This window comes from Pseudomonas putida, assembly GCF_003228315.1.
In the GTDB taxonomy this organism is placed as follows: domain Bacteria; phylum Pseudomonadota; class Gammaproteobacteria; order Pseudomonadales; family Pseudomonadaceae; genus Aquipseudomonas; species Aquipseudomonas putida_S.
Window position 1 is genome coordinate 3,705,172 of the sequence record NZ_CP029693.1, and the last position, 230,686, is coordinate 3,935,857.

The 230,686-nt window shown below is 61.0% G+C and carries 202 protein-coding genes, 1 tRNA gene, 1 pseudogene and 1 riboswitch (2 of these 205 running past the window's edge); of the genes and pseudogenes, 111 read left to right on the forward strand and 93 right to left on the reverse strand.

The window, feature by feature from the left end:
• The 4 genes from DKY63_RS17325 to DKY63_RS17340 all read left to right on the forward strand — a co-directional run.
• Positions 1-115, forward strand: the 3' end of a protein-coding gene (locus DKY63_RS17325; RefSeq protein WP_110965186.1) for a bifunctional diguanylate cyclase/phosphodiesterase. It extends 3,632 nt beyond the left edge of the window; the window shows 115 of its 3,747 coding nt (coding positions 3,633-3,747); its start codon lies off the left edge, out of view; the stop codon is at positions 113-115.
• 14 nt (positions 116-129) lie between these two features.
• Positions 130-206, forward strand: a tRNA-Ile gene (locus DKY63_RS17330).
• 340 nt (positions 207-546) lie between these two features.
• Entirely contained in the window at positions 547-3,192 is a 2,646-nt protein-coding gene (locus DKY63_RS17335) for a hypothetical protein (RefSeq protein ID WP_110965187.1), read from the forward strand.
• Positions 3,189-5,729 (forward strand): hypothetical protein, encoded by a 2,541-nt coding sequence (locus tag DKY63_RS17340; RefSeq protein WP_110965188.1) that lies wholly within the window; start codon positions 3,189-3,191, stop codon positions 5,727-5,729. Before DKY63_RS17335 ends, DKY63_RS17340 begins: the two co-directional genes overlap by 4 nt.
• A 377-nt stretch (positions 5,730-6,106) precedes the next feature.
• Here DKY63_RS17340 and DKY63_RS17345 read toward each other — a convergent pair whose 3' ends face one another.
• On the reverse strand, positions 6,107-6,748 hold the full coding sequence (locus DKY63_RS17345; RefSeq protein ID WP_110965189.1) for a peptidase M41: 642 nt from the start codon (positions 6,746-6,748) through the stop codon (positions 6,107-6,109).
• Between the two features lie 105 nt (positions 6,749-6,853).
• Positions 6,854-9,208 (reverse strand): glucose/quinate/shikimate family membrane-bound PQQ-dependent dehydrogenase, encoded by a 2,355-nt coding sequence (locus DKY63_RS17350; protein ID WP_110965190.1) that lies wholly within the window; start codon positions 9,206-9,208, stop codon positions 6,854-6,856.
• A 176-nt stretch (positions 9,209-9,384) separates the two neighbouring features.
• Between DKY63_RS17350 and DKY63_RS17355 the strand changes: the two genes are divergently transcribed.
• The 10 genes from DKY63_RS17355 (at position 9,385) to DKY63_RS17400 (ending at position 20,397) form a co-directional block, all read left to right on the forward strand.
• The gene (locus tag DKY63_RS17355; protein ID WP_110965191.1) at positions 9,385-9,846 is read left to right on the forward strand and encodes an Lrp/AsnC family transcriptional regulator; all 462 of its coding nucleotides are present in this window, start codon (positions 9,385-9,387) and stop codon (positions 9,844-9,846) included.
• Positions 9,847-10,113: 267 nt separating this feature from the next.
• Entirely contained in the window at positions 10,114-11,796 is a 1,683-nt protein-coding gene (locus tag DKY63_RS17360) for a flavin monoamine oxidase family protein (protein WP_110965192.1), read from the forward strand.
• Positions 11,797-11,808: 12 nt separating this feature from the next.
• Positions 11,809-12,603: a carbon-nitrogen hydrolase family protein gene (locus tag DKY63_RS17365; RefSeq protein WP_110965193.1), complete on the forward strand. Its 795-nt coding sequence runs from the start codon at positions 11,809-11,811 to the stop codon at positions 12,601-12,603.
• A gap of 38 nt (positions 12,604-12,641) precedes the next feature.
• Complete coding sequence (pqqF, locus tag DKY63_RS17370; RefSeq protein WP_110965194.1) at positions 12,642-15,059, forward strand: pyrroloquinoline quinone biosynthesis protein PqqF; 2,418 nt, start codon at positions 12,642-12,644, stop codon at positions 15,057-15,059.
• Positions 15,060-15,212: 153 nt separating this feature from the next.
• Entirely contained in the window at positions 15,213-15,287 is a 75-nt protein-coding gene (gene pqqA, locus DKY63_RS17375) for a pyrroloquinoline quinone precursor peptide PqqA (protein ID WP_003444522.1), read from the forward strand.
• A gap of 100 nt (positions 15,288-15,387) precedes the next feature.
• Positions 15,388-16,299, forward strand: coding sequence for a pyrroloquinoline quinone biosynthesis protein PqqB (gene pqqB / locus DKY63_RS17380; protein ID WP_110965195.1), 912 nt, complete (start codon positions 15,388-15,390; stop codon positions 16,297-16,299).
• A 134-nt stretch (positions 16,300-16,433) separates the two neighbouring features.
• Complete coding sequence (gene pqqC, locus DKY63_RS17385) at positions 16,434-17,186, forward strand: pyrroloquinoline-quinone synthase PqqC (RefSeq protein ID WP_110965196.1); 753 nt, start codon at positions 16,434-16,436, stop codon at positions 17,184-17,186.
• On the forward strand, positions 17,183-17,458 hold the full coding sequence (gene pqqD, locus DKY63_RS17390) for a pyrroloquinoline quinone biosynthesis peptide chaperone PqqD (RefSeq protein ID WP_110965197.1): 276 nt from the start codon (positions 17,183-17,185) through the stop codon (positions 17,456-17,458). The genes pqqC and pqqD overlap by 4 nt, the downstream gene beginning before the upstream one ends.
• Positions 17,430-18,605, forward strand: coding sequence for a pyrroloquinoline quinone biosynthesis protein PqqE (pqqE, locus tag DKY63_RS17395; protein WP_110965198.1), 1,176 nt, complete (start codon positions 17,430-17,432; stop codon positions 18,603-18,605). Before pqqD ends, pqqE begins: the two co-directional genes overlap by 29 nt.
• On the forward strand, positions 18,571-20,397 hold the full coding sequence (locus DKY63_RS17400; protein WP_110965199.1) for a S9 family peptidase: 1,827 nt from the start codon (positions 18,571-18,573) through the stop codon (positions 20,395-20,397). The genes pqqE and DKY63_RS17400 overlap by 35 nt, the downstream gene beginning before the upstream one ends.
• Before the next feature lie 108 nt (positions 20,398-20,505).
• Here the strand turns inward: DKY63_RS17400 and DKY63_RS17405 are convergent, their stop codons facing one another.
• Both DKY63_RS17405 and DKY63_RS17410 read right to left on the reverse strand, forming a co-directional pair.
• The gene (locus DKY63_RS17405) at positions 20,506-20,664 is read right to left on the reverse strand and encodes a YqaE/Pmp3 family membrane protein (protein WP_003228885.1); all 159 of its coding nucleotides are present in this window, start codon (positions 20,662-20,664) and stop codon (positions 20,506-20,508) included.
• A gap of 207 nt (positions 20,665-20,871) precedes the next feature.
• Complete coding sequence (locus tag DKY63_RS17410; protein WP_110965200.1) at positions 20,872-22,155, reverse strand: aspartate aminotransferase family protein; 1,284 nt, start codon at positions 22,153-22,155, stop codon at positions 20,872-20,874.
• A gap of 169 nt (positions 22,156-22,324) precedes the next feature.
• On the opposite strand from DKY63_RS17410, the gene DKY63_RS17415 reads away from it, so the two are divergent.
• Positions 22,325-23,236, forward strand: a complete 912-nt coding sequence (locus DKY63_RS17415; RefSeq protein ID WP_110965201.1) for a LysR family transcriptional regulator — start codon at positions 22,325-22,327, stop codon at positions 23,234-23,236.
• A gap of 234 nt (positions 23,237-23,470) precedes the next feature.
• On the opposite strand, the gene DKY63_RS17420 is transcribed toward DKY63_RS17415, so the two are convergent.
• The 4 genes from DKY63_RS17420 to DKY63_RS17435 form a co-directional block, all read right to left on the reverse strand.
• Positions 23,471-25,249, reverse strand: a complete 1,779-nt coding sequence (locus tag DKY63_RS17420; protein WP_110965202.1) for an acyl-CoA dehydrogenase C-terminal domain-containing protein — start codon at positions 25,247-25,249, stop codon at positions 23,471-23,473.
• A gap of 248 nt (positions 25,250-25,497) precedes the next feature.
• Complete coding sequence (locus tag DKY63_RS17425; RefSeq protein WP_110965203.1) at positions 25,498-27,294, reverse strand: acyl-CoA dehydrogenase C-terminal domain-containing protein; 1,797 nt, start codon at positions 27,292-27,294, stop codon at positions 25,498-25,500.
• Between the two features lie 87 nt (positions 27,295-27,381).
• The gene (locus DKY63_RS17430) at positions 27,382-28,674 is read right to left on the reverse strand and encodes a GGDEF domain-containing protein (RefSeq protein WP_110965204.1); all 1,293 of its coding nucleotides are present in this window, start codon (positions 28,672-28,674) and stop codon (positions 27,382-27,384) included.
• Positions 28,675-28,821: 147 nt separating this feature from the next.
• Entirely contained in the window at positions 28,822-30,969 is a 2,148-nt protein-coding gene (locus tag DKY63_RS17435; protein ID WP_204354246.1) for a cytochrome-c peroxidase, read from the reverse strand.
• 1,106 nt (positions 30,970-32,075) lie between these two features.
• Between DKY63_RS17435 and DKY63_RS17440 the strand changes: the two genes are divergently transcribed.
• The gene (locus DKY63_RS17440) at positions 32,076-33,827 is read left to right on the forward strand and encodes a hypothetical protein (protein WP_239499313.1); all 1,752 of its coding nucleotides are present in this window, start codon (positions 32,076-32,078) and stop codon (positions 33,825-33,827) included.
• An 80-nt stretch (positions 33,828-33,907) separates the two neighbouring features.
• On the opposite strand, the gene DKY63_RS17445 is transcribed toward DKY63_RS17440, so the two are convergent.
• The 7 genes from DKY63_RS17445 to bioB form a co-directional block, all read right to left on the reverse strand.
• Complete coding sequence (locus DKY63_RS17445) at positions 33,908-35,713, reverse strand: phenylacyl-CoA dehydrogenase (protein ID WP_110965205.1); 1,806 nt, start codon at positions 35,711-35,713, stop codon at positions 33,908-33,910.
• 277 nt (positions 35,714-35,990) lie between these two features.
• Positions 35,991-36,287, reverse strand: a complete 297-nt coding sequence (locus tag DKY63_RS17450) for a pyrroloquinoline quinone biosynthesis protein PqqE (protein ID WP_110965206.1) — start codon at positions 36,285-36,287, stop codon at positions 35,991-35,993.
• Positions 36,288-36,393: 106 nt separating this feature from the next.
• Positions 36,394-37,074, reverse strand: a complete 681-nt coding sequence (bioD, locus tag DKY63_RS17455) for a dethiobiotin synthase (protein WP_110965207.1) — start codon at positions 37,072-37,074, stop codon at positions 36,394-36,396.
• The gene (gene bioC / locus DKY63_RS17460) at positions 37,071-37,889 is read right to left on the reverse strand and encodes a malonyl-ACP O-methyltransferase BioC (protein WP_110965208.1); all 819 of its coding nucleotides are present in this window, start codon (positions 37,887-37,889) and stop codon (positions 37,071-37,073) included. The genes bioD and bioC overlap by 4 nt, the downstream gene beginning before the upstream one ends.
• Positions 37,882-38,613 carry an alpha/beta fold hydrolase gene (locus DKY63_RS17465; RefSeq protein WP_110965209.1) on the reverse strand — a complete coding sequence of 244 codons (732 nt, stop codon included), beginning with the start codon at positions 38,611-38,613 and terminating at the stop codon, positions 37,882-37,884. The genes bioC and DKY63_RS17465 overlap by 8 nt, the downstream gene beginning before the upstream one ends.
• On the reverse strand, positions 38,606-39,784 hold the full coding sequence (bioF, locus tag DKY63_RS17470; protein WP_110965210.1) for an 8-amino-7-oxononanoate synthase: 1,179 nt from the start codon (positions 39,782-39,784) through the stop codon (positions 38,606-38,608). The genes DKY63_RS17465 and bioF overlap by 8 nt, the downstream gene beginning before the upstream one ends.
• A gap of 160 nt (positions 39,785-39,944) precedes the next feature.
• Positions 39,945-41,000: a biotin synthase BioB gene (bioB, locus tag DKY63_RS17475; protein ID WP_110965211.1), complete on the reverse strand. Its 1,056-nt coding sequence runs from the start codon at positions 40,998-41,000 to the stop codon at positions 39,945-39,947.
• 109 nt (positions 41,001-41,109) lie between these two features.
• Here bioB and DKY63_RS17480 point away from each other — a divergent pair, with 109 nt between their 5' ends.
• The 5 genes from DKY63_RS17480 to rarD all read left to right on the forward strand — a co-directional run bounded on the left by DKY63_RS17480 (position 41,110) and on the right by rarD (position 46,991).
• A complete protein-coding gene (locus DKY63_RS17480; protein WP_110965212.1) occupies positions 41,110-41,838 on the forward strand; it encodes a ComF family protein in 729 nt (242 codons plus the stop codon).
• 203 nt (positions 41,839-42,041) lie between these two features.
• Positions 42,042-42,806 (forward strand): TOBE domain-containing protein, encoded by a 765-nt coding sequence (locus tag DKY63_RS17485; protein ID WP_110965213.1) that lies wholly within the window; start codon positions 42,042-42,044, stop codon positions 42,804-42,806.
• An 85-nt stretch (positions 42,807-42,891) separates the two neighbouring features.
• A complete protein-coding gene (locus DKY63_RS17490; protein ID WP_110965214.1) occupies positions 42,892-44,787 on the forward strand; it encodes a PhoX family protein in 1,896 nt (631 codons plus the stop codon).
• 182 nt (positions 44,788-44,969) lie between these two features.
• Positions 44,970-45,944, forward strand: coding sequence for a serine/threonine protein kinase (locus DKY63_RS17495; protein ID WP_110965215.1), 975 nt, complete (start codon positions 44,970-44,972; stop codon positions 45,942-45,944).
• 159 nt (positions 45,945-46,103) lie between these two features.
• A complete protein-coding gene (gene rarD, locus DKY63_RS17500) occupies positions 46,104-46,991 on the forward strand; it encodes an EamA family transporter RarD (RefSeq protein WP_110965216.1) in 888 nt (295 codons plus the stop codon).
• Between the two features lie 216 nt (positions 46,992-47,207).
• Here rarD and DKY63_RS17505 read toward each other — a convergent pair whose 3' ends face one another.
• Positions 47,208-47,726: a glycine cleavage system protein R gene (locus DKY63_RS17505; RefSeq protein ID WP_110965217.1), complete on the reverse strand. Its 519-nt coding sequence runs from the start codon at positions 47,724-47,726 to the stop codon at positions 47,208-47,210.
• A gap of 545 nt (positions 47,727-48,271) precedes the next feature.
• On the opposite strand from DKY63_RS17505, the gene DKY63_RS17510 reads away from it, so the two are divergent.
• Positions 48,272-50,449, forward strand: coding sequence for a malate synthase G (locus DKY63_RS17510; RefSeq protein ID WP_110965218.1), 2,178 nt, complete (start codon positions 48,272-48,274; stop codon positions 50,447-50,449).
• Between the two features lie 147 nt (positions 50,450-50,596).
• Here the strand turns inward: DKY63_RS17510 and DKY63_RS17515 are convergent, their stop codons facing one another.
• Positions 50,597-51,043, reverse strand: a complete 447-nt coding sequence (locus DKY63_RS17515; RefSeq protein WP_110965219.1) for a response regulator — start codon at positions 51,041-51,043, stop codon at positions 50,597-50,599.
• 260 nt (positions 51,044-51,303) lie between these two features.
• On the opposite strand from DKY63_RS17515, the gene DKY63_RS17520 reads away from it, so the two are divergent.
• The 10 genes from DKY63_RS17520 to DKY63_RS17565 all read left to right on the forward strand — a co-directional run bounded on the left by DKY63_RS17520 (position 51,304) and on the right by DKY63_RS17565 (position 62,786).
• Positions 51,304-53,238 (forward strand): putative nucleotidyltransferase substrate binding domain-containing protein, encoded by a 1,935-nt coding sequence (locus DKY63_RS17520; RefSeq protein WP_343327502.1) that lies wholly within the window; start codon positions 51,304-51,306, stop codon positions 53,236-53,238.
• A gap of 10 nt (positions 53,239-53,248) precedes the next feature.
• Complete coding sequence (locus tag DKY63_RS17525; RefSeq protein ID WP_110965221.1) at positions 53,249-53,956, forward strand: 3'-5' exonuclease; 708 nt, start codon at positions 53,249-53,251, stop codon at positions 53,954-53,956.
• Between the two features lie 221 nt (positions 53,957-54,177).
• Positions 54,178-54,696 (forward strand): RNA polymerase sigma factor, encoded by a 519-nt coding sequence (locus DKY63_RS17530; RefSeq protein ID WP_110965222.1) that lies wholly within the window; start codon positions 54,178-54,180, stop codon positions 54,694-54,696.
• Positions 54,693-55,667: a FecR domain-containing protein gene (locus DKY63_RS17535; protein WP_110965223.1), complete on the forward strand. Its 975-nt coding sequence runs from the start codon at positions 54,693-54,695 to the stop codon at positions 55,665-55,667. The genes DKY63_RS17530 and DKY63_RS17535 overlap by 4 nt, the downstream gene beginning before the upstream one ends.
• Positions 55,668-55,901: 234 nt before the next feature.
• Complete coding sequence (locus tag DKY63_RS17540) at positions 55,902-58,325, forward strand: TonB-dependent siderophore receptor (protein WP_110965224.1); 2,424 nt, start codon at positions 55,902-55,904, stop codon at positions 58,323-58,325.
• A gap of 72 nt (positions 58,326-58,397) precedes the next feature.
• Positions 58,398-59,528 carry a PepSY-associated TM helix domain-containing protein gene (locus tag DKY63_RS17545; protein ID WP_110965225.1) on the forward strand — a complete coding sequence of 377 codons (1,131 nt, stop codon included), beginning with the start codon at positions 58,398-58,400 and terminating at the stop codon, positions 59,526-59,528.
• A complete protein-coding gene (locus DKY63_RS17550; RefSeq protein WP_110965226.1) occupies positions 59,525-59,704 on the forward strand; it encodes a hypothetical protein in 180 nt (59 codons plus the stop codon). Before DKY63_RS17545 ends, DKY63_RS17550 begins: the two co-directional genes overlap by 4 nt.
• 220 nt (positions 59,705-59,924) lie before the next feature.
• Positions 59,925-60,554: a glutathione S-transferase gene (locus DKY63_RS17555; protein ID WP_110965227.1), complete on the forward strand. Its 630-nt coding sequence runs from the start codon at positions 59,925-59,927 to the stop codon at positions 60,552-60,554.
• A 102-nt stretch (positions 60,555-60,656) separates the two neighbouring features.
• Positions 60,657-61,289: an RHS repeat-associated core domain-containing protein gene (locus DKY63_RS17560; RefSeq protein ID WP_110965228.1), complete on the forward strand. Its 633-nt coding sequence runs from the start codon at positions 60,657-60,659 to the stop codon at positions 61,287-61,289.
• Positions 61,290-61,886: 597 nt separating this feature from the next.
• On the forward strand, positions 61,887-62,786 hold the full coding sequence (locus tag DKY63_RS17565; protein ID WP_110965229.1) for an RHS repeat-associated core domain-containing protein: 900 nt from the start codon (positions 61,887-61,889) through the stop codon (positions 62,784-62,786).
• Between the two features lie 6 nt (positions 62,787-62,792).
• On the opposite strand, the gene DKY63_RS17570 is transcribed toward DKY63_RS17565, so the two are convergent.
• Positions 62,793-63,293, reverse strand: a complete 501-nt coding sequence (locus DKY63_RS17570) for an ATP-dependent zinc protease family protein (protein WP_110965230.1) — start codon at positions 63,291-63,293, stop codon at positions 62,793-62,795.
• A gap of 272 nt (positions 63,294-63,565) precedes the next feature.
• Here DKY63_RS17570 and DKY63_RS17575 point away from each other — a divergent pair, with 272 nt between their 5' ends.
• Positions 63,566-64,453 carry an acyltransferase gene (locus DKY63_RS17575; RefSeq protein WP_110965231.1) on the forward strand — a complete coding sequence of 296 codons (888 nt, stop codon included), beginning with the start codon at positions 63,566-63,568 and terminating at the stop codon, positions 64,451-64,453.
• Here the strand turns inward: DKY63_RS17575 and DKY63_RS17580 are convergent, their stop codons facing one another.
• Positions 64,454-65,020, reverse strand: a complete 567-nt coding sequence (locus tag DKY63_RS17580) for a DUF2780 domain-containing protein (RefSeq protein ID WP_110965232.1) — start codon at positions 65,018-65,020, stop codon at positions 64,454-64,456.
• A gap of 309 nt (positions 65,021-65,329) precedes the next feature.
• Between DKY63_RS17580 and DKY63_RS17585 the strand changes: the two genes are divergently transcribed.
• The 4 genes from DKY63_RS17585 to DKY63_RS32695 all read left to right on the forward strand — a co-directional run bounded on the left by DKY63_RS17585 (position 65,330) and on the right by DKY63_RS32695 (position 68,347).
• Entirely contained in the window at positions 65,330-65,920 is a 591-nt protein-coding gene (locus DKY63_RS17585) for a fasciclin domain-containing protein (RefSeq protein WP_110965233.1), read from the forward strand.
• Between the two features lie 56 nt (positions 65,921-65,976).
• The gene (locus DKY63_RS17590; RefSeq protein WP_110965234.1) at positions 65,977-66,600 is read left to right on the forward strand and encodes a sigma-70 family RNA polymerase sigma factor; all 624 of its coding nucleotides are present in this window, start codon (positions 65,977-65,979) and stop codon (positions 66,598-66,600) included.
• Positions 66,597-67,271, forward strand: coding sequence for an anti-sigma factor (locus DKY63_RS17595; protein ID WP_110965235.1), 675 nt, complete (start codon positions 66,597-66,599; stop codon positions 67,269-67,271). Before DKY63_RS17590 ends, DKY63_RS17595 begins: the two co-directional genes overlap by 4 nt.
• 77 nt (positions 67,272-67,348) lie before the next feature.
• A complete protein-coding gene (locus DKY63_RS32695) occupies positions 67,349-68,347 on the forward strand; it encodes an RHS repeat-associated core domain-containing protein (protein ID WP_239499314.1) in 999 nt (332 codons plus the stop codon).
• Positions 68,348-68,427: 80 nt separating this feature from the next.
• Here DKY63_RS32695 and fdhA read toward each other — a convergent pair whose 3' ends face one another.
• The 8 genes from fdhA to DKY63_RS17645 all read right to left on the reverse strand — a co-directional run bounded on the left by fdhA (position 68,428) and on the right by DKY63_RS17645 (position 78,523).
• The gene (fdhA, locus tag DKY63_RS17605) at positions 68,428-69,627 is read right to left on the reverse strand and encodes a formaldehyde dehydrogenase, glutathione-independent (RefSeq protein ID WP_110965236.1); all 1,200 of its coding nucleotides are present in this window, start codon (positions 69,625-69,627) and stop codon (positions 68,428-68,430) included.
• 208 nt (positions 69,628-69,835) lie between these two features.
• Positions 69,836-70,693 carry a formyltetrahydrofolate deformylase gene (gene purU / locus DKY63_RS17610; protein WP_053163062.1) on the reverse strand — a complete coding sequence of 286 codons (858 nt, stop codon included), beginning with the start codon at positions 70,691-70,693 and terminating at the stop codon, positions 69,836-69,838.
• 154 nt (positions 70,694-70,847) lie between these two features.
• A complete protein-coding gene (locus tag DKY63_RS17615; protein ID WP_110965237.1) occupies positions 70,848-71,480 on the reverse strand; it encodes a sarcosine oxidase subunit gamma in 633 nt (210 codons plus the stop codon).
• A 149-nt stretch (positions 71,481-71,629) separates the two neighbouring features.
• The gene (locus DKY63_RS17620) at positions 71,630-74,647 is read right to left on the reverse strand and encodes a sarcosine oxidase subunit alpha (protein ID WP_110965238.1); all 3,018 of its coding nucleotides are present in this window, start codon (positions 74,645-74,647) and stop codon (positions 71,630-71,632) included.
• Positions 74,644-74,973 (reverse strand): sarcosine oxidase subunit delta, encoded by a 330-nt coding sequence (locus tag DKY63_RS17625; protein ID WP_007980417.1) that lies wholly within the window; start codon positions 74,971-74,973, stop codon positions 74,644-74,646. The genes DKY63_RS17620 and DKY63_RS17625 overlap by 4 nt, the downstream gene beginning before the upstream one ends.
• A 14-nt stretch (positions 74,974-74,987) precedes the next feature.
• Positions 74,988-76,238, reverse strand: coding sequence for a sarcosine oxidase subunit beta (locus tag DKY63_RS17630; RefSeq protein WP_110965239.1), 1,251 nt, complete (start codon positions 76,236-76,238; stop codon positions 74,988-74,990).
• Positions 76,239-76,260: 22 nt separating this feature from the next.
• On the reverse strand, positions 76,261-77,514 hold the full coding sequence (gene glyA, locus DKY63_RS17635) for a serine hydroxymethyltransferase (protein WP_110965240.1): 1,254 nt from the start codon (positions 77,512-77,514) through the stop codon (positions 76,261-76,263).
• Between the two features lie 283 nt (positions 77,515-77,797).
• Positions 77,798-78,523: a TraX family protein gene (locus DKY63_RS17645; RefSeq protein ID WP_110965242.1), complete on the reverse strand. Its 726-nt coding sequence runs from the start codon at positions 78,521-78,523 to the stop codon at positions 77,798-77,800.
• Positions 78,524-78,655: 132 nt separating this feature from the next.
• On the opposite strand from DKY63_RS17645, the gene DKY63_RS17650 reads away from it, so the two are divergent.
• Both DKY63_RS17650 and DKY63_RS17655 read left to right on the forward strand, forming a co-directional pair.
• On the forward strand, positions 78,656-79,696 hold the full coding sequence (locus tag DKY63_RS17650; protein ID WP_110965243.1) for a low specificity L-threonine aldolase: 1,041 nt from the start codon (positions 78,656-78,658) through the stop codon (positions 79,694-79,696).
• A 161-nt stretch (positions 79,697-79,857) separates the two neighbouring features.
• The gene (locus DKY63_RS17655; RefSeq protein WP_110965244.1) at positions 79,858-80,682 is read left to right on the forward strand and encodes an SDR family oxidoreductase; all 825 of its coding nucleotides are present in this window, start codon (positions 79,858-79,860) and stop codon (positions 80,680-80,682) included.
• Positions 80,683-80,819: 137 nt separating this feature from the next.
• Here DKY63_RS17655 and gbcB read toward each other — a convergent pair whose 3' ends face one another.
• Positions 80,820-81,920, reverse strand: a complete 1,101-nt coding sequence (gene gbcB, locus DKY63_RS17660) for a glycine-betaine demethylase subunit GbcB (RefSeq protein WP_110965245.1) — start codon at positions 81,918-81,920, stop codon at positions 80,820-80,822.
• A gap of 283 nt (positions 81,921-82,203) precedes the next feature.
• On the opposite strand from gbcB, the gene gbcA reads away from it, so the two are divergent.
• Positions 82,204-83,499, forward strand: coding sequence for a glycine-betaine demethylase subunit GbcA (gbcA, locus tag DKY63_RS17670; RefSeq protein WP_110965247.1), 1,296 nt, complete (start codon positions 82,204-82,206; stop codon positions 83,497-83,499).
• 854 nt (positions 83,500-84,353) lie between these two features.
• Here the strand turns inward: gbcA and DKY63_RS17675 are convergent.
• The 9 genes from DKY63_RS17675 to DKY63_RS17715 all read right to left on the reverse strand — a co-directional run bounded on the left by DKY63_RS17675 (position 84,354) and on the right by DKY63_RS17715 (position 95,237).
• On the reverse strand, positions 84,354-85,166 hold the full coding sequence (locus DKY63_RS17675) for an RHS repeat-associated core domain-containing protein (protein ID WP_110965248.1): 813 nt from the start codon (positions 85,164-85,166) through the stop codon (positions 84,354-84,356).
• A gap of 172 nt (positions 85,167-85,338) precedes the next feature.
• Complete coding sequence (locus tag DKY63_RS17680) at positions 85,339-86,529, reverse strand: retropepsin-like aspartic protease (protein WP_239499315.1); 1,191 nt, start codon at positions 86,527-86,529, stop codon at positions 85,339-85,341.
• A gap of 214 nt (positions 86,530-86,743) precedes the next feature.
• Positions 86,744-87,310 (reverse strand): GNAT family N-acetyltransferase, encoded by a 567-nt coding sequence (locus DKY63_RS17685; RefSeq protein WP_110965250.1) that lies wholly within the window; start codon positions 87,308-87,310, stop codon positions 86,744-86,746.
• A gap of 144 nt (positions 87,311-87,454) precedes the next feature.
• Entirely contained in the window at positions 87,455-88,225 is a 771-nt protein-coding gene (locus tag DKY63_RS17690) for an electron transfer flavoprotein subunit beta (RefSeq protein WP_110965251.1), read from the reverse strand.
• Positions 88,226-88,240: 15 nt separating this feature from the next.
• On the reverse strand, positions 88,241-89,461 hold the full coding sequence (locus tag DKY63_RS17695) for an electron transfer flavoprotein subunit alpha/FixB family protein (protein ID WP_110965252.1): 1,221 nt from the start codon (positions 89,459-89,461) through the stop codon (positions 88,241-88,243).
• Positions 89,461-91,407, reverse strand: a complete 1,947-nt coding sequence (gene dgcB / locus DKY63_RS17700; protein ID WP_110965253.1) for a dimethylglycine demethylation protein DgcB — start codon at positions 91,405-91,407, stop codon at positions 89,461-89,463. The genes DKY63_RS17695 and dgcB overlap by 1 nt, the downstream gene beginning before the upstream one ends.
• Positions 91,408-91,574: 167 nt before the next feature.
• Complete coding sequence (gene dgcA, locus DKY63_RS17705; protein WP_110965254.1) at positions 91,575-93,635, reverse strand: dimethylglycine demethylation protein DgcA; 2,061 nt, start codon at positions 93,633-93,635, stop codon at positions 91,575-91,577.
• A 15-nt stretch (positions 93,636-93,650) separates the two neighbouring features.
• The gene (locus DKY63_RS17710) at positions 93,651-94,181 is read right to left on the reverse strand and encodes a DUF5943 domain-containing protein (protein ID WP_020796073.1); all 531 of its coding nucleotides are present in this window, start codon (positions 94,179-94,181) and stop codon (positions 93,651-93,653) included.
• A gap of 78 nt (positions 94,182-94,259) precedes the next feature.
• Positions 94,260-95,237 carry a dipeptidase gene (locus DKY63_RS17715; protein WP_110965255.1) on the reverse strand — a complete coding sequence of 326 codons (978 nt, stop codon included), beginning with the start codon at positions 95,235-95,237 and terminating at the stop codon, positions 94,260-94,262.
• Between the two features lie 222 nt (positions 95,238-95,459).
• Here DKY63_RS17715 and DKY63_RS17725 point away from each other — a divergent pair, with 222 nt between their 5' ends.
• From DKY63_RS17725 to DKY63_RS17735, 3 genes and pseudogenes are all read left to right on the forward strand, one after another.
• Entirely contained in the window at positions 95,460-95,861 is a 402-nt protein-coding gene (locus DKY63_RS17725) for a lysozyme inhibitor LprI family protein (protein WP_110965257.1), read from the forward strand.
• 21 nt (positions 95,862-95,882) lie between these two features.
• Positions 95,883-96,101, forward strand: a pseudogene (locus DKY63_RS17730) (helix-turn-helix domain-containing protein); the annotation flags it as partial.
• A gap of 17 nt (positions 96,102-96,118) precedes the next feature.
• Entirely contained in the window at positions 96,119-96,535 is a 417-nt protein-coding gene (locus DKY63_RS17735; protein ID WP_110965259.1) for a DUF3010 family protein, read from the forward strand.
• A gap of 131 nt (positions 96,536-96,666) precedes the next feature.
• Here DKY63_RS17735 and DKY63_RS17740 read toward each other — a convergent pair whose 3' ends face one another.
• On the reverse strand, positions 96,667-97,611 hold the full coding sequence (locus DKY63_RS17740; RefSeq protein ID WP_110965260.1) for a GlxA family transcriptional regulator: 945 nt from the start codon (positions 97,609-97,611) through the stop codon (positions 96,667-96,669).
• A gap of 199 nt (positions 97,612-97,810) precedes the next feature.
• Between DKY63_RS17740 and DKY63_RS17745 the strand changes: the two genes are divergently transcribed.
• The 6 genes from DKY63_RS17745 (at position 97,811) to DKY63_RS17770 (ending at position 103,279) form a co-directional block, all read left to right on the forward strand.
• Positions 97,811-98,755 carry a choline ABC transporter substrate-binding protein gene (locus tag DKY63_RS17745; RefSeq protein ID WP_110965261.1) on the forward strand — a complete coding sequence of 315 codons (945 nt, stop codon included), beginning with the start codon at positions 97,811-97,813 and terminating at the stop codon, positions 98,753-98,755.
• A 118-nt stretch (positions 98,756-98,873) separates the two neighbouring features.
• Positions 98,874-99,761: a 3-keto-5-aminohexanoate cleavage protein gene (locus DKY63_RS17750; protein WP_110965262.1), complete on the forward strand. Its 888-nt coding sequence runs from the start codon at positions 98,874-98,876 to the stop codon at positions 99,759-99,761.
• 141 nt (positions 99,762-99,902) lie between these two features.
• Positions 99,903-100,868: an L-carnitine dehydrogenase gene (locus tag DKY63_RS17755; protein WP_110965263.1), complete on the forward strand. Its 966-nt coding sequence runs from the start codon at positions 99,903-99,905 to the stop codon at positions 100,866-100,868.
• A gap of 97 nt (positions 100,869-100,965) precedes the next feature.
• Positions 100,966-101,442, forward strand: a complete 477-nt coding sequence (locus DKY63_RS17760) for a thioesterase family protein (RefSeq protein WP_110965264.1) — start codon at positions 100,966-100,968, stop codon at positions 101,440-101,442.
• 12 nt (positions 101,443-101,454) lie between these two features.
• Positions 101,455-102,618 carry a gamma-butyrobetaine dioxygenase gene (locus tag DKY63_RS17765; protein ID WP_110965265.1) on the forward strand — a complete coding sequence of 388 codons (1,164 nt, stop codon included), beginning with the start codon at positions 101,455-101,457 and terminating at the stop codon, positions 102,616-102,618.
• A 394-nt stretch (positions 102,619-103,012) separates the two neighbouring features.
• A complete protein-coding gene (locus DKY63_RS17770) occupies positions 103,013-103,279 on the forward strand; it encodes a hypothetical protein (protein WP_110965266.1) in 267 nt (88 codons plus the stop codon).
• An 84-nt stretch (positions 103,280-103,363) separates the two neighbouring features.
• Here DKY63_RS17770 and DKY63_RS17775 read toward each other — a convergent pair whose 3' ends face one another.
• On the reverse strand, positions 103,364-104,467 hold the full coding sequence (locus DKY63_RS17775) for a GlxA family transcriptional regulator (protein ID WP_110965267.1): 1,104 nt from the start codon (positions 104,465-104,467) through the stop codon (positions 103,364-103,366).
• A 513-nt stretch (positions 104,468-104,980) separates the two neighbouring features.
• A complete protein-coding gene (locus DKY63_RS17780; protein WP_110965268.1) occupies positions 104,981-106,357 on the reverse strand; it encodes an L-serine ammonia-lyase in 1,377 nt (458 codons plus the stop codon).
• Between the two features lie 440 nt (positions 106,358-106,797).
• Here DKY63_RS17780 and DKY63_RS17785 point away from each other — a divergent pair, with 440 nt between their 5' ends.
• From DKY63_RS17785 to choV, 3 genes are all read left to right on the forward strand, one after another.
• Entirely contained in the window at positions 106,798-107,745 is a 948-nt protein-coding gene (locus tag DKY63_RS17785) for a choline ABC transporter substrate-binding protein (RefSeq protein ID WP_110965269.1), read from the forward strand.
• A gap of 66 nt (positions 107,746-107,811) precedes the next feature.
• On the forward strand, positions 107,812-108,657 hold the full coding sequence (gene choW / locus DKY63_RS17790) for a choline ABC transporter permease subunit (protein ID WP_110965270.1): 846 nt from the start codon (positions 107,812-107,814) through the stop codon (positions 108,655-108,657).
• Complete coding sequence (gene choV, locus DKY63_RS17795; RefSeq protein ID WP_110965271.1) at positions 108,654-109,832, forward strand: choline ABC transporter ATP-binding protein; 1,179 nt, start codon at positions 108,654-108,656, stop codon at positions 109,830-109,832. Before choW ends, choV begins: the two co-directional genes overlap by 4 nt.
• A 292-nt stretch (positions 109,833-110,124) precedes the next feature.
• On the opposite strand, the gene DKY63_RS17800 is transcribed toward choV, so the two are convergent.
• Positions 110,125-111,741 carry a BCCT family transporter gene (locus DKY63_RS17800; RefSeq protein ID WP_239499411.1) on the reverse strand — a complete coding sequence of 539 codons (1,617 nt, stop codon included), beginning with the start codon at positions 111,739-111,741 and terminating at the stop codon, positions 110,125-110,127.
• A gap of 378 nt (positions 111,742-112,119) precedes the next feature.
• Here DKY63_RS17800 and betI point away from each other — a divergent pair, with 378 nt between their 5' ends.
• From betI to yccS, 9 genes are all read left to right on the forward strand, one after another.
• Positions 112,120-112,713, forward strand: coding sequence for a transcriptional regulator BetI (gene betI, locus DKY63_RS17805; RefSeq protein WP_110965272.1), 594 nt, complete (start codon positions 112,120-112,122; stop codon positions 112,711-112,713).
• A gap of 61 nt (positions 112,714-112,774) precedes the next feature.
• Positions 112,775-114,247, forward strand: coding sequence for a betaine-aldehyde dehydrogenase (gene betB, locus DKY63_RS17810; protein WP_110965273.1), 1,473 nt, complete (start codon positions 112,775-112,777; stop codon positions 114,245-114,247).
• A 153-nt stretch (positions 114,248-114,400) separates the two neighbouring features.
• Complete coding sequence (gene betA / locus DKY63_RS17815) at positions 114,401-116,101, forward strand: choline dehydrogenase (RefSeq protein WP_110965274.1); 1,701 nt, start codon at positions 114,401-114,403, stop codon at positions 116,099-116,101.
• 213 nt (positions 116,102-116,314) lie between these two features.
• Positions 116,315-117,757 carry a TldD/PmbA family protein gene (locus DKY63_RS17820; RefSeq protein ID WP_110965275.1) on the forward strand — a complete coding sequence of 481 codons (1,443 nt, stop codon included), beginning with the start codon at positions 116,315-116,317 and terminating at the stop codon, positions 117,755-117,757.
• Entirely contained in the window at positions 117,757-119,106 is a 1,350-nt protein-coding gene (locus DKY63_RS17825; RefSeq protein WP_110965276.1) for a TldD/PmbA family protein, read from the forward strand. The genes DKY63_RS17820 and DKY63_RS17825 overlap by 1 nt, the downstream gene beginning before the upstream one ends.
• A 137-nt stretch (positions 119,107-119,243) precedes the next feature.
• Positions 119,244-120,671, forward strand: coding sequence for a multidrug transporter subunit MdtD (gene mdtD / locus DKY63_RS17830; RefSeq protein WP_110965277.1), 1,428 nt, complete (start codon positions 119,244-119,246; stop codon positions 120,669-120,671).
• A gap of 248 nt (positions 120,672-120,919) precedes the next feature.
• On the forward strand, positions 120,920-122,257 hold the full coding sequence (gene dbpA / locus DKY63_RS17840) for an ATP-dependent RNA helicase DbpA (RefSeq protein WP_239499412.1): 1,338 nt from the start codon (positions 120,920-120,922) through the stop codon (positions 122,255-122,257).
• A gap of 151 nt (positions 122,258-122,408) precedes the next feature.
• A complete protein-coding gene (locus DKY63_RS17845; protein ID WP_110965280.1) occupies positions 122,409-123,587 on the forward strand; it encodes an NAD(P)/FAD-dependent oxidoreductase in 1,179 nt (392 codons plus the stop codon).
• A 222-nt stretch (positions 123,588-123,809) separates the two neighbouring features.
• Entirely contained in the window at positions 123,810-125,996 is a 2,187-nt protein-coding gene (gene yccS / locus DKY63_RS17850; RefSeq protein WP_110965281.1) for a YccS family putative transporter, read from the forward strand.
• A gap of 125 nt (positions 125,997-126,121) precedes the next feature.
• Here the strand turns inward: yccS and DKY63_RS17855 are convergent, their stop codons facing one another.
• A complete protein-coding gene (locus DKY63_RS17855; protein WP_110965282.1) occupies positions 126,122-126,859 on the reverse strand; it encodes a substrate-binding periplasmic protein in 738 nt (245 codons plus the stop codon).
• Positions 126,860-127,114: 255 nt separating this feature from the next.
• On the opposite strand from DKY63_RS17855, the gene DKY63_RS17860 reads away from it, so the two are divergent.
• Complete coding sequence (locus tag DKY63_RS17860) at positions 127,115-127,567, forward strand: GNAT family N-acetyltransferase (protein ID WP_110965283.1); 453 nt, start codon at positions 127,115-127,117, stop codon at positions 127,565-127,567.
• A 98-nt stretch (positions 127,568-127,665) separates the two neighbouring features.
• On the opposite strand, the gene DKY63_RS17865 is transcribed toward DKY63_RS17860, so the two are convergent.
• From DKY63_RS17865 to DKY63_RS17875, 3 genes are read right to left on the reverse strand one after another with little or no spacing between them, the layout of a single operon-like run.
• Positions 127,666-127,962, reverse strand: coding sequence for a winged helix-turn-helix domain-containing protein (locus tag DKY63_RS17865; RefSeq protein WP_110965284.1), 297 nt, complete (start codon positions 127,960-127,962; stop codon positions 127,666-127,668).
• A gap of 13 nt (positions 127,963-127,975) precedes the next feature.
• Entirely contained in the window at positions 127,976-128,467 is a 492-nt protein-coding gene (locus DKY63_RS17870; protein WP_110965285.1) for a M48 metallopeptidase family protein, read from the reverse strand.
• 43 nt (positions 128,468-128,510) lie between these two features.
• Positions 128,511-130,634, reverse strand: coding sequence for a putative bifunctional diguanylate cyclase/phosphodiesterase (locus DKY63_RS17875; RefSeq protein WP_110965286.1), 2,124 nt, complete (start codon positions 130,632-130,634; stop codon positions 128,511-128,513).
• 324 nt (positions 130,635-130,958) lie between these two features.
• Here DKY63_RS17875 and DKY63_RS17880 point away from each other — a divergent pair, with 324 nt between their 5' ends.
• Positions 130,959-131,627, forward strand: a complete 669-nt coding sequence (locus DKY63_RS17880) for a polysaccharide lyase family 7 protein (protein WP_110965287.1) — start codon at positions 130,959-130,961, stop codon at positions 131,625-131,627.
• A gap of 165 nt (positions 131,628-131,792) precedes the next feature.
• Here DKY63_RS17880 and fba read toward each other — a convergent pair whose 3' ends face one another.
• From fba to tkt, 6 genes are all read right to left on the reverse strand, one after another.
• The gene (fba, locus tag DKY63_RS17885; RefSeq protein ID WP_007975467.1) at positions 131,793-132,857 is read right to left on the reverse strand and encodes a class II fructose-bisphosphate aldolase; all 1,065 of its coding nucleotides are present in this window, start codon (positions 132,855-132,857) and stop codon (positions 131,793-131,795) included.
• Between the two features lie 113 nt (positions 132,858-132,970).
• Positions 132,971-133,303, reverse strand: a complete 333-nt coding sequence (locus DKY63_RS17890; RefSeq protein WP_110965288.1) for an MliC family protein — start codon at positions 133,301-133,303, stop codon at positions 132,971-132,973.
• Positions 133,304-133,359: 56 nt separating this feature from the next.
• Complete coding sequence (locus DKY63_RS17895) at positions 133,360-133,581, reverse strand: hypothetical protein (RefSeq protein WP_110965289.1); 222 nt, start codon at positions 133,579-133,581, stop codon at positions 133,360-133,362.
• 35 nt (positions 133,582-133,616) lie between these two features.
• Positions 133,617-134,780, reverse strand: a complete 1,164-nt coding sequence (locus tag DKY63_RS17900; RefSeq protein WP_110965290.1) for a phosphoglycerate kinase — start codon at positions 134,778-134,780, stop codon at positions 133,617-133,619.
• A 25-nt stretch (positions 134,781-134,805) separates the two neighbouring features.
• Positions 134,806-135,861, reverse strand: coding sequence for an erythrose-4-phosphate dehydrogenase (epd, locus tag DKY63_RS17905; RefSeq protein WP_110965291.1), 1,056 nt, complete (start codon positions 135,859-135,861; stop codon positions 134,806-134,808).
• Between the two features lie 190 nt (positions 135,862-136,051).
• Positions 136,052-138,049, reverse strand: a complete 1,998-nt coding sequence (tkt, locus tag DKY63_RS17910; RefSeq protein WP_110965292.1) for a transketolase — start codon at positions 138,047-138,049, stop codon at positions 136,052-136,054.
• A gap of 265 nt (positions 138,050-138,314) precedes the next feature.
• Here tkt and DKY63_RS17915 point away from each other — a divergent pair, with 265 nt between their 5' ends.
• The 4 genes from DKY63_RS17915 (at position 138,315) to DKY63_RS17930 (ending at position 142,942) form a co-directional block, all read left to right on the forward strand.
• Positions 138,315-139,310: an ArsR/SmtB family transcription factor gene (locus tag DKY63_RS17915; protein ID WP_110965293.1), complete on the forward strand. Its 996-nt coding sequence runs from the start codon at positions 138,315-138,317 to the stop codon at positions 139,308-139,310.
• Between the two features lie 18 nt (positions 139,311-139,328).
• Positions 139,329-140,519 (forward strand): methionine adenosyltransferase, encoded by a 1,191-nt coding sequence (metK, locus tag DKY63_RS17920; RefSeq protein ID WP_110965294.1) that lies wholly within the window; start codon positions 139,329-139,331, stop codon positions 140,517-140,519.
• A 249-nt stretch (positions 140,520-140,768) separates the two neighbouring features.
• On the forward strand, positions 140,769-142,445 hold the full coding sequence (ligB, locus tag DKY63_RS17925) for an NAD-dependent DNA ligase LigB (RefSeq protein WP_110965295.1): 1,677 nt from the start codon (positions 140,769-140,771) through the stop codon (positions 142,443-142,445).
• A gap of 101 nt (positions 142,446-142,546) precedes the next feature.
• Positions 142,547-142,942 (forward strand): DUF1090 domain-containing protein, encoded by a 396-nt coding sequence (locus DKY63_RS17930; RefSeq protein ID WP_110965296.1) that lies wholly within the window; start codon positions 142,547-142,549, stop codon positions 142,940-142,942.
• Between the two features lie 127 nt (positions 142,943-143,069).
• Here DKY63_RS17930 and DKY63_RS17935 read toward each other — a convergent pair whose 3' ends face one another.
• A complete protein-coding gene (locus DKY63_RS17935) occupies positions 143,070-143,519 on the reverse strand; it encodes a c-type cytochrome (protein ID WP_110965297.1) in 450 nt (149 codons plus the stop codon).
• Positions 143,520-143,647: 128 nt separating this feature from the next.
• Between DKY63_RS17935 and mltA the strand changes: the two genes are divergently transcribed.
• A complete protein-coding gene (gene mltA / locus DKY63_RS17940; RefSeq protein ID WP_110965298.1) occupies positions 143,648-144,832 on the forward strand; it encodes a murein transglycosylase A in 1,185 nt (394 codons plus the stop codon).
• Positions 144,833-144,955: 123 nt separating this feature from the next.
• Here mltA and DKY63_RS17945 read toward each other — a convergent pair whose 3' ends face one another.
• A complete protein-coding gene (locus DKY63_RS17945) occupies positions 144,956-145,339 on the reverse strand; it encodes an MAPEG family protein (RefSeq protein ID WP_110965299.1) in 384 nt (127 codons plus the stop codon).
• Positions 145,340-145,371: 32 nt separating this feature from the next.
• On the reverse strand, positions 145,372-146,205 hold the full coding sequence (locus DKY63_RS17950) for an EamA family transporter (RefSeq protein WP_110965300.1): 834 nt from the start codon (positions 146,203-146,205) through the stop codon (positions 145,372-145,374).
• 319 nt (positions 146,206-146,524) lie between these two features.
• Between DKY63_RS17950 and DKY63_RS17955 the strand changes: the two genes are divergently transcribed.
• On the forward strand, positions 146,525-147,694 hold the full coding sequence (locus DKY63_RS17955; RefSeq protein ID WP_110965301.1) for an MFS transporter: 1,170 nt from the start codon (positions 146,525-146,527) through the stop codon (positions 147,692-147,694).
• Here DKY63_RS17955 and DKY63_RS17960 read toward each other — a convergent pair whose 3' ends face one another.
• Positions 147,695-148,579: a formate/nitrite transporter family protein gene (locus DKY63_RS17960; RefSeq protein ID WP_110965302.1), complete on the reverse strand. Its 885-nt coding sequence runs from the start codon at positions 148,577-148,579 to the stop codon at positions 147,695-147,697. It abuts the gene before it with no gap.
• A gap of 171 nt (positions 148,580-148,750) precedes the next feature.
• Complete coding sequence (locus DKY63_RS17965) at positions 148,751-149,152, reverse strand: acyl-CoA thioesterase (protein ID WP_110965303.1); 402 nt, start codon at positions 149,150-149,152, stop codon at positions 148,751-148,753.
• A gap of 198 nt (positions 149,153-149,350) precedes the next feature.
• Positions 149,351-149,453: riboswitch (S-adenosyl-L-homocysteine riboswitch) on the forward strand.
• A 22-nt stretch (positions 149,454-149,475) separates the two neighbouring features.
• Here DKY63_RS17965 and ahcY point away from each other — a divergent pair.
• The 5 genes from ahcY to DKY63_RS17990 all read left to right on the forward strand — a co-directional run bounded on the left by ahcY (position 149,476) and on the right by DKY63_RS17990 (position 156,080).
• Positions 149,476-150,885 (forward strand): adenosylhomocysteinase, encoded by a 1,410-nt coding sequence (ahcY, locus tag DKY63_RS17970; protein ID WP_085716412.1) that lies wholly within the window; start codon positions 149,476-149,478, stop codon positions 150,883-150,885.
• Between the two features lie 186 nt (positions 150,886-151,071).
• Positions 151,072-151,917 (forward strand): methylenetetrahydrofolate reductase [NAD(P)H], encoded by an 846-nt coding sequence (metF, locus tag DKY63_RS17975; RefSeq protein WP_110965304.1) that lies wholly within the window; start codon positions 151,072-151,074, stop codon positions 151,915-151,917.
• A 75-nt stretch (positions 151,918-151,992) separates the two neighbouring features.
• The gene (locus DKY63_RS17980; protein ID WP_110965305.1) at positions 151,993-153,069 is read left to right on the forward strand and encodes a hypothetical protein; all 1,077 of its coding nucleotides are present in this window, start codon (positions 151,993-151,995) and stop codon (positions 153,067-153,069) included.
• 86 nt (positions 153,070-153,155) lie between these two features.
• Positions 153,156-153,980 carry a substrate-binding periplasmic protein gene (locus tag DKY63_RS17985; protein WP_110965306.1) on the forward strand — a complete coding sequence of 275 codons (825 nt, stop codon included), beginning with the start codon at positions 153,156-153,158 and terminating at the stop codon, positions 153,978-153,980.
• A gap of 222 nt (positions 153,981-154,202) precedes the next feature.
• The gene (locus DKY63_RS17990; protein ID WP_110965307.1) at positions 154,203-156,080 is read left to right on the forward strand and encodes a DEAD/DEAH box helicase; all 1,878 of its coding nucleotides are present in this window, start codon (positions 154,203-154,205) and stop codon (positions 156,078-156,080) included.
• Between the two features lie 189 nt (positions 156,081-156,269).
• Here DKY63_RS17990 and DKY63_RS17995 read toward each other — a convergent pair whose 3' ends face one another.
• From DKY63_RS17995 to DKY63_RS18005, 3 genes are all read right to left on the reverse strand, one after another.
• The gene (locus DKY63_RS17995) at positions 156,270-156,857 is read right to left on the reverse strand and encodes a YceI family protein (protein ID WP_110965308.1); all 588 of its coding nucleotides are present in this window, start codon (positions 156,855-156,857) and stop codon (positions 156,270-156,272) included.
• 32 nt (positions 156,858-156,889) lie between these two features.
• On the reverse strand, positions 156,890-157,441 hold the full coding sequence (locus tag DKY63_RS18000; RefSeq protein WP_110965309.1) for a cytochrome b: 552 nt from the start codon (positions 157,439-157,441) through the stop codon (positions 156,890-156,892).
• A 283-nt stretch (positions 157,442-157,724) separates the two neighbouring features.
• Positions 157,725-159,485 carry a flavin monoamine oxidase family protein gene (locus DKY63_RS18005; RefSeq protein WP_110965310.1) on the reverse strand — a complete coding sequence of 587 codons (1,761 nt, stop codon included), beginning with the start codon at positions 159,483-159,485 and terminating at the stop codon, positions 157,725-157,727.
• A 223-nt stretch (positions 159,486-159,708) separates the two neighbouring features.
• On the opposite strand from DKY63_RS18005, the gene DKY63_RS18010 reads away from it, so the two are divergent.
• Together DKY63_RS18010 and DKY63_RS18015 are read left to right on the forward strand one after the other, a co-directional pair.
• Complete coding sequence (locus tag DKY63_RS18010) at positions 159,709-161,115, forward strand: adenosylmethionine--8-amino-7-oxononanoate transaminase (RefSeq protein ID WP_110965311.1); 1,407 nt, start codon at positions 159,709-159,711, stop codon at positions 161,113-161,115.
• A gap of 137 nt (positions 161,116-161,252) precedes the next feature.
• Positions 161,253-161,972: a 16S rRNA (uracil(1498)-N(3))-methyltransferase gene (locus tag DKY63_RS18015; protein WP_110965312.1), complete on the forward strand. Its 720-nt coding sequence runs from the start codon at positions 161,253-161,255 to the stop codon at positions 161,970-161,972.
• Between the two features lie 42 nt (positions 161,973-162,014).
• Here the strand turns inward: DKY63_RS18015 and DKY63_RS18020 are convergent, their stop codons facing one another.
• Positions 162,015-163,286, reverse strand: a complete 1,272-nt coding sequence (locus DKY63_RS18020) for a D-amino acid dehydrogenase (RefSeq protein WP_110965313.1) — start codon at positions 163,284-163,286, stop codon at positions 162,015-162,017.
• Between the two features lie 109 nt (positions 163,287-163,395).
• Here DKY63_RS18020 and DKY63_RS18025 point away from each other — a divergent pair, with 109 nt between their 5' ends.
• Complete coding sequence (locus DKY63_RS18025; protein ID WP_110965314.1) at positions 163,396-164,313, forward strand: LysR family transcriptional regulator; 918 nt, start codon at positions 163,396-163,398, stop codon at positions 164,311-164,313.
• A gap of 129 nt (positions 164,314-164,442) precedes the next feature.
• On the opposite strand, the gene trhA is transcribed toward DKY63_RS18025, so the two are convergent.
• A complete protein-coding gene (gene trhA, locus DKY63_RS18030; protein ID WP_110965315.1) occupies positions 164,443-165,060 on the reverse strand; it encodes a PAQR family membrane homeostasis protein TrhA in 618 nt (205 codons plus the stop codon).
• Between the two features lie 221 nt (positions 165,061-165,281).
• On the opposite strand from trhA, the gene DKY63_RS18035 reads away from it, so the two are divergent.
• Positions 165,282-166,196 (forward strand): LysR family transcriptional regulator, encoded by a 915-nt coding sequence (locus tag DKY63_RS18035; protein ID WP_110965316.1) that lies wholly within the window; start codon positions 165,282-165,284, stop codon positions 166,194-166,196.
• 113 nt (positions 166,197-166,309) lie between these two features.
• Here DKY63_RS18035 and madM read toward each other — a convergent pair whose 3' ends face one another.
• The 15 genes from madM to pilG form a co-directional block, all read right to left on the reverse strand.
• On the reverse strand, positions 166,310-167,074 hold the full coding sequence (gene madM / locus DKY63_RS18040) for a malonate transporter subunit MadM (RefSeq protein WP_110965317.1): 765 nt from the start codon (positions 167,072-167,074) through the stop codon (positions 166,310-166,312).
• A 1-nt stretch (position 167,075) separates the two neighbouring features.
• Positions 167,076-167,492, reverse strand: a complete 417-nt coding sequence (madL, locus tag DKY63_RS18045; RefSeq protein ID WP_008063455.1) for a malonate transporter subunit MadL — start codon at positions 167,490-167,492, stop codon at positions 167,076-167,078.
• A 65-nt stretch (positions 167,493-167,557) separates the two neighbouring features.
• A complete protein-coding gene (gene mdcH / locus DKY63_RS18050) occupies positions 167,558-168,469 on the reverse strand; it encodes a malonate decarboxylase subunit epsilon (protein WP_110965318.1) in 912 nt (303 codons plus the stop codon).
• Complete coding sequence (locus DKY63_RS18055) at positions 168,466-169,071, reverse strand: malonate decarboxylase holo-ACP synthase (RefSeq protein WP_430523160.1); 606 nt, start codon at positions 169,069-169,071, stop codon at positions 168,466-168,468. The genes mdcH and DKY63_RS18055 overlap by 4 nt, the downstream gene beginning before the upstream one ends.
• Before the next feature lie 8 nt (positions 169,072-169,079).
• Positions 169,080-169,883: a biotin-independent malonate decarboxylase subunit gamma gene (gene mdcE, locus DKY63_RS18060; protein WP_110965320.1), complete on the reverse strand. Its 804-nt coding sequence runs from the start codon at positions 169,881-169,883 to the stop codon at positions 169,080-169,082.
• Complete coding sequence (locus DKY63_RS18065; protein WP_110965321.1) at positions 169,880-170,731, reverse strand: biotin-independent malonate decarboxylase subunit beta; 852 nt, start codon at positions 170,729-170,731, stop codon at positions 169,880-169,882. The genes mdcE and DKY63_RS18065 overlap by 4 nt, the downstream gene beginning before the upstream one ends.
• Complete coding sequence (locus DKY63_RS18070) at positions 170,724-171,023, reverse strand: malonate decarboxylase subunit delta (protein ID WP_110965322.1); 300 nt, start codon at positions 171,021-171,023, stop codon at positions 170,724-170,726. The genes DKY63_RS18065 and DKY63_RS18070 overlap by 8 nt, the downstream gene beginning before the upstream one ends.
• Positions 171,023-171,898 carry a triphosphoribosyl-dephospho-CoA synthase gene (locus tag DKY63_RS18075; RefSeq protein WP_110965323.1) on the reverse strand — a complete coding sequence of 292 codons (876 nt, stop codon included), beginning with the start codon at positions 171,896-171,898 and terminating at the stop codon, positions 171,023-171,025. Before DKY63_RS18075 ends, DKY63_RS18070 begins: the two co-directional genes overlap by 1 nt.
• Positions 171,898-173,568 carry a malonate decarboxylase subunit alpha gene (gene mdcA, locus DKY63_RS18080; protein ID WP_110965324.1) on the reverse strand — a complete coding sequence of 557 codons (1,671 nt, stop codon included), beginning with the start codon at positions 173,566-173,568 and terminating at the stop codon, positions 171,898-171,900. The genes DKY63_RS18075 and mdcA overlap by 1 nt, the downstream gene beginning before the upstream one ends.
• 235 nt (positions 173,569-173,803) lie before the next feature.
• Positions 173,804-174,274, reverse strand: a complete 471-nt coding sequence (locus DKY63_RS18085) for a chemotaxis protein CheW (protein ID WP_110965325.1) — start codon at positions 174,272-174,274, stop codon at positions 173,804-173,806.
• Positions 174,267-180,323 (reverse strand): Hpt domain-containing protein, encoded by a 6,057-nt coding sequence (locus tag DKY63_RS18090; protein ID WP_110965326.1) that lies wholly within the window; start codon positions 180,321-180,323, stop codon positions 174,267-174,269. Before DKY63_RS18090 ends, DKY63_RS18085 begins: the two co-directional genes overlap by 8 nt.
• Before the next feature lie 63 nt (positions 180,324-180,386).
• Positions 180,387-182,447, reverse strand: coding sequence for a methyl-accepting chemotaxis protein (locus DKY63_RS18095; protein ID WP_110965327.1), 2,061 nt, complete (start codon positions 182,445-182,447; stop codon positions 180,387-180,389).
• A 131-nt stretch (positions 182,448-182,578) separates the two neighbouring features.
• Positions 182,579-183,112, reverse strand: coding sequence for a chemotaxis protein CheW (locus tag DKY63_RS18100; RefSeq protein WP_110965328.1), 534 nt, complete (start codon positions 183,110-183,112; stop codon positions 182,579-182,581).
• 10 nt (positions 183,113-183,122) lie between these two features.
• On the reverse strand, positions 183,123-183,488 hold the full coding sequence (gene pilH / locus DKY63_RS18105) for a twitching motility response regulator PilH (RefSeq protein WP_096514418.1): 366 nt from the start codon (positions 183,486-183,488) through the stop codon (positions 183,123-183,125).
• A gap of 56 nt (positions 183,489-183,544) precedes the next feature.
• Entirely contained in the window at positions 183,545-183,949 is a 405-nt protein-coding gene (pilG, locus tag DKY63_RS18110) for a twitching motility response regulator PilG (RefSeq protein WP_008152601.1), read from the reverse strand.
• Between the two features lie 341 nt (positions 183,950-184,290).
• Here pilG and gshB point away from each other — a divergent pair, with 341 nt between their 5' ends.
• The 7 genes from gshB to DKY63_RS18145 all read left to right on the forward strand — a co-directional run bounded on the left by gshB (position 184,291) and on the right by DKY63_RS18145 (position 190,333).
• Positions 184,291-185,250: a glutathione synthase gene (gene gshB, locus DKY63_RS18115; RefSeq protein WP_110965329.1), complete on the forward strand. Its 960-nt coding sequence runs from the start codon at positions 184,291-184,293 to the stop codon at positions 185,248-185,250.
• A gap of 98 nt (positions 185,251-185,348) precedes the next feature.
• Positions 185,349-186,248 (forward strand): energy transducer TonB, encoded by a 900-nt coding sequence (locus DKY63_RS18120; RefSeq protein WP_110965330.1) that lies wholly within the window; start codon positions 185,349-185,351, stop codon positions 186,246-186,248.
• A gap of 179 nt (positions 186,249-186,427) precedes the next feature.
• Entirely contained in the window at positions 186,428-187,000 is a 573-nt protein-coding gene (locus DKY63_RS18125; protein WP_110965331.1) for a YqgE/AlgH family protein, read from the forward strand.
• Positions 187,000-187,437 carry a Holliday junction resolvase RuvX gene (gene ruvX, locus DKY63_RS18130; protein ID WP_110965332.1) on the forward strand — a complete coding sequence of 146 codons (438 nt, stop codon included), beginning with the start codon at positions 187,000-187,002 and terminating at the stop codon, positions 187,435-187,437. Before DKY63_RS18125 ends, ruvX begins: the two co-directional genes overlap by 1 nt.
• A 93-nt stretch (positions 187,438-187,530) precedes the next feature.
• Positions 187,531-188,034 (forward strand): bifunctional pyr operon transcriptional regulator/uracil phosphoribosyltransferase PyrR, encoded by a 504-nt coding sequence (pyrR, locus tag DKY63_RS18135; RefSeq protein WP_110965333.1) that lies wholly within the window; start codon positions 187,531-187,533, stop codon positions 188,032-188,034.
• Between the two features lie 26 nt (positions 188,035-188,060).
• Positions 188,061-189,065 carry an aspartate carbamoyltransferase catalytic subunit gene (locus tag DKY63_RS18140; protein WP_096514412.1) on the forward strand — a complete coding sequence of 335 codons (1,005 nt, stop codon included), beginning with the start codon at positions 188,061-188,063 and terminating at the stop codon, positions 189,063-189,065.
• Positions 189,062-190,333, forward strand: coding sequence for a dihydroorotase (locus DKY63_RS18145; protein ID WP_110965334.1), 1,272 nt, complete (start codon positions 189,062-189,064; stop codon positions 190,331-190,333). The genes DKY63_RS18140 and DKY63_RS18145 overlap by 4 nt, the downstream gene beginning before the upstream one ends.
• An 83-nt stretch (positions 190,334-190,416) precedes the next feature.
• On the opposite strand, the gene DKY63_RS18150 is transcribed toward DKY63_RS18145, so the two are convergent.
• Positions 190,417-190,848: an NINE protein gene (locus tag DKY63_RS18150; protein ID WP_110965335.1), complete on the reverse strand. Its 432-nt coding sequence runs from the start codon at positions 190,846-190,848 to the stop codon at positions 190,417-190,419.
• 249 nt (positions 190,849-191,097) lie between these two features.
• Between DKY63_RS18150 and DKY63_RS18155 the strand changes: the two genes are divergently transcribed.
• Positions 191,098-191,718: a C40 family peptidase gene (locus tag DKY63_RS18155; RefSeq protein ID WP_110965336.1), complete on the forward strand. Its 621-nt coding sequence runs from the start codon at positions 191,098-191,100 to the stop codon at positions 191,716-191,718.
• 120 nt (positions 191,719-191,838) lie between these two features.
• On the opposite strand, the gene DKY63_RS18160 is transcribed toward DKY63_RS18155, so the two are convergent.
• The gene (locus tag DKY63_RS18160; protein WP_110965337.1) at positions 191,839-192,873 is read right to left on the reverse strand and encodes a type IV pilus twitching motility protein PilT; all 1,035 of its coding nucleotides are present in this window, start codon (positions 192,871-192,873) and stop codon (positions 191,839-191,841) included.
• Positions 192,874-192,929: 56 nt separating this feature from the next.
• Here DKY63_RS18160 and DKY63_RS18165 point away from each other — a divergent pair, with 56 nt between their 5' ends.
• From DKY63_RS18165 to DKY63_RS18205, 9 genes are all read left to right on the forward strand, one after another.
• Complete coding sequence (locus DKY63_RS18165) at positions 192,930-193,619, forward strand: YggS family pyridoxal phosphate-dependent enzyme (RefSeq protein WP_110965338.1); 690 nt, start codon at positions 192,930-192,932, stop codon at positions 193,617-193,619.
• A gap of 24 nt (positions 193,620-193,643) precedes the next feature.
• Positions 193,644-194,462 (forward strand): pyrroline-5-carboxylate reductase, encoded by an 819-nt coding sequence (gene proC / locus DKY63_RS18170; RefSeq protein ID WP_110965339.1) that lies wholly within the window; start codon positions 193,644-193,646, stop codon positions 194,460-194,462.
• A 24-nt stretch (positions 194,463-194,486) separates the two neighbouring features.
• Entirely contained in the window at positions 194,487-195,074 is a 588-nt protein-coding gene (locus DKY63_RS18175; protein ID WP_110965340.1) for a YggT family protein, read from the forward strand.
• Positions 195,075-195,266: 192 nt separating this feature from the next.
• Positions 195,267-196,406 carry a homoserine O-succinyltransferase MetX gene (gene metX, locus DKY63_RS18180; RefSeq protein ID WP_110965341.1) on the forward strand — a complete coding sequence of 380 codons (1,140 nt, stop codon included), beginning with the start codon at positions 195,267-195,269 and terminating at the stop codon, positions 196,404-196,406.
• 7 nt (positions 196,407-196,413) lie between these two features.
• On the forward strand, positions 196,414-197,034 hold the full coding sequence (metW, locus tag DKY63_RS18185; protein ID WP_077046059.1) for a methionine biosynthesis protein MetW: 621 nt from the start codon (positions 196,414-196,416) through the stop codon (positions 197,032-197,034).
• Between the two features lie 25 nt (positions 197,035-197,059).
• Positions 197,060-197,494, forward strand: coding sequence for a DUF4426 domain-containing protein (locus DKY63_RS18190; protein WP_110965342.1), 435 nt, complete (start codon positions 197,060-197,062; stop codon positions 197,492-197,494).
• Positions 197,491-198,087, forward strand: coding sequence for an RdgB/HAM1 family non-canonical purine NTP pyrophosphatase (gene rdgB, locus DKY63_RS18195; RefSeq protein ID WP_110965343.1), 597 nt, complete (start codon positions 197,491-197,493; stop codon positions 198,085-198,087). The genes DKY63_RS18190 and rdgB overlap by 4 nt, the downstream gene beginning before the upstream one ends.
• Positions 198,084-199,289, forward strand: coding sequence for a radical SAM family heme chaperone HemW (gene hemW, locus DKY63_RS18200; RefSeq protein WP_110965344.1), 1,206 nt, complete (start codon positions 198,084-198,086; stop codon positions 199,287-199,289). The genes rdgB and hemW overlap by 4 nt, the downstream gene beginning before the upstream one ends.
• A 22-nt stretch (positions 199,290-199,311) precedes the next feature.
• Positions 199,312-199,635 (forward strand): DUF3392 domain-containing protein, encoded by a 324-nt coding sequence (locus DKY63_RS18205; protein WP_110965345.1) that lies wholly within the window; start codon positions 199,312-199,314, stop codon positions 199,633-199,635.
• Between the two features lie 130 nt (positions 199,636-199,765).
• Here DKY63_RS18205 and trmB read toward each other — a convergent pair whose 3' ends face one another.
• From trmB to DKY63_RS18225, 4 genes are all read right to left on the reverse strand, one after another.
• Positions 199,766-200,491, reverse strand: a complete 726-nt coding sequence (gene trmB / locus DKY63_RS18210; protein WP_110965346.1) for a tRNA (guanosine(46)-N7)-methyltransferase TrmB — start codon at positions 200,489-200,491, stop codon at positions 199,766-199,768.
• A gap of 9 nt (positions 200,492-200,500) precedes the next feature.
• Complete coding sequence (locus DKY63_RS18215) at positions 200,501-201,295, reverse strand: thiazole synthase (RefSeq protein ID WP_007953385.1); 795 nt, start codon at positions 201,293-201,295, stop codon at positions 200,501-200,503.
• Between the two features lie 60 nt (positions 201,296-201,355).
• A complete protein-coding gene (gene thiS / locus DKY63_RS18220; RefSeq protein ID WP_162634911.1) occupies positions 201,356-201,556 on the reverse strand; it encodes a sulfur carrier protein ThiS in 201 nt (66 codons plus the stop codon).
• Between the two features lie 71 nt (positions 201,557-201,627).
• On the reverse strand, positions 201,628-202,008 hold the full coding sequence (locus DKY63_RS18225; protein ID WP_110965348.1) for a DUF423 domain-containing protein: 381 nt from the start codon (positions 202,006-202,008) through the stop codon (positions 201,628-201,630).
• Positions 202,009-202,082: 74 nt separating this feature from the next.
• Between DKY63_RS18225 and mtgA the strand changes: the two genes are divergently transcribed.
• The gene (gene mtgA / locus DKY63_RS18230) at positions 202,083-202,805 is read left to right on the forward strand and encodes a monofunctional biosynthetic peptidoglycan transglycosylase (protein WP_110965349.1); all 723 of its coding nucleotides are present in this window, start codon (positions 202,083-202,085) and stop codon (positions 202,803-202,805) included.
• Between the two features lie 201 nt (positions 202,806-203,006).
• Here the strand turns inward: mtgA and rpoH are convergent, their stop codons facing one another.
• The 4 genes from rpoH to ftsY all read right to left on the reverse strand — a co-directional run bounded on the left by rpoH (position 203,007) and on the right by ftsY (position 207,130).
• Entirely contained in the window at positions 203,007-203,861 is an 855-nt protein-coding gene (rpoH, locus tag DKY63_RS18235) for an RNA polymerase sigma factor RpoH (RefSeq protein ID WP_110965350.1), read from the reverse strand.
• A 112-nt stretch (positions 203,862-203,973) separates the two neighbouring features.
• On the reverse strand, positions 203,974-204,996 hold the full coding sequence (gene ftsX, locus DKY63_RS18240) for a permease-like cell division protein FtsX (RefSeq protein WP_110965351.1): 1,023 nt from the start codon (positions 204,994-204,996) through the stop codon (positions 203,974-203,976).
• On the reverse strand, positions 204,993-205,664 hold the full coding sequence (ftsE, locus tag DKY63_RS18245) for a cell division ATP-binding protein FtsE (RefSeq protein WP_110965352.1): 672 nt from the start codon (positions 205,662-205,664) through the stop codon (positions 204,993-204,995). Before ftsE ends, ftsX begins: the two co-directional genes overlap by 4 nt.
• Positions 205,661-207,130 carry a signal recognition particle-docking protein FtsY gene (ftsY, locus tag DKY63_RS18250; protein WP_110965353.1) on the reverse strand — a complete coding sequence of 490 codons (1,470 nt, stop codon included), beginning with the start codon at positions 207,128-207,130 and terminating at the stop codon, positions 205,661-205,663. Before ftsY ends, ftsE begins: the two co-directional genes overlap by 4 nt.
• Positions 207,131-207,474: 344 nt before the next feature.
• On the opposite strand from ftsY, the gene DKY63_RS18255 reads away from it, so the two are divergent.
• The 5 genes from DKY63_RS18255 to DKY63_RS18275 are packed head-to-tail and all read left to right on the forward strand — an operon-like array spanning position 207,475 to position 212,832.
• Positions 207,475-208,830 (forward strand): M16 family metallopeptidase, encoded by a 1,356-nt coding sequence (locus DKY63_RS18255; RefSeq protein WP_110965354.1) that lies wholly within the window; start codon positions 207,475-207,477, stop codon positions 208,828-208,830.
• The gene (locus DKY63_RS18260) at positions 208,823-210,313 is read left to right on the forward strand and encodes a M16 family metallopeptidase (protein ID WP_110965355.1); all 1,491 of its coding nucleotides are present in this window, start codon (positions 208,823-208,825) and stop codon (positions 210,311-210,313) included. The genes DKY63_RS18255 and DKY63_RS18260 overlap by 8 nt, the downstream gene beginning before the upstream one ends.
• On the forward strand, positions 210,313-210,921 hold the full coding sequence (gene rsmD, locus DKY63_RS18265) for a 16S rRNA (guanine(966)-N(2))-methyltransferase RsmD (protein ID WP_110965356.1): 609 nt from the start codon (positions 210,313-210,315) through the stop codon (positions 210,919-210,921). Before DKY63_RS18260 ends, rsmD begins: the two co-directional genes overlap by 1 nt.
• Positions 210,922-210,981: 60 nt before the next feature.
• The gene (locus tag DKY63_RS18270; protein ID WP_430523161.1) at positions 210,982-211,983 is read left to right on the forward strand and encodes a hydrolase; all 1,002 of its coding nucleotides are present in this window, start codon (positions 210,982-210,984) and stop codon (positions 211,981-211,983) included.
• 3 nt (positions 211,984-211,986) lie between these two features.
• A complete protein-coding gene (locus tag DKY63_RS18275; protein ID WP_110965358.1) occupies positions 211,987-212,832 on the forward strand; it encodes an AraC family transcriptional regulator in 846 nt (281 codons plus the stop codon).
• Between the two features lie 102 nt (positions 212,833-212,934).
• Here DKY63_RS18275 and DKY63_RS18285 read toward each other — a convergent pair whose 3' ends face one another.
• Complete coding sequence (locus tag DKY63_RS18285) at positions 212,935-213,789, reverse strand: sulfurtransferase (RefSeq protein ID WP_110965359.1); 855 nt, start codon at positions 213,787-213,789, stop codon at positions 212,935-212,937.
• Between the two features lie 45 nt (positions 213,790-213,834).
• The gene (locus tag DKY63_RS18290; protein WP_110965360.1) at positions 213,835-214,509 is read right to left on the reverse strand and encodes a TetR/AcrR family transcriptional regulator; all 675 of its coding nucleotides are present in this window, start codon (positions 214,507-214,509) and stop codon (positions 213,835-213,837) included.
• Between the two features lie 146 nt (positions 214,510-214,655).
• On the opposite strand from DKY63_RS18290, the gene DKY63_RS18295 reads away from it, so the two are divergent.
• The 5 genes from DKY63_RS18295 (at position 214,656) to DKY63_RS18315 (ending at position 219,361) form a co-directional block, all read left to right on the forward strand.
• Positions 214,656-216,086, forward strand: coding sequence for a coniferyl aldehyde dehydrogenase (locus DKY63_RS18295; RefSeq protein WP_110965361.1), 1,431 nt, complete (start codon positions 214,656-214,658; stop codon positions 216,084-216,086).
• Between the two features lie 28 nt (positions 216,087-216,114).
• Entirely contained in the window at positions 216,115-216,660 is a 546-nt protein-coding gene (locus DKY63_RS18300) for a twin-arginine translocation pathway signal protein (RefSeq protein WP_110967942.1), read from the forward strand.
• 156 nt (positions 216,661-216,816) lie between these two features.
• The gene (locus DKY63_RS18305; RefSeq protein ID WP_110965362.1) at positions 216,817-218,412 is read left to right on the forward strand and encodes a GMC family oxidoreductase; all 1,596 of its coding nucleotides are present in this window, start codon (positions 216,817-216,819) and stop codon (positions 218,410-218,412) included.
• Positions 218,413-218,527: 115 nt separating this feature from the next.
• The gene (gene coaD, locus DKY63_RS18310; RefSeq protein ID WP_110965363.1) at positions 218,528-219,007 is read left to right on the forward strand and encodes a pantetheine-phosphate adenylyltransferase; all 480 of its coding nucleotides are present in this window, start codon (positions 218,528-218,530) and stop codon (positions 219,005-219,007) included.
• A 102-nt stretch (positions 219,008-219,109) separates the two neighbouring features.
• On the forward strand, positions 219,110-219,361 hold the full coding sequence (locus DKY63_RS18315; protein ID WP_110965364.1) for a YfhL family 4Fe-4S dicluster ferredoxin: 252 nt from the start codon (positions 219,110-219,112) through the stop codon (positions 219,359-219,361).
• Between the two features lie 159 nt (positions 219,362-219,520).
• Here the strand turns inward: DKY63_RS18315 and DKY63_RS18320 are convergent, their stop codons facing one another.
• The 3 genes from DKY63_RS18320 to DKY63_RS18330 are packed head-to-tail and all read right to left on the reverse strand — an operon-like array spanning position 219,521 to position 221,582.
• Entirely contained in the window at positions 219,521-219,841 is a 321-nt protein-coding gene (locus tag DKY63_RS18320) for a multidrug transporter (RefSeq protein WP_110965365.1), read from the reverse strand.
• A gap of 53 nt (positions 219,842-219,894) precedes the next feature.
• Entirely contained in the window at positions 219,895-220,707 is an 813-nt protein-coding gene (gene mutM / locus DKY63_RS18325; RefSeq protein WP_110965366.1) for a bifunctional DNA-formamidopyrimidine glycosylase/DNA-(apurinic or apyrimidinic site) lyase, read from the reverse strand.
• A 59-nt stretch (positions 220,708-220,766) separates the two neighbouring features.
• A complete protein-coding gene (locus tag DKY63_RS18330; RefSeq protein WP_204354359.1) occupies positions 220,767-221,582 on the reverse strand; it encodes an HDOD domain-containing protein in 816 nt (271 codons plus the stop codon).
• Positions 221,583-221,886: 304 nt separating this feature from the next.
• On the opposite strand from DKY63_RS18330, the gene DKY63_RS18335 reads away from it, so the two are divergent.
• The 4 genes from DKY63_RS18335 to ilvD all read left to right on the forward strand — a co-directional run bounded on the left by DKY63_RS18335 (position 221,887) and on the right by ilvD (position 227,398).
• Positions 221,887-223,083 (forward strand): class I SAM-dependent rRNA methyltransferase, encoded by a 1,197-nt coding sequence (locus DKY63_RS18335; RefSeq protein WP_110965368.1) that lies wholly within the window; start codon positions 221,887-221,889, stop codon positions 223,081-223,083.
• Positions 223,084-223,333: 250 nt separating this feature from the next.
• Positions 223,334-224,530 (forward strand): MFS transporter, encoded by a 1,197-nt coding sequence (locus DKY63_RS18340; protein WP_110965369.1) that lies wholly within the window; start codon positions 223,334-223,336, stop codon positions 224,528-224,530.
• A 219-nt stretch (positions 224,531-224,749) separates the two neighbouring features.
• Positions 224,750-225,208: an REP-associated tyrosine transposase gene (locus DKY63_RS18350; RefSeq protein WP_110965371.1), complete on the forward strand. Its 459-nt coding sequence runs from the start codon at positions 224,750-224,752 to the stop codon at positions 225,206-225,208.
• 348 nt (positions 225,209-225,556) lie between these two features.
• Positions 225,557-227,398: a dihydroxy-acid dehydratase gene (gene ilvD / locus DKY63_RS18360; RefSeq protein WP_110965373.1), complete on the forward strand. Its 1,842-nt coding sequence runs from the start codon at positions 225,557-225,559 to the stop codon at positions 227,396-227,398.
• A 186-nt stretch (positions 227,399-227,584) separates the two neighbouring features.
• Here the strand turns inward: ilvD and DKY63_RS18365 are convergent, their stop codons facing one another.
• Positions 227,585-228,640, reverse strand: a complete 1,056-nt coding sequence (locus DKY63_RS18365; RefSeq protein ID WP_110965374.1) for a haloacid dehalogenase-like hydrolase — start codon at positions 228,638-228,640, stop codon at positions 227,585-227,587.
• Between the two features lie 241 nt (positions 228,641-228,881).
• Here DKY63_RS18365 and DKY63_RS18370 point away from each other — a divergent pair, with 241 nt between their 5' ends.
• Positions 228,882-230,273 (forward strand): L-cystine transporter, encoded by a 1,392-nt coding sequence (locus DKY63_RS18370; protein ID WP_110965375.1) that lies wholly within the window; start codon positions 228,882-228,884, stop codon positions 230,271-230,273.
• 120 nt (positions 230,274-230,393) lie between these two features.
• Here DKY63_RS18370 and DKY63_RS18375 read toward each other — a convergent pair whose 3' ends face one another.
• A protein-coding gene (locus tag DKY63_RS18375; RefSeq protein ID WP_110965376.1) for a dihydrofolate reductase crosses the window boundary here: on the reverse strand, positions 230,394-230,686 show its 3' portion. It continues 220 nt past the right edge of the window; only the last 293 of its 513 coding nucleotides appear in the window; its start codon lies off the right edge, out of view; the stop codon is at positions 230,394-230,396.

The window sequence follows — 230,686 nt, forward strand, 5'->3', positions numbered from 1 at the left end:
GATCCAGGGCTACATCGTCAGCCTGCCTCTGCCTCCGGACGAGTTCGCCGCGACGTTTCTTCGTACAGCCGTATTGGATTTTTCGGATAGCACAGCCGCGAAACCGTCGTTATAATCCGCGACCTACTGGGGCCTATAGCTCAGTTGGTTAGAGCAGAGGACTCATAATCCTTTGGTCCACGGTTCAAGTCCGTGTGGGCCCACCAAACAAGAAAGCCGCGCAATGCGCGGCTTTTTCGTGTCTCCTTGACCACTGATAGTGGTTAACAATTAGTCGCTGATCCCTTGAGCCGCCACAGGCAATTGGCCATTATCTAAGCCTACGTCCGACATCCGGGATTCATGCACGCCTACCCGCTCAGTTAACGATCATTACTTAAGCGGCTTTGCTCAAGGAAGAATCCGTATAGAAATGCTCTTACGCGTAGCTCTTATTAGCAGTCACAGCATTGCGTATAAGCGCACACCAATTAGCGTGATGACTCAAGCCTACCACTGAACCTTACCTGCTCTTTTTCGAAGCCATATATTTTTATAAGGACGTACATGAGCGCATCAGCCGAAAATTCGACCACGACGATCATTGATCTCAATCACAGCGATACCAATGCAAAACTTGAAGTGAATCAGCTTGTTCAGCATCAGAGCTACAGCAAGCTAAAGCAGCTTATTAAGGCGGACCTAGAGAGTTCTAAAAAGATCCTGACGCCAAGACAGGCGTCCCGAGCAGAAGACGGCTACCCCTATGGCAGCGGGTTGGTTTACTTCATTGATGGTACACGCGGCGCGGGCAAATCCACCTTCTTGCAAAGCGCCTTTCATGCACTGGGCAATGAAAAGACCGAACTCAGCGTCGGCCCTCTGGCCTATGTCGATCCAAGTCGGATTGAGCGTAGTGAAATCATCCTGCTGAGCATCCTCAAAGCCCTTAAAAACCGCATTATGGGCGCTAAAGTCGGCTCTAGCTTGGATGGGGAAAACCTTATCAAGCGCTTCCGCGAGCAGTTTAAGAAACTAGCCGGTGGCTTGAGCCTGTTTAGCTCGAACCACAACCAGCTTCAGGATCTAGACCCAGAGCTCTTTTTTGAATGGGGCTTGGAGCGAGCTGGGCACAGCGCGGAGCTGCGCAAAAACTTCCACGCACTGCTCGATTTGGCCTGCCAGGTGCTAGGCGACGATGCGCTTATCATTGCCTTTGACGACGCCGATACCCATGCGAAACACGCTCGCAGCGTGCTCGAATGCATACGCAAATACCTTGATACTCCCCGCCTTGTGGTCCTGGTAACCGGCGACATTGAGCTGTACTCGCTGATGGTAAGAGATCACTTTTACGACAGCCTAGGCGACGCCGCACATGGCCAGGTGAAAGAGCGAGCGGACCAGCGCCATAAGATGGTCGATCACTTAGAAGACCAGTATCTGCTCAAGCTTTTCCCCATGCATCGTCGATTGCAATTGCGCCCGCTGTGGAATCTTCTTCAAAACGGAAAAGACCAGTTCCAATTGACCCATTCCAATTGGAGTAAGCAGTTAACCCCCAATGATTTAGTCAGCTCCTTGATTCGGCGCGGCCTGCGAATCAAGAATCCCCGTGATCTTGAGCTCTATAGAGAGTTCCTGCTGAAGCAACCCTTGCGCTCGGTACTGCAAGTATTGTCTCGGTGTGCCCCCGACTACGACCCAGACGGCTCTGACACATGGAAGCCTGCGCTCTCCGAAGCGCTGAGCGAGAGCTTACGGGCGTTGGCGTTGGGCAGCTTGTATAAGTTTGGTGTGGATGTAGACGCCATCGCAGCCCAAGAGTTACCAGCATTGACCAAGGCGGTGTTTGACCTAGCTATTCGTGACGGCGACTTCGATACCGCGGCCTACCTGCGCCCCCAACCGATTGATGCTGATCTAAAGAACAGCTTTGCAGCGCTATCGGCCGACGTAACCCGCCTTTGCGCAGAGAATCCGGCAACACTGATTGACTACATGCTGGCGGCCCCCGGCAGTGTGGCGTTGTTTGGACAAGTACTGAGGCGCAAAGCTAAAGACCTTCGAACCGGGGAAGATCGTCAGAATCTTCGGAAGCAGTTTGAGCAATATATGGGGATCGGTCGAAAAGAGGACGCCCTTAATTGGGCTCGTCATGCGGTGACCATTCTTACCGCGCCATATGGGGCAAACCCGACGACTCCCGTGGTTTACTCCGGCGTTATCGGTTTAAACAAGAGGAAACCAGGAGGTGGAAGCCCGGATTACATAACCGCTGATAGCATACTCAAAAGCTGCGATGAGCTGCCTGCGATTGCATTGGGTCTAGTGGAGGTCTCCGGCTCATCCTCTAGGACCTATGCCTCGATTTACAACATCCTTGGCCTGATAGCTCGGTTGCTTTCACTTGAACCGAAGGAAGGTAAGTATGATGTTATGAGTGTCTTACCTAAGCCCTACCCACCGCTCACCGTGTCTCTACCGCAATGGGAAGCCGACAACGCAGATGAGGAAAAGGAGGAAGAAGCATCGGATCCTGTCGAGGACGCAAACAAGCTTACTCGGCTTGTAGGCGTTGTCGAACAGTGGCTCAACTCTACCAACCTTCTCCGCAAGCGGCTCAATCCATCGGCTGTTTTGATTGGCAAGATCTGGACTCGTCTGTATTTCAGTCTGGAAAAAGTTTGTGACGACAATCGGCCCGACATCGCTAAGAAGTCGATCGGCGCAGGCAACCTTATGGAGTTGTTTGCCCTCTGCGTTATCAATGCCTTCTATGTCGAGGAGCGTGATTACCACTTAAGTAGTAGCGCCAGCATCGCTTCAAATGGTGCGGACACCGACCGCACCAACCCACTAAAGTCAGCCAAATTTTTTATTAAAAAGGTTAAGTGGACTCAGAACGCCTACCAAGAGCTACCCCTAACGTACCTAGTAGCAACCTGTCCGTTGATATTGGGGCTCTTGGAGCCAAGCGTTGAAGCGACAAAACTGGTTTCCGCACTCATATCCGCTCACCCCGAAGCAGAGGCTGCGAAAGGCACTTCACAAGCCGAGAACGAGAGCTACACCCAAGCGGCGGAGAAATTACTTTGCGATCAGAAAATTTGGGACAAGCTCAACCGTACGTACATTCTGGGGATGAAATGGGGAGGCTCCCCTTCTGCGGGCGTCTCCAGAAAGAATGCTGGTGGGACGGCTAAATCTTGAAGAACACCAAGCGCGAACAGCCTGCCTCCGTTATCGCCCAAATAGGTACAACGCTACTCTCCAGTTACAAAGTGCTGGCGTTGGTACGGCAGACGCCATTTCGTCAGCCTCTGAACTCAAGCAACCTGCATGAGGCGGTCTATCTTGGATATTTGCCATGGTCGGCGCGCCTTCCGGATCACGTTTTTGAACATAGCTGGCAGCTGCTCGCACAGCAGTCTGCGAATAGAAACAGAGCGGGCCTGCTGATAGGTGCATTGCAGGAGATGGCTGATGAGTTTTTAGAGCACCGGCACGGTAACTTGCATGTTAAGCAACAGAAATTTGGTGCTTGGCAACAAAGCGTCGTAAGTCGTGTATCGGGCCTCCCCTTGCTGGCGGCTGCACAGGTCTCAGTGCAGCCACCAGCAAGGCTCGCAACCGAGATGCACACACAGTGGCCTTGGGAACCTCCGCAAACTTGGGCCAGCAAAAATTTGCCTGTCGTCAGCCCATACGACCCCTTGGTAGAAGATTACCTAAGGCGTGAAGGCCTGCACGAAACTCACCTGCACCTCAACGGTAGCACCCATGCGGAGAATTGCTGGCTGCGCGCCCTTCGCACGCCCAAGCAAGAAACAAAGGACTTCAGCCTAAAGTGGCATACCCCAAACGCGGCCGACGCCGCAGCAGTGCGCGAGTTGGCGCGATCAATCAATCCGGACCTCTCACCTGCTGAATTGCATCGTCAACTAGTGGCGGCAGGCCGCTTGAGAAAGTGGCTGGTTGCAGCAGCGACTGACACACTCAACCCAGATTCCCAACTTCCCCACGATCTCTCCGAACTGATGGACGATGAGAGCTTGCAGAAGGAGATCCCGCCCCCAGCGTCGGCGCACTTACAGCTCTCGGTGCAAAGTTCCACGGCGGACGAGTTGTATTGGATGCAACAGCTTTTACTCAAACTCAAGAGCCGTCCCAGCGTAGCTCTAGAACGCATGTTCCATACCTATCTAATGCTCCAGAACCAGCATTACCGCCTTTTGGTGCAAAGCGAGGAGCAATTTGGCTTCGACCAGTTTCAGAAATTTACATACAACAAGTTGCGGGACCCCGCCGAGGAAGACTACCTGCCTCGCTTTTGGGCGATGCACGGTAAAGCGGAAAATGTAAGCCGCACTACCTATCTGGAAGGACGACTCTCCCCTAAAGATACACTGCGCAGAAATTACCAATTGCTCAAAGCTGTTCTGGGCGGCTACTGGTGTTACCTACACAATCAAGACCCGCAGAGTCGTAGCTCAGATCCAGTGCCTCGCAAGCTTGGTGAGTTGTTGGAAAAGCTTGAAGAACATTTTCGTAGAATGTCGCCCCTTGATCGCACGCATCACCGCCTTGCTCTGGTTGTACATTTCATCAAGAAATCTTGGGCGCCCAGCCGAAAGGCTGGCCCGTACCGCTTTTATAAGCAACGTCAGGAACTGGAGCTTACAACTAATGTGTTGCTCGAATGCCTCACTCGCTGGCCTCGCCTAAGAACCTGGGTGCGCGGTATAGACGCTGCCGCAAACGAACTGCACGCGCCTCCTGAGATATTTGCCAGTAGCTATCGCGTGTGCCAGCGGGCTGGTCTAACTCACCGCACCTATCATGCTGGTGAGGACTTTGCACACCTTCTGAGTGGGCTGCGCACCATATATGACGCACTGGAGCTTCTCGATCTGCGCGACGGCGACCGCATAGGTCACGGCACTGCCATGGGCATCTCGCCCAGGCTGTGGCTGGAGCGTATGCCTGGTCAGTTAGTGGTCAAGAAAGGAGAATGGATGCTGGACTTGCTGGCCGCTTGGCGCCTGTTGCGAACCGTGCCAAGCGCAGCGGCCACAACCGCGCGCGTGGCAGATGATTTGGCTAAATGCGCAGGCGAAGTGTTCCGCCGAGAAATGAGCTGTACCTCACTAGAGGCCGCAATGGAACTCCGGCACCTTAACATCCGCTTTGTGCAGGCTGCCCTAGAAACAGACTGGTCAGTTGGCATAACTCCGCTAAGTGACCTCTGGCAGAGTGAAGCGCAAAGGGTTTTGGATGCGAAACGCAGCAGCCCTCAACACTTAAAACTGCTGTGGGAATGGCTCAGCGACCGAGATCTGTGGAGGCGCAGTGAGACACTGCAGAGCGTTGACGCTGCCTACTTCGATGAAGCCACTTACCTGTATCTCCAGCAGGCATTGATGCATGAAGTCGCTCACCGCAACGTGATCATCGAGACACTGCCATCAAGTAATGTGCGCATCAGTCAGTACAATAGCTTCAGCGAGCATCACTCCCTACGCTGGATGCGCGCGCCGGGATTTGTACAAGAAGGAGATCCAGAAATTATGGTTTCTCTCGGTTCGGACGATCCAGGCATTTTTGCGGGGGATTTAAACGGAGAGTTTTACCAGTTGTATGGAGTTCTTCGCAATCAAGGCATAAGCGACCACGCGGCGCTGGCGCTTCTAGCCCCAATCAACGAACGTGGCCGGGCGTATCGGTTCCATGACCCATTTCTAGGCTAAGGATTGGCCACAGGTATAAGGCTGCTTCTTCCTGTCAGTCAACAGTATGAGGCGGCTGGAACCTGGCCGCTTCGCGGTACAAAAAACAGTGCTCTGACGGTACAGTGTCCAGTTTTTACAAGTTTCGCTCAATTACACTTAAACCCACCGACGACAGTACTTTCAGCTAACTTTGCCTGCAGCTATACACGATTTCACTAGGCTTGCAGCGTTTCTAGGCAACTCATAATCCTTTGGTCCACGGTTCAAGTCCGTGTGGGCCCACCAAACAAGAAAGCCGCGCAATGCGCGGCTTTTTCGTGTCTGGTCGGGTAGGAGCGAGCTTGCTCGCGAAAAACCGGAGTGCACCGCCGGGTATCTGGTTTACGCGTTATCGTTCAAGACCTTCGCGAGCTCGCTCCTACAGGGCTCATCCGCTCCAGCACTTCCCGCGTTAACACCACTTCGTAGGTATCCGCCGATCTGCCCCACTGCTCCACAAGGGCCATGCGTTCTACCAATGCCTTCCCGAGGTCGGTAATGGTCTCGGCCAGCGCTTCGACGATCTCTTGGGTTCGCAACCATAGCCGATCATTGATCGCCTTAAGCTCGGCCGTGATGCTGTCGCACGCCGCCGGATCCGTATCGGGATAGGTCAAGTTGCGCAGCAGTTGCCGCAATTCCCGGATCTTTGCGTCATCCCGCTCCGCGCCAAACGCACCATTAAGGATGGCGACCGCTTTGGTTTTATCGACACGTTTTTCCCGTGTCTGCGCTGAAGGCAACGTCTGCGCCATGGCACCTGCGAAGAGGACCATCATCCTGGCTTCCAGGTATTGCTTCATGGCTTCCATCGAAGAGATTGGCCGCACCAGGCTGATAGTTGCGCCCCCCTTGTGCCTCAGATCCCTGGTCACTGTCAGGGTCACGCCCCCCGTTTCAAAACCCAGCGCCCGCGCCACAACGTAGTGCCCCATTTCGTGCTGGGCAATCTGCAAGGCATGGTCCCGTACAGCGGGAGGCATCTTCTTGGTTTCCATCGCGCCGGCTCTCCATTCGACTACGAGTGACTGTAGCTCTGCAGAATTCTCACACATAAAAAAGCCGCGCAATCGCGCGGCTTTTTCTTACCTGCATTTCAGCCCTTACTTGGGCAATGCGTAGGCAATCACATAATCCCCACGATCCGTCGACTGGCGCGCGCCGCCCACCGTCAGCAGGATGTACTGCTTGCCGGTTTTCGGCGAAACGTAGGTCATCGGCCCCGATTGGCTGCCTACCGGCAGACGCGACTTCCAGATCTCGTTGCCGTTGCCGGTATCGAAGGCGCGCAGGTAGAAGTCCTGGGTGCCGGCGAAGAACAGCAGGCCCGACTGGGTGGCCAGCGATGCGCCGAGGGTCGGCATGCCGATCGGGATCGGCAGGTGCATGCGGATGCCTAGCGGACCGGTGTCCTGCACGGTGCCGACCGGGACTTGCCACATCAGTTTGTGGGTCTTGAGGTCGATGGCGGACATGGTGCCGAACGGTGGTTTCTGGCACGGAATGCCAACCGCCGAAAGGAAGCGTTCGCGCATGGCGCCGAACGGCGTGCCTTCCTGCGGTACCACACCCATTTCGATACCACTGGCCCCGGCGCCGATCTTGTTGCGCGGAATCATGTAGTTGGCCAGGCCCAGGCGCATGTCGTTGACGAACATGTAGTTGCTGTTCGGATCAACCGAGACACTGCCCCAGTTCATGCCACCCAAAGATCCCGGAAATTGCAGCGCGCGATCCATGCCCGGCGGAGTGTAGACACCCTCGTGGCGCATGCCTTTGAACTGGATGCGGCACATCAACTGGTCGAACGGTGTGGCACCCCACATGTCGGATTCGGTCAGGGTTTTATTGCCGATGGACGGCATGTCTACCGAGAACGGCTGGGTCGGCGAGTAGCGCTCGCCAGGCACATGGCCTTGCGGCACCGGACGCTCTTCAACCCGCGCGATCGGCACGCCGGTTTCGCGGTTGAGCAGGAAGATCTCGCCCTGTTTGGTGACTTGCGCCAGCGCAGGTTGCATCCCGCCCTTGTCGTCCGGCACGTCGTACAGCAGCGGCTGCGCCGGCAAGTCGAAGTCCCACAGGTCGTGGTGCGTGGTCTGGAAATGCCAGCGCACTTGACCGGTCTTCACATCCAGGGCGACGACCGACGAGTTCCACTTGTCATCGAACTCCGTGCGCTGACCGCCGAAGAAATCCGGGGTGGCGTTGCCGGTCGGCAGATAGACCAGGCCGAGTTTGGCGTCGTAGGACATCGCCGACCACACGTTTGGCGTGCCCCGGGTGTAAGTCTCACCGGCTGGTGGGCGTTTGGTGGTGTTCGGATTACCCGGATCCCACGCCCAGACCAGTTCGCCGCTGCGCACGTCGTAGGCACGCACCACGCCTGGCGGTTCGCCGGTGGAGTAGTTATCGGCCACGCGCCCGCCAACGATCACCACGTCGCCAGCGACCAACGGGGTCGAGGTCTGCTGGTAGTAACCTGGCTTAACTTCGCCCATGTCCGTGGTCAGATCGACGGTGCCCTGGTTGCCGAAGTCTTCACACGGCTTGCCGGTTTCGGCATTGATGGCGATCAGGCGCGCATCGCCTGTCGGCAGAAACAGACGTTTCGCACAGGCTGTTGGCTGATTGTCCGAAGTCACCGGAGTCTCGGAGTAGCCCAGGCCACGGCAGCGCTGCCAGTTGGGCGCGGTGCCTTGGGGATCGAACTTCCATCGCTGGACGCCGGTGTCGGCATCGAGGGCGAAGACTTTGCCGTAGGCGGTGCAGGTGTAGACCGTATCGCCGATTTGCAGCGGGGTGTTCTGGTCTTCGGCACCAGCGCCGGTGCTTTGCGGGATATCGCCGGTGTGGAAGGTCCAGGCGACCTGCAATTTGTCGATGTTGCCTTTGTTGATCTGGTCCAGTGCGGCAAAGCGATTGCCGGCGGTGGTGTTGCCCCAATGCGCCCAGTCCTTCTGCTCGGTACCGGGAGTCACCGGTGTGACCGCGGGTTCGCTGGAGGCCTTGACCACGTGGGTCGGCACGAACATGTAGGCCATCGTGGCGACGACGCCGACGCCAAGAACGCCAGCCAGACCATAGGCGCCGCGCCCCGCCGTCGCGCCGGATGCGCGTACCAGCGTCGGGTAGACCAACGCGACCACCAGGCCGATGACGGCAAACGTCAGTACACGCGAAACCAGCGGCCAATATTCCAGGCCGGCATCCCACACGGCCCAGATCGCCGTCAGGACCAACGCCAGGCCGTACAGCCAAGCACCCAGCGGTTTACGGCGCGCGATCAGCGCTCCGGAGGCCAGCATCGCCAGGCCCATCAACAGGAAATACCAGCTGCCGCCCAGGGTGATCAGGTAACCACCACCGCCAGCAAGGCCCAGCCCGATCAACGCGATCAGGACACCCAGCCCCGCCAGCAACCATTTGCTGCCGGCGGCAGCCCCAGAATTGTTCATGTCGGAATTTATCCCCATTTGTGACAAGCAAGGAATAATGTACTACCTAGTTACTTATGGCAAATTGTCGCAGCCGAAAATGGCATGAACGGTCGTGAATTCAGATGAAGCATCCGTTGCGCGGGCTGTGCCTGTAACATGCTCCTCCACCGATCCGTGCCGCTGGAGACGCCCCTTTGCCTGACACTCGCTCGCCCGTTCTCGACGAAATCGACCGCCAGTTGATCGCCGCCCTGCAGATCAACGCCCGTGAAAGCGTGGCCATGCTCGCCCGGCAACTGGGCATTGCCCGTACCACCGTGACCTCGCGTCTGGCGCGGCTGGAGAAAGCCAAAGTGATCACCGGCTACGGCGTACGCCTGGGTCAGCGAGTGGTGGATGGCGGATTGCAGGCGTATGTGGGGATCACTGTGCAGCCACGCTCCGGCAAGGAGGTGTTGCGGCGGTTGAGCGCCATGGCCCAGGTGCAGCAGTTGTGTGCGGTCAGTGGCGAATTTGATTATGTGGCGTGGTTGCGCACGGACTCGCCGGAACAGCTGGACCAGTTGCTGGATCAGATTGGCAGTGTGGATGGGGTGGAGAAGACCACCACCTCAATCATCCTCAGCAGCAAGATCGATCGCGGGCAGCCGGTTTGAACACAGCCCCTGTGGGAGCGAGCCTGCTCGCGATTGCGGTACCCCAGTCATAACCATGCAAACTGACACTCCCTCTTCGCGAGCAGGCTCGCTCCCACAAAGAGCATCATTGCCATTTTGAATAGCTAACTCGTCACATTGATCGATATAACTGCAAAACGACGACACTTTGCGTCTTATTAACGTATTCCACGCTCTCTAGAATGGCTCGCATCTTTTCCTATACTCAGACGCGCCCCCCGCGTCTGGATGCCAGTAAGGTCAGCCATGAACAAGAACAATCGCCACCCTGCAGACGGTAAAAAACCAGTCACCATTTTCGGCCCGGACTTCCCTTTCGCTTTCGACGACTGGATCGAACACCCGGCCGGCCTGGGCAGCATTCCCGAGCACCATCACGGTGCCGAAGTGGCGATTGTCGGTGCCGGTATCGCGGGCCTCGTGGCTGCTTACGAACTGATGAAACTCGGCCTCAAGCCCGTCGTTTACGAAGCCTCGAAACTGGGCGGGCGCCTGCGCTCCCAAACATTCAATGGCACTGACGGCATCGTCGCCGAGCTGGGCGGCATGCGTTTTCCGGTGTCCTCCACCGCGTTCTATCACTATGTCGACAAGCTGGGCCTTGAGACCAAGCCCTTCCCCAACCCGCTGACGCCTGCCTCTGGAAGTACCGTCATCGACCTGGAAGGCCAGACCCACTACGCACAAAAACTGGCGGATCTTCCTGCACTGTTCCAGGAAGTGGCTGACGCCTGGACCGATGCGCTGGAAGACGGCTCGCGCTTCGGCGAGATCCAGCAAGCCATCCGTGATCGCGACGTACCGCGCCTCAAGGAGCTGTGGAACACCCTCGTGCCACTGTGGGACGACCGCACCTTCTATGACTTCGTCGCCACGTCCAAAGCCTTCGCCAAACTGTCGTTCCATCACCGCGAAGTGTTCGGTCAGGTCGGCTTCGGCACCGGTGGCTGGGACTCGGACTTCCCCAACTCGATGCTGGAAATCTTCCGTGTGGTGATGACCAACTGCGATGATCACCAACACCTGGTGGTCGGCGGTGTGGAACAGGTGCCACAAGGCATCTGGCGTCATGTGCCGGAGCGTTGCGTGCATTGGCCGCAGGGCACCAGCCTCAAGTCGCTGCACCGGGGCGCCCCACGCTCCGGCGTGAAAAAAATCGCCCACGCGCCGGGCGGGCGTTTTGCGGTCACCGACAACAACGGCGACACCCGCGAATACGCCGCCGTGCTGACCACCTGCCAGAGCTGGCTGCTGACCACCCAGATCGAGTGCGAAGAAACCCTGTTCTCGCAAAAGATGTGGATGGCCCTGGACCGCACTCGCTACATGCAGTCGTCGAAAACCTTTGTGATGGTCGACCGCCCGTTCTGGAAGGACAAGGACCCGGAAACCGGCCGCGACCTGATGAGCATGACCCTCACCGATCGCCTGACCCGCGGTACCTACCTGTTCGACAACGGCGACGACAAGCCCGGGGTGATCTGCCTGTCCTACTCGTGGATGAGTGACGCGCTGAAGATGTTGCCGCATCCTGTGGAGAAACGCGTGAAGCTGGCGCTGGACGCGTTGAAGAAGATCTACCCGAAAGTCGATATCGCCGCGCGAATCATCGGCGATCCGATCACCGTGTCCTGGGAAGCCGACCCGCACTTCCTCGGCGCCTTCAAGGGCGCGCTGCCTGGTCACTATCGCTACAACCAGCGCATGTACGCGCATTTCATGCAGGACGACATGCCGCCGGAACAGCGCGGGATTTTCATCGCCGGCGACGATGTCTCGTGGACGCCGGCCTGGGTCGAAGGCGCGGTGCAGACCTCGCTCAATGCGGTGTGGGGCATCATGAAACACTTCGGCGGCGCCACACATAAAGAGAACCCGGGCCCGGGTGATGTGTTCAAAGACATAGGCCCTATCGCCCTGCCCGAGTAAGAGGAATCCCCGATGCGCGTAGCCCTTTACCAATGTCCACCGCTGCCTCTGGACGTCGCCGGCAATCTGCAACGCCTGCAACAGTTGGCGCAGGAAGCCAAAGGCGCCGATTTGCTGGTGCTGCCGGAGATGTTCCTGACCGGCTACAACATCGGCCTGGACGCCGTCAGCGTACTGGCGGAAGTGCACAACGGTGAATCGGCGCAACAGGTGGCGCGCATTGCCCGGTCCGCCGGGATCGCCATCCTGTATGGCTATCCCGAACGCACCGAAGACGGTCAGATCTACAACGCCGTGCAGTTGATCGACGCCCAGGGTGAGCGCGTCTGCAATTACCGCAAGACGCACTTGTTCGGCGACCTCGACCGCTCGATGTTCAGCCCTGGTACCAACGAGTTTCCAGTGGTCGAACTCAACGGCTGGAAGCTCGGCTTCCTGATCTGCTACGACCTGGAATTCCCGGAAAACGCCCGGCGCCTGGCCATCGAAGGCGCCGAGCTGATCCTGGTGCCGACGGCGAACATGATTCCCTTTGATTTCATCGCCGACGTCACCGTGCGTTCCCGTGCCTTCGAAAACCAGTGTTACGTGGCCTATGCCAATTACTGCGGACAGGAAGGCGATATCCAGTATTGCGGCCAGAGCAGCATCGCCGCGCCGGACGGCAGCCGTATCGCCCAGGCCGGTCTCGATGAAGCCTTGATTGTCGGTGAGTTGGACCGTCAACTGATGGACAAATCCCGCAGCGCCAATCGTTACCTGATCGACCGCCGCCCCGAGCTTTACGCCGCGCTGAACAAGCGCTAATCCGCTAGCATTGGCACTTCACTGTTCTGGAAGTGCCCATGCCTGCGTCCAACCCTCCTCGTCCCCACACTGAAACCCTGGCCAACGGTCTGCGGGTAACACTGCGCCATGCGCCGGATTTGAAACGCGCCGCCGCAGCGTTGCGGGTCAACGCCGGCAGCCATGATGTTCCGTTGGCGTGGCCGGGGCTGGCGCACTTTCTCGAGCATCTGCTGTTCCTGGAGACCGAGCGTTTTCCCGCGAACCTGGGGCTGATGGCCTACGTTCAGGGACATGGCGGGCAATTGAATGCGCGGACCAGTGAGCGCACCACCGACTACTTTTTCGAATTGCCGACTCAGGCATTCAGCGCCGGGCTGGAGCGTCTGTCAGATATGCTCGCCCATCCACGTATGAATCCGGACGATCAGCAGCGGGAACGGGAAGTGCTGCACGCAGAATTTGTCGCCTGGTCCCAGGATGTAGCTGCCCAACAGAAACTGGCTTTGTTCAACGGGCTGTCCGACGCTCATCCACTGAGGGGTTTTCATGCGGGAAACCGCGACAGCCTGCCCCTGCAACAAGATGAATTTCAGCAGGCGCTGAAGGGTTTCCATCAGCGGTTCTATCAGTCTGGACAAATGACATTGAGCCTGGCTGGCCCGCAGCCGCTGGAAGAACTGAAGGTGCTGGCCCAGGCGTTTGCCGATGGCATTCCCCAAGGCAGCCTGGTCCCGCAACAAGCACCGGTGCCATTGATGGGCACCGTGCAAAAAAGTTATCAACAGCTGAACGAGCGTCGCCTGGACCTGCTGTTCGCGCTCGAAGCGCTGCCCGACTCAGCCTCTGAAGCGTTGGCGTTCCTCTGCCATTGGCTGAATGCCGCGAAACCTGGCGGACTGCTGGCCCGATTGCGCACCGAGGGTCTGGCCGACAACCTGAAAGCTGCGGTTTTGTACACGTTTGGCGGGCAGGCCCTGATGCACGTTGAGTTCACTCTCAATGCCAACGGGCAACCAGCCGCGGTTCGTGAGTTTCTGTCGGATTGGCTGGGATTCTTCGCCCGCCAGGACTGGAGCGATTTGCGCGATGAATATGCCGCCCTGCTCCAACGGCAGCAGCAAGTCAGCAGCGCGTTGCAACTGGCACGACTGGACTGCGAGCAACGGGAAACCGGGCTATCCGAACAGGGTGTGACCGCTCTCAAGGTGATCCTGCAACAACTCGGTGCTGTGGATAACGTTGCTGGCCAATGGCAGTTGCCGACGCCCAATCCGTTTTTACGAACCGCGACGCCAGCCTCCAATGCGGCCTTGATTCGCGGCCAGACCAGCGCCCACCGTGGTCTGCGTACTTTCGCCCAGGATCGTTCCCGCAGTCGTCGTGAACGTTCGCCCATGCAATTCACTCAGGCATTGCCGGATAACCGTCCCGAAGGCGCGTTGTATGTGCGCTGGCGCCTGGACTCGGCGCCGCAAGCCAGCCTCCGGACACGACTGGAAAGCAGCCTGCAACCGTTGTGCGAAGAAGCCCGGCAGGCGGGTGTGGAGGTTTCCTTCAATGCAACGGGCAACGAGTGGCTGCTGAAAATGACCGGGCTGCAGGAACCCATGCCGAGCGTGCTGGAGCATGCGCTGAAAACACTGACGACTCCTGATGCCCAATTCCCACAAGATACGCCGGCATTGATACCGATCCGACAGCTGCTCAAGACATTGCCCACCCACATGCTGCCGCGGACCACTGATTCGGATGACCTGCAACAACTCTGGTCGGGCGCTCGCTGGGACGGCCTGGGAATCGGCCTGTCGTCTCAGACCCAGGCAGCCATGGGCCTGGCGTTGAGCCGCATCCCCGGAACACCGGACAATCAATCGACACCACCGTCCATCCCTGGGCAACGACTCTGGAGCACCCTGGACACGGGTTCCAGCGAACACGCCCTGCTTCTTTTTTGTCCGACAGCTTCCAACGATATTGCCGACGAAGCCGCGTGGCGCTTGCTGGCACACCTTTGTCAGACGCCGTTCTACCAACGCCTGCGCGTGGAATTGCAATTGGGTTACGCAGTGTTCAGCGCCTTGCGCCAAATCCATGGACAGACCGGTCTACTGTTCGGCGTGCAATCGCCGAACGTCCCGGCATTGGATCTGTTGCAACACATCGAGCAGTTTCTGAACGGGTTGCCGCAGATGATTCACGGCTTCGATGACGCCGACTTCCTGGCCCAACGCCAGGTCCTGGCCGATCAATTCGCCAGCAACGCCTTGCCTTTCGCCCAGGCCGCCGAGCTCCTGTGGCAGGGCAAGCTGGCCGGCCACTCGTCGGATTATCTGGTGCAACTGCCCGAGGCAATTTTGGCTGTTGATCGCCCGATGCTCATCGACGCTGCAACGCGCCTTACACAAGCCGTTGGCGGGTGGCGCTGTTTGTCCACTGGGGCTTGCCCCGATTCACCCTGGCAAACGGCACCCTGAGCGTTACGGAATCTTCATTAACCAGTTAGAACATTTTTAGCCATTCGCTCGAAATGTTGAGTAACATAGCTGCCTAACTATCTGAACATCTCCCGTTGGAGGTGGACTATATGTATAGGTCTCAACCGTTTCATCACCTCAAGGAGCGCTCCCATGGCCTGGACCAAACCTGCTTACACCGATCTGCGTATCGGCTTTGAAGTCACCATGTACTTCGCCAGCCGCTAATCTCTGCTTTGGCAGACGAGCAGTTCAACGCCTCGGTGATCCCGAGGCGTTTTATTTTCAGCCTTACTTTTATTTTCCGCGTTGCAATCATGGAGCCCCCATGTTCGTCCAGATTCTAGGTTCCGCCGCCGGCGGCGGTTTCCCCCAGTGGAACTGCAACTGCGCGAACTGCGCCGGTTTTCGCAACGGCAGCCTGCGGGCCCAGGCGCGGACCCAATCGTCCATCGCGATTTCCGATGACGGTGTGAATTGGGTGCTGTGCAACACTTCGCCGGACATTCGCGCGCAACTCCAGAGCTTCGCCCCGATGCAACCGGGCCGCACGCTGCGCGATACCGGGATTGGCGCGATCATCCTGATGGACAGCCAGATCGACCACACCACCGGCCTGCTCATGCTGCGTGAAGGTTGCCCGCATCAGGTCTGGTGCACCGACATGGTCCATGAGGATTTGAGCAGCGGCTTCCCGCTGTTCAACATGCTGACCCATTGGAACGGTGGCCTGACCTGGAACCGCATCGAACTGGACCGCAGCTTCAGCATTCCGGCCTGCCCCAACCTGCGCTTTACCCCGCTGCCCTTGCGCAGCGCCGCGCCGCCCTATTCGCCGCACCGCTTCGACCCGCATCCGGGCGACAACATCGGCCTGATCGTCGAGGACCTGAATACCGGCGGCAAGCTGTTCTACGCACCGGGGCTGGGCAAGGTCGATGCGCCTTTGCTGGAGATCATGGCGGCCAGCGATTGCCTGCTGGTGGACGGCACGCTGTGGGACGACGACGAAATGCAGCGCCGTGGCGTCGGCACCCGCACCGGCCGGGAGATGGGCCACCTGGCCCAGAACGGCCCCGGCGGAATGCTCGAAGTGCTGGAAAAACTGCCGCGCCAGCGCAAGGTGCTTATCCACATCAACAATACCAACCCGATTCTCGACGAGGACTCGCCACAGCGAGCGGAGCTGGAACGGCGCAATGTTGAAGTGGCGTATGACGGCATGAGTATTGTGCTGTAGCGGATGGCCCCATCGCTGGCAAGCCAGCTCCCACAAGGATCTGTGGCGTACACAAAACCTGTGGGAGCTGGCTTGCCAGCGATGAGGCCCGTGCAGGCACCAAAGAATCCACCGGTTGTCCCCGGAGAAAAGCAATGACCGACACCCCCATGTCCCCCGCCGAATTCGAGGCCGCCCTGCGCGCCAAGGGCGCCTACTACCACATCCACCACCCGTACCACGTGGCGATGTACGAAGGCCGCGCCACCCGCGAGCAGATCCAGGGCTGGGTCGCCAACCGCTTCTACTATCAGGTGAACATCCCGCTCAAGGACGCCGCGATCCTCGCCAACTGCCCCGACCGCGAAATCCGCCGCGAGTGGATTCAACGCCTGCTGGACCATGACGGCGCCCCAGGCGAGGACGGCGGCATCGAAGCCTGGTTGCGTCTGGGACAGGCAGTCGGCCTCGACCCGGATCAGCTGCGTTCCCAGGAACTGGTCCTGCCCGGCGTGCGCTTCGCCGTGGACGCCTACGTCAACTTCGCCCGCCGCGCCAACTGGCAGGAGGCCGCCAGCAGTTCGCTGACCGAACTGTTCGCACCGCAAATCCATCAGTCGCGCCTGGATAGCTGGCCACAGCACTACCCATGGATCGACCCCGCCGGCTACGAATACTTCCGCACCCGCCTGGGCCAGGCCCGACGGGACGTCGAGCACGGTCTGGCCATCACCTTGCAGCACTACAGGACACGGGCCGGCCAGGAGCGCATGCTGGAGATTCTCCAGTTCAAGCTGGATATCCTCTGGAGCATGCTTGATGCCATGACCATGGCCTACGAACTCAATCGCCCGCCCTATCACAGCGTGACCGGGCAACGGGTCTGGCACAAAGGAATCACCCTATGAGTTTCGACCGCAGCAAGACCCCGAGCTGGCGTCCCGGCTACCGCTTCCAATACGAACCGGCGCAGAAAGGCCACGTGCTGCTGTACCCGGAAGGCATGATCAAACTCAATGAAAGCGCCGCATTGATCGGCGGCCTGATCGATGGCCGGCGCGATGTCGCGGCGATCATCGCGGAACTCGACCAACAGTTCCCCGGTGTGCCGGAACTGGGTGACGACATCGAGCAATTCATGGAGGTCGCCCGTGCGCAGCACTGGATCGAACTTGCCTGAAATCGTGTCAGACAAGTTACCGCCCAAACCGGAAATCGGCCTGCCGCTGTGGCTGCTGGCCGAGCTGACCTATCGCTGCCCGCTGCAATGCCCGTACTGCTCCAACCCGCTGGATTTCGCCACGCAAGGCCAGGAGTTGAGCACCGAGCAGTGGATCAAGGTGTTTCGCGAAGCGCGGGAAATGGGCGCCGCACAATTGGGCTTTTCCGGCGGCGAACCCCTGGTGCGCCAGGACCTCGCAGAGCTGATTGCCGAGGCGCGCCGGCTGGGGTTCTACACCAACCTGATCACCTCCGGCATTGGTCTGACCGAGCAGAAAATCAGCGACTTCAAGAAGGCCGGTCTCGATCACATCCAGATCAGTTTCCAGGCCAGCGACGAACAGGTGAACAACCTGCTCGCCGGCTCGAAAAAGGCCTTCGCACAGAAGCTGGAAATGGCTCGCGCGGTGAAGGCCCACGGTTACCCGATGGTGCTGAACTTCGTCACCCATCGGCACAACATCGACCAGATCGACCGGATCATCGAGCTGTGCATCGCTCTTGAAGCGGACTTCGTCGAGCTCGCTACCTGCCAGTTCTATGGTTGGGCGCAGCTCAATCGGGTCGGGCTGTTGCCGACCCGTGAACAGCTGGTTCGAGCAGAGCGCATCACCAATGAATACCGCGCCAAACTCGAAGCCCAGGGGCATCCGTGCAAACTGATTTTCGTCACGCCGGACTATTATGAAGAACGACCCAAAGCCTGCATGAACGGCTGGGGCAGCATTTTTCTGACAGTGACACCGGACGGAACCGCACTGCCCTGCCACGGCGCCCGACAGATGCCGGTGCAATTTCCCAACGTGCGTGACCACAGCATGCAGCACATCTGGTACGACTCGTTCGGCTTCAACCGTTTTCGCGGTTACGACTGGATGCCCGAACCTTGCCGCTCCTGCGACGAGAAGGAAAAAGACTTCGGCGGCTGCCGCTGCCAGGCCTTCATGCTCACCGGCGACGCCAGCAACGCCGACCCGGTGTGCAGCAAATCGCACCATCACGACGTGATCCTCAAGGCTCGCGAAGAAGCCGAACACGCCATCCAGTCCATCGAACAACTGGCCTTTCGCAATGAACGAAACTCACGCCTCATCGCCAAAAGCTGAACCCTTCAGTGCCGCCCGGGCTGTTGCTGCCGGCATCGATTTTGCCGAGCTGCAGGCCGGTCCCGAGGGCCTGTTCTGGAACGAGTACCGACCGGAGGATGCGGCCTGCCGCATCTGGCATTGGCGTGAGGGCGTAGCGAATTGTCTGACGCCGCTGGGATACAGCGTGCGCAGTCGGGTGTACGAATACGGCGGTGGCGCGTTTTGCCTGACGGGCGCCGGGGTGGTGTTCGTCAACGAAGCGGATCAGCAGCTCTATAGGCAATCGCTCAAAGGCGAAACACCCGAAGTGCTGACATCCGGCATATGCCGTTACGGCGATTTGCAGTTCGCCAATGACCAGGTGCTGGCGGTCGAAGAAAACCGCGACCGGCATCGCCTGGTGGCGATCGGCCTGGCTGACGGCAAGCGCCAGCTGCTGGTCGAAGGTGCCGACTTCTACGCGGCGCCGACCCTCAGCCCGGACTCGCAACGCCTGGCCTGGATCGAGTGGAACCACCCGGATCAGCCCTGGACCGCGACCCGCTTGATGGTTGCCGAACGTCAGGGCGATGGCGGCTTCGGTGCGGTTCGCTGCGTCGCCGGCGATCAAACGCAAGAGTCCCTGCAACAACCACGCTTTGATGACAGCGGCCGGTTGTGTTGCCTGACAGACCGTGGCGGTTACTGGCAACCCTGGATGGAGTCGGCAAACGGCCTGACCCCTTTTCCGAGCAAGGCGGCCGATCATGGCCCTGCTCCTTGGCAGCTCGGTGGGTGCACTTGGCTGCCGCTGAGCGAAAACCGCTATCTGGCGAGTTGGACCGAAGAGGGTTTTGGTCGATTGGGTATCTGTGGCACCACCTGTGATGAATTCACCGGCGACTACAGCCGCTTCCGCAGCCTCGCCCTGGATGAGCGGTTCATTTACTGCGTTGCAGCATCACCGATCAGTTCCCCGACGGTGATCGCCATCGACCGCCAGACCGCAGAGGCCAAGGTACTGGCCGGTGGCAACGCACCGCTCCTCGCAGAGCAAATCAGCCGCCCGCAAACCCTGCGGTATCCAAGTGGTTCGGGCGAGGCCCACGGCTTCTTCTACCCGGCGATGACCGGCGAAGCGAAACCGCCACTGGTGGTGTTCATCCACGGCGGCCCGACCTCGGCGTGCTACCCGGTGCTCGATCCACGCATCCAGTACTGGGCGCAACGGGGGTTTGCCGTCGCCGATCTCAACTACCGCGGCAGCAGCGGCTATGGTCGCGACTACCGCCAGGCGTTGCATTTGAGTTGGGGAGAGGTCGATGTCGAAGACGCTTGCGCGGTGGTCAGGCATCTCGCCGACCGCGGCCTGATCGACGGAGACAAAGCCTTCATTCGCGGCGGCAGCGCCGGTGGCTACACCACGCTATGCGCGCTGGCTTTCCACAATGTCTTCCGTGCCGGCGCCAGTCTTTATGGCGTCAGCGATCCCATTGCTCTGGGCCACGCCACCCACAAGTTCGAAAGCGATTACCTCGACTGGCTGATCGGCGATCCCGAGCAGGACGCCGAGCGCTACGCTGCCCGCACGCCGTTACTGCACGCGGCAAACATCCGTGTGCCGGTGATTTTCTTTCAAGGGGAGCTGGACGCCGTAGTCGTGCCGCAACAGACCCGCGACATGGTCGAGGCACTGCAGAACAGGAGCATTCTGGTCGAGGCGCATTACTACGAGCAGGAGCGCCACGGCTTTCGCCAGGCTGGTAATCAGGCCCATGCGCTGGAGCAGGAATGGCTGTTTTATCGGCGGGTGATGGATCAGGTGGATTGATCCGAAATGGCGGCGCGCCAATCGCGAGCAAGCTCGCTCCCACAGGTCCGCGTAGTTCCTGTAGGAGCGAGCCTGCTCGCGAAAGCGATCTATCCGACGCAGCCGAACTCAACGCTTGGCGATGATGTACACCGCATGCACGATCCCCGGGATGTAACCGCACAACGTCAAAAGAATATTCAGCCAGAACGCCCCGCCAAACCCCACTTGCAGGAACACACCCAACGGCGGCAACAGAATGGCGATGATGATGCGAATGAAATCCATGGGCGGTGCTCCTGATTGAAGTCGGCTCGGGCGAGCCATACATGCAATCGACCTGTGCGGCCGGTCAGGGTTCACCTCATTGCCTCCGAGCATCATCAGAGCAAGGGATATCTCGCCGACAAAAAAACGCCCCACGCCAAAAGAATCAGGCATGGGGCGTGCGTTATACCGCGAGACGGTTCGGGAATTTGTGTGGAGCGCGTTCGATCAGACGGCGATGCCCTTGCGGCACTGCACTTGGGCAGTACGTACACGGGAGAAGGCGCGGGCCAGGCGCAGGAGCATTTCGTCGATGTTGGCCTTGCTGACGGTCAACGCCGGGGTGAAGCGCAGGCAATCGGGTTGCGGGGCATTGAGCAGCAGGCCTTCTTGCAACGCCGCCTTGACCACGGCGTCGGCGCAATCGTCGGACAGGGTCAGGCCCCAGAGCAGGCCTTGCCCGCGCAGTTCGCCGTGACCGTAACGATGGGACAAGCGCTGCAACCCCTCGCGCAGGTGTTGGCCGACTTCCTCGACATGCTTCAGGAATGTCCTGTCCTGCACGCTGTCGAGCACGGCCATTCCGGCAGCGGTCATCAGCGCATTGCCATGATGGGTGCCGCTCATTTCTCCAATGTCGAAACAGCAGGCCTTGCCCCGCGCCAGCAAAGCCGCGAGCGGCACGCCACCGCCCAGCCCTTTTCCGAGCACTAAGATATCCGCCCGAATGCCGTAGGACTGTTCGGCGAGCAAGGTGCCGCAGCGACCGATACCGGTTTGTACTTCGTCGAGGATCAGCAGAATGCCCAGTTCACGACACAGGCGTTCGACACCCTTGAGGTAGTGCGCCGTGGCCGGAATCACCCCGGCTTCACTCTGGACAGGTTCAAGCATGATCGCCACGGTTCGCTCATCCACGGCAGCGTGCAGCGCCGGAAGATCGTTGAACGGCACATGGCTGAAACCGGGAAGCTGCGGTTCGAAGCGGTTGATCAACGCCGAACTGTCCGACGCCGAAATCGTCGCCAGACTACGGCCATGACAACCGTTGCTGGCAACGATGATCCGCGACGCGCCACCGCGATGCTGCTGGCCCCATTTACGCGCCAGCTTGATCGCCGCTTCACAGGCCTCGCTGCCGGTGTTGAGCAAATACGCCTGGTCGCTGCCGGTGCTCGAACACAAGCGTTCGGCGAGGCTGAGCATGCCGCGACTGTGCAGGTTAAAGCCGGGATTGATCAGCGACTGGGCCTGCGCGGTGATCGCGCTGACCAAAGCCTTGGGACTGTGGCCGAGACTATTGGCCCCGCCACCTTGAGAGAAGTCCAGGTACGCACGGTCTTCGCTGTCCCAAAGCCATGAACCCAGGCCGCGGACGAACACCTGCTGCGGCCGTTCGACGCCGGGCATGAGGTACTCGCTGGAAAGCGTGTCGTGCCCCGAAGGAAAGGCAGCGTCCGCCACCAAATCATCCAGGCTCGGTGAGTGACGACGCAGGCTGAACAGGTTCATGGGTTCAGCCTCCGTTGGAGATTTTCTGTCTTGCCTATGTAAACACCATCGAAACAAACGGTATTCATCGTGTTCTGTGGCCCTGTAAGCCTTGTGAATACGGTTAGACTAGGCTCAGACAGGGCGTTGAGCCATTTCGATTTACCAGCACTTTCGATAAGCATTACTTATGGATTTCAAGCAACTTCGCTATTTCGTCGCAGTGTACGAAGAGGGCCACGTCGGACGAGCCGCCGAACGCCTGTCGATCTCTCAGCCGGCGTTGTCCCAACAGATTCGTCATCTCGAACAGACGCTTGATGTCAGCCTGTTCGAACGCAGCAGCAAACGCCTGTTACCGACGCTGGCGGCCCACACCCTCTACAACCACGCCCTGCCCTTGCTCGACGGCCTGCAACGGGCCCGCGAGGCACTGGGCAATTTCAAGGGTCAGGCACTGCGCACGCTGGCAATCGGAGTCCTGCAGACCGTGCATACCAGCCTGGTGCCGCAAATGCTCGAGCGACTGCGCAAGGAGCAGCCACATCTGGTGGTGCAGATCTATGAACTGTCCGGGCTGGATATCGAGCGCCGACTGCTCAATGGGTCGCTGGATATCGGCATCAGCTACTTGCCACCCCGGCAACCGGGTCTGCACGGTGTGATGCTGTACGAAGATGAACTGACCCTTGTCATACCGGCGGACCACCCGTTGCGGGAATTCAAGAAGGTGTCCATGAGCCAAGCGGCCGAGTTGCCGATGTTGCTGTTGGGCGAGGAGTTTCAGGTGCGACAGATCTGGCAGGCGCAACTGACGAACCTGGGCAGGCGCCCGCAAGTGCAGGCCGAACTGAACAATATGGCCGGGATTCTCGGCAGCCTGCCGCACACGCGCCTGGCAACGGTACTGCCCGGGCGCTCACAAAAGGCTCACGGCAATAAGGAGTTGTTGTGGAAACCGCTGACGGAGCCACGGGTGCCGCTGAAGGTCGGATTGGTGTGTCGGGATGTGCAACGGCAACAGGCCTCGCTGGCGTTGTTGCGGACCTTGCTTGAGGAAGTGATGAATGGGCCGGATGACCGCTTTGAAGAGCGCGCCTGAACGCTGAAGACTTTTTCGCAGGCATAAGAAAACCCCGCCGAAGCGGGGTTTTGCAGACTGTTTCCCTGACATCCATTTCACTCCGCCGTCCTGGCAGAATCCTACGTGTCCGTGTTGTTGCTTTGCGCTTCCTGCGCTACGTCCATGTGAAGTAGATTAGCGGTGGATCCAATTCGCTACTATGGGAGATAAGCAGCACGTCATGTAAGAGAATGCTTACATGACGTCACATCCTCAGAACTGCGCGGCATCCAGCAAAAACAGCGACTCGCTGCCCGCCTTGACCGACGCGCTCAGCGAGTGAATCCGCGGCAACAGGCGGGCGAAGTAGAACCGCGCCGTCCCCAGTTTGCTCGCATAGAAATCATCCTGGGTTTCCTTGCCCAAAGCCGCCTTGGCCATCAATGCCCACATGTAGGCGTATGCGGTGTAGCCGAACACTTGCAGGTACTCGACCGACGCCGCGCCGATTTCGTTCGGGTTGGCTTTCGCCCGATCCAGCAACCAGGCCGTCAATTCGTCGAGGGTGGTCACCGCATCGTTCAACGGCTTGGTGAATTCCGCCAGGTCAGCGCTGGCCGTCGCGGTGAAGTGACGGATCTCGTCGGCAAACAGCTTGTAGAACGCCCCGCCGCTACCAACCACCTTGCGACCGACCAGGTCCAGCGCCTGAATGCCGTTGGTGCCTTCGTAGATCTGGGTGATCCGCACGTCACGCACCAGTTGCTCCTGGCCCCACTCACGGATGTAGCCGTGGCCGCCGAACACCTGCTGGCCGTGAACCGTGGTTTCCAGGCCTAGGTCAGTCAGGAACGCCTTGGCTACCGGGGTCAACAGGGCCACCAGGTCTTCCGCACGCTTGCGGGTCGCGGCGTCTTCGCTGAACTTGGCGGTGTCCAGTTGCATGGCCACGTAGGTGGAGAATGCACGGCCGCCTTCGTTCGAGGCTTTCATGGTCAGCAGCATGCGACGCACGTCAGGGTGGACGATGATCGGGTCGGCGACCTTGTCCTTGTTCTGCGCACCGGTCGGGGAACGGCTTTGCAGACGGTCACGGGCATACTCGACGGCGTTCTGATAGGAGCGCTCGCCACTGGCCAGGCCCTGGATGCCGACACCCAGACGCTCGTAGTTCATCATGGTGAACATCGCCGCCAGGCCCTTGTTCGGCTCGCCCACCAGATAACCCACGGCTTCGTCGAAGTTCATCACACAGGTCGCGGATGCCTGGATGCCCATCTTGTGCTCGATCGAACCGCAGTTGGCCGGGTTGCGCGCACCCAGGCTGCCATCGGCATTGACCAGGAACTTCGGCACCAGGAACAACGAAATGCCCTTCGGCCCCGCCGGGGCGTCCGGCAGTTTGGCCAGCACCAGGTGAATGATGTTTTCGGTCAGGTCGTGCTCACCACCGGTGATGAAGATCTTGGTGCCGCTGACCTTGTAGGAGCCGTCGGCCTGAGGTTCGGCCTTGGTGCGGATGATCCCCAGGTCGGTGCCGGCATGCGGCTCGGTCAGGCACATGGAACCGGCCCAGATGCCGGCGTACATGTTCGGCAGGTACGCCGCTTTCAGCTCTTCGCTGGCGTGGGCGTTGATCGACAGGCAGGCACCGGCGGTCAGCATCGGGTACAGGCCGAACGACAGGCTCGCGGAGTTGACCATCTCCTCAACCTGGGCCGACACCGCCTTGGGCATGCCCATGCCACCGTAGGCCGGATCACCACCGACGCCGACCCAACCGCCTTCGGCGTAAGTCTGATAGGCCTGCGGGAAACCGGCCGGCGTGGTGACGGCGCCTTCCGCCCAGTGGCAGCCCTCTTCGTCAGCCGCACGGCTCAAGGGCGCGATGGTTTTACCGGTGACTTTGCCGGCTTCTTCGAGAATGGCTTCGACAGTTTCAACATCGACGGTATCGGCCAGCGCCGGCAACTCGGCCCAGAGTTTGGCGACCTCGAAAACTTCATTGAGGACGAAGCGCATATCGCGCAGGGGCGCTTTGTAGTCAGCCATGGCAAACCTCGCAAGATCTAATACAGGTGATTCACAGGAATGTGTTTTGGATGTGTCCGAGTGTAACCCAACAACTTTTGAGACACATAGGGTCGACACATGACTGTTTTGTTATTTTTAGTCATCGCATTTTTTGGTGTAGGAGCGAGCTTGCTCGCGAAAAACCCGAGGCCGCCACGGGCATCTGGTTTTACGCGTTATCGTTCACGACCATCGCGAGCAGGCTCGCTCCTACAGGGGGGAGGGTGTTAAAGCGCAAACAACTCCGCCGGTAACTGCATCAAACACTCACTCCCCGCCTCGATGGCGGCGCGGTGAGACGCGGTGCGCGGCAGCAAACGCTTGAAGTAGAACTCGCTGGTCGCCAGTTTGCCCCGGCAGAAATCGGCGTCACCGCTGCCATCTTCCAGCTGCGCCTGCGCCACCAGCGCCATGCGCAACCACAGGTAGCCGAGAATGATGTAGCCGCTGAACATCAGGTAATCCACCGATGCAGCACCCACTTCGTCCGGATTTTTCATCGCCGCCATGCCGATGCCGGTGGTCAACTCGCCCCACTGCCGATTCAGCTCGTTGAGCTGCGCCACGTAAGGCGCCAGTTGCGGATGACCGGCGTTCGCCAGGCAGAACTTGTGGACGATTTTGGTGAAGCCTCGCAACAGCTTGCCCTGACTACCCAGGACCTTGCGTCCGAGCAGGTCCAGCGCCTGAATGCCATTGGTGCCTTCGTAGATCGGCGCGATACGGCAATCGCGAACCAGTTGCTCCATGCCCCACTCGCGAATGAAGCCGTGGCCGCCAAACACCTGCATGCCATGGTTGGTCACTTCCAGGCCGGTTTCGGTCATGAAGGCCTTGCAGATCGGCGTGAGGAACGCCAGCAGGTCTTCCGCTTCCTGACGTGCCGTTTCGTCCGTACTCAGATGCGCGACGTCCAGCAGTTGGGCGGTGAAATAGGTCAGTGCGCGGTTGCCTTCGTTGAAGGCTTTCATGGTCAGCAACATCCGCCGCACATCGGGATGCACGATGATCGGGTCGGCAGCCTTTTCCGGGGCTTTCGGGCCGGTCAGCGCACGCATTTGCAAGCGCTCGTTGGCGTATTTGATCGCACCCTGGAAGCTCGCCTCGCCCAGACACAGCCCCTGCATGCCGGTGCCCAGCCGCGCGTGGTTCATCATGGTAAACATGCAGTTCAGGCCTTTGTTCGCCTCACCGATCAGGAAGCCCTTGGCCCCGTCGAAGTTCAGCACGCAGGTGGCCGAGGCCTTGATGCCCATCTTGTGCTCGATGGATCCGCAGGACACGCCATTGCGCTGCCCGGCTTCGCCCGTGGCATCGGGCAGGAATTTCGGCACGATGAACAGCGAAATCCCCTTGGTGCCGGCCGGTGCGTCCGGCAGTTTGGCCAGCACCAGGTGAATGATGTTATCGCTCATGTCGTGCTCGCCGGCGGAGATGAAAATCTTGCTGCCGGAGATCGCGTAGCTGCCATCGGCCTGGGGCACGGCGCGGGTCTTGATGATGCCCAGATCGGTGCCGCAATGGGCTTCGGTCAGGCACATGGTGCCGGTCCACTGGCCGGCGGTGAGTTTGCTCAGATAGGTCTGTTTCTGTTCGTCGGTGCCGTGGGCGTGAATCGCCGACATGGCACCGTGGGTCAGGCCGGGGTACATGCCCCAGGAGGTGTTGCTGGAAGCGATCATTTCGCTGATCACCAGCCCCAGGGAGCTCGGCAAGCCCTGGCCACCGTACGCCGGATCGGCCGCCAGCCCGTGCCAGCCACCCTCCACGTACTGTGCGAATGCCTGCTTGAAGCCAGCCGGCGTGGTCACCACGCCGTTGTCGAAGTGGCAGCCTTCCTCGTCGCCGCTGCGGTTGAGGGGTGACAGCACGTTCTCGCAGAACTTCGCCCCCTCTTCGAGGATCGCACTGATCATGTCGGGGCTGGCATCAGAAGCCCCCAGCGCCGCGTAGTTACCGTGAAAGTCGAAGACGTGGTCGATCAGAAAGCGCATGTCGCGCAGGGGAGCTTTGTACTCAGGCATGGTCGTTTCTCCGTCAGCAGATATTTCCAACCTACTGCCGCCCGCCACGCCTTCACAATCACAGTCCAGTCGCTGAATGCGCCATCATCACTCAACCGTAGCGGCTTCCGTACGCACGGCGCCGCGCCGGGTCTGACCAAAGGCCATCACGCAGTTACGCCCCGCGCCCTTGGCACTGTAGAGCGCCTGGTCGGCCGACTTGAGCACCTCTTCAGGGGTGCGCTGTTCCACCCGTTCGGCGACGCCGATGCTGACCGTAACCGACACGCTCGAAGCGCCGGACCCGCTACGACGCTGACGCCCCTGACTGTCATCCTGCGGCCGGTTTTCCTGATTGCGCAGGTGTATGAGGTAGTTGGCGATGGACTCGCGAATCACCTCCAGATGGGGCATGCACTCTTCCAGGGTCTTGCCGGCAAACACCATGGCGAACTCCTCACCGCCATAGCGGTACGCCTTGCCGCCGCCACCGATTTTCGACAGCTTGCTGGCAACCAGGCGCAGCACCTGGTCGCCGACATCGTGCCCATGGGTATCGTTGAATTTCTTGAAGTGGTCGACATCGCTCATGGCCAGCACATAAGTGCGCCCGAGACGTTGCATGCGTTCGTTCAATGCACGACGACCCGGTATACCCGTGAGTTCGTCGCGGAAGGCCATCTGATAGGCCTCATGGGCGACAGCGGCGGCAATCATCAGCATCACCTGGCTGCACATGATGTTCAGGGTAAACGGCAGGATGAAGGTTTTCGGCAGCATCCAGAACAGCCCGAGCAAGCCCACCAGTTGCGCGGCGTGAAGCGGCCGGGGATTGCGCCAGTACTGCCAGGCCAGCAGCAGGAAAGAAGCAATGAACACCGGATACGACAGCTGAATCAGGCTCATCCAGGCGCCATGCAGGGCCGGCCAGCGGATCTCCGACAGCCACATCAGCAAGGCCTGTGGGTAACTCTGCTCCAGCCCCAGCGCGACACTGCCCACCGCCAGCAGCACCGCGAAACGCGCCACCATGTCCTGGAACAGGTGCGTTCGCTCCTGCCAGGCGGCGAACACGCCGAACAGCAGTGGCAAAAGAAGACAGCACAAATGAAAGACCACCGCCGCGTCTTCGCGCACTTTGCCGTTGTCGCGGTAATAGTCGGTCTGGGTGTCGAGCAGGAAGTAGGCGGTGTACACCGTGACCATCAGAAACAGTTCGCGCTGACGCCGGTAAACCGCGCAATAAGCACCGCCGAGCAGCAGGACCAGGGTGGGCAGTACGTTGAACAGCGAGGTGAAGAAAACGTTCAGGTCCTTGACGTACGCGGCGGCAAGCCCCGCCAGCAACAACAGCAATGACGGTAGGAAATGACTGAAACGTACAGCGGAAGAACGCGGCAAGGGTAAAGCTCCGGCCCGTCAGATCAGTAGATGGCAATGTGCCAACTACTGTAACGGCAGAAACCCGAAATTGCTGAGTGAATTACTGAGGCTTTTACAAAAAAAAGCGTCACTGGGGTCTCTCGACCGCCAGTGACGCAAGGGGAATTACTGTGGCAGGTCGTTATTGAACGGTTGCAGTGGCCCCTCCAGCGCCGGACGACCTTCGGCACCGATAGGTTTGAGCTGGAACTCGGCGTCCTGCGCTTGCCGGGTAGTGATCTTCGGACTGGCCGGTTTTTGCCCGACCGAGTTCTCATCACCCTTGGCGCCCTGGGCGAGCACCAGCGACGGATGATCGAACGGCGCCCTTTCCCACGCCACTCGCGGATCGGTCAGGCCGACTTCCATGAATTTGACCAGGGCAGTGATTTCATCCTGGGTCAGGTTCAGTGGCGACATGTCCGGATCAAGGTTGGAGCCGTTGTGTTGATTGACCGCCGGATGCTCGAAGCCGCTGGTGTTGCTGGCGTCTTCGCCACGCCGGTCGCCGCCACGGTTGTAGAACTCCATGACTTGTTGCAGCGTGGCGCGGCTGCCGTTGTGGAAGTACGGGCCGGTCAGCGCGATGTTGCGCAGGGTCGGTGTCTTGAACGCACCATCGACCGAATCACGGAAGTTGACGTTGGGCTTGAGCGTCGCATCGCAGGGAATTGCCGGACTCAACGGCGCTTCGAAGGTGCAGACATCGACTTCCAGCGGGTCGGGAATGTTTCCGCCTTGCAGTTGGGTGTTGTACTCACGAGTGAAGGACAGCGGGTTGCCCCAGGCATCCGAACCACCCACCGCCAGGTCTTCCGAGGTCGGACGCACGCCAGTGTTGTAGAAGCCGTTGTCGTAGAGAGTGGTCAGGCCGTCCGCCATCACCATGCGCTCGATGCGCTCACGAGGATGGAAAAGCAAGCGACTGGCGGCGTTGGTCAGCTCAGGACCGCCGTGGCAACTGACGCACTTGCCCTTGCCCAGGAACAGATTCAGGCCCTGCACCTGTTGTGCGTTCATGGCCGTCTGATCGCCGTTCAGATAGGCATCGAGAGGCGCCTGATCGGATACCAGCGTGGATTCATACATCTGGATCGCAAGGCCGAAGAACAGCGGGAAGTTGGCCTCCATCTGCGTGTAAGGCGCGTCACCCACCAGTACCTGCTGCGTGGCATTCCATAGCCGTGGCTGGAACGCGTTCTTGATCAGTTCGCGGTAGGTCGGCCGACGGGCACCGGACACCGGGCCCAATACCGAGTCGGTGGACGAAATCCGCTGCTGCTTGAGCATCAGCGAGTCGAGCATGCGCCGGCCGATGTCGGCGAAAGTGCGCCCGCCACAAGACATTTCCACCGGGCTGCCGGGAGGCCCGACCGCTTGCGAGGCGGCGGAGGCATCCTTGAGCGCCAGCCGCACCTTGGTGGCCACGCCGCTGTTGTCCTTGGTCACGTAGATCCCGGCATCCGGGTCGCGATTACCGAAGGGTGAGAAGCCGTTGAATATGTTGTTGGCCCGGCCATCCCAGAAGTTGCGCACGTTGAACGCGGCGTTGATCACCGTTGGCGCGTTGCGCCCGGTACTGCGCCGCACATTGATGCCGCCCACCTGGAAGATCCCGTCCGGTTGCTGGATGCACTTGTCGAAGCGCGCCTGGTGGGGCTTGACGAAGTTGGCGTCGAACACGCCCTGGGAGCCGATCACGTCGTCGGTCGAATAGACGATGGGCGAGTTGCGGTCCAGCGGGTTGGACAGCACATGAGTCGGGAAGTCGGCTTTTTTCAGCAGATAGTTCGGGCCGCCCTTGCCACCGGATTTGGTGGTGTAGGACGGCACATCGCCGGGAATGTCGGACGCGGTGAAGGGCTTGTTGAAGATCGATGCGACGTTCGCGTTTGTATTGGCCTGGCCTGGGTTGATCTGGTTGGTGTTTCGGTGATCAACCCCGGCGTGATAGTGGCAGGACGCACACGCGGTGGAGCCGTCACTGCCGACCTCCATGTCCCAGAACAGCGCCTTGCCCAGGAGGATCGCCGCCGAACGGTTAAGGACATAGTCGGTCATCAGGTCGACCTTGCGTCCGCCTTCAGTGCCAGAAGGATCGGGAGGTGACATGCCGCGCAGCGATTGCAACATCGGCACATCCAGTGCCGGTGGAACCGTCCCGGGTGGATCAGCCGCCCAGGCACTCATGACCGGCAGGCCGAGAGCGGACAGCGTCATCGCCATCGCACAGGCCAGGCGGGTAGTTCTGAAGATGCTCATGTACTTGACCATGATGGCATTCCCGATTCAGTACGGAGTAGCCAGGCTCCGTGATTGCCCTGTTGCGAGATGAACTCATCGCCATGAATCTTGCTGCTTGCACGAACAGTCACACCAACTCGACATCAATCGGCAAGGCGAGGTTTAACTGGCAAAGCACACTCTTGGCTCAGGTTTTTTATTAATTGCTCGGTCGCACCAGACGAAGGTGCTTAAGGCCACTTTAGCTGTAACAAAAGATTTCGAAAGTAAAAAAACAATTTTTTTCGCAGCAATAAAAACAGTTGAAAGTTATTCGCATCGCACTTCACTCAACTTTGGTGAAGTTGCCCCGCTTTTGGGGAATACTCCCCAAGACAAGGGACTCCTTCAACAACGCGAATAATCAAGTCATTGTATTTAAAAGCAAATATTTCTTCAGATTGTTATTCAACGACTTGGCCACGGGATTGCAAACACCCATTTCAGCAGGAGTCATTATTTAAAAACTCCATTGCCGCCAAGTAACAGAAAATATTACAAACTTATAAACAAGCCATTTCACACGTGCACAAGTTGCATTGCGTGAGCTATGGCTTTTTTTATTTTCGCTGCCGAAAAACACTTTACGACTATCACTAAAGAAATTTTTACTTGCAATTCTCATTTGTGCGGAGTACATGTAAGCAACCGTTCTCATTCACTACCCAGGACACACACCACCCAGCAAGTACATCAACTTCCCTTCACACTTCCCAAACTTGGGTATATATCCCCCCCGCTATTGGTGAATAACCATATTGTGGAGTTGCGCACACTTCTCTCCATTTAACGTGCAACCCGCGTATTGCGTGCGCTGGCGGCTATTTGTGTCCGAATGTTTCAAAACAGGCACGACACCTGCTTTGCACGCTTCAGGCTCACGGAAAGGTCTCTCGCGATTGCGTCTGTAACCGGCCGATGCATCGCAGGTTGGATGAATCAAAACGGCAAGTACCGACAGCACAGGCGCTTTGGCCGTTGGATCGAGCCCCATCCGACACTCACAGTTTTGCGCCTTTTTTGCGCAGGATCAGCGCATCAACAGATCTGTGAAGCGATTGGCCGGCATCTGGTCATGCATTGCTCTGGAGAGAACCATGAACTTATTTGCAAAAATAAAACCGCTCGCCACGCGCCCCGCACTGATCGCCAGTGCGGTCGCCTTGGCAATGCTTCTAGGAGGAGGGGCCGCCTATGCCGCGAAAGGTGCGCCTGGTGGCGGGGGGGGCGGTGGCGGCGGTGGTGGCGGGACCGCCAAGCCCCCTACAAAAGGGGCGGTGGCGCCATTCGCCACACCCACGCTGCCTGATCCCGTCTTCACTGATGCCACGGCGATTCACGGCTTCGACGTCACGGGCTTCATCCAGGACATGACGGTCGACTCCCCCGCCGAAACCTGCCCCGGGGCTACCGTTCCGGTGGAACGCAGTGGCGGCAAGATTGTGGTCAATGGCACCACCATTACCGTGCCTTGCAACATGATCATCCAGATGCCGGCCAATACCCTGAGCTGGCGCGATTTCGTCAACGGTGGACCCTTGGGGCTCAATAGCACCCGGCCTGCCTACCCATCGTTCGAGATCCATGTGATAGGCAATACCGTCAATGGCAAACAGATCGCCGGCTTGATCGATGTCTCCCAACAGACCACCCAGACCGGCAGCGGTTACATCAGCCGGATCGACCTGGACACTGGCAATATCGAGGTGACCAGCACCAACTCGCCGCAACCCACGATCCTGCAAATCAACGACCCGAATGGACGCTTCGGCCGAGTCCGCACCGCAGACCCGCGCTTCTCCGTGGATGATGCCAACCCGACCATTCACGCCGCCACCGGCTTCCCCATGTGTGTGCCACGTGGCGCCGATGACGCCTTGTGCCCACAGAAAAACCGGCCACTGGCCAAGACACCGACAACGACCAACAACTGCCGAAATTTCAGCCAGGCCAGTGTCAGTCCGCTGCCGGCCAGCGGCGAATTGAGCCCACCTGCGCTGGGCCAGACGTTTTGCAGCCAGTTCGTCATGAAGGCGGTAGCCGACGCGACCAGGCTCCCGACGGATCCTGATCCACGCCAGCAAGCACCTTTCGAAGTCGGCGACTTCATCAGTTACTCCGGCACCCTGTTCAAGTCGACAACCTCCGGACAGCCGGACTTCATCTCCGCCCACACCATCGAAGCCAACGTCGGTATCTACACGCAGCCCGGTACGCAGCCCAGCTACCTGTCGATCGGCGAATTCGGCATCGGTAGCGCCGATCCGAACCCGATCGCCGTCAGCGGCGTGGCGCAGGAAACCCAGGACCGGTTGTTCCTTGAGACATCGACAACCGACATCCTGACCCCGGTGGATATCTACCTCATCGATGTGGACAACAACGGCACGGAACACAACCGTTGGGTGACCCCCTATGAGATGACCGGTGAATGCAACCCTGCACTGACCCTGGCAGCGACTTGCCGTGGTGTTTCGGGCGGCATTACCACCCAGAACACTGGTGCTCAACCACAGCGTGCCAGGCTGCGGGCCAGCAAGGCGCCAACCGGACTGCTCAGCCAGCCGACCCGGACTCTGCGGGTGATGGCGCGGTCAATGTGCGTTCCGGACCCGAACAATCTGTCTCAGGCCCTGGTGGACAACTGCCTCGCCAGTCAAGCGCCAGTGGCCAATGGGCTGATCGCGGGGCAATACGTGGCGCCGGTGTTCGAGTTCATCTTTCCGGAGAACGTCAAGCCGGGTGACCCTGTCGTTCCCAACGACTTCTGGCACCTTCCGTTCATTCGCAATGGCGAAGGCTCCGCTGTCCCAACAGGTGCCGGACCACTGGCCCCTACCCCGTGGTAAGCAATGCCTGACAATGGCGCAAAAAAAAACCGCCGCTCCCGAAGGAGCGGCGGTTTTTTATTGAAGAACTGCGTCAGGCCTTAGTAGCCCAGCGCGAAGTCTTCTTCCTTCATGTCCATCAGGTTGTTGGCGCCCGACAGCATGGTTGCAACGTGTGTGCGGGTACGCGGCAGGATGCGCTGGAAGTAGAACCGCGCGGTCTGCAGCTTGGCGTTGTAGAACGCCTCTTCGGTGGTGCCGGCGGCCAGTTTCTCGGCAGCCAGGCGCGCCATGTCAGCCCAGAAGTAGGCCAGGCAGGCGTAACCGGAGTACATCAGGTAGTCCACGGAAGCCGCGCCGACTTCTTCGCGATCCTTCATGGCGGCCATGCCGACCTTCATGGTCAGTTCGCCCCACTCCTTGTTCAGTGCAGCCAGTGGTGCGACGAATTCCTTCACGGCTTCGTTGCCTTCGTTGTTCTGGCAGAACTTGTGCACGATCTTGGTGAAGCCTTTGAGGGCCTCGCCTTGAGTCATCAGCACTTTACGGCCCAGCAGGTCGAGGGCCTGGATGCCGGTGGTGCCTTCGTACAGCATGGAGATTCGGCTGTCGCGAACGTTCTGCTCCATGCCCCACTCGGCGATGAAGCCGTGGCCGCCGTAGATCTGCACGCCGTGGTTGGCCGATTCGAAACCGACTTCGGTCATGAAGGCCTTGGCGATCGGGGTCATGAAAGCCAGCAGTGCGTCGGCTTTCTTCTTCTCTTCTTCATCCACGCCGTATTTGACGATATCGACCTGTTTGGCGGTGAAGTAAACCATCGCGCGGTTGCCTTCGGCGAACGCCTTCATGGTCAACAGCATGCGACGAACGTCCGGGTGCACGATGATCGGGTCAGCGGCCTTGTCCGGTGCTTTCGGGCCGGTCAGCGAACGCATTTGCAGGCGATCGCGAGCGTATTTCAGGCCGCCCTGAAAGCCGATTTCGGCGTGGGCCAGACCTTGCAGCGCGGTGCCCAGGCGTGCGGTGTTCATGAAGGTGAACATGCAGTTCAGGCCTTTGTTCGCCGGGCCGATCAGGAAACCGGTGGCCTCGTCGAAGTTCATCACGCAGGTGGCGTTGCCGTGGATGCCCATCTTGTGTTCGATCGAACCGCAGGTCACGGCGTTGCGTGCACCGACGGTGCCGTCGGCGTTCGGCAGGAACTTCGGCACGATGAACAGGGAGATGCCTTTGGTACCGGCCGGAGCGTCCGGCAGGCGGGCCAGCACGATATGGACGATGTTGTCGGCCATGTCGTGTTCACCGGCCGAGATGAAGATCTTGGTGCCGGAGACTTTGTAGGTACCGTCGGCCTGAGGTTCGGCCTTGGTGCGCAGCATGCCCAGGTCGGTGCCGCAGTGCGGCTCGGTCAGGCACATGGTGCCGGTCCACTCGCCGGATACCAGCTTGGTCAGGTAAGCCTCTTGCTGCTCGGGGGTGCCGTGCTCGGAGATGGTGTTCATCGCGCCGTGGGACAGGCCAGGGTACATGCCCCAGGACCAGTTGGACTCACCCACCATTTCGCTGATGGCCAGGCCCAACGATTCCGGCAGGCCTTGGCCGCCGTGCTCGACGTCGTGGGCCAGGCTTGGCCAGCCGCCTTCGACGAACTGCTTGTAGGCTTCCTTGAAACCGGCCGGGGTCTTAACGCCGGACTCGCTCCAGGTGCAGCCTTCAAGGTCGCCCACGCGGTTCAGCGGAGCCAGTACCTGCTCACAAAACTTGGCGCCTTCTTCGAGAATGGCGTCAACCATGTCCGGCGTTGCGTCCGCGCAAGCCGGAAGGCTCTGATAGTGCGCTTCGTAGCCAAGCAGTTCGTCACGTACGAAGCGAATATCACGCAAGGGGGCCTTGTAGTCAGGCATAGCGATAAACCTCTGCTGATGTAACCGGGGAGGAGCGACCGTGTTCGATTGTTATGACGGTCAAACAGTTGTTTGAAACATACGTTTACGCTAAAAACTTGTCAAGCATCGATCTTTCTCCGTTCGTCATCGCTTGCGTGCCATGCCGCGCACGCAGCAACGCAACGTCGATGCCCGAGCAACACGTCATAGAAGAAAGAATAGTTTGCGAATAAGGACTTACGATGAAAAACGCCGCGAAGGTTCGCGGCGTCAGCGGTGCAGATTCAGCGGGGAATCAGGCAAAGGTATCGATCAGCGTACCGAGCACTTCATCGGAAGCCTTGGCAACTTTCGCCCCCAGCTCCACCTGAAATTTGCCCTGGGCCATCTCCAGCATGTTGCCGGTCACGTCCGATTGCTGGCTGCGATCGACCGAACGCAGTCGCTCGGCCTGGACCTCGGAGGACTGACTGGTGACGGAACGTTCGATGGTGTTGTTGGCGATCTGCCCGGCGGCCTGATCGACGCGGTTCTGCCCTGTCTGAATGGTGCTCAGACCGGCATAAAAAGCGGTGCTTCCTGAGATTTCCATGGGAGAACTCGTCCTTGTGAGGATCAACAGCGGCTATTGAAGCAGACCTGCGGCCCAAAGGCCCGTCAAAAACACTAATGGCACAGTGCCTTGTCATAGGCAAAACTTAATCCAGCAGGTCCAGTTGCAGATGCTCGGCCACCGCTTCGGCCGTCGCGCCCTTGAGTTTCGGCACCCGTCCAAGGCATGGCGCCGGAAGACGTTCGGCCAAGGTGGCGAGGTTTTCTTCGAGGCGCGACGTCTTCGGATCGATGATGTTGGCCACCCAGCCGGCCAGTTGCAAACCATCCCGGGCAATCGCCTCGGCGGTCAGCAACGCATGGCTGATGCACCCCAGTCGAACGCCCACCACCAGGATCACCGGCAGCCCCAATGCCATGGCCAGGTCCGACAGATTGTCCTGATCGGCCAGAGGTACGCGCCAGCCACCGGCGCCTTCGATCAGGGTGAAATCGGCCTGCATGTCGAGAATCTGCCGCATGGGAGTCAACAACGACTGCACCGTCAATGCCACGCCAGCCTCTCGCGCAGCCAGATGCGGGGCGATGGCGGGCTCGAACGCCACCGGATTGACCTGTGCATAAGTCAACGGCAGCGAGCACTCCGCCAACAACGCCAGGGCATCGGCATTGCGCAGGCCCTTGGGCGTCACGTCACAACCGGAAGCCACCGGTTTACCCGCTGCCGTGCTCAGGCCAGCTGACCGCGCGGCATGCAGCAATCCGGCGGCTACCGTGGTCTTGCCCACATCGGTATCGGTGCCGGTGATGAAATAGGCTGCGCTCATAAGGGTTTCTCCATAACGGCGTACACCACTTGATAAGTCGCCGGCAGGCCCCGGGCCTGACGAAATTGCTCGTAAGCCTCGATCAAACCCAGAATCCGCGCCCGGCCAGTCAGTCCGCCGGGCCGGCCAGGGTTAATGTTGTGCGCGCCCAGTGCCTTGAGCTCATGGGTCAGGCTGCGCACATCCGGGTAATGCAGCACGTGGGGCACGGTTTGCAGACTGATCGCCTGCAGGCCGCTGGCCGCGCAGAGCTGTTGATAAACCTCGAACTCACGGAAGCGGTTGACATGCACCATGCCGTCGACCTGCCGCCAACTGTCTCTCAGTTCAAACAACGTGCCCACGCACAGACTAGCAAACGCGAAGATTCCGCCCGGCTTGAGCACGCGACGGGCTTCGCTGAGCACCGAGGCGAAGTCCGCGCACCACTGCACCGCCAGGCTGGAGAAGATCAGATCACAGCTCGAATCACGCAGCGGCAGACGCTCGGCATCGCCGGCGATGAAGTGCGTGGCTCCGCCCAATGGCCGGGCGTGATTGAGCATGCCCTCGGCGATGTCCAGCGCCACCCCTTGTCCCTCGGGGAACCGCTGCGCCAGTGCACGACTGAAATGCCCGGTGCCGCAGCCAAGGTCCAGCCAGCGTCCCGGTGCAAAATCGGCGGGCAGCCGGCTCAGCAACTGGCTGCCGACATCGCGCTGCAACTCGGCCACGCTGTCGTAGGTCGCCGCGGCACGGGAAAAGGAGGCGGCTACCTGGCGTTTGTCGGGTAAAGCGCCGGGTTGCCTTGGAAAGGGAAGGGATAAATCATTCATCGCCGGACTCATGCAAAAAAGCGTGGATCGCCCCCGCCACACCGTGGGGGTCTTCCAGCAGGAACGCGTGGCTGGCCTGTTCAATCAGACCGATCTCTACATCCGGCAGCAGCGACAGCAAGTCGCCAGCCGCTTCGGCGGGTACCAGGCCATCGAGGCCGGCGAACAGGTGCAGTTGCGGGCCGCGAAAGGCCTGCAAGGCTAGCCGGGTATCCAGTTGCGCCAGCACTTGCAGGCCGCTCATCAACACCGCAGCTGAACTGTTGGGCGCACCGCCGAGCAACAACCGCGACAACCCGCGCGGGTCTTCGGCGCCCTGTGCGCAGAGCAGCGTAAAACGTTTCAAGGTCATGCGCTGGTCAGCCGCGCAACCGGCCAGAAATGCATCGAAGGTGTCGCCGGGCATCGCGCCCGGCCACTGTTCATGGCTGACGAAAGACGCATTGCTCGCCAGGGTCAGAAGACCGCAGCAACGATCACCGCGACGGGCCGCCAACCGCGACGCCAGCATGCCGCCCAAAGACCAGCCGCCGAGCCAGGCGTCCTGGGGAATCGTCGAGTCGAGTTCATCGAGCCATTCTTCAGGATCGCTCGACTCCAGCTCCGGCAGTGGCTCGATTTCCACCCGCAGGTGCTCGTCCAGCCCCCGCAAGGCCGCCGCCAGCGGCTCCATCGGGGAGATTCCGAGGCCCCATCCGGGTAGCAGAATCAGTCGATCACGCATCGCCTGGCTCCGATCCAAGTTGTTTAAAACAATCGGCCAACCCCTCTAACAATAGCTGCACCTGCTTTTCGCTGTGGGCGGCGGTCAGGGTCACGCGCAAACGGGCACTGCCGGCCGGCACCGTGGGCGGGCGGATCGCGGTCACCATCAAGCCGCGCTCGCGCAGCGTCTGCGACAGGCGCACCGCACGTGCTGCGTCGCCAATCATGATCGGCTGGATCGGCGTGAAGCTATCCATCAGCTCCAGGCCAATCTGTTCGGCTCCATGACGGAACTGGCGGATCAGTGCCTGCAAATGTTCGCGACGCCAGTGTTCGCTGCGCAGCAGCTCCAGGCTTTTCAGCGTGGCGCAGGCCAGGGCAGGCGGTTGGCTGGTGGTGTAGATGTAAGGGCGGGCGAACTGGATCAGGCTCTCGATCAACTCTTCGCTGCCGGCGACGAAGGCACCCGCCGTGCCAAACGCCTTGCCGAGGGTGCCGACCAGGACCGGCACATCGTCCATGCCCAGGCCGAAGTGCTCGACACTGCCACCGCCATTGGCACCCAAGGGGCCAAAGCCGTGAGCATCGTCGACCATCAGCCATGCCCCCTTGGCCTTGGCTTGCCGGGCCAACGCCGGCAGATCGGCGATATCGCCGTCCATGCTGAACACGCCGTCGGTGACCACCAGGGTATTGCCGGTGGCTTTTTCCAGGCGTGAGGCGAGGCTCGTTGCGTCGTTGTGCAGGTAGCGGCTGAAGCGCGCACCGGACAACAGACCGGCATCGAGCAGCGAGGCGTGATTGAGGCGATCTTCGAGCACGGTATCGCCCTGCCCCACCAACGCGGTGACCGCACCGAGGTTGGCCATGTAACCGGTGGTGAACAGCAGAACCCGCGGGCGACCGGTGAGGTCCGCCAGAGCTTCTTCCAGAGCGTGATGCGGAGCACTGTGGCCGATCACCAGATGCGACGCCCCACCACCGACGCCCCATTTCTCGGCACCCGCGCGCCAGGCTTCGATCACTTGCGGATGATTGGCCAGGCCCAGGTAGTCGTTGTTGCAGAACGCCAGCAACGGCTGACCATCGACCACCACTTCGGGGCCTTGCGGGCTTTCGAGCAGCGGACGTTGGCGGTAGAGGTTTTCGGCACGACGGGCAGCCAGGCGTGCGGCGAGATCGAAAGACATGCAGGCCTCGTCTATCCGGTGAAACAGATCCCCTGTAGGAGCGAGCCTGCTCGCGAAAGCGGTGTGTCAGTCGACATCGTTATTGGATGTCATACCGCAATCGCGAGCAGGCTCGCTCCTACAGGGGTTTTGCATTTCAATCAGAACATCAAACCGGCGATCAAACAGCCGCGTTATAGAACTGCTCGCTGCTCTTCTGCTCCACCAGCGCCTGTTCAATCGCGGCCTGATGCACCTCATCGGCATGCTCTTCACGCGCTTCCGGCTGGATGCCCAGACGCGAGAACAGTTGCATGTCCTTGTCGGCCTGCGGGTTGGCGGTGGTCAGCAGTTTTTCGCCGTAGAAAATCGAGTTGGCGCCGGCGAAGAAGGCCAGGGCCTGCATTTGCTCGTTCATGGCTTCGCGGCCAGCGGACAGGCGTACGTGGGACTTTGGCATCAGGATCCGGGCGACGGCGAGCATGCGGATGAAGTCGAACGGGTCGACGTCTTCGGCGTTTTCCAGCGGTGTGCCGGCCACTTTCACCAGCATGTTGATCGGCACCGACTCCGGATGCTCCGGCAGGTTGGCCAGCTGGATCAGCAGGTTGGCGCGGTCGTCGAGGGACTCGCCCATGCCGAGGATGCCGCCGGAGCAGATCTTCATACCCGAATCACGTACGTAGGCCAGGGTCTGAAGACGCTCGCTGTAGGTGCGGGTGGTGATGATGCTGCCGTAGAACTCCGGCGAGGTATCGAGGTTGTGGTTGTAGTAGTCCAGGCCGGCCTTGGCCAGCGCTTCGGTCTGTTCCTGATCGAGGCGACCGAGGGTCATGCAGGTTTCCAGGCCCAGGGCCTTCACGCCTTCGACCATCTTCAGCACGTATGGCATGTCCTTGGCCGACGGGTGCTTCCACGCCGCGCCCATGCAGAAACGGGTCGAACCGATGGCCTTGGCGCGAGCGGCCTCTTCGAGGACCTTCTGCACTTCCATCAGCTTTTCTTTTTCCAGACCGGTGTTGTAGTGACCGGACTGCGGGCAGTATTTGCAATCTTCCGGGCAGGCGCCGGTCTTGATCGAAAGCAGCGTGGAAACCTGGACGCGGTTGGCGTCGAAATGCGCGCGGTGCACGGTCTGTGCCTGGAACAACAGGTCATTGAATGGCTGAACGAAGAGTGCTTTGACTTCAGCCAAAGACCAGTCATGACGCAGGGTTGCAGAGGTGCTGGCGCTCATGGGCATTACCTTTCTTTTATGCAGGGCACGGTTTTATGCTGGGCAAGCACCTGAGGCATGGAATAACCCCAGGCGCGACACGGATGTTCGGCATATTTAAGGAAGAGTGATGCGCTGTCAACCACACTACAAAGGGCCGGTTTACATCTGGTCAAAAAACATACAAATCTGTTTGCTCTGCGATGAAGCTGCCGATGGCGCCATTCCCCTGTGCATGGCGTGCGAAACCGAGCTGCCATGGCTCGGCGATCATTGCCAGACCTGCGCCCTGCCGTTGCCAGGCTCGGGCCTGACCTGCGGCCAATGCCTGACACAACCGCCGGCCTTCGAGCGGGTGATTGCACCCTGGACCTACAGCTTTCCGATCGACAGCCTGATTACCCGCTTCAAACACAGCGCGAAGTGGCCGTTTGGTCATCTGCTGGCCGAATTGCTCGCCCAGGCGTTGCGACATCGTTTCGCTGACGACCTGCCGCAACCCGACCTGCTGATTGCCGTTCCACTGGCCACCCGGCGACTGCGCCAACGGGGGTTCAATCAAGCCGCCATGCTCGCGCGTTGGCTCGGCGACCAACTCGACTTGCCTCTGCTGCTAAGAACCCAGGACACCGGAGCGCAGCAAACGCTGAATGCCAGCGAACGACGGCAAAACCTGCGTAACGCTTTCGCCCTGGCGCCCGACGCTTCGATCAAGGGACGCCACCTGGCACTGGTGGACGACGTGCTGACCACCGGTGCCACTGCACAGGCGCTGGCTCGTCTGCTGATGGAAGCTGGTGCGGCACGGGTCGATGTTTACTGCCTGGCCCGCACTCCCAAGCCAGGCGACACCCTTTGACCTGAAAACACAAAACCCTGTGGGACAACACAAACCCTGTGGGAGCCGAGCTTGCTCGCGATAGCGGATTAACATTTACCATCGATGGTGGCTGTCACACCGCTATCGCGAGCAAGCTCGGCTCCTACAGGTGGCGTATGACTTGACTCATGCTCTGCAAGCCGCCAACGTCCTCACCATCGCCACAACCAAAGCCTGCCCACATGTCCCTGCCTACACTGCTGTCCCAACACATCGCCCGCCGCCCGCAACGCATCGCTTTGCTGCAGCACATCGCCGAACAGGGCTCGATCACCCGTGCGGCGAAAAGTGCGGGGCTGAGCTACAAGGCCGCCTGGGATGCCATTGATGAGCTGAACAACCTCGCGCAAAAACCGCTGGTGGAACGTAGCGTCGGTGGCAAGGGCGGAGGCGGCGCCAGGCTGTCCACTGAAGGTGAACGGGTTTTGCGTCTGTATCAAAAGCTGCAGGCGTTGCAGGCCCAGGTGCTGGAAGCGGCCGAAGATGCCAGCGACCTCGACCTGCTCGGGCGACTGATGCTCAGGACCAGCGCGCGCAATCAGTTGCACGGCACGATTGCCGCCATCGACACCCAGGGACACAACGACAGGATTCACCTGGAGCTGGCCGAAGGCCTGAGCATCGATGCGCAAATCACCCACGAGAGTACCCTGCGCCTGGAGCTGCAACCGGGCGTGCAAGTGGTGGCCCTGATCAAGGCCGGGTGGCTTGAAGTGCTGGCCGTCGGCGACCAGGTAACACCGGGATACAGTTTTCTCGAAGGCACGATCGAGGAAATTCTCGACGCCGAAAACGGCCCCAGCGAAGTGCGCATCGCCCTGCCCAATGGGCAGACACTCTGCGCCCTGACTGACCCCGAGCACCTGCGATCCCGGGGCCTGGGCGTCGGCAAACCGGTGGGCGTCCAGTTCTCGCCATTCAACGTACTGCTCGGCACGCCGCTCTGACGAAAGGGCCTGCCCGTCAAACAACTGCAACAAAACCTTCATTGGGCATCTTTAAGGTGACTGCAAAAACCGCAGGGAGCCTGATATGAGCTTATTGGAAGAACACCAACCCACCGACCTCGAACAGATGGTCGGCCTCAGCCGTCGTGGATTCATCAGCGCGGGCGCCCTGTGCGGCGCCGCAATGTTTCTGGGCGGCAACCTGTTGAGCCGCAGCGTGCTCGCCGCCAATGCTGGCACCAGCACGTTACTGGGCTTCCCCGGCATTCCCGCCGCCACCACCGACAGCATCAGCCTGCCACCGGGCTACAAATCGTCGGTGCTGATCAGTTGGGGTCAGCCCCTGCACAAGAACGGCCCGGCCTTCGACCCGAGCGGCAATGGCAGCGCCGAGCATCAGGAAGTGCAGTTCGGCGACCACAACGACGGCATGAGCCTGTTCCCCTTCCCCGGTGATAAAAACCGGGCGCTGATGGCCATCAACAACGAATACACCAACTACCGCTACCTCTATCCCCACGGCGGCATGCCGCAATCGGCCGAAGAAGTGCGCAAGGCATTGGCGGCCGAAGGCGTGACGGTGCTCGAAGTCCAGCGCAAAAACGGTCACTGGCAGTTCGTGCAGGACTCGCGCTACAACCGCCGCATCCACGGCAACTCGCCGATCGCCTTCAGCGGTCCGGCCGCCGGCCACGAGTTGTTGAAGACCAGCGCCGATCCGCACGGCAAAAACGTGCTGGGCACCTTCCAGAATTGCGCCAACGGCAAGACCCCCTGGGGCACCTACCTGACCTGCGAAGAGAACTTCACTGACTGCTTCGGCAGCACCAACGCCGAGCAGAAGTTCGACGCCGCGCAAAAGCGCTACGGTGCCGTGGCCACCAGTAAAGAAATCAACTGGCACCAGCACGATGCGCGCTTCGATCTGGCAACCAACCCCAACGAATTCAATCGCCACGGCTGGGTGGTCGAGATCGATCCGTTCGATCCGCAATCGACTCCGGTCAAGCGTACGGCGCTGGGTCGCTTCAAACACGAAAACGCTGCCATCACGCAAACCAGCGACGGCCATGCCGTGGTGTACATGGGCGACGATGAGCGCGGCGAGTTCATCTACAAATTCGTCAGCCGCGACAAGATCAACCACCAGAACCCCAAGGCCAACCGCGACCTGCTGGACCACGGCACCCTGTACGTGGCGCGCTTCGACGCGGGCGACGGCAATGCCGATCATCCCAAGGGCCAGGGTGAATGGATCGAACTGACCCACGGCAAAAACGGCATCGACGCCAGCAGCGGTTTCGCTGACCAGGCCCAGGTGCTGATTCATGCGCGCCTGGCGGCCAGTGTGGTAAAGGCCACGCGCATGGACCGCCCGGAATGGATCGTGGTCAGCCCCAAGGATGGCCAGGTCTATTGCACCCTGACCAACAACGCCAAGCGTGGCGAAGAGGGGCAACCGGTGGGCGGGCCGAACCCGCGGGAAAAAAACGTCTACGGACAAATCCTGCGCTGGCGCACCGACCGCGACGACCACTCGTCCCACACCTTTGCCTGGGACCTATTCGTGGTCGCCGGCAACCCGAATGTGCATGCCGGCACGCCGAAGGGCGGCTCGTCGAACGTCACCGCGCAGAACATGTTCAACAGCCCCGATGGCCTGGCCTTCGATGAGGCCGGACGGCTGTGGATCCAGACTGACGGCGATGTCAGCAATGCCGGTGATTTCGCCGGCATGGGCAACAACCAGATGCTTTGCGCTGACCCGGTGAGCGGTGAAATTCGCCGATTTATGGTCGGGCCGATTGGTTGTGAAGTAACAGGGATCAGTTTTGCGCCGGACCACAAAACGATGTTCGTCGGGATTCAACATCCGGGCGAACTCGGCGGCTCGACCTTTCCCGAGCACCTGCCCAATGGCAAGCCGCGGTCTTCGGTGATCGTGATCACCCGTGAAGATGGCGGGATCATCGGCGCCTGATCGGCCCTCATCGCGGGCAAGCCTTGCTCCTACAGTTCGTGTGCGACGCCCTGTAGGAGCAAAGCTTGCTCGCGATGGCGCCATCCTGCACACCACACCTCTCAAGCCCAAACACTAAAGACAGCCCTTCTGCGCTACCATGCCTGGCCGGACGCAGCAGCCTGCTGCGCGCAGGAGTCAGCATGGCCCACCCGTTTGAAACCCTCACCCCAGACCTCGTGCTCGATGCCGTCGAAAGCATCGGCTTCTTGAGTGACGCGCGCATTCTGGCGCTCAACAGCTACGAAAACCGCGTTTATCAAGTCGGCATCGAAGACTCCGAGCCACTGATCGCCAAGTTCTACCGCCCACAGCGCTGGACCAACGAAGCGATCCTCGAAGAACACCAGTTCACCTTCGAACTCGCCGAGGTCGAGGTGCCGGTGGTGGCGCCGCTGATCCACAACGGTGAAACCCTGCACGAACACAACGGCTTCCGTTTCACCCTGTTCCCCCGTCGCGGCGGTCGCGCGCCGGAGCCGGGCAATCTCGATCAGTTGTACCGCCTGGGGCAACTGCTGGGTCGCCTGCATGCGGTCGGTGCAACCAAACCCTTCGAGCACCGCGAAGCGCTGGCGGTGAAAAACTTCGGCCATGATTCACTGGCGACCCTGCTCGAAGGCGATTTCATTCCCCGCAGCCTGCTGCCGGCCTACGAGTCCGTGGCCCGGGATCTGCTCAAGCGCGTGGAAGATGCCTACAACGACACGCCCCACCAGAACATCCGCATGCACGGCGATTGCCACCCCGGCAACATGATGTGCCGCGATGAAATGTTCCACATCGTCGACCTCGACGACTGCCGCATGGGCCCGGCGGTGCAGGACATCTGGATGATGCTGGCCGGCAATCGCCAGGACTGCCTGGGACAGTTGTCGGAACTGATGGATGGCTACAACGAGTTCCATGACTTCGACCCGCGGGAACTGGCCCTGATCGAACCCTTGCGCGCCTTGCGCCTGATGCACTACAGCGCCTGGCTCGCCCGCCGCTGGGACGATCCGGCGTTCCCGCGCAGTTTCCCGTGGTTCGGCACGGAGCGGTATTGGGGCGACCAGGTGCTGGCATTGCGCGAGCAATTGGCGGCGCTCAACGAAGAACCACTTAAACTCTTCTGAATACCGCAGTACCTGTAGGAGCAAGGCTTGCCCGCGATGGCGATCTTAAGGACGCCATCGCGGGCAAGCCTTGCTCCTACAGAAAAGCGACACAGCAGCACATCGTAGAAAATCTCCTTACAATCCCTTCTTTGTTAGCTGCCTAAGCAAGGACTCTGCATGCAAGCTGCCAACCCGCGTCTCGGGTACATACTGGGCCTGACCGCCTACATCATCTGGGGACTTTTCCCACTCTATTTCAAAGCCATCGCCAGCGTGCCCGCCGTGGAAATCATCATCCATCGCGTGCTGTGGTCGGCGCTGTTCGGTGCCTTGCTGTTGCTGGTCTGGAAGCACCCGGGCTGGTGGCGTGAGTTGCGCGAGAACCCGCGTCGCCTGGCGATCCTCGCGCTGAGCGGCACCCTGATCGCAGCCAACTGGCTGACCTATGTCTGGTCGGTGAACAACGGGCGCATGCTCGAAGCCAGCCTCGGCTACTACATCAACCCGCTGGTGAACGTGCTGCTGGGCATGTTGATTCTCGGCGAGCGGCTGCGGCGCATGCAGTGGATTGCAGTGGGGCTGGCGGCCGCAGGCGTGGCGCAGCAGGTCTGGCAGGTCGGCAGTCTGCCGTGGGTGTCGCTGATTCTGGCACTGAGCTTCGGTTTCTACGGACTGATCCGCAAGCAGGCACCGGTCAAGGCCTTGCCGGGTCTGGTGGTGGAAACCTGGATGCTGGTGCCCATCGCCCTGGCGTGGTTGCTGTTCAATCCGACGGCCCACAGCGCTCAGGCCGAGTTCTGGACCACCTCCGAAGCCTGGTGGCTGGTGGCTGCGGGGCCGGTCACGCTGGTGCCGCTGGTGTGTTTCAACGCTGCCGCGCGGCACCTGCCCTACACCACCCTGGGCTTCCTTCAGTACCTGGCGCCGACACTGGTGTTGCTGCAAGCCGTGCTGCTGTTTGGTGAACACTTGTCGTCCAGCACCCTGGTGGCGTTCATGTTCATCTGGGCGGGCCTGGCGGTTTACAGCATCGATGCGTGGATAAGTCTGCGCAGCCGCAACTGATCAAAAAACGCACAACCATCTACAGGCCACGGTCCACGTGGCCTGCAACGTTCCTTCCCAAGGTTATCCACAGCGTGATCCCCGGCGTTTGTGCGCAAGTCACTGAATGTTGGCGTTTTTTTGATCAACTTGCGCCAAGCCACGGTTGGCGTGGCCTGGCGGGCAGTCTCTACAGGTTATCCACAGGCGGGTGCACGTTAAAACTGGATAACCCGATCAGGGTTCACTGCGCAGTACCAGCTCCACCATCAGGTCGTCGGCCAGGGTTTCCAGGCGCGATTGCAGCACGTCCAGGGACAGCGTCAGCGGCACCGCGAGAATCGCTTCGGCGTGAAACAACGGCTCGCTGCTCATCGGCGCGGGCCGCACTTCGGTCACCAGCCGCTCCAGATTGACCCCCTGCTCACTCAACAGCCGAGTGATGTCGCGCACGATCCCCGGCCGGTCATTGCCCACCAGTTCCATGGCAATCGGTTTCCAGGTGCAGGACTGTTCGATACTGCTTTCAGCGATCAACACGCGAATGCCATGGGCCGACAGCCCCTGCAGGGCATCCACCAGCGAATCGTAGGCCTCGGCCGGAACCCCCACCCGAAGTATCCCGGCAAATTGCCCGGCCATGCGCGACATCCGGCTTTCCAGCCAGTTACCGCCCTGCTCGGCGATGCATTGGGCAATGCGCTCAACCTGCCCGGGCTTGTCCGGGGCGAAAACCGTGAGTACGAGGTGATCCATGGCGCAGCCCTCTGGTCGTGTCTTTTGTTATGGAAAACAAAGTATAGGCAAGGGCCGATTCTGTGTTAGCAGGTCCGACGTCTTCGCGGGCAAGCCTTGCTCCTACAGGACTCACGCAGGCCTGTAGGAGCAAGGCTTGCCCGCGATTGAAGCACCGCAGATCTCTCCGTCGATCACAAATCGTGTACAACTTTGAGAATTAACTGGAACAATCAACCAGTTTTTTGAGAACATCCAGCCCCGCGCCGTGACCGCAATGCGTCACAGGGTCGCAGAACGACGTAATTAGTCTAATTTTCACAACCGCAATTCATCATGTAGTATGCCCTGGCGCGCACTACATAACGTTGGATCGATGTCTGCCGCAGGCACGTTCGCAACCCTGAAAGCCCTGTCAGCAAGGCCCCAAGCCGTTGATTGGTCCCAACCCAGCCGCCAGAAAATGGCATGTACTGGTAGACGGGTTTGTGGTTTAAATGGCCGAAGGCTTCATTGTTAAATTGAAGAGCTGAAAAGCGAAATAGCTGAGCAGAGTGAGGCAAGCAATGACTGAACACGTTCAAGTCGGTGGCCTGCAGGTCGCCAAAGTCCTGTTCGACTTCGTGAACAACGAAGCCATTCCCGGAACCGGCCTCACCGCCGACCAGTTCTGGGCCGGTGCCGACAAGGTCATCCATGACCTGGCGCCGAAGAACAAAGCCCTACTCGCCAAACGCGATGATTTCCAGGCTCGTATCGACGGCTGGCACCAGTCCCGTGCCGGTCAACCACACGACGCCGTGGCTTATAAAGCCTTCCTGCAAGACATCGGTTATCTGCTGCCAGAAGCGGCGGATTTCCAGGCTACGACGCAAAACGTCGATGAAGAAATCGCCCGCATGGCCGGCCCACAACTGGTGGTCCCGGTGATGAACGCCCGCTTCGCGCTCAATGCTTCGAACGCCCGCTGGGGTTCGCTGTACGACGCGCTCTACGGCACCGACGCCATCAGCGAAGCTGACGGCGCGGAAAAAGGCAAAGGCTACAACAAGGTTCGCGGCGACAAGGTCATCGCCTTCGCCCGCGCCTTCCTCGACGAAGCCGCGCCACTGGCCGCCGGCTCCCACGTCGACTCCACCCGCTACTCCATCGTCGCCGGCAAACTGGTGGTCGCCCTTAAAGGTGGCAGCAACACCGGCCTGCGCAACGACGCGCAACTGATCGGCTTCCAGGGCGAGGCTTCAGCTCCGACCGCGATCCTGCTGAAAAACAACGGCCTGCATTTCGAAATCCAGATCGATGCCAGCACCCCGGTCGGCCAGACCGACGCCGCTGGCGTCAAAGACATCCTGATGGAAGCCGCGCTGACCACCATCATGGACTGCGAAGACTCCGTCGCCGCCGTCGATGCCGATGACAAGGTGGTGATCTACCGCAACTGGCTCGGCCTGATGAAGGGCGACCTGTCGGAAGAAGTCGCCAAGGGCGGCAAGACCTTCACCCGTACCATGAACGCCGACCGCTCCTACACCGCGGTCGATGGCAGTGAAGTGAAGCTGCACGGTCGCTCGCTGCTGTTCGTGCGCAACGTGGGTCACCTGATGACCATCGACGCGATCCTCGACAAGGACGGCAACGAAGTGCCGGAAGGCATCCTCGACGGCCTGGTGACTGTTCTGGCGGCGATGCACAACCTGAACGGCAACACCTCGCGCAAAAACACCCGCACCGGCTCGGTCTACATCGTTAAACCGAAAATGCACGGCCCTGAAGAAGCGGCGTTCACCAACGAGCTGTTCGGGCGCATCGAAGATGTGCTGGGCCTGGCGCGCAACACCCTCAAGGTCGGGATCATGGACGAGGAGCGCCGTACCACGGTCAACCTCAAGGCCTGCATCAAGGCGGCGAGCGAGCGCGTGGTGTTCATCAACACCGGTTTCCTCGACCGCACGGGCGACGAAATCCACACCTCCATGGAAGCCGGCCCGATGGTGCGCAAGGCCGACATGAAGGCGGAGAAATGGATCGGCGCCTACGAGAACTCCAACGTCGATATCGGTTTGAGCACCGGCCTGCAAGGTCGTGCGCAGATCGGTAAAGGCATGTGGGCGATGCCCGACCTGATGGCGGCGATGCTCGAACAGAAAATCGCTCACCCACTGGCCGGCGCCAACACCGCCTGGGTTCCTTCGCCAACCGCCGCCGCGCTGCACGCGTTGCACTACCACAAGGTCGACGTGTACGCCCGTCAGGCCGAACTGGCCAAGCGTGCTCACGCCTCGGTGGATGACATCCTGACCATCCCGCTGGCGGTCAACCCGCAGTGGACCGCCGAGCAGATCAAGAACGAACTGGACAACAACAGCCAGGGCATTCTCGGTTATGTCGTGCGCTGGATCGATCAGGGTGTCGGCTGCTCGAAAGTGCCGGACATCAACGACGTCGGCCTGATGGAAGACCGTGCCACGCTGCGTATCTCCAGCCAGCACATCGCCAACTGGTTGCGTCACGGCATCGTCACCGAAGCTCAGGTGATGGAAAGCCTCAAGCGCATGGCGCCGGTGGTTGACCGTCAGAACGCCAACGACCCGCTGTACCGCCCACTGGCACCGAACTTCGACAGCAACATCGCCTTCCAGGCGGCGGTTGAATTGGTAGTCGAAGGCACCAAGCAGCCGAACGGCTACACCGAGCCGGTCCTGCACCGTCGTCGTCGCGAGTTCAAGGCTGCCAACGGCCTGTAACCGAGCGTCGATGCCGGACATGAAAAAGCCCTGATCTTTCGATCAGGGCTTTTTTATAAGATCAAAAGATCGCAGCCTTCGGCAGCTCCTACAGGGTGATCGCATTCCCTTGTAGGAGCTGCCGAAGGCTGCGATCTTTTCGGCTATTCACAAATCCATCCCCAACTCATGCTTGACCAATCCCAGCAACTTGCCGGTATCGATCGGCTTGAGCAGAAAGTCCACCACGCTCAAATGCATCGCCGCGATGGCGTCTTTCACGTCGGCGTCACCCGAGACAATGATGAACGGCATCGCCGCCCGCACCGACTCGCGCACCTGGCGGATCAGGTCGAGGCCATCGACATTACCCATCCGCAGGTCGGTAATCACCAGCCCGATCGAAGGTTTCTCTTCCAACATCTTGAGTGCGGTCTCGCCGCTGGCCGCGGTCATGCAGCGTATGCCATCCAGGGCGAGGATCTCGGACAGTAACTCTCGGGCATCCTTGTCGTCGTCTACGATCAGCACCCGCTGCGGCGGCAGGTCGGGTTCCAGCATGACGGCACTCAGCGCTTCGCGCTCGGCGTCACTCAAAATATCGTGGTCGGACATGGCGTTCTCTACATGTTCAATTCGTTTCCTTAGCACAGTGGTGAGACATCACTAAGCAGACCTTCAATGTGCGCTTCGTCGGATAATTTTCCAATAGCCGGGCTGAGCGAAATTTCCTGCGTTTGAGTAGGGTTCTTCCGACATTCCACCACACACATTGCCTACCTAGACTTACGTCCAATGGGCACCCTGAGCGCAGGGGCCGACCATGGGTGAGTCATCCGACAACAACAACTCCAAAAAAGACTGCGGTAATGGTTATGAGTAAAGCGGACGCCTTCACCCAGGCAGGGAAAACCGCGGTGTTGCAGAACATCCAGGGCACGTTGCAATTCCTCCAGCGTTTCCCGCCTTTCAACCAGATGGAACACGCCCACCTGGCGTACCTGGTCGAGCAATGTCAGCTGCGTTTTTATGCCCCCGGCGAGAGCATCATCAAGCCCGCCGACGGCCCGGTTGAGCACTTCTACATCGTCAAACAGGGCCGGGTGGTGGGCGAGCGCCCGCATTCGGCCAAGGGCGGTACCGAAACCACCTTCGAGATCACCACCGGCGAATGCTTCCCTCTCGCCGCACTGCTGGGCGAACGCGCGACCCGCACCGAACACCTGTCTGCCGAAGACACCTTTTGCCTGCAACTGAACAAGCTGGCGTTCATCAAGCTCTTCGCCATTTCCCACACCTTCCGTGATTTCGCCCTACGCGGCGTGAGCAGCCTGCTGGATCAGGTCAACCAGCAAGTCCAGCAAAAGGCCGTGGAAACCCTGGGCACCCAGTATTCGCTCAATACCCGCCTGGGCGATTTGGCCATGCGCCATCCGGTGACCTGCAGCCCCGACACGCCCCTGCGAGAAGCCGTGACCCTGATGCATGAGCAACAGGTCGGCAGCATCGTGGTGGTCAACGAACAGAAGACACCGCTGGGGATTTTCACCCTGCGCGATCTGCGTCAGGTGGTGGCCAACGGCACCGGCGACTTCGCCGAAGCCATCGAGCGCCACATGACCCAGGCGCCGTTTTACCTGTCCCCGGATCACAGTGCGTTCGATGCGGCGATCGCCATGACCGAGCGCCATATCGCCCACGTCTGCCTGGTCAAGGACCAGCGCCTGTGCGGCGTCGTCTCTGAACGCGATCTGTTCTCCCTGCAACGGGTCGATCTGGTGCACCTGGCCCGCACCATCCGCAGCGCCCAGCGCGTGGAAAACCTGGTGGCGATCCGTGGCGAAATCGGTCAACTGGTGGAGCGCATGCTCGCCCACGGCGCCTCTTCGACGCAGATCACCCACATCATCACCCTGCTCAACGACCACACCGTAAGCCGGGTGATCGAACTGACCCTGGCGGAAAAAGGCGACCCCGGCGTGCCGTTCAGCTGGCTGTGCTTCGGCAGCGAAGGCCGCCGCGAGCAGACGCTGCACACCGACCAGGACAACGGCATTCTGTTCGAAGCCCGGGACGCCGCTCACGCGGCGGAAATTCGCGGCAAGCTGCTGCCCATCGCGCACCAGATCAATCAGAGCCTGGCGCTTTGCGGCTTCACGCTTTGCAAGGGCAACATCATGGCCGGCAACCCTGAGCTGTGCCTGTCCCGGGTTGAATGGGCGAGGCGCTTTGCCGCGTTCATCCGCGAAGCGACGCCAGAGAACCTGCTGGGCTCGAGCATCTATTTCGATTTGCGCGTGGTCTGGGGCAGTGAGCAAGGCTGCGAACAATTGCGTCGCGCGATTCTCGATCAGGTCGGCGACAACCGCCTGTTCCAGCGCATGATGGCCGAGAACGCGCTGCGCAATCGTCCGCCCGTAGGGCGCTTCCGCGAGTTCGTGCTGACCCGCAAAAACGGTGACAAGGCCACCCTCGACCTGAAGATCCAGGGTCTGGCGCCCTTCGTCGACGGCGCCCGCTTGCTGGCGCTGGCCCACGGCATCGAAGCCAACAACACCCTGGAGCGTTTCCGCCGGCTGGTGGACAAGGAAGTGATTGAACCGCTCGATGGCGCCGCGTACGAAGAGGCCTACCACTTCATCCAGCAGACCCGCATGCAACAACATCAATTACAGACCCGAGAGAATCTGCCCTACTCCAATCGTGTCGACCCGGACAGCCTCAATCATCTGGACCGGCGCATCCTGCGTGAATCCCTGCGCCAGGCCCAGCGCCTGCAAAGCAGTCTGGCTCTGCGGTATCAACTATGAGCTATCAGCTATGAGCCTGTTTTCATGGCTGCGACCAACCGGCCCGAGCCTGCCCGGCGAGCTGCAACAACGCCTGCAACGCTTGCCGGCGGCCCCACCGCTGAGCGAGTGCAGCCTGCGCGAGCAGCGCTGGGTCGTGCTCGATCTGGAAACCACCGGGCTGAACCTGAACAAGGACCGGGTGCTGTCCATCGGCGCAGTGGTGATCGAAGACGGCGCGATCGATTTCAGCCAGCAGTTCGAGCGCACCCTGCAATGTGCCGAACTCAAACTCGGCCCCAGCGTGCTGATTCACGGCCTGGGGCCCAGTGCGATTGCCAATGGCAGTGATCCGGCGCACGCCTTGCTCGAGTTCATGGAGTTCGTCGGCGACAGTCCGCTGCTGGCCTTCCATGCGCCCTTCGACCAGCACATGCTCGGCCGCGCCCTCAAAGAGCATCTGGGCTACAAGTTGCAGCACACCTTTCTGGATGTCGCGGAGATCGCACCGCTGCTGTGCCCGCAGGCCAACATCCGCGAAGCGGGGCTGGACGAGTGGATCGACTGGTTCAAGCTGCAGGTGTTCGAACGCCACAACGCCAGCGCCGACGCCCTGGCCACTGCCGAACTGGCGCTGATTCTGTTCAGCCGGGCGCGGCAGCAGCAGATTCACAGCCCGTTGAATTTGCAGCAGCGGTTGAGCCAGTGGCGGAGGCGGCAGCAAACGCCGTCCTTCTGATCTCCGTCGCCTGTTCCGGCCTCATCGCGGGCAAGCCTTGCTCCCACACGGATTGCGCAACCCCCTGTGGGAGCAAGGCTTGCCCGCGATGAACGATGACGCGGTCTTACAGGCCCCACTCCTGAATCCTACCCGACCAACGCCAATTGCTTACCTCCCGCGCCTCTGACACAATCGCGAACAATTCTCGTTAGTTAACCTTTCCCAATCGGTGATACGGCGTGTCGTCAATCCCAAGCCCCCAAAGTGAGCTCGTCGGTGCGTTATATCGCGACCATCGCACTTGGCTATTGGCCTGGCTTCGGCGCAATGTCGCCTGCCCGCAACGCGCCGAGGACCTGAGCCAGGACACCTTCGTGCGCCTGCTGGGCCGGGACGACCTCAAGGAGCCGCGCGAACCCCGGGCGTTCCTGGTGGCGATCGCCAAGGGCCTGCTGTTCGACTATTTCCGCCGCGCTGCGCTGGAACAGGCTTACTTGGCCGAACTGATGCTGATTCCCGAAGCCGAGCAACCGTCGGTGGAAGAGCAGCAAATGATCCTCGAGGACCTGAAAAACATCGATCGCCTGCTCGGCCAGCTGTCGAGCAAGGCCCGGGCGGCCTTTCTCTACAACCGTCTGGACGGCCTCAGCCACGGGGAAATCGCCGAACGCCTGGGCGTCTCGGTACCCCGTGTGCGTCAGTACCTGGCCCAGGGCATCCGGCAGTGCTACGTCGCGTTGTACGGAGAGCCGACATGACCCCGGTCAGCTCCCAACCGGTGTCGGCGCGGGTACTCGATGCCGCCATCGCCTGGCAATTGTCCCTGGATTCGGCCAATCCGGTGGAACGCGAAGAGTTCGCCAAATGGCACGCCGCCCACGAAGAACACGCGCGCGCCTGGCGCCAGCTGGGCATGCTCGACCAGCGTTTCAGCGTCGCCAGCGGCCCGGCCCGCACCGCCCTGTTGCAATCGCGTGAAGGCATCCGCCGCCGGGTGCGCAAGCTGGGCAGCGGTGTCGCCAGCGTGGTCGCGGTGATTGGCTTGGCGTTGTTTGCCGGCGAGCACTATCTGCCGGTGAACTACTGGCTCGCGGACCAACGCACCGCCACCGGCGAGCAACGCATCATTCGCCTGACCGACGGCACCCTGATCAACCTCAATACCCACAGTGCCCTGGACGTGCGCTTCGACGAGAAGCAACGGCTGATCGTGCTGCAGGAAGGGGAAATCCTCGTCGAAACCGGTCACGGCGATGCCCGGCCGTTCATCGTCGAAACCCGCGAAGGCAGCATGCGGGCACTGGGCACAAGGTTTCTGGTCAAGCGCGAGGAACAGGGCACACGCCTGAGCGTGCTGCAATCGGCCGTGGCCGCCCACCCGGAATCAAACCAGCAAGAGCAGATTCTGCGCGAAGGCCAGCAGGTGCTGATCCGCAACGACGGCCTCGGCCCGATCCTGGCGGTGAACGCCGGCGCAGACGCCTGGACCCGGGGAATGCTGGTGGTGGACAACACGCGACTGGAGGATCTGGTTCACGAACTCGGTCGCTATCGCCCGGGACACCTGGGCGTAACACCGGACGTCGCCGATTTGCGCATCACCGGCAGCTTCCCTCTCAAGGACACCAACCTGGCCCTCAACGCCCTGCTGCCCACCCTGCCGGTGCAGATCGAACAGCACACGAAATGGTGGGTGACGGTGGCGGCGAAGACTGAGGCCAAACCCTGATTTGATGGCGTTTGGACTGACGCCATCGCGGGCAAGCCTTGCTCCTACAGGATTTGTGTCGTTCGCAGATTTTGTGAACGACACAAATCCTGTAGGAGCAAGGCTTGCCCGCGATGAGGCCATCAGCCCCACTAAAATTGCTGAATCGAAATTATTTTCATCCAGCCCTATCACTTTTCGAATCTCGTCCGGCACCTAGGCAATTGAGAAGTATTCACTTTCAGGAGCCGCTGTATGTCCCGTTCGCTAGACACCTTGTTGCGCCCCAGTTTGCTGGCGGTCGCCATTGCCCTTTGCACCCCTGTGGTCAGCAGCCAACTGATCGCCGCCGAGCAGGCGTCAAGCGTTCGCGCCTACAACCTGCCGGCCGCGCCGTTGGCCAGTACCCTGAACCAGATCGCCAGCCAGGCCGGTCTCGCGCTATCGCTGAACCCGTCGCTGGCAGCGGGCAAGACTTCCGCACCGGTCAATGGCCAGTTCGACGCCGCCGGCGCCCTGCGTGAAGCACTGCGCGGCACCGGCCTGCAACTGGAGCAAAGCGGAGGCACCTACACCCTGGTGGCCGTGCCCGAAGGCACACTGGCCCTGCCGGCGACCAGCGTGATCGGCGCCGACAACACCGAAAGCGCCTGGGGCCCGACAACCGGTTATCTCGCCAAGCGCACCGCTGCCGGCACCAAGACCGACACCGCACTGGTCGAAGCTCCTCGCTCGATTTCGGTCGTGACCCGTGAGCAGATGGACGATCGCAACGTCCACACCCTCGACGCCGCCGTGCGCTACCTGCCGGGCACCACCGGCGCCAGCTTCGGCAGCGACACCCGTGCCGACTGGTTGCGTGTACGGGGTTTCGAACCGACCCAATTCCTCGATGGCCTGCCGCTGCCAAAAGGCGTCTATGCCAACCCGAAGCAGGAAACCTGGAACCTCGATCGCCTGGCCGTGCTGCGTGGCCCGGCCTCGTCCGTCTATGGCCAGACCCCGCCGGGTGGCTTGCTGGACATGGTCAGCCGCCGACCAAGCGCCGAAGCCAGCAATGAGGTCCAGCTGCAATACGGCAGCGACAACCATCGCCAGATCAACTTCGCCAGCACCGGCAAGATCGACGATGAAGGCCAGTTCCTCTACGGCCTCAGCGGTGTGGTGCGCGATGGCGGCACGCCCATCGACCATATCGACGACAAGCGCTACAACATCGCGCCGAGCCTGACCTGGAACATCGACGACGACACCAGGCTGACCCTGCTCACCCAATTCACCCGCGACGATACCGGCATCACCAGCCAGTTCCGTCCGATCCAGGGCACCAAGATCCATTCGCCACTGGGCGATATCTCCCACCACAAGAACCTGGGCGACCCGGACTGGGAATTCTACGACCGCACTTACTACGCACTGGGCTACGCCTTTGAGCATCGCTTGAACGATACCTGGCAGTTCCGTCAGAACCTGCGCTACACCAAGTCGGACCTGTCCTTCCAGGCCCTGACCCCTGGCGCCTACCCGTTCACCCAGGTCGATGCCAACGGCAACGTGGGTCGCACCAGCACCACCACCGACGAAGACATCAGTCAGTTCGCCGTGGACAACAACATGCAGGGTGACTTCGCCACCGGCGACATCCAGCACACCCTGTTGATCGGTCTCGATCACCAGCGCACCAACACCAATTACACCTCGATCTTCGGTGACGGCCTGACCACCAACGTCAACAACCCGATCTATGGCCTGCCAATCGTGCGTCCGCCGCGTTCGTCGGCCTTCTACGACTACGACCAGAAAACCTACCAGACCGGCCTGTACGTTCAGGACCAGATGGCGCTGGATCAATGGCGCCTGACCCTGGGTGGTCGTGAAGACTGGGTTCACACCAGCACCAAGTTCTTCAACAAGGGCGATGCCACCAACACCGACCGCAACAAGAACTTCAGCGGCAACGCGGCGATCAGCTACGTGTTCGACAACGGTTTCGTGCCGTACCTGTCCTACGCCGAGTCGTTCCAGCCGGCGAGCAATGCCGATACCTCCACCACCGAATCGTTCAAGCCGACCGAAGGCAATCAGTGGGAACTGGGTATCAAGTACCAGCCACCGGGCAGCAACACCTTGCTGACCGCCGCGGTGTATGACCTGACCCAGAAAAATGTCTCGGTCACCAACAACATCGGTGGCATTCCGGTCACCAGCCAGACCGGTGAAGTGAAGGTCAAGGGCCTGGAGCTGGAAGCCGTCTCCGACGTGACTGAAAACCTAAAGCTGACCGCCGCCTACACCCTGGCCAAATCCGAAGTGCAAGACGGCGCGTTCAAGGGCAATCGCCTGCAACTGATGCCGAACCAGACCGCCTCGGCGTGGGCTGATTACACCTGGCACAACGGCGTGCTGGACGGTTTCGGCATCGGCGGCGGCGTTCGCTACACCGGCAACACCTATGGCGACCAGGCCAACACCGAACTGGGCAAGGCCGATGCCTATACCGTGTTCGACGCGGCGGTCCACTACGACCTCGGTCGCCTGGACAACAGCCTCAAAGGTGCGTCGCTGGCCGTCAACGCGACCAACCTGTTCGACAAGGACTACCTGTCCACCTGCGACGGTTTCTACTGCTACTACGGCGACGAACGCAGCGTTGTCGCCAGTGCCACCTACAAGTGGTAACGGCTTGATCTGACACGCCCGGTACCCAGGCCGTCCTTCGTGGACGGCTTTGGTATTTCTGGAGGCTATGAAATGAAAAGTAAAACAATTCGCCGCTGGTCCTTCGTCCACACCTGGACCAGCCTCATCTGCACGGTGTTTTTGCTGCTGCTGGCACTGACCGGCCTGCCGTTGATCTTCCACCATGAGATCGACCACCTGCTGGGCGATGCACCTGAAGTGAAGGAAATGCCGGCGGACACCCCGCGCCTGAATTTGCAGCAACTGGTGGCGGCAGCCGAGAAACATCGCCCTGGCGAGGTCATGCAGTACTTCGGCTTCGAGGACGACGAGCCCAATGCCGTGCTGACCATCATGGCGGCGACCGCCGGCACCGAGCCGAACTCGTCCCACACCTTCATGCTCGACGCCCGCACCGGCGAAGCGCTGGAAACCCCGTCGGCCAACGGCGGTTTCATGATGACCATGCTGCGCCTGCACGTGGACATGTTCGCCGGGCTGCCGGGCAAGCTGTTGCTGGCGTTCATGGGCCTGCTGTTCGTCGTCGCGATTATCTCCGGCACGGTGCTGTACCTGCCGTTCATGCGCCGCCTGAAATTTGCCACCGTACGCCAGGACAAATCCACCCGCCTGCGCTGGCTCGACCTGCATAACCTGATTGGCGTGGTGACCCTGACCTGGGCGCTGGTGGTCGGAGTGACCGGTGTGATCAGTGCCTGTGCCGACCTGATAATCGCGGCCTGGCGCAACGACAGCCTCAGCGCCATGGTCGCGCCTTACCGCGACGCTCCACCGCTGACACAACTGGCGCCGGCGACTCGCCTGCTGGACATCGCCGGGGAAGTTGCACCGGGCATGCAGCCCGACTTCATCGCCTTCCCCGGCACACGTTTTTCCAGCGAGCACCATTACGCGGTGTTCATGAAAGGCAGCACCCACCTGACCTCGCACCTGCTGACACCGGTATTGATCGATGCCAGCACGCTGCAAGTCACCGCGGTGGCCGAGCGCCCCTGGTACATGGACGCCATGGGCATGTCCCAACCGCTGCATTTTGGTGACTACGGCGGCATGCCGATGAAAATCCTCTGGGCGACCCTGGATGGGCTGACCATCATCGTCCTCGGCAGCGGCGTTTACCTGTGGGTGGTTCGGCGCAAGGCGACGAAACCCGTGCTGGAAAAAGCGGAGAGCCTGGCATGAAACCGAGGCAGTCGAACTTCTGGAAGGTCTTCGGCACCCCCACCGTCATCGCCCTGTTCACCGCGGCAGGGCTGTTCGCCGCGCTGCTGGGCGATGGCGTCTGGGATGCGCTGAGCTGGCTGGGCCTGGGCATCCCCGCCGTCCTCGCCCTGCGCGGCCTGCTGCAGAGCCGCTGAACCATACACAAAACCCGCAACGCCATCGCCCCCCCTGTAGGAGCGAGCATGCTCGCGATGCACCTGAGAACGCCTCGGGGTGTCAGGCCGCCAACGTCATCGTTGGCGACCATCGCGAGCAGGCTCGCTCCTACAGGGGGTTCCGTGTTTTTTAGTGGTGTTGAGCAATCGCATTGACGCGCTATGCTGGCCCGACTCCGCCACCGACCGAGACCCCGCCATGTCCGCCCCGAGCATGACCCTGTACCACAACTCCCTCTCGCCCTTCGTCCGCAAAGTCATGGTGCTGCTGCACGAAACCGGTCAGCAGGACCGCGTGGCCCTGCAGAACTGCGTACTCACTCCCGTCGATCCGGACCAGGCCCTGATCGACGACAACCCCCTGAGCAAAATCCCGGCCCTGCGTCTGGCCGATGGCAACGTCATCCACGACAGCCGGGTGATCCTCGAATACCTCGACCACCAACACGTCGGCAACCCGCTGATCCCCCGCGAAGGCTCCGCCCGCTGGCGCCGCCTGACCCTGGCTTCGATGGCCGACGGCATCATGGACGCCGCCGTGCTGGTGCGCTACGAAGTCGCCCTGCGCGCCCCGGAAAAACACTGGGACAAGTGGCTGGACGGCCAACGCGACAAAATCCGCCGCACCCTGGCACTGCTGGAAAAAGGCGCGATTGCCGAACTGACCTGCCATTTCGACGTGGCGGCGATCAGCGTGGCCTGTGCGTTGGGTTATGTGGATCTGCGCCACCCGGACCTGGAATGGCGCGAGGCGAATCCGCAGTTGGCGGCGTGGTATTTCGAAGTGAGCCAGCGGCCTTCGATGATTGCTACGATGCCGAAGGTTTGAGGCCTGCGAGGTCAAAGGACTAGCAGTTCTGATAGTAGGCAGAAGCTCAAGTATCTCCGACACTGATACCGCCCTTTGGGATCCAGAGTCGGAGATCGGCCAATGTCTACGCAATCTCGCAAAACACTCCTGCTAGCAACCAGTCATTCAGGTTCGGTGCTCGGCGTTGTCGACGCGACCAACAATCATGCCATTGACTACACGCCCTACGGTGATAGCCCAACGGGCGATGACTCACAAAGTCAGCTTCGATTTAATGGCGTATTTCGGGAGGCGATGACAGGCTGGTATTCGCTGGGCAATGGGTATCGAATGTACAGCCCGGTATTGATGCGGTTTTTAAGTCCGGATAGTTTGAGCCCATTTGGAAAAGGCGGCTTAAACACATATGCCTATTGCGGGGGAGACCCGATTAACAGGCAAGACCCTAATGGCCGAGCCTGGTTTAACTCATTAACTGAAGGCTTAAAACAAAACCTTGCCATCACCAAAACAGAATTCCACCCGACCCAAAAACTTTCTAACACGACAATTAAGTCTTTACAGAAATCGCTCACTTCATTAGGTGGCGAGGACAAAATCTCCAAACTCGCGAAAAAATCAAACGTTAAACCTTATGAATACCTGATTAACAATATGCCAGAGTTCCAAGAATTTACGACTCCAATACCACCAGCAAATAAATCATCAATACCCATTCTAGAAAAAACAATGAAAAAACTAACAAAAAGATAAATAACACAAATCGACATCGGAGCAGCATTAACTCTCTCCAACCCGACAAAACAGCAATATTTCAGTGAATTTGTAAGCCAAACTCAAGACATAAATAGCCGAGTGGAAGACTATTTAAATTCGATACTCAAAAAAAAGCCACCAAGTTACCCAGAAGCACTTTCCAAAAAAATCTATCCTTCACCACCATCATATAGAGATGCAATAAGAAACACGAAAATCCATACCGGATGATTTTTTTCAAAAGCCTAGCTTTGCGTATCTATGGATCTCTTGTCTCGCTTATCTAGCGTGAATACCGGAGAACTATATTGCTGAAGCGCTTATAAATTCAGCAGCTTTATACGATAAAAACAAACTTTCTGTCATTTCTCGCCAATAGTTTCCCCACTTCCTAATCCTCCCGCTCCCCCTCCAACCTGCTCATTCCAACGCTCCAATAATTTCAAGGTGAGCCAGCGGCCCCGATGATTGCGACGATGCCGAAGGTTTGAAGCCGCCGAGGGCCATGGACTAGCAGTTCTGATAGTAGGCAATGGCTGAGAAAACTCCGATGCTAAGGCTCCAGATTCATAGACCTTGCTCGGAGCTCAGCCAATGCCTACGCGTTCAAGCAAAACCTTTCTGTTGGGGACCGATCAACAGAACTCGGTGCTGAACGTCCTTGATGCGAATCGCGCTCATCCCATCGCCTATACACCCTATGGCCATCGACCCCTCGGTGGTTTGCTCAGCCTGCTTGGGTTCAACGGGGAACTGATGGACCCACTGACCGGGCATTATCATTTGGGGAATGGGTATCGGCCGTTTAGTGCGGTTTTGATGCGGTTTATCTGTCCGGATAGTTTGAGTCCGTTTGGGGAGGGAGGAATCAACGCATATTCATATTGCACGGGTGATCCCATTAATCAAAACGATCCAACAGGACATATGACTTTAAAATTTCTTATGGCCCCTCCCGCCCCTCCACCGCGCCCCTCTAATCTCGGAATGAAAACAACAAGCAAAATTACCGCGCCGAAAGCTACACCGGCTACTCCAAGGAGAAAGCTATCCGACACGTACGACGCGTCACTATCAACCAAACGAAAAAACACTGACTCAACAAAATATGACTTAATTGGTTATCACGGTTCAACAAAAGAACACGCCAACAGTTTAAGCACAGGCTTGAAAGGCGAATTTATGGGGCAAAGAAATGGCGTTGACAGTGGCCGAGGATTCTATTTGACACCAGACTACAAATCGGCCGCAGGATGGGCCAGCACTTCAAAACGAGCAGAAACCAGCACACCTCAAGTGTATGGCGTTTATATAAAAAACTTTAACACCCTTAAGCTCGGCCGAGACTACATTATAAATACCGAACTTAACCCCTCACTAAATGATCATATACAAATAATCATTAAAGAATCTGCATACACTTCAATTTCCATAAAAGCCGTCCAAAGCAAACAAAAGTCAATCCGCCTTAATTCATTTGAAGCCCCGTTTTAGACTGCATCAGCAATCCGGCTTATCCGCCGTAAATCTTCTCGCCGGATTCACCGCCGCGCCAAACTCACGCAACGCCTTCGCCCCAATCAACAGCGGATAGTTAAAACTGCTGCGATCCGTCAAATTCACCTCAACCGTACGCTTGACGTTGCCCAAGCACAACTCCAGGTCAACCACCGGCCGCTTGGTTGGCGCAGCGACTTCTTCGTCATCCTCCTCAGAACGCGTCTTGATCTTGCTGATCCGCGCAATCTTGTGTTCGTAGACCTTGTTGCTCGCATCCTTGGTGGCCAGACGGAAACGCACCCAGTCTTCGCCATCGCGGGTGAAGGTTTCGATGTCCTTGGCGGAGAGCGAGGCGGTCAGGGCGCCGGTGTCCATCTTGGCCTTGAGCACTTCGCCGCCGATTTCCGGCAGGGCAATGTATTCGTAGCGGCCGTAGAGGGTGGGCTCGGCGGCCAGGACCGGCAGGGCAATGAGGGACAGCAGGGCGAGGAGGGATTTCACTTGATCGTTGTCCTTGAGAGAGGGGCAGCGGGATTTTAGACCGTTGTTCAATAGATCGTTCCCACGCTCTGCGTGGGAATGCAGCCCGGGACGCTCTGCGTCCCATCCCAAGCCGAACGCAGAGCGTCCGTTGAGGCATTCCCACGCAGAGCGTGGGAACGATCGATACCAGAAGAATAACGGTCAGAAAGTGAAACATTCGTCACCCCCGATTTGGCCTGCCGCCCGAAGCCACTTATCATGGCGCGCCCAAACGTTTTCAAGAGTTGCCTATGCGCCGCCTGCTCACCGGCAGTTTCGTCACCCTGCTGCTCCTGCTCAACACCCTGGTCCTGATCGGCCCGTTGATGATCTTCGCCCTGCTCAAACTGGTCCTGCCCGGCCGCTTTCGCGATTACGCCTCATGGGCAGTGATGTGGATCGCCGAAACCTGGTCGGAAATCGACAAACTGATCTTCCGCCTGTGCATCCCCACCCAATGGGACATTCGCGGCGGTGACGAACTGCGGCGTGACACTTCTTATCTGGTGATCAGCAACCACCAATCCTGGGTCGATATCCCGGCGTTGATCCAGACGCTGAACCGACGCACGCCGTTCTTCAAATTCTTCCTCAAGAAAGAGCTGATCTGGGTGCCGTTCCTGGGCCTGGCGTGGTGGGCGCTGGATTACCCGTTCATGAAGCGTTACTCCAAGGCGTTTCTGGCCAAGCACCCGGAATTGGCGGGCAAGGACCTGGAAATCACCAAGCAGGCTTGCGAGCTGTTCAAGCGCCAGCCGGTGACCGTGGTCAATTATCTGGAAGGCACGCGCTTCACTGAAGCCAAGCGCGCTCAACAACAGTCGCCGTTTACCCATCTGCTCAAGCCCAAGGCCGGCGGCGTGGCGTTTGTGCTGGCGGCGATGGGTGAACAGCTCGATGCCATCCTCGACGTGACGGTGGTGTATCCGCAGCAGAAGATTCCGGGGTTCTGGGATTTGCTCAGCGGCAACGTGCCGAGAATCATCATCGACATCAAGACCCGCGAACTCGACCCGGCGCTGTGGCAGGGCGACTACGAAAACGATCCGGCATTTCGTGAAACGGTCCAGAACTGGGTCAACCAACTCTGGACCGAAAAGGACTCGCGCATCGACGCGTTGCGCGCCGAGCGCCGTTGATCAACTGCCGGTGACTGCGCCCGCACCGGTGCCCCAGATCCCGCCCAGACTTTGCAGCAGCGAACCGGTCACACCCTGCTGACCGAGGTACTGCAGGATCACCGGGGCAAACAGGCCTACCATGCCGGTGTCCATGCCCAGGGTACTGAAGGCATTGTTCAGGTCATTGGTGTCCTTGATGTTACCCAGGGCATTGTTCAGTCCGGCTGCCTGGCCGGTGGAACCGAGCAACCCAGCAAGCGCGCCCAACTCCCCGCCGCCCGAGAGAATGTCGAGGCCCGGCACGCTCTTGGCCAGTTCCGAGTAGTCGGTCGAACTCAACTGATTCTTGGCCAACCCGAGCATCGCCCCGGCACCGCCGACGGCCTGTTGCGGGGTGATGTTCAACTCGGTCAGCGCGCCCAGCAAGTCGGCGGTCTCGGCGGTCGGCGCCGCCTCCGTGGCCGCGTTTTGGCCTTTCATACCGGAAATGGCATTGGCCGCATCGCTCAGGCTGAACTGGGCAAACACCGGGCTGGCCGCCAGGGTCATGAGCGATGCCAGTGCAAAACCGCGTGAAATCTTCATCCAGACACCCTCAATGAAAAACCGCCCGAGAATGGGCGGCGAAAAACTGTGTGTTGGACTGGCGTGCCCAGGGATTGTTCCCAACCACCCATCCCCTGTAGGAGCGAGCCTGCTCGCGATGCACTCAAGGGCAACGCGTTGATTCAGGTAATACGCGTTTTCGTTGACGACCATCGCGAGCAGGCTCGCTCCTACAGGAATCGGGCTCTACACAATATTTTCCGGTCGCTGCATCCAATCCCGCCCCACGCCCGTATATCAATCACGGACAGACATTCCTGGCCGATTCCCCACCCGAGGATCACCACCATGAAACGCACTTCGATCAAAACCCCGTTGATTGCCAGCCTGCTGACCCTGGCCCTTGGCGGCTTCGCCCTGAGCACCGTGCAAGCGGCAACCATGAGCCATGACAGCGTGACGGTGGGCGGTCAGGCCATGCTGCCGAGCAAGGACATCGTCGACAACGCCGTCAACTCCGCCGACCACACCACCCTGGTCGCCGCCGTTAAAGCCGCCGGACTGGTCGATACCCTCAAGGGCAAAGGTCCGTTCACCGTGTTCGCACCGGTCAACTCAGCCTTCGCAGCCCTCCCCGCCGGTACCGTCGATACCCTGCTCAAACCGGAAAACAAGGCCACCCTGACCAAGGTCCTCACCTACCACGTGGTCGCCGGCAAACTCGACATGGCCACCCTCGCCGAGAAGATCAAGGCCGGTGGCGGCAAGACCGAACTGACCACCGTCGCTGGCGGCAAGCTGTGGGCGATGATGAACGGCCCGCACAACATCACCATCAAGGATGAAAAAGGCGATGTGGCCGACATCACCACCTATGACGTGTACCAGTCCAATGGCGTGATACAGGTCATCGACAAAGTGCTGATGCCAAAGAGCTGAACCGCGCCGCCGACCCCGCGCATCGGGGTCGGCGGGTTTTTCCGGAGTGCCTGACCGTGAATGGAACAACCGCAGGCCGTGAACTAACCTCAGCCCTCACACCACCCACGGCGATTACCCGGAGAAGCGCTATCCCCATCACCGACGCCGATCAGCTCAGGCAACTCCTGGCCCAGTGTTCACTGGGAAACCGCCGCGCCTTCGAGACGCTTTACCGCAGCGTCGGCCCACGCCTGCATGGCGTGGCCCTGCGTTTCATGGGTCGCCCTGATCTGGCCGAAGAAGTGCTGCAGGAAAGCTTCGTGCGCATCTGGCACAACGCCTCGCGTTATGAAGCGCACCTGTCTGCGCCCTTGACCTGGATGATCAACATCACCCGCAACCAGGCCATCGACCAGTTGCGCAAACATCGCGACCGGCCACTGGGTGATCTGGAAGAACAGTCGCTCGTGGATGAAAGTCCCTCAGCGCACGACCAATTGAACAGCGCCCGCGAGGCCAGCGCCCTCAACCGTTGTCTCGACAGACTCGAAGGCATGCAACGCCAGTCAATCACCGTCGCCTATTTCCAGGGATTGTCATGCGCTGAACTGGCCGACCACCTGGCCGCGCCGTTGGGCTCGGTGAAGTCATGGATCCGCCGTGGCATGGAACGCCTGCGCAGGTGCCTTGAATCATGAACTATCAAACTCCAACCCTGCGCCGCGCCCTCGCCGCCGACTACGCCATCGGCCTGATGCCCCCTGCCGCCCGTCGGCGTTTCGAGCAGTTGCTGCTGGAAGATGCGGCGCTGCGTGTGGAGCTGGCGCAATGGCAAGAGAGTCTCGCGAGCCTGACCGATGCGCTACCGGAGCAGCCGGTGCCGGATCGGGTCTGGCAAGGCATCACGGCGCGCATCGAACCGCAGGAACTGCACGTACCGCACAAGCGCCCATTCTGGAACTGGCTGCGAGTAACCGTGGCGGTTTGCTCACTGGTGATCGCCGTGACCCTCGGCGTGATTTACAACCACGACGACGCCCGCTACAGCGCCACACTGGTCAGCGCCGACGCGCAGCCCGCTTTACGGGTTCAGGCTCATGAGAACTACCTGCAAGTCGAACCCCTGACATTGGCAGCCATCGATCCGGGACGCAGCCTGGAACTGTGGGCGATTCCGGCGGATGGCAAACCGATTTCACTTGGGGTGATTCCGGCGGGAGGCAAAGGCAAGGTTGAGTTGAACGACGCGCAGAAAGCGTTAATTGGAAAACCGATTGCGCTGGCGGTCAGCCTTGAACCCAAGGGCGGCTCGCCAACCGGGCAACCGACAGGGCCGGTTCTCTATCAAGGCGCGCTGGCGGCGCTGTGACCCTATCAGTTCTGCTAGTAGTCAGCACCTCAGCGATTGCGCCACAGTGAAATCCTGAGCCGACATGGAACTGAGCCATGCAACCCAATCTCACCCTGCTGGTTAAACATCAGTACGACGCACTCAATCGGCTGGTCGCCAGCACACTTTCGGCGCAAGCCACCTCCCAGTGCTTTTACCTGAAAGATCGCCTGGTCACTGAGATTCAAGGCACGGAGCAGCGTTCGATCATGCAGCACGACGATCAACTGCTGGCCCAACAACAACGCCAAAGCGGCAACGTCGAAACCCGACTGCTCGCCACTGATCCGCAGCGTTCGGTGTTGAACGTACTGGACGCGACTCGGCCTCATCCCCTCGCCTACACACCCTACGGACATCGCCCGCTCGGCAACGGCTTGCTCAGCCTGCTCGGTTTCAACGGCGAACGGCAGGATCCGGTGACGGGGTGGTATTTGTTGGGAAATGGGTATCGGGCATTTAATCCGGTGTTGATGCGGTTTAACGGCCCGGACAACTTGAGTCCGTTTGGCAAGGGTGGGTTGAATGCGTATGGGTATTGCGTGGGGGATCCGGTGAATCGGAGCGATCCAAATGGACATTGGTCCATTGGGGGAATGCTCAATGGCCTTTCGAATTTCAGAAATCGCGTTGCCAGACGATTCACCGCAAATGCTTCAGAAGCCGCGACTGGAACTGCAGGTGGCGCAAGTCAGAGGGTTAGCAGCACGCCTTTCGATAATGTCGCACCGCCTATCAGCCGCCCAGGAACTTCCTCCACTTCAGCGCCTATTAATATTCCGCAACCCTCACACCAGAGAGATACAGCTCATCTCGCGGACAGTTTTGAGTTTAAGGGCATGGAGATAATAGGACCTGAGAAGCCACCTGCTCCAACCCCACCAAACTTGGGACCGGAGGAATGGGCCGATATCGAACTTGTTTTCCAACATGCGCCTCACGATGCAACCACTAATGATTTGATGAGAACGATTTACGAAATGCGCAACATCAGGACCGGCCGCACCTCCTTTCAACATTCGACAGCATTCCTGGAACAATTCATCGGCGATTAGGCAGGGCTGCAAAGAGGAGACAGGTCTATTTTCCAACAATAAAAAAGGCGACCTCAGGTCGCCCTTTTTATCTGCAGCCCTTACGCCGCACTAAACAACTTATGCGGATCAATCACAAACTTCTTCGGCACACCCGCATCAAACTCGCCATACCCCTCAGGCGCCTGATCCAGGCTGATCACCTGCACACCCACCACTTCAGCGATGTTGATGCGATCCCACATGATCGCCTGCATCAGTTGGCGGTTGTACTTCATCACCGGGGTCTGGCCGGTGTGGAAGCTGTGGGATTTGGCCCAGCCCAGGCCGAAGCGGATGCTCAGGCTGCCCATTTTCGCGGCGGCGTCCACGGCACCCGGATCTTCGGTGACGTACAGGCCAGGGATGCCGATCTTGCCGGCGACGCGTACTACACCCATCAGCGAGTTGAGTACGGTGGCCGGGGCTTCGTGTTTCACGCCGTCGTGACCGTGGCCGCGGGCTTCGAAGCCTACGGCGTCGATGGCGCAGTCCACTTCCGGTTCGCCCAGCAGCGCGGCGATTTGCTCGTGTAGCGGGGTGTCGAGGGACAGGTCGGCGATTTCGAAACCCTGAGCCTTGGCGTGGGCCAGGCGCACGGTGTTGACGTCACCGACGATCACTACTGCCGCGCCCAGCAGGCGAGCGGAAGCGGCGGCTGCCAGACCGACAGGACCGGCGCCGGCGATGTACACGGTGCTGCCCGGGCCAACGCCGGCGGTCACGGCACCGTGGTAGCCGGTTGGCAGGATGTCGGAGAGACAGGTCAGGTCGCGGATTTTTTCCATCGCGCGATCACGATCAGGCAGTTTCAGCAGGTTGAAGTCAGCGTACGGCACCATGGCGTATTCAGCCTGGCCACCGGTCCAATCACCCATGTCGACATAGCCGTAGGCGCCGCCCGGACGTGCCGGGTTAACGCTCAGGCATACACCAGTGTGCATTTCCTTGCAGGAACGGCAGCGCCCGCAAGCCACGTTGAACGGTACGGAAACCAGGTCGCCGATCTGCAGGTTTTCGACGTCGCGGCCCTTTTCGATCACTTCACCGGTGATCTCGTGACCCAGGACCAGACCGGTCTGGGCAGTGGTACGGCCGCGCACCATGTGCTGGTCGGAACCACAGATGTTGGTGGAAACCACGCGCAGAATGACGGCGTGCTCAATCTTTCTGCCGCGCGGGTCCTGCATTTTCGGATAGTCGATTTTCTGTACTTCGACCTTGCCAGCGCCGAGATACACCACACCACGATTGCCAGACATGCTTTCACCTCGCTGTTGTTTTTATGGAACCGCGTTGCCCAGGCAGGCAGCGCGTAAAGTGCTCGGGTACAGATGCTGTTTCTTGTCTTGTGTTGCCTGTCAGGGCCTCATCGCGAGCAGGCTCGCTCCTACAGTGGATCTGTGGTGTGTATGAGATTCGTGCATCGACACAAATCCCTGTAGGAGCGAGCCTGCTCGCGATGGCGATCTAGAGAACGACGGTACGATTGGCGTTCAAAAACACCCTCCGCTCGATGTGATAACCAACGGCTCTAGCCAGGGTCAGGCCTTCAATATCCCGCCCCTTGGCAATCAAATCCTCGGGGTAATGACTGTGATCCACCACCTCGACGCCCTGGGCAATGATCGGCCCTTCGTCGAGGTCGTTGTTGATGTAATGCGCCGTCGCGCCGACCAGTTTCACGCCCTTGTTGTAGGCCTGGTGGTAAGGCTTGGCGCCCTTGAAACCCGGCAGCAGGGAGTGGTGGATGTTGATCGCCTTGCCGTCGAGTTTGCGACACAGCTCCGGCGACAACACCTGCATGTAGCGGGCAAGGATCACCAGTTCCGCGCCGGCCTCTTCGATCACCTGCAACACCTGGCGCTCCTGTGAAGGCTTGTCGTTCGGGTCCAGGGGGAAGTGGTAGTAGGGAATCTGGTGCCAGTCGGCCAGCGGCTTGAGGTCCGGGTGGTTGGACACCACTGCCGCCACGTCCATTGATAACTGGCCGATGCGCTGGCGGTAGAGCAAGTCGTTGAGGCAGTGATCGGCCTTGGAGACCATGATCACCACTTTTGGCCGATAGTGCGGCGGGGTCAGTTCGAAGATCATGCCGAAGCTTTCGCCACGCTCGGCAAGCCCTGCGCGAAATGACTGCTCGTCGAAGCCGTCAGGCTGGCGAAATTCCACGCGAATGAAGAAACGCCCCGAGAGGCGGTCATCGAAGGAGTGGTGTTCGGTGACGTAGCAGCCCTGCTCGAACAGAAAGCGGGTCACCGCGTCCACGGTGCCGAGTACGCTGGGGCAGTCGGCGGTCAGGATCCATGTGTCTGGGGCGCGGCTCATAGTGCGGTGACTCCTGCTGAATCGGTAATGAAAACACCTTCCTGTGGGAGCGAGCCTGCTCGCGATGGAGGTCAACGATAACGCGCGCTTTCTGATTTAACGCGTCGTCTTCAAGTCCATCGCGAGCATGCTCGCTCCTACAGGTGATCGGTGATCAGGCCTGCACGCTCAGGCCGTACTCAGCCGAAGCATCCTGCAACCACAACCACCAGTAATCCGAGAAGCTGCGACGGATAAGCAGTTCCCAGGTGTCTTCGGCGGTGTGGCGGATCATCAGTTGCGACTTGGCGAACACCGTGCCGACAGCCTTGCCCACCGGGAAGTTGTTGGGGTGCACGTCATAGCTGGTTGACTTCATCAGCACCTGGCGCACGTTCGGGCCGCTCAGCTCGAGGATCTGCTGGCCGCCGCTGACGTTGACGATCTGGATGTGCAGGTCGCCCAACGCTTCACGCAACTTCTTCTCGGCAGCGAACTCTTCGCCGCTCGGCACGATCAGCAGCCACTCGTCCGGGCCCATCCATTGCAGGCTGGTTTCACCCTTGACGATGACGGTCAGCGCGCCTGGCAATTCGATGCCCAGGGCCTTGTGCACACCGGCGGCGAACGCGGCGTCATGGCCATCGCCACGGATGGTGAGGTGGCCGAGGAGTTTTTTCTCGCGCACGGTCACGCCGGCGCTCTTGCGACCCTTGCCCACCAGGCTGGCGAGGTCGGCGTGATGCAGCGACGACTCGGCCTTGGCGCCGTTGGTTGGGCGTTGTTGGTAAACATTGGCTGCGGTCATAAAGCACCTTTCCTGAATTCTGTTGGTTCCTGTGGTGGCTGAACTACCGCCATCGCGAGCAGGCTCGCTCCTACAAGGGTTACGCGATCACCTGTAGGAGTGAGCCTGCTCGCGATAGCGTCGGCAGGCTCACCACAGGACCTGCGCAATTACACGTTCTGCCGTTCGCCCTTCGGATCGAAGAACACCGAAGACACGATTTCCGCCTCGATCACGCTGCCGTCCGCCAGGGGCGCGAACACACGCTCACCCATGCGGTTGAGGCCGCCCTTGACCACGCCCATGGCAAACGAATAGCCCAGGGAGTTGTGCGCGTAGCTGGAGGTCACGTGACCCACCATGGTCATCGGGATCGCCTGCTTGGTGTTGAACACCAGTTGCGCGCCTTCCGGCAGCCATACGTTCGGGTCGATCGGCTTCAGGCCAACCAGTTGTTTACGCTGGTCACGCACGCAGTCTTCACGGTTCATGCCGCGCTGGCCGATCCACGAGAACGGTTTGGTACGGCCTACGCACCAGCCCATGTTCAGGTCGTCCGGGGTCATCGAGGCGTCGGTGTCTTGCCCAACGATGATGAAGCCCTTCTCGGCCCGCAGCACGTGCATGGTTTCGGTGCCGTACGGGGTCAGGTTGTACTTCTTGCCGGCGTCGACGATTTTCTCCAGCACGCCCATTGCATAGTCGGCCTGCACGTTGACTTCGTACGACAGCTCACCGGTAAACGAGATCCGGAACACCCGCGCCGGCACACCGCCCACTTCACCCTCTTTCCAGGTCATGAACGGGAAGGCTTCGCTGCTCAGATCGATGTCAGTCACTTCGCTGAGCAGCTTGCGGCTGTTCGGCCCGGACAGGGTCATGGTCGCCCAGTGGTCGGTCACGGAGGTGAAGTACACCTTCAGGTCCGGCCATTCGGTCTGGTGGTACAGCTCCAGCCATTGCAGGACGCGAGCCGCGCCGCCAGTGGTGGTGGTCATGACGAAGTGGTTGTCGGCCAGGCATGCCGTCACGCCGTCGTCGAACACCATGCCGTCTTCTTTGCACATCAGGCCGTAACGGGCCTTGCCCACGTCGAGCTTGGTCCAGGCGTTGGTGTACACGCGGTTGAGGAACTCGCGTGCATCCGGGCCCTGGATGTCGATCTTGCCCAGGGTCGAGGCGTCCAGCAGGCCCACGCTGTCGCGCACGGCCTTGCATTCACGTTTCACGGCGGCGTGCATGTCTTCACCGGATTTCGGGAAGTACCACGGACGCTTCCACTGGCCGACGTCTTCGAACTCGGCGCCGTTCTTCAGGTGCCATTGATGCAGCGCGGTGTAGCGCACAGGTTCGAAGATGTGCCCACAGTGACGGCCGGCCACGGCGCCGAAGGTGATCGGCGTGTAGTTCGGGCGGAACATGGTGGTGCCCATCTGCGGGATGGTCACGTTCAGCGAACGGGCGGCGATGGCCAGACCGTTGACGTTACCCAACTTGCCCTGATCGGTGCCGAAGCCCAGCGCGGTGTAGCGTTTTACGTGCTCGACCGACTCGAAGCCCTCGCGGGTCGCCAGTTCGATGGCGGCGGCGGTCACGTCGTTCTGCAGGTCGACGAATTGCTTCGGCGCACGGGCAGTGTTCTTTTCATGGGGCACCTGGAACAGCGCCAGGGTTGGCTCTTCCAGGCGGGCCAGGGCTTTTGGCAAGGTCGCTTCGACCGCACCGAAACCGGCCTCGCTGGCCGCGCGCACGCCGCCTTCAAAACCATCGGCCAGGGAATCGCCCAGGCCGTAGACGCCGTTGATGCCGCCGACGCACACGCGTTTCTGCGGCGCTTCGCCCGGTACGAAACCGAGGATGTCTTCACGCCAGATCGGCTTGCCGCCCAGGTGCGAAGCCAGGTGAACCACTGGGCTATAGCCGCCGGAGCTGGCGACGATGTCGCACTCGAGCCACTCGCCAGGGCTGGTGACCTTGTGGCCTTTCACATCGATCGCGGCGACACGGGCAGCGGTGACGTGCTTGCTGCCACGGGCCTCGATCACGGCGCTGCCGGTGAGGATGCGGATGCCCTTGGCGCGTGCTTCTTCCACCAGCGCACCGCGAGGGTTGCTGCGGGCGTCGGCGATAGCGACCACTTGCAGGCTGGCGTCGAGCCAATCCAGAGCCACGCGGTAGGCGTGATCGTTGTTGGTCGACAGCACCAGTTTCTTGCCCGGTGCCACGCCGTAACGACGCACGTAGGTCGAGACTGCGCCAGCGAGCATGTTGCCCGGCACGTCGTTGTTGCCGTAGACCAGCGGACGCTCGTGGGCACCGGTCGCCAGCACCACGCGCTTGGCGCGGACACGGTGAATACGCTGACGCACCTGACCAATCGGCGCGCGATCGCCGAGGTGATCGGTCAGGCGCTCGTGAATGGTCAGGAAGTTGTGGTCGTGGTAGCCGTTGACCGTCGCACGTGGCAACAGCAGCACGTCCGGGGTGTTTTTCAGCTCGGCGATGACGCCGGCCACCCAGTCCATCGCCGGCTTGCCGTCGAGGCTTTCGCGGGAGTCGAGCAGGCTGCCGCCGAACTCTTCCTGCTCATCGGCCAGGATCACACGGGCACCGCTGCGCGCAGCCGCCAGTGCTGCAGCCAAGCCAGCAGGGCCAGCACCGACGATCAGCACGTCGCAGTGCTGGTTCATATAGTCGTAGGTGTCCGGATCGTTCTCGGTCGGCGAGCGGCCAAGACCTGCGGCCTTACGAATGTACTTCTCGTAGGTCATCCAGAACGATTGCGGATACATGAAGGTTTTGTAGTAGAAGCCCGGTGGCATCAGCTTGCCGCCGACCTTGCCGAGAATCCCCATCATGTCGTTGTTCACGCTCGGCCAGCCGTTGGTGCTGGTGGCGACCAAACCTTGGTACAGCGCCTGTTGCGTGGCGCGCACGTTCGGGATCTGCGTGGCTTCGGTGGCGCCGATCTGCAGCACCGCGTTCGGCTCTTCGGCACCGGCGGCGAAGATGCCGCGCGGACGGGAATACTTGAAGCTGCGCCCAATGATGTCGACGCCGTTGGCCAGCAGTGCAGCGGCCAGGGAGTCGCCTTCGAAGCCTTTGTAGCTCTGGCCGTTGAAGGTGAAGCTCAACACTTTGTTGCGGTCGATCCGTCCGCCGTTGGACAGGCGATTGATCTGGCTCATACCTTCTCTCCCAGAGCCGTGCTGGCCGCTTTCGGGCTATCGGTCTTGTCGGTGAATTGTGGCTTGGTGCCGATCTTGTAGGTTTCGAGAATCTCGTAGGTCACGGTGTCGCGGGTGACGTTGAAGTACTGACGGCAACCGGCAACGTGATCCCACAGCTCGTGGTGCAGGCCGCGAGGGTTATCGCGGAAGAACATGTAGTCGCCCCACTCCTCGTCGGTGCAGCTGTTGGGGTCCAGTGGGCGCGGGATGTGCGCCTGGCCGGATGCATGGAATTCCTCTTCGGAGCGCAGTTCGCCGCAGTGAGGACAGAAGATATGCAACATGGGGATTTCTCCTGTTAGTGGGCAACCGCAGCAGCGCCGTGTTCATCGATCAACGCACCGCTGTGGAAGCGGTCGATGGAGAAAGGTGCGGCCAATGGGTGCATTTCACCCTTGGCAAGGCTCGCGGCAAACACGTTGCCCGAGCCAGGTGTGGCCTTGAAGCCACCGGTGCCCCAACCGCAGTTGAAGAACATGTTCGGTACCGGGGTTTTCGAAATGATCGGGCACGCATCCGGGGTGGTATCGACGATGCCGCCCCACTGACGGTTCATGCGTACGCGCGACAGGACCGGGAACATCTCGACGATGGCCTGGATGGTGTGCTCGATCACCGGGTACGAACCACGCTGGCCGTAGCCGTTGTAGCCGTCGATACCGGCGCCGATCACCAGGTCGCCCTTGTCGGACTGGCTGATGTAGCCGTGCACGGCGTTGGACATGATCACGCTGTCGATGATCGGCTTGATCGGCTCGGACACCAGCGCTTGCAGCGGGTGGGATTCGAGCGGCAGACGGAAGCCGGCGAGCTTGGCCATGTGCCCGGAGTTACCGGCGGTGACCACACCGACGCGCTTGGCGCCGATGAAGCCCTTGTTGGTTTCCACGCCGATGCACACGCCGTTTTCCTTGCGAAAGCCGGTCACTTCGGTCTGCTGGATCAGGTCCACGCCCAAGGCATCGGCGGCACGGGCAAAGCCCCAGGCCACGGCATCGTGACGGGCCACGCCGCCGCGACGCTGGACGGTGGCGCCCATCACCGGGTAGCGGGTGTTCTTCGAGCAGTCCAGGTACGGAATCTCGTCCGCCACCTGCTTGGCGTTGAGCAGTTCGCCGTCGACGCCGTTGAGGCGGTTGGCGCTGACCCGACGCTCGGAATCACGGATGTCCTGCAGGGTGTGGCACAGGTTGTAGACGCCGCGCTGGGAGAACATCACGTTGTAGTTCAGGTCCTGGGACAGGCCTTCCCACAGCTTCATCGCGTGTTCGTACAGGTGCGCCGACTCGTCCCACAGGTAGTTGGAGCGAACGATGGTGGTGTTGCGCGCGGTGTTACCGCCGCCCAGCCAGCCCTTTTCGACCACGGCCACGTTGGTGATGCCGTGCTCCTTGGCCAGGTAGTAGGCGGTCGCCAGACCATGCCCGCCACCGCCGACGATGACCACGTCGTAGACCTTTTTCGGGGTCGGCGTGCGCCACATGCGCTGCCAGTTTTCATGGTGGCTGAGAGAGTGTTTGAAGAGGCCGAAGCCCGAGTAGCGTTGCATAGTCATTTACTCCAAAACCGACTCAGCGATAAACCGGGAAGTCTGCGCACAGGGCCGAGACTTGCTGGGCAACGTTGGCTTCGACATCGGCATCGCCGAGGTTGTCGAGGATGTCGCAGATCCAGCCGGCCAGGGTGATGCACTGCGCAACCTTGAAGCCGCGGGTGGTCACCGCCGGGGTGCCGATGCGCAGGCCGGAGGTGACGAACGGCGACTGTGGATCGTTCGGCACGGCGTTCTTGTTCACGGTGATGTGGGCGCGACCGAGGGCTGCGTCTGCGTCTTTGCCGGTGAGGCCCTGACGGATCAGGCTGACGAGGAACAGGTGGTTATCGGTACCGCCGGACACTACATCGTAGCCACGTTTGATAAATACGCTCGCCATGGCCTGGGCGTTGTCGATCACTTGCTGCTGGTAGGCCTTGAAGCCTGGCTCCAGCGCTTCCTTGAAGCACACGGCCTTGCCGGCGATCACGTGCATCAGCGGGCCGCCCTGGGCGCCGGGGAATACGGCAGCGTTGAGCTTCTTCTCGATTTCTTCGTTGGACTTGGCCAGGATCAGGCCGCCACGCGGACCGCGCAGGGTCTTGTGGGTGGTGGTGGTGACCACGTCGGCGTACGGCAGCGGGTTCGGGTACAGGCCGGCAGCGACCAGACCGGCCACGTGGGCCATGTCGACGAACAGCAGCGCGCCCACCTTGTCGGCGATCTGACGGAAGCGCGGGAAGTCGAGGGTCTTGGAGTAGGCGGAGAAACCGGCCACGATCATTTTCGGCTTGTGCTCGACGGCCAGGCGCTCCACTTCGTCGTAATCGATCAGGCCGGTCTTGGTGTCGATACCGTATTGAACGGCGTTGTACAGCTTGCCCGAGGACGACACTTTGGCGCCGTGGGTCAGGTGACCGCCGTGGGCCAGGCTCATGCCCAGGATGGTGTCGCCGGCTTGCAGCAGGGCCAGGTACACGGCGCTGTTGGCGGAGGAGCCGGAGTGCGGTTGGACGTTGGCGTAATCGGCGCCGAACAGTTGCTTGGCGCGCTCGATGGCCAGGGCTTCAACCTTGTCCACGTGCTCGCAGCCGCCGTAGTAACGCTTGCCCGGATAGCCTTCGGCGTACTTGTTGGTCAGGCCGCTGCCTTGCGCTTCCATGACGCGCTTGCTGGTGTAGTTCTCTGACGCGATCAGTTCGATGTGATCTTCCTGACGTTGCTCCTCGGCATTCATCGCCGCCAGCAGTGCATCGTCATAACCCTGGATCTGGTCTTTCTTGCTGAACATCGCGTCTCTCCCAGCGGCATCTGTGCGCCATTCGTCTCGGTAAGGCACCGCGTTGCGGCAGTGCCCTTTGATAGCGATGGTATGACCGAGGCACGCAGGTCAAATGCCTATGGGCGCCACGCAAAGGTGCGTTTACGACATGGGTAGAAAACGCCGGATAGCCACTCTCCTCAATCTTGCGCAGAACCCTTGTAGGAGTGAGCCTGCTCGCGATTGCGGCGGGTCAGGCGGCATTGACGTTGGATGTGCCGCCGTCATCGCGAGCAGGCTCGCTCCTACAGGGTTATGCGAGAACCTGTCGTAATGCCAGCAACACAAGGAAATGCACGGGATACAGGGCATACGCCCAGCGTCGCATCGGTGGTGCTTTTACGCCCTGGGCATGTCGCAAAAGGAACAGCCCCAGCCATGGCGCAATCAGACAAGTGGCCACCGCCGCCATCGCCACGTGATTGCCCAGGCGAATGGAGTAATACAGCACCTGCCATTGGTTGGCGGCCAGGCACACCAGCCCCGGCAGCAGGGCGAAATACCCGGGGCGACGAATCACCAGCAGCGTCGCCAATGGCAACAGCACGCCGAAGAAACCGAACATCAGCCGTGATGTAAACAGCGCCGCCAGTACCAGCGCCGCGACCGCCAACAGTCGTGCCTGAAGATGGCGACATTGCCAGCCACGCACCACCAACAAGCCCAGCGCCAGCGTCGGCAGCACATTCAGGGTGTCGGGATTGGGCAGGAACAACCGATAGGGCATTTCGCTGACCGCGCTGAACAGCACCAGCCAGCCCAGGTAGCGCCATTGCCCGCTTGTCGCCGCAGGCACTCGCGCCAGATTCGCCGCCATCGCCAGGCAAAACCACGGGAACGCCAGACGCCCCGGCACATAGAGCCAATCGGCGGAATAACCGACATAGCGCAGGTGATCGAGGACCATGCACAACAGTGCCAGCCACTTGAGCAGATCCAGTGCACCGTCGCGCTGCTTTAAGTGCGTAGACATGTGCATAATTGCCCGGCGCCCAGCGTAATTTTCTGACAGTGACATCCCGCGTGCTCCCCGGATGATCTTCGGTAGAGTGCCCACCCTCATTGACCACGGGACGCCTCACCATAGGCGTCTCGACCACGGAAGCAGGCCATGACCGACAAGAGCCAACAATTCGCCAGCGACAACTATTCCGGCATTTGCCCTGAAGCCTGGGCCGCCATGGAACAGGCCAACCATGGCCACCAGCGCGCCTACGGCGACGACGAGTGGACCGCTCGCGCGTCCGACGATTTCCGCAAACTGTTCGAAACCGACTGCGAAGTGTTTTTCGCCTTCAACGGCACCGCCGCCAACTCCCTGGCCCTGTCGTCGCTGTGCCAGAGTTACCACAGCGTGATCTGCTCGGAAACCGCCCACGTCGAAACCGACGAATGCGGTGCCCCGGAATTCTTCTCCAACGGCTCCAAACTGCTGATCGCCGGCACCGAAAACGGCAAGTTGACCCCGGACTCGATCCGCGAAATCGCCCTCAAGCGCCAGGACATCCATTACCCCAAGCCCCGCGTCGTGACCCTGACCCAGGCCACCGAAGTCGGCAGCGTCTACACCCCGGACGAAGTGCGCGCCATCAGCGCGACCTGCAAGGAGCTGGGCCTGCACCTGCACATGGACGGCGCACGCTTCTCCAATGCCTGCGCGTTCCTCGGCTGCTCCCCGGCCGACCTGACCTGGAAAGCCGGCGTCGACGTACTGTGCTTCGGCGGCACGAAAAACGGCATGGCGGTGGGCGAGGCGATCCTGTTCTTCAACCACGACCTGGCGGAAGACTTCGACTATCGCTGCAAACAGGCCGGGCAACTGGCTTCAAAGATGCGTTTCCTGTCGGCACCCTGGGTCGGCATCCTGGAAAACGACGCCTGGCTCAAATACGCCCGCCACGCCAACCACTGCGCGCAGCTGCTGGCCGAACTGGTCAGTGACATCCCGGGCGTGGAACTGATGTTCCCGGTACAGGCCAACGGCGTGTTCCTGCAACTCTCGGAACCGGCCATCGCCGCCCTCACCGCCAGGGGCTGGCGCTTCTACACCTTCATCGGCAAGGGCGGCGCCCGCTTCATGTGCTCGTGGGATACCGAAGAAGAGCGTGTACGCGAGTTGGCCCGCGACATCCGTGAAGTGATGTCCCACTAACCCTCCACGCAGCCTGAGGTAAATCAATTCTGTAGGAGCAAGGCTTGCCCGCGATAGCGACCTCAAGATCGCCATCGCGGGCAAGCCTTGCTCCCACAAAAAGCGTCTTGGTCTACATTGTCTGGCGAGCCGTACAGACAACAATAACCAGGAGCGTACGCATGTCATTGCAAGGCAAAACCCTGTTCATCACCGGCGCCAGCCGTGGCATCGGGCGCGAGATCGCGCTGCGGGCCGCGCGGGATGGCGCCAATATCGTTATCGCTGCCAAAAGCGCCGAACCGCATCCCAAACTGCCGGGCACGATCCATAGCGTGGCCAAGGAAGTCGAGGCTGCGGGAGGCAAGGCACTGGCCCTGCAGGTGGATGTGCGAGATGAAGAGGCCGTGCATCAAGCCCTCGCCCAGGCCAATGAACATTTCGGCGGCATCGATGCCTTGGTCAACAACGCCGGGGCGATCAAGTTGACCGGGGTGCAGCACATCGAACTCAAGCGCTTCGACCTGATGCACCAGATCAACACCCGTGCGGTGCTGCTGTGCAGCCAGGCCGCTTTGCCTTACCTGAAACAGTCCAAAGGCCACATTCTCAACCTGTCGCCGCCACTGAACCTGGCGACCAAATGGTTCGCGCAATACAGCCCCTACACCGTCACCAAGTACGGCATGAGCATGCTGACGGTGGGCATGAGCGAGGAATTCAAAAATTACGGCATCAGCGTCAACTCACTGTGGCCGCAGACGATGATTGCCACGGCGGCGATCGAGTTTCAGTTGGGGTCGCGGGAGTCGTTCAAGCATGCGCGCACGCCGGCAATCATGGCCGATGCCGCCCATTTGATTTTGAGCAGCACAGAGCGCAGCCTGACCGGGCAATTGTTGATCGATGAGCAAGTGCTGCGGGAAAACGGCGCAACCGAGTTCGAGCACTACCGATTTGCGCCTGACAGCAGCGACAAGCTGATGCCGGACCTGTTTATCGACTAAAAAACACCACAACCCCCTGTAGGAGCGAGCCTGCTCGCGATGGACGACAGAACAACGCGGGGCATCAGGCTTCCCGCGTTATCGTTGACGTCCATCGCGAGCAGGCTCGCTCCTACAGGGTGGGTTATTCGGTACGGTTAATACTCGATCCGCACATCCCCCTTCGGAATGCTGCAGCACGACAGGATGAACCCTTCGGCCTCGTCGTCCTCGGTAATCCCGCCGTTGTGATCCATCTCCACTTCGCCACCCAGCTTGAGCACCTTGCAGGTGCCGCAGATGCCCATGCCGCAGGCTTTCGGGATCATCAGGCCGACCTTGGCGGCGGCGGCATGCACGGTCTCGCCCGGTGCCACGCGGATGCTCTTGCCCGAGGCGGTGAATTCCACCTGATGCAAATCCGCTGCATCGAGTTCCGGTGCCTCGGCGGCTTGTTCGGCATGCTCCACGGCGTCGGCGCGGGCCTCGGGCGGGGTCGCGCCGAAGGATTCCTCGTGGTAGTGCTTCATGTTGAAGCCGGCATTTTCCAGCAGGCGCTTGACCGCGTTCATGTAAGGCGTCGGGCCGCAGCAGAACACTTCGCGTTCGAGGAAGTCAGGAACCATCAGTTCCAGCATCTTGTGGTTCAGGTAGCCGCGATAACCGGCCCATGGCTCACCGAACCCGTGTTTTTCACAGATCAGGTGCAGGCTGAAGTTTTCGATCCGCGCCGCCATGTGTTCCAGCTCGCGGTGGTAAATGATGTCCTTCGGTGAGCGGGCGCTGTGGATAAACGCCATGTCGACATTGCCGTTGGTGTCGAAGAACCAGCGCGCCATGGACATGCACGGCGTGATGCCCACGCCGCCGCTGAGGTACAGCACTTTCGGGTTCGGGAAGTCCATGGCGTTGAACAGCCCGACCGGGCCGTGCACTGCCAGTTCGTAGCCTTCATGCAGGGTGTCGTGCAGCCAGTTCGAGACCTTGCCGCCCGGCACGCGCTTGATCGTCACGGAGAAGCTGTACGGTACCGACGGCGAGCTGGAAATGGTGTAGGAACGCATGACCTGCTGGCCGTCGATCTCCAGCTCCAGGGTGACGAACTGCCCCGGTTTAAAGAAGAACATGATCGGCTGGTCGGCCATGAAGCAGAAGGTGCGCACGTCCCAGGTTTCCTGGATGACTTTGACGCAACGGACGATGTGCCGGCCATTGGCCCAGGTCTGCGTGGTAACAGGGTTCAGGAAGTTGTTGGACATGCTCATCTCCACGGCCGACTGTCGGCCTTCATGTTGGCGATTCTGCGTATAGCGCGAACCACCCATTTACCTATCTGCGACATTGACATGCTTATCGCGACCAGCCGCCAACCACCGGGCCTTGCGCGTCGGGAACAGATTGCATCATGTCGCCCATGGATAAGGTTCTGGCCTGCGCCGGCCCCACACTCGCCCCATACCAAGACACGACCTTAAACACCTTGCGTAGCAACCCTGATTAGCCACTTTCGCCGGCCACGCAGATGGCCTTGAGGATTAAACGATGGACGTCACTACTACCCTGAGCCTGGGCGATCCGCTGGAACCCGCACGCAAGGCCACCGCGCAGATGCTGCAGGAGCGCGAGCGCACCTTCTCGCTGCCACAGCCGTTCTACACCGACGAGCGCCTGTTCGACATCGACATGCAGGAGATTTTCCAGAAAGAGTGGCTGATCGCCGGCATGACCTGCGAGATCCCGGCCAAGGGCAACTACATGACCCTGCAGGTTGGCAAGAACCCGATCATCGTGATCCGCGGTGCCGATGGCGTGGTGCATGCCTTCCATAACGTCTGCCGTCACCGTGGCTCGCGCCTGTGCACCAGCGACAAGGGCAAGGTCGCCAAACTGGTTTGCCACTACCACCAGTGGACCTACGAACTCGACGGGCGCCTGCTGTTCGCCGGCACCGAGATGGGCGCCGACTTCGACATGAAGCAGTACGGCCTGAAACCGGTGAACGTGAAGACCGCTGGCGGCTACATCTTCATCAGCCTGGCGGAAAACCCACCGGCCATCGATGAGTTCCTGGCGACGCTGACCCATTACATGGAACCGTACGACATGGAAAACACCAAGGTGGCGGTGCAAACCACCTTGATGGAAAAGGCCAACTGGAAACTGGTGCTGGAAAACAACCGCGAGTGCTACCACTGCGGCGGCTCGCACCCTGAGCTGTTGAAAACCCTGCTGGAATGGGACGACGTCACCGACCCGCGCGCCGACCAGGCGTTCAAGGATCACGTCGCCGCCTCCGCCGCTGCCTGGGAAGCCGAGAAGATCCCTTACGCCCACGCCAGCTTCGGCCTGCGCAACCGCATCGTGCGCATGCCGCTGCTCAAGGGCACCGTGTCGATGACCATGGACGGCAAACAGGGCTGCGCCAAGCTCATGGGCCGCATCAAGAACCCGGATCTGGGCTCGATGCGCATCCTGCACCTGCCGCACTCCTGGAACCACTGCATGGGCGATCACATCATCGTCTTCACCGTGTGGCCGATCAGCGCCCAGGAAACCATGGTCACCACCAAGTGGCTGGTGCACAAGGACGCCGTGGAAGGCGTGGACTACGACGTGGAACGCATGCGCCAGGTCTGGGACGCCACCAACGACCAGGACCGTCGCCTGGCCGAAGAGAACCAGCGCGGCATCAACTCCACCGCGTACCAGCCAGGTCCGTACTCCAAGACTTATGAGTTTGGCGTGGTGAACTTCATCGACTGGTACAGCGGTCGCATGCTGAACAACCTGGGCGCCGAGCCTGCGCCGTACCTCAAAGGCGTTGCGGTCAGCGGCTGACCCCTCCCCCTGTAGGAGCGAGCATGCTCGCGATGGATGCATGAACACCGCGGATAGCCAGACACCCCGCGTCATCGTTCACGTCCATCGCGAGCATGCTCGCTCCTACAAGTGGATTAGTGTTCGACACAGGTCCACTGTGGGAGCGAGCCTGCTCGCGAAGGCTCCTTCCCATGCAACGAATCCCCACCTGAAACCCCACCGCCTCAGAACTGTACGAAATATGATCTATTCCGTTCAGCGCTAAGCCCCACAAGGCCCCCAGCCTTCCGCAAACAAGTTATCCACACCTCCACCCACAGCAAATGGGGACAACTGTGGAAAGCTCGCCAACTTTCTCCACAGAAACCGAAGAAAATCCGTGACTTATTCAGAACGACGGTTTTCTCCGGCACCTGATCATTTATTGATCAAATCTCTGAAGCGCACGTAATACGTAGCCTGCAGCGTATGACGAACACCTTATCCACAGAAGCACCAACAGACTTTGGGGGCAACTTCACGGGCATTGTGGAAAACCGCTGAAGGCCGCGAATTCCCTGAGCTTTCAGGGTGCAAACCCGGCCAGAACCGGCCGATTGAACGTTTTTTGATCAAACCCTCGAAAGCCACGGTTTATATGGGCTACAGCGGTAAGCGAACATCTTATCCACAGAAGCGCCAACAGAGATTGGGGGCAAGTCCCACACTTATCCTCCGAAAAAACCTATGAAAAACCGCCACTTAGACTGGTTGTTTTTTGAACAAAGGCCTGCAGACCACGATTCACAAGGGGTTTAGCAAGGGGAGAACACGTTATCCACAGAACCGCCAACAGGGATTGTGGGTAAATTGTTTTATTGTCGTGTTCAAGATCATGACGTGCGGATGTTGTGAGAGTCGGTAGGAAGAGAACTGCTTTGGGGCATTTGAATTCTGATTTCTGAATTCTTAGGTGCGCTCACTATGACTTCACCCAGCTCTTGTGTTGCAGAACGGCCAATTGCATTGCGCTGGATAATGGTTCTACCCAAACGGGTATTTTTGAGCGTCTTTGCAACACCATGAACTGCTCTTATCCCATTACCCGCACTCACTAACGCGGCGCCCACATTAAAAACAGCCTCTCCAGCTGCGTGTCCCGCTACGCGCATTGCTGTTCCGGTTGTCATTCCAGCGTAACCAACATTGGATACCACGGTCGCGTATCCCAATACGCCGCGCGGCCGAGAACGAAAAAGAGCAGTTGCGATATTTTCCGTATGCCCGGCGACGGCTTCCAAAGCTCCAATCAAACTACCAATCGCCGAGAAGAACCGCCCTGACGGATCTTCGCGATTGACGGGATCGCCTCCACAATAGGCATAGGCGTTAACTCCACCCTTATCAAAAGGGCTTAGTCGATCCGGGCCGTGAAACCGCATCAACACCGGGTTATAGATTCGATGCCCATTGCCAAGGTAGTACCACCCGAAAGAGCGCTCCTGGAGCTGCCCGTTGAAGCCCAAATGTGTATCCATCTCAAGGGGCGCGCCACGCAAACCATGGACGGTATAGGCGAAGTGGTTCGGAGCATTGCGGTGCAATTGGGCGAGGATGTTTTGCTGCAGATCGGTGGCCAATAACAGCGTCTGTAATTCGCCGGGATCCGTCGATACAGAATATTTTGTTTGATGGGAAGCGGGCATTCGGGCGGCCTCATACAAATTCGTATGAATTGCTACGCAGTGAGTAAATGAACAATTCACTCAGTTCAAATTACATGCACCTCTTAATGAGCCTAACAAAGGCTTTGGGGAACCGACACTAACAGTTCTGATAGGGTCCCCTTACGGTCTGGGCCCAAACACCAGTCAGAAGTCAGACCTTGTTGAAACAAGACCGCCCCGCCTCGATATCCAGATTCAGTTCGAAGTCATCGAACGCTCGCCAGCCCAGCAGCACCGACGGCACATACCGCCCTCGCACCAAAGACGGCGGGATGGTGAAGCCCGGGTAGTACTTGTAGGTGATCGGCAGGCTGTGGCCGGGCAGGTTCAGTACGCCCTTGAAGGTTTGGTAGCGTTGTCTGTCGGCGGTATCGAGCGGGGAGTTGCCGGGGGTGAGTGTCTGCACCACGTTGACCTGTTCACCGGGCAAGGCGGAGGTCAGGTAGTCGACATTGCCGGTATCGACGATGGCCTGGGTCGTGTGGTTATCCAGGCTGGCGGCGATGGTCAGTCGCTGGTTGAGGTCCATGCGGGTGTAGGTAATCGGCGAGTCGCAGCGCGCGGAAGGCAGTGGATTGAGTTCCAGTGTCTTGCGGGTGATTTTCAGCCGCCCCAACTTGCTGATCAGGTCCAGCCCCAGCAGGTTATCCCGGTCGCTGACGAACACCAGCACGTTCCTGATTTCGCTTGAGCCGATCTTCAGCGACTCGATGACCCCAAGCCTGGCCGACAGATTGTCCTCGCCGTAGTACGTGCTGTAGGCGTAATGGGAGTCGGTCAGCAACTTGATCCCCATCGCCCTCGCGGTGTCGGCATTGACCCGGGTTTGCGGCGCCCCCGTATCGAGGACGAATCGCGCCGAATGCCCATTGGCGGCACTGACGTCGATGAACGGCAGTACCTCCTGCGCGATGAAATGCTCGCTGGCGTAGGGATGAAGCTTCAGTACCTCACGCTGCGCCGCTCGCTTGACCCTGAAATCTCCTGTGGTGCGCAGGATGGCGAGGGACTGCTCGCCGAACATCGAGAACAGCACGTTCAGCTCGGGATCGGCCTTGATGGCCCGGGCGTGTCGGCGGTTGATCGCCTGGTAGTAATCCGGCAGCTGGTTGGCGGCTTTGAGCTCGAACATGCGGGCGGTGACTGTCACGGAGCAGTCGAGGTTTTTCCCCGGCTCCGCCACCAGGTCGCAATGCTCGCGCAATTGCGCCAGGGAGGCTTTCTGCCCTTGCTCCGAGGCCAGCCATTGGTAAAAGTCAGGCGCGGCCGACGGGCTGGCGGCCAGCAATCCCGTGGACACCAGGGCAACCCAGGCAAGGAGCAATCGCTTCAGCGGCTTCATGGCCAACCCACTCATAAAAACCGGGTTTTATGAACAAGCGCTGAAACTCTGAAAGCTCCCGTAACTGCGTGCCGCACCCTGACCAGCGCACTATGAAAATGTAGCTCAGCCTGAGGGATGGAACGCTCTTTGTGGGAGCAAGGCTTGCCCGCGATGGCGATCTTGCTGGCGCCATCGCGGGCAAGCCTTGCTCCCACAGGTCCGAGTTGGGCGCCTAGGGCCGATACATCAGGTAGGCCTCGCCGGTGACCCGAATCATCGGGTGCGGCGTGATCTGGCAGGTGTCGACGATGCGAAACCCGTGGCGCTCGTAGAAGCGCCGGGCGCCGGTGTTGGCGGCGTAGTCAATCAGGCTCAGGCCATTGAGCCCGAGCTGGTTGGCGCGGTCGTAGGCGTAGGCGAGAAATTGCTTGCCCAGGCCCTGATTGCGCCAGCCTTCATGCAGGGCGAGGCTGGAGATGTACAGGGTGTCGGGGATTTCCATGGTCGCGTAGGGCGCCAGCACCGGGTCGGTGACCGGTTCGGCGAACGGGTCATGGCGCATCACGTAGCTGTGCATCATGCCGATGACTTCGCCGTTACTCTCGGCAATCAGGCAGTTCTGGTAAGAGAAATCCACGTTGTCACGAGCGTAGCGGATAGCTCCCACGTCGAGCAGATCCTGGCCCGGTTCTGCGATCTGGCTCCAGATGTAGTCTGAAGCACCTTCGGATGAAATCTGGAACAGGCGCGCAATCTCCCGCGCATCCGCGCGGACGGCGGAACGAAATTCAACTGACATTGTTTCCTCATTAATTCTGGAAATGCGCCCCCCTGTAGGAGCGAGCTTGCTCGCGATGGACGCAAGAACACCGCGGGGTATCAGTCACCCCGCGTAATCGTTGACCACCATCGCGAGCAGGCTCGCTCCTACAGGAGACTTGCGTTAGCGAACCACGCCTTCTTCGATCAGAAGTTTGAGGATCGCTTCAGCCCCAGCTTGCGCCGTAACGCCCTTGAGCACTTGTCCCCCTCCGCCACTGGCTTTCGCCGTTGCGGCTTTCATCCGGTCGGCGCCGCTCTTGGCCTTGATCACTTTCAGGCGCTTGGGTCGTGGCTTGGCCGTTTGCAAGGTGGCGACCGCCAGCAGTTCGTCGTCGACCACTTCCACTTCATCGGCCTGCAAAACCCCACGGCGAGCCGGGCCGTAGGCGCTTTGCCGTGGCTTGGGCGCAGCGTTATCCACAGTCGCCAGGAACGGCAGGCGCACTTTCAGGCGACGACGTTGGCCACGGGGCAACGCCTGCAGCACCAGCGCCGAACCACCGTCGATGGATTCGACCTGCGCCAGCCCCACCACCAACGGCCAGCCCAGGCCTTCGGCCAGCAGGAACGGCAGCATGCCCGAACCTTCGCCGGTTTCCGCCTGGCTGCCGGTCAAAACCACTTGCGCTCCGGCATCGCGAAGATACGAAGTCAACGCCGGCAGCGCATCCGCGCCCTCGGGCTGTTCCAGCACGTGAAGCTGTTCCAGGCCCATACCCAGATAAGCCCGCAGTGCAGGCTCGGCGACGTCGCCTGCATGCAGCACCTGCAAGTTATCCCCAGCCAGTTGCAAGCCCAGTTCCACCGCCCGCGCATCCTGTTCCGCGCGACGGGGCCGGCCGGAAGTCGGGTGGGCGCCGATGGACACCAGGCTGATGATTTTCGTGCTCATAACCCTTTCCTTCCCTTAAGCCGCATCGCGCTTGGCGTCGTTGCGGTAGGCCTCTACCGCCGCGATCAAGGCGCGAAGAATCTCGGCGCTCTCGCCGATCACCGACAGGTCGGCCCGTTTGATCATGTCGCAGCCAGGGTCGAGGTTGATCGCCACCACCTTGTCGCAGGCACCGATGCCTTGCAGGTGCTGGATCGCCCCGGAAATCCCCACCGCCACGTAGACCCGTGCGGTAACCCAGGTCCCGGACGCGCCGACCTGGCGGTCGCGGGCCATGAAACCATCGTCCACCGCCACCCGGGAGGCACCCTCGGTAGCGCCGAGGGCAGCAGCCGTCTGGTGGAACAGCTCCCAGTCCTTGACCCCGTTGCCGCCAGAGAAGATGAACTCCGCTTCGGCCATCGGAATCGCTGCCGGGTCCACCGCCACCGCGCCCAGATCCTCGATGCGCGACAAGCTGCGCGCGACGGCTGTGGATAACTCTACCGGCAAGGCTTCGTGGCGGGTTTCGCTGACCGGCTCGGCGCATTCGACGGCGCCCAGAATCAGGCGTGCCAATGGACGGGCGAGGTCTTGCAAACCGGCGCCAGCACGGCCGGTGCAGGTCTCGTCCTTGACCTGCCAGACCCGCGTGGCCGGGCGTTCGCCCAAGGCCGCGGCAAAGCGTCGACCCAGTTCACCACCGCCAGTGCGGCTGTCCGGCAACAACCAGTGACGCGGGCTGAACTGGTTATCCACAGCCCGCAGGCCCTGGACTCGTTGCTCCGGTGCATAACCGCTGAATTCTTCGCCTTCCAATACCAGCAGGCGGTCGACGCCGGCTGTGGAAAACGCGTTTTCCTTGTGCTCGCCGAAGACCACCGCCAGCACCGCGCCGTCCTTGCCGGCCAGTTGATGGGCCAGGCCCAGCAAATCCTTGTCGTGGCTGCTCAAGCGGCCACCGACCATGTCCGGCACCACGCTGATGTAGAACGCCGGTGCAGGCACCTGATGCAGCGGCAATTGCACTTCAACGGCAGCCGAGCGCTTGGCCGAGCCACCCTGTTGCGCGCCGCTGCGGTCGATACGCTTGATCCCGTTCGGCCCGATAAAGCCGATGCCATGCAGATTCTTGCGGATGATGCCGTTGGGGCCCATCCAGCTGTGTTGCGCCGGTTGCATGGCCGCATGCAGAGGGTGCAGGCGGTTACGGGCGATCCATTCGGCGCGGGGGTCGCGGCGGATAATGTCGCTCATCAGTGCACCTCCGCGGGTTCACGTTTGGCCGGCGTGGCCGACTTTGCGGCCTGGTCTTCCAGCAACGCGTCAGCCACCAGCTCGGCGATGTCCTTGATCAGTGGCCGTGGTTCGACCACGCCTTCGAGCATCGCGGTGCATTGTGGACAACCCACAGCCACCAGTTCGGCGCCGGTCTCGCGGATGTCTTCCATGCGCATGTCAGGAATCCGTTGCTTGCCCGGAATGTCGGTGATCGGCGCCCCACCGCCACCGCCGCAGCAGCGCGAACGGAAACCGGAGCGTTGCATTTCCTTGACCTCGATACCGAGGGCACGCAGGACCTGACGCGGCGCTTCGTACTCGCCGTTGTAGCGGCCCAGGTAGCACGGGTCGTGATAGGTCACGCTGTCGCCTTTGTGCTGGCCGAGGTTCAGGGCGCCGGCCTCGATGATTTCCGCCATGTAGGTGCTGTGGTGCTGCACCAGGTAGTTGCCGTCGAAGGCGCCGTACTCGTTTTTCAGCACATGGAAGCTGTGCGGATCGCAGGTAACGATGCGGTTGAAGCTGTACTTGGCCAGGGTCTGGATGTTGCGCTTGGCCAGCAACTGGAAGGTCGCTTCGTCGCCCAGACGGCGAGCCACGTCGCCGCTGTCGCGCTCTTCGAGGCCGAGCACCGCGAAATCGATCTTCGCCGCTTTCATCACTTTGACGAAGGCACGCAGGGTGCGCTGGTTGCGCATGTCGAAGGCGCCGTCGCCGACCCAGAACAGCACGTCGGTGGATTTCTTCTCGCTCATCAGATTGAGGTTCAGGTCCGCTGCCCAGTTCATCCGTCCGCCCGGTGCGAAGCCGCCCGGGTTGTCGGTGGCGATCAGGTTTTCCAGGACTTCGGCACCCTTGTTCGGGGTCGCGCCTTTTTCCAGGGTCAGATGACGGCGCATGTCGACGATGGCATCGACGTGCTCGATCATCATCGGGCATTCCTCGACGCAGGCGCGGCAGGTGGTGCACGACCACAGGGTCTCGGCATCCACCAGACCGTTGACGATCGGTTGATGCGGATTACCGCTGTGCTCACCAATCGCCTTGCCCGGATACGGACTGCCGGCGAACTTGGCATCGGTGCCGCCCGCCAGGCCGACGACCATGTCCTGAATCAGTTTTTTCGGGTTCAACGGTTGGCCGGCAGCGAACGCCGGGCACGCAGCCTCGCACTTACCGCACTGCACGCAGGCGTCGAAGCCGAGCAACTGGTTCCAGGTGAAATCCTTGGGTTTTTCCACGCCCAGCGGCGCGGCCGGGTCTTCCAGATCCAGCGGCTTCAAACCGGTGGAACGACCGCCGCCAAAGCGTTCAGCGCGACGGTGCCAGGCCAGGTGCAGGGCACCGCCGAAGGCGTGCTTCATCGGCCCGCCCCAGGTCATGCCAAAGAACAGTTCCGACACACCCCACAACACGCCGACACCGAGGATGACCGCCAGCAGCCAGCCGCCGAAGTTCTCCGGCAGGATGCCCGCCACCGGCAGGGTCACCAGGAAGAACGACGCCGAGAACGCCAGCAGGCTTTTCGGCAGGCGCATCCACGGGCCTTTCGACAGGCGCGAAGGCGGGTTGCATCGACGCAGGTACACGAAGATCGCACCGACGAACATCACCGCCGACATCAACAGCAGCGCGTAGCCGAGGATGCGGTTATGCAGGCCGAAACCGTGCACCAGAATCGCCAGCACGATGGACGCCACCGCGCCACCGGCCGTGGCCACGTGGGTGTTGGCGATGTATTTGTCCCGCGCCACCACGTGGTGCAGGTCGACCATGTAGCGCTTGGGCATGGCGAACAGGCCGCCGATCAGGTCGACCTTCGAGGCCCGGCCCCGGCGCCACATGTTCACCCGCCGCAACGCGCCCAGAACCGCGAGGCCCAGGGCAGCGAACAGCAGGATTGGAAGAAGGGTGTTCAACATGGTGAAGCTCCCAAAGACCTCGGGCTTAACTACCTGGATGCCTTACTCGATCCTCTATAGGAGCAAAGCTTGCTCGCGATGACGGTGTTTCTACCGACAAAGATGTGTCGGATGTTCCAACGCTATCGCGGGCAAGCCTTGCTCCTACAGGGTTATGTGCAAGCCCGTTAGAAATCCTTGCACAACCGCAGCGCGTCATAGATCGCTGCGTGCACGTTGCGCTGCGCCACGCAGTCGCCGATGCGGAACAGCAGGTAGCCGTCGCCGCTCTGCTCAAGACATGGCTGAGGCTTGATCGCGAACAGGGCTTCGACGTCGATCTGGCCCTTGTTGCGCGAACCGTCCTTCAGCGCGTAGTAGATTTCCTCGTCCGGACGCACGCCGTTTTCCACGACTACCTGGTCCACCACCCGCTCCTCTTTGGCGCCGGTGTATTCGTTTTCCAGCACCGCCACCAGCTTGTCGCCTTCGCGGTAGACCTTCTCCAACATCATGTCGCCGGTCATGATCACTTCTTTGGGGTACATGCTGCGGTAGTAGGTCGGGAACGACGTACCACCGATGGCCACGCCCGGCTTGATGTCGTCGGTGACGATCTCGACCTGGCTGCCTTTGTCGGCCAGGAAGTCGGCGGTGGACATGCCGGTGAATTCGCAGATGGTGTCGTAGACCAGCACGTTCTTGCCCGGCGCGACCTTGCCATCGAGCACGTCCCAGCTGCTGACCACCAGGCCTTCAGCCGCGCCCCAGTGTTCGTTCTGCTCCAGGAATGGATGACCGCCAACGGCCAGCACCACCACATCAGGACGCAGGTCCATGATGGTCGGCGCATCCGCCGCGGTGCCCAGGCGCAGGTCGACTTTCAGGCGTGCCAGTTCCAGCTGATACCAGCGGGTAATACCGGCGATCTGGTCGCGCTGCGGCGCTTTGGCCGCCGTGGTGATCTGCCCGCCGATGAATTCCTTCTTCTCGAACAGGGTCACGTCGTGGCCACGCTCGGCGGCGACACGGGCGGCTTCCATCCCGGCTGGGCCGGCGCCAACGACCACCACCTTGCGTTTCTTGCCGGTGGTTTTTTCGATGATGTGCGGCACGCCCATGTATTCACGGGAGGTCGCGGCGTTCTGGATGCACAGTACATCCAGGCCCTGATACTGACGGTCGATGCAGTAGTTGGCACCGACGCACTGCTTGATCTGGTCGACCTGGCCCATCTTGATCTTGGCGATCAGGTGCGGGTCGGCGATGTGCGCGCGAGTCATACCGACCATGTCGACGTAACCGCCCTCCAGGATACGGGTGGCCTGGTTCGGGTCCTTGATGTTTTGCGCGTGCAGCACCGGAACCTTGACCACTTCCTTGATCCCGGCGGCCAGGTGCAGAAACGGCTCCGGTGGATAACTCATGTTCGGGATCACGTTGGCCAGGGTGTTGTGGGTGTCGCAACCCGAACCCACGACGCCGATGAAGTCGAGCATGCCGGTGTCGTCGTAATACTTGGCAATCTGCTTCATGTCCTCATGGGACAGGCCGTCCGGGTGGAACTCGTCACCGCAGATACGCATGCCCACGCAGAAATCGTCACCGACTTCGGCGCGCACGGCCTTGAGCACTTCCAGGCCGAACTTCATGCGGCCTTCAAAGGTGCCGCCCCATTCGTCCGTACGCTTGTTGACCCGCGGGCTCCAGAACTGGTCGATCATGTGCTGGTGCACGGCCGACAGTTCCACGCCGTCCAGGCCACCGGCCTTGGCGCGACGCGCGGCTTGCGCGTAGTTGCCGATCACCCGCCAGATTTCTTCCGGCTCGATGGTTTTGCAGGTGGCGCGGTGCACCGGTTCACGGATGCCCGACGGCGACATCAGGGTCGGCCAGTTGAAACCGTCCCAACGTGAGCGACGGCCCATGTGGGTAATCTGGATCATGATCTTGGCGCCGTGCTTGTGCATGGCGTCGGCCAGATTCTGGAAGTGCGGGATGATGCGGTCGGTGGACAGGTTCACCGAGCTCCACCATTCCTGCGGGCTGTCGATGGCGACCACGGACGAGCCGCCGCAGATCGCCAGGCCGATCCCGCCCTTGGCCTTCTCTTCGTAGTATTTGACGTACCGGTCGGTGGTCATGCCGCCGTCGGTCGCATAGACCTCGGCGTGCGCGGTACTGAGCACGCGGTTGCGGATGGTCAGTTTGCCGATCTGGATCGGCTGGAACATTGCTTCGAAAGCCATGGCGGGTTCCTCGACTTACAACGGCTTGACGGTGAACAAGCCGTCTTCGTGGCCCTCTTCGGAGCCACCGTAGACTTGCTCGGCCACGGTGCGGATCTTGCTGCCACGAGCGGCGAGGATCTGGTCCATCGCGCCGGCAAACCAGCCGGTGAACATGTAGTCGACCTTGCGCCCGACCTTGCCGTAGACGTAGACGAACGCGGAGTGTTCGAGCTTGACGCTGCAGGTGCCCTTGTCGAGGTCGATGTCCTGGATCTTGAACAGGCCCCAGCCGCGCTGCGACAGGCGCTTCATGTAGTGCTCGAACACCGCTACGCCTTCCAGGCCGTGGCATTCGGCTTCTTTTTCACACCAGTGCCAGGCGGACTTGTAGCCGGCCTTGTAGAGGATTTCGGCATAGGCTTCGGCGCCCAGCACTTCCTCGATGCCCATGTGGTTGTTGACGAAGAAATGACGCGGCACGTACAGCATCGGCAGGGCGTCGGACGTCCAGACACCGGTCTCGCTGTCGACTTCGATAGGCAATTGCGGGGCGATCTTGGCCATGGAAACTTAACTCCAGAAAAATTTTGGTGTTGCCCCCGGCACGAACGGCCGGGGGAAAAGGATTCAGAGTGCTGCGGCTTACTCGCCCCAGACATCCTTGAGCACGTTGACCCAGTTCTCGCCCATGATCTTGCGCACCACGCGCTCGGAGTGGCCGCGCTTGAGCAAGGTCTCGGTGAGGTTCGGGAACTCGCCGACGGTACGGATGCCCAGCGGGTTGATGATCTTGCCGAAGCTGGTCAGGCGGCGGGCGTAGCCCTTGTCGTGGGTCAGGTATTCGAAGAAGTCCTGGCCATGGCCCTGGGTGAAGTCGGTGCCGATGCCGATGGAGTCTTCACCCACGATGTTCAGGGTGTATTCGATGGCTTCGGCGTAGTCGTCGATGGTCGAATCGATGCCCTTGGCCAGGAAGGGCGCAAACATGGTCACGCCGACGAAACCGCCGTGATCGGCGATGAACTTCAGTTCTTCATCAGACTTGTTGCGCGGGTGCTCTTTGAGACCCGACGGCAGGCAGTGGGAGTAGCAGACCGGCTTTTTCGATTCGAGGATGACTTCTTCGGAAGTCTTGGAGCCGACGTGGGACAGGTCGCACATCACGCCGACGCGGTTCATCTCGGCGACGATTTCACGACCGAAGCCCGACAGGCCGCCGTCGCGTTCGTAGCAGCCGGTGCCGACCAGGTTCTGGGTGTTGTAGCACATCTGCACAATGCCAACGCCCAGCTGCTTGAACACCTCGACATAGCCGATCTGGTCTTCATAGGCGTGGGCATTCTGGAAGCCGAAAAGGATGCCGGTCTTGCCTTGTTCCTTGGCCTTGCGGATGTCGGCGGTGGTGCGCACCGGCATCACCAGGTCGCTGTTCTCGCGGATCAGTTTCTGGCTGGCGGCGATGTTGTTGACGGTGGCCTGGAAGCCCTCCCACACCGACACGGTGCAGTTGGCCGCGGTCAAACCGCCCTTGCGCATGTCTTCGAACAGCTCACGGTTCCATTTGGCAATAATCAGACCGTCGATAACGATGCTGTCGGCGTGCAGTTCGGCTGGGCTCATCAGGCTGTCCCCTTATTGGCGATTCATGCGCCGAATCGTCTGCCGGCGCTTTGGAGCCAGCATATGCCTGAGGGCTTTAGGGACCGGGTGCAAAAACGACAGGGGAATTGCCGAAAGCGTCAATCCGCGACAAAGGGTCGTCGCCACGCACCATTCGCGACCTGTTCAAGGTCGCAGGCTTAGGCCAGAATTCGCTGCATCTCTTGATGTAGGGCGACTTGAATGAAATCGATCTTGCTGGCTTTGGCACTGATTGCGACGGGCGTACAGGCGGCGGAAGAGGCCGACGACAATCCGTGCGACAAAGTCGAAAACGACGTCCAGACCCTGGAATGCTCGGCTTTCAGCAAAAGCACTGCTGAAGACCTGCTGAACGAAAACACCAAAAGCCTGAACGAGCGCATGCAGTCGCTCTACGGCAAGAACCCGGCGCAATTGGCCGACATCACCGCCAAGATCAAGGCCGCGCAACTGCAATGGCAGAAAACCCGCGACGCCGACTGCGCCATCGAAGCCTTCCCCGCCACCGCCGGCAGCAAAGCCTTCACCATCGCGCAAAATGATTGCGTGGCGCGGATGAGCGACGATCGGTCGGAGTTTTTGGAGTCGATTGGGCAGGAGTAAACGCAAAGGATGGAAAACATGATGGTCCCTCATGAAGTTGTCAGCCGCATCGTCGACGGCGCAACGCCGATCCGTGCATGGCGCGAGCACTTGAACCTTACGCAGGATGAAGTGGCCAAACGCATGGGTATTTCTCAACCGGCGTTCGCCCAGCAGGAGACCGTTGCGAAGCCCCGGAAGGCCACTCGCGAGAAAATTGCCGCAGCGTTCGGCATCACCGCCAATCAACTTGAGCTTTAGGCCATGAAGGAATCGAAATGAAAATCTGCGGCATCGAAATCAAAGGCAGCGAAGCGATCATCGCCGTGGCCACCCTTGAGGGGCAGGCGATGAATCACGTCGCGCTCGCCACCAAGAAAATCGCCCTGGACGATGACGAAGAAGCTGCCAACGTGAAGGTCTTTGCCGCTCAGGTTGCGTCGTTTGTTCGTGAAAATTCGATAGATCAAATCGCGATCAAGAAGCGCAGCAAAAAAGGTGAATTCGCCGGTGGACCGACGACGTTCAAGATCGAAGGGGTTTTGCAGTTGCTGGAGAATTGCGAGGTGACGCTGCTGTCGCCGCAGACCATCAATGCGCAGGCCAAGAAGCACAACTTCGAGCTGCCGGGGACGCTGAACAAGTATCAGCATGAGGCGTATAAGGCGGCGTGTTCGGCATTGTTGAAGAAGTAACCAACCGTCCAGGCAGACCAGATCAACTGTAGGAGCGAGCCTGCTCGCGATGGGGCCCTATCAGTCAACATAGATGTTGAATGTTAGCCCGCCATCGCGAGCTGGCTCGCTCCTACAGGGTTCTGAGGTGTTCAGGCTTTCGCGGTCCGGCGATCCTCCCGCGGGCACCGCTCATACTTCGCCCGATAGCTGCGGGTGAAATACGACGGCGATTCGAACCCGCAGGCAATACTCACTTCCAGCACACTCATATCGGTCTGGCGCAGCAGCTGCCGCGCTTTCTCCAGCCGCAAGCGCAGGTAGAAATTGCTCGGCGTGTCGTTCAGGTGCAACCGGAACAGGCGCTCCAGCTGCCGTCTTGTCACCTTGATCGATTCCGCCAGTTCCAGGGTGCTCAACGGCGGCTCGCTGTGCTGTTCCATCTCGCCAATCACGTGAACCAGCTTCTTGTTGCTGATGCCATAGCGCGTGGCGACTTCCATGCGCTGGTGGTCTTTGCGCGGGCGAATGCGGCCGAGCACGAACTGCTCGCTGACCTGGATCGCCAGTTCCGGACCATGGGCCTGGGCGATCAGATCGAGCATCAGATCGATGGAAGCCGTGCCGCCGGCGGAGGTGATGCGTCGACGGTCGATCTCAAACAGCTCCTGAGTGACGCTGAGCTGCGGATAGGACTCCTTGAAGGCATCGATGGCTTCCCAGTGCAGGGTCAGGCGATGGCCGTCGAGCAGGCCGGCTTCGGCGAGGATGAAGCTGCCGGTGTCGATGGCGCCGAGGGTCACGCCCTCCTTGTCCAGGCGACGCAGCCAGTGCTCCAGGGCCGGGGTGGCGAATTTCAGCGGTTCGAAGCCGGCGACCACCAACAGCGTCGCACCCTTTTTCAGCGGCTCCAGCGCCGCATCGGCGTTGACCGACATGCCGTTGCTGGCCAGCACTGCCCCGCCATCGGCACTCAACACATGCCAGCGATAGAGCTCGCCGCGAAAACGATTGGCGACCCGTAGCGGCTCGATGGCCGAGATGAATCCAATGGCCGAGAAACCGGGCATCAACAAGAAGTAGAAATCCTGGGACATGGCGCACTCGATAGACGGGCGGGTAGCGTGCTGACGTTGATACGCCACTTGCAACCGGCATTCAAGGGGTCAGGTCGCTGCAGTGCAAATGCTGGTCGCCGCAGTGCGCTTTCGTGCCACATTAGCTGCGTAACGTGACATCCACCGGCGCACAAAGACGACCGGACCCACAATAATGAAACTGCCGAGGAACCCGAGAATGAAACGACTGATCAGCAGCTGTGTTCTTGCACTCAGTGGTACCGCTTTGCTGAGCGCCAGTGTCATGGCCGCCGAACCCGCCTCCTGCCAGAACGTGCGCATGGGTGTGGTGAACTGGACCGACGTGATCGCCACCAGCGCCATGACCCAGGTATTGCTCGACGGCCTCGGCTACAACACCAAACAAACCAGCGCCTCCCAGCAAATCATCTTCGCCGGCATCCGCGATCAGCGCCTTGACCTGTTCACCGGTTACTGGAACCCGCTGATGACCCAGACCATCACCCCGTTCGTCGACGCCAACCAGGTCAAGGTTCTCCAGGCGCCAAGCCTGAAAGACGCCCGCGCCACCCTCGCCGTGCCGACCTACCTCTACGACAAGGGCCTGAAAACCTTCGCCGACATCGCCAAATTCGAAAAAGAACTGGGCGGCAAGATCTACGGCATCGAGCCAGGCTCGGGCGCCAACACCCAGATCAAGGCGATGATCAGCAAGAACCAGTTTGGCCTGGGCAAGTTCCAGCTGGTTGAATCCAGCGAGGCCGGCATGCTCGCGGCGGTGGATCGCGCCGTGCGCCGCAACGAAGCCGTGGTGTTCTTCGGCTGGGCGCCGCACCCGATGAACGTCAACATCAAAATGAGCTACCTCACCGGCAGCGACGACGCCCTCGGCCCGAACGAAGGCATGGCCACCGTCTGGACCGTGACCGCGCCGACCTACGCCGAACAGTGCCCGAACATCGGCAAACTGCTGAGCAACCTGACCTTCACCGCCGAAGACGAGAGCCGGATGATGCAGCCGCTGCTGGATCACAAGGACGCCTTCGAATCGGCTCGTCAGTGGCTCAAGGATCACCCGCAAGACAAAGCGCGCTGGCTTGAAGGCGTGACCACCTTCGACGGCAAGCCGGCGGCTGAAAACCTCAAGCTGACCAGCAAATAACTCCCTGATTTGAATCACCGAATCGCAGCCCGTATGGGCTGCGAACGGGACAGCTAAGCCCTGCTTTTCACCGAAGAAGCATTTACCTAATAAGCACTCGCCTGTAAGGAACCGCCAAATGAACCACGACGTCATCATCACCTGCGCACTCACCGGTGCTGGCGACACGACCGCCAAGAGCCCACACGTGCCGGTCACCCCGAAACAAATCGCCGCAGCCGCCGTGGAAGCCGCCAAGGCCGGTGCCACCGTGGTTCACTGCCACGTTCGCGACCCGCAAACCGGCAAGTTCAGCCGTGACGTGGCGCTGTACCGCGAAGTGATGGAGCGCATCCGCGAAGCCGACGTCGACATCATCGTCAACCTCACCGCGGGCATGGGCGGCGATCTGGAAATCGGCGCCGGCGAGAACCCGATGGAATTCGGCCCGAACACTGACCTGGTCGGCCCGCTGACCCGCCTGGCCCACGTCGAAGAACTGCTGCCGGAAATCTGCACCCTCGACTGCGGCACCCTGAACTTCGGCGACGGCGACACCATTTACGTTTCCACCCCGGCCCAACTGCGCGCCGGCGCCAAGCGCATCCAGGAACTGGGTGTGAAGGCCGAACTGGAAATCTTCGACACCGGCCACCTGTGGTTCGCCAAGCAGATGATGAAGGAAGGCCTGCTCGACAACCCGCTGTTCCAACTGTGCCTGGGCATCCCGTGGGGCGCCCCGGCCGATACCACCACCATGAAAGCCATGGTCGACAACCTGCCGGCCGACGCGGTCTGGGCCGGTTTCGGCATCGGTCGCATGCAGATGCCGATGGCCGCACAGGCCGTGTTGCTCGGCGGTAACGTGCGGGTCGGCCTGGAAGACAACCTGTGGCTGGACAAGGGCGTATTGGCGACCAACGGCCAACTGGTCGAGCGCGTCGGCGAAATCCTCAGCCGCCTCGGTGCCCGGGTCCTGACCCCGGCGGAAGGCCGCAAGAAGATGGGCCTGAAACAGCGCGGTTAACCCCTTACGCAAAACCCTGTAGGAGCAAAGCTTGCTCGCGATGACGCCGGTACATCCGACGCATCTTTTGCGGCCGAAAAACCGCTATCGCGAGCAAGCTTTGCTCCTACAGGGGATCACCGAACTCATTAGGAAGTCGCCATGAGCTTTATCACCGAAATCAAAACCTTCGCCGCCCTGGGCAGCGGTGTCATCGGCAGCGGCTGGGTCGCGCGTGCCCTCGCCCACGGCCTCGACGTGGTGGTCTGGGACCCGGCGCCCGGCGCTGAAGCGGCGCTGCGCAAGCGCGTCGCCAATGCCTGGGGTGCACTGGAGAAAAAAGGCCTGGCGCCGGGCGCATCGCAGGATCGCCTGCGTTTCGTCGCCACCATCGAAGAATGCGTGCGCGATGCCGATTTCATTCAGGAAAGCGCCCCCGAGCGTCTTGAACTGAAGCTGGACCTGCACAGCAAAATCAGCGCCGCGGCCAAGCCCAACGCCCTGATCGGCTCCAGCACCTCCGGCCTGCTGCCGAGCGAGTTCTACGAGAGCGCCACCCACCCGGAACGCTGCGTGGTTGGCCACCCGTTCAACCCGGTTTACCTGTTGCCGCTGGTGGAAGTGGTCGGTGGCAAGAACACCGCGCCCGAAGCCGTGCAAGCAGCCATGAAGGTCTATGAATCCCTCGGCATGCGCCCGCTGCATGTGCGCAAGGAAGTGCCGGGGTTCATCGCCGACCGCCTGCTCGAAGCGCTGTGGCGCGAGGCCCTGCACCTGGTCAACGACGGTGTGGCGACCACCGGCGAAATCGACGACGCCATCCGTTTCGGCGCGGGTCTGCGCTGGTCTTTCATGGGCACCTTCCTGACCTACACCCTGGCCGGTGGCGATGCCGGCATGCGTCACTTCATGGCCCAGTTCGGCCCGGCCCTGCAGTTGCCGTGGACTTACCTGCCGGCGCCTGAGCTGACCGACAAACTGATCGACGATGTGGTGGATGGCACCAGCGATCAGTTGGGCAAACACAGCATCTCGGCGCTGGAGCGCTATCGTGATGACTGCCTGATGGCGGTGCTGGACGCGGTGAAGGCCACCAAAGAGAAGCATGGGATGGCGTTCAGCGAGTAAGACCCAGGCTTTGAGGCCAGCAGTACCGGCCTCATCGCGAGCAAGGCTTGCCCGCGATAGCGCCAGACCAGTCACCACATTTTTTGGAACCTGAAACATGCCCGCACTGACCACCTACCAAACCCGCATCATCCCCGACTGGGTCGATTACAACGGCCACCTGCGCGACGCCTTCTACCTGCTCATCTTCAGCTACGCCACCGACGCCCTGATGGATCGCCTCGGCATGGACAGCAACAACCGCGAAGCCAGCGGCAACTCGCTGTTCACCCTGGAACTGCACCTGAACTACCTGCACGAAGTGAAGCTCGACGCCGACGTCGAAGTGCGCACCCAGATCATCGGCCATGACAGCAAGCGCCTGCACCTCTACCACAGCCTGCATCTGGTAGGTGACGACAAGGAACTGGCGGGCAACGAGCAGATGCTGCTGCACGTCGATCTCGCCGGTCCACAGGCCACGCCGTTCAGCGAATTGACCCTGGGCAAGCTGCAAGGCATCGTCGCCGAACAGACTGACCTGCCTGCTCCAAAGTACATTGGCCGAGTGATCGCATTACCCCCAAAAAAATAACAAGGAGAGCCCATGAACACCGCCGCCGCTTTTGCCGACTTCCGTACTTATCCGTTGATCAGCGCGCTGACAGGCGTGCAGGCGATGGCGGATCGTGTGCTGGTGAAGTGGGCCGATGACCGAGTCAGCCCCTTCCACCATCAGTGGCTGCGGGACAACTGCCCGTGCCCGCAGTGCGTCTACACCGTGACCCGTGAGCAGGTGCTGGAAATCGTCGACGTTCCGGACAACCTGATGCCCAGCGAATGCAGCGTCGACAGTGAAGGCTGCCTGAACGTGCAGTGGCAGGATGGCCACCAAAGCCGCTTCGACCCGGGCTGGCTACGCGCCCACGCCTACGACGACGAATCCCGCGCCGAGCGTCTGGCCGGCAAGCCTAAAGCGAAGCTTTGGCACAGCGACCTGACGCTGCCGGTGTTCGAATACCAGGCGCTGATGAACGACAACGACGCCCTTCTGCAATGGCTGCTGGCGGTCCGCGATACCGGCCTGACCCAAGTGCGTGGCGTGCCCACCGAACCCGGCTCGCTCAAGCTGATCGCCCAGCGCATTTCGTTCATCCGCGAGAGCAATTTCGGCGTGCTGTTCAACGTGCAGTCCAAGGCCGATGCCGACAGCAACGCCTACACCGCTTTCAACCTGCCGCTGCACTCAGACCTGCCGACCCGGGAGCTGCAACCGGGGCTGCAATTCCTGCATTGCCTGGTCAACGACGCCGAGGGTGGCGAGAGTATTTTTGTCGACGGTTTTGCCATCGCCGACGCCCTGCGCCGGGAGGATCCCGAGTCGTTCAAAAGCCTGTGCGAGATCCCGGTGGAGTTTCGCAACAAGGACCGCCACAGCGACTATCGCTGCCTGGCGCCGATCATCGCCTTGAACACCTTGGGGCAGGTCTCGGAAATCCGCATGGCCAACTTCCTGCGCGGCCCTTTCGATGCGTCAGTGGACGATATGCCCAAGCTCTATCGCGCCTATCGCCGCTTCATCGCCATGACCCGCGAGGCGCGTTTTCGCGTGATGCAACGACTCAATCCGGGCGAACTCTGGTGCTTCGACAACCGCCGCACCCTGCATGCCCGCAATGCCTTCGACCCGGCCACCGGGGCGCGGCATTTCCAGGGCTGCTATATCGACCGGGATGAGCTGTTGTCGCGCATTCTGGTATTGCAAAGGTAAACCGCGTCATCGTTCATCGCGGGCAAGCCTTGCTCCTACAGGTGTTGTGTTGTTCACATAATTTCGATCGACACCAACCCTGTAGGAGCAAGGCTTGCCCGCGATGGCGTCTGCACAGACAACATAACCATCCAGGATTCACAGACAAAAAAAGCCCCGATCAAGCCGTGACAGGATCGAGGCAGAGGGTACTGTTGAGGAGCTGCAACGCTAGGGTGACCAAACCTTCGTGAAGCGAGCTGAGTCCAGTTTGCCCACTCCCCAAACCGCAAAGATGCTCGAAAACGACGTGCTCATAGTCAGTTATGACATTGCGACAAATCGCCCTTGATGCCACCGCAGGCCACTACCAGAATCGAGCCACGACTCCGTTCCCAGAAGAAGGATTAGCGCCATGATGCATGCCGATTTGATTGACCAGGAAGACCTGTTGGGCCATCTCATTGCATTGGGCTTTCAAGTGCCGAACGGCGCCACGGCCGAGCAGGCCTGCGAGTTTGCGGTACGCGGCCTGAACAACGAACGGGCCATCGTGCTGCGCACCATGGTCAAGCAGATGTACACCAGCAGCGCGACCATCCTGCCGGCGGTGCGCCAGGCGATCGACAAGCAACTGCTGCCTGCGTTGGCGGAGTACCAGCAGAGCCACACTCCCCGATAAAAAGCATTCGCGAGCAGGCTCGCTCCCACAGGTTCAGTGAATAACCTGTGGGAGCGAGCCTGCTCGCGAATGGGACGACTCGGTTTAGAGCCTTACACTGGCAAACGTCGACTCATTACGCGCCTGGCTCAGCGCCGACAACGGCCCCGACAGCGGCGACAGCACCAGGGCCTGCGGCAGCGGCATCATCGCCACTTGCTGGGTGGTGTTGGAGCCCACACGCTCGTCACGCGGCGGAATGCCGAAGTATTCGCGGTAGCACTTGGAGAAGTGCGGCGTGGACACGAAACCACACACCGACGCCACTTCGATGATCGACATCGGCGTTTGCTTGAGCAACTGCCGTGCGCGAATCAGGCGCAGCTTGAGGTAGTAGCGCGACGGCGAGCAGTGCAGGTACTTCTGGAACAGCCGCTCCAGCTGACGACGGGACACCGAGACGTACACCGCCAGTTCGTCGAGGTCGATCGGCTCTTCGAGGTTGGCCTCCATCAGCGCAACGATTTCCTGCAGTTTCGGCTGGTTGGTGCCGAGCATGTGCTTGAGCGGCACGCGCTGGTGATCCTGTTCGTTGCGGATGCGCTCGTAGACGAACATTTCCGAGATCGCGGCGGACAGCTCGCGACCGTGATCGCGGCTGATCAGGTGCAGCATCATGTCCAGCGGAGCGGTGCCGCCCGAACTGGTGAAACGGTTACGGTCGAGGGTGAACAGACGGGTGCTCATGGCCACGCGCGGGAAGGCTTCCTGCATCGCCGCCAGACATTCCCAGTGCACGCTGCAATCGAAACCGTCCAGCAGGCCGGCGCAGGCCAGGGCCCAGCTGCCGGTGCAGACCGCGCCGAGGCGACGGGACTGACGGGCCTGGCTTTGCAGCCATGACACGTGTTCGCGGGTAACAGTGCGCTGGATACCGATGCCGCCGCAGACGATCACGGTGTCCATGGGCGGAGCCTTGTGCATCGAGGCGTCGGGGGTGATTTGCAGGCCGTCACTGGCCCAGACCTGGCCGCCGTCGACTGTGAGGGTGGTCCAGCGATACAACTCGCGACCGGACAACTGGTTGGCCATGCGCAGCGGTTCGACTGCGGAAGCCAGGGAAATCAGCGTGAAATTGTCCAGCAGCAGAAAGCCGATGGATTGAGGCGCACGGTTCTGGGGTTGGGCCCCGGAGTTGAACGACGTCATCGCGGTGTCTCCTCACACAAGCAGGTGATGGCCTCAGGCGGAGGCTCTTGTTATTGCCATCGTTCTCGCGTGGGAGACGGGCTTTGTAATGACAGAGCAATTGCCATGCCTAAATTTGAATGTGCGTTCAATAACTCCTAAAAACGACGTCGGAATGTGTCTATATATGACGCGCAAGGTGTGGGGACTTAAATGGCCATCAGGGCTGGCAAGTGCCCGGTCCCACACGCTGTGAGCAATTCGGTAGCACTTGTGGGAACAGGGCTGCGGGCAACCCGGAAAGAGTGTCACCCAAGGCGCGGGGTGACGGGTGGTCGGGGCACCCGATGTGCCCGACCGGCGGTGGGGGAATTTATCTGTTAGCGACGCGCCAAAAGGTGGCGCGGTTTCGATTGGGTGTTCACTTTACGCGCAGTTTTGACTGGTCTGGCCCCTTCGCGAGCAGGCTCGCTCCTACAGTTGATCGCATTCCCCTGTAGGAGCGAGCCTGCTCGCGATGGGGGCGCCTCGGTCTCAGCACTCAACCGCACTGACAGCCAACCCACCCCGCGATGTCTCCTTATATTTGTCATGCATATCGGCACCGGTGTCACGCATCGTGCGAATCACCCGGTCCAGCGAGATGAAGTGCTGACCGTCGCCACGTAACGCCATCTGCGCCGCGTTGATCGCTTTCACCGCGGCAATCGCGTTGCGTTCGATGCACGGCACCTGCACCAGGCCGCCCACCGGATCGCAGGTCAGGCCGAGGTTGTGTTCAAGGCCGATTTCCGCCGCGTTGCACAACTGCTCCGGGGTGGCGCCGAGGATTTGCGCCAGGCCTGCCGCTGCCATGGCGCAGGCCGACCCCACTTCGCCCTGGCAGCCCACTTCGGCACCTGAGATCGAAGCGTTTTTCTTGCACAGGATCCCGACGGATGCTGCACCGAGGAAGTAATCGACCACATTAGCGTCAGTCACGTCTTCGCTGAACTTCATAAAGTAGTGCAACACCGCCGGAATGATCCCCGCCGCGCCGTTGGTCGGTGCCGTGACCATGCGCCCGCCGGCGGCGTTTTCTTCGTTGACCGCCAGTGCATAAAGGTTGACCCATTCCATTGCGCTCAAGGTCGAACCGATGACATTGGGCTTGTTCAGCTCCTGCAGGCTGCGATGCAACTTGGCCGCACGCCGTCGCACGTTCAGACCGCCGGGCAGGATGCCTTCGTGCTTGAGGCCGTGATCGACGCAATCCTGCATGGCGCGCCAGAGTTTCATCAGGCCGCTGCGGATTTCTTCTTCGCCGCGCCAGACCTTCTCGTTGGCCATCATCAGTTCGGCCACGCTGAGGTTGTGCTGCTTGCACAGCTCCAGCAATTCAGCGGCGCTGGAAAAGTCGTAAGGCAATACGGTGCTATCCAGATCGACCACACCGCTGGAGGCCTGGGCCTCATCGACGACAAAACCGCCGCCGACCGAATAATAAGTGTCGCGATGCAGCTCACCGTGATCGCCTTCGGCAACCAGGGTCATGGCATTGGGGTGGAATGGCAGGTTTTCGTCGATCAGGCGCATGTCCCGCGCCCAGATGAAAGGCACCGACAGGCGACCGTCGAGCAGCAGAGTGTCAGTTTCACGCAGGGTCGCGATACGGATGCCGATTTGCGACGGATCGATCGCGTCCGGCCACTCGCCCATCAGACCCATGATCACCGCGTTGTCGCTGCCGTGGCCGATACCGGTGGCGGACAGGGAGCCATAAAGCTGCACTTCGACGCGCTGCACTTGCTCAAGCAGCCCGCGTGCGCGCAGGTCCTGCACAAACAGCGCCGCCGCGCGCATCGGCCCCACGGTGTGCGAACTGGAGGGGCCGATGCCGATTTTGAACAGGTCGAAAACACTGATAGCCATGACTGCCGAAACTCCTGGATGAGCCTGTGCCAGGCGCCAGGGCGCCCGGTGGCGGAGCTGCTACGCTCAAGCTGCAATCCGCCGGGATGGCCGCATCATCCGGCTTTTGTCGTGTCGTTCGACGTCTCTAACCGACGCACTCTTGTCCACGAACGCCGTGGGCGTTTTACGCCATGTTTTCGCGGTTTTTGGCCGGTGCGGAAGGGGAAAAGGGCCTGAAAAAATCTGTAAACGACGTCACCGACACTGGAAGCGACCATCCCTGTACTGGTTACGACGCACCCTGTAGGCGTCAGATTTTCACTGGTACATGATCTTATTCGACTCGATTGCAAAGGCGCTGCGGTAGAGCCGTCACAAGAACGCCACCCAACCGCAACCTATAAGTGCGGTAGTCCAAGTCGGAACACTGCCAAAAAAAAACACCAAGGAGTCCATTCATGAAAGGTTCCCCGTCGTTGTTGTTGGCCGCCATGCTTAGCCTGCCTGTTCTGGCCCAAGCCGCCGAACCGGCACAATGCAGTACCGTGAACTTCTCCGATGTCGGCTGGACCGACATCACCGCGACAACCGCCACCACCAGCGTCGTGCTCAACGCGCTGGGCTACAAGACCAAGACCACCATGATTTCCGTTCCCGTGACCTACAAGTCCCTGGCCGACGGCAAGAACATGGACGTTTTCCTCGGCAACTGGATGCCGACCATGGAAAACGACATCAAGGCCTACCGCGACGCCGGCACCGTGGACACCGTGCGCACCAACCTCAAGGGCGCCAAGTACACCCTCGCCGTTCCTCAAGCGCTGTACGACAAGGGTCTGCATGACTTCGCCGACATCGCCAAATTCAAGAAAGAACTCGACGGCAAGATCTACGGGATCGAGCCGGGCAACGACGGCAACCGCCTGATCCAGACGATGATCGACAAGAACGCCTTCGGCCTGAAGGACGCCGGCTTCAAGGTCGTCGAGTCCAGCGAAGCGGGCATGTTGTCCCAGGTTGACCGCGCGCAGAAACGCGACACTGCCGTGGTCTTCCTCGGCTGGGCGCCGCATCCGATGAACAAGCGCTTCAAGATTCAATACCTCACCGGTGGCGACGATTTCTTTGGCCCGGATTTCGGCGCCGCCACCGTGGCGACCAACACCCGCAAGGGCTACGCCGAGGAATGCAGCAACGTGGGCCAGTTGTTGAAAAACCTGGAGTTCAACGTCGACATGGAAAGCGAACTCATGGGCAACATCCTGGACGACAAGATGAAGCCTGACGCGGCCGCCAAGGCCTGGCTGAAAAAGAATCCACAAGTGCTCGATACCTGGCTCGCTGGCGTGACCACCATTGACGGTAAACCTGGCCTGGAGGCCGTGAAAGCCAAGATTGCTCAGTAATCGCTTATGCCGGACGGCTCCGGCCGTCCGGGCTGTTTATTTCCTTGCATGCGGACGTTCACTACCATGCTGATTGATCAGAAAATCCCTTTAGGCCAGCACATCGCGAGCTTTGTCGAATGGTTGACGCAACACGGCGCCAGCACCTTCGACGCCATTGCCGTGACACTGGAAACGATGATCCACGGCGTGACGTTTGCGCTGACCTGGTTCAACCCGCTGGTCCTGATCGGCCTCATCGCCCTTCTGGCCCATTTCATCCAGCGTAAATGGGGCCTGACCGCCTTCGTGATCGCCTCCTTCCTGCTGATCCTCAACCTGGGGTACTGGCAGGAAACCATGGAAACCCTCGCCCAGGTGATGTTCGCGACCCTGGTCTGCGTGGTCATCGGCGTGCCGCTGGGCATCGTCGCCGCGCACAAGCCGATGTTCTACACTTTAATGCGTCCGGTACTCGATCTGATGCAGACCGTACCGACCTTCGTTTACCTCATTCCTACCCTGACCCTCTTCGGGCTGGGCGTGGTCCCGGGCCTGATCTCCACGGTGGTGTTCGCCATTGCCGCGCCGATCCGCCTGACCTACCTGGGCATCCGCGATGTGCCCGCAGAACTGATGGACGCCGGTAAGGCCTTCGGCTGCTCGCGTCGCCAACTGCTCACAAGGATCGAATTGCCACACGCCATGCCGAGCATCGCGGCCGGCATCACCCAGTGCATCATGCTGTCGCTGTCGATGGTGGTGATCGCGGCACTGGTGGGCGCTGACGGACTCGGCAAACCGGTGGTCAACGCACTGAACACTGCTGATATCGCCCTGGGCTTCGAAGCGGGCCTGGCGATCGTACTGCTGGCGATCATGCTCGACCGTATCTGCAAACAACCCGAAGCCAAAGTAGGGGGTGACGCATGAGCATAATTCGCTTCGAAGACGTCGACGTAATCTTCACCAAGGATCCGCGCGAGGCGCTCAAACTGCTGGACCAGGGCCTGACCCGCAGCGAGATCCTGAAAAAGACCGGCCAGATCGTGGGCGTCGAAAAGGCCAGCCTGGATATCGAGAAAGGCGAAATCTGCGTGCTGATGGGCCTGTCCGGTTCCGGCAAGTCCAGCCTGCTGCGCTGCATCAACGGCCTCAACACCGTCAGCCGCGGCAAGCTGTTCGTCGAGCACGAAGGCAAGCAGATCAACATTGCCTCCTGCTCCGCCGCCGAGCTGAAAATGATGCGCACCAAGCGCATCGCGATGGTGTTCCAGAAGTTCGCCCTGATGCCCTGGCTGACGGTGCGCGAGAACATCAGTTTCGGTCTGGAAATGCAGGGCCGTCCCGAGAAGGATCGCAAGAAACTGGTCGACGACAAGCTCGAACTGGTGGGCCTGACCCAATGGCGCAACAAGAAGCCCGATGAGCTGTCCGGCGGCATGCAGCAGCGTGTGGGCCTGGCCCGTGCGCTGGCGATGGACGCCGACATCCTGCTGATGGACGAACCGTTCTCGGCACTCGACCCGCTGATCCGCCAGGGTCTGCAGGACGAACTGCTGGAGCTGCAACGCAAGCTGAGCAAGACCATCGTGTTCGTGAGCCACGACCTCGATGAAGCCCTCAAGCTCGGCAGCCGCATCGCGATCATGAAAGACGGCCGGATCATCCAGTACAGCAAGCCAGAGGAAATCGTCCTCAACCCGGCGGACGACTACGTGCGCACCTTCGTGGCCCACACCAACCCGCTGAACGTGTTGTGCGGTCGCAGCCTGATGCGCACCCTGGACAACTGCAAGCGCATCAACGGTTCAGTGTGCCTGGATCCGGGCGGCGATTCGTGGCTGGACCTGGCCGAAGGCAACACCATCAAGGGGGCCCGTCAGAACGGTTCGGTGCTGGACCTGCAGAACTGGGCGCCGGGGCAAGCCGTCGAAGGCCTGGCCCGTCGCCCGACCCTGGTGGACTCGAACATCGGCATGCGCGACGCGCTGCAGATTCGCTACCAGACCGGCAACAAACTGGTGCTGCACGACAACAACAAAGTCGTCGGCATCCTCGGCGACAGCGAGCTGTACCACGCACTGCTCGGCAAGAACCTGGGCTAAGGCAACAGACACAAAAACGCCGCGAGAGATCGCGGCGTTTTTGTTTGTGGGGATAGAGGGAAATTTGTATTGCCCCATCTGGCCCCATCGCGGGCAAGCCTTGCTCCCACAGGTATGGCGTCGAGCCCAGCATCTGCGGCAATCCGCAATCCTGTGGGAGCAAGGCTTGCCCGCGATGAATGCGACACGGTGTCACTGAAACACCGCATCACCTCACAACTGAGCTACACCCCCGGCCAAGGAGCTGCCGATGGCTTTCAAACTGATCGAGCACGACACGGGTGAAGCTTCATCAACCCGTAACCCGGTCCGCCATTGGACTGGCACGTTCTTGCAACTGGCCCGGTTGCAAATCCAGCTCGGTCAGCAGCTCAGTGAAACCACGACGACTACGCGCCGCCAACTCCGCCTGTTCCTGCTCGATCTGCACGTCCTGGCGCATGGCCTTGTGCAAGCCGAACATGAAGAACACCAGCACCACCGAGAACGGCAGGCCGGCCAGCACCACCATGGTTTGCATGGCTTCGAAGTTGCCGGCGAACAGCAGGCCGATGGTCACCAGGGTGATCACCACCGACCAGAAAATCCGCAACCAGTGTGGCGCGTCTTCGTCGACGTTGCCGCCCTTGCACGAGAGGTTGGCCATCATCACCGCGCCGGAATCCGCCGGTGTCAGGAACAGCACGAAACCAACGAAAATCGACACGCCGATCACCACCTTCGACGCCGGGTAATGCTCCAGCAACTGGTAGATCGCCATGGACGGCTGTTCCAGCGCCGTCTTGCCCAGCTCCACCGCCCCATGGTTCATCACCAGGTCCAGGGCCGAGTTACCGAAGATCGACAGCCACGCCAGGGTGAAACCCAGCGGAATCAGCAGCACGCCGGCGACCATTTCGCGCACCGTGCGACCACGGGAAATACGCGCGACGAACATGCCCACGAATGGCGCCCAGGAAATCCACCAGGCCCAGTAGAACAGGGTCCACAGGCCCAGCCAGCGGTCGGACTTCTCGCTGTCGCCTTCGTACACGTAGAGATCGAAGGTCTTCAGGACAACGCCGTTGAGGTAGTCACCGATGTTCTGCACGAAGCCGTTGAGCAGGTGCAGGGTCGGGCCGAACAGCAGCACGAAAATCAGCAGGCCGCTGAACAGCACGATGTTGAGGTTGGACAGGCGGCGAATGCCGTTTTCCACACCCGACACGGCAGCGATGGTCGCCACGGTGCTCATCACGATGATCACGATCAACAGGTTGGTGTTGCTGTGCTGCATGCCGAACAGGTTTTCCAGACCCGACGACACTTGCAGCGAACCAATCCCCAGGTTGGTCACCAGGCCCAGCAGGGTCACGAACATGCCGAAGCCGTCCACCGCGTGACCGGCCGCGCCCTTGACCCAACGCTCGCCCACCAGCGGATACAGCGCCGAACGCAACGCCAGCGGCTGGTTGTGACGGTAGGCAAAGTACGCCACCGCCAAACCCACCAGCGCGTAGATCGCCCAGCCATGCAGGCCCCAGTGCAGGAACGTCAGCTGCACCGCCTGACGCGCCGCCAGGTTGCTGCCGGCCACGCCTTCGGGCGGATTGAAAAAGTGATCCAGCGGCTCGGATGCACCGAAGTACAACAACGAAATGCCGATGCCCGAGGAGAACAGCATCCCCGCCCAGGCGCCGTAGCTGAAGTCCGGGGTGTCGTCCTTGCTGCCCAGTTTCAATTTGCCGTAGGACGAAAACGCCAGGCCGACGACAAAGATCAGGTAGGCGGCAATCACCACCATGTAGTACCAGCCGAAGCTGCGGGACAACCAGGCTTGCGCCGTACCCAGCATTCTGCCGGCCTCTTGCGGGGCAATGATCAGAATGGCGGTCAGCAATAGAATCAACGCGGTCGAGGTGTAGAACACCCAACCGTTGACCGTCACCTTTTGCGGTGGGGTCTTTATTAGCGAGGCAGAACTCATGGCACAGATGCTCCGGGCAGTGCGAGAGAAGAACGCAAGGCAATGGGTACCCGACCAATCGGTGAGTGGGCAGCCGACCGGTGGGTGATATAAAGACAACCGGAAAAAAGCCCGAACCCTGGGGGCGCCGTGGCGTACAGGTTTCGAGCTTTTTCGGATGTCGGTTTGCCGCCATTTACCTGTCGGGAAAACCGGTAACAGCGACGAATTGTCGCGGATCTTATTCTTTGTTGATTGAACGTTCAATCAAAACAAAATAGACTGGCCCACATGCCGGTAGCCGCTTGACGACTGCCGGAAGGGCTTAAGGAGATGTGCAAGATGCCCAAGGTCGGTATGCAACCCATCCGCCGCCAGCAATTGATCGAAGCCACTCTGCAGGCCGTCGATCAGGTCGGAATGGGGGACGCCAGCATTGCGCTGATCGCCCGTCTGGCCGGTGTCTCCAACGGCATCATCAGTCACTACTTTCAGGACAAGAATGGCCTGATCGCCGCCACCATGGGGTACCTGATGAGCGTCCTGAGCGAGAACGTCACCGCGCGCCGTCAGGCGCTCACAGATGACAGCCCCCGGGCGCATCTGCAGGTGATCATCGAAGGCAACTTCGACGCCAGCCAGGTCAATGGCCCGGCAATGAAAACCTGGCTGGCCTTCTGGGCCACCAGCATGCACCAGCCGTCTTTGCACAGGTTGCAGCGGATCAACGATCACCGTCTGTATTCCAACCTGTGCTGCCAGTTCCGCCGTGTACTGCCGCTCGAAGATGCGCGCAGTGCAGCCCGTGGCCTGGCAGCGTTGATTGACGGCTTGTGGTTGCGCGGCGCGCTGTCGGGAGACGCTTTCGACACCGAGCAGGCGCAACAGATCGCTTACGAATACATGGATTTCCAACTGGCCAAGCGGGTGAGTTAGAGCACACCAAGAACGCTCGACACCCGATACGTGCCACCACTCATGCACTTGCGAGGACTTTATGGCCCGTTTCGAACTGCAAAAACTCTACATCGATGGCGGCTACACCGACGCTGGCAGCGATGCCACCTTCGAAGCCATCAACCCGGCTAACGGTGAAGTCCTCGCAAAAGTACAACGCGCCACCAAGGAAGACGTCGAACGCGCCGTGGTCAGCGCCGAAAAGGGCCAGAAAATCTGGGCCTCCATGACCGCCATGGAGCGTTCGCGCATCCTGCGTCGCGCCGTGGAAATCCTGCGTGAGCGCAACGACGAACTGGCTGCCCTGGAAACCCTGGACACCGGCAAGGCATTCTCCGAAACCAAATACGTCGACATCGTCACCGGCGCCGACGTGCTGGAGTACTACGCAGGCCTGGTTCCAGCCATCGAAGGCGAGCAGATTCCACTGCGCACCACTTCGTTCGTCTACACCCGTCGCGAGCCGCTGGGCGTCGTGGCCGGTATCGGCGCGTGGAACTACCCGATCCAGATCGCCCTGTGGAAATCCGCGCCAGCCCTGGCGGCCGGTAACGCGATGATCTTCAAGCCAAGCGAAGTCACCTCGCTGACCACCCTGAAACTGGCCGAGATCTACACCGAAGCCGGCCTGCCGGCTGGCGTGTTCAACGTCCTGACCGGCAGCGGCCGCGAAGTCGGCACCTGGCTGACCGAACACCCGCGCATCGAGAAAGTCTCGTTCACCGGCGGCACCGACACCGGCAAGAAAGTCATGGCCAGCGCTTCCAGCTCTTCGCTCAAAGACGTGACCATGGAACTGGGCGGCAAGTCCCCGCTGATCATCTGCGACGACGCCGACCTGGATCGCGCCGCCGACACTGCGATGATGGCCAACTTCTACAGCTCCGGTCAGGTCTGCACCAACGGCACTCGCGTGTTCGTACCGGCTCACATGAAGGCTGCGTTCGAAGCGAAGATCGCCGAGCGCGTGGCGCGCATCCGCATCGGCAACCCGGAAGACGAAAACACCAACTTCGGCCCGCTGGTCAGCTTCGCTCACATGGAAAGCGTGTTGGGCTACATCGCCAAGGGTAAAGAAGAAGGTGCCCGCGTGCTGTGCGGCGGTGAGCGTCTGACTGACGGCGCATTCGCCAAGGGCGCGTACGTTGCCCCGACCGTGTTCACCGACTGCTCCGACGACATGACCATCGTGCGTGAAGAAATCTTCGGCCCGGTCATGGCGATCCTCAGCTACGAAACCGAAGAAGAAGTGATCCGCCGCGCCAACGACACCGACTTCGGCCTGGCCGCCGGTGTGGTCACCAAGGACCTGAACCGCGCCCACCGCATCATCCATCAACTGGAAGCCGGTATCTGCTGGATCAACGCCTGGGGCGAGTCCGACGCCAAGATGCCGGTCGGTGGCTACAAGCAGTCGGGTGTCGGCCGTGAGAACGGCATCAGCTCGCTGAACAACTTCACCCGCATCAAATCGGTACAGGTCGAGCTGGGCGATTACGTCTCGGTGTTCTAAGGCGACATTTTTTTCGCCTGCGAGGCCGCCTTCGCGAGCAGGCTCGCTCCTACAGAAGTACGCGTTCCACTGTAGGAGCGAGCCTGCTCGCGATCGAGTGCGAAGCACTCGCCAGGGCCTGACCTGAACCAACATTCAAAGAGGGTGCATTCAATGTCCCAAGAATTCGACTACATCATCATCGGTGCCGGCTCGGCCGGTAACACCCTGGCGACCCGTCTGACCGAAGACGCCGGCGTCACCGTCCTGCTGCTCGAAGCCGGTGGCCCGGACTACCGCATGGACTTCCGCACGCAGATGCCGGCCGCCCTGGCGTTCCCGCTGCAAGGCCGTCGCTACAACTGGGCCTACGAAACCGATCCGGAGCCGCACATGGACGGGCGCCGCATGGAATGCGGTCGCGGAAAGGGCCTGGGTGGTTCCTCGCTGATCAACGGCATGTGCTACATCCGTGGCAACGCGATGGACTACGACGGCTGGGCGAAACTGCCGGGCCTGGAAGACTGGACCTACCTCGACTGCCTGCCGTATTTCCGCAAGGCGGAAACCCGTGACATCGGCCCCAACGACTACCACGGCGGCGAAGGCCCGGTCAGCGTGACCACGCCCAAGGCCGGCAACAACCCGCTGTTTCACGCCATGGTCGAAGCCGGCGTGCAGGCCGGTTACCCGCGCACCGAAGACCTCAACGGTTACCAGCAGGAAGGCTTCGGCCCGATGGACCGCACCGTCACGCCGAAGGGCCGTCGTGCTTCCACTGCTCGCGGTTACCTGGACGTGGCGAAGAAGCGTTCGACCCTGACCATCGTCACCCACGCCCTGACCGACAAGATCCTGTTCGAAGGCAAGCGCGCGGTCGGTGTGCGTTACCTGGTTGGCGCCGCTGAAGAGCGCGTTGAAGTCAAAGCGCGCAAGGAAGTGCTGCTGTGCTCCGGCGCCATCGCTTCGCCGCAGATCCTGCAACGCTCCGGCGTAGGCCCGGCAAAACTGCTGGAAAGCCTCGACATCCCGGTGGTCCACGACCTGCCGGGCGTCGGCGAGAACCTGCAGGACCACCTGGAGCTGTACCTGCAATACGCCTGCACCCAGCCGGTGTCGCTGTACCCGTCGCTGCTGTGGCACAACCAGCCGGCCATCGGTGCCGAATGGCTGTTCAACGGCACCGGCATCGGCGCCAGCAACCAGTTCGAAGCCGGCGGTTTCATCCGCACCCGTCCGGAATTCGAATGGCCGAACATCCAGTACCACTTCCTGCCGGTGGCGATTAACTACAACGGCAGCAACGGCGTGCAGGAGCACGGCTTCCAGGCGCACATGGGTTCCATGCGTTCGCCGAGCCGTGGGCGCATCCAGGTCAAGTCCAAGGACCCGCGCCAGCACCCGAGCATTCTGTTCAACTACATGGCCACCGAGCAGGACTGGCAGGAATTCCGCGACGGCATCCGCCTGACCCGGGAAATCATGCAGCAGCCGGCACTGGACGCCTTCCGTGGTCGCGAAATCAGCCCGGGCATCGAAGTGCAATCCGATGAAGAGCTGGACAAGTTCATTCGCGAGCACGCCGAGACCGCGTTCCACCCGTCCTGCTCGTGCAAGATGGGCACCGACGAGATGGCGGTGGTCGACGGCCAGGGTCGCGTACATGGCATGCAAGGCCTGCGCGTGGTCGATGCCTCGATCATGCCGATCATCACCACCGGCAACCTGAATGCACCGACGATCATGATGGCCGAGAAAATCGCCGACAGGATCCGTGGTCGCCAGCCGCTGGCGCGCAGCAAGGCTGCCTACTATGTGGCCGGTGATGCGCCGGTGAAGGGCAAGGCGGTGCGGGAAGTGAGCCAGCCGGCTTAATATCGCGTCGACCGCCATCGCGAGCAGGCTCGCTCCTACAAGGGAATGCTTTCCAACTGTAGGAGCGAGCCTGCTCGCGATGAGGCCCCCTCAAACAACGCATCACTCTCTCCTTCCCTTGATCCATCCCCCTCGCAGGCCTACTCTAGCGCCACGCAATCGTTTCACCCCTCCCCCGCAGCACCGATGCTCCACACCAAGGAGGTCCCCCGAATGTTCGATTTCCACCCCCAGCTCAAGCAGCGCTTCGCTGCCTTGCGCACGGGCGCTGAATTCTTTTCCCTGCGTTATGTGCGCGAGTCCGGCCAATACCTGTCGGTGCGCAAGAACGTTGCCGAACCGCCGAGCCTGCGCCGTGACGAAGGCGCGATGCTGACCGTACGGGTCAACGGCGTCGAAGCCTATGCCGCCACCAACGACCTGTCGCAACAAGGCCTGCAAGCCGCCCTCGAACGCGCCGAACAGCAGGCGCGCCGGCTCAAGCCCCACGCCCTGCTGGATCTGCGCGAACAAGCGGTCTCCAGCGACCGCGCCGACTATTTTTCGCCGAACCTCGACCAGCCGTTCCCGTCCCTGAGCGACTGCTATGAATTGCTCGGCGCCGAGTCCGCCGCCGTGCCCCGTGACGAGCGCCTGGTGAACTGGCAGGTGAGCATCGGCATCACGAACGTTGAGCAGATCTACCTCAGCAGCGCCGGCGCCGAACTGCGCCAGGCCCAGCGTTTCGTCTATCCGGGCCTCGACGTCACCGCCTACGACGGCAACGACAGCCAGACCCGCAGCCTGGGCCGCGAGAACTTCGGCCAGCAGGGTGGCGCCGATGTCATCAGTCGTTGCGGCCTGATCGGTGCCGGGCCACAGGTCGCCGAGCAGGCGCTGCAACTTCTGCTCGCGCCGAACACCCCGCAAGGTCCGCGGGACCTGCTGCTGATGCCCGACCAGATGATGCTGCAGATCCACGAATCCATCGGCCACCCGTTGGAACTGGACCGCATCCTCGGCGATGAGCGCAATTACGCCGGCACCAGCTTCGTCAAGGCGCAAGACTTCGGGCACCTGCAATACGGCTCGCAGCTGCTCAACGTGACCTTCGACCCGGACATTCCCGAGCAGCTTGCCAGCTACGGTCATGACGACGACGGCAGTTCCGCGAGCAAGCAATTCCTGATCCGCGAAGGCTTGTTGTTGCGCCCTTTGGGCGGTGCGTTGTCGCAATTCCGTGCAGGTCTCGATGGCGTCGCCAACAGCCGCGCCTGCAGCTGGAACCGCCCACCGATCGATCGCATGGCCAACCTCAACATCGAGCCGGGCGATCAACCGCTGGAGCGCCTGATCGGCAACATCGAACACGGCATCCTGATGAGCACCAATCGCTCGTGGTCCATCGACGATGCGCGCAACAAGTTCCAGTTCGGCTGTGAATGGGGCCAGTTGATCGAGAACGGCGAGCTCAAGGGCGTGGTGAAGAACCCGAATTATCGGGGGGTCTCCGCGCAGTTCTGGAAAAGCCTCAGCGCGGTCGGCGATGCCAGCACCTTCAAGGTCCTGGGCACACCGAACTGCGGCAAGGGCGAACCGAACCAGGTGATCCGCGTCGGCCATGCGTCGCCGGCCTGCGTGTTCAGCAACGTTGATGTGTTTGGAGGAGACGCCTGATGACTACTCATGCGAGCACCTCGAAAAACCAGGCCGAGTCGTTCAAGGCCCTGGTCAACGGCCTGCGCGAGGCACTGCGCGAACCGGAACAGTTCACCCTCGGCTACGCCGCCGAATCCTCGGCCTTTGTGCGCTTCAACCACGCCAAGGTGCGCCAGGCCGGGCAGGTGCAACAAGCAAGCATCGTTCTGAAACTGATCAACGAAGGTCGCCACGCCGACCTCGACATCACCCTGTCCGGCGATCCGCAGGTGGATCAACAGCGCCTGGCCGAAGGCCTGCAACAGCTGCGCGACACCCTGCCACTGCTGCCACGGGACCCCTACCTGCTGCTCAATCACAACGGCTGGCAAAGCAGCATTGTGCAGGAGCATCCGCTACCGGATACCGAGCACGTGGTGGGCGAAATCAGCCGTGCCGCCGAGGGTCTGGATCTGGTCGGTTTCTACGCCGCCGGTCCCATCAGCCGTGGTTTCGCCAGTTCCTGCGGGGCGTTCGGCTGGCATCAGGCCAACAGCTTCAACTTCGACTTCAGCCTGTTCCACGACAATGGCCAGGCGGTGAAAGCCAGCTACGCCGGGCACGACTGGAACAGTGAGGCGTTCGCCAGGCGCTTCGAGCAGGCGCGCGAGCAGCTGGAGTTCCTCGGACGACCGCTGCGTACCCTGGCGCCGGGTCAGTACCGCGCTTACCTGGCGCCAGCGGCGCTGGAAGAAATCATGGGCATGCTGTGCTGGGGTGGTTTTTCGGCGCAGTCGATTGCCAGCAAAAGCAGCCCGTTGCAGAAGCTGTATGGCGGCGATCAACGCTTCAGTCCGCAGGTCTCGCTGGATGAAAAAGTCAGTGGTTCATTGAGCCCGGCGTTCTCCGACGAAGGCTATCCGCGCAGCGACCTCAAGCTGATTGTCGAAGGCCAGGCCGGTGCACAACTGGTCGGCTCGCGCAGCGCCGCCGAGTATGGCCTGACGGCCAACGGTGCCGGTGCCGGCGAGTCGCCCAGCGCCCTGAACATGCAGGGCGGAACCCTGGCCGAAGCCGACATCCTCAAGCAACTGGGCACGGGCCTGTACATCAGCAACCTGTGGTACCTGAACTTCTCGGACCAACCGGCGGCACGCCTGACCGGCATGACCCGCTTCGCGACCTTCTGGGTCGAGAACGGCGAGATCCAGGCCCCGGTCAACACCATGCGCTTCGATGACAGTGCCTTCAGCCTGCTCGGTTCGCAGCTCGAGGCGCTGACGCAGGAGCGGGAGATGTTGCTCTCGGCCAGTACCTATAGTCAGCGGGCGACGGCTTCGGCGTTGTTGCCGGGGGCGTTGGTCCGCCGACTCACGTTGACCCTTTAAAAGCATCGCGGGCAAGCCTTGCTCCCACAGGATTGGGAGTTGCCACAGATTTTCGCTCGACGCCAAACCTGTGGGAGCAAGGCTTGCCCGCGATGAAATCACCACGGACGCCCTGATTAACACTGACAAGAGGTCCCATGCCCAACCGCCCGCCTCTCGACGCTGTCACCGCCCGCTGGGTGCCGTGGGTCGTCGCCATCGCGTTCTTCATGCAGTCCCTCGACGGGACCATCCTCAACACCGCCCTGCCGGCCATGGCCGCGGACCTGGCGGAAGACCCGCTGCGCATGCAGGGCGTGATCATCGCCTACATGCTCACCGTCGCCTTGCTGATCCCGGCCTCGGGCTGGATCGCCGATCGATTCGGCACCAAGAAAATCTTTTTCAGCGCCATCCTGCTGTTCAGCATTGGCTCATTGCTTTGCGCGATGTCGGGCAGTTTGACCCAACTGATTGGCGCTCGAATCATTCAGGGCCTGGGCGGTGCGCTGATGCTGCCGGTCGGGCGGCTGGTGGTGCTGCGGGCCTACCCCCGCTCGGAGCTGGTGCGGATCATGGGCTTCATCACCATCCCCGGCCTGCTCGGCCCGCTGATCGGCCCGACCATGGGCGGCTGGATGGTGCAGTACCTGACCTGGCACTGGATCTTCCTGATCAACCTGCCGGTGGGCGTGGTCGGTTGCTACGCCGTGTGGAAATTCATTCCCGACCTGCGCGGTTCGGAACGCACGAAATTCGACAGTCTCGGCTTTGTGCTGTTCGGCGCGGCGATGATCCTGATCACCATCGCCATGGAAGGCCTGGGCGAACTGCACCTGCCGCATCTGCGGGTGATGCTGTTGCTGTTCGGCGGCATGGCCTGTCTGGCGGCTTATTGGCTGCGCGCCGGGCACATCGAGAACCCCTTGTTCGCACCGTCGCTGTTCAGGACCCGGACCTTCGCCGTGGGTATTCTCGGCAACCTGTTCGCCCGGCTCGGCAGCGGCGCCCTGCCGTTCCTCGTGCCATTGCTGCTGCAAGTGGCGCTGGGTTATTCGCCGTCACAGGCGGGGATGAGCATGCTGCCGCTGGCGGCGGCGGCGATGATCGCCAAGTGGGTGGCGCGCCCGCTGATTGAACGTCTGGGCTACCGCATCGTGCTGACCGGCAACACCCTGGCGCTGGGCATCATGCTGGCGGCCATGGGCCTGGTCAGCGAGCAGACGCCGTACTGGTTGCTGCTGTGCCTGCTGGCGATTCTCGGGGCGATCAACTCCCTGCAGTTCACCGCGATGAATACCGTGACCCTGATCGACCTCGACGACGCCAGCGCCAGCAGCGGCAACAGCCTGCTGTCGGTGGTGGCGCAGTTGTCGTTGAGCCTGGGGGTGGCGTGCGCCGGTGCATTGCTTGGGGGCTTTACCGCCGAAATTGGCAATGACGGCGTGGACACGGTTTTGGGGGCGTTCCAGCTGACCTTTGTGACCGTCGGGATCATGGCGATGCTGGCGGCGACGATCTTTTCCCAGCTGTCGAAGAATGACGGACGGCGAGTCGAACGTCCGGAAGAACACATCGAACCTTAGTTTCCGAACGAGAAGTGCCTGCGCTCGACCATGCTGCGTTGAAAACAGCCTCGAAATGCTCATTGGCTAAAGCCAACTCCGCTTTCTCGCCTGTTTTCGCCTTGCCTGGTCGTCGCTCGGCGACTTCTCGTCCGGAAACTACGGGCGAATGGCCATCGGACTGGTACACTGCGCGACATTTTGTTTTGCAGGCCAGTCCCGTGACCACCATCGCCACCGAATTTAATACTCTGCCGCTGTCCGCCGCCATGCTGGCTAACCTCGATTCCCTCGGTTATACCCAGATGACGCCGATCCAGGCGCAGAGCTTGCCGGTGATCCTCAAGGGGATGGACCTGATCGCCCAGGCCAAGACCGGCAGCGGCAAGACCGCAGCGTTCGGCATCGGCCTGCTGAACCCGATCAACCCGCGCTACTTCGGCTGCCAGGCGCTGATCCTGTGCCCGACCCGCGAGCTGGCCGACCAGGTGGCCAAGGAAATCCGCCGCCTGGCCCGCGCCGAAGACAACATCAAGGTCCTGACCCTGTGTGGCGGCGTGTCTCTCGGCCCGCAGATCGCTTCGCTGGAGCACGGCGCGCACATCATCGTCGGCACCCCGGGCCGTATCCAGCAGCACCTGCGCAAGGGTTCGCTGGTCCTGCATGGCCTGAACACGCTGATCCTCGACGAAGCCGACCGCATGCTGGACATGGGTTTCTACGACTCCATCGAAGAGATCATCATGCAGGCCCCGGAGCGTCGCCAGACCCTGCTGTTCTCCGCCACTTACCCGGTGGGCATCAAGCAGCTGGCGTCGAAGTTCATGCGCAACCCGCAGCAAGTGAAGGCCGAGGCGTTCCACGACGACACGCAGATCGAGCAGCGCTTCTACGAGATCTCCCCGGAAGAACGCATGAGCGCCGTGACCAAGGTCCTCGGCCACTTCCGTCCGGCGTCCTGCGTGGCGTTCTGCTTCACCAAGCAGCAGGTTCAGGAAACCGTCGATCACCTGACCGCCAAGGGCATTTCCGCCGTCGGCCTGCACGGTGACCTGGAACAGCGTGACCGCGACCAGGTGCTGGCGATGTTCGCCAACCGCAGCACCTCCGTGCTGGTGGCTACAGACGTGGCTGCTCGCGGCCTGGACATCGATTCCCTGGACATGGTGATCAACGTCGAACTGGCCCGGGATTCGGAAATCCACATTCACCGCGTCGGCCGTACCGGTCGTGCTGGCGAGAAAGGCCTGGCGATCAGCCTGGTTGCCCCGTCCGAAGCGCAGCGCGCGCAGGCCATCGAAGAGCTGCAAAAGACTCCGTTGACCTGGGATCAAGTGGACAACCTCAAGTCCCAGGGCGGTGGTCCGCTGCTGCCACAGATGAGCACCCTGTGCATTGCCGCTGGCCGCAAGGACAAGGTACGTCCGGGCGACATCCTTGGTGCATTGACCGGTGATGCCGGCATCCCCGGCGCCCAGGTTGGCAAGATCGCGATTTTCGACTTCCAGGCCTACGTGGCCGTGGAACGCGGCATCGCCAAACAGGCCTTGCAGCGCCTGAACGACGGCAAGATCAAGGGCCGTTCGTTGCGCGTGCGCATTTTGTAAGCGATCTTCTACACAACGAAGATCCCCTGTGGGAGCGAGCCTGCTCGCGAATGCAATCTGCCAGTTAGCCCATGGTTGACTGACACACCGCTTTCGCGAGCAGGCTCGCTCCCACAGTTTGTTTTGTGGTGAACACTGAGAGGACATCGTTTTGCGCTCTACCGAAGTCGTGATCATTGGCGCTGGCGCCGCAGGGTTGATGTGTGCACTGACCGCCGCCGGCCGTGGGCGCAAGGTGCTGTTGCTCGACCATGCCAACAAGGCCGGCAAGAAAATCCTGATGTCGGGCGGTGGCCGCTGCAATTTCACCAACATGTACACCGAGCCGGGCAATTTCCTCTCGCAGAACGCGCATTTCTGCAAATCTGCCTTGGCGCGCTACACCCAGTGGGACTTCATCGGCATGGTGGCCAAGCACGGCGTGCCGTATCACGAGAAAAAACTCGGCCAGCTGTTCTGCGATAACAAATCCAGCGACATCCTCGAAATGCTCCTGAACGAGTGCGATCAGGTCGGCGTCAGCCTGCACCTGGACACCTCGATCCAGACCATCGAGAAGCTCGAAAAAGGTTATCTGCTGGACACCACCCTCGGTCAGGTCACCTGCGAATCCCTGGTGATCGCCACCGGTGGCTTGTCGATTCCGACCCTGGGCGCCACCGGCTTCGGCTATCAGGTTGCCAAGCAATTCGGCCATGAATTGCTGCCGACCCGCGCCGGCCTTGTGCCATTCACCATCACCGATCAGCTCAAGGCGCTGTGCAGCGAACTGTCCGGCACTTCGGTGGATTGCCTGGTGAGCTGCAACGACCAGAGCTTCCGCGAGAACATCCTGTTCACCCATCGTGGCCTCAGCGGCCCGGCGATTTTGCAGATTTCCTCGTTCTGGGAATCCGGCGACACCGTCGAGATCAACCTGATGCCCGACCACGACGTGCCGACCTGGCTGCAACAGCAGCAGGCCGAACGCCCCAACAGCGAACTGAAAACCCTGCTCGGTGAGATCTTCACCAAGAAGATGGCCAACCTGCTGGCGGACAACTGGTTCGTGTCCAAACCGATGAAGCAGTACACCCACGGGGAAATCGCCGAGATCGCCGAAAAACTGGCGAGCTGGAAAGTCGTGCCGGCGGGTACCGAAGGCTATCGCACCGCCGAGGTGACGCTGGGTGGCGTGAACACCAACGAAGTCTCGTCCAAGACCATGGAATCGCTGAAAAGCCCAGGGTTGTACTTCATCGGTGAAGTGCTGGACGTCACCGGGCATCTGGGCGGGTTCAACTTCCAGTGGGCGTGGGCTTCGGGTTACGCGGCGGCGCAGTACGTCTGAACCCCGCCATACCTGTAGGAGCGAGCCTGCTCGCGATGGGGCCATAACATTCAACAAAGATGTTGACTGACAGGCCGCCATCGCGAGCAGGCTCACTCCTACAGTTGTTATGCGTTGCTCGATAAAGGAACAGATTTTGCTGCCTGATGTGATCGCCGCCATTGCGTCGGCGTCATTACTGGCTCAATTTAGCGGCATCGCCTCGGAAGGCCCTCGCACTTCATGTCATCGACCACGTTCAGTCAGTCTCTGCGTCGCCTTTGGGCACTGGATAAATTCAGCTACAGCGTGCGGGTGTTCATCGCCCTGACCGGCACCATGGCGTTGTGTTGGTATCAGGATGAAATGGGGCTGCTGATCCCGCTGTTCCTGGGGATTATCGCCAGCGCCCTGGCCGAGACCGACGACAGCTGGCAAGGCCGCCTCAATGCGCTGGCCGTGACCCTTGTGTGTTTTGCTGTCGCCGCGCTGTCGGTGGAGCTGCTGTTCCCCTACCCGATCATTTTCATCTTCGCCTTCGCCCTCGCCAGCTTCTGCCTGACGATGCTCGGCGCCCTGGGCGAACGCTATGGTGCGATTGCCTCGGCCACGCTGATTCTGTCGGTGTACACCATGATCGGCGTGGACCAGCGCGGTGGCGCGGTCATCGACGTGTGGCACGAGCCGCTGCTGCTGGTGGCCGGCGCCGCCTGGTACGGGGTGCTTTCGGTGCTGTGGCAGGCGCTGTTTTCCAATCAACCGGTGCAGCAGAGCCTGGCGCGGTTGTTTCGGGAACTGGGTTTCTACTTGAAGTTGAAGTCGTCGCTGTTCGAGCCGATCCGGCAGATGGACGTTGAAGCGCGACGGCTGGAACTGGCCCGACAGAACGGCCGCGTGGTCGCCGCGCTGAACGCCGCCAAGGAAATCATCCTGCACCGGGTCGGCAATGGTCGCCCCGGCTCGAAAGTCAGCCGCTACCTGAAACTGTACTTCCTCGCCCAGGACATCCACGAGCGCGCCAGCTCCTCGCACTACCCTTACAACGCGCTCGCCGAGGCGTTCTTCCACAGCGACGTGCTGTTCCGCTGCCAGCGCCTGTTGCGCCAGCAGGGCAAGGCTTGCCGGGCGCTGGCCGAATCGATCCAGATGCGTCAGCCCTTCACCTATGACGCCAACTTCGCCGAAGCCCTGGGCGATCTGAACGCCTCCCTCGAACACCTGCGCATCCAGAGCAATCCGGCCTGGCGTGGCCTGCTGCGTTCGTTGCGGGCGCTGGCGGCCAACCTGTCCACCCTCGACCGCTTGCTCAGTGATGCGAGCAACCCCGACGCCCTGGCCGACGCCACCGACAGCAGCCTGCTCGACCGTTCGCCGCGCAACCTCAAGGATGTTTGGGCGCGTCTGCGCACGCAGCTGACGCCCACCTCGCTGCTGTTCCGTCATGCCCTGCGATTGCCCCTGGCCCTGAGCATCGGCTACGCCATGGTGCATTTGATCCACCCGTCCCAGGGTTACTGGATCATCCTCACCACGCTGTTTGTCTGCCAGCCGAATTACGGCGCCACCCGGCGCAAGCTTGGCCAGCGGATCATCGGCACCGCCATCGGCCTGACGCTTGCTTGGGCGTTGTTCGACCTGTTCCCCAACCCGCTGATCCAGTCGTGTTTCGCGATTGCCGCCGGGGTGGTGTTCTTCACCAACCGCACCACTCGCTACACCCTGGCGACCGCGGCGATCACTCTGATGGTGCTGTTCTGCTTCAATCAGGTTGGCGACGGCTACGGGCTGTTCCTGCCACGCTTGCTCGATACCTTGCTTGGCAGCCTGATCGCCGGGCTGATGGTGTTCCTGTTCCTGCCGGACTGGCAGGGGCGAAGCCTGAACAAGGTGCTGTCCAACACCCTGACCTGCAACAGCATCTACCTGCGCCAGATCATGCAGCAGTACGCCGCCGGCAAGAGCGACGACCTGGCTTATCGCCTGGCCCGACGCAACGCCCACAACGCCGACGCGGCACTGTCGACCACTCTGGCCAACATGCTCATGGAACCGGGGCATTTCCGTAAGGAAGCGGATGTGGGTTTCCGTTTTCTGGTGCTGTCGCACACCCTGCTCAGTTATTTGTCAGGCCTGGGCGCGCATCGGGAAACCCCGTTGCCGGCGGACGTGCACGAGCAGTTGATCGAAGGCGCCGGGATGAAACTGGCGGCCAGCATCGACGAAATCGCCCAGGGGCTGGCCAGCAAGTCCGCCATTGCGATTCAGAGTGACGAGGAAGAAGCGCTGGCCAATGAGCTTGAGCAGATGCCCGATGAGATCGATGAGGGTCAGCGGTTGGTGCAGACGCAATTGGCGCTGATCTGCCGGCAGTTGGGGCCGTTGCGGACGCTGGCGGCGCATTTGATCAAGGATACGAGCGAAGAGGTGTAGCGCCTGTCAGGGCCTCATCGCGAGCAGGCTCGCTCCCACAGGGGATGGCGGTAGACACAAAACCTGCATTCACCACCGGACACTGTAGGAGCGAGCCTGCTCGCGATAGGGCCAGCAGCCACACCTCACATCCCATGCTGTTTCAACAACCGCTGATAACTCCCATCCGCCTTCATCCTGGCAATCTCCCGGTCAAACCCGGCGACGATCTGTTCATGTTTCGGATTCTTCAGGCTGACCAGGATATGCAGGCTGTTCTCGCTCAGCGGCTTGGGCAGAAACTCCACGGCATTGCGCACCTTGGGTGATTCACGGGCCAGGTAATAACGGGCCACGTATTCGTCTTCCAGCGTCAGCTTGACCCTGTCGGCGGCGACCATGCGCACGGCCAGCGCGAAGTTGTGGACCGGCACTTTCTGCAATGACTCATCGGCGTCGAACGCCGGCGAATAGGCGTAACCGCGCACGATTGCCACCGGATAGGTGTGCAGTTGCTGCAGGTTGTTGTATTCGATTGGCGCGTCCTTGCGCTTGATGAAGCGAATGCGGTTGAGCAGGTATTCGCGGGAGAACTGGCCGAGCCGGGTGCGATCGTCGGTGTACCAGGCGTTGACCAGCACGTCATAGCGACCTTCACCCAGGCCCAGCAGGGCGCGGGCCCAGGGCACCTGTTCAAAATCACTGGCATAACCGGCTCGTGCCAGCGCCGTACTGACGATGTCCGTGGCCAACCCACCGTTGACCAGCGTGGCGTCGGTAAAGGGCGGCCAGGCGTCCGCCACCAGGCGCAGTTTTTCCGCTGACGCGTGCGGAATCAGCGACAGCCATCCAATCAGAGCCAAGACTCGATGCAAACGCGGCATGCTCGAAAATCCTTAGCGGGCGGGCTGCCCGACGTGTTTTCAGCTAAAACGCCAAGCCCCTTACCGGCACGCCCAGGCACTAAACATTGGTTCATTGAAGCCACTGCACATCGCCACAATCCAGATTACACAAAGAAGGCAGCGTCGCGCTAAATGAATGATGGCATTTTGGTCTTTATCACAGATTTCTCCGCCATAAAGACATCCCTCGTTCGGGCGCTTAGTATCAGCGGGACGTTTTCCGGGAATCAGAACATGACAATTGAATGGGTCTGCAAGCATCACAGTGATCTGGGCGTACAGCAGCTGTATGCGATTTTGCAGTTGCGTGCCGAGGTGTTCGTCGTCGAGCAGCAATGCGTCTATCAGGACATCGATGGCCAGGACCTGGAAGGTGACACCTGTCACTTGATGGCCTGGGACGAGGATCGGCTGGTGGCCTACCTGCGCCTGCTCGATCCCGAGCTACAGGGCGGCGACGTGGTGATCGGACGGGTCGTGACCTCGCCCGCCAGTCGAGGCCAGGGCCTGGGGCATGAAATGATGGAGCAGGCGCTGAAACAGGCGCAGAAGCGCTGGCCGGACATGCCGGTCTATCTTTCGGCCCAGTCGCATTTGCAGGGGTACTACGGGCGGTATGGGTTTGTGGTGGCGGGTGAGGAATTTGTCGAGGATGGGATTCCGCATATAGGCATGCGTCGTTCCTGAGGCCCTCTTCGCGAGCAGGCTCGCTCCCACATTGGAATGCATTTCAACTGTGGGAGCGAGCCTGCTCGCGAAGGCGCCGGATCAAACAACACAAAATTTCAGGGGTACTCAAGCACCGCCTTGATCTGCCGCAAATGCCGCTCGATCCACCCGCGATCGATCGCCCCCCAGTCGCGAATCCGATAGCGCCCGGCATGGTTGCGGGCACCCTCTTCCTGCTCGAACTCGCAGACGATATCCAGATCCGCCAGCGCGGCGATGGTGTCCTGGGCCGTGCGCCGGGGCATGCCGGTGATTTCGGTCAAGGCCGGGACACTGCTGGCCAGCCCGCTGTCGATCAGGTACGCCACGTACAGGCGACGGTAGAAGCTGCTTTTGGTCTTGCTGACTTCCATTTAACGCTCCGTTTCATTGCATATCCCGCCAGGTCAGGTACACCCGCACATCGAACTCGATCTGGTGATAGCCCGGCAGCATGTGTTCGCACAGCTTGTAGAACGCCTTGTTGTGATCGGATTCCTTGAAATGCGCCAACTCGTGAACCACGATCATTTTCAGGAATTCGGCGGGCGCTTCCTTGAACAGCGATGCGATGCGAATTTCCTTCTTGGCCTTGAGCTTGCCGCCCTGCACCCGCGAGATCGTGGTGTGCAGGCCAAGGGCGCGATGGGTCAGGTCCAGGCGGTTGTCGAACAGTACCTTGTCGATGGCCGGGGCGTTGCGCAGGTATTCCTGCTTGAGGTCCAGTGCATAGGTGTACAGCGCCTTGTCGCTCTGCACCCCATGCTGCTCCGGATAGCGCTTGCTCAGGTAGTCGCCCAGCCGACCTTCGGCGATCAGCTGACGCACCTGATCCTGCAGCGAGGCAGGATAAGCCTGGAGGTATTTCAACGCGGTCATCGCAAGCAACACATAGGACGAAAAGGTCGCCAGTGTAGCGAATTCAAGGACTCAGCGCGCTCCAGTCGAATGGCTGGGCAAAGCGATCGGCCTCTTCGGCCATCATCGGCCGCGCGACCAGAAAACCCTGCACATACTCGCAGCCATTGGCTTGCAGCCACTCGTATTGCGCCATGGTTTCCACGCCTTCGGCGATCACCAGCATGCCGTAGCGCCGGCACAACTCGATGACATTGCACACCAGTGCCGCGTCCCGCGAGGACTCCGGCAACCGGGCGATCAGATGACGGTCGAGCTTGAGTGTGTCCAGTTCCAGGTCACGCAAATGTGCCAGCGAGCACGGCCCCGACCCGAAATCATCCAGCGCCACCCTGACCCCCAGATTGCGCAGCAGTCGCAGTTGTTTGCGGGTCTCCTCCGGGTGACGCATCAGGGCCTCTTCGGTCACCTCGACTTCCAGGTGACGAGGTTGCAGGCCGTGGCGTTCCAGGACCTGACGCAACTCGGTGACCAGATTGGGCATGGAGAACTGGGTGCTGCTCAAGCTGACGCCCAGCACCAGGTCCTCGGCGAACAGGGTTTCCCAGGCCTTGCGCTGACCGGCGCCACGCTGATAAATCCAGCTGCCCAGGCGGCTGATCAACCGCGCTTCCTCCAGCAAGGGCAGAAACAGCCCCGGCGGCACATCGCCGACACTCGGATGCTGCCAGCGCAACAAGGCTTCAAAGCCACGAATCCGCCCGTCGGCAATGGCCACCTGTGGCTGATAGACCAGGTTGAAGTCACGGTTCTCGATGGCGCTGCGCACGCTTTCCTCGAGCATCAGCCGGGAGCGGGCTCGGCCGTTCATTTCGTGATCGTAGAAGCGATATTGCTGCCGACCGGCGCGCTTGGCTTCGTACATCGCGATGTCCGATGCCCGCAGCAATCCGTCCAGATTGGCGCCGCAATCGGGGTAAGTGGCAATGCCGATGCTCACCCCCAGGGCGATATCCAGGCCGTCGATCTGCTGACAGATCGACACCCGTTCGATGAGCTTCTCGGCAATCCTCGAAGCTTGCTCGGGGAACTCCAGGTCAAGCAGCGCGGTGAATTCGTCACCGCCCATGCGCGCCAGAATGTCGAACGGGCGCAGACAGGCCTTCAATTGTTCGGAAACCCAGCGCAGCACGCGATCGCCGGCGTCGTGACCGAGGGAATCATTGACCCGCTTGAAGCCGTCCAGGTCCAGGTACATCAGCACCCAGGCACTGTCGTTGTGCTCACTGCGCAGCAGCAGATTCTCCACGGTCTGGTAGAAACCGCGTCGATTGAGCAGGCCGGTCAGCGGGTCGGTGACGGCCTGGAATTCGAGCTGCTGATGCAGGTGACGCACCACCGACATGTCGAGCACCGTCACCACCATCGCCCGCTGTTCCGCAGGCAGTGGCGCGCAGGACAGGGCTACCGGAACCTGCTGTCCCCGCGCGGTGCGCAACAGGGCGTCGTGCAGGCGGTAGGTCTCGCCGCGCTTATAACCGTTCAAAAGCTCCGATTCGGCCCACACCGGGATGTGCGGCTTTTGCATGAAATCGAGGAATTCCTTGCCCTCCAGCTCCTGCACCGTGGCATTGAGCAGGCGCGACATCGCCGGGTTGGCGAAGCGGATCAGGCCATCCTCATTCACCACCAGGATGCCTTCGGCGGCGTTGTCGAGCACCGAGGCGTTGAAGGCGCGAGCGACTTCCAGATCATGACTCAGGCGCTGCAAGGCCCGGCGATTGCGCTGGTGCTCCAGCAATGCCTGGACCTTGGGCTTGAGGATCTGTGGGTCGAACGGTTTGAACAGATAATCCACCGCACCGCTGGCGTAACCCTTGATGACGGCGTCCTGGGACTGCTCGTTGGCGGTGAGGAAAATGATCGGTGTCAGACGGGTTCGCTGGCTGCCACGCATCAGGCGCGCCACTTCAAAACCGTCCATGCCCGGCATCTGCACATCCAGCAGCACCAGGTCGACATCGTGTTCGAGCAATAGACTGAGCGCCTCGAAACCCGAGGCAGCGGTGATGACCTGCCAGTCCTGGCGCTGTAACAACGCGCGCATGCTGAGCAGGTTTTCAGGGTAATCGTCGACGATCAGTAACGTCGAGTTGCCATCAATTGGCGGGGGTTGCGCGCATTCCATGCTGCTTCTCTTTGTTCGGGACGACAGGCCGGTTTCTCGTGAAAACCGGACAGATTCTAAGCCTTCACTCTAGACGTGGATCCAAAAAACCTGAAGCTATCAGTGCGCCATCATTTACCTAGGTATTAATTTACCGACTAACGGTCACCCCTGAAAGCCACTGAAACCGTGCAGGATGGCCATTTAACAGTTGTTTGACGCCACAAATCCGTCAATGCCAGCATTAACAAAAAAGCCTTCTACGCTTATAAAGGCCGCCCTCAAAGGCGCGTGTTAGAGCTTCTGGTACGCCCGTGCCGCAAAAATTCGTGGAAGCTTCTCACAATGATCGACCTTGCATCCTGGAATCTCAGCGTTCCGGTCGGCAGCCCGCCGTACACCGTAGAAACCTCCAAGCTGGTCAATGGCTACAAGAACCAATATTTCCATTCCGACACCGGCACCCTGTTTTTCTGGGCCCCGGTGACCGGCTCCAAAACCGAAAACGCCATTTATCCGCGCACCGAACTCCGTGAGACCTACAGCAACGGCACCTTGAAAAACTGGTATTACCCGGACGCCGACAACACCTTGCGGGCCACCCTCACGGTGAATCAGGTGCCCAGCTCGGGCAAGATCGTCATAGGCCAGATTCATGCCTATGAAAGCCAAAAGCCACTGGTGAAAGTCGAGTACCAGTACAAAACCAAGACCGAGACCGGCAACATCGTCGCCAAGGTGCGCATGCATCCCGACGACAAGGAAGGCCGCGTGATCACCATTGCCACGGGTGTGAAGCTGGACCGGGAGTTCTCCTATCTCATTCACCTGAGCCCGGGGGGCGCCCTGGGCATCAGCGCGGCAGGCTATCAATGGGACACCAACATCAGCGCGACCTGGCGCGACAAGCCGCTGTATTTCAAGGCCGGGGTGTATGTGCAGGACAACACCGGGTATACCAGCGAGGGTGGGAAAGTGACGTTCAGCAAGCTGGATATCGATCACAACAAGTAGCGATCAAACCTGTAGGGGCGAGCCTGCTCGCGATGCGGTGTGCCATTCAATATTGATGTTGGCTGACCTGACGCAATCGCGAGCAGGCTCGCTCCTACAATGAATTCATCGCCCATAAAAAACCCGCATTTCTGCGGGTTTTTTGTGAAGCTCAAACGCTCAGGCTTAGTTGACCTTGGCGTTCAACTCACCTTTCAGGTAACGCTGATACATGCCTTCCAGGGAGATCGGCTTGATCTTCGAAGCGTTGCCGGCGGTGCCGAAAGCTTCATAACGCGCGATGCACACGTCACGCATGGCGGTCACGGTGGCGCCGAAGAATTTACGCGGATCGAACTCGCTCGGGTTGGTGGCCATCAGGCGACGCATCGCACCGGTGGATGCCAGGCGCAGGTCGGTGTCGATGTTGACCTTGCGCACGCCGTGCTTGATGCCTTCGACGATTTCTTCAACCGGTACGCCGTAGGTCTCTTTGATGTCGCCGCCGTACTGGTTGATGATCGCCAGCCACTCTTGCGGAACCGAAGACGAACCGTGCATCACCAGGTGGGTGTTCGGAATGCGCTTGTGGATTTCCTTGATGCGGTCGATCGCCAGCACGTCGCCGGTAGGTGGCTTGGTGAACTTGTAGGCGCCGTGGCTGGTGCCGATGGCGATGGCCAGGGCGTCGACCTGGGTGCGTTTTACGAAGTCAGCGGCTTCTTCAGGGTCGGTCAGCATCTGGCTGTGGTCCAGAACGCCTTCGGCGCCGATACCGTCTTCTTCACCGGCCATGCCGGTTTCCAGCGAACCCAGGCAGCCCAGCTCGCCTTCTACCGAAACGCCGCAGGCGTGAGCCATGGCCACGGTCTGTTGGGTCACACGGACGTTGTAGTCGTAGTCGGTCGGGGTCTTGCCGTCTTCGCCCAGGGAGCCGTCCATCATTACCGAGCTGAAGCCCAGTTGGATGGAGCGCTGGCAGACGTCAGGGCTGGTGCCGTGGTCCTGGTGCATGCACACCGGGATATGCGGGAATTCTTCGATCGCCGCCAGGATCAGGTGACGCAGGAACGGGGCGCCGGCGTATTTGCGGGCACCGGCCGAAGCCTGGACGATCACCGGGGAGTCAGTCTTGTCAGCGGCTTCCATGATGGCGCGCATCTGCTCAAGGTTGTTGACGTTGAAGGCTGGGACGCCGTAGCCGAACTCGGCTGCGTGGTCCAGCATCTGGCGCATGCTGATAAGTGCCATTGTTAGGGTCTCTCCCGGTTGAAGTCGTTAATCGTGCCAGCCTGCCGGAGCGGCGGCGGCTATTCAAGTTATTGCAGATCGGGGGTTGAGCCCGGGCTGCGAATTCTGTTCAGTTATTGCGCCTTGCAGCCACGGCCAATCAAATCATTGGTGGCGACCCAGTAAACCAGGCCTTCCTCACCTTTTATGTGAAACGCCAGCATGTTGTCGCTGTACAGCGAACCCGACGCACCTGGCTCCTGCTTCAGGCGGTAGACCTGATCGCCACCGCCCAGTCGCACGTCGACTTCGCTGCGACTGTCATTGGCATAGCGCCACAGCACCTTGGCCTGGCTGTCGCAAGTCCAGGTGGTCCAGTTGTCTGCCGGGGCGGACGACTGGAACGGGTCCAAGTTGGCGCACCCGGCCAGCAGTGCCAGCGCCGTAACGGCGATCAATCCTTTCATCCGTGTTCCTCGACCGGCAGCGCACGCCGCCGGCTCTGAGTAAAGAGTCAGACCCGTCAAGGACAGCCATGTTCCTTGGCGGGAGTCTGTGTCTCGTATTTGTCCAGGCCTTCAGGCCCGGAACGCTTGTTGAGCACCGGATTGGTTTCCGCCTGCCAGTCGGCCTGGTAGCAGCCCTTGTCCTGTGCTGGCGTCTCGGGTACCTCGGGAGCTTTCGGGTTACTCCCGCAAGCCACCAATGAACCCGCGACGATCAACAGCGCAAACGTCTTGACCATGTAACCACTCCCTTGCCTGGTCAAACGGGAGACCCTCAGGCCTTGGCCCGGCTTTCCAGGACTTCAACGGCCGGCAGCACCTTGCCTTCGACGAATTCGAGGAACGCGCCGCCACCGGTAGAAATGTAGGAGATTTGCTCGGCAACGCCATACTTGTCGATGGCGGCCAGAGTGTCGCCGCCGCCAGCGATGGAGAACGCCGCACTGTCCGCGATGGCCTGGGCCAGCACTTTGGTGCCGTTACCGAACTGGTCGAATTCGAACACGCCCACCGGACCGTTCCACAGGATGGTTTTCGACGATTTCAGCAGTTCGGCGAAGTTCGCCGCAGTCTGCGGGCCGATGTCCAGGATCATGTCGTCGGCGGCAACGTCGGCGATCAACTTGACGGTGGCTTCGGCGCTTTCGGCGAATTCCTTGGCAACCACCACGTCCACCGGCAGCGGCACGCTGACCTTGGCGGCGATGGCGCGTGCGGTGTCCAGCAGATCCGGCTCGTACAGGGATTTGCCAACCGGGTGACCGGCAGCGGCCAGGAAGGTGTTGGCGATGCCGCCGCCGACGATCAGCTGGTCGCAGATCTGGCTCAGGCTGTTCAGTACGTCGAGCTTGGTCGACACCTTGGAGCCGGCAACGATGGCAGCCATTGGCTTGGCCGGTGCGCCCAGGGCCTTGCCCAATGCGTCCAGCTCGGCGGCCAGCAGAGGGCCTGCAGCGGCGATTTTGGCGAACTTGGCTACACCGTGCGTCGAACCCTCGGCGCGGTGTGCAGTTCCGAAGGCGTCCATCACGAATACGTCGCACAGCGCAGCGTATTGCTGGGCCAGTTCATCGGCGTTCTTTTTCTCGCCCTTGTTGAAACGCACGTTTTCGAACAGCACGATGTCGCCGGCCTTGACGTCAACGCCGCCCAGGTAATCGGCCACCAGCGGCACTTCACGGCCCAGAGCACGGCTCAGGTAGTCGGCGACCGGCTTGAGGCTGTTCTCGGCGGAGAACTCGCCTTCGGTCGGACGGCCAAGGTGCGAGCACACCATCACCGCCGCGCCTTTTTCCAGGGCCAGCTTGATGGTCGGCAGCGAAGCCAGGATTCGCGCATCGCTGGTGACTACACCGTCCTTTACCGGGACGTTGAGGTCTTCGCGGATCAGTACGCGCTTACCTTGCAGATCGAGGTCGGACATCTTCAACACGGTCATGGGTCGCATTTCCTGGATTACTGATTTAGAGAGCAGATGTTGGGATAGCTGTTTGCAGATAGTGCTCTGCAACATCCAGCATTCGGTTGGCAAAACCCCATTCGTTGTCGAACCAGGCCAGGATGTTCACCAGCCGTGGGCCGGAAACGCGGGTCTGACTGGCATCGACGATCGCCGAATGTGGGTCGTGGTTAAAATCGCAGCTTGCGTGGGGCAACTCGGTGTAGGCCAGCAGGCCCTTGAGCGGACCGCTGGTGGCAGCCTCGCGCAGGATCCGGTTGACCTCGGCGGCGTCAGTATCACTGACGGTCTGCATCGTGATATCGAGGCAAGACACGTTCACCGTCGGCACGCGTACGGCTTTGGCCTGAATTCGTCCGGCAAGTTCCGGCAACAGCCGTTCGATGCCTCGCGCCAGACCGGTGGACACCGGAATCACCGACTGGAACGCCGAGCGGGTGCGGCGCAGGTCTTCGTGGTGATAGGCATCGATCACCGGCTGATCGTTCATCGCCGAGTGAATGGTGGTGATCGATACGTACTCAAGGCCAATGGCCTGATCCAGCAGGCGCAACAGCGGCACGCCGCAGTTGGTGGTGCAGGAGGCGTTGGACACCAGCAGTTCGTCGCCGGTCAGGCATTCCTGGTTCACGCCATAGACGATGGTGGCGTCGACATCCGACTCGCTGGCCATCGGCTGGGAAAACAGCACCCGTGGCGCGCCGGCGTCGAGGAAACGCTGGCCGTCTTCGCGGGTGTGGTAAGCACCGGAGCATTCCAGCACCAGATCGACGCCCAGGGACGCCCAATCGATGCCTTCGGGGGTGGCACTGCGCAGGACCTTCACGCAGTCGCCATTGATATGCAGACAGTCGCCATCGACCTTCACTTCACCGGGAAAACGCCCGTGGGTGGAGTCGAAGCGTGTCAGGTATTCGATGCTGGCCATGTCGGCCAGATCATTGATCGCGACAATCTCGAACCCGGCCTTGTCGCCTCGCTCGAACAACGCACGCAAGACGCAACGACCAATGCGGCCGTAGCCGTTGAGTGCAACTTTGTAGGGACGCGGTTGAGGCATGGGGGTTCTCGATAGACGCAGGCAAACGAATTCTCGTTAACAACACAACCCTTGTAGGAGCGAGCCTGCTCGCGATGGTGGCCCAGACAACGCGGGCATTCAGGCACCCAGCGTTATCGTTAACGACCATCGCGAGCAGGCTCGCTCCTACAGGGGTTCGCGGCGGTCCTGAAACCGCCGCGCCGTGCTTTTAGTCTTCCAGCAGCTCTTCAGCCTGACCCAGGATGTTTTCCAGGGTGAAGCCGAACTCTTCGAACAAGGCCGACGCAGGCGCCGACTCACCGTAGGTGGTCATGCCGATCACACGACCTTCCAGGCCGACGTACTTGTACCAGTAGTCGGCGTGGGCCGCTTCGATGGCGATACGGGCGCTGACCTGCAACGGCAGGACCGATTGCTTGTAGCCGGCGTCCTGGGCGTCGAACACGCTGGTGCAAGGCATGGAAACCACACGCACCTTGCGGCCCTGTTCGGTCAGCTTGTCGAAGGCCTGAACGGCCAGGCCGACTTCCGAACCGGTCGCGATCAGGATCAGCTCAGGCTCGCCCGCGCAGTCTTTCAGCACATAACCACCACGGTTGATATCGGCGATCTGGCCGGCATCACGGGTTTGGTGCTGCAGGTTCTGACGGGAGAAGATCAGGGCGGATGGACCGTCCTTGCGCTCCAGGGCGTGCTTCCAGCTCACGGCCGATTCAACGGCATCGGCAGGGCGCCAAGTGTCGAGGTTCGGCGTGCTGCGCAGGGCAGTCAGTTGCTCGATCGGCTGGTGAGTCGGGCCGTCTTCGCCCAGACCGATGGAGTCGTGGGTGTAGACGTGGATCACGCGCTGCTTCATCAGTGCGGACATGCGCACGGCGTTGCGGGCGTATTCCATGAACATCAGGAAAGTCGCGCCGTAAGGCACCAGTCCGCCGTGCAGGGCAACGCCGTTCATGATGGCGGTCATGCCGAACTCGCGCACGCCGTAGTACATGTAGTTGCCGCTGGCGTCTTCAGCGCTGACGCCTTTGCAGCCTTTCCACAGGGTCAGGTTGGAACCGGCCAGGTCGGCCGAACCGCCGAGGAACTCAGGCAGCAGCGGGCCAAACGCATTCAGGGCGTTCTGGCTGGCTTTACGGCTGGCGATGGTTTCGCCCTTGGCCGCCACTTCGGCGATGTAGGCGTCGGCCTTTTCGCTGAAGTCAGCCGGCAGTTCACCGCTCAGGCGACGGATCAGTTCGTTGGCTTCGGTCGGGAAGGCTGCGGAGTAGGCCGCGAAACGCTGGTCCCACTCGGCTTCAACAGCGCGACCGGCTTCCTTGGCATCCCACTCGGCATAGATGTCGGCCGGGATTTCGAATGGACCGTGATTCCAGTTCAGTGCCTTGCGGGTCAGGGCGATTTCCGCGTCACCCAGTGGGGCGCCGTGGCAGTCTTCCTTGCCTTGCTTGTTCGGCGAACCGAAACCGATGGTGGTCTTGCAGCAGATCAGGGTCGGCTGCTCGCTTTTGCGGGCCGTCTCGATCGCGGTCTTGATTTCTTCCGGGTCGTGACCGTCGACATTGCGGATCACTTGCCAGTTGTAGGACTCGAAACGCTTCGGCGTGTCGTCGGTGAACCAGCCTTCGACTTCGCCATCGATGGAGATGCCGTTGTCATCGTAGAAGGCGATCAGCTTGCCCAGGCCCAGGGTACCGGCCAGGGAAGCGACTTCGTGGGAAATGCCTTCCATCATGCAGCCATCACCCAGGAATACGTAGGTGTGGTGATCGACGATGTTGTGGCCAGGACGGTTGAATTGCGCCGCCAGGACTTTTTCCGCCAGGGCGAAACCCACGGCGTTGGCCAGACCCTGACCCAGCGGGCCGGTGGTGGTTTCAACACCCGGGGTGTAGCCGAATTCCGGGTGGCCCGGGGTGCGGCTGTGCAGCTGGCGGAATTGCTTGAGGTCATCAATGGTGACGTCATAGCCGGTCAGGTGTAGCAGCGAGTAGATCAGCATCGAACCGTGGCCGTTGGACAGCACGAAACGGTCACGGTCGGCGAACGATGGATTGCTCGGGTTGTGCTTGAGGTAGTCGCGCCACAGCACTTCGGCGATATCCGCCATACCCATGGGGGCACCGGGATGGCCGCTGTTGGCTTTTTGCACGGCATCCATGCTGAGGGCACGAATGGCGTTGGCACGCTCACGACGGCTAGGCATCGCTGATCTCCTGGGAATTCTGAAACGAGAGTGAATACGGAAAAAAGGCGAGCATTTTCCCTCACCGAGCCGCCTCGGGGCAATGACAGATAGTCATCTGGAGGCGTTTTTCCAATCGATAACGGCGGATTCGGCAGGTGAAACCTTTCCGCCTCCCGTTTGTTGACTGAAGCTAACGCCGGAAAGTGCCATCTATCGAGCAATATCAAAACTTTTTGATATTGCACTTGCGATGCCTCCGGTGCGTGACTAGACTGCCGGCCTTATGAACCTACGCGTGCCTTCCATTCGCCATGACGATTGCGATGAGCTGGCGGCCCTGTGCAAGGCCGGCGGCGATCCACTGCGCCTGAATGTCTTGCGCGCGCTGGCCAACGATTCGTTTGGCGTGCTGGAACTGGCGCAGATCTTCGGCATCGGCCAGTCGGGCATGAGCCATCACCTCAAGGTATTGGCCCAGGCCGACCTGGTCGCGACCCGCCGTGAAGGCAACGCGATTTTTTACCGTCGCGCCCTGCCGCACACCGATCTGCTGGGTGGCAAGTTGCACGCGGCCTTGCTCGAAGAAGTGGATGAGCTGATGTTGCCTGCCGATGTGCAGTCGCGAATCGCTCAAGTCCATGGGCAACGGGCAGCGGCCAGCCAGGACTTTTTCGCACGGGTCGCCGAGAAGTTTCGCGCCCAGCAGAACCTGATCGCCGGTCTGCCGCAATACGGCGACAGCGTGGTGGCCCTGCTTGAAAAGCTGAGCTTCGGCGAAGGCGCGACCGCCATCGAAGTCGGCCCCGGGGACGGTGCCTTCCTACCGGAACTGGCGCGCCGCTTTACCCGGGTGACGGCGCTGGACAACAGCCAGGCGATGCTCGAACTGGCGCGCCAGGTGTGCGAACGCCAGGCGCTGGGCAACGTCAGCCTGCAGTTGGCCGACGCCTTGAACGGCGTGAGCCTCAAGGCCGATTGCGTGGTACTGAACATGGTCTTGCACCATTTCGCCGCGCCGGCCGATGCACTCAAGCACATGGCCAACCTGCTGCAACCAGGCGGTAGCCTGTTGGTGACAGAGTTATGCAGCCACAATCAGAGTTGGGCCAAGGAGGCCTGCGGTGATCTCTGGCTGGGGTTTGAACAGGACGATCTGGCCCGTTGGGCCACCGCTGCGGGACTCGTTCCCGGGGAAAGCCTCTATGTAGGCTTACGTAATGGTTTCCAGATTCAGGTCCGCCATTTTCAGCGACCGGCTGGCGACACTCACCATCGGTAATTTCAGGAAAACATCGAGATGAGCGAATACTCCCTTTTCACCTCCGAGTCCGTGTCCGAAGGGCATCCGGACAAAATCGCCGACCAGATTTCCGATGCGGTGCTGGACGCCATCATCGCTGAAGACAAGTTCGCCCGTGTGGCGTGCGAGACGCTGGTGAAAACGGGCGTGGCGATCATCGCCGGCGAAGTCACCACTTCGGCCTGGGTTGACCTGGAGCAGATCGTTCGTGACGTGATCACCGACATCGGCTACACCAGCTCCGACGTGGGTTTCGACGGTGCGACCTGCGGCGTGATGAACATCATCGGCAAGCAGTCGCCTGACATCAACCAGGGTGTCGACCGCGCCAAGCCAGAAGATCAGGGCGCCGGCGACCAGGGCCTGATGTTCGGCTACGCCAGCAACGAAACCGACGTGCTGATGCCAGCACCGATCACCTTCTCGCACCAGCTGGTGCAGCGCCAGGCTGAAGCCCGCAAATCCGGCCTGCTGCCTTGGCTGCGCCCGGACGCCAAGTCGCAAGTGACTTGCCGTTACGAAGGCGGCAAGGTGGTCGGTATCGACGCCGTGGTCCTGTCGACCCAGCACAACCCGGACGTCTCCTACAACGACCTGCGCGAAGGCGTGATGGAGCTGATCGTCAAGCACGTGCTGCCTGCCGAGCTGCTGTCCAAGGACACCCAGTTCCACATCAACCCGACCGGCCAGTTCATCATCGGCGGCCCGGTGGGCGACTGCGGCCTGACCGGTCGCAAGATCATCGTCGACAGCTACGGCGGCATGGCCCGTCACGGCGGTGGCGCGTTCTCCGGCAAGGATCCATCGAAGGTTGACCGTTCGGCGGCTTACGCCGGTCGTTACGTGGCCAAGAACATCGTCGCTGCCGGCCTGGCCGAGCGCTGCGAGATTCAGGTGTCCTACGCCATCGGCGTCGCCCAGCCGACTTCGATCTCGCTGAACACCTTCGGCACCGGCAAGATCAGCGATGACAAGATCATCAAACTGGTCCGCGAAGTGTTCGACCTGCGTCCATACGCGATCACCAAGATGCTCGACCTGCTGCACCCGATGTACCAGGAAACCGCGGCATACGGCCACTTCGGCCGCATCCCGGGCACCAAGACTGTCGGTGATGACACCTTCACCACCTTCACTTGGGAAAAAACCGACCGCGCCGACGCCCTGCGTACTGCTGCCGGTCTGTAAGACTTTCCCCGCTGCACCAAAAGCCCCGCACGGTTTTGCCGTGTGGGGCTTTTTTGTTTTCGGCTTTGCACCGTGTCGCTGCCATCGCGAGCAGGCTCGCTCCCACAGTTGACCGCATTCCATTGTGGGAGCGAGCCTGCTCGCGATGAGGCACTCCCAGCCAACAAAAATATTCCGCAAAACACCCTTTCTTCGCGTCCTCAAAACTGACCTAGCCTTCAAGCTCCCCAAAGAGCAAGGACGCTCGCGATGCCCATCCCACGCCTGTTTCTCACCTGCCTGCTGACCCTTTCCTGCCTCACCGCCAACGCCACCGAATGCCCCGACTGGCCACCCGAACGCGCCGCGACCGAACTCACCGCCCTGCAAAAACAAATCGATCGCTGGGACGACAGCTATCACCGCGAAGGCAAATCCCTGGTCGCCGACGAGCTCTACGACCAGTCCCGCGCACGCCTGACCCAATGGCGACAATGCTTCAACTCCGCAGCAGTCACGGACCCATTGCGTACCGCACGCGGCACGATTGCCCATCCCGTCGCCCACACCGGTCTGGACAAACTGCACGATGAAAAAGCCGTGGAGCAGTGGCTGCGCGATCGCGAGGATGTCTGGGCGCAGCCCAAGGTCGATGGTGTTGCCGTGACCTTGATCTACCACAAGGGCCTGCTGGCCCAAGCGATAAGTCGCGGCGACGGTTCACAGGGCCAGGACTGGACGGCTTCGGCACACCGGATTGCCGCCATCCCCCAGCAACTGACACAGGCTCGGGATCTGCTGGTGCAAGGCGAACTCTACTGGCACCTGAGCGGGCACGCTCAGGCCCAGGCGGGCAGTCTCAACGCCCGCTCCACCGTCGCCGGCCTGATGGCCAGAAAGACATTGAGTGCAGAGCAGGCAAACGGGATAGGCCTGTTTGTCTGGGATTGGCCACAAGGCCCTGCGAGCCTGCCGGAGCGCGCCGCAGCACTGCACGCACTGGGCTTTCCCGAGACCCGTGCCTTCAGCCAGCCGATCAGCACACTGGCCGATGCACAGCGCTGGCGCGATCACTGGTATCGCTCGTCCCTGCCCTTCGCCAGCGACGGTATTGTTCTGCGCCAGACACAACGTCCGCCCGCCGAGCGCTGGCAAGCCAAACCTCCTTATTGGAGCGTTGCCTGGAAATATCCCTACGCCCAGGCACTGGCCGAAGTGCGCAAAGTTCACTTCAAGATCGGCCGAACCGGGCGGATTACACCCGTGCTGGAACTGATCCCGGTGACGCTGGATGACCGGCAAATCAAACGCGTCAGCGTAAGTTCCCTGCAGCGTTGGCAGATGCTGGACATACGACCGGGTGATCAGGTCGCCATCAGCCTGGCCGGCCTGACCATCCCCAGGCTCGACAGCGTGGTATTGCGCAGCACCGAGCGCCTGGAAATGAACGCGCCACGGGCAACGGATTTTCACCCCTTGAGCTGTTGGCAACCGACCCCGGGATGCGAAAGCCAGTTTCTTGCACGCATGACCTGGCTCAGTGGCAAACAGGGGCTGGCATTGCCCCATGTCGGTCCGGGCACCTGGGAAAAACTGCTGCAGGCGGGCCGCCTGAACAGTCTGCTGGATTGGTTGACCCTCGATGCCCAAGAGCTTGCTAACATTGACGGCTTGGGCGAGCGCAGTGCAGCGCGTCTTTCGACCAGTTTCGACCATGCCCGCCAGCGCCCTTTTGCCCGGTGGCTCAAGGCATTGGGCATGCCCCCGACGGGCCAGGCACGCCTCGCCGATTCATGGCAGGCCCTGGCGCAACGTGACATCGGGCAATGGCAGGCCGAAGCCGGGATCGGCCCGGGGCGCGCCGCGCAATTGAGCGCGTTTTTCCGCGACCCGCAGGTTCTGGCCTTGAGTGAAACATTAAGGGAAGTCGGGATTGACGGCTTCTAGCAACCCAGCATGCTTTCAGGCTTGGGAACCCAACCAGTGCCGATGGGTTCAAACAAGCCATCGCCGCAGCGAACCGATTGCCTTATTCACATGGAGCTTTTATGAAATTACTTTCACCGCTCGCCCTGCTGACCCTTTGCAGTGTGTTGGCCACCCCGTTGATGGCCGACGAAGAAGCACCGGGCCTGACGGGTTGTGCCGCCAAGAAGCAAGGCATCATCAATCAGATCGAACTGGCCAAATCCCACGGCAATGCCGATCAACAGGCCGGCCTGGAGAAAGCCCTGAGCGAAGTCACCGCCAACTGCACCGACGCTTCGCTGAAGAAGGAGCGGGAAAACAAGGTGCTCGAGGCCAAGCACGAAGTCAGCCGGCGCCAGGCCGACCTGGACAAGGCCATGAAAAAAGGCGATCCGGAGAAGATCAACAAGCGCAAGGACAAGCTAGCCGAGTCCCGCAAGGAGTTGCAGGAAGCGGTGGACGAGCTGGATAAATAAGGACAGGTAAAGAACACGGATCTTTGGTGCTGCCAAACCCTTCGCGAGCAGGCTCGCTCCCACAGTTGACCGCATTCCACTGTGGGAGCGAGCCTGCTCGCGAAAGCGTCAGAGCGGACATCACCCATTAATGATCCCGAAACCGTTTATGACACGCACTGCAAGCATCCTCGACCTTCTGCACCGCCGGCCCCAGTTTACTGGCCTTGTAGGGCTGTACCTGGCTGGCGATCACCAATTCACCGGTGGCGCTTTCAAGGTCGCGGGCCATGGCCTGAAAACGTGCCTGCTGCTCCCATACATCGCTTTTCGCACTGGTATGGTCTTCCTCACGCACTTGCGGGAAATGTTTCCAGGGTTCGTGGGACAACGCGTCGAGCTTCACCGCACCTTCGGCGAATTTCGGGCCATCGAACGGAATACGGCCACGCAACATGCCACCCAGGTCTTCGCCGGTCTTGAGCATTTGCTTGAAAATGGCCTTGCGCTGACCCAGCGGCGAGTTGGGGTCGATCCCGCCACAGGCGGACAACGTCAGGCAGGCCAGCAATACAACGGAAAGTCTTTTAAGAGTCATGGTGGCTTCAGGTCACGGGAAACGGCGGCCAGTATCCTCGCGTCCTCGGCAAACACCAATAGCCCTATCATCAATAAGGGTTGCCTGAGCGCACGGAGCACTCAGGCAGCCGGCAAAGGAATTACTCCATGAACAGCCGTTACAAGGCCTGGCGTCGCAGCCTGTGCTGGACCCTGCCGATGGTGGCCCTGCTCGCAGGCTGCACCGGTGGCGAAAAACAACAGCCGAAAACCCACGCACTGGCCACCTACTCCGCCGCCACATGGGAAGCCTTGCCGACGGTGTCCGACAACGACCTCGTCGCCGGCTTCGGATCGTGGCGCAGCGCCTGTACGCGCCTGAAGGCCGACCCGGTCTGGGGCGGCACCTGCGCTGCGGCGGCGAACGTGCCACAAACCGCCGGCGACATTCGTGGCTTCCTCAAGCAGAACCTCGATGTCTATGGCCTGCGCGCCGCCAACGACAACCCCAACGGCCTGATCACCGGCTACTACGAACCGGTCTACCCCGGCAGCCTGACCCAGACCGCCAGCGCCAACATCCCGGTGTACGGCGTGCCCGAGGACATGATCATCGTCTCCCTCGACAGCATCTACCCGGAACTCAAGGGCAAACGCCTGCGCGGCCGGCTGGAAGGCCGGGTGCTCAAGCCTTATGACGACGCGGCAACGATCGAAACCAAGGGCGTGAAGGCACCGGTGGTGGCCTGGCTGACTGACCCGATGAATCTGCAATTCCTGCAAATCCAGGGCTCGGGACGTATTCAGCTCGACAATGGCCGCCAGTTGCGCATCGCCTACGCCGACCAGAACGGCCACCCGTATCGACCGATCGGACGCTGGCTGGTGGAACAAGGCGAACTGAAGAAAGAAGACGTGACCATGGGCGCCATCGCCGCCTGGGCCAAGGCCAATCCGTCGCGCATTCCGCAGCTGCTGGGCAGCAACCCGAGCTATGTGTTCTTCACCCGCAACCCCGACAGCAACGAAGGCCCTCGCGGCTCGCTGAACGTGCCGCTGACGGCGGGTTACAGCGCGGCGGTGGATCGCAAGGTGATTCCGTTGGGCAGCCTGTTGTGGCTGTCCACAACCAAACCCGACGGCACGGCCCTTGTGCGGCCGGTGGCTGCTCAGGACACCGGCGGCGCCATTGCCGGTGAGGTCCGCGCGGACCTGTTCTGGGGTACAGGCGAAGCGGCCGGGCAGTTGGCCGGGGACATGAAGCAGCAGGGACAGATCTGGATGTTGTGGCCCAAAGGTACGGCGTTGCCGCAGGTGCCTCAGGTGGCTGATGCGGAGAAGACCAAGCCCTGAGTCATGTGTTGTCAGATAGATAGCTTTCGCGAGCAGGCTCGCTCCCACAGGGATCTTCAGTGAACATGATCTAACTATGGGAGCGAGCCTGCTCGCGAAGGGGTCCTTACAGGCAGCGAAGATTCAGACCGACACCACAAAAAACGCCGCAATCAGCCCCATCCCCACAAACCACACCAGCGAGCGCATGATCGCCCAGTCCGCCAGATAGCAAATGATGTACAGCAGCCGGCTGGTAATGAACAAAACCGCCAGCACATTGATCGTCACCAACTCGGCATTGCCCACCAGGTGCGCGACGATCACCGCGGCGGCAAAGGCCGGGGTCACTTCAAAGCTGTTCAACTGCGCCGCATGGGCACGCCTGGCAACACCATTGAGTGATTCGAGAAAGTCCCGGGGGTCATGGTTGTCTTGCAGACGATAACCGCCACTGGCCTTGGCGATGCCCGTACAGACATAGGGCAGGAAAATCGCGATCAAAATGCACCACAGAGCAACCGTCATAGAGCAGTCCTTTCTTCAGGTTTTCAGAGCAGTCAGAATTTCATCACCAGCATGCCGACCAGTACCAATCCACAGGCTAAGAGCCTTGGCCCGCCGAAAGGTTCTTTCAAATAGCGCATGCCGAACAGCACCACCAGAATCACGCTGATCTCGCGCAAGGCCGCCGCCTCGGCAATCGAACCCAACTGCATGGCCCACAGCACCAGAGAGTAGCTGAACAACACGCAGAACCCGACTGCCAGCCCCAGTCGCCATTGCTCGCGCCAGAACAACCTGAATGCCGGTCGCTTGCGTGCCCAGGCCAGCAACGGGAACGGCCAGGCGCTGATCAGCGTCACCCAGACCAGGTAGTCCAGTGGGTGCGACCAGCGCCGCAGTGCCTGACCGTCGATGAAGGTGTAGCAGCCGATGCACAGGCCGATCAGCGCCACCACCGGCAACATCGACCACGGCAGGCGTGCACCGCCTCCGCCCTGCCACAGCAGACACAACATGCCCAGCGGGATCAGCAGGATCCCGAAGATCTGCTGATGGGTCAGCACTTCCCCGGCAAAGATCAGGGTCAGCGCCAGCACCACCAGCGGCGACAACCCGCGCATGAGCGGATAGACCAGGCCGAGATCGCCGACCCGATAGGCCTGGATCAACAGGTAGCGATAGAGCAACTCGAAGGCTGCCGAGGCCAGGATCCACGGCCAGATTTCAATGGGCGGAAGCTCCACGAAAGGCAGCATCACGACGACAAACAACATCGCCACGCTGTCCATGCAGGCCACCACCAGCAACCGTTCGGCGCTGAATTTGATCAGGGTATTCCACGCCGCATGCAACAGCGCCGCCACCAACACCAGAGCCGTCGCAAGCACGGCACACTCCTTTTTGTAGTCCGACAATCCCATCTGTAGGAGCGAGCCTGCTCGCGATGAACTTCAAGACAACGCGTTTATCCAGACAGCCAGCGTCATCGTTGACGACCATCGCGAGCAGGCTCGCTCCTACAAGGACCGGGTAGAGAATTGATTCGCGATATGTCAGCAGCTGTTTATACTGCAACCGACCACGCCGCACTCAGTTGCGCACAGACTAATTCCAATAAAATCTGCCTCTGGCCGCTCTCCTCGAGAATGGCCGTCGGCATGCGTATGCCTGATCACAGCGTCAAGACTACCGACAGAGACCTTGCGCATGCCACTCGCCTTGCTTGCCCTCGCTGTTGCCGCGTTCGGCATCGGCACCACTGAATTCGTCATCATGGGCCTGCTGCCCGATGTCGCCCGCGACCTTGCGGTGAGCATTCCCCACGCCGGCCTGTTGATCACCGGCTATGCATTAGGCGTGGTGTTCGGCGCTCCGATCCTGGCGGTGGGCACCGCCAACATGCCGCGCAAAGCCACGCTGCTGGGCATGACCCTGATGTTCATCCTCGGCAACGTGCTCTGCGCCCTGGCCCCGAACTACGCCACGCTGATGGCCGCCCGGGTGGTAACCGCCCTGTGCCATGGCGCGTTTTTCGGGATCGGCTCGGTGGTGGCCGCCGGGCTGGTGGCCCCGAATAAACGGGCCCAGGCGATTGCCATGATGTTCACCGGCCTGACCCTGGCCAATGTACTGGGCGTGCCGCTGGGCACGGCACTCGGACAATACGCCGGCTGGCGTGCGACCTTCTGGGCCGTGGCGGTGATCGGCGTGATCGCGGCGATTGCCCAGTGGTTTTGGCTGCCAAAACACATTGCCATGGACAAGGCCAACCTCGCCAGCGAGTTCAAGGTACTGGGCAAGGTCAATGTGCTGCTGGCGCTGGGCATGAGCGTGCTGGCGTCCACCAGCCTGTTCAGCGTCTTCACCTACATCGCGCCGATCCTGCAAGACATCACCGGCGTCAGCCCCCATGGTGTGACCGTCATGCTGCTGTTGTTCGGCGTGGGTTTGACGGCGGGAAGCATGCTCGGCGGGCGCCTGGCGGACAGTCGCCTGCTGCCTTCGCTGGTGGGCATGGCGCTGGCTGTGGTGCTGGTATTGGCCGCTTTCACCCAGACCAGTCACTCGGTGATCCCGGCCGCGATTACCCTGGTGTTGTGGGGGATTTTTGCCTTCGCGCTGTGCCCGATCCTGCAACTGCTGATCATCGATCAGGCCCATGAAGCGCCGAACCTTGGCTCGACCCTGAACCAGAGCGCCTTCAACCTGGGCAATGCGACCGGTGCCTGGGTCGGCGGCCTGGTAGTCGCCAGCGGCGCGGACCTGGCGGACCTGCCATGGACGGGCGCGCTGGTCAGTGGGCTGACGGTGCTGACCGCGCTGTTCTTCATCTACTTGCAGCGTCGCGCTACGACAGCAGTCAACGTACCGGGCTGACTACTTTTTGATCTTCTGCGGATCGGGCTCTTCGGCCTGGTCCGCCGATTTTTTCGGCGGCCCGCTTTCGCTGCGAATCTGCGCATGGCTGATCAGCGCGAAGATAAAGCTGCCACCGACGATATTTCCCACCAGCGTGGGCCCCGCGAACACCAGCCAGAAATCCCTCCACGGCAACTCGCCGGCAAACACCAGGTAGGAAACCTCCAGCGAGCCGACCACGATGTGGGTGAAATCGCCCAGCGCCATGAAGTAGGTGATGAGGATGATGATCCACATCTTGGCGCTCTCCATGGACGGGATCATCCAGACCATGGTGGCGATCATCCAGCCGGAAATGATGCCTTTGGAGAACATCTGGCTGCGGTCGCTCTCCATCACCTTGCGACCGATGTCGAGGAAGGCCACATCGGTCTTGCTGTCGAAAATCGGCAGCTCCAGCATCACATAGGCCACCAGCAAGGTGCCGCACAGGTTGCCGAACAACACCACCGACCACAGCCGCAGCAGTCGAGCGAAATTGCCAAGCGTCGGCTTGCTCATGATCGGCAGCACGGCGGTCAAGGTGTTTTCGGTGAACAGTTGCTGGCGGGCGAGGATCACCGCGAGAAACCCGGCGCAGTAGCCGAAACTGGCGATCACCTTGAAACCTTCGCCATCCGGCAGGCGCGAATTGAGCAAGCCCATGGCCATCAGCGACAACCCCATGGTCAGGCCGGCGGCGAGTGCCGACCACCACAGCGCGGCAATGCTTCGCTCAAGTTCCTGATCACCCTGGGTACGAATGATTTCGTGCAGCACCGCCGCGCGCGGTGGCTGGCTTTTCTCGACTTCGTGTTTCTCTTTGGGCGAGAGGTCGGGGGTCTTGCCTGTTGACGTAGTCATGGCCGTATAACCGGTGGCGAGTTATTTAGCTACGACCCTTGCCACGGGGATTCCGTTCTGTAGGAGCGAGCCTGCTCGCGATGGTCGTTATCGATAACGCTGGGCACCTGACACCCAGCGCTGTTCTCGAGTGCATCGCGAGCAGGCTCGCTCCTGCAGGGGATCGCGTTTTTAGACGGGTTCTTCGTCCTTGAACTGGTCCTTGACGTACTTGATCTCGGTTCGACCGTGGGGGGCGGGCAAGCCGTCTTCGCCGAGGTTGACGAAGACCATTTTCTCCACCGTCAGGATGCTTTTGCGGGTGATCTTGTTGCGCACTTCACAGGTCAGGGTGATCGAGGTGCGACCGAACTCGGTGGCGGTGATACCCAATTCGATGATGTCGCCCTGGCGCGAGGCGCTGACGAAGTTGATTTCGGAAATGTACTTGGTGACGACGCGCTGGTTGCCCAGCTGGACGATGGCATAGATCGCCGCTTCTTCATCGATCCAGCGCAGGAGGCTGCCGCCGAACAGCGTGCCGTTGGGGTTGAGGTCTTCGGGCTTGACCCATTTGCGGGTGTGAAAATTCATATGCACTCCTGAGCGTCTTTCCGATAGATGCCCGGGATCATGGCAGAGCTTTCGCCAGAGCTCTATTCGGCATCTTCTATAGCCACTATTACCGTTCGAACATTGACCGACAGAAACCCTTTGGAAGATCAGCTTAGACGGCTATAATCGCCCCCGTTTCAAAACGGTAACTTCCACTTGCTACCGTTTTCCCGCCACCTGTCCGAGGGGCGCTGCAGCAGGTAAAACCTGTCAGGCTCGGATGGGGCGTTGCCAGGCCTTGATTGGCCCGACACTAAACGCACAACGGCGCCCATTCGCATAACCACGAATGGAGGCTCTTCATGAGCGCTGTCAACACGCCTGCAGATTTTACCGATTACAAAGTCGCCGACATGTCCCTGGCTGCCTGGGGTCGTCGCGAAACCATCATCGCCGAATCCGAAATGCCGGCCCTGATGGGTCTGCGCCGCAAGTACTCCGAAGAGCAACCGCTCAAGGGCGCGAAGATCCTCGGCTGCATCCACATGACCATTCAGACCGCCGTGCTGATCGAAACCCTGGTTGCCCTGGGTGCCGAAGTACGCTGGTCGTCCTGCAACATTTTCTCGACTCAGGACCAGGCTGCCGCGTCCATCGCCGCTGCCGGCATCCCGGTTTTCGCCTGGAAAGGTGAAACCGAGCAAGAGTACGAGTGGTGCCTGGAGCAAACCATCCTGAAGGATGGCCAGCCTTGGGATGCCAACATGATCCTCGACGACGGCGGCGACCTGACCGAGTTGCTGCACAAGAAGTACCCACAGGTACTGGATCGTGTCCACGGCGTGACCGAAGAAACCACCACCGGCGTTCACCGCCTGCTGGACATGCTGGCCAAGGGCGAGCTGAAAATCCCGGCCATCAACGTCAACGACTCGGTGACCAAGAGCAAGAACGACAACAAGTACGGCTGCCGTCACAGCCTGAACGATGCGATCAAGCGCGGCACCGACCACCTGCTGTCCGGCAAGCAAGCGCTGGTCATCGGTTACGGTGACGTGGGCAAGGGCTCGGCCCAGTCCCTGCGTCAGGAAGGCATGATCGTCAAGGTTTCCGAAGTCGACCCGATCTGCGCCATGCAGGCTTGCATGGACGGTTTCGAAGTGGTTTCGCCGTTCATCGACGGTATCAACAACGGCACCGAAGCGAGCATCGACAAAGCACTGCTGGGCAAGATCGACCTGATCGTGACCACCACCGGTAACGTCAATGTCTGCGACTCGAACATGCTCAAGGCCCTGAAGAAGCGCGCTGTTGTCTGCAACATCGGCCACTTCGACAACGAAATCGACACCGCTTTCATGCGCAAGAACTGGGCATGGGAAGAAGTGAAGCCACAGGTCCACAAGATCCACCGTACCGGTGCTGGTGATTTCGATCCGCAGAACGACGACTACCTGATCCTGCTGGCCGAAGGCCGCCTGGTGAACCTGGGCAACGCCACCGGTCACCCAAGCCGCATCATGGACGGTTCGTTCGCCAACCAGGTGCTGGCGCAGATCTTCCTGTTCGGCCAGAAGTACGCCGACCTGTCGCCAGCCCAGAAAGCCGAGCGCCTGACCGTTGAAGTACTGCCGAAGAAACTCGACGAAGAAGTGGCCCTGGAAATGGTCCGCGGTTTCGGCGGCGTCGTGACTCAACTGACCAAGACCCAGGCCGACTACATCGGCGTGACCGTCGAAGGTCCGTTCAAGCCGCACGCTTACCGCTACTGATCGGTTCTGCTACCCGCTCCCTTCGGGGGGCGGATTTATGCAGGGCCCACGCAAATCTGTAGGAGCAAAGCTTGCTCGCGATAGCATGACCACGGTATCCATGAAGACCGAGGTGCCTCCATCGCGAGCAAGCTTTGCTCCTACGGGTAGCGAGATGCCAGCAAGGCTTATTCCAAGGATATGACCATGTCCCAAGATCGTCGCTACAGCTTCGAGTTCTTCCCTACCAAGACCGATGCTGGGCATGAAAAGCTGCTCGCCACTGCCCGTCAGCTGGCTACGTACAACCCTGACTTCTTCTCTTGCACCTACGGCGCAGGCGGTTCGACCCGTGATCGCACCCTCAACACCGTGTTGCAGCTCGAAAGCGAAGTCAAAGTCCCTGCTGCACCCCACCTGTCCTGCGTGGGCGACAGCAAGGACGACTTGCGCGGCCTGCTGAGCCAGTACAAGGCCGCCGGCATTACCCGTATCGTCGCTTTGCGCGGTGACCTGCCGTCGGGCATGGGCATGGCCAGCGGCGAATTGCGCCACGCCAATGACCTGGTCGAATTCATTCGTGAAGAGACCGGCGATCATTTCCACATCGAAGTCGCCGCTTACCCGGAAATGCACCCGCAGGCGCGCAACTTCGAAGACGATATCGCCAATTTCGTGCGCAAGGCCAAGGCCGGTGCCGACAGCGCGATCACCCAGTACTTCTTCAACGCCGACAGCTACTTTTACTTTGTCGATCGCGTGCGGGCACTGGGCGTCGACATTCCAGTGGTGCCGGGCATCATGCCGATCACCAACTACAGCAAGCTGGCGCGTTTCTCCGATGCCTGCGGCGCGGAAATCCCGCGCTGGATCCGCAAGCAACTGGAAGCGTATGGCGACGACACGCAAAACATTCAGCGTTTCGGTGAGCAGGTCATCACCGAAATGTGTGAACGTTTGTTGCAAGGTGGTGCACCAGGGCTGCATTTCTATACCCTGAACCAGGCCGATGCCAGCCTGGCTGTGTGGAACAACCTGAAGCTACCCCGCTGATCGTTATCCCGCAGGAACAAGGACCCTCTTCGGAGGGTCTTTTTTTTTCAGAAACAAGTTTGGAACGCTGTAGCAATGACGTACTCGACACCACGCCCGCAACTCGTCTATCTGGTTTTCGGCTCCGATACCTATCACCAGGAAGCCGTTTTCAGCATTGCCAGTGCCCTGGCCAGGTTGCGAGAAACGCCGGACGCCGCTCTGGACATTCAAGTCTTCACTGACAACCCCCTGCCCTACGAAAAACTGCCGGTTCGCGTTCGCCTGCTCGACGAAGCCACGCGCCGACGCTGGAACGAACCCCATGGCTATCATTTTCGCGCCAAGCACGTCGCCCTGCGCACGGTGCTGCAAGAGTCCGAAATCGCGTTACTGATCGACACCGACACCTTTTTCCATTGTTCACCGCTCAAGCTATTCGAGCGTATGGAGCCCGGCACCCTGCTGTGCAACGACATCTACACCCACTACGGCAACAACAAGGAAAACCTGCTTTACAGCACACTGGCGGCCATTCTCCGGGAAAAGGGCCTGGCGGACGATCAGATGCCGCTGATCAATTCGGGCGTCATCGGCCTGCACCAAAAGGATGCCCACATGCTGGATCACTCGATCGCCCTGATCGACGAGCTGTACCCGTCCGCGCGCGGCGCCTACACCCTTGAGGAGTTCTGCCTGTCGGTGGCGGCCTATCGCAAGTTGCAGGTCAGAAAGTGCCCGGACCTGATCCATCACTACTGGAGCCGCAAGCAGCTGTTCAGGGCCAAGGTCCAGGCCTGGGTCGCCAAACATGCCGCACAGCCGACCAGCGCGGCTGCCCTGGACGATACCCGCCGCGTAACGGACCGGCTGCCACGACCACCACGCTCCCAGCGCATGCTCTACAAACTCATCACTCTGGCGTTGCCCGTGCATTTGCGTCAGTTCATCCGCGAAATCCTTTATGGGTGCTATGACCATCCCAATGAATTCGACAGGGCCTGCGGTCCGGTCTGGTGGGAGAAGGCGCTGCAAAACCAGAAGGAACGCGTCGGTACGCCCGTGTGCCAGCATCTGCTGGAACAATGGTTCACCCACCGTCTGGTCAAATTGATCCTCGGTCGGCGACGCACCGCGATCCATGAACACTTGCTCAATTCTCCGATTAAATAGAGACGTCGCGCGCAATCTGCTCAAGTCGGCGTTAAACATGCGAGCCAGAGCTTCTCATTAGGCGTCCCGCGTACTAACCTCAGGCGATGTCTGTCATTTCCCGCCTTCTGACCGTTGTGCTTTTTACTTGCCTGAGCTTCACCGCTCGGGGCGAGAAATTGCGCATTGTCACTGAGCCCTGGGCGCCTTACGTCTACGAGGAAAACGGCAAATCCCTGGGGCTGGACTACGAAACCACGGCCATCGTCTTCAAGCGTCTGGGCATCGAAGTGGAGTGGCAGTTCCTGCCGTGGAAACGCTGCCTGTCGATGCTCGAGACCGGTCAGGCCGATGGCGCGCTGGACATATTCCACAGCGAGGAGCGCGACGCCACCCTGCTCTACCCCAGCGAACCGCTCTCGGAAGTGCAATTCGTGATGTTCTACGCCAACGATCGCCCTCACCCTTTTCGCACCCTCGACGAACTGCGCGGCCTGACCATCGGCACTTCGCCGGGTTACCTGTACAGCGAGGATTTCAGGGAATCGACGCTGTTCACCCGCGAACCGGCACCAAGCCATGAAGCCAACTTCGGCAAGCTGCTGCGCGGGCGCATCGACCTGCTGATCACCGACCGCCGGGTCGGGCAGCATCTGCTCGACGAACTGAAGATCCGCGACAGGATCACCGAAAACCCGACCATCATCAGCCAGCAGAGCCAGTATCTGGCGGTGCGCCGCAACGCCGGGATGGATTTGCTGGTTCAGCGCTTCGGCGCCGAACTCAAACGTTTCAAGCGTGAACCGGCCTATGCGGAACTGAGTGCCCGCTACGGTGCGGCTCCAGCCGATCCGGCGAACGCGTCGAGCGCCGCCAATGCCACCGCCATCCGCGCGCAAACCGTTGAGCAGCAGGAAAGCGGCGCGCAGTGATTGCTCTGTTATACTCCGGCCTTCCCGCCAGGCTCACGCCCGGACGCTCGGAATCGTTACAGGCATCTCGACCCGCTACAGCGCAGCTTTTCAGCCCGCGCGAGCGTTCCAGACGAGCTTTCGAAACCGAAGCAGGACCGGACGGGATTGCGTCCTTCTGAACGCCATTCGCGCCAGGCAAGACTCCCATTGGGCCAAGCCCTAACTAAAACAGGATTACTCATGTCCTTTGCTTCCCTCGGTCTCTCCGAGGCTTTGGTCCGTGCTATCGAAGACGCGGGCTATACCGAGCCTACTCCGGTGCAACAGCGGGCCATTCCCGCCGTGTTGCAAGGTCGCGACCTGATGGTCGCGGCACAGACAGGTACTGGTAAAACCGGCGGTTTCGCCCTCCCGATTCTGGAGCGGTTGTTCCCCAACGGTCACCCGGACAAATCCCAGCGCCACGGCCCGCGCCAACCGCGCGTACTGGTCCTGACCCCTACTCGCGAACTCGCCGCGCAAGTGCACGAAAGCTTCAAGGTCTATGCCCGTGACCTGAAATTCGTCAGTGCCTGCATCTTCGGCGGCGTCGGCATGAACCCGCAGGTTCAGGCCATGTCCCGTGGCGTGGACGTACTGGTGGCCTGCCCCGGTCGCCTGCTCGACCTCGCAGGTCAAGGCAGCGTCGACCTGTCCCACGTGGAAATCCTCGTGCTGGACGAAGCCGACCGCATGCTCGACATGGGCTTCGTCCATGACGTGAAGAAGGTCCTGGCGCGCCTGCCAGCCAAACGGCAGAACCTGCTGTTCTCGGCGACCTTCTCCAAGGACATCACTGACCTTGCCGGCAAACTGCTGCACAACCCGGAACGCATTGAAGTCACACCGCCGAACACCACGGTCGAGCGCATCGAACAGCGCGTGTTCCGTCTGCCCGCCAGCCACAAGCGTGCGCTGTTGGCCCACCTGATCACCGCCGGTGCCTGGGAACAGGTGCTGGTGTTCACCCGCACCAAGCACGGCGCGAACCGCCTGGCCGAGTACCTGGACAAACATGGCCTGCCCGCCGTCGCGATCCACGGCAACAAGAGCCAGAACGCGCGCACCAAGGCCCTGGCCGACTTCAAGGCCAACCAGGTACGCATCCTGGTCGCCACCGACATCGCCGCCCGCGGCCTCGATATCGACCAGTTGCCACACGTGGTCAACTTCGAACTGCCGAACGTCGATGAAGACTACGTGCACCGCATCGGCCGTACCGGTCGTGCCGGTCGCTCGGGCGAGGCCATCTCGCTGGTAGCGCCGGACGAAGAAAAGCTGCTGAAAAGCATCGAACGCATGACCAAGCAGAAAATCGCCGACGGCGACCTGATGGGCTTCGATGCCAGCGCCGTGGAAGCCGAAAAACCGGAAGCCCGCGAACGTCCGGACATGCGCAACCCGCGCAATGCCCGTGGCCCGCGTGGTGAAGGTGCGAACGGTGGCGGTGGTGGCGGCGGTCGCCGGGACAAGGGCAAGGACAAAGGCAAGGAAAAATCCGCTTCCGGTGAGAAAACCGAACGCGGTGAACGCCCGGCCCGCCAGCAGAAACCTCGCGAAGGCACCCCGGCTCGCGAACAGCGTCCAAGCCAGCCTCCGCGCGCTGCCGCTGATCGTGCCCCGGACGAGTTCCTGGATGACGATGTCGACAACTTCGGTAACCGCATCGACTACGTGCCACAACAGAAACCGGCCCAGGGCCGTGGCCGCCGCCCGGGTGCTCCGGCACAGGGCGCTGCCGCAGGTACCGGCGCACCACGTGGCGGCAAGCCACAGGGTCGCCAGAACGGTCCGCGCACAGCTGATGGCACCAGCAGCACGCCAGCAGGCAAGCGCAACAGTCCTCGCAACGGCGCACCACGTGACGGCCAGGGCCGTCGCGAAGAGTCGCGCAATCGCCGTCCGGCTCGCGACGACCAGTCCCGTTCGGAACCGGCTGTGCAGAACCCTCGGGGCAATGCGCCGAAGATCATGCACAAGGAGTCCAAGGCTGACCGCTTCCCGACGCCCGAGCAGCTGGATCAACTGCCCACCCGTCCGCGTGGTGAAAAGCCGGCGTTGCTGACTCGCAATCGCTGAGTACCGGGGGATTTTGCTTTCCTGTAGGAGCCGAGCTTGCTCGCGATGAATGGCGCAACACCGCGGGGTGTCAGGTTGCCAGCGTCATCGTTGACGACCATCGCGAGCAAGCTCGGCTCCTACAGGTAATTTTCCGCCGGACATAAAAAACGCCCCAAATTCGGGGCGTTTTTTATGTCCGGCGAAAAATTACTTCGCTTTGACACCTTCAAACGAAACGTACATCTCGACTGCGTCGGACTGTGGACCCAAGTCCATCATCTTGCCGAAATCAGAGCGCTTGAGGCTGAAGGTACCCTCGAAGCCGGCACGGTAGCCGCCCCATGGATCCTTGCCTTCACCCAGGAAAGTGGCCTTGACCACGATTGGCTTGGTCACGCCCAGGATGGTCAGGTCACCGGCCACGTCAGCAGTGTCCTTACCCGCGGCGTTTTTGCCGGTTGGCTTGACGCTGGTGGACACGAACGTTGCCTTGGTGCCGTTCAGGAAGTCTTTGCTGGAGATGTGCTTGTCACGTTCGGCGTTGTTGGTGAATACGCTGGCCGTGTTGACGTTGAACTCGATCTTGCTGTCTTCAGGCTTGGCAGCGTCGAAGCTGAACTTGCCGTCGATGTCCTTGAAAGAACCGGTGATGTAGCTGTAGCCCAGGTGGCTGATCTTGAAGTCAACGAAGGCGTGCTGGCCTTGCTTGTCGACCACGTAGTCGGCGGCCATTGCGTTACCGGCTGCGAACAGCGCCGAACCGATTGCCAGAGCGGCCAGAGTCTTTTTCAACATACTTTGTTTTCCTTTGGAGTCGAGGTTGAACTTCAGGCTTTGCGACCCAGCATGCGCTTGAGGGTCACATCGCGGTCGATAAAGTGGTGTTTCAGTGCTGCCAACGCATGGAGGCCGGAAAAAATCACCAGCGCCCACGCCAGATAGAGGTGAATCACGCCAGCGTTGTCCGCCTGGTCCGGTAGTCCGGAAATCAGCGCGGGCACTTCAAACCAGTCAAACACCGGTATCCCGACACCTTCTGCGGTGGAAATCAGGTAACCGGCAATCATCACAGCGAACAGACACAAGTACAGAAAGGCATGACCGAACTTGGCGCCCAGCCGTGTCATGGGGCTATAGCTGGCCAGGGTTGGCGGCGGTGGGCTGATGAAGCGCCACAACACCCGCAGCACCATGACGGCCAGCAGAATCAGACCGATGCTCTTGTGCAGGTCCGGACCCGCCTTGCGCCAGGGATCGTAGTAACCGAGACCGACCATCCACAGCCCCAGGCCGAACAGACCGAATACGGCCAAGGCCACGCCCCAGTGCATGAAGATGCTGACCCAGCCATAGCGGGAAGTAGAGTTACGTAGCTGCATTGCCGGGTTCCTGTAAGTGCTGGGCCAAGACTATCGATTTACCTATCGAATTAAAGCCGAAAATTTCGCTTTGAAATATCGAGAAATGCGATCAAGACTTTGAAATAGGTGAGTTAAGAAAAGATTAAAGGCGAAAGTTTGACGAGGTGTTAGCGCCGAGCCGGAATTTTGTCGTAACCGATCCTGCGCCTTGTGGACAATTCGAGCGTTCGATTGCTGAACTGCAAGCGTATGGGCAAAAAAAAGCGCGACCCTCGGGCCGCGCTTTTTTAACACCTGAACGTTACTGAGCCTTGGTCTCAGTAGTCGCCGCCGGCTTGGCGGCTGGCTTCTTCGCCGGTTCAGCCTTTTTCGCCGGAGCCTTTTTCGCTTCAGTCTTGGCCGCCGGTTTTTTCACCGGTGCCTTGGCCGGAGCCTTCTTGGCCGGCTCGGCTTTCACCGGTGCCGCAGGTTTTGGTGGCTCGACCGGTGCAGGTGCCGGGGCTGGAGCAGGAGCCGGTGCTGGAGCAACCGGAGCTGCCGGCTCTGGCGCCTTCACAGGTTCCGGTTTCTTCTCGTCATCCGAACCACCAAACAGGTTGGTAAAGAAGTTGCCCTTCTTCGCCGCCACGGCACCCGCGCCGGCACCAACCGCCGCAGCCGCTGCGGGACCCACTTTTGGCGGCTCGAACGACTTGCCCGCCGCCAGGTCTTCAACCTGACCGGCCGCACGCTGACCGGTGCGCAGCGCGCCTTCCAGGGTGCCCGGGTACAAGGTGTCAGTGTGCTCGCCGGCAAAGGCTACGCGCTGGATCGGACGTTCCCACAGACGCCAGAACTTGCTGATCTGGCCCGGACCGAAGGCCAGGTAAGCGCCACCGGTCGATGGATCGGTGCTGTAGCGGCGGATTTCATAGCCGGTGAACGCACCGCGCGCCTGTGGATAAAACGCGTGCAGACGGATCAGCACCTGATCGACCATCTGCTTGTCGCCGAACGCCTGCATCACCCGCGCGTTGTCGCCGGACAGGTTGATCACTACGTTGGCGCCGCCCTTCAGGGCCGGCTCGATCCACAACATGCCAAGGCCGGTGTTGCTGAAAATCTCACCGGACATGCGCGCCTTGGGCTCCCATACCGGCGTCTTGAACTTCAGCATGATCTGGTCGCGCCAGCCGTAGTTGGTGCCCTTGATCGCAGCCAGGTGCTGGGCGTCCAGCGCCGGGGTCATCTGGATCTTGTTCAGCGCGCGCAGCGGCACGGCCAGGACCACGTAGTCCGCCTGATAGCCAACGCTGCCGACCTTGACGGTCACACCGTCCTTGTCCTGGGTGACGGAAGACACCGGAGAATCGGTCTTGATGGTTTTCAGCTGCTTGACGAAGGCCTGGGCCAGCACCGCACTGCCACCGACCAGACGCGAAGCGCGCAGGTCGCGGTCAGAGACGCCACGGTAAACGCGGCTTTGCTGCGCAAAGTACAGCAGCGACAGGCGCGAAGGCTCGTCGTAGCGGGTACGGATCTGCTGGTTGATCAGCTGACGCGCGGTCGGCGGCAGGTTCTGCTTGTCGAGCCAGCCGGACACGTTGATCTGGTCCAGGGCGTGCAAAGTGTTGTTGGCCGCCGGGTTCTGCGGATCATCGATCGAACGGGCCAGGTCATCGAGGGTCTTCTCGTAGCGCTTGAGCGCGTCAGAGGTGACCGGATCCTTGGTGGCCAGGTCGGCAGCGCTGTAATACACGCCGTCTACCAGGTAACCCGGAGTCCGCACGAACTCCGGCGCCGGCGTGGTGCTCAACTTGAAGGTCGATACGTATTTGTTCAGCACCGGTTGGGTCTTGTCGTTGCCGATCCACTCGCTGGTGGCCATGCCGGAACGCCCGCCCAGGCTCGGCTTGGCTTCCAGCAGCGTGACCTGCCAGCCCTTGTTCTGCAGCTCGTAAGCCGCCGTGAGGCCCGCGACCCCGCCGCCGACCACGATCGCGGTTTTATCCTTGGCCAGCGCAGACACGCTGAACAGCCCCAACATCACCAGCGCACAGGCGCGCAGCCAACCGACAGACATTCAGCGAACTCCGGAAAAACACGTAGGAAAAAACTGTTTTGCGAGCCAGACGGCTCAAGGAAGCGCGAAGGATACGTCAGGCTTCAGACGCCCGCCAGCAACGTCTATCGCCCCATGCAAAGTAGCTCAATCGACACAATGGGTTGTCCACAGGGCACGCATTGCATAGGCTTGCGCGACTGTATGTCCGCCTGTGTCACGGACAGCCTCGAGGAGAGTGAAAATGGGCCTGAATAATCAGTGGATGCAACGCGATCTCGCGGTTTTGTGGCATCCCTGCACCCAGATGAAAGACCACGAACAGCTGCCGCTGATCCCGATCAAGCGCGGTGAAGGCGTGTGGCTTGAGGATTTCGAAGGCAAGCGCTACCTCGACGCCGTCAGTTCCTGGTGGGTCAACGTATTCGGCCACGCCAACCCGCGGATCAACCAGCGCATCAAGGATCAGGTCGATCAGCTGGAGCACGTGATCCTCGCCGGTTTCAGCCATCAACCGGTGATCGAGCTGTCCGAACGCCTAGTGAAGATGACGCCGCAGGGCCTGAACCGGGTGTTCTACGCCGATAACGGTTCGTCCTGCATCGAAGTCGCGCTGAAAATGAGCTTTCACTACTGGCTCAACCGCGGCCAGCCGAACAAGAAGCGCTTTGTCACCCTGACCAACAGCTACCACGGCGAAACCATGGCGGCGATGTCGGTGGGCGATGTGCCGCTGTTCACCGAAACCTACAAAGCCCTGCTGATGGACACCCTCAAGGTGCCGAGCCCGGATTGCTACCTGCGTCCCGAGGGCATGAGCTGGGAAGAACACTCGCGCAACATGTTCGCCGCCATGGAACAGACCCTGGCCGAGCACCACGACACGGTCGCGGCCGTTATCGTCGAGCCGCTGATCCAGGGCGCCGGCGGCATGCGCATGTACCACCCGGTCTACCTCAAGCTGCTGCGCGAAGCCTGCGACCGCTATGGCGTGCACCTGATCCACGACGAAATCGCCGTGGGCTTCGGTCGTACCGGGACCATGTTCGCCTGCGAACAGGCCGGCATCCGCCCGGATTTCCTGTGCCTGTCCAAGGCCCTGACCGGTGGCTACCTGCCGCTGGCGGCGTGCCTGACCACCGACGAGGTCTACAGCGCGTTCTACGACGACTACCCGACCCTGCGCGCCTTCCTGCATTCCCACAGCTACACCGGCAACCCGCTGGCCTGTGCGGCGGCGCTGGCGACCCTGGATATCTTCGAAGAAGACAAGGTCATCGAGAACAACAGGGCCCTGGCCGCGCGCATGGCCTCCTCCACGGCGCATCTGGCCGAGCATTCGAACGTTTCCGAGATTCGTCAGACCGGCATGGTGCTGGCGATCGAGATGGTCAAGGACAAGGCCACCAAAGAGGCTTACCCCTGGCAGGAGCGCCGAGGCCTGAAGGTGTTCCAGCACGCACTGGAACGCGGTGCCCTGCTTCGGCCGCTGGGTAGCGTGGTGTATTTCCTGCCGCCGTACGTGATCACCCCCGAGCAGATCGACTTCCTGGCCGAAGTGGCCAGCGAAGGCATCGATATCGCCACCCGCGACAGCGTCAGCGTGGCGGTGCCGAAGGACTTTCACCCAGGCTTCCGTGATCCGGGCTGAGTTTCTGTGGTGCCCGGGCCGGCCCCATCGCGAGCAGGCTCGCTCCCACAGGGACAGCGCAATACCTGTAGGAGCGAGCCTGCTCGCGATTGCAGCCAACACCGATTTCACTGATTCACATTTTTCAGAGATTCAACATGAGACTGTCCCGCTTCTTCATCGACGCCCCCCTGAGCACCGGCGAGCACGAACTGCCCGAAGCCCAGGCCCACTACATCGGCCGCGTGCTGCGCATGGCCGAAGGTGATGCGTTGCAGCTGTTCGACGGCTCCGGCCATGAGTTTCGCGGCACGCTGGTGGAAGTCGGCAAAAAGCGCGTGGTGGTGCAGATCAATGAGCAGTTCGCCGGTCAGGTTGAATCGCCGTTGCAGATCCATCTCGGCCAGGGCCTGTCGCGAGGCGAGCGCATGGACTGGGCGATCCAGAAAGCCACCGAATTGGGCGTCACTGAAATCACCCCGATTTTCAGCGAGCGCTGTGAAGTGCGGCTGAAAGACGAACGCGCCGACAAACGCCTGCTGCACTGGCGCCAGGTGGCGATCAGCGCCTGTGAACAGTGCGGGCGCTCGCGGGTGCCGGTCATTCATCCGCCGGTGTTGATGGCCGACTGGCTGAAACACACCCAGGCCGAGTTAAAACTGGTGCTGCATCCGGTGGCCGAGCCATTGGTCAGTCATGCCAAGCCTGCGACCCTGGCGTTCCTGATCGGGCCGGAGGGTGGGTTGTCGGATGCTGAGGTCGAGCAGGCCAAGGGTGCCGGTTTCCACGCTGCCCGTCTGGGTCCGCGAGTGTTGCGCACCGAGACCGCGCCGGTTGTGGCGCTGGCGGTGGCCCAGCAGCTTTGGGGCGACTTCTAGACCGCCTTCGCGAGCAGGCTCGCTCCCACAGTGGAATGCATTTCAAATGTGGGAGCGAGCCTGCTCGCGAATAGCCGCGACGCGATGATTGAAACCACGCAAGTCGATGGCAGGCTGGCGCTGGCCAATCAGTTCGCTGAGCAATTGCCCACTGCCGCACGCGAGGGTGAAGCCGAGCGCGCCGTGGCCGAGATTGAGCCACAGGTTGCGGTACGCCGTGGCCCCCAGCAGCGGCACGCCGCTGGGCGTTGCAGGGCGCATGCCGGCCCATTCCACCGCCGCGTCGTAGTTGCCGGCATTGGGGAAGGTGTCGCGGGCCTGGCGCTTGATCAGTGCCAGGCGTTGCGGATCGATCGCCGGGTCGAAGCCGACAATGTCGACCATCGCCGCCACCCGCAATTGCTCGCCGATACGGGCGTAGACGATCTTGCGGTCGTAGTCGGTGATGCTCACGTCCGGCGCACGATGATCGGTGCCGATCGGTACGGTCAGGCTGTAGCCCTTCAGCGGATACAGCGGCAGGTGCAAGCCGGGCAGCGCCAGCAGTGGGCTGCGGTGACCGGCGGCGATGACCAATTGATCGACGGCCAGCACTTCATCCCACAGCTCAATGGCACTGACAACGCCATCGCCATGACGGATTCCGGTCACCGCCTTTCCAAGGCGAAATTCACAATGACCGGATGCGCTCAAGCGCTCGGCCAGCAGTTGGCAGAAAGCATGGCAATCGCCGACCTCCTCGTCGGGGGTATAAATCGCGCCCACGAAGGGTGCATTGGCCAGCGCCGGCTCCAGATCCGCACACTCCGGCGCCGACAGCACCTGTTGCTGCTGCGGATCGGCCAGTTTTTTACGCGCTTTGTCGAAACTAGCAGGATCGCGGAACGTCACCAGTTTGCCGTTGCGCCGCCATTGGAAGCCGGCCAAACCATCGTCCTCGCGCCAGCACTTCAGCGTGCTTTGGCTCAACAGTGCCAAGCGCAACAGATGCGCCGCGTTTTCACGGTTGACCGAACTGCGACACGCCGCCAGGAATGACGCCATCCACCGCCACTGAGTCGGGTCCAGACGCGGACGCAGTTTCAACGGCGAATCGCCGCGCAGCATCCAGCCGATGGCTTGCAGCGGCACACCGGCGTCGGCGAGCGGTGCGACGTAGCGGTAGGAGAGCTGTCCACCGTTGGCAAAACTGGTCTGGCTGCCCAGCGCATCCCGGGCTTCGACCACCGTCACCTCGAAACCGTCGCGCACCAGCGCATAGGCCGTTGCCAGGCCAATCACGCCGCCGCCGATGATGCACACACGCTGAGCCATGTCCGTCCTTAAAGCCGTTGTGAAGACAGGGCCGAGGTTAGAGCCAGGTGACAGGCGACGAACAATGAATAAAGATGTTTAACCCATAAACAAAGGTTATGGACTCGCCATGCGCCTTCGTCACATCGAGATTTTCCAGGCCATCCGCCAGACCGGATCGATCAGCGCCGCCGCGCAATTGCTGCACGTCTCGCAGCCGGCAGTGACCAAGGTGTTGCAGCATGCCGAACAGCAGCTGGGCTTCGCGTTGTTCCTGCGGGTACGCGGCAAGTTGCAGGCCACGCCTGAAGCGCTGGAGCTGGAGCGCGAAGTGGACAAGGTCAGCGAAAGCCTGCAAGGCGTGCGGCGTCTGGCGCAGAGCCTGCGCCGCGAGCCGGGCCACAGCCTGCGCATCGGCGCCACCCCGGCGCTGGCCCTCTCCTTGCTGCCGCCGGCCATCCACGAATGGACCACACGTTACCCCGACATCGCCTGCGAACTATCCAGCGCCCACAGCCGCGAGCTGGTGCAGAACCTGTTGATGCGCGAAGTGGATGTCGCCCTGACCTTGCAGCGGCCGGATCATCCGGGGCTCAAGGCTCAGGCCTTGGCATCTGGCGTGTTGGTGGCGCTGGCGCCAAAGGACTATTGGCCGGACGAAGAGATCGGCCAACCGCTACCGCTGATGGCGTTGGCGGGGGCGCCGTTGATTGGCTTGTCCAGTGCAGACCCGTTGGCCGCCCGACTGGACAGCTACCTCGAAGCGGTCGAACCGCCACCCCGAGTACGCATCGCCGTGCAGACCTATTCACTGGCCCGGGCGATGGTGGAGTCCGGTGCCGGGTTGGCGGTGATCGACCCGTTCACCGCACTGGGCGCCGCCCCTGCCGCGACGACGATCCGCCCGCTGGCACCGCCGTTGCCCATCACGCTGTATGCGGTGACCCGTGCCACCGAACCACCGCCGCACACGTTGAGCGACCTGTTGCAGATCTTCAGCCGCAGGGCTCAGGAACAACTGGATCATCTGATCCCGTCACCCTCTTGAGCCCAGACACATAACCACTGTAGGAGCGAGCCTGCTCGCGATGGCGTCAGGTCAGCCAACATCATCATTGGCTGATCCACCGCAATCGCGAGCAGGCTCGCTCCTACAGGTTGAAAACCAAACTGTGCCTTAAAGGACGTAGAACCAGATCGCCACAAAGTGCAGCAGACTCCCGGCAATCACGAACAGGTGCCAGATCCCGTGGGCATGCCGCAGCCGGTCATCAAGGGCAAAGAAGATGATGCCCACGGTGTAGAACACTCCCCCCAACGCCAGCCAGGTAAAACCGGCGCTGCCCAATGCGGCGAGCAAGGGCTTGACCGCTACCAGCACGATCCAGCCCATCACTGCGTAAATCACGATCGACAGGACCCGCGCTTCCGAACGCGGCTTGATCTCTTGCAGGATGCCGATCAACGCCAGCCCCCAGACAATCCCGAACAGCGTCCAGCCCCACGGCCCGCGTAGCGTGACCAGGCAGAACGGCGTGTAGCTGCCGGCGATCAACAGGTAGATCGAAAAGTGATCGATCTTCTGCATGATCGCTTTCTTGCGCCCGCGCACGCTGTGGTACACGGTCGATGCGCTGTACAACGCCAGCAAGGTAAAGGCGTAGATCGCCATGCTGACGATCTTCCACGCACTGCCATCGAGGCTGGCGACCACAATCAGCCACACCCCGCCGACAAACGCCGCCACCGCCCCGACCAGATGCGTCCAGGCGTTGAGTTTTTCCCCGTGATACATCGGTTGCCTACCCCTCGAAATCGCAAGGCTCAGGCCTCAAGCCTAAAAGCGCAATGTTTCAGAAACAACGCCCTCCCCTGTGGGAGCCGAGCTTGCTCGCGATAGCGGTGTGTCAGACAACTCAACATTGACAGACACACCGCCATCGCGAGCAAGCTCGGCTCCTACAAAGGTCTGTGTTTAACGGGCACAATCGATCCATACGAATAAGAGTCCGCCCCATGCTGATCGATGAAGAGTTGACCCTGAAAAAACTCGAAGTGTTCCTGGCCTTCATGCGCACCGGCAATCTGGCCCGGGCTGCCGCCGAGTTGCAGACCAGCAATGTCAGCGTGCACCGCGCGATCCACTCCCTGGAAAGCGCCCTGCGCTGCCCGCTGTTCAAGCACGAAGGGCGCAACCTGACGCCGCTGGAAAGCGCCTACGTGTTGGAAGAACGGGCGCAGAAGCTGATTCAGGACGTGGTCGAAAGCGTGCGCCTGACCCGCGAGGCCGCCGGCTTTTCCGCCGAGCGCTTCAAATTGGGCTCGCTGTATTCGCTGACGGTCAAGACCGTGCCGCAACTGATCATGGGTCTGAAAATCCGCCGCAGCGAACTCAACATCGACCTGATCCTCGGCTCGAACTTCGACCTGCTGTACAAGCTCAAGAACATGGAAGTCGATGCGATCCTGGTGTCTCTGGACGACAGCATCAACGACCCGGACCTTGAGCACCTTCCGCTGTTCTCCGACGATATCTTCCTGGCCACCCCGGCCGATTCGAAGTTCGCTCATCGCAGTGAAGTCGACCTGGCGGAAGTGCGCGACGAAACCTTCATCACCCTGACCCAAGGCTTCGCCACCCATCAGGACGGCAATCGGGTGTTCAGCCAGGCGGGGTTCGAGCCGAAGGTGGCGATGCAGGTCAACGACATCTTCACCCTGCTGAGCATGGTCAGTTCGGGGGTGGGCTATGCGTTGCTGCCGGGGCGGATTGCAGCGGTGTACGAGAATCGGGTGAAGCTGATCCCATTGCAGGAACAGTATCGGTTGCAGCAGCACATTGGCGTGGTGTTTCTCAAGGCCAAGGAGCGGGATCCGAATCTGCTGGCGTTGCTGGCGGAGTGTCGGATGTATGCCAATCGCCAGGTTTGAAACCGAGTCGCTGCAATCGCGAGCAAGCTTTGCTCCCACAGGTTTTGCGCCGATCAACTGTGGGAGCAAGGCTTGCCCGCGATGAGGCCATCTCAGACGCTGAAATACCGGACTTAACCGACAATCCCACGAACAATGAAGTACAGCACCGACGGCCCCAGCAGACAGCCCAGCCCGGTATGGAAGGTCGCGGTCAACGCGCCGTAAGGCACCAGCCGGCGATCCGTCGCCGCCAACCCGGCGGTCACACCGCTGACGGTCCCGGCCAGGCCACCAAACACCATCGCCGAACGCGGATTGTCCAGCCCCATCCAGCGCGCCGCCACCGGCGTGCCGACCATTACCAGAATCGCCTTGATCAACCCGGTGGCAATCGACAGCGCCATCACATCCGAGCTCGCACCAATTGCAGCACCGGTCACCGGGCCGACGATGTAGGTCACCGCACCGGCACCGATGGTGGTCATGCTGATCGCGTCGCGATAACCGAACGCCCAGGCCATGCACGCCCCGACAATGAACGGCAGCACCGTGCCCAGCAGCAGCGCGATCACGCCGATCAACCCTGCTTTCTTCGCCTCGGTGGCCTGCACTTCGAACGCCGTGGCGACGATGGCGAAGTCACGCAGCATGGCGCCGCCCATCAAACCAATGCCGGAGAACAGCGTCAGGTCCGCCAACCCTTTCTGCCCGCCGGTCAGGGTGCCGCCGACCCAGGCCAGGACCAGGCCAATGACGATGGCAATCGCCGAGCCGTGAATCCGTCCGAACGTCAGGCGCTTCGACAACACCACCGACACCCACATGATCACGCCGACGAAAGCGAACGCCGTGACCAGACCGTTATGTTCCAGACCATTCTTGATGAGATCCCACATATCAGCGACCTCCTACCGGTGTGCCAACGGGAGAGATCTCCGCCGGTTCATCGGGCAAGGGTTCGCCCTTGTGGGTCCGGCTGATCAAGGCAATGGTGCAACCACAGACCACCACCGAACCGATCGCCGCCAGCACCGCCACCGGGCCGCCATGCAGGGCCGTGACCACGTTCTGTTGCGCCGCCATCGCCACCACCACCGGAATGTACATGGCGCCCCAGAAGCCGACGCCCATCTCGCAGTCCTTGGTCATGCCGCCGCGTTTTTGCATCCACAACCGCGCGCAGATCAGCAGGATCATCGCGATCCCGACCCCGCCGACGTTGGATTTGACGCCCAGCAACACGCCCAGCATGTCGCCCATGATCACTCCCGCCAACGTACAAATCGCCAGCAGCGCCACACCGTAAATAATCATTGTTGTCGTCCTCAAAGTGCATCGTCGAATGTTGTTTTTGTTGTTCGAAGCCTCAGGTCGCAGGTCTAGGAGTGACGGCTTCCCTCCTCACGCAACAGCGCCTGCAAGGTATCGAGCCGGGCACCGTCGAAAGCCATCACGGTACCCTGCTCGAACACCCGGCGCGCCAGCCCGGTCAACACCGCACCGGGCGGCAGTTCGATCTGTAGACGCACGCCGCGCTCATACGCGCTTTGTACGGTGCCGCGCCAATCCACCACGCGGCACATGTTGAAAGCCAGGTCGTCGCGCAAGGCTTCGGGGTTGATGATCGGCCGTGCGCGACTGCCGCTCAGGTAAGCGATTTTCGGGGTGTGCAGCTTGATGCTGGCGAAGGCTTCGGCCAGGGTTTTCGCCGGTGTTTCCAGCAGCGGACAGTGCGACGGCACACTCACCGCCAGGCGCTTGGCCAGACCCGCACCCCGGCTTCGCGCCAGCTCCTCTACCGCTTTCATCGCGCCGTCGCTGCCGGCAATCACCACCTGGTTATCGGCGTTGATGTTCGCCAGATAAACCGGTGCATCTTCGCTGTGAACCTGCGCCAGCAAACCTTCCACCGTCGCCAGCTCAAGCCCGGTGATCGCGGTCATGCCAAAGCCCTGTGGATAAGCCTGTTGCATCAGTTCACCGCGCAGGCTGACCAGATGCAGTGCATCGCCAAAACCCAGGGCGCCAGCCACCACCGCCGCCGGATAGGCACCGATGGACAACCCGGCGACGTAGTCCGAAGGCATCGCCAACTGTCGTGCAGCCGCCACACCGGCGATCAATAGACAAAGCTGCACCGCCCGGGTCGATTGCAATGCCTGGGCAGAATCGAGCCGCGAGACATCCTCACCGAGCACATCGCTGGCCTCGCTGAGGATTTCTCGGGATACGCGCTGGAGCATGCCCGGCTGCTGCGCGCCCTGGCCAGGGAACACCAACAAGCTGCTCACGCTGCCTGCTCCTGCGGGTTCCATGGATCGATGACCAGACAGGCTTCGCGAGCGTTTTTCAGCAATACACGATTCGAAGATCCAGCCCACTCGCGCAAGGCCACGGCGCCGAACGGAGTCTGCACTTGCATGTCCACCACGCACACCGCCCTATCGAGCAGAGTCACCAACACCTGTGCCTGAGCACAGCTGATGGGCTGCGGCGCACGCAGGATCAGATCCAGATCGCTGCCTTCGTGGAGTGCTTGAAAACCACTGGCCAATTCGAATCCGGCACTGCCGCTGACGCCCCATGCCCAACCGCAATCGTCGAGCATCGGACGCAATTGCTTAAGCGCCCGAACGGCGGGCAAATCCCGGTCAATGTCGACATGGCAAAGCTGCTCCGGCTGCACTCGGCGCGTCACCGAATCGATAGCCATCGACGCTGCAAAACGCTGCTCACGCAAACGCCCACGCACGCCGACCGCCACCTGCCCCGCCACCGATACCGCGCGACGCACCACCACCGGTTGCCCGGCGCGGACCGACTCGATCACCCACGCAGGCGCATCCGCTGGCAACTGCTCCGGGGTCATGCCCCAGAGCAGGTCGTGGGCCATGAGCTTGCTCACCACTGCTCTCTCAACAGTTGGCGAACCTGGCTCGACGCCGCGCGGTTGCTGGCGCCCAAGCGACTGCTCAGGTCTCGCCCGTTGCCAGCGACATCGCCTATTGCCTGAGTCAGGCACTCGGTCACGCGGCTCACATCGGCGGCGGTTGGCGTTTCGATCTGCTCCACCGACAGGGTTTCCCAGAGCAACCCGAGGCTGGCATAGCTGTCGATGTCATAGGCCATCGGCGGCACGCTGGCGGCCAGGGTTTCCAGCTCTTCGACGCTGCGCAGGGTCACCCGCGCTGCCGACGCCTTGCCCATGGCATGCACCATCACCCCCGGATCACGCAGGGCGATCAGTCGATTGGCCTGATAGCCATGGGCGAGAAACGCCCCGGACATGGCCTTGCCCACCAGCAGGCCGATCACGGCGTGCCCGGCCAGACGGGCGCGGGCATAGCTGTCCGCCGCTGCCGCCAGCGCCTGATGAATGCCGAGCGCTTCCTCGCGACGGCCATAGGCCTGGCTCGGTACGTCGACTATGGCAATCAGTGCGCGCTTTTGCGATTTACCTTGATCGGCCGCGATCACTTCATCCACCGCCTTGGCCAGGCCCCAGCCTTCCAGCAGGCCGACCTCGCCGTTACGAGCGCGGGCGAAGCGGTTATCCGGATCGGCCACCACCGCGATAAAACGCACGGCCTGATCGCCCAACAATCCATCGGCCACTTTCAACGAAGCCGGCAAACCAGCAACCGGTTTGGCATCGGCAGCCAGCGCGTTGAACCAGTGCAGGCCCCGCAGGGAATACGAACTCATGAGCGCGCTCCTTGATACAGGTTGCGAACCGTGGCCGGTTCGATTTGCGGTGCGGCGTCCAGCTGCGCCAACCGTTGCAGGTACAGATCGGCCTGAGCGCTGCGCTGCTGCGCCGGCAAACCTTGCTTGAACAATTCGCCGACCTGCTGGCGGATCTGCGCCGCGTCATCTTCGACGTAGCGATCCACCAGCCCCGTGGCGAAACGTTGCTCGCCACCGGTCAGGCTCCAGATGAAGGGCCGGTCGCGGGAGTCGTATTCCTCAAGGCCGGCTTCCTGCTCGATCACCTGCGGGCCGTTCAGGCCGAGGCGCGCTTCCTGGGTCACCACCAGGTAGCTGCACAACCCGGCGGCAATCGACATGCCGCCAAAGCAACCGACGCTGCCGGCGATCACACCCACCACCGGTTGGTACTGGCGCAGATCGACAATCGCCGCATGGATATCGGCAATCGCCGCCAGGCCAAGGTTGGCTTCCTGCAGGCGCACGCCACCGGTTTCCAGCAGCAACACGGCGCGAGTCGGGATGCCCTTGCGGTTGTCTTCAGCGGCGAGTTCCAAGGCGCCTGCAATCTTCGCCCCGCCGACTTCACCGAGGCTGCCGCCCTGGAACGCACCTTCGATGGCGGCGATCACCACCGGCAAACCGTCGAGGCTGCCCTTGGCGATCACCACGCCGTCATCGGCTTGCGGCACCACACCCTGACGGGCCAGCCACGGCGACATGACGCGCTGGAAGGGGTCGATCAGTTCGCGAAAGGTACCGGCATCGAGCAAGGCTTTCGCCCGCTGCCGCGCGCCGAGTTCGACGAAGCTGTGCTTGTTGAGGAGCGCTGCGCTGTCACTCATGGCCGATCTCCTCGAAGCCTTGTTCCAGACGCAGACGCACCACGCCGGGGGTGGCGCCGAAATCGTGGATATCGATGTCCATCGCCGACGGCGTCTGGCCGTCGAACATCCGCGCGAACAGGTGCTGCCAGCGTTGTTCGCTGCCGTTGACCGAGGTCTGTACGGTGATGGTCAGCTTGCCGGGTTGGCCCGGCTGGATCAGCACTTCCAGATCGCCCGAGCCGACACAGCCCACCAGCGTGCGGCCGCGTGGCGGCTGCCCGGCGGGGAATTCAAAGGATAAGGTTTCCATCAAAAAACTCCCTGAATGAGGTTGTCGCCCGACTCGATACGGTCGATGAACAAGCAGGCGGCGAGCAGGTCGGCAGCGCCGCCGGGCGAGGCATTCAATGCGATCAGTTGTTGGTCCAGCTCGTGCAGTCGACGACGGCCCGCGAGGCTGGCACTGCCGCCCGCGTCAAGCACCGCCTGGGCGCCGCGCTGCATGGTGTGCAGCCCTTCTTCTCCGGCGCGGTACAGCACGCAGGTGTCGGCCAGCTCCGTCATGATCGCCAGCAGCGCATCGAGCCTTGCGTTCTGTTCGCCATGGCCGGCAGAGCGGCTGCGTTTCAGTTGCGGCAGCGCGCGTTCGATCACGGCGGGAAAGCCCAGCTGCGCTTCTTCACGGGCGCCGCGTGCGCCGTAACGCTGGGCGACTTGTGCGCCGTGACTGAGCGGACGTGGCGCATGGCGATCTTCGAGCAAGGCCAGGCGTGCGGCGCGCAACGCGACAGAGCCGGCGGTGCTGGACTCGGGTTCAAGGGCCACCGCAGCGACCAGCAAACCCAAAGCCCAGATCGCGCCACGGTGGGTGTTCACACCGTCGGTGGTGGCGAGCATCGCTTGCTCACCCTCGCGGCCAATCAGGCCAATGGCTTCACGCAGCGGCAGGCCGATCTCGCCGATTTCGATGGCGGCTTCGGCCATTTCCTTGAACGCCGGCCACAGGGCCAGTGCCGAGGCGTGCATCAGCCCCAGGTGCAGATCGGTATGGGCGCCACTGCCACGACGGTCGACCAGCGCCGGCTTCGGCGACAGGTCCGCTTCGTCGATCAGCGCGTCCACCGCCAGGTCCGCCAGGCGCTCGGCCAGGGTCAGGGTTTTCGGTTGCAGGTTGAGTGCGTGCATTACCAGCTCCTGAACTTGGCGGGCGGGTTGTAGAGGCCACCGGACCACTCCACCAGATCAGCCACGCTTTTCGCGGCGAGCAGTTCGCGGGTGGCGTCGGTGCGGCGAATCCCTAAGTCTTCTGGCAAGGCGATCAGGCCTTCACGGCGCATGCGCGCGGTGTCTTTGGGGTTGTGGCGCAGGCCGATGGCGGTCACCCCGGCCACGGCGGCGATCATCGCCTGGCGCTCTTCCAGCGAGCGCGCCTTGTACAGGTAGGCGATGCCTTCTTCGGTCAGCAAGTGGGTGACGTCGTCGCCGTAGACCATGATCGGCGCCAGCGGCATGCCGCTTTTCTTCGCCACGTCGATGGCATCGAGGGTTTCGACGAAGGTCGGTTTGCCGCCTTCCTGGAAGGTCTCGACCATCTGCACCACCAGCTTCTTGCCGCGCTCGAGCATCGGCTCGGCGACGTCGGTGTGGCGCATGTCGAGCCAGGCCGGGGTGCCGTGGCGACGACCGCGCGGGTCGTGGCCCATGTTCGGCGCCCCACCGAAGCCGGCCAGGCGCCCGCGAGTCACAGTGGAGGAATGGCCGTCGCCATCGACCTGCAAGGTAGCGCCGATGAACAGGTCCACCGCGTATTGCCCGGCCAGTTGGCTGAACATCCGGTTGGAACGCAGGGAGCCATCGCGCCCGGTGAAGAACACATCGGGGCGTGCGGCGATGTAGTTTTCCATCCCCAGCTCGGTGCCGAAGCAGTGCACGCTTTCGACCCAGCCGCTTTCGATCGCCGGGATCAGGGTTGGATGCGGGTTGAGGGTCCAGTTGCGGCAGATCTTGCCCTTCAGGCCGAGGGATTCGCCGTAGGTGGGCAGGATCAGTTCGATGGCGGCGGTGTTGAAACCGATGCCGTGGTTCAGGGACTGGACGTTGTGTTTTTCGTAGATCCCGCGAATCGCCATCATCGCCATCAACACATGCACTGGCTTGATGTGCCGTGGGTCGCGGGTGAACAGTGGTTCGATGTAGAACGGCTTGTCGGCCACCACCACGAAATCGACCCACGACGCCGGGATGTCGACCCGAGGCAGGTCGCTGACGTCATCCACCAATTGGTTGACCTGAACGATGACGATGCCGTCGCTGAAGGCTGCCGGTTCGATCAGTGCAGGAGTGTCTTCGGTGCTGGGCCCGGTGTAGATGTTGCCCGCGCGGTCGGCCATGAAACCGGCCGAGAGCACGACGTTGGGGATCAGGTCCACCACCAGCCGCGCGTAGAGTTCGATGTAAGTGTGGATCGCGCCGATTTCCAGCAGGCCGTCTTCGAGTAGCTGGCTGATGCGCAGGCTCTGGGTGCCGGCGAAGGAGAAATCGAGCTTGCGCGCGATGCCCCGTTCGAACAGGTCCAGATGCTCGGCACGCCCGACGCTGGGCATGATCATGTGCAGATCGTGCAGCTTGGCCGGATCGGCCTTGACCAGGGAGCGGGACAGGAAATCCGCCTGCTTCTGGTTGTTGCCTTCGAGCACCACACGGTCGCCGGGCAGGATCAACGCCTCCAGTGCCGCCACGATCTTGTCGGTGGGCAACACCACACCATCGGCAAGGCCCTTGACCAACTCAAGACGCCGCTGCTTCTCGCTGCGCCGCCGCGTCCATCGCGAGTCGGGGGATATTGTTGTTGTCATGACCACTCCACGGGTTCGCTGTCGTGGGGGTCACAGTAGGAGGGTTGGGTGGGGGTATCAATCAAGCGCGGTGGTGGATTGTTACGCTCAGGTTAATGGTTGCCTGAACTGACGCTATCGCTGGCAAGCCAGCTCCCACAGGGTTAGCACCGTGCACAAAATTTGTGACCGACTCGGTCACTGTGGGAGCGGGCTTGCCCGCGATGAGGCCGGTGCGATCACCATAAAGTCAGGATCAGTTCGCTAAGCCGGCCGTTACCAACAACTCCTCCAGCGCCATCAAATCCGGCACCTTCGCCACCTGATCCGCCACCTGCACCGCCGCCTTTTCCAGCGAACACAACGGCACATCCACATAGCTCAACTGGCTGTCGAGCTTGTACGAACGCGGGATCCCCTGCACCAGCATCGCGATGAACTTAAGTTCAGGGCGGCCACCCAGGGCATTGAGGATGACGATCCGCGCACGCTCGCCGATGACGATTTTATTGCCGCACGCCGACTCGAAACTGAGCAACGGAATCTGCCGGTTGCGCCAGGTGACCCGGCCCAGGTACCACGGCGGTGTGTCGAGATCGAACGCAGCGGGTTGGTAGTCGATCAACTCGGCCACCGCGACGTTGGGCAGGATCAGGTTACGGTCGGCCAGGGGCAGCAGCAGGCCGGTGAGGTTGATGCTGCGCGGGTTGAGGCGCCGCTCATGCATGGGTTTTGCTCCACAGGGCAATGCTTTCGAGCAGTACCGATTCCTGGTACGGCTTGCCGAGGTAGTCGTTGACGCCGATGGCCATGGCCCGGTCGCGGTGTTTCTGGCCGGTGCGGGAGGTGATCATGATGATCGGCAGGTGCTGCAGGCGTTCATCGTTACGCACTTGGGTCGCCACTTCGAAGCCGTCCATGCGCGGCATTTCGATATCCAGCAGCATGATGTCGGGCATGTGTTCTTCGAGCAGCAGCATGGCATCGACACCGTCCTTGGCTGTCAGCACGTTCATGCCATGACGTTCGAGCAGGCGGCTGGTGACCTTGCGCACCGTGACCGAGTCGTCGACCACCATCACCAGCAACGGCTTTTGCGGTTCGAATTCGCTGTCCTGAACGTGGGTGCGTTGCGGCACATGGGCCTGCAACGCACGGATCGGCGCCAGCAGGTCGAGAATCAGCACCACCCGGCCATCGCCCAGGATCGTTGCCCCGGAGACACCCTGCACGGCCGCGAACTGCGGGCCGAGGCTCTTGACCACGATTTCCCGGGTACCGGCCATGGCGTCGACCTGCACCGCGATGTGCCGCTCGTTGCATTGCACCAGCAGCACCGGCAGCGGCAGGCTCTGGCCCAACAGTTTGGGACGATGGCCGGTTTTCAGCAGCTCACCCAGATAGCACAGCTCATAGCGTTGCCCGGCGTATTCATAGGACGGCGGATCGAGCCGGAAATGCCCTTCCAGCTCATTGGGCAGCACACGAACAATGCCATCGATGGTGTTCAGCGGAATCGCGTACTGATCCTCACCGCATTGCACCATCAGCGCCCGATTGACCGACACGGTGAACGGCAATCGGATACGGAAATGCACGCCCTGCCCCGGCACCGAGTCGATGCTCATGCTGCCGCCCAGTTGCCGAACCTCTTCGTGCACCACGTCCATGCCGACGCCGCGCCCGGAAATCTGGGTGATTTTTTCGGCGGTGGAAAACCCCGGTTGCAGGATGAACTGCAACACGTCGCGGTCACTGATTTCACTGTGCTGATCGAGCAGGCCGCGCTTGATCGCCTTGCGCCGCACGGCATCGAGCGGCACGCCGGCACCGTCGTCGCGGATGTCGAAAATCATGTCGCCGCCTTCGCGCAACAGGTCGAGGGTGATCCGCCCCTGCGCTGGTTTGCCCGCGGCGATCCGCACCTCGGCGGACTCAAGGCCATGGTCCACGGCGTTGCGCAGCATGTGTTCCAGCGGCGCCGCCATGCGTTCGAGCACGTTGCGATCCATCTCGCCTTCGGCGTTGCCGACGATGAACTCCACGTCCTTGCCCAGCTCGCCCGCCACCTGGCGGACGATACGCTTGAGGCGTGGCAGCATCCGTTCGAACGGCACCATGCGCGTGCGCATCAGGCCTTCCTGCAACTCGGTGTTGATGCGGCCCTGTTGCTGCAACAGGTTTTCCGCGTCCTGATTGCGCCGGTCGAGGGTTTCCTTGAGATCGAGCAGATCGGAGGCGGACTCGAACAAGGCCCGCGACAGTTGCTGCAATTGCGAGTGACGGTCCATCTCCAGCGGGTCGAATTCTTCATAGCCCAGGCGCTCGGCGTCTTGCTGCCGGCTGAGGATCCGGCCCTGGGTTTCAGTGTCTAGCCGGCGCAACTGATCGCGCATGCGCTCGATGGTGGTTTCCATCTCGTTCAGCGCCACCTGCGCATCGCTGACCTGCTGTTCGATCCGGCCGCGAAAGATTGAGGTCTCGCCTGCGAGGTTGACCAGATCGTCGAGCAGTTCCGCCGAGACCTTGACCATGTCCGCGCCGAGATCCGCCGGCAGCAGCGGCGTTTCGACCTTGACCACGACCGGCGGCACAACCGCTGTCTGCGCGTCAGGGACCGAGGGATGGCTGAAATTTCTGATCGCGTCGAGCAATCGGTCGGCCGGTGGCAACGGCTCCCCGGCGCGGGCGGCATCGAGCATTTGCGCCAGCCGGTCATGGCTGCGTTGCAGCAGCTCAAACAACGCACCCGTGGGTTTGAGCAGGCCGGTGGACAAGCCTTCGTAGAGATACTCCAGTTCGTGGGCCAGATCGCCGATGGGGGTGATTTCCACCATGCGCGCACCACCCTTGAGGGTGTGCAGGTCGCGCAACAGCGTTTCCACTTCCTGGCGATTGGATGGTTCGGCCTGCCAGCGCACCAGCGCCGCGCCGGAGCTTTCGATGATGTCGAAACCTTCCTCGAGGAAGATCTCCAGCAAATCGCTGTCGTGATGGGCCGCGTCATCGGCCACCGGCTCGATCACCTCGACGGGAGCGCCATGCCCTTGGCGGAAGGCGTGAATGGCCTCGATCAGTTCAGCGGGATCGTCCAGCAACTGGTGGTTCTGCAACTGCTCAAGCTGCTGTGCCAGGTAGTCATGGCTCTGTTGCAGCAACTGCGCCAGTGCTTCGCTGTAGTTGTAGCGGCGATCCACCAGGCCTTCATAGAGACCTTCCAGTTCATGGGCCAGATCACCGACCGGCTCGACTTCGGCCATCCGCGCGCCGCCCTTGAGGGTGTGCAAGTCCCGTTGCAGGGACGACAGGGGCGCGGCGTTTTGCGGCTCGCTCAGCCAGCGATGCAAGGCCTGGTCGGCGCTGTCGAGGATATCCACGGCTTCTTCGAGGAAGATCGAGACGATCTCGTCGTCCAGCTCACGGTCCCTTGTGGGAGCGAGCCTGCTCGCGATGGACTCACCGGCACCGCGCTCATCCAGAGACAGCGCGTCATCGTTGACGTCCATCGCGAGCAGGCTCGCTCCCACAGGGGGGAGAGAGTTTTCAGCTCCCACAGGGGGCAAGGTGTTTTTAAGCTCGGCGGTGGCATCGGTGAGTTCGCGGATGCTCAAGCTACGGCTGCCGTCACTGCGAATCAGGCCCATGGCCGACGGGTCGAGGCTTTCGTTGAGCAAGTCCTGCAAGGCCCGGACCCGGTCCGGACGCGGGCTGACGTCCTGGCCGGCGGCCAGTTCGTCGAGCATGTCGATCAGGGCTTCGTGAGCACTTTGCGCTTGCTGGAAGAACCCTTCGCTGACCGCCAGGCTGCTCTCTTCCACGGCACCGTAGAGGTCGAGCAAGGCTTCGCACAGTTGATCCACCGCATGCAGGTCGGCCAGATGCGCGCCTTCGCCCAGGGTGGTCAGTTCGTCCAGCAGTGCACTGAGTTCCTGGCGTTCGCCGGGGTGCTGCTGCCAGCGCTGCAACAGGCTTTCGGCATCGAGCAGGATGTCCATGCCCTGGGCCAGGAAGTTGTTGATCAACTGCGGATCACGCTTGACCCGCGGGGCACTGCTGGGCAGATCCAGCAGGCTTTGCAGCCGTTCGGCGAGCATCGCCCGGGCCCGCTCGATCAATTCGCGCGCATGGGGGATCTCGGCCAGCGGGTCCTTTTTAAGCTGGCGCAAGCCAAGACGGAACAGCCCCTCGGCTTCCAGCAGCACTTCGACTTCGTCCAGGTCCAGAGGGATCTGGTGCGCCTTGTACTCCCGGGCCAGTTGGTCCAGCGGCACCGCCAACTCGACGATCGGCAAGACCCCGGCCATCGAGGCACTGCCCTTGAGGGTGTGCAGGGCCCGCAGCAAGGCATCGCTGGCCTGCAACGGCAGGTGTTCGGCGGCCTCCTCGAGGAAGCGATTGAGGCTGCTCAAATGGGTTTCCGCTTCTTTGCGGAAGATCTCCAGCAACAACGGATCAAGCGCCGAGACGTCCTGGGTGTCCTCATCGGATAACGGCTCATCGCCATTGGCCAGGGCATGGGCGCGGGCGGCCAGCTGATCGACATCGCTGCGCTGACGCTGGGCATGGGCGGCGTATTCGGCCACCAGTTCCGGCAGCAGACGCAACACATCACCGATCAGTTGCTGCACCGTCGCACCGGGCTCGACGCTGCCTTCAAGCACGCGGTTGAGCAGGTTTTCCACGGTCCAGGCGAGTTCGCCGATCACCAGCGCACGCACCATCCGGCCACTGCCCTTGAGGGTGTGGAAGGCGCGGCGCAGCTCGCTCAGGGCCGAGCGATTGTCGGGGTTGATCGACCAGCGTGGCAGGTACTCGCGAAGAATCTCCAGCACCTCGTCGGTTTCTTCGAGGAACACTTCGCGCAATTCATCGTCCACCGGTTCTTCATCGACGGGCGGCGGCAAGAGGCTGCCCGGCGTGCTCTGCGCCGGAGGATTGAGGGCGGATACGGGGCTGGCCAGGACATCGGCCAGGGACCGGGCGACGGCCGAGGCATCCTGCTCCTGCTGTTGTTGCAGGGTCTGCGCTTCACTGGGGCTGAGCACATCTTCCAGCACCGGCACCTGTTGTTCGCCGGGCTGTTCGTCAGGGCGTTTGTTAGGGAAGAAGCCGAGTGTCGCCAGGCTTTGTTCGGCGATGTCGAGCAACTGATCGCCCGGCGCTTCCGGGTCATCGTTGAGGCGCTCGAGGTAATACTCGAGGCTGGCGATGACGTCGGCCAGGCTGTCCAGTTCCTGCCAGTCGGGCTGGCCAGGGTCGAGCAGCAGGTGCTCGCGGATGAAGTGATTGCAGGTTTCGACCAGGCTCGCCGCGCGGCTCAGCGGAATCATCGCCAACGCACCGCGTACCTGGGTCAGCAAGGCGGGCAGTGGCTGCAAATGCTGACGGTCCCAGTCGGCGTCGATGTAGTCGACGATCATGTCCTTGGCCTGTTGCAGACAGATGCGCGCTTCCTTGATCACGATCTGATGGATCTGCGTCAGGTCGGTGGTCGGCAGGCTGCCTTCTTCCTGGCTCTCGGGTTCGACGGTGCCCACCATCCCGGACAGGGTCGCCTCGACGTAGAGCAAGGCGCCGGCGACGTCCATGAGAATCGCATCATCGGGCGCGCGATGGCCCTGAGCGAGACTCAGCACCACCGCCAATTGATCAATGATGACTTTGCGTGGCTGGCCGAAACCCAGCACCGCGAGGGTGTCGGCAATTTGCCGCAGCGGCGCGAGCAGGCTGTCGAGGTCCGAGACATTTTGCCGGTCGCTGCGCACGAACAGATCCAGGCGCTCCTTGACCCGTACCAGCTCCTCGCACAAGGCCGCCAGCACCGAGCGCATGGCGTCGCGGTCGGGGCCGGCAAGGCGTGCGCGCTCTTCATCGACCATCGCGCTGTCGGGCAGCGCGTCATCCAGTGCGTAGCGATCTTTCATGGTCAGCATCTGCCCCGTGGGATGTTCGGCCTTGGCGATGTAGAACAGCAAACTCTTGAGCAGGTCCGGCGGCGCCGGCTGATTGATGGCGGCCATGCCCTGTTCGAGCAGGCGCTTGAGTTCCTTGTCGGCGTCCTTGAACAGGCTGCGCAGCGCCGGACTGTTGGCGATCGCACCGCCACGCATGCCTTCGACCAGCGCCGAAGCGACCTGCCACAGCGGGCTCAGGGGCGCGTTGGCACACAGACTTTCGAGACGGGAAAACACCTTGGCCAGGTAGCCGAGATTGGTGTCGTCGTCTTGCTCGCGGAGCAGGCCGACCAAGCCCATTTGCAGCATTTGCCGCAACTTGCGCAGCACATTGGGCAGATCCGCCGGCTCCAGCAGCGCCAGGGCCTCGGCGTCCAGTGGTGGCAAGTCCGGCAGTTGCGGGCTGAACAGGCTGGTTTCCGACAACAGGCTTTCGCCGCGGGCGCTGCGCAGGTCGTTGATCAACGGCAGCACCACCAGCGGCAGGTCACGGCGCGCGCCCTGTACCCGGTCGAGGTAGATCGGCAGTTGTCCAAGGGCTTGCAGCATCAGGTGCAACGCTTCGTCACGATGGCTGACGCGGTTGTTCTGCAAGGCGACGATCAGGTGCTCCATCTCTTCGGCGAGCAGGGCCGCGCCGTAGAACTCGACCATCTGCAAACTGCCGTGAACCTGATGGATGCACGCCAGGCAATCGTCCAGGGCGTGCGTCGCCTGCGGGTCATCAAGCTGGATTTCGATCGCGTGATGAGCCTGCTTCAGCGTTTCGGCAATCTCGCCCTTGACCCATTCGAGGGCCACATAGTCGTGCCGATCACCCATAACCACTCCACTTTTCGCTTCAGTCACGTTGCATCAGTCAAATTGCAGGCGCCCACGGGCGACTCAAGCATTGTCCGTCACCGGCGCCTTGGTCGCCGGCAAGGTGAAGCCGGACACCGAACGCCGCAGCTGGCTGGCCATTTTCGCCAGGTTGCCGATGCTCTCGGCGGTGGCGGTGGAACCGGACGAGGTTTGCGAGGTGATCTGCTGGATCACGTTCATCGTCAGGGAAATCTGGCCGGCAGACGACGTCTGTTGTTGTGCGGCGTTGGAAATGCTCTGGATCAGCGCCGCGAGGGTCTTGGATACGCCTTCGATTTCTTCCAGGGCCACACCGGCATCCTGCGCCAGGCGCGCGCCACGCACCACTTCGGTGGTGGTCTGCTCCATGGAGATTACCGCTTCGTTGGTGTCAGTCTGAATCGCCCGCACCAGGGTTTCGATCTGCCGCGTCGCTGCTGAAGAACGCTCCGCCAGCCTCTGCACTTCGTCGGCGACCACCGCAAAACCGCGCCCGGCATCACCGGCCATGGAGGCCTGGATCGCCGCGTTAAGGGCGAGGATGTTGGTCTGATCGGCAATGTCATCGATCAGGCTGACAATGTCGCCGATTTCCTGGGAGGACTCGCCCAGACGCTTGATCCGCTTGGCGGTGTCCTGGATCTGCTCGCGGATATTGTCCATGCCGTGAATGGTGTTGTGCACCACCTCGTTGCCCTTGTTGGCGATTTCCACCGAACGCTCGGCCACCGCCGAGGACTCGGCGGCGTTGGCCGAGACCTGATCGATGGATTCGGCCATGTCGTTGATCGCGGTGGAGGCTTCGGAAATCTGCTGCGCCTGATGCTCCGAGGCCTGTGCCAGGTGCATGGCGGTGGCCTGGGTTTCCTGCACGGCGGCGGCGACCTGGCCGGCGGTGAGGTTGATGGTCGCCACCAGGTCGCGCAGTTGGTCCACGGAATAGTTGATCGAGTCGGCGATGGTGCCGGTGAAGTCTTCGGTCACCGAGGCGGTCACGGTCAGGTCGCCGTCGGCCAGGTCCTCGATCTCGTCGAGCAGGCGCATGATCGCGTTCTGGTTGCGCTCGTTCTTCTCGGCGGTTTCACGCAGCTGGCGATTGGTTTCGCGGACCATGACCATGCCGATGAGGATGATCGACGCCAGCGCTGCCAGGCCCAGCACATAGCCGCCGATGGTGTCGGTATCGCGCCCGCCGGCGAGGTTTTCGAAACCGGTGGCCAGGTGCGAGGCTTCATCGAGCAGGGTTTGCGACAGGCTGAAGATGTTGGTGGCGGACTCGCGGACCTTGAACAGCTCGGGCGACGTTTCGAGAATTTCATCCACGGAGCCGGAGACGAACTCGAACAGTTCGGAAATCTCCATCAGCCGTGCGCGGGCATCGCGGTCTTCAACCTGGCTAACCCGCAGCGCCACATTGCCCGACAGCATGCCGTTGAGTACCTGGCCGAACCGCGCGGCATCGCGACCGAAGGCGTCGGCCGCCTGTTGCGAGTTTTCATCGCCGGACAACACCGTATTCACCGCCCCCAGGATGCGCTCGGCCAGCAATGATTGACGCTGGGCCATTGCCACCTGGGCCGCGGGCGCGCCGCGTTGCAGGAGGATTTCCACCACTTTTTCGTATTCGACCTGCAACTGCGGCACGGTTTCGGCCAGGGTCGCGGCGACCTGATGCAGCGACAGCACGGTCTGCTCGCTGGTCAGGATGGCGTCGGTATTTTTCAGCAGGCGCTCCCAGTCCAGTTGCACCGCACGCATTTCCGGGCGTACGGCGGCGGGGGCCGGAGGCAGGCCGGTGGAGGGGTCGCCTTTTTTCAGGTAGCTCCAGCGCTGGGCAAAATCGTTGCGCGCATCGCTGAGCAACTTGAACGCCGCGGCCTTGCCGGCGGCGGCTTCGGTGGCGTTCTTGGCAATGCGCTGGGACAAGACGCGCAGTTCGCCCGCGTGGCCGATGTACTGCTTGTCGTAGGTGGCCTGGGTGTTGAGGTACGCGAAGTTGGCGAACAGCAACATGATGAAGATGATCAGCGCAATAAACAGCGCGATGATCTGCGAACGACTGCGCGACCCTTCCATTGGCTTGCCTGTTTTAGCTTTTGTCATCGGTCTTCGCCTGTACTGCCCAATTTCTTCCGCTCTTGTAGGAGCAAGGCTTGCCCGCGATGAACGATGACGCGGCATGCCTGACAAACTTCGGCGCCTGCATCGCGAGCAAGCTCAGCTCCTACAAAAGCCTAAACCGCGATGTTCATGAAACCCTGCGACTGCGCCAACGCAAACGGACTGAACACCTGCCAACCCTGCTCGCGCTCGAACCGGCCCTGGATGAACGGCGCAATCGGGCCATCCAGCGCGTCGACCGGCTCCAGGCTGTCCCGGGCAAAATGCTGCAGGCCGAACACTTCATCGACCATCAACCCGGCAAACACGTCCTGATGCTCCACCACCAACACTCGCCGCTGCCGGCGCGCGGTCGACAGTTCATGCCCCAGGAAGCTTCCCAGATCCATGATCGGCAACAAACGCCCCCGCAGGTTGGCCACGCCCTTGACCCAGGATTTCACCCCCGGCACCTGGGTAAAGCGCGGCTCGTGCAGCACTTCACTGACTTCGCTCATGGGCGCGACGTAGCAGTGATCGCCCAGACGAAAACCGATGCCGCTCCAGTGGTCCTGCCGGGTCGCCTGGGACGGCAAGTCGGCCGCCAGCAGTCGACAGCGCTGGTCGATCTGCAGCAGCAACTCGAAAGCCGTCAGCGATTCGGTCATGACCGGGCGATCAACCGTTCAGTACGTTGTTCAGGGTTTTGAGCAGGGTTTCTTCGTCCACCGGCTTGGTCAGGTAATCCTTCGCGCCCTGGCGTGTGCCCCAGACCTTGTCGGTTTCCTGATCCTTGGTGGTGATGATGATGACCGGAATGTGCCCGGTTTCGGGGTCCTTGGTCAGCTGACGGGTCGCCTGGAACCCGTTGAGGCCGGGCATGACGATGTCCATCAGCACCGCGTCGGGTTTTTCCAGGCGGGCCAGGGCCACGCCATCCGCGCCGTTTTCGGCTTTCAATACTTCATGGCCGTGCTTTTCCAGCATGCCGGTCAGTTTGTACATTTCGGTCGGCGAGTCATCGACGATCAGAATACGTGCCATGGTCTTCCCCATTCTTGTCGACGCCGGCCCGTTGGCCGAGCGTCACTGTAGGTGTCTTACTGCGGCAAAACGGCGGCGAAGCCCGGAACATGGGCCTGGATCGCGTTCAGCAGTTCTTCCTTGCTGAAAGGCTTGGTCAAAAACTGATCGGAACCGACGATGCGCCCCTTGGCCTTGTCGAACAGCCCGTCCTTGGACGACAGCATAATCACCGGCGTGGACTTGAATGCACTGTTGTTCTTGATCAGGGCGCAGGTCTGATAGCCATCCAGGCGCGGCATCATGATGTCGACGAAGATGATGCCGGGGTGGTTGTCGGCAATCTTGGCCAGGGCATCGAAACCGTCGATGGCCGTGATGACCTCACACCCCACGTTCTTGAGCAGCGTTTCGGCGGTGCGACGGATCGTCTTCGAATCGTCGATCACCATGACCTTCAAGGCGCTGGAATGCTGTTCCATAAATGCTCTGCCGTCGCCTTTGCGAATCTATTTGTCCATTTCCGGTAAACGGAAGGCTCGAAGCCCTTGATACTCAAGGGCCAGTACCGCTTGGCAGCCTTTTTAGCACAGTCTCCAATACCAATCTATCGGCCGGCCGGTGCAGTGGTTTTTCCTTGACCGCAAACACACTCGGCGCCACTCTGACGCCACTTTTACACGGCCCTTTGGCCTGCTCTTCTGTGGGAGCGAGCCTGCTCGCGATGGCGTGTCAGTCGACACCCATGCATCTGATCCACCATCGCGAGCAGGCTCGCTCCTACAGGGATCGAATTGCCCCCCAACTTTCGAGGAAAGACCCCATGAGCGTTCGCGTCGGGATTGTCATGGACCCTATCGCCAGCATCTCCTATAAAAAGGATAGCTCGCTGGCCATGCTGCTGGCCGCGCAGAAGCGCGGCTGGGAACTGTTCTACATGGAACAGCGCGACCTCTACCAGGCCGAAGGCCAGGCCCGGGCGCGCATGCGTCCGCTCAAGGTATTCGCCAACCCGGAAAAATGGTTCGAACTGGACGCTGAACAGGACAACCTGCTCAGCGACCTGAACGTGATCCTGATGCGCAAGGATCCACCGTTCGACATGGAATTCGTCTATTCCACCTACTTGCTCGAACAAGCCGAAAGCGCCGGCGTGCTGGTGGTCAACAAGCCGCAGAGCCTGCGTGACTGCAACGAAAAACTGTTCGCCACGCTGTTTCCGCAGTGCACCCCGCCGACCGTGGTCAGCCGCCGCGCCGACGTGCTGCGTGAATTTGCCGCCAAGCACGGCGATGTAATTCTCAAGCCGCTGGACGGCATGGGTGGCACCTCGATCTTCCGTCACCGCGCCGGCGATCCGAACCTGTCGGTGATCCTGGAGACCCTGACCGCCCTCGGCGCCCAGCAGATCATGGGCCAGGCCTACCTGCCGGCGATCAAGGATGGCGACAAGCGCATCCTGATGATCGACGGCGAGCCTGTGGATTACTGCCTGGCGCGCATTCCGGCCGCTGGCGAAACCCGAGGCAACCTCGCCGCCGGTGGCCGTGGCGAAGCCCGTCCGCTGAGCGAGAAGGATCGCTGGATCGCCGCACAAGTTGGCCCGACCCTGCGCGCAAAAGGCCTGCTGTTTGTGGGCCTGGACGTGATTGGCGAGCACCTGACCGAAATCAACGTCACCAGCCCGACCTGCATCCGCGAGATCGACAACGCCTTCGGTACCGACATCGGCGGCATGCTCATGGACGCCATCGAGAAGAAGCTGCAGGCCAAAAAAGCCTGACAAACAGTTTGTCGCTTACCCGTTGAAGCTTGAAGCTTAAAACCAACATTGCGTTATCATGCCCGGCCTGTGAAAAACGCGATGTTGGTTTTTTTGCCATGACCCTGCCTTCCGATCTGCCTGCCGAACTCGCCCATAAAGGCGTACGCCCGGCCGATCGTCTCGGTTTTACCCTGTTTCTGGCAGCCTTGGTGCACCTGGCACTGCTGCTGGGCGTCGGCTTCACGGTGGTCGAACCCAAGCAGATCAGCAGAACCCTGGAAATCACCCTCGCCACCTTCAAAAGCGAAAAGAAGCCGGAAAAGGCCGATTTCCTCGCCCAGGAGAATCAGCAAGGCAGCGGCACCCTGGATAAAAAGGCCATCCCCAAGACCACCGAGGTCGCGCCTTTCCAGGACAACAAGGTGCAGAAAGTCACGCCTCCGCCTGCGGCCAAGCCTGAAGTGCAGGAAACCGCGCCCAAGGCTGCCGTGACCACCGTCGCGCCGAAGCCGAAAAAGGCCGCCACCAAGACCGAAGAACCCAAGCCGGCCACCAAGCCTGAAGTGGCCGCGCCGACCTTCGACAGCGAGCAACTGTCCAGCGACATCGCCAGCCTGGAAGCGGAACTGGCCAACGAACAACAGCTGTACGCCAAGCGCCCGCGCATTCACCGCCTGAGCGCCGCCTCGACCATGCGCGACAAGGGCGCTTGGTATAAGGACGAATGGCGCAAGAAGGTCGAGCGCATCGGCAACCTCAATTACCCCGACGAAGCCCGGCGCAAGCAGATCTACGGCAACTTGCGCCTGATGGTCTCGATCAACCGCGACGGCTCGCTGTATGAAGTGCTGGTGCTTGAGTCCTCCGGGCAACCGCTGCTGGACCAGGCGGCCCAGCGCATCGTGCGCCTGGCGGCACCGTTCGCGCCGTTTACCGGGGATTTGTCGGATATCGACCGGCTGGAAATCATCCGCACCTGGAAGTTTGCGCGTGGGGATCGGTTGTCCAGTAATTGAAGCCTGGGAAATATCCCTTGTAGGAGCGAGCCTGCTCGCGATGGAGTGTCAGTCGACACAACTGCAGCTGATACACCATCGCGAGCAGGCTCGCTCCTACAGTGACCCGCGTCGTTATCAGGGAATTCCTGTGCATCCCCAGCTTGTCAGTTCGCCCCTCGAACGCCACACTAGCGGTCATGAAAAACGTCAGCCCCAGCTACCTCAAGCATCACTTCCTGATCGCCATGCCTCACATGGTCGACCCGAACTTTGCGCACACCTTGACCTACATCGTCGAGCACACGGCCAATGGCGCCATGGGGCTGGTGGTCAACCGTCCGCAAGACCTGAACCTGGCCGATATCCTTGAGCAACTGCGGCCCGATGTCGAACCGCCGGCGCTCTGCCAGCATGTGCCGATCTTCATTGGCGGCCCGGTCCAGACCGATCGCGGTTTTGTACTGCATCCTTCGGGGCAGAGCTTTCAGGCGACCGTCGATCTGGAAGACCAGCTTTCCCTGTCGACGTCTCAGGACGTGCTGTTCGCCATTGCCGATGGGGTCGGCCCGTCGAAAAGCGTGATCGCCCTCGGTTATGCCGGTTGGGAAGCCGGCCAGCTGGAAGCCGAACTGGCCCAGAACGCCTGGCTGACCTGCCCGTTCGACGCCGACATCCTGTTCAACACCAGCAGCGAGCTGCGCCTGGAAGCGGCGGCCAAACACCTTGGCGTCAACCTCAGCCTGCTCACCAGCCAGGCGGGGCACGCCTGATGGCCCTGCGGCTGATCCTGGGTTTTGACTACGGCACCAAATCCATCGGCGTTGCGGTCGGCCAGGTCGTGACCGGTCAGGCCCGCGAGCTGTGCACCCTGAAAGCGCAGAACGGCATTCCCGACTGGGACAAGGTCGATGCGCTGATCAAGGAGTGGAAGCCCGACGCCGTGGTGGTCGGCCTGCCATTGAACATGGACGGCACACCCAGCGACATGTGCGCCCGCGCGGAAAAATTCGCCCGCCGGCTCAACGGCCGCTTCAACCTGCCCTTCTATACCCACGATGAACGCCTGACCACCTTCGAAGCCAAGGGCGAGCGCATGGCCCGTGGCGGACAGAAAGGCAGCTATCGCGATAACCCGGTCGACGCCATCGCCGCCGCCCTGCTGCTGCAAGGCTGGCTCGACGAAAACGGCGCCTTGTTCGAAACCTGATGCACTTAACCCGGAAGAGCCGCCTAGCGGCTCTTTTAGTGATACCCCGAGCCATTTCAGCTTTACCGGCCTCGGGCCCAAGAAGGAGCAACCATGAGCCTGCCCAATCCCGCCGAACTGATCAGCCAGATGGCGATCCGGCTTGACGCCTACCTGGCCAAACGTGGCATCACCGAACCTCGCTACATCGGTATCCGTACCGGCGGCGTCTGGGTCGCCCAGGCCCTGCTCAAAGAAATGGGCAGCGATTCGCCCCTCGGCACGCTCGACGTTTCCTTCTACCGCGACGACTTCAGCCAGAACGGCCTGCACCCGCAAGTGCGCCCTTCGGCCCTGCCGTTCGAGATCGAAGGCCAGCACCTGGTGTTGATCGATGACGTGCTGATGAGCGGCCGGACCATCCGCGCCGCCATGAACGAGCTCTTCGACTACGGCCGCCCGGCCAGCGTGACGCTGGTGTGCCTGCTGGATCTGGACGCCGGCGAGCTGCCGATCCGCCCGAACGTGCTGGGTGCGACCCTGTCCCTGGCCGCCAACGAACGGGTCAAACTGTCCGGTCCGGAGCTTGAGCTCGAAGTGCAAGACCTCGCCCTTTAATTCGCCCTATTGAGAGTCCCATTGCGATGACGCCTCCAGAAACCAAGCGCCCGCTGCAGCTCAATGACCAGGGCCAGCTGCGCCACTTCCTCTCGCTCGACGGTTTGCGCCGCGAGTTGCTGACGGAAATCCTCGACACCGCCGACTCCTTCCTCGAAGTCGGTGCCCGGGCGGTCAAGAAAGTCCCGTTGCTGCGCGGCAAGACCGTGTGCAACGTGTTCTTCGAGAACTCCACCCGCACCCGCACCACCTTCGAACTGGCGGCCCAGCGCCTGTCGGCGGACGTGATCACCCTGAACGTCTCGACATCGTCGGCGAGCAAGGGGGAAACCCTGCTCGATACGCTGCGCAACCTGGAAGCCATGGCTGCCGACATGTTCGTCGTGCGCCACGGAGATTCCGGCGCCGCCCACTTCATCGCCGAGCACGTGTGCCCGCAGGTGGCGATCATCAACGGCGGCGATGGCCGTCACGCGCACCCGACCCAGGGCATGCTCGACATGCTGACCATCCGCCGGCACAAGGGCGGGTTCGAAAACCTCTCGGTGGCCATCGTCGGCGACATCCTGCACTCGCGGGTCGCACGCTCGAACATGCTCGCGCTGAAAACCCTCGGCTGCCCGGACATCCGTGTCATCGCCCCGAAAACCCTGCTGCCGATCGGCATCGAGCAGTACGGCGTGAAGGTCTACACCGACATGACCGAAGGCCTGAAAGACGTCGACGTGGTGATCATGCTGCGCCTGCAGCGTGAGCGCATGACCGGCGGCCTGCTGCCGAGCGAAGGCGAGTTCTACCGCCTGTTCGGCCTGACCACCGCGCGCCTGGCCGGCGCCAAGCCGGATGCCATCGTCATGCACCCGGGTCCGATCAACCGCGGCGTGGAGATCGAGTCGGCGGTGGCCGACGGCCCGCACTCGGTGATCCTCAACCAGGTGACCTACGGCATCGCGATTCGCATGGCGGTGCTTTCCATGGCCATGAGCGGGCAGACTGCGCAGCGCCAATTCGAGCAGGAGAACGTGCAGTGAAGCTCAGCATTCTTGGCGCCCGCGTCATCGATCCGGCCAGCGGCCTGGACCAAGTCACCGATATCCACATCGAAGCCTGCAAGATCGTCGCCCTGGGCGACGCGCCAGCCGGTTTCACCGCTGTCGACACCATCGACGCCAAAGGCCTAGTGGCCGCGCCCGGCCTGGTTGACCTGAATGTCGCCCTGCGCGAGCCGGGTTACAGCCGCAAGGGTTCGATCGTCAGCGAAACCCGCGCCGCCGCGGCCGGTGGCGTGACCAGCCTGTGCTGCCCGCCAAAGACCAAGCCGGTACTGGATACCTCGGCCGTGGCCGAACTGATCCTCGACCGCGCCCGCGAGGCCGGCAACACCAAGGTGTTCCCGATCGGCGCCCTGAGCAAAGGCCTGGACGGCGAACAGCTGGCCGAACTGGTCGCCCTGCGCGATGCCGGTTGCGTGGCCTTCGGCAACGGCCTGGAGAGCTTCCGCAACACCCGCACCCTGTGCCGGGCGCTGGAATATGCGGCGACCTTCGACCTGACGGTGATTTTCAACTCCCAGGATCACGACCTTGCCGATGGAGGCCTGGCCCACGAAGGCCCGACCGCGAGCTTCCTCGGCTTGCCAGGCATTCCGGAAACCGCCGAAACCGTGGCCCTGGCCCGGGATCTGCTGCTGGTCGAGCAGACCGGCGTGCGCGCGCACTTCAGCCAGCTCACCAGCGCTCGCGGCGTCGCCCTGATCGCCCAGGCCCAGGCCCGTGGCTTGAAGGTCACCGCCGATGTCGCGCTGTATCAACTGATCCTGACCGATGAAGCGCTGATCGACTTCAGCAGCCTGTATCACGTGCAGCCGCCGTTGCGCACCCGCGCCGACCGCGATGGCCTGCGTGCTGCGGTGAAATCCGGGGTGGTCTCGGCCATTTCCAGCCATCACCAACCCCACGAGCGGGACGCCAAACTGGCGCCGTTCGGCGCCACCGAACCGGGCATCAGCAGCGTTGAACTGCTGCTACCGCTGGCTATGACGCTGGTGGAGGATGGCTTGCTGGATCTGCCGACGCTGCTGGCACGCCTCAGCACCGGCCCTGCCGAGGCCTTGCGCCTGCCGGTAGGCAAGCTGGCAGTGGGTGGCGCGGCAGATATCGTGCTGCTCGACCCGGCGGCCTCGACCGTGGCCGGTGAGACCTGGCTGTCAAAGGGCGAGAACTGCCCGTTCATTGGCCACAGCCTGCCGGGTCTGGTGCGTTACACCCTGGTGGATGGGCGGATCAGCCACCAGGCGTAAGACCGCGTCGCCTGCTTTCGCGAGCAGGCTCGCTCCCACAGTGGATTTGTAGTGCCCTGTGGGAGCGAGCCTGCTCGCGAAGCTTACTGGTAGGTAACTTGCCGCTGGGCGTTACGCAGCGATACCTGGCCATTGAGCGTCCAGAAGTCATACAGCACCCCCACGACAAACAACCCGCCCGTCAACAGGTAGATCAAGCCGCTGATCCACTTGCCCTGATACATCCGGTGCACGCCGAACAATCCGAGAAACGTCAGCAGAATCCACGCCACGTTGTAATCGATGGGGCCGGCGGTGAACCGAAGGTCTGCTTCACCGTCCATTGCCGGGATCAGAAAGACGTCGATCAGCCAGCCAATCCCCAGCAAACCGAAGGTGAAGAACCAGAGCGTCCCGGTCACCGGCTTGCCGTAATAGAAGCGGTGAGCCCCGGTAAAACCGAAAATCCACAGCAGGTAGCCGATCACTTTGCTGTGGGTGTCTTGCTGCGCAGCGGACTGCTGATAGGGGTTCATGAATGACCTCAATTCAGGCGATAGATAAATATTCTTTAAATCTTTGTGACTTTTTTACGAGTAGCCGACAGATGGCAAGTGCTACCGTGTCTCCCGTCAAACCCTTGTACCACCTGACTTCTGTCCGACAATTGCGTCTTTTTGCCGCGTTTTGGGCTCCTTTAGACCCAAGTGGAATCGACCAACGGCCTCGGGAAGCCAAAAAAAGCTGTTATAAAGTTGCGCGCTAACCCATACGAGCCTTGCCTAATGCGTCCATTTTTCAAGACATGGCTAACCATTTGCCTATTATTGCCACTGGCCGCCCACGCCACCAATCGTGAGCAACGTCTTCCGAACGTTAATGGTTACACACCAAAATCCCATGCTTCTGCTCCATCGAGCAAAAGCAAGAAGTCGAGCAAACACGCTCCAGACTTGGTCAGCAACAAAAGCGGTCTGGTTCCGCCGATGGCGACCAAGGAAAGCAGCAACGTGCTGAGCCGCGCCGTGAACGTCCTCGGTACACCGTACCGTTGGGGCGGCAGCAGCCCGAGCAAGGGCTTCGACTGCAGCGGCCTGGTGAAATACGCGTTCAACGACGCCACCTTTGACCTGCCTCGCACCTCCAACGCCATGGCCAGCGGTCACGGCGAGAAAGTCGATCGTGCCGACCTGAAACCAGGCGACCTGATTTTCTTCAACATCAAGAGCCGTCGGGTCAATCACGTTGCCATCTACCTGGGCAACGACCGCTTCATCCACGCGCCTCGCCGTGGCAAGTCGGTGACCATCGACACCTTGAAGAAACCGTACTGGGAAAACCACTACGTGGTTGCCAAGCGGGTTCTGCCGAAAGAACCGAACCAGATGCGGGTTGTTCAGCGCTGATCGCAACACCCGTCACCTTCTTCGCACATGATGGCCTCATCGCGGGCAAGCCTTGCTCCCACAGGATTTACACGATCCCTGTAGGAGCAAGGCTTGCCCGCGATGGCGTTTCTGAATCCTTCAAAAATTATCCGGCGAACGCGCCTTCTCCCGCGCCTGCTCGCGACTGACTAATCCCCGGGTCACCAGATCCTTCAGCCCCATATCCAGCGTCTGCATCCCCAGCGACCCGCCCGACTGAATCGATGAATACATCTGCGCCACCTTGTCCTCGCGGATCAGGTTACGGATGGCCGATGTGCCGAGCATGATCTCGTGGGCGGCCACGCGCCCGCCGCCGATTTTCTTCACCAACGTCTGCGACACCACCGCCAGCAGCGATTCGGAGAGCATCGAGCGCACCATGGATTTTTCGTCCCCCGGGAACACGTCGACGATGCGGTCGATGGTTTTCGCCGCCGAGGTCGTGTGCAGCGTGCCGAATACCAGGTGACCGGTTTCGGCAGCGGTGAGTGCCAGGCGAATGGTTTCCAGGTCGCGCATCTCGCCCACCAGAATCACATCCGGGTCCTCCCGCAGCGCCGAGCGCAGGGCGGTGGCGAAGCTGCGGGTATCGCGGTGCACTTCACGCTGATTGATCAGGCATTTGCGCGATTCGTGGACGAACTCGATCGGGTCTTCGATGGTGAGGATATGGTGATGGCGATGGTTGTTCAGGTAGTCGATCATCGCCGCCAGGGTGGTGGACTTGCCGGATCCGGTCGGCCCGGTCACCAGCACCAGGCCACGGGGCGCGTCGGTCATCTTGCGGAACACGTCGCCCATGCCCAGCTCTTCCATGCTGAGGATTTTCGACGGGATCGTACGGAACACCGCCCCGGCGCCACGGCTCTGGTTGAACGCGTTGACTCGAAAACGCGCCACGCCGGGCACATCGAAGGAAAAGTCGGTTTCCAGGTGCTTTTCGAAATCCACCCGCTGGGTGTCATTCATGATGTCGTAGATCAGCGCCTGCACTTCCTTGTGGTCCAGCGCCGGCAGGTTGATACGCCGCACATCGCCATCGACGCGGATCATCGGCGGCAGGCCGGCAGACAGATGAAGATCGGATGCGCCTTGCTTGGCACTGAAAGCGAGCAGTTCGGTGATATCCATAGCGTTCCTCAATTCCAGTAGAATGCCGCGAACCTTCTGACCGCTGGCGCCTCTTGATGTCCACCATAGCAGACAACATTCAACTGGTTAGTTCGCGCATCCGGGCTGCCGCCCTCGCCGCTCATCGCGATGAAAACAGCGTCCAGCTGCTGGCCGTGAGCAAGACCAAACCCTCGCAGGACCTGCGCGAAGCCTATGCCGCGGGCTTGCGCGACTTTGGCGAAAACTATCTGCAGGAGGCCCTGGGCAAGCAACTCGAATTGGCCGACCTGCCCTTGATCTGGCACTTCATCGGCCCCATTCAGTCGAACAAGACTCGCGCTATCGCCGAGCATTTCGACTGGGTGCATTCCGTGGATCGCCTGAAAATCGCACAACGCCTGTCCGAGCAACGCCCTGCCGATCTGCCTCCCTTGAACATCTGCATCCAGGTCAACGTCAGTGGTGAAGCCAGCAAATCCGGCTGTACCCCGGCCGACCTGCCGGCCCTGGCCAGCGCCATCAGCGCCCTGCCGCGCCTGAAGCTGCGCGGGCTGATGGCGATTCCCGAGCCGACCGAAGACCGCGCCGCCCAGGATGCCGCATTTGCTGCCGTGCAAAGCCTGCAAGCCAGCCTGAATCTGCCACTCGACACACTTTCCATGGGCATGAGCCATGACCTTGAGTCGGCCATTGCCCAGGGCGCTACCTGGGTCCGTATCGGTACGGCCCTGTTTGGCGCCCGCGATTACAGCCAGCATGGCTAATACCCCTCTTTATAAGGACCTGACATGAGCAAGACGCGTATTGCCTTTATCGGTGCCGGCAACATGGCCGCCAGTCTGATCGGCGGCCTGCGGGCCAAGGGTCTGGACGCCGCGCAGATCCGCGCCAGCGATCCGGGCGACGAAACTCGCGCCCGTGTGAGCGCTGAACACGGTATCGAAGTATTCGCCGACAACGCCCAAGCCATTGAAGGCGCCGATGTCGTGGTGCTGGCAGTCAAGCCTCAGGCCATGAAAGCCGTCTGCGAAGCCATTCGCCCAAGCTTGAAGCCCGGGCAACTGGTGGTGTCGATTGCCGCCGGCATTACTTGCGCCAGCATGAACAACTGGCTCGGCAACCAGCCGATCGTGCGTTGCATGCCCAACACCCCAGCCTTGCTGCGCCAGGGCGTGAGCGGTCTGTTCGCCACCGCCCAGGTCAGCGCCGAGCAGCGCCAGCAGGCCCAGGAACTGCTGTCGGCCGTCGGCATCGCCCTGTGGCTGGACGAAGAGCAGCAACTGGATGCGGTCACCGCCGTCTCGGGTTCCGGCCCTGCCTACTTCTTCCTGCTGATCGAAGCCATGACCGCTGCCGGCGTGAAACTCGGCCTGCCAGCGGACATCGCCGCGCAGCTGACCCTGCAGACCGCACTGGGCGCCGCGCACATGGCCGTGTCCAGCGACGTCGATGCCGCCGAACTGCGCCGTCGCGTCACCTCGCCTGCCGGCACCACGGAAGCGGCCATCAAGTCGTTCCAGGCCGACGGTTTTGAAGCACTGGTGGAAAAAGCACTGGGCGCCGCCGCGCACCGCTCGGCCGAGATGGCTGAGCAACTTGGCCGCTAATCAGCACTTAAAAAGGAATCAATGATGCTCGGACTCAATGACGCTGCCATTTTTGTGATTCAAACCCTGGGCAGCCTGTACCTGCTGATCGTGCTGTTGCGCTTCATCCTGCAACTGGTGCGGGCGAACTTCTATAACCCGCTCTGCCAGTTCGTCGTGCGCGCCACGCAACCCCTGCTCAAACCACTGCGCCGGGTGATCCCGAGCATGTTCGGCCTGGACATGTCGTCGCTGGTGCTGGCCCTGCTGGTGCAAATGGTGCTGTTCGCGGTGATCCTGCTGCTCAACGGCTACTCGGTCGATGCACTGTTCCTGGTGCCTTGGTCACTGATCGGCATCTTCGCGTTGTTTTTGAAGATCCTGTTCTGGGCAATGATCATCAGCGTGATCCTGTCCTGGGTCGCTCCGGGCAGCCACAACCCGGGTGCGGAGCTGGTGCAACAGATCACCGAGCCGGTCCTGGCGCCGTTCCGCCGGATCATCCCGAGCATGGGTGGCCTCGACATCTCGCCGATCTTCGCCTTTATCGCGCTGCAACTGCTGCAGAGCTGGCTGATCCCGCGTCTGGCTTACTACGCGGTGATGCCGCGTGAGTTGTTTGGCCTGATCTGATCCGTTACACCGCGTCATCGTTCATCGCGGGCAAGCCGTGCTCCCACAGGTTTTACGCGAACCCTGTGGGAGCAAGGCTTGCCCGCGATGGGCACGCCTCGGTCTGACTGGATAAAAACAGGCCCGGCCTTTGCTTGCCGCTGACCCCAGCGGTCTTTAGACTTACGCCTCATTTCAACGAGAGCAGGGTCGATGCCAGCTGCCTTTCCCCCCGATTCTGTTGGTCTGGTGACGCCGCAAGTGGCGCACTTCAGCGAACCCCTGGCCTTGGCCTGCGGTCGCTCGCTCCCGGCCTATGACCTGATTTACGAAACCTACGGCACGCTGAACGCCACGGCGAGCAACGCCGTGCTGATTTGCCATGCCTTGTCCGGTCACCACCACGCCGCCGGCTACCACAGCCCCGACGACCGCAAGCCCGGCTGGTGGGACAGCTGCATCGGCCCCGGCAAGCCAATCGACACCAACAAGTTCTTCGTGGTCAGCCTGAACAACCTCGGCGGCTGCAACGGTTCCACCGGCCCGAGCAGCATCAACCCGGAGACCGGCAAGCCTTTCGGCGCTGACTTCCCGGTGCTGACCGTGGAAGACTGGGTGCACAGCCAGGCGCGTCTGGCCGATCGTCTCGGCATCGCCCAATTCGCCGCCGTGATCGGTGGCAGCCTCGGCGGCATGCAGGCGATGCAATGGAGCATCACTTACCCTGATCGTATCCGTCACTGCCTGGCCATCGCCTCGGCGCCCAAGCTGTCGGCGCAGAACATCGCCTTCAACGAAGTGGCGCGCCAGGCGATCCTCACCGACCCGGAATTCCACGGCGGCTCGTTCCAGGAACAGGGCGTGATCCCCAAGCGCGGCCTGATGCTGGCGCGCATGGTTGGGCACATCACCTACCTGTCCGACGACTCCATGGGCGAGAAATTCGGCCGTGGCCTCAAGAGCGAAAAGCTCAACTACGACTTCCACAGCGTCGAGTTCCAGGTCGAAAGCTACCTGCGTTATCAGGGCGAGGAGTTCTCCGGGCGTTTCGACGCCAACACCTACCTGCTGATGACCAAGGCCCTGGACTACTTCGATCCGGCCGCCAATTTCGACGATGACCTGGCCAAGACCTTCGCCAACGCCACCGCCAAGTTCTGCGTGATGTCGTTCACCACCGACTGGCGCTTCTCCCCGGCCCGCTCGCGGGAACTGGTGGACGCGCTGATGGCCGCGCGCAAGGACGTCTGCTACCTGGAGATCGACGCACCGCAAGGCCACGACGCCTTCCTGATTCCGATCCCGCGCTACTTGCAGGCGTTTGCCCACTACATGAACCGAATTACGTTGTGAGATAGCCATGAGAGCTGATCTGGAAATCATCCAGGAATGGATCCCCGCCGGCAGCCGTGTGCTCGACCTCGGTTGCGGCAACGGCGAACTGCTGACCTGGCTGCGCGACAACAAGCAGGTCACCGGTTATGGCCTGGAAAACGACGCGGACAACATCGCCGAATGCGTGGCCAAGGGCATCAACGTCATCGAGCAGGACCTGGACAAGGGCCTGGGCAACTTCGCCAGCAACAGCTTCGACATCGTGGTCATGACCCAGGCGCTGCAAGCGGTGCACTACCCGGACAAGATCCTCGATGAAATGCTGCGGGTCGGCCGCCAGTGCATCATCACGTTCCCGAATTTCGGCCATTGGCGCTGCCGCTGGTACCTGGCGAGCAAGGGCCGGATGCCGGTTTCCGAGTTCCTGCCGTACACCTGGTACAACACGCCGAACATCCACTTCTGCACCTTCGCCGACTTTGAGGCCTTGTGCCGCGAACGTGAAGCGAAGGTCATTGATCGGCTTGCCGTGGATCAACAGCATCGGCACGGGTGGGCCAGTAAGCTATGGCCTAATCTGTTAGGTGAGATCGGCATTTACCGCGTCAGCAGCCCGGGACTTGCGGACCACAAGGTCGCGGTCTGACCACCTTATTTCGAGGAGAACGATGATGGGTCGTCTAGCGCTGTTTCTACTTACCGCCTGCCTGAGCGTCACCGCCATGGCCGCCGATGCGATCAAGGGTGAACGCAAGGAAGTCTTTGGCGACACGACGGTGCACTACAACACCTTCAACTCCACCTTCCTGACACCGGACATCGCCAAGGCCGCGCAGCTCACGCGCAGCAAGAACCAGGGCGTGATCAACATTTCGGTGATCAAGGACGGCAAGCCACAGATGGCCCAGATCAGCGGCACGATCAAGGACCTGACCAGCCAGAGCGTGAACCTGAACTTCCGCCAGATCACCGAACAGGGCGCGATCTACTACATCGCCCAGTACCCGGTGGAGCAACAGGAAACCCGCACCTTCGACATCAAGGTGCAGACCGGTGACACCGTCAACAACCTCAATTTCAACCAAGAGCTCTTCCCCGGCGAATGATCAACTTCACGCAACTCGTACTGGCCAGCCACAACGCCGGCAAACTCAAGGAACTCCAGGCCATGCTCGGCCAGTCGGTGCAACTGCGCTCGATCGGCGAGTTCAGCAACATCGAGCCTGAAGAGACCGGCCTGTCGTTCGTCGAGAACGCCATCCTCAAGGCCCGCAATGCCGCGCGCATTTCCGGTTTGCCGGCACTGGCCGACGATTCGGGGCTGGCGGTGGACTTCCTCGGAGGCGCGCCGGGCATCTACTCGGCGCGTTATGCCGATGGCAAGGGTGATGCGGCGAACAACGCCAAGCTGCTCGATGCCTTGAAGGACGTACCTGAAGCCGAGCGCGGCGCGCAGTTCGTCTGCGTGCTGGCGCTGGTGCGCCACGCCGATGATCCGCTGCCGATCCTCTGCGAAGGCCTGTGGCACGGGCGCATCCTGACCCAGGCCAGCGGCGAACACGGCTTTGGCTACGACCCGTTGTTCTGGGTGCCTGAGCGCGACTGCTCCAGCGCCGAGCTGAGTCCGGCCGACAAGAACCAGATCAGTCACCGCGCCCGTGCAATGGATCTGCTGCGCCAGCGTCTGGGCTTGAAATGACCCGTGAATCATCCGCGTCGCCGCTGATCTTCGGCGGCGACGCCCAATCGCCTCGGGCGGCCCTGCCAGTGCTGCCGCCCCTGGCGCTGTACATCCACATCCCGTGGTGCGTACGCAAATGCCCTTATTGCGACTTCAACTCCCACACCGCCAGCCTCGTGCTGCCGGAAGAAGAGTACGTGGATGCGCTGCTGGCTGATCTCGATCAGGATCTGCATGCCGTCTATGGTCGCGAGCTGAGTTCGATTTTCTTCGGCGGCGGCACGCCGAGCCTGTTCAGCGCTCAAGCCTTGGGCCGTCTGCTCCAGGGCGTCGAACAGCGCATCCCGTTTGCCCACGACATCGAAATCACCCTGGAAGCCAATCCGGGGACGTTCGAGCAGGACAAGTTCGTGGCTTACCGGGCGTTGGGCATCAATCGCCTGTCGATCGGCATCCAGAGCTTCCAGCCGGAAAAACTCAAGGCACTGGGACGGATTCACAATGGCGACGAAGCGGTGCGAGCCGCTGGCATGGCGCGCCAGGCCGGGTTCGACAACTTCAATCTGGACCTGATGCACGGCTTGCCCGATCAGTCCCTGGATGACGCCCTGAACGACCTGCGCACGGCCATCGCCCTGAAACCGACGCACTTGTCCTGGTATCAGCTGACCCTGGAGCCGAACACGGTGTTCTGGAACCAGCCACCGACGCTGCCGGAAGACGACACGCTGTGGGACATTCAGGAGGCCGGGCAGGCGTTGCTCGCCGAACACGGTTACGTGCAATACGAGGTGTCGGCCTACGCCCAGCCGGGTCGCGCGGCGCGGCATAACCTCAACTACTGGAGCTTTGGCGACTTCATCGGCATCGGGGCCGGCGCCCATGGCAAGCTCAGCCATCCGGACGGGCGCATCGTGCGCACCTGGAAGACTCGTTTGCCCAAGGACTACCTAAATCCAGCCAAGAGCTTCAAGGCCGGTGAAAAGGCGCTGACCAACGATGAAATGCCGTTCGAGTTCCTGATGAACGCCTTGCGCCTGACTGAGGGCGTCGAAGCTCGGCTGTATCCGGAACGGACCGGAATGCCCCTGGAGAGCCTTGCCGAAAGCCGCCTCGAGGCCGAACAAAGCGGCCTGTTGCAGGTCGAACCGTCACGTCTGGTGGCCACCGAGCGCGGACAGCTATTCCTCAACGACTTGCTGCAGAATTTTCTGAACTGAATTCAGCCCAAAGGGAAAACGAATGGATTTGATACTCGACCTGCTCGCCACCGTGTCTCGCTGGAGCCGCAGCAATCTCTCGGAAATCGCCCTGGCGCTGGTGGGTTGCCTGCTGGTGCTGTTCGGCTCGGACTTCAAAGGCTGGGTCGAGCAGCGCCTGGGCAGCATCGCCGGCGCCTTGCGCGTCCCGCTGATGGCCCTGCTGTGCATGATCGGCAGCGGCGCGGCACTGATCTACGCCACGCCGTGGGTCGTGCGCGGGTTGAGTCAGTTCAACAACTACAGCCTGGCGCCGGTGTTGTTGGTGGTGCTGGTGCTCATCGGTGTCGTCGCCGACCGCCGCTGACTTCAGACATACAAAAAAACCTGTAGGAGCATAGCTTGCTCGCGATTGCGACCTGACAGTCAGCATAAATGTTGAATGTTATGGCCTCATCGCGAGCAAGCTTTGCTCCCACAGGTTTACAGCGTATGACTCAGGACTGCTTCTCGAACTTCAAATCCCAAACCCCATGCCCAAGCCGTTCGCCACGGCGTTCGAACTTGGTGATCGGGCGTTCGGCCGGGCGTGGTACGCACTTGCCGTCTTCGGCCAGGTTGCGATAACCCGGCGCGACGTTCATCACTTCCAGCATGTATTCGGCGTACGGTTCCCAGTCGGTGGCCATGTGCAGAATACCGCCAACCTTCAACTTGCTGCGCACCAGCTCCGCGAAGGAAGCCTGAACGATGCGACGCTTGTGGTGACGGCTCTTGTGCCACGGATCCGGGAAAAACAGCATCAGGCGATCGAGGCTGTTGTCGGCCACGCAGCGGTTGAGCACTTCGATCGCATCGCAATCGTAGACCCGCAGGTTGGTCAGGCCCTGGGTCAGCACGCCATTGAGCAGCGCGCCGACACCCGGACGGTGAACTTCCACGCCGATGAAATCCTGATCCGGCGCAGCGGCGGCCATTTCCAACAGCGAATGGCCCATGCCGAAACCGATTTCCAGCGAGCGCGGTGCCGAGCGGCCGAACACCTGGTCGTAATCCACCGGCGCATCGGCCAGGGGCAGCACGTACAGCGGCGCGCCCTGCTCCAGGCCACGTTGCTGGCCTTCGGTCATGCGCCCGGCACGCATCACGAAACTCTTGATGCGGCGGTGTTGGCGCTCGTCGCCTTCTTCCGTCTGGATAGGCGTGTCGTTCGATTCAGTCATCAATGGCTCTTACTTGATCAGACCATCCAGCGGCGAAGAGGCGCTGGCGTAGAGTTTTTTCGGCATGCGGCCGGCGAGGTACGCCAGGCGACCGGCGACGATGGCGTGCTTCATGGCTTCAGCCATCATGATCGGCTGCTGGGCGTGGGCGATCGCCGAGTTCATCAGCACGGCGTCGCAGCCCAGCTCCATGGAGATGGTGGCGTCGGACGCGGTGCCGACACCGGCATCTACCAGCACCGGGATCTTGGCTTCTTCAAGGATGATCTGCAGGTTGTACGGGTTGCAGATCCCCAGGCCCGAACCGATCAGACCGGCCAGCGGCATGACCGCGATGCAGCCGATTTCCGCCAGTTGACGTGCGATGATCGGGTCATCGCTGGTGTAGACCATCACGTCGAAGCCTTCCTTGACCAGCACTTCGGCGGCCTTGAGGGTTTCGATCACGTTGGGGAACAGGGTTTTCTGATCGGCCAGGACTTCCAGCTTCACCAGGTTGTGGCCGTCGAGCAGCTCGCGGGCCAGGCGGCAAGTGCGCACGGCTTCGACAGCGTCGTAGCAACCGGCAGTGTTCGGCAGGAAGGTGTAGCGATCCGGCGACAGCACTTCGAGCAGGTTCGGCTCGCCCTCGATCTGACCGAGGTTGGTACGGCGCACGGCGAAGGTGACGATCTCGGCACCCGACGCTTCGATGGCCAGGCGAGTTTCTTCCATGTCACGGTATTTGCCGGTACCGACCAGCAAACGCGACTGGTAAGTACGACCGGCCAGAACGAAAGGCTTGTCGCTACGAACGATGCTCATGGGGAATCCTCTGTAGGGGTGAGGGTCTTGCAGAATTTTCGGCCCGTAAAGGCCTGGCGGCTAGCCGCCGCCGATGGCGTGCACCACTTCGACGTTATCGCCGTCGTTCAATGTGGTGTCTGCATGCTGACTGCGCGGGACGATATCCAGATTGAGTTCGACCGCTACCCGGCGTCCGGTAAGTTCCAGACGGGTCAGCAGGGCCGCAACGGTTTCACCGTCGGGCAGTTCAAAGGATTCGCCGTTCAACTGAATGCGCATGTGCAATGCCGCCATCATTTTAAAGGGCTGGCATTCTAGCCCGATCGTGACCTAAAGGTCAGCAACAAGCGTCAAGCGGTCAGTGGCAGGCGCCAGGCGGCGAGACCCAGGCACAGCCAGCCCGCGAGGAAGGCCAGGCCACCGAACGGGGTGATGATGCCGAGCTTGCTGACACCGGTCAGCGTCAGCACATACAGGCTGCCGGAGAACAGCAGGATGCCGATGGCAAAGGACGCACCGGCCCAGGTGACCAGGCGACCGGGAATCTGCGTGGCCAGCAACGCGACGCCCAGCAGCGCCAGGGTATGCACCAGCTGATAGGTGACGCCGGTGTGGAAAATCGCCAGATACTCGGGTGTCAGGCGGTTTTTCAGGCCGTGGGCGGCAAAGGCGCCAAGGCCGACACCGGTGAAGCCGAAAAAAGCGGCCAGCATCAGAAAGCCACGCAGCATGAAGAACTCCAGTCAGACTCGATCAACAGGGTCTGTATAATGGCCCGCTCAACGGGTTCGGCCAAGCCATCTCTATGCTGCGTATCTATTTCCGTCGTTTCACCAAGGCCGTGCTCTGGTTCATGGGCGGCAGCGTGTTGCTGGTGCTGATTTTTCGCGTGCTTCCACCACCGGGCACAGCGCTGATGGTCGAGCGCAAGATCGAATCCTGGATCGATGGCGAACCCATCGACCTGCAACGCACGTGGAAACCCTGGGAAGAAATCTCCGACGACCTGAAGGTCGCGGTGATCGCCGGCGAAGACCAGAAATTCCCGGAGCACTGGGGTTTTGATATCGGTGCGATCCGCGCCGCACTGGCACACAACGAGTTGGGGGGGTCGGTTCGCGGCGCCAGTACGTTGAGCCAGCAAGTTTCGAAGAACCTGTTCCTATGGTCTGGTCGCAGTTGGCTGCGCAAGGGGCTGGAGGCCTGGTTTACCGCTTTGATCGAGGTGCTTTGGCCCAAGCAGCGGATTCTTGAGGTCTATCTGAACAGCGCCGAGTGGGATGACGGTGTGTTTGGTGCGGAAGCGGCGGCACGGCATCACTTTGGTGTCAGCGCAAAAGGTCTCAGTCGCCAGCAATCAAGCCTGTTGGCGGCTGTACTGCCGAATCCGCGCGTGTGGAGTGCGAGCCACCCGACTTCTTATGTCGCCCGGCGTGCCGGGTGGATTCGGCGGCAGATGAGTCAGTTGGGTGGGGATAGTTATCTGGTGGAGCTCAATGATTCGCGTCGGGCACCTTGGTCCCAATAAAACGGCGCCTTCCCCTATAGGAGCGAGCCTGCTCGCGAAAAACCCAAGGGCACCGCTGAGCATCTGATTTTACGCGTTATCGTTCACGACCATCGCGAGCAGGCTCGCTCCTACAGGGATCAGGGTATTAGCCAGCAATCGCAGCACAAACAAAAACGCCCCGATCAATGATCGGGGCGTTTTTTATTGCATCTGTGCAGCTTAAGCGGCAATCGACAACTTCAGCTTGTTCATCGCGCTCTTCTCAAGCTGACGAATACGCTCGGCCGAAACGTTGTACTTCTGCGCCAGGTCGTGCAGCGTCGCCTTTTCCTCTGCCAGCCAGCGCTGGTAAAGAATGTCACGACTGCGGTCGTCCAGCACTTCCAGCGCTTCGTGCAGGTTGTGGTTGGAGTTGTCGCTCCAGTCCGCGTCTTCCAGTTGACGGGCCGGGTCGTACCGGTGGTCTTCCAGATAGTTGGCCGGCGACTGGAAGGCGCTGTCGTCGTCGGCTTCGGCAGCCGGGTCGAAGGCCATGTCATGGCCGGTCAGGCGACTTTCCATCTCGCGCACTTCCCGCGGCTCAACGCCGAGGCTTTCCGCCACGCGATGCACTTCCTCGTTGTTCAACCAGGCCAGACGCTTTTTCTGGCTGCGCAGGTTGAAGAACAGCTTGCGCTGGGCCTTGGTGGTCGCGACTTTCACGATGCGCCAGTTGCGCAGGATGAATTCGTGGATTTCAGCCTTGATCCAGTGCACGGCGAACGAAACCAGACGCACGCCCATTTCCGGGTTGAAACGTTTCACAGCCTTCATCAGACCGACGTTACCTTCCTGGATCAGGTCAGCCTGAGCCAGACCGTAGCCGGAATAGCTACGGGCGATATGTACGACAAAACGCAGGTGGGCGAGCACCATCTGCCGAGCCGCCTCAAGATCCTGCTCATAATAGAGACTCTCGGCCAGTTCACGCTCCTGCTCCGGCGACAGCAATGGAATGCTGTTGACGGTGTGCACATAGGCCTCCAGGTTCGCACCCGGGACCAGAGCATATGCAGGCTGCAAAGAATTGGTCATACGAAAAAACCTCCGACTTACAAACTCGTGCAGTTAAGCACTGCGAAAATTGACCGGAAACCGAAGAACAAGTTCCCAAAAAAACTGAAAGGTCAATACGAGCAAAATGATATTACTTTGGTGCGAGCTCCCTCAGGTGGCGAGCGACCGCAATCCACGCACCGATATACCCCAACAGCACCGCGCCAAGCAAGAGAGACAGACCATCGGCAACCGGCACACCGGCCAGCGCAAAATCACTGCCGTACAAACCGGCCAGTCCCACCACCGCGTCGTTCAACCAGTCCAGGCCGAACGCCAGCACGCCCCAGGAAAGAATCCCCGCACCAAAGCCATAAAGCGCGCCCATATACAGGAAGGGCCTGCGCACATAGCTGTCAGTGCCGCCGACGAGTTTAATCACTTCTATCTCTGTGCGGCGGTTTTCAATATGAAGACGAATGGTATTGCCTATCACCAAAAGTAATGCAGAAACCAGAAGCACGGTCAGACCGAAGACAAATCGGTCGCCCAGCTTGAGGATGGCCGCCAGGCGCTCGACCCAGACTAGATCAAGCTGCGCCTGCTGCACCTTGGGCATTTCGGAAAGTTTTTGTCTTAATGCTTCAAGCGTCGGCTTGTCGACTTCCTTCGGCGTCACCAGCACCACGCCAGGCAGCGGGTTTTCCGGCAACTCCTTGAGCGCCTCACCCAGCCCGGACTGCTGCTGGAACTCTTCCAGCGCCTGATCGCGACCCACATACTCGGCATCGGCCACGCCGGGCATGCCCTTGATCTGCTCACGCAGCGCTTCGCCTTCCGTCGGGCTGGCTTCGAGTTGCAGGTACAGGGAAATCTGCGCCGCACGCTGCCAGGAACCGCCAAGACGCTCGACGTTACTCAGCAAAAGTGACAGCCCCATGGGCAAACTCAGGGCCACCGCCATCACCATGCAGGTGAAAAAGCTGCCGATGGGTTGCTTGCCCAGCCGACGCAGGCTGTCCGCCATGCTCGCACGATGGCTTTCGATCCAGGCGCGGAACAGCGTCGCGAAGTCCGGGCCGTCATCATCGTCATGTTTTTTCTTCGCTGGCTGCGGATCGGCGGCCTTTGGAGCCACGCGCTCGGAAACCTTTGGACTGCGTGTCGCACTCATACCCCGGCCTCCCCGTCGCCGATCAATCGACCGCGCTGCAGCGTCAGCATGCGGTGGCGCATACGCGCAATCAGTGCCAGGTCGTGACTGGCGATCAGCACGCTGGTGCCCAGGCGGTTGATGTCTTCGAAGACACCCATGATCTCGGCCGCCAGGCGCGGGTCGAGGTTACCAGTCGGCTCGTCCGCCAGCAGCAAGGCCGGGCGGTGAACAATGGCGCGGGCGATGCCGACGCGCTGTTGTTGGCCGGTGGACAGATCGCCCGGATACAGATCGGCCTTGTCCGACAGCGCAACGCGCTCCAGAGCCGAATCCACACGCTTGGCGACCTCGGCCTTGGACAGACCCAGGATCTGCAACGGCAGCGCGACGTTGTTGAATACAGTGCGATCGAACAGCAACTGGTGGTTCTGGAACACCACGCCGATCTGTCGGCGCAGGTACGGAATCTGTGCGTTGCTGATGGTGCTCAGGTCCTGCCCAGCGAGCAGCAGCTTGCCACTGGTCGGACGCTCCATGGCCAACAACAGCCGCAACAGGGTGCTTTTACCGGCGCCGGAATGGCCGGTGACAAACAGAAACTCGCCACGACGGACTCGAAAGCTCAGCTCATGCAAGCCGACGTGACCGTTCGGATAGCGCTTACCGACCTGTTCGAAACGAATCATGAACGCTCCCGCTCGGCAAACAGTGCCTGGACAAAGGGTTCAGCTTCAAAGGTGCGCAAATCGTCGATGCCTTCACCCACGCCGATATAGCGGATGGGCAGGCCGAATTGCTTGGCCAGGGCGAAAATCACCCCGCCCTTGGCGGTGCCATCGAGCTTGGTCAGTGCCAGGCCGGTCAGTTCGACGGTCTGGTTGAATTGCTTGGCCTGGTTGATGGCGTTCTGGCCGGTGCCGGCGTCGAGCACCAACAGCACTTCGTGCGGCGCATCGGCGTCGAGCTTGCCGATCACCCGGCGAACCTTCTTCAGCTCTTCCATCAGATTGTCTTTGGTGTGCAGTCGACCGGCGGTGTCGGCGATCAATACATCAATGCCACGGGCCTTGGCGGCCTGCACGGCATCGAAGATCACCGAAGCCGAGTCGGCCCCGGTGTGCTGGGCGATGACCGGGATCTTGTTGCGCTCACCCCACACCTGCAACTGCTCAACCGCAGCGGCGCGGAAGGTGTCGCCGGCGGCGAGCATGACTTTCTTGCCTTCCAGCTGCAGCTTCTTCGCCAGCTTGCCGATGGTGGTGGTCTTGCCGGCACCGTTGACGCCGACCACCAGAATCACGAATGGCTTGTTCTGCGAGGCGATTTTCAGCGGTTGCTCGACAGGTTTGAGCATTGCCGCCAGCTCGCCTTGCAGGGACTTGTAGAGCGCGTCGGAGTCGGCCAGTTCTTTACGGGCGACCTTCTGCGTCAGGCGCTGGATGATCACCGAAGTGGCTTCAACGCCGACGTCCGCGGTCAGCAGGCGGGTTTCCAGGTCATCGAGCAATTCGTCATCGATGGCCTTTTTGCCGAGGAACAGGCTGGCCATGCCTTCGCCAATGCTGGCGCTGGTCTTGGACAGGCCTTGCTTGAGGCGGGCAAAGAAGCCGGTCTTGGTTTCTTCGGCGCGCGCAGGCTCGGCCGGTTTTTCGATGGGGGCTTCGACGGGAACGATCGGGGCTGCAACTGGCGCAGGAGCCTGGACAACCGGAGCAGCAGGAATTACCGGCTCGGGAACAACAGGAACAGGCTCGGGTTCGACAACCGGAGCGGCAACCGGCGCCTGTACCGGCTCGGGTGCAAACGCGGTCGGCGCGGGAATCGGTGGAGTAACGTGCGGCGCCAGTTCGTCTTCAACCAGCGCCACCGGCTCTTCCGCCACCGGCAAGGTCAGCCACGGCTGGGCGGCTGGCGTCGAAGGCTGTTCGGCCACGACGACCGGCTCAGCGATCACTGGTTGGGGCGCAGGCTCGGTAACTGGCTGCACCACTGGCGCAGGCTCTGCATCTATGACCGGCGCGGGAGCCGGTTCAGGAATGGGTTGTGGCTGTTCGACGACGGGTTCCTGCGGCTTTTTGCGCAGCCATCCGAACAGGCTTTTTTTCTCGCCAGCCGCAGCTGGGGTCTTCTTGTCGTCGTTGGAACCAAACATGGAGGACGGCTATCTCACGGTAGCGACGCGCCAACGGGCGCCCCGGTAAATAAATAATCGATGCAGAACAGACTGCGATTGATCCAGCTTGTTCACGCGCAACATTTTGTCGAGGAGCGGGTTGGCGCCTCAAGGAATCGATTTCTCAATGGACTAAAGCAGCAAAATCGGCGAAAAAGCAGAAATCAGTTGATAAATATCCACCTTTCGTCGCAAACCCATTCAACCTGATCACGCATAAAGGCCTGATAGGCGTGGCCGCCGCTAAAACGGATCAGTATCCTAGCACCCTCTCGCCCGCAGACGCTAAGACCAAGCGGGCAGCCCAACAGGTTTAAAAACGAATGAATGCTCTAGCCCGCCGCGCCGCAGGCCTGCTGCTCAGCACAGTTTGTCTGCCCCTCTCGGCCCTGGCGGCCGATCCGCAACCCACCCACGAATTCACCCTGGATAACGGCTTGAAGGTCGTCGTGCGCGAAGACCATCGCGCGCCGGTGGTGGTTTCCCAGGTCTGGTACAAGGTCGGCTCCAGCTATGAGACGCCGGGTCAGACCGGTTTGTCCCACGCCCTGGAACACATGATGTTCAAGGGCAGCGAGAAAGTCGGCCCCGGCGAAGCGTCGCTGATCCTGCGCGACCTCGGCGCCGAAGAGAACGCCTTCACCAGCGATGACTTCACCGCCTACTACCAGGTGCTGGCCCGCGACCGCCTGGGCGTGGCCTTCGAACTGGAAGCCGACCGCATGGCCAGCCTGCGCCTGCCGCCCGACGAGTTCGCCCGCGAGATTGAGGTCATCAAGGAAGAGCGCCGCCTGCGCACCGACGACAAGCCGATGTCCAAAGCCTACGAGCGCTTCAAGGCCATGGCCTACCCCGCCAGCGGCTACCACACGCCGACCATCGGCTGGATGGCGGACCTGGACCGCATGAAAGTCGAAGAGCTGCGTCACTGGTATGAGTCCTGGTACGTGCCGAACAACGCCACCCTGGTGGTGGTCGGCGACGTGACCCCGGATGAAGTCAAAACCCTGGCCCAGCGTTACTTTGGCCCGATCGCCCGGCGCGATGTGCCGCCTGCGAAGATTCCGCTGGAACTGGCCGAACCCGGCGAGCGCCAGATCACCTTGCACGTGAAGACACAACTGCCCAGCCTGATGCTGGCGTTCAACGTACCGAGCATCGCCACCGCCGAAGACAAGCGTTCGGTGAATGCCTTGCGCCTGATTTCGGCCCTGCTCGATGGCGGCTACAGCGCGCGCATTCCGACGCAGCTGGAACGCGGCGAGGAATTGGTGTCGGGCGGCTCGTCCAGCTACGACGCCTACACCCGTGGCGACAGCCTGTTCACCCTGTCGGCATCGCCCAACAGCCAGAAGAAGAAAACCATCGCCCAGGCTGAAGCCGGACTGTGGAAACTGCTCGAACAATTGAAAACCACCGCACCGTCCGCTGAAGAACTGGAACGCGTGCGCGCGCAGGTCATCGCCGGCCTGGTTTATGAGCGCGACTCGATCACCAGCCAGGCCACCGCCATCGGCCAACTGGAGACCGTCGGGTTGTCCTGGAAGCTGATGGACACCGAACTTGCCGACCTGGAAAGCGTGACCCCGGAAGATATCCAGAAAGCCGCCAAGCTGTATTTCACCCGCGAACGTCTCAGCGTCGCCCATGTACTGCCGGAGGAGACGCCTCATGAGTGAACATAAAAAACCGCGCCTGGCCTTGCTTGGCCTGATCGCCGTGGCCCTGCTCGGCTCGGCAGCCTTCTACTTCTCCAAAACAGGCGACACCGTGGCCAGTGAAGCACTGGACAAGGCCAAGGCCAGCCAGAAGCTGCAATCGCTGACCGAACTCAACGGCAAGGCGCCGAGCCACCGCAAACTCGACGTGCAGACCTGGAACACCGCCGAAGGCGCCAAGGTGCTGTTCGTCGAAGCCCGCGAACTACCCATGTTCGACATGCGCCTGATCTTCGCCGCCGGCAGCAGCCAGGACGGCGACGCTCCGGGCCTGGCGTTGCTGACCAACGCCATGCTCAACGAAGGCGTGGCCGGCAAGGACGTCAGCGCCATTGCCCAGGGCTTCGAAGGCCTCGGTGCGGATTTCGGCAACGGTGCTTACAAGGACATGGCCGTTGCCTCCTTGCGCAGCCTCAGTGCCGCGGACAAACGTACACCTGCCTTGAAGCTGTTCGCTGAAGTCGTCGGCAAGCCGACCTTCCCCGCCGACTCGTTTGCCCGCATCAAGAACCAGATGCTCGCCGGCTTCGAATACCAGAAACAGAACCCCGGCAAACTGGCCAGCCTTGAGCTGATGAACCGCCTGTATGGCGATCATCCATACGCCCACTCCAGCGATGGTACGGCGAAAAGCGTTCCGCCGATCACCCTGGCGCAACTGCGGGCGTTCCACCAGAAAGCGTATGCGGCGGGTAATGTGGTGATCGCGCTGGTCGGCGACCTGTCCCGCGCCGAGGCCGAAGCCATTGCCGCACAGGTTTCCGCCGCCCTGCCCAAAGGGCCGGCCCTGCCGAAAATCGCCCAACCGAGCGAGCCCAAGGCCAGCGTCGGCCATATCGAGTTTCCGTCCAAACAGACCAACCTGATGCTCGCGCAACTGGGCATCGACCGTGACGACCCGGATTACGCGGCACTGTCCATGGGCAACCAGATCCTTGGCGGCGGCGGGTTCGGCACCCGATTGATGAGCGAAGTGCGCGAGAAGCGTGGCCTGGCGTATGGTGTCTACTCGGGCTTCACCCCGATGCAGGCGCGCGGGCCGTTCATGATCAACCTGCAGACCCGCGCCGAAATGAGCGAAGGCACGCTGAAGCTGGTACAGGATGTCCTCGCCGACTACCTCAAGACCGGCCCGACGCAAAAGGAACTCGACGACGCCAAGCGCGAACTGGCCGGCAGCTTCCCGCTGTCCACCGCCAGCAACGCCGATATCGTCGGCCAGCTCGGCGCGATCGGTTTCTATAATCTGCCGTTGAGCCACCTGGAAGACTTCATGCAGCAGTCGCAGAACCTGACGGTCGAGCAAGTCAAGGCGGCACTGAACAAACACTTGAGCACGGACAAAATGGTCATCGTCAGCGCTGGCCCGACCGTGCCGCAAAAGCCGTTACCGGCCCCTTCTGATAAACCCGCCGAGCAGCCGCTCGGGGTTCCGGAGCATTAATGGCCACTCAATCGAAATCGAAAAAACCCGTGCACAACGGCGTGAACCAGCTGCGCATCATCGGCGGCGAATGGCGCAGCCGAAAACTGAGCTTCCCCGATGCCCCGGGCCTGCGCCCGACGCCGGACCGGGTGCGTGAAACCCTTTTCAACTGGCTCGCACCCTATGTGCCCGGCGCCAAGGTGCTCGACCCGTTCACCGGCAGCGGCGCGCTGTTCCTTGAAGCCCTGTCCCGTGGTGCTGCCACCGGTCAGGCGCTGGATGCCAGCAGCCTGGCCGTGTCCAGCCTGAAGGAGCATCTGGGCACACTGCGTTGCACCACCGGCCATGTGCAGACCGCCGATGCCCTGCGCTATCTGGAAACCCAGACAGCAACGGCTTACGACCTGGTGTTCCTCGATCCGCCGTTCAACCAGAACCTTCTGCCGGCCGTGTGCAAGCTGCTCGAAGAGCGGCAGTGGCTGGCCGAGGATGCCTGGGTATACACCGAAAGCGAATCCGCGCCGTCGACGCTCGGGCTGCCAGGCAACTGGCGCCTGCACCGGGAACAAAAATCCGGGCGCGTCTATTATTCGTTGTGGCAACGTATGGCAGAGATCGCCGGTTAATCGACCGGCCTGAACAAGGCGCACACCTCAATCCAGGTGTGCGCCACTGCTTCGAGAACAATCGTGCACCCTCCGTCAGAACGTTTTACCCCCGCCTTCGGCCTCGGCAACCCGCACTTGCAGACCTTGTGGGGACCGCTGTGGCGCAAAACCACCCATATCGAACGCGAGCGCGAACGCCTGTGGCTCCAGGACGGTGATTTCCTGGATCTCGACTGGCATGGCCCGCACAGCGCCGAAGCGCCCCTGGTGCTGGTGTTGCACGGGCTCACCGGCTCTTCGAATTCGCCTTACGTGGCCGGCATGCAGAAAGCGCTGGGCGACCGCGGCTGGGCCAGCGTCGCGCTGAACTGGCGCGGTTGCTCCGGCGAACCCAACCTGTTGCCGCGCAGCTACCATTCCGGCGCCAGTGAAGACCTGGCCGAAACCATCAACCACCTGCGGGCCAAGCGGCCGTTGGCGCCGCTGTACGCGGTGGGTTATTCCCTGGGTGGCAATGTCCTGCTCAAGCATCTGGGCGAGACCGGCAACGACAGTGGCGTGCTCGGCGCGGTGGCGGTATCCGTACCCTTCCGTCTGGACCAGTGCGCAGACCGCATCGGCCAGGGCTTTTCCAAGGTCTATCAGGCGCATTTCATGCGCGAGATGCTCGCCTACATCAAGAACAAGCAACGCCAGTTCCAGCATGACGGCCGTGAAGATGGCCTGGCCACGCTGGCCGCCCTGGGCTCACTGGAAAACCTGCGCACCTTCTGGGATTTCGATGGCCGGGTGACGGCGCCACTGAACGGCTTCGCCGATGCCGAGGACTACTACCGTAGGGCATCGAGTCGCTACTTCCTGGGGGAAATCCGCACGCCGACCCTGATCATCCAGGCCGCCGACGACCCCTTCGTCTTTTCCCACAGCCTGCCGCACGCCGAGGAGCTGTCACCGTCCACGCAGTTCGAACTGCAGGCCAAGGGCGGGCACGTGGGATTCGTCGACGGCTCGGTCAGGCAGCCGGGTTATTACCTGGAACGGCGCATCCCCCAATGGCTAAGCTCTGTGAGGCTCGGATAGGCCATGGATGACCGTCAGGAAGAATCGATCCACTTCTGGCAAACGGCACCGTTGACCGGGGTTGAATTGCTGTCGGCGCGCTACATCGACCACCGTTTCGCGCCCCATGTGCACGAAGGCTACGTGATCGGCATGATCATGGCCGGCGCCCAGCGCTACCGTTATCGCGGCGCCGAGCACCTGGCGGGCAGCGGCACCCTCGTATTGATCAATCCCGATGAACTGCACACCGGCCACAAAGGCACGGAGGACGGCTGGCTGTATCGGGCGTTTTATCCGGACAGCCGGCAAATCACCTCACTGCTGGCCGAGCTCGAACTGCCGACCCACCACCTGCCGGCGTTCGGCGCGACGCTTTATCGCGATCCGGACCTGGTGAGCGGCTTCTGCCAACTGCATCGCCTGCTGGAAAGCCCGGCCACCGCACTGCAACAGCAAACCGCCTGGCGTGAACTGATGCTGGCGTTGCTGCAGCGTCATGCGGCGGTTGGCGAAGCCGGCAAACCGGGCAAGGAGCATCGGGCGGTGACGCGGGCCAAGGAGCTGTTGCACGCGCAACTGGCAGCGCCGCCTTCGCTGGAAGAACTGGCCGCGGCGGTGAACCTGTCGCCCTTCCATTTCGCCCGTGTGTTCCGCCGCGCGACCGGCATGCCGCCACACACCTGGCTGATGCAGCAGCGCATCGCCCGGGCGCGAACCTTGTTGCAAGGGGGATGTTTGCCGCTGGAAGTCGCCATGCAGCTGGGTTTTGCCGACCAGAGTCATCTGAGTCGGCAGTTCAAGCAGGTGTATGGCGTGGGGCCGGGGGCGTATCGCAGTGCTCGGCAATCACTGACGACACATCTCTGAACTGTAGGAGCGAGCCTGCTCGCGATGGCGATGCGTCAGTCAACATCTCAGTCGATTGACACTCCGCTATCGCGAGCAGGCTCGCTCCTACAGGGGAAGAACTTATTCGCCGACGGCAACGCCGCGCGCCGGATCATTGATCCACTCACTCCACGACCCCGCATACAACGCCCCCAACGGATAACCCGCCAGGCACAGGGCGAACAGGTTGTGGCACGCCGTCACGCCAGAGCCGCAGTACGCCACCAGATCGTCGGGTGAGCGACCCGCCAGTTTTTCACTGAACCGCTGCTTGAGCTGATCGGCCGGCAGGAATCGCCCGTCGCTGCCCAGGTTGTCGGTGAACGCCGCACATTGCGCGCCGGGAATATGCCCCGCCACCGGGTCGATCGGCTCCACTTCACCCTTGAAACGCGGCAAGGCGCGAGCGTCGATCAAGGTCAGCTCGGGCTGGTGAAGGCGTTTTTGCAATTGTTCGGCACTGAGCAGCAGCGAAGTGTCCGCAGTCCCGCTGAAGGTACCCCGCGCCGCCAACGGCGGATCCAGGCTCAAGGGCAAACCCGCTGCATGCCAGGCCTTGAGCCCACCATCGAGAATGAACACACCGTCACGCTTGCCCAACCACGCCAGCAACCACCAGGCCCGCGCCGCGTAGGCGCCGGGACCGTCGTCGTACAGAACCACTTCGCTGTCGTTATTGATGCCCCAGGCCTGCAGGCGCTCGATCAACTCGGCGGGTTCGGGCAATGGATGACGCCCGGTCACCCCCTTGATCACTTTCCCGCTCAGATCACGCTCAAGATCGGCAAAACTCGCCCCGGCAATATGGCCCTGGGCATAGCTGCGCTGACCGTAGTCCGGGTCTTCGAGGGCAAATCGACAATCCAGAATCACCAGCCCCGGCTGCTCCTTTTTCAGGTCCAACGCTTGCGGGCTGATCAATTGCGCAATGGGCATAACGGGCTCCTGTGATTAAACCGGGTCTGGATGCTACTTCACTTTTTATTGCGCGGCTTCTTCAAGCGCCTGTGCCAGCGGAACATAAAACTCTTCGAACAGCGCATTGACCTCATCACGGGCCTGATCGGTGACAAAACCGGCCTCAAGCACCAGCACCTGATACACGCCGCGCTTGATCGCTTGCTCGCTGAGGTGGCTGGAGTTCTCCCGCGTGGTGCACAGAAAACGCACCCAGGACGTGAGGATGATCCAGGCATTGAGGGTCAGGGACTCGATCTGCACCTTGTCCATGGTCAGGATGCCGGCGGCGACGAACCCTCTGTAGATGGCCGCGCCCTGAATCAGGCAGCGCTGGGAGAAGCGTCGGTAGCGCGCGGCCAGTTCGCTGTCGCTGTCGAGCAGATGCTCGAGGTCGCGATGCAGAAAGCGGTATCGCCACATGGCCGAGAGCAGTTCCTTGAGGTAGAAGCGTTTGTCTTCGACCGTGGCTGCTCGCCCCTGGGGCGGGCGCAGGAAGCTGTCGACGAGGCTTTCGTACTCGCTGAACAGCACGGCGATGATCGCCTGCTTGTTGGGGAAGTGGTAGTACAGGTTGCCCGGAGAAATCTCCATGTGGGCAGCGATATGGTTGGTGCTGATGCTGCGCTCGCCCTGCTGGTTGAACAGCTCCAGGCTGTTCTGCACGATGCGCTCGCTGGTTTTTATCCTTGGGGCCATGGCTTGAGCTTAAATTCAGAGTGCGTTGACGGGCATCTTACGACCTATCCGGAGATGGATAAAACAAAGCCGTGCCCGTGTGTCATTTGACTTTATAGAGCATAGACTCTAAAAAGTGCCTCATTACAATAAAAGCGGAGCCGACCATGACTGCTGAAATTTCCTACCTGCAAGATCTGCAGCAACCGCTGGCGGAGCTCCAGGCACAGTTTGATGCGCAGCGCGCCGCCTATGCCGCCAACCCGATGCCACCTGCAGCCCAGCGCCTGCAATGGCTCAAGGCACTGCGCGACTTGCTCGACAGCGAACGCCAGGCCCTGATCGATGCGATCAGCCAGGATTTCAGCCACCGCAGCGCCGATGAAACCCTACTCGCCGAGCTGATGCCCAGCCTGCACGGCATTCATTACGCCAGCCGACACCTCAAGGGCTGGATGCGCCCCTCGCGACGCAAGGTCGGCCTGGCCTTCCAGCCGGCTTCGGCCAAGGTGATCTATCAGCCACTGGGCGTGGTCGGGGTGATCGTGCCGTGGAACTACCCGCTCTATCTCGCCATCGGCCCACTGGTCGGCGCACTGTCGGCGGGCAACCGGGTGATGCTCAAGCTCAGCGAATCGACCCCCGCCACCGGCCTGCTGATGAAGCAGTTGCTGGCCCGAATCTTCCCCGAAGACCTGGTCTGCGTGGTGCTGGGCGAGGCTGATATCGGCGTGGCGTTTTCCAGGCTGCACTTCGATCACTTGCTGTTTACCGGCGCCACCAGTATTGGCCGGCACGTGATGCGCGCGGCAGCGGAGAACCTGACTCCAGTCACCCTGGAGCTGGGCGGCAAATCCCCGGCCATCGTGTCCCGTGACGTACCCCTCGAAGACGCCGCCGAGCGCATCGCGTTTGGCAAAACCCTCAACGCCGGCCAGACCTGCGTGGCCCCGGACTACGTGCTCGTGCCGGACGATCGCATCGGCTCGTTCGTCGAGGCTTATCGCCAGGTGGTCCGCAGCTTTTATCCGACACTGGTCGACAACCCGGACTACACCGCCATCATCAATGACCGACAACTGGCGCGGCTCAACGGCTACCTCAGCGACGCGACCAGCAAGGGCGCGCTGTTGATTCCGCTGTTCGACCAGGGCCAGGGACGTCGCATGGGGCATAGCCTGTTGCTCAACGTCACCGACGACATGACGGTGATGCAGGACGAAATCTTCGGCCCGCTGCTGCCGATCGTGCCGTACTCGGATCTCGACCAGGCATTTGCCTACATCAACCAGCGCCCTCGCCCACTGGCGCTGTACTACTTCGGCTACGACAAGCGCGAACAACAGCGCGTGCTCCACGAAACCCATTCCGGCGGCGTGTGCCTGAACGACACCCTGCTGCATGTCGCCCAAGACGACATGCCCTTCGGCGGCATCGGTGCCTCGGGCATGGGCCATTACCACGGTCACGAAGGCTTCCTGACCTTCAGCAAGGCCAAGGGTGTGCTGGTCAAACAGCGCTTCAATGCGGCGAAACTGATTTACCCGCCCTACGGCAAATCCATTCAGAAACTGATCCAGAAGCTGTTCATTCGCTAACGCTCAACGCCAACGGATAAAAACAATGATGGATCAGACCCTGTCCGAAACGCCCGCGCTGTCACGGCGCGGCCTGCTCAAGTTCAGCCTGGGCGCCAGCGCCTTTCTCGCCACCGCCGGATTGGGCGCCAGCCTGAGTGGTTGTTCATCGAGCATCCCCGAGAGCGGTTTCGCAGCGCTGCGCAGTGGTGACCTGCTGTTTCTGCGTGCGCTGATCCCGGTGCTGCTCGACGGTGCCGTGACCGCTGAACAGATGCCCGCTGCCATCGACGGCACCCTGAAAAGCCTCGACTACAACCTCGATCACCTGTCGCCGGAAATGCTCAAGCTGACCCGTCAATTGTTCGATGTGTTGGGCATGGCCGTGACACGGGGACCACTGACCGGCATCTGGGGCAGCTGGGAAAACGCCAGCGGTGATGAGATCCGGCATTTTCTCGATCGCTGGGAAAACAGCTCGCTGAGCCTGCTGCGCATGGGCCATAGCTCGTTGGTGCAGCTGGTGATGATGGCCTGGTATGGGCGCAAGGAGTCGTGGGCGCATTGCGGGTATCCCGGGCCTCCAACCGTTTGAGACCGAGTTGCCCCAATCGCGAGCAAGCTGTGCTCCCACAGGCTCAGCGTCGTACGCGGGTGCCCGGCATGACATCAAATCTGTAGGAGCAAAGCTTGCTCGCGATGGCATCGGTTGCCTCACCACAAAATCCAAAAACAATAAGAGAACCTGAAGATGCCCGTACCCGACCCGTTCCGCGAAGGCATGGCCCGTGGCTGGAAAACCCATGACGGCTCGCAACTGACCCAGGACCTGACCCTCGAAGCGGATGTGGCGATCATCGGCAGTGGCGCCGGTGGCGGGACCACGGCGGAAATCCTCAGCGCGGCCGGTTACAAAGTGCTGCTGATCGAGGAAGGCCCGCTCAAGACCAGCAGCGATTTCAAACTGCTCGAAGACCAGGCCTACAGCAGTCTCTATCAGGAAGGTATCGGCCGTATGAGCAAGGATGGCGCCATCACCATCCTTCAGGGCCGGGCCGTGGGCGGCACCACGCTGATCAACTGGACGTCCAGTTTCCGCACGCCCGAGCCGACCCTGGAACACTGGGCCAAGGAGCACAACGTCAAGGGCCACAGCCCGGCTGAGATGGCGCCGTGGTTCGAGAAAATGGAGCAGCGCCTGGGCGTCGCGCCGTGGATGGTGCCGCCCAATGCCAACAATGATGTGATCCGCAAAGGTTGCGAACAGCTTGGCTACAGCTGGCACGTGATCCCGCGCAACGTGCGCGGCTGCTGGAACCTCGGCTACTGCGGCATGGGCTGCCCGACCAACGCCAAGCAATCGATGATGGTCACCACCATTCCCGCCACCCTCGAAAAGGGCGGCGAACTGCTGTATCTGGCCCGCGCCGAAAAACTACTGATCACTGGCGACAAGGTCACCGGACTGCAATGCGTGGCGATGGATGCGCGCTGCGTCGAGCCCACGGGGCGGCGCATCACGGTGAAGGCTCGGCATTACGTGCTGGCCGGTGGCGGGATCAACAGCCCGGCGCTGCTGATGCGTTCCGACGCGCCGGACCCACACAAGCGGCTGGGCAAACGGACCTTTCTGCATCTGGTGAACATGTCCGCCGGGCAGTTCGACGAGGTGATCAACCCGTTCTATGGCGCCCCGCAATCAATCTACTCCGACCATTTCCAATGGCAGGACGGCACCACCGGCAAAATCGGCTACAAGCTGGAGGTCCCACCGCTGCACCCGGCGCTGGCCACCACGCTGCTTGGAGGATTTGGCCAGGAAAATGCGCAACACATGGCCAGCCTGCCACACACCCACGCCATGCTCGCGTTGCTGCGCGACGGTTTTCATCCGGACAGCACCGGCGGCGATGTCGAGCTGCGCGGCGACGGCTCACCGGTACTCGATTACCAGGTTTCATCCTATGTCCGGGACGGTTTGCGCCGGGCATTTCACAGCATGGCCGAGATCCAGTTCGCCGGTGGCGCCAAGGCCGTGATGCCGATGCACGCTGATGCGCGCTATGTGAAAACCCTGGGCGAAGCGCACGCACTGATCGACGGGCTCAGCCTTGAGCTGTACCGCACACGGCTGGGCAGCGCCCATGTGATGGGGGGTTGTGCGATGGGCGAAGACCCGAAAAATGCGGTGACTGACAGCCTCGGCCGGCATCATCAACTGGGCAATCTGTCGATTCATGATGGTTCGCTGTTCCCCACCAGCATTGGCGCCAACCCGCAATTGTCGGTCTACGGATTGACGGCGCAACTGGCGACTTCCCTCGCCGAACGCTTGAAAAACCCATGAAAACGACGAACATTCCCATCGTCTATAGTGCTTTCTTACCCAACAGTCGACTTTCCCGACCGGTAAGGCTGCGATACCATCCGACTCCCCAACGCACTCCCGCCAGGACGCCGCGATGAACCGAGTGTTGTACCCAGGTACCTTCGACCCTATTACCAAGGGCCATGGCGATCTGGTCGAACGCGCCTCGCGCCTGTTCGATCACGTGATCATTGCCGTCGCCGCAAGCCCGAAGAAAAACCCGTTGTTCCCTCTGGAACAGCGTGTTGAGCTGGCCCGTGAGGTCACCAAGCATCTGCCAAACGTTGAAGTCGTCGGCTTTTCGACCCTGCTGGCGCATTTCGCCAAAGAGCAGAACGCCAACGTGTTTCTGCGTGGCTTGCGCGCCGTATCGGACTTCGAATACGAATTCCAGCTGGCAAACATGAACCGCCAGTTGGCCCCGGACGTGGAAAGCCTGTTCCTCACCCCGTCCGAGCGTTATTCATTCATTTCCTCGACGCTGGTCCGTGAAATCGCAGCCTTGGGCGGCGATATCACCAAGTTCGTGCACCCTATAGTCGCGGATGCCCTGACCGAGCGCTTCAAGAAGTAATCACCGCTCAATCGGCGCCCGCGTGCACAGCGGGCGCCAATGCGGCACAATTACGCGCATTGATTTATTGCGCCCGGGCTCGCCGCCCCGGCTGGAGTTAGCATGTCCCTGATCATCACCGACGATTGCATCAACTGCGACGTCTGCGAACCCGAGTGCCCAAACGCCGCCATTTCCCAAGGCGAAGAGATCTATGTGATCGACCCGAACCTGTGCACCCAGTGCGTCGGTCACTACGACGAGCCACAGTGCCAACAGGTCTGCCCGGTGGATTGCATCCCCCTGGACGAAGCCCATCCGGAGACTCAAGACGAGTTGATGGAGAAGTACCGCAAGATTACCGGTAAGGCTTGAGCCTTGAGCCTTGAGTCGCCTGTGCCGACGCCTTCGCGAGCAGGCTCGCTCCCACACTTGATCGGTGTTGTTAATCCATAAGTGAGAACACCCAAGGTCTACTGTGGGAGCGAGCCTGCTCGCGAAAGCGTCATCAGCCACACGGAAGATGTAACTGACTCACTGCGTCTGCTCAAACCCCTCCCCGATACACCCCAAACACCGCACGAACGCCGCCTTCGCCGGGTCCACCACCAAAGCCTGCCCCGCATCACTCACACCACCCCCCATGGCGGTAAACGGCAACGACACCACAAACACCCCCGCGCCGATCACTGTCGCCACCACCAGCAACGGTCGGGCGATCAGCAGATCGCCGATCATGGCGTATGCCGGCGGATTATGGATGGTGTAAAGCGGATCGCCGCTGCCGTCACTGGCGGCGACTGAAGTACCGACGCTCAACAACAGCGCGGCGGCGAGGGTTTTGTACAGCTTCATGGCACGGTCCTTCGGCGAGATAGTCAGAACACTGACTATAGACCGTCGACCTTTCAGGTCTGGCAACGTGGGCAAAAGACGCTGGCGCGCTGCCCCAGTTTCACTTCGCGCAACTGCGTGCCGCAGACCTTGCAGGCCTCGGCCCCACGGCCATACACGAACAGCTCTTGCTGGAAATAACCCGGCTGACCGTCACCGCCGATAAAGTCCCGCAGTGTGGTGCCACCACGTTCGATGGCGGCGGCCAGAATGCGTTTGATCTCAATGGCCAGCTTCAGATAGCGCGCGCGGGAAATGCCCTTGGCTTCGCGACGCGGGTCGATCCCGGCGGCAAACAAAGCCTCGGTCGCGTAGATGTTGCCCACGCCCACCACCACTGCGTTGTCCATGATGAACGGCTTGACTGCCATCGAACGCCCGCGGGACAGCTGGAACAGGCGTTCACCGTCGAACAGGTCGGTCAGCGGCTCCGGCCCCAGGCGAATCAACAGTTCATGGTTGAGCGGATCAAGGCTCCAGAGCATCGCGCCAAAGCGACGCGGGTCGGTGTAGCGCAGGGCCAGGCCCGACTCCAGTTCGATGTCCACATGCTCGTGCTTGGCGGCGGGCGTGCCGACCTCCACCAGACGCAAATTCCCCGACATGCCCAGGTGACTGATCAAGGTGCCGACTTCGGCGTTGATCAGCAGGTACTTGGCACGCCGCTCCACCAGCACGATGCGCTGGCCGGATAGGCGCACATCGAGGTCTTCGGGAATCGGCCAACGCAGGCGACGGTCGCGCACGATCACCCGGCTGACGCGCTGGCCTTCCAGGTGCGGGGCAATGCCGCGGCGGGTGGTTTCGACCTCTGGCAGTTCGGGCATGGCGATTCTCTACATCAGGCCTCTGATCGAGGCCTGGAAATACGGGAAGATCCCGCCACTCAGCGGTGAGCGCCCAGTTCGCGGATCGTTTGCTTGAGGTTTTCGAAGTCGTAGTCGGACAGGCCGACATAATCGAGCACCAACGGCCCGATGGTCTCCCACTCATGGTCTTCGGTCTGGCTGCCCAGCACTCGGTAGGAGGCACAGATGTGTTCGGCCATCTTCAGAATGCCCAGCAGGTTCTTCAGCGAACTGTGGCGCGAGGACTCATCGCTGAAGATCGCCAGGGCGTTGTGGTGATTGGCGATGGCCGCCGAGACGTGGTCCGGCAGGCGCCAGGACTTGGCCGTGTAATAACCGACCACGGCATGGTTGGTGTTGAACGCCTTGTTTTCGGTGTCCACCACCCGGCAATCGGGGCCGGCGTTGGCATACGCCTGTTCCAGCACCGTCATGTAGTCGGGGAATCGCTGGAGCATCAGCGGCACGCCGCAGTCGTGGAACAGACCCAGGGCATAGGCCTCGTCGCCCGCCTGCACGCCGACGCGCTTGGCCAGGGTCAGGCAGGTCATCGCCACGTCCTGCGCGGTGTCCCAGAAGCGGTTCAGGGTGACGATGGTTTCGTCATTCATTTCGCCCTTGATCGACTGTGCGTTGATCAGGTTGATGATCGAGCGGCTACCCAACAGATTTACGGCGCGCTGGATCGAGGCGATCTTGTTGCTCAGACCGTAATAGGGCGAGTTGACGATTTTCAGCAAGGAACCGGAGAGCCCCGGATCCTGGGAAATCAGCTTCGCAATCACATCCAGATCCGGATCGGGCATGTACTGCTCCATCTGCAGATCCACCATGATCTGCGGTTGGGCAGGCACACTGATGCCTTGCAGGGATTGATGGATCTGTTCGGGAGTCAACTCTTGGGACATAAGTACACACTCTGGGCCAGGCGCAGATTCTAGCTTCTAAAAGTTGGATCCGACATCCCAGCGAGCACATCGCGGGAATTTTCACCCATTTGAAATCGCTTTCGCGAGCAGGCTCGCTCCTACAGGGGAGCGCACTGCTCTTTGTGGGAGCGAGCCTGCTCGCGAAGAGGCCATCAGCGTTTCATCGCCCATCAACCCCGCCGCAGATGCCAACACGCTATACTCCCGCTCTTTTTTCCGGAGCGACGTCATGTCCCTGCCTAGCCTGCGCCTCAAAGCCAACGCCGACCGTCGTCTGCGCAACGGTCATTTGTGGGTCTACAGCAACGAAATCGATGTAGCCGCCACCCCTCTGCACGGTTTCAAGGCCGGCGACCAGGCGATCCTCGAAGCCGCCGGCGGCAAGCCGCTGGGCATCGTCGCCATGAGCCCGAACAACCTGATCTGCGCCCGCGTGCTGTCGCGCGACATCAAGCTGCCGCTGGACAAGTCGCTGCTGGTGCATCGCCTGAACGTGGCCCTGTCGATCCGCGACCGCCTGTTCGACAAGCCGTTCTACCGCCTGGTCTACGGCGACTCCGACCTGCTGCCGGGCCTGGTGGTCGACCGCTTCGGCGACATCCTGGTGGTGCAGATCGCTTCGGCGACCATGGAAGCCCACAAGGACGACGTGATCGCGGCGCTGACCCAAGTGCTCAAGCCAAGCGGCATCCTGTTCAAGAACGACTCCGCCGCCCGTGACGCCGAAGGCCTCACCCGCTACGTCGAAACCGTGTTCGGCCTGGTGCCGGAGTGGGTTGCGCTGGAAGAGAACGGCGTGAAATTCGAAGCCCCGGTCATCCAGGGCCAGAAAACCGGCTGGTTCTACGACCACCGCATGAACCGCGCGCGTCTGGCGCCTTATGCCAAAGGCAAGCGCGTACTGGATCTGTACAGCTACATCGGCGGCTGGGGCGTACAAGCGGCTGCATTCGGCGCCAGCGAAGTGTTCTGCGTCGACGCATCGGGCTTCGCCCTCGACGGCGTCGAGCGCAACGCCGCACTGAACGGCTTCGCCGACAAAATGACCTGCATCGAAGGCGACGTGTTCGAAGCCCTCAAAGAGCTGAAAGCCAGCGAAGAACGTTTCGACGTGATCGTGGCCGACCCGCCGGCGTTCATCAAACGCAAAAAGGACATGAAAAACGGCGAAGGCGCCTACCGCCGCCTGAACGAGCAAGCCATGCGCCTGCTGACCAAGGACGGCATCCTCGTCAGCGCCTCCTGCTCGATGCACCTGCCGGAAGACGACCTGCAAAACATCCTGCTGACCAGCGCCCGTCACCTGGATCGCAATATCCAGATGCTGGAGCGTGGCGGCCAGGGGCCGGATCATCCGGTGCATCCGGCTATCCCTGAAACTCGCTACATCAAGAGCATCACCTGCCGGTTGCTGCCAAACAGCTAACAACCCGGCTGTTCTGTAGGAGCGAGCACGCTCGCGATGGTCGTCAACGATAACGCGGGGAACCTACCCCGCGGCGTCCTTGAGTTCATCGCGAGCATGCTCGCTCCTACAGGGTTATTTCCTACGGGAGAAACTTTCATCAAAACAGGAAATCTCCTACAGGACTTCTGATTGAATTCCCCTTGCTCCAGATTAGTATCGGTTTCTGGTTTCAAGCATGAACGCTTGATCACTCCGGAAAACAAAAACAATGTCTGAGCCCATCTGCCAATCTCCAAGTACGGATTTGAGACGACATCGAGTCTCGCGATTTATCCTGATTACCAATATCTCGTTAATCAGTTTTTTTCCTCTGAATGTTCTACTTCCTTCTTTTCCTGCCTTGGCCGCGAAGTTCGACACCCCCACGGCAGAAATCGCTCTGACCATCAGCTTGTTTACACTGGTCTTTTCAATCTCTCAACTGGTGGTCGGCCCGCTCTCGGATAGATGGGGGCGCAAAGAGGTGCTTCTCGGCTGCCTTACAGTCTCCACACTCGGCTCGATAGGCTGCGCACTGGCTTCGGACTACCCGAGCTTCCTGCTATTTCGTGCCATCCAGGCCATAGGGTGTGGATTTTTTGTATTGGGTCACGCATTGGTTGAAGATCTGTTCGAGGAACAGGATCGGGCCCGGGTGCGAATTTATTACATGACCCTGAGTGGTTCCTTTGTTGCTCTGTCGCCATTATTGGGCTCATGGTTACAGACTACGTTCGACTGGCAGGGAAGCTTCTACAGCTTTGCGCTCATGGCATTGGTTATGCTCATCCATGCCCAACTTGCACTTCCTTCAAAAGTATCCAGCCCTGAAAGAATGCAAGCGCCAGTAATGTCGACGCTGAAATCCATCATCAAAAATCGAGACTTTATCCGTTACTGGTGCATAGCGGCGTTAGTGTTTGCGTGCTACTTCGCATTAATCAGCGTGACGCCGATGATCTTCATAGATGATCTAAAGCTTTCCGAGTACCAATACGCATGGGTACTAATGGTGTATGGGACGGCCTATCTTATCGGTGGAGTCGCTGCCACTTTCATGCAAAAACATATGCCCCTTTCTTTGCAAATTTACATCGGGCTTGGATTATTGAGTGCCGCAGGCGTGCTGTTGGCATTGATCATCAATTATGAAGCGATGACGACGATCAACTTGCTCATACCGATGATAATCAGCGCCCTGGCCGTGACACTGGTTCGACCTGCCGCCATTTCCGCAGCAATGTTGCTGTTCTCCAGCAGCGCCGGAACTGCTGCATCAGCCGGCAATACCATCATGTTCCTCACCGCAGCCATCAGCAGCGCCGCTCTTGCACAAGCCGGTAGCCATTTGCTGATAACCATTGCTGTCAGCTTCATCGCCTTCAGCCTTTTGGGTTTGCTGATCAATGTCAGAACCGGTCGGTGACTGCGCGCCGTTCACGTTTTTCAATCCTGTAGGAGCGAGCACGCTCGCGATGGTCGTCAACGATAACGCTGGAAGCCTGACACCCAGCAGCGTCCTTGAGTCCATCGCGAGCATGCTCGCTCCTACAGGGTTCTTGACACATCCTGATCCACTGTCGAAACGACAAGCTCCCACCCCGTGCCTACCGTTTCTCTTCCAATCCCTGAAGAGGACAACGGAATGTCCAGCAAGCCCAAAGCCCATCGGTTACGTACAGGACGCCACTCGGAAGCCGGTCGTATCTATCTCCTGACCGCAGTCACCCATGAACGGCAGCCGATCTTCAATGATTTGTACGTTGGACGCTTGGTGGTGAACGAATTCAGAAGAGCTCATGAAGCCGGGTATGTCACTTCGATAGCCTGGGTCGTCATGCCGGATCATTTTCATTGGCTGGTCGAATTGCATAACGGTGATTTGCCGAAACTGATGCAAGCCACCAAAGCCCGAAGCACACGACACATCAATCAGAAGCGAAACCTGAGTGCGCCTATATGGCAAAAAGGCTACTTCGACCGAGCCCTGCGCCGCGAGGAGGATCTGAAAGCAGCAGCCCGCTACATCATCGCCAACCCCCTACGCGCAGGCCTCGTCGACCACATCGGCGACTACCCACTCTGGGACGCCACCTGGCTCTGACACCGCGCCCTGTAGGAGCGAGCATGCTCGCGATGGTCGTCAACGATAACGCGGGAAACCTGACACCCCGCGGCGCCCTTGAGTCCATCGCGAGCATGCTCGCTCCTACAGGACCCGGTCCGTGCGTCTTGTGCACGCGCGCAGGCATTCCCTCCAGCCGCCAGCCGTGTAGAATCGCGAACATTCATCGCCAGTCATCCCCGGCGGGTTTATGAGCTCAAGCTGAAGCGCGCGGCGATCCCGCAAAGTTATCGGCAACCTTTGGACACACGGCCATTTCCGAGTACTCCAGACGTCACTAGAAGCTCACTTCCCTTTTGATACCTGATTAGCCGCCCGGAGTGCTTCATGCCTGATTACCGCTCGAAAACATCCACCCACGGCCGCAACATGGCCGGCGCCCGCGCCCTGTGGCGCGCCACGGGGATGAAAGATGACGACTTCAAGAAGCCGATCATCGCCATTGCCAACTCCTTCACCCAGTTCGTACCGGGCCACGTGCACCTCAAAGACCTGGGCCAACTGGTCGCCCGCGAGATTGAACGCGCCGGTGGTGTGGCAAAAGAATTCAACACCATCGCGGTCGATGACGGCATCGCCATGGGTCACGACGGCATGCTCTATTCGCTGCCGAGCCGCGAGATCATCGCCGACTCCGTCGAGTACATGGTCAACGCCCACTGCGCCGATGCCATCGTCTGCATCTCCAACTGCGACAAGATCACCCCCGGCATGCTGATGGCCGCCCTGCGCCTGAACATCCCGGTGATCTTCGTGTCCGGCGGCCCGATGGAAGCCGGCAAGACCAAACTGGCCAGCCACGGTCTCGACCTGGTCGACGCCATGGTGATCGCCGCCGACTCCAGCGCTTCTGACGAGAAGGTTGCCGAGTACGAGCGCAGCGCCTGCCCGACCTGCGGTTCGTGCTCCGGCATGTTCACCGCCAACTCGATGAACTGCCTGACCGAAGCCCTGGGCCTGGCCCTGCCGGGCAACGGTTCGACCCTGGCCACCCACAGCGACCGCGAGCAGCTGTTCCTGCAGGCCGGCCGCACCATCGTCGAGCTGTGCAAGCGCTACTACGGCGAGAACGACGATTCGGTGTTGCCGCGCAACATCGCCAACTTCCAGGCGTTCGAAAACGCCATGATGCTCGACATCGCCATGGGCGGTTCGACCAACACCATCCTGCACCTGCTGGCCGCCGCCCAGGAAGCCGAGATCGACTTCGACCTGCGCGACATCGATCGCCTGTCGCGCAAAGTGCCGCAACTGTGCAAGGTCGCGCCGAACATCCAGAAGTACCACATGGAAGACGTGCACCGCGCCGGCGGGATCTTCAGCATCCTCGGCTCGCTGGCCCGTGGCGGCCTGCTGCACACCCAGCTGCCGACCGTGCACAGCCGCAGCATGGAAGAAGCCATCGCCAAGTGGGACATCACCCAGACCAACGACGAAGCGGTGCACCACTTCTTCAAGGCCGGTCCCGCGGGCATCCCGACGCAAACCGCGTTCAGCCAGTCGACCCGCTGGGAAACCCTGGACGACGACCGTGAAAACGGCTGCATCCGCAGTTTCGAACACGCCTACTCCAAAGAAGGCGGCCTGGCTGTGCTGTACGGCAACATCGCCCTGGACGGCTGCGTGGTGAAAACCGCCGGCGTCGATGAGTCGATTCACGTGTTCGAAGGCAACGCCAAGATCTTCGAAAGCCAGGACAGCGCGGTACGCGGCATCCTCGCCGACGAAGTGAAGGAAGGCGACATCGTCATCATTCGCTACGAAGGTCCGAAAGGCGGCCCGGGCATGCAGGAAATGCTCTACCCGACTTCGTACCTGAAATCCAAAGGCCTGGGCAAAGCCTGCGCCCTGCTCACCGACGGCCGTTTCTCCGGCGGCACCTCGGGCCTGTCCATCGGCCACGCTTCGCCGGAAGCCGCTGCCGGTGGCGCGATCGGTCTGGTGCAGGACGGCGACAAAGTGCTGATCGACATTCCTAACCGCTCGATCAACCTGTTGATCAGCGACGAAGAACTGGCTGCGCGCCGCGTCGAGCAGGACAAGAAAGGCTGGAAACCGGTGGAAGTGCGTCCACGTAAGGTGACCACTGCGCTGAAGGCCTACGCTCTGCTGGCGACCAGTGCCGACAAGGGCGCTGTGCGTAACAAGGCGATGCTGGACGGGCTGTAAGCCTTAATCGCTGAACAAAAAAATGCCCCGCCAAGTGCGGGGCATTTTTGTTTCTACCGGTCACCTTTCACCTGTAGGAGCGAGCCTGCTCGCGATGGACGACAGGGCACCGCGGGGTATCAGGCAGCCAGCGTCATCGTTGACGACCATCGCGAGCAGGCTCGCTCCTACAAGGAAGCAAAATCCTTACTGAATCTCCTCAGGCTTCACGATCACCCAGTTCTTGTCGGCAGTCACGGTGAGCCCTTCCTTGGCCTGGGCCGCCGCATTCTTGGCCATCATGCCCTGGATCTGGGTCATGTACTTGTCCTTGCGGTTGACCCACAGGTGGATGCCGCCCTTGGCCACGTCGACGCTGTGGAACAGCATGTAGCCGTCACTGCTCGGGGTGTCGCCGCCGACCAGCACCGGTTTTTTCCATTCATCGATATAGGTCAGGATCGCCGCCTGCTTGCCGGCCATCCAGGTCGCCGGGGTCCACAGGTAAGGGGTCAGTTCCAGGCCGAGGTTGGCCTTCTCGTCATACTTGCCGGCGCTGATCTGTTTGCGTGCGGTGGTCAGCTCGCCGGTCTTCTGGTCCTTGAGCAGCAGCGACACACCGATCACGTTCTGCGGTTTGACGTTGTAGCCGTACTTCGGATCAGACGCGACCATGCGCACCAGTTCTTCGGAGGCGGCGGTCATCACGTACACCTCGATACCGTTCTCCATCAGCTTGTTGTACAGCTCTTGCTGACCGGTGAAGAGTTTCGGCGGATTGACGTCGAGGTTCTTGACCACGTCGCCTTCGTAATAAGTGGCCGGCACCGGCTTGCCGGAGGCCATCATTTCATCGACGTAGCCCTTGAGCTCCTTGAGCGTAAAACCCGAGAACACCTGGGCGACCCATGGATAGCAAACCATGTCGTCGACTTCGCAGAGACGGTAGTAGTAGCTGAACAGGCTTTCCTTGTGGTCGGCGGTGTCCTTGAACGGGATGAGTTTCAGGGAGGGGTCGAGTTTGTCGCGGGTGATCAGGCCCTTGTTCTCCATGAACGGCAGCAACGACTCTTCGAGGTCGTAGCGGTAACTGGTGTTGTCCATGTCGAACACCGCATAGTTACCCTTGTTGGCGTTGGCGGCGATCATCGCGTCCAGCGCCTTGGCCTGATCGGCCGGCCAGTGCTTCAGATCCGTGGCGAGTACCTGGCCGGCGAGGCCCAGGCAAAGTGCAGCAGCGAGTAATTTCGGTGCGAACTTCATTGGCAAAATCTCCCTGAATGAAAGAGATCGACGCTAACAAATATGTATGACAGTCCTCGTCTGTCAGCGACCGCCATCATGCCCATCGCGCCAGTTGCATCCCTGAAGGCGACACCCGCTTATTCCAAAAACGACAGTTACAAGACGTTTTTGATATTAATTCATTAGATTTCAAGCTGTTAGGCTTCCCGGTTCGCAACTGCCCCGGAAGGCAGTTCGCACATGTCTAATGGGAGTCCCAATGAATCTGCCGCTGATTCTCAATCTGCTGGTGTTCCTCGCCCTGCTCCTGGGCCTGGCACAAACTCGCCACACAACATTCAGCCTGGCGAAGAAAGTCCTGCTCGCCCTGGTGCTGGGCGTGGTGTTCGGTGTTGCGCTGCACACGATCTATGGCACCGGCAATCCCGTGCTGAAAGCTTCAATTTCCTGGTTCGATCTGGTGGGCAACGGTTATGTGCAGTTGCTGCAAATGATCGTGATCCCGCTGGTATTTGCCTCGATCCTCAGCGCCGTGGCCCGTCTGCACAACGCTTCGTCGCTGGGCAAGATCAGCTTCCTCACCATCGGCACGCTGCTGTTTACCACCGCCATCGCGGCGCTGATCGGCATCGGCCTGACCAACCTGTTCGGCCTGACCGCCGAAGGACTGGTCGCCGGCACCCAGGAACTGGCCCGCCTGCAAGTCATCCAGTCCGATTACGCAGGCAAGGTCGCCGACCTGAATGTGCCGCAGCTGTTGCTGTCGTTCATCCCGCAAAATCCGTTCGCCGACCTGGCGCGGGCCAAGCCGACGTCGATCATCAGCGTCGTGATCTTCGCCGCCTTCCTCGGTGTCGCCGCGCTGCAACTGCTCAAGGATGACGTGGAAAAAGGTCAGAAAGTGATCAACGCCATCGACACCCTGCAAGCCTGGGTAACGCGCCTGGTGCGTCTGGTGATGAAGCTGACACCATACGGCGTGCTGGCGCTGATGACCAAAGTGGTGGCCGGCTCCAACCTGCAGGACATCATCAAGCTCGGCAGTTTCGTGGTGGTGTCCTACATCGGCCTGGGGCTGATGTTTGTCGTTCATGGTTTGCTGGTGTCCGCTGCGGGGATCAATCCGCTGCGTTTCTTCCGCAAGATCTGGCCGGTGCTGACGTTCGCCTTCACCAGCCGTTCGAGCGCCGCGACCATTCCGTTGAGCATCGAAGCGCAGACCAGCCGCCTGGGCATTCCACAGTCCGTGGCCAGCTTTGCCGCGTCGTTCGGCGCGACCATTGGCCAGAATGGCTGTGCCGGCCTGTACCCGGCGATGCTGGCGGTAATGGTGGCGCCGACCGTTGGCATTAACCCGCTGGACCCGTTGTGGATCGCGACGCTGGTGGCGATTGTGACGTTGAGTTCGGCCGGAGTGGCCGGGGTGGGTGGCGGTGCGACCTTTGCCGCGCTGATCGTGCTGCCGGCGATGGGCTTGCCGGTGTCACTGGTGGCGTTGCTGATTTCGGTCGAACCGTTGATCGATATGGGACGTACGGCGTTGAACGTGAGTGGGTCGATCACGGCCGGGGCGATTACCAGTCAGGTGATGCAGCAGACGGATAAAGAAGTGCTTGAGGCGGATGAGCATTCGGCGTTGGCGCATGCTTAAACTCTTCAGTGCTTGATCTGGCCTCATCGCGGGCAAGCCTTGCTCCCACAGGTTCTATGTTGGTCGCAAATATTGCGTACGACTCAAACCCTGTAGGAGCAAGGCTTGCCCGCGATGCTTTTAGGCTTTCTCCCAAACCTCGAAGTTGTACGCCGGCTTGTCACCTTCCGCTGGATTCGGAGCATTGGACACCAGTTTCCATTGCCGCTGATCAAACTCCGGAAACCACGCATCCCCTTCCGGGCTCAACGCCACGCGCGTCAGGTACAACCGATCAGCCTGCGCCAACCCCTGCGCATACAACTGCGCCCCGCCAATCAGCATCAGCTCATCGACGCCCTGCTCTTTCGCCCATGCTTCGGCGCGAACCACGGCGGCTTCCAGCGACGGGTAAACCTCGGCGCCTTCCAGCA

What these genes read in the sequence shown, in the direction of transcription:
- DKY63_RS18090 (WP_110965326.1), bottom strand. Translation starts at nt 180,323, where the DNA reads ATGGGTGATCGGCACGACTATGTGGCCCTCGAATGGGTCAAGGGCGAG.
- epd (WP_110965291.1), bottom strand. Translation starts at nt 135,861, where the DNA reads ATGCCTCAACCGCGTCCCTACAAAGTTGCACTCAACGGCTACGGCCGC.
- DKY63_RS18305 (WP_110965362.1), top strand. Translation starts at nt 216,817, where the DNA reads ATGCCCGTACCCGACCCGTTCCGCGAAGGCATGGCCCGTGGCTGGAAA.
- rarD (WP_110965216.1), top strand. Translation starts at nt 46,104, where the DNA reads ATGCAAGCTGCCAACCCGCGTCTCGGGTACATACTGGGCCTGACCGCC.
- bioF (WP_110965210.1), bottom strand. Translation starts at nt 39,784, where the DNA reads ATGTCTTTCGATCTCGCCGCACGCCTGGCTGCCCGTCGTGCCGAAAAC.
- hemW (WP_110965344.1), top strand. Translation starts at nt 198,084, where the DNA reads ATGACCCGTGAATCATCCGCGTCGCCGCTGATCTTCGGCGGCGACGCC.
- DKY63_RS17560 (WP_110965228.1), top strand. Translation starts at nt 60,657, where the DNA reads ATGTCTACGCAATCTCGCAAAACACTCCTGCTAGCAACCAGTCATTCA.
- DKY63_RS18055 (WP_430523160.1), bottom strand. Translation starts at nt 169,071, where the DNA reads ATGGCCCACGACCTGCTCTGGGGCATGACCCCGGAGCAGTTGCCAGCG.
- choV (WP_110965271.1), top strand. Translation starts at nt 108,654, where the DNA reads ATGAGCATAATTCGCTTCGAAGACGTCGACGTAATCTTCACCAAGGAT.
- DKY63_RS17465 (WP_110965209.1), bottom strand. Translation starts at nt 38,613, where the DNA reads ATGCGTGATCGACTGATTCTGCTACCCGGATGGGGCCTCGGAATCTCC.
- ftsY (WP_110965353.1), bottom strand. Translation starts at nt 207,130, where the DNA reads ATGTTTGGTTCCAACGACGACAAGAAGACCCCAGCTGCGGCTGGCGAG.
- DKY63_RS18215 (WP_007953385.1), bottom strand. Translation starts at nt 201,295, where the DNA reads ATGAGCATCGTTCGTAGCGACAAGCCTTTCGTTCTGGCCGGTCGTACT.
- DKY63_RS18370 (WP_110965375.1), top strand. Translation starts at nt 228,882, where the DNA reads ATGAATCTGCCGCTGATTCTCAATCTGCTGGTGTTCCTCGCCCTGCTC.
- DKY63_RS17990 (WP_110965307.1), top strand. Translation starts at nt 154,203, where the DNA reads ATGTCCTTTGCTTCCCTCGGTCTCTCCGAGGCTTTGGTCCGTGCTATC.
- DKY63_RS18100 (WP_110965328.1), bottom strand. Translation starts at nt 183,112, where the DNA reads ATGACCGAATCGCTGACGGCTTTCGAGTTGCTGCTGCAGATCGACCAG.
- DKY63_RS18120 (WP_110965330.1), top strand. Translation starts at nt 185,349, where the DNA reads ATGACCCTGCCTTCCGATCTGCCTGCCGAACTCGCCCATAAAGGCGTA.
- DKY63_RS18290 (WP_110965360.1), bottom strand. Translation starts at nt 214,509, where the DNA reads ATGGCCCCAAGGATAAAAACCAGCGAGCGCATCGTGCAGAACAGCCTG.
- DKY63_RS17490 (WP_110965214.1), top strand. Translation starts at nt 42,892, where the DNA reads ATGAGCTTATTGGAAGAACACCAACCCACCGACCTCGAACAGATGGTC.
- DKY63_RS18070 (WP_110965322.1), bottom strand. Translation starts at nt 171,023, where the DNA reads ATGGAAACCTTATCCTTTGAATTCCCCGCCGGGCAGCCGCCACGCGGC.
- DKY63_RS18020 (WP_110965313.1), bottom strand. Translation starts at nt 163,286, where the DNA reads ATGGCTCAGCGTGTGTGCATCATCGGCGGCGGCGTGATTGGCCTGGCA.
- DKY63_RS17520 (WP_343327502.1), top strand. Translation starts at nt 51,304, where the DNA reads ATGAGTAAAGCGGACGCCTTCACCCAGGCAGGGAAAACCGCGGTGTTG.
- DKY63_RS18065 (WP_110965321.1), bottom strand. Translation starts at nt 170,731, where the DNA reads ATGAGTGACAGCGCAGCGCTCCTCAACAAGCACAGCTTCGTCGAACTC.
- DKY63_RS18275 (WP_110965358.1), top strand. Translation starts at nt 211,987, where the DNA reads ATGGATGACCGTCAGGAAGAATCGATCCACTTCTGGCAAACGGCACCG.
- rdgB (WP_110965343.1), top strand. Translation starts at nt 197,491, where the DNA reads ATGATCAACTTCACGCAACTCGTACTGGCCAGCCACAACGCCGGCAAA.
- DKY63_RS17480 (WP_110965212.1), top strand. Translation starts at nt 41,110, where the DNA reads ATGCGCTGTCAACCACACTACAAAGGGCCGGTTTACATCTGGTCAAAA.
- DKY63_RS17650 (WP_110965243.1), top strand. Translation starts at nt 78,656, where the DNA reads ATGACCGACAAGAGCCAACAATTCGCCAGCGACAACTATTCCGGCATT.
- DKY63_RS17445 (WP_110965205.1), bottom strand. Translation starts at nt 35,713, where the DNA reads ATGCCTGACTACAAGGCCCCCTTGCGTGATATTCGCTTCGTACGTGAC.
- DKY63_RS17770 (WP_110965266.1), top strand. Translation starts at nt 103,013, where the DNA reads ATGATGCATGCCGATTTGATTGACCAGGAAGACCTGTTGGGCCATCTC.
- DKY63_RS17820 (WP_110965275.1), top strand. Translation starts at nt 116,315, where the DNA reads ATGTTCGATTTCCACCCCCAGCTCAAGCAGCGCTTCGCTGCCTTGCGC.
- gbcB (WP_110965245.1), bottom strand. Translation starts at nt 81,920, where the DNA reads ATGTCCAACAACTTCCTGAACCCTGTTACCACGCAGACCTGGGCCAAT.
- DKY63_RS17420 (WP_110965202.1), bottom strand. Translation starts at nt 25,249, where the DNA reads ATGGCTGACTACAAAGCGCCCCTGCGCGATATGCGCTTCGTCCTCAAT.
- DKY63_RS18320 (WP_110965365.1), bottom strand. Translation starts at nt 219,841, where the DNA reads ATGAAGCTGTACAAAACCCTCGCCGCCGCGCTGTTGTTGAGCGTCGGT.
- DKY63_RS17555 (WP_110965227.1), top strand. Translation starts at nt 59,925, where the DNA reads ATGTCCGCCCCGAGCATGACCCTGTACCACAACTCCCTCTCGCCCTTC.
- metF (WP_110965304.1), top strand. Translation starts at nt 151,072, where the DNA reads ATGTCCCAAGATCGTCGCTACAGCTTCGAGTTCTTCCCTACCAAGACC.
- DKY63_RS17615 (WP_110965237.1), bottom strand. Translation starts at nt 71,480, where the DNA reads ATGACCGCAGCCAATGTTTACCAACAACGCCCAACCAACGGCGCCAAG.
- coaD (WP_110965363.1), top strand. Translation starts at nt 218,528, where the DNA reads ATGAACCGAGTGTTGTACCCAGGTACCTTCGACCCTATTACCAAGGGC.
- pqqC (WP_110965196.1), top strand. Translation starts at nt 16,434, where the DNA reads ATGACCGACACCCCCATGTCCCCCGCCGAATTCGAGGCCGCCCTGCGC.
- DKY63_RS18035 (WP_110965316.1), top strand. Translation starts at nt 165,282, where the DNA reads ATGCTGATCGATGAAGAGTTGACCCTGAAAAAACTCGAAGTGTTCCTG.
- trmB (WP_110965346.1), bottom strand. Translation starts at nt 200,491, where the DNA reads ATGACTGAATCGAACGACACGCCTATCCAGACGGAAGAAGGCGACGAG.
- betB (WP_110965273.1), top strand. Translation starts at nt 112,775, where the DNA reads ATGGCCCGTTTCGAACTGCAAAAACTCTACATCGATGGCGGCTACACC.
- purU (WP_053163062.1), bottom strand. Translation starts at nt 70,693, where the DNA reads ATGAGCCGCGCCCCAGACACATGGATCCTGACCGCCGACTGCCCCAGC.
- DKY63_RS17515 (WP_110965219.1), bottom strand. Translation starts at nt 51,043, where the DNA reads ATGTCCGACCACGATATTTTGAGTGACGCCGAGCGCGAAGCGCTGAGT.
- fdhA (WP_110965236.1), bottom strand. Translation starts at nt 69,627, where the DNA reads ATGTCTGGCAATCGTGGTGTGGTGTATCTCGGCGCTGGCAAGGTCGAA.
- DKY63_RS17405 (WP_003228885.1), bottom strand. Translation starts at nt 20,664, where the DNA reads ATGGATTTCATTCGCATCATCATCGCCATTCTGTTGCCGCCGTTGGGT.
- gbcA (WP_110965247.1), top strand. Translation starts at nt 82,204, where the DNA reads ATGGACGTCACTACTACCCTGAGCCTGGGCGATCCGCTGGAACCCGCA.
- glyA (WP_110965240.1), bottom strand. Translation starts at nt 77,514, where the DNA reads ATGTTCAGCAAGAAAGACCAGATCCAGGGTTATGACGATGCACTGCTG.
- DKY63_RS18260 (WP_110965355.1), top strand. Translation starts at nt 208,823, where the DNA reads ATGAGTGAACATAAAAAACCGCGCCTGGCCTTGCTTGGCCTGATCGCC.
- DKY63_RS17890 (WP_110965288.1), bottom strand. Translation starts at nt 133,303, where the DNA reads ATGAAAGGATTGATCGCCGTTACGGCGCTGGCACTGCTGGCCGGGTGC.
- pyrR (WP_110965333.1), top strand. Translation starts at nt 187,531, where the DNA reads ATGAGCCTGCCCAATCCCGCCGAACTGATCAGCCAGATGGCGATCCGG.
- dgcA (WP_110965254.1), bottom strand. Translation starts at nt 93,635, where the DNA reads ATGGCTTTCGAAGCAATGTTCCAGCCGATCCAGATCGGCAAACTGACC.
- metW (WP_077046059.1), top strand. Translation starts at nt 196,414, where the DNA reads ATGAGAGCTGATCTGGAAATCATCCAGGAATGGATCCCCGCCGGCAGC.
- pilG (WP_008152601.1), bottom strand. Translation starts at nt 183,949, where the DNA reads ATGGAACAGCATTCCAGCGCCTTGAAGGTCATGGTGATCGACGATTCG.
- DKY63_RS18125 (WP_110965331.1), top strand. Translation starts at nt 186,428, where the DNA reads ATGAAAAACGTCAGCCCCAGCTACCTCAAGCATCACTTCCTGATCGCC.
- DKY63_RS17895 (WP_110965289.1), bottom strand. Translation starts at nt 133,581, where the DNA reads ATGGTCAAGACGTTTGCGCTGTTGATCGTCGCGGGTTCATTGGTGGCT.
- DKY63_RS17865 (WP_110965284.1), bottom strand. Translation starts at nt 127,962, where the DNA reads ATGGAAGTCAGCAAGACCAAAAGCAGCTTCTACCGTCGCCTGTACGTG.
- DKY63_RS17735 (WP_110965259.1), top strand. Translation starts at nt 96,119, where the DNA reads ATGAAAATCTGCGGCATCGAAATCAAAGGCAGCGAAGCGATCATCGCC.
- ftsE (WP_110965352.1), bottom strand. Translation starts at nt 205,664, where the DNA reads ATGATTCGTTTCGAACAGGTCGGTAAGCGCTATCCGAACGGTCACGTC.
- DKY63_RS17860 (WP_110965283.1), top strand. Translation starts at nt 127,115, where the DNA reads ATGACAATTGAATGGGTCTGCAAGCATCACAGTGATCTGGGCGTACAG.
- DKY63_RS17690 (WP_110965251.1), bottom strand. Translation starts at nt 88,225, where the DNA reads ATGAGCACGAAAATCATCAGCCTGGTGTCCATCGGCGCCCACCCGACT.
- DKY63_RS18140 (WP_096514412.1), top strand. Translation starts at nt 188,061, where the DNA reads ATGACGCCTCCAGAAACCAAGCGCCCGCTGCAGCTCAATGACCAGGGC.
- DKY63_RS17435 (WP_204354246.1), bottom strand. Translation starts at nt 30,969, where the DNA reads ATGGTCAAGTACATGAGCATCTTCAGAACTACCCGCCTGGCCTGTGCG.
- trhA (WP_110965315.1), bottom strand. Translation starts at nt 165,060, where the DNA reads ATGTATCACGGGGAAAAACTCAACGCCTGGACGCATCTGGTCGGGGCG.
- DKY63_RS17400 (WP_110965199.1), top strand. Translation starts at nt 18,571, where the DNA reads ATGAACGAAACTCACGCCTCATCGCCAAAAGCTGAACCCTTCAGTGCC.
- bioB (WP_110965211.1), bottom strand. Translation starts at nt 41,000, where the DNA reads ATGAGCGCCAGCACCTCTGCAACCCTGCGTCATGACTGGTCTTTGGCT.
- mdcA (WP_110965324.1), bottom strand. Translation starts at nt 173,568, where the DNA reads ATGACAACAACAATATCCCCCGACTCGCGATGGACGCGGCGGCGCAGC.
- DKY63_RS18205 (WP_110965345.1), top strand. Translation starts at nt 199,312, where the DNA reads ATGGATTTGATACTCGACCTGCTCGCCACCGTGTCTCGCTGGAGCCGC.
- DKY63_RS17425 (WP_110965203.1), bottom strand. Translation starts at nt 27,294, where the DNA reads ATGCCTGAGTACAAAGCTCCCCTGCGCGACATGCGCTTTCTGATCGAC.
- proC (WP_110965339.1), top strand. Translation starts at nt 193,644, where the DNA reads ATGAGCAAGACGCGTATTGCCTTTATCGGTGCCGGCAACATGGCCGCC.
- DKY63_RS18225 (WP_110965348.1), bottom strand. Translation starts at nt 202,008, where the DNA reads ATGCTGCGTGGCTTTCTGATGCTGGCCGCTTTTTTCGGCTTCACCGGT.
- DKY63_RS18095 (WP_110965327.1), bottom strand. Translation starts at nt 182,447, where the DNA reads ATGACAAAAGCTAAAACAGGCAAGCCAATGGAAGGGTCGCGCAGTCGT.
- DKY63_RS18365 (WP_110965374.1), bottom strand. Translation starts at nt 228,640, where the DNA reads ATGAAGTTCGCACCGAAATTACTCGCTGCTGCACTTTGCCTGGGCCTC.
- metX (WP_110965341.1), top strand. Translation starts at nt 195,267, where the DNA reads ATGCCAGCTGCCTTTCCCCCCGATTCTGTTGGTCTGGTGACGCCGCAA.
- DKY63_RS18165 (WP_110965338.1), top strand. Translation starts at nt 192,930, where the DNA reads ATGTCCACCATAGCAGACAACATTCAACTGGTTAGTTCGCGCATCCGG.
- dbpA (WP_239499412.1), top strand. Translation starts at nt 120,920, where the DNA reads ATGCTGGCTAACCTCGATTCCCTCGGTTATACCCAGATGACGCCGATC.
- ruvX (WP_110965332.1), top strand. Translation starts at nt 187,000, where the DNA reads ATGGCCCTGCGGCTGATCCTGGGTTTTGACTACGGCACCAAATCCATC.
- DKY63_RS17685 (WP_110965250.1), bottom strand. Translation starts at nt 87,310, where the DNA reads ATGTCAGTTGAATTTCGTTCCGCCGTCCGCGCGGATGCGCGGGAGATT.
- yccS (WP_110965281.1), top strand. Translation starts at nt 123,810, where the DNA reads ATGTCATCGACCACGTTCAGTCAGTCTCTGCGTCGCCTTTGGGCACTG.
- DKY63_RS17875 (WP_110965286.1), bottom strand. Translation starts at nt 130,634, where the DNA reads ATGGAATGCGCGCAACCCCCGCCAATTGATGGCAACTCGACGTTACTG.
- betA (WP_110965274.1), top strand. Translation starts at nt 114,401, where the DNA reads ATGTCCCAAGAATTCGACTACATCATCATCGGTGCCGGCTCGGCCGGT.
- DKY63_RS17415 (WP_110965201.1), top strand. Translation starts at nt 22,325, where the DNA reads ATGGATTTCAAGCAACTTCGCTATTTCGTCGCAGTGTACGAAGAGGGC.
- DKY63_RS18255 (WP_110965354.1), top strand. Translation starts at nt 207,475, where the DNA reads ATGAATGCTCTAGCCCGCCGCGCCGCAGGCCTGCTGCTCAGCACAGTT.
- DKY63_RS18005 (WP_110965310.1), bottom strand. Translation starts at nt 159,485, where the DNA reads ATGTCTGTCGGTTGGCTGCGCGCCTGTGCGCTGGTGATGTTGGGGCTG.
- DKY63_RS17360 (WP_110965192.1), top strand. Translation starts at nt 10,114, where the DNA reads ATGAACAAGAACAATCGCCACCCTGCAGACGGTAAAAAACCAGTCACC.
- DKY63_RS17580 (WP_110965232.1), bottom strand. Translation starts at nt 65,020, where the DNA reads ATGAAGATTTCACGCGGTTTTGCACTGGCATCGCTCATGACCCTGGCG.
- DKY63_RS17575 (WP_110965231.1), top strand. Translation starts at nt 63,566, where the DNA reads ATGCGCCGCCTGCTCACCGGCAGTTTCGTCACCCTGCTGCTCCTGCTC.
- DKY63_RS17980 (WP_110965305.1), top strand. Translation starts at nt 151,993, where the DNA reads ATGACGTACTCGACACCACGCCCGCAACTCGTCTATCTGGTTTTCGGC.
- DKY63_RS18160 (WP_110965337.1), bottom strand. Translation starts at nt 192,873, where the DNA reads ATGGATATCACCGAACTGCTCGCTTTCAGTGCCAAGCAAGGCGCATCC.
- gshB (WP_110965329.1), top strand. Translation starts at nt 184,291, where the DNA reads ATGAGCGTTCGCGTCGGGATTGTCATGGACCCTATCGCCAGCATCTCC.
- DKY63_RS17915 (WP_110965293.1), top strand. Translation starts at nt 138,315, where the DNA reads ATGAACCTACGCGTGCCTTCCATTCGCCATGACGATTGCGATGAGCTG.
- DKY63_RS17485 (WP_110965213.1), top strand. Translation starts at nt 42,042, where the DNA reads ATGTCCCTGCCTACACTGCTGTCCCAACACATCGCCCGCCGCCCGCAA.
- madL (WP_008063455.1), bottom strand. Translation starts at nt 167,492, where the DNA reads ATGATTATTTACGGTGTGGCGCTGCTGGCGATTTGTACGTTGGCGGGA.
- DKY63_RS17440 (WP_239499313.1), top strand. Translation starts at nt 32,076, where the DNA reads ATGAACTTATTTGCAAAAATAAAACCGCTCGCCACGCGCCCCGCACTG.
- DKY63_RS17620 (WP_110965238.1), bottom strand. Translation starts at nt 74,647, where the DNA reads ATGAGCCAGATCAATCGCCTGTCCAACGGCGGACGGATCGACCGCAAC.
- DKY63_RS17335 (WP_110965187.1), top strand. Translation starts at nt 547, where the DNA reads ATGAGCGCATCAGCCGAAAATTCGACCACGACGATCATTGATCTCAAT.
- DKY63_RS17585 (WP_110965233.1), top strand. Translation starts at nt 65,330, where the DNA reads ATGAAACGCACTTCGATCAAAACCCCGTTGATTGCCAGCCTGCTGACC.
- DKY63_RS17540 (WP_110965224.1), top strand. Translation starts at nt 55,902, where the DNA reads ATGTCCCGTTCGCTAGACACCTTGTTGCGCCCCAGTTTGCTGGCGGTC.
- pqqD (WP_110965197.1), top strand. Translation starts at nt 17,183, where the DNA reads ATGAGTTTCGACCGCAGCAAGACCCCGAGCTGGCGTCCCGGCTACCGC.
- DKY63_RS17785 (WP_110965269.1), top strand. Translation starts at nt 106,798, where the DNA reads ATGAAAGGTTCCCCGTCGTTGTTGTTGGCCGCCATGCTTAGCCTGCCT.
- tkt (WP_110965292.1), bottom strand. Translation starts at nt 138,049, where the DNA reads ATGCCTAGCCGTCGTGAGCGTGCCAACGCCATTCGTGCCCTCAGCATG.
- DKY63_RS18000 (WP_110965309.1), bottom strand. Translation starts at nt 157,441, where the DNA reads ATGCAGCTACGTAACTCTACTTCCCGCTATGGCTGGGTCAGCATCTTC.
- bioD (WP_110965207.1), bottom strand. Translation starts at nt 37,074, where the DNA reads ATGAGCGCAGCCTATTTCATCACCGGCACCGATACCGATGTGGGCAAG.
- DKY63_RS17755 (WP_110965263.1), top strand. Translation starts at nt 99,903, where the DNA reads ATGAGCTTTATCACCGAAATCAAAACCTTCGCCGCCCTGGGCAGCGGT.
- ilvD (WP_110965373.1), top strand. Translation starts at nt 225,557, where the DNA reads ATGCCTGATTACCGCTCGAAAACATCCACCCACGGCCGCAACATGGCC.
- DKY63_RS17495 (WP_110965215.1), top strand. Translation starts at nt 44,970, where the DNA reads ATGGCCCACCCGTTTGAAACCCTCACCCCAGACCTCGTGCTCGATGCC.
- betI (WP_110965272.1), top strand. Translation starts at nt 112,120, where the DNA reads ATGCCCAAGGTCGGTATGCAACCCATCCGCCGCCAGCAATTGATCGAA.
- dgcB (WP_110965253.1), bottom strand. Translation starts at nt 91,407, where the DNA reads ATGTTGAACACCCTTCTTCCAATCCTGCTGTTCGCTGCCCTGGGCCTC.
- DKY63_RS17995 (WP_110965308.1), bottom strand. Translation starts at nt 156,857, where the DNA reads ATGTTGAAAAAGACTCTGGCCGCTCTGGCAATCGGTTCGGCGCTGTTC.
- ahcY (WP_085716412.1), top strand. Translation starts at nt 149,476, where the DNA reads ATGAGCGCTGTCAACACGCCTGCAGATTTTACCGATTACAAAGTCGCC.
- DKY63_RS18340 (WP_110965369.1), top strand. Translation starts at nt 223,334, where the DNA reads ATGTCTGAGCCCATCTGCCAATCTCCAAGTACGGATTTGAGACGACAT.
- ligB (WP_110965295.1), top strand. Translation starts at nt 140,769, where the DNA reads ATGCCCATCCCACGCCTGTTTCTCACCTGCCTGCTGACCCTTTCCTGC.
- DKY63_RS17510 (WP_110965218.1), top strand. Translation starts at nt 48,272, where the DNA reads ATGACTGAACACGTTCAAGTCGGTGGCCTGCAGGTCGCCAAAGTCCTG.
- DKY63_RS18175 (WP_110965340.1), top strand. Translation starts at nt 194,487, where the DNA reads ATGCTCGGACTCAATGACGCTGCCATTTTTGTGATTCAAACCCTGGGC.
- DKY63_RS18350 (WP_110965371.1), top strand. Translation starts at nt 224,750, where the DNA reads ATGTCCAGCAAGCCCAAAGCCCATCGGTTACGTACAGGACGCCACTCG.
- choW (WP_110965270.1), top strand. Translation starts at nt 107,812, where the DNA reads ATGCTGATTGATCAGAAAATCCCTTTAGGCCAGCACATCGCGAGCTTT.
- DKY63_RS17745 (WP_110965261.1), top strand. Translation starts at nt 97,811, where the DNA reads ATGAAACGACTGATCAGCAGCTGTGTTCTTGCACTCAGTGGTACCGCT.
- DKY63_RS32695 (WP_239499314.1), top strand. Translation starts at nt 67,349, where the DNA reads ATGCAACCCAATCTCACCCTGCTGGTTAAACATCAGTACGACGCACTC.
- mltA (WP_110965298.1), top strand. Translation starts at nt 143,648, where the DNA reads ATGAACAGCCGTTACAAGGCCTGGCGTCGCAGCCTGTGCTGGACCCTG.
- thiS (WP_162634911.1), bottom strand. Translation starts at nt 201,556, where the DNA reads ATGCGCATTCAGTTGAACGGCGAATCCTTTGAACTGCCCGACGGTGAA.
- madM (WP_110965317.1), bottom strand. Translation starts at nt 167,074, where the DNA reads ATGTGGGATCTCATCAAGAATGGTCTGGAACATAACGGTCTGGTCACG.
- DKY63_RS17900 (WP_110965290.1), bottom strand. Translation starts at nt 134,780, where the DNA reads ATGACCGTGTTGAAGATGTCCGACCTCGATCTGCAAGGTAAGCGCGTA.
- ftsX (WP_110965351.1), bottom strand. Translation starts at nt 204,996, where the DNA reads ATGAGTGCGACACGCAGTCCAAAGGTTTCCGAGCGCGTGGCTCCAAAG.
- DKY63_RS17765 (WP_110965265.1), top strand. Translation starts at nt 101,455, where the DNA reads ATGAACACCGCCGCCGCTTTTGCCGACTTCCGTACTTATCCGTTGATC.
- DKY63_RS17630 (WP_110965239.1), bottom strand. Translation starts at nt 76,238, where the DNA reads ATGCAACGCTACTCGGGCTTCGGCCTCTTCAAACACTCTCTCAGCCAC.
- DKY63_RS17750 (WP_110965262.1), top strand. Translation starts at nt 98,874, where the DNA reads ATGAACCACGACGTCATCATCACCTGCGCACTCACCGGTGCTGGCGAC.
- DKY63_RS17740 (WP_110965260.1), bottom strand. Translation starts at nt 97,611, where the DNA reads ATGTCCCAGGATTTCTACTTCTTGTTGATGCCCGGTTTCTCGGCCATT.
- DKY63_RS17725 (WP_110965257.1), top strand. Translation starts at nt 95,460, where the DNA reads ATGAAATCGATCTTGCTGGCTTTGGCACTGATTGCGACGGGCGTACAG.
- DKY63_RS18300 (WP_110967942.1), top strand. Translation starts at nt 216,115, where the DNA reads ATGGATCAGACCCTGTCCGAAACGCCCGCGCTGTCACGGCGCGGCCTG.
- DKY63_RS17825 (WP_110965276.1), top strand. Translation starts at nt 117,757, where the DNA reads ATGACTACTCATGCGAGCACCTCGAAAAACCAGGCCGAGTCGTTCAAG.
- DKY63_RS18285 (WP_110965359.1), bottom strand. Translation starts at nt 213,789, where the DNA reads ATGCCCATTGCGCAATTGATCAGCCCGCAAGCGTTGGACCTGAAAAAG.
- DKY63_RS17535 (WP_110965223.1), top strand. Translation starts at nt 54,693, where the DNA reads ATGACCCCGGTCAGCTCCCAACCGGTGTCGGCGCGGGTACTCGATGCC.
- DKY63_RS17345 (WP_110965189.1), bottom strand. Translation starts at nt 6,748, where the DNA reads ATGGAAACCAAGAAGATGCCTCCCGCTGTACGGGACCATGCCTTGCAG.
- pilH (WP_096514418.1), bottom strand. Translation starts at nt 183,488, where the DNA reads ATGGCACGTATTCTGATCGTCGATGACTCGCCGACCGAAATGTACAAA.
- DKY63_RS17945 (WP_110965299.1), bottom strand. Translation starts at nt 145,339, where the DNA reads ATGACGGTTGCTCTGTGGTGCATTTTGATCGCGATTTTCCTGCCCTAT.
- mdtD (WP_110965277.1), top strand. Translation starts at nt 119,244, where the DNA reads ATGCCCAACCGCCCGCCTCTCGACGCTGTCACCGCCCGCTGGGTGCCG.
- DKY63_RS17695 (WP_110965252.1), bottom strand. Translation starts at nt 89,461, where the DNA reads ATGAGCGACATTATCCGCCGCGACCCCCGCGCCGAATGGATCGCCCGT.
- DKY63_RS17365 (WP_110965193.1), top strand. Translation starts at nt 11,809, where the DNA reads ATGCGCGTAGCCCTTTACCAATGTCCACCGCTGCCTCTGGACGTCGCC.
- DKY63_RS18335 (WP_110965368.1), top strand. Translation starts at nt 221,887, where the DNA reads ATGTCCCTGCCTAGCCTGCGCCTCAAAGCCAACGCCGACCGTCGTCTG.
- DKY63_RS17525 (WP_110965221.1), top strand. Translation starts at nt 53,249, where the DNA reads ATGAGCCTGTTTTCATGGCTGCGACCAACCGGCCCGAGCCTGCCCGGC.
- DKY63_RS18150 (WP_110965335.1), bottom strand. Translation starts at nt 190,848, where the DNA reads ATGAACCCCTATCAGCAGTCCGCTGCGCAGCAAGACACCCACAGCAAA.
- DKY63_RS17680 (WP_239499315.1), bottom strand. Translation starts at nt 86,529, where the DNA reads ATGAAGCCGCTGAAGCGATTGCTCCTTGCCTGGGTTGCCCTGGTGTCC.
- DKY63_RS17930 (WP_110965296.1), top strand. Translation starts at nt 142,547, where the DNA reads ATGAAATTACTTTCACCGCTCGCCCTGCTGACCCTTTGCAGTGTGTTG.
- DKY63_RS17350 (WP_110965190.1), bottom strand. Translation starts at nt 9,208, where the DNA reads ATGAACAATTCTGGGGCTGCCGCCGGCAGCAAATGGTTGCTGGCGGGG.
- DKY63_RS17985 (WP_110965306.1), top strand. Translation starts at nt 153,156, where the DNA reads ATGTCTGTCATTTCCCGCCTTCTGACCGTTGTGCTTTTTACTTGCCTG.
- pqqF (WP_110965194.1), top strand. Translation starts at nt 12,642, where the DNA reads ATGCCTGCGTCCAACCCTCCTCGTCCCCACACTGAAACCCTGGCCAAC.
- DKY63_RS17595 (WP_110965235.1), top strand. Translation starts at nt 66,597, where the DNA reads ATGAACTATCAAACTCCAACCCTGCGCCGCGCCCTCGCCGCCGACTAC.
- DKY63_RS18190 (WP_110965342.1), top strand. Translation starts at nt 197,060, where the DNA reads ATGGGTCGTCTAGCGCTGTTTCTACTTACCGCCTGCCTGAGCGTCACC.
- DKY63_RS17675 (WP_110965248.1), bottom strand. Translation starts at nt 85,166, where the DNA reads ATGCCCGCTTCCCATCAAACAAAATATTCTGTATCGACGGATCCCGGC.
- DKY63_RS17715 (WP_110965255.1), bottom strand. Translation starts at nt 95,237, where the DNA reads ATGAGCCCAGCCGAACTGCACGCCGACAGCATCGTTATCGACGGTCTG.
- DKY63_RS17935 (WP_110965297.1), bottom strand. Translation starts at nt 143,519, where the DNA reads ATGACTCTTAAAAGACTTTCCGTTGTATTGCTGGCCTGCCTGACGTTG.
- DKY63_RS17410 (WP_110965200.1), bottom strand. Translation starts at nt 22,155, where the DNA reads ATGAACCTGTTCAGCCTGCGTCGTCACTCACCGAGCCTGGATGATTTG.
- DKY63_RS17545 (WP_110965225.1), top strand. Translation starts at nt 58,398, where the DNA reads ATGAAAAGTAAAACAATTCGCCGCTGGTCCTTCGTCCACACCTGGACC.
- DKY63_RS17505 (WP_110965217.1), bottom strand. Translation starts at nt 47,726, where the DNA reads ATGGATCACCTCGTACTCACGGTTTTCGCCCCGGACAAGCCCGGGCAG.
- DKY63_RS17645 (WP_110965242.1), bottom strand. Translation starts at nt 78,523, where the DNA reads ATGCACATGTCTACGCACTTAAAGCAGCGCGACGGTGCACTGGATCTG.
- DKY63_RS17855 (WP_110965282.1), bottom strand. Translation starts at nt 126,859, where the DNA reads ATGCCGCGTTTGCATCGAGTCTTGGCTCTGATTGGATGGCTGTCGCTG.
- DKY63_RS18015 (WP_110965312.1), top strand. Translation starts at nt 161,253, where the DNA reads ATGAGACTGTCCCGCTTCTTCATCGACGCCCCCCTGAGCACCGGCGAG.
- DKY63_RS18295 (WP_110965361.1), top strand. Translation starts at nt 214,656, where the DNA reads ATGACTGCTGAAATTTCCTACCTGCAAGATCTGCAGCAACCGCTGGCG.
- DKY63_RS17450 (WP_110965206.1), bottom strand. Translation starts at nt 36,287, where the DNA reads ATGGAAATCTCAGGAAGCACCGCTTTTTATGCCGGTCTGAGCACCATT.
- DKY63_RS17775 (WP_110965267.1), bottom strand. Translation starts at nt 104,467, where the DNA reads ATGACGTCGTTCAACTCCGGGGCCCAACCCCAGAACCGTGCGCCTCAA.
- rpoH (WP_110965350.1), bottom strand. Translation starts at nt 203,861, where the DNA reads ATGACCAATTCTTTGCAGCCTGCATATGCTCTGGTCCCGGGTGCGAAC.
- metK (WP_110965294.1), top strand. Translation starts at nt 139,329, where the DNA reads ATGAGCGAATACTCCCTTTTCACCTCCGAGTCCGTGTCCGAAGGGCAT.
- mdcE (WP_110965320.1), bottom strand. Translation starts at nt 169,883, where the DNA reads ATGAGTTCGTATTCCCTGCGGGGCCTGCACTGGTTCAACGCGCTGGCT.
- rsmD (WP_110965356.1), top strand. Translation starts at nt 210,313, where the DNA reads ATGGCCACTCAATCGAAATCGAAAAAACCCGTGCACAACGGCGTGAAC.
- DKY63_RS17960 (WP_110965302.1), bottom strand. Translation starts at nt 148,579, where the DNA reads ATGACTACGTCAACAGGCAAGACCCCCGACCTCTCGCCCAAAGAGAAA.
- pqqB (WP_110965195.1), top strand. Translation starts at nt 15,388, where the DNA reads ATGTTCGTCCAGATTCTAGGTTCCGCCGCCGGCGGCGGTTTCCCCCAG.
- DKY63_RS17955 (WP_110965301.1), top strand. Translation starts at nt 146,525, where the DNA reads ATGCCACTCGCCTTGCTTGCCCTCGCTGTTGCCGCGTTCGGCATCGGC.
- DKY63_RS17965 (WP_110965303.1), bottom strand. Translation starts at nt 149,152, where the DNA reads ATGAATTTTCACACCCGCAAATGGGTCAAGCCCGAAGACCTCAACCCC.
- DKY63_RS17760 (WP_110965264.1), top strand. Translation starts at nt 100,966, where the DNA reads ATGCCCGCACTGACCACCTACCAAACCCGCATCATCCCCGACTGGGTC.
- DKY63_RS18085 (WP_110965325.1), bottom strand. Translation starts at nt 174,274, where the DNA reads ATGCATGAGCGGCGCCTCAACCCGCGCAGCATCAACCTCACCGGCCTG.
- mtgA (WP_110965349.1), top strand. Translation starts at nt 202,083, where the DNA reads ATGCTGCGTATCTATTTCCGTCGTTTCACCAAGGCCGTGCTCTGGTTC.
- DKY63_RS17780 (WP_110965268.1), bottom strand. Translation starts at nt 106,357, where the DNA reads ATGGCTATCAGTGTTTTCGACCTGTTCAAAATCGGCATCGGCCCCTCC.
- DKY63_RS18315 (WP_110965364.1), top strand. Translation starts at nt 219,110, where the DNA reads ATGTCCCTGATCATCACCGACGATTGCATCAACTGCGACGTCTGCGAA.
- DKY63_RS17625 (WP_007980417.1), bottom strand. Translation starts at nt 74,973, where the DNA reads ATGTTGCATATCTTCTGTCCTCACTGCGGCGAACTGCGCTCCGAAGAG.
- DKY63_RS18010 (WP_110965311.1), top strand. Translation starts at nt 159,709, where the DNA reads ATGGGCCTGAATAATCAGTGGATGCAACGCGATCTCGCGGTTTTGTGG.
- mutM (WP_110965366.1), bottom strand. Translation starts at nt 220,707, where the DNA reads ATGCCCGAACTGCCAGAGGTCGAAACCACCCGCCGCGGCATTGCCCCG.
- DKY63_RS17870 (WP_110965285.1), bottom strand. Translation starts at nt 128,467, where the DNA reads ATGACCGCGTTGAAATACCTCCAGGCTTATCCTGCCTCGCTGCAGGAT.
- DKY63_RS18155 (WP_110965336.1), top strand. Translation starts at nt 191,098, where the DNA reads ATGCGTCCATTTTTCAAGACATGGCTAACCATTTGCCTATTATTGCCA.
- DKY63_RS17550 (WP_110965226.1), top strand. Translation starts at nt 59,525, where the DNA reads ATGAAACCGAGGCAGTCGAACTTCTGGAAGGTCTTCGGCACCCCCACC.
- DKY63_RS18075 (WP_110965323.1), bottom strand. Translation starts at nt 171,898, where the DNA reads ATGCACGCACTCAACCTGCAACCGAAAACCCTGACCCTGGCCGAGCGC.
- DKY63_RS17710 (WP_020796073.1), bottom strand. Translation starts at nt 94,181, where the DNA reads ATGGCCAAGATCGCCCCGCAATTGCCTATCGAAGTCGACAGCGAGACC.
- DKY63_RS17880 (WP_110965287.1), top strand. Translation starts at nt 130,959, where the DNA reads ATGATCGACCTTGCATCCTGGAATCTCAGCGTTCCGGTCGGCAGCCCG.
- fba (WP_007975467.1), bottom strand. Translation starts at nt 132,857, where the DNA reads ATGGCACTTATCAGCATGCGCCAGATGCTGGACCACGCAGCCGAGTTC.
- bioC (WP_110965208.1), bottom strand. Translation starts at nt 37,889, where the DNA reads ATGAATGATTTATCCCTTCCCTTTCCAAGGCAACCCGGCGCTTTACCC.
- DKY63_RS18025 (WP_110965314.1), top strand. Translation starts at nt 163,396, where the DNA reads ATGCGCCTTCGTCACATCGAGATTTTCCAGGCCATCCGCCAGACCGGA.
- DKY63_RS17565 (WP_110965229.1), top strand. Translation starts at nt 61,887, where the DNA reads ATGCCTACGCGTTCAAGCAAAACCTTTCTGTTGGGGACCGATCAACAG.
- DKY63_RS17655 (WP_110965244.1), top strand. Translation starts at nt 79,858, where the DNA reads ATGTCATTGCAAGGCAAAACCCTGTTCATCACCGGCGCCAGCCGTGGC.